Origin of the sequence: Niabella hirudinis, from assembly GCF_051201075.1 — a bacterium.
Taxonomy (GTDB): Bacteria; Bacteroidota; Bacteroidia; order Chitinophagales; family Chitinophagaceae; genus Niabella; species Niabella hirudinis.
This window is the reverse complement of sequence record NZ_JBPEHJ010000004.1, coordinates 173015-403700: the sequence shown is the minus strand read 5'-3', so window position 1 is coordinate 403700 and position 230686 is coordinate 173015. Positions and strand designations below refer to the sequence as shown.

The following is a 230686-nucleotide window of genomic DNA, read 5'->3' as shown; positions in this document are numbered from 1 at the left end:
TACGGTTTATGCGCGATAACATTGAAAGAACACTTTCACTTGAAGAGATTGCCGCGCACGTACATCGTTCGGTGTCTCATTTTTGCGCCCTGTTTAAAAAAGGTACCGGATATGCGCCTTTGGAGTATTTTGGCCAGATCAGGATACAGCGGGCCTGTCAGCTGCTTGAGTTTTCGGACCTGCATATAAAGGAAGTGGCCTACCGGCTGGGGTACAGGGATCCCTTCTATTTTTCACGGCTGTTTTCAAAGTTCATGGGCCAGTCCCCGGCCGCATACAGGAAAAGAAAAAAAATTGCCTGAGGATTTCCGTTGATTGCGCGGAATTGCATAGAACTGCCGACTTAAACCAGCGCTTATCAATGCATTCAAATAATTTATAACTCCATAATCCTATAACGGTTTTATAATGTGATAAGGCCATAATACCTGGCGCAAACCCGGATGCTATCGCTTCTATCGTAGTCATAAAATAGTCCATAGATTTCGTTGGTGAATCCATTGCTTTTTTTTTTGATTGCACCTTACTTTGTAAGAAATTAAAAACTTAAAACATCTTGCCATGCGAAAAAAACGAAACCGGCTGCCCGGGCTTGCGTTGCTTCTTTGTATTTTGTCTTGCTGGGGTAATGTGATAGCACAAAACTCAAAAATTACCATTACGGGAAATGTAGTAGATTCAAGTAATGCTAATTTAAGCGGCGCCACCGTTTCTGCCACGGGAAAAACGACGGCAGCAACAAGCACCGACCTCAATGGCAAATTTGTAATTGATGTAGAACCAGGAACGCAACTTATTTTTTCAATGGTGGGCTTTGTAGCACAAACGGTGACCACCACAGCACAAACAAAAGAATTGCAGATAAAACTGCTGCCGGCAAAGTCCGATATGGAAAATGTGGTTATTACTGCATTCGGAAAAAAGCAGGTAAAAGAAGCGGTAGTGGGTTCGGTGGCCACTATTGAGCCGGGAAAGATGATTACTCCGGCCAGCAATCTTACCAATGCCCTGGTAGGCCAGGTAGCGGGAATCATTGGTTTTCAGCAAAGCGGTCAACCAGGCCTTGATAATTCCAACTTTTTTGTAAGAGGGGCTACAACGTTCGGTTACCGGCAGGAGCCTATTATCCTAATTGATAATATTGAGCTTACCAAAGATGATCTGGCCCGCCTGCAGGTAGATGATATTGCCAGTTTTACCATACTGAAAGATGCCAGCTCTACAGCCCTGTATGGCGCCAGGGGGGCGAACGGCGTTATATTGGTGACCACTAAAAGAGGGGCTTCGGGTAAACCAAAGATCGACCTGAGGGTTGACAATGTAATTTCGGAAGCCACCAAAATGATCGACCTGGCGAACCCCATTACCTATATGAACATTTATAACCAGGCAGAGGGTGCAAGACCTCCTTTTAAAGAAGCGTTTTTTACGGCAGATAAAATATACAATACCCAGCAAACGATCAACAATACGCCGGGGAGTAACCGTTATGTATACCCGGCAGTGGACTGGCTGGACCTGCTGTTCAAAAAAAGAACCAGCAACACCAAAGCAACGGCCAACGTAAGCGGCGGCGGTAATACTGCCCGGTATTTTATTTCCGGCACTTACAACGTTGACAACGGAAACCTGAAGCGCAGCCCTATGAATGACTTCAACAATAACGTGCGTTTTAAAACCTACCAATTGAGAGGCAATATCGATATGGATGTTACCAAAACAACGCTGGTTTCGCTTGATCTTTGGGGTAATTTTAATGAATACAGCGGCCCCATCACCAATGATGCCAGCTTTAGCACCGATCTTTATGCTCAGGCTACCCACACCAGCCCGGTTTTGTTTGCGCCCTATTATGAGCCGGACTCGGCCAACCGCCTTACCCAGCATATTCTTTTTGGTAATGGCTTAGGTGCAGGCTCCAGCGGGGGATTTAATGGGTCTTTGCAATATTACAATCCTTATGCCGAAATGTTAAGAGGGTTTAAAACCTTTTCTACATCTACCATGCAGGCTATTTTAAAATTGAATCAAAAGCTCGATTTTATTACCCGGGGTCTTTCCTTTAACGGTTTTTTCAGCACCAACAGGTATGCTTATTTCGATTACCAGATGGCTTACAAGCCCTTCTATTACACAGTACAGCTTCCTTCCGGTTATGACAGAACCAATAATACCTATAGCCTTTACTGGATCAACTCCGCTCCCGGGGAAGCCACGGAGTACCTCATTTATCAGGCCGGTCAAAAGAATGCCACATCAACCGTGCATTTCCAGGGCAACCTGAACTATAGCCGCCGCTTTGGCGATCATAAAATTGATGCCGACCTGGTGGGCATACGTACCCAAAAGCTCAATGCCAACGGTACTGCGCCCAATAGCAATACACCCAGTCTGCAATATGCCTTGCCTTACCGCAACCTGAATTTTGCGGGCAAAATAAACTATACCTATAAAGACCGGTACGTACTGGAACATGGCTTTGGGTACAATGGTACAGAGCGTTTTGCCGAGCATAGCCGGTTTGGTTATTTCCCAACCGGAGGGGTGGCATGGATTGTGTCGAGAGAAAAATTCTGGGGTGATAAAATTTCCAATATCATCAGTTCACTCAAATTAAGAGCATCTGTAGGACTTTCAGGTAACGACAATATCGGCCCCCAGCGTTTTTACTACCTTTCTGATGTATCGCTCGGTGGCGGATTTGGAAGCGGCTCTTTTGCCGGATCGGTTTTTGGCAGCAACAATACCAACATACGTCCGGGTGTAGCTATCAGAAATTACCCCAACCCGGATGTTACCTGGGAACGTTCCACCAGCTTTAACTATGGTATGGATATAACAATAGCCCGCAAGCTGGACATCATTGCAGAGTATTGGACCATGCATAAAAAGAATATCTTATTGGAACGGCTGGTACCCCAATCTACCGGGCTGGAAGCATCATTGTTTGCTAACCTGGGCTCTGCAAAATCGCACGGGGTCGATCTGACGGCCAATTACCTGCAGCAGTTTTCCAGTGATTTAACCGCTCAGTTCATGGGCAACTTCACCTACTCCCAGGGGCGTTATACCAGTTTTGAGGAACCTAACTATATCGAATCCTACAGGTATACCAATGGAAGCATATTGGGTCAACCACGGGGTTATATTGCCGAGCGCCTTTTTGTTGATGACAAGGAAGCCGCCTCATCGCCCAGCCAGGTTTTTCCGGGTGCAACCGGACCTGTTATGGGCGGGGATATTAAATATCGCGATTTGAATGGTGATGGCCGGATAACCGGTGCAGACATGGCGCCCATCGGCTTTCCCGTAACGCCCCAGATCGCATACGGTTTTGGGTTTACACTGCGTTATAAGGCCTTTGACCTGGGAACCCGGTTCCAGGGATCTGCACGTACTTCATTTTTTATTAACCCGCGTACTACAAGTCCCTTTATAGTTCCGCCGGGGCTTCGGGGACAAACTTCGCTGCTGCAGGCTTATGCGGATGACCACTGGTCTTTCGATAACCAGGATATGTACGCGTTGTACCCGCGCATGGCTACCCAGGCCCAGTTAATTGAAAACAACATGCAAACCAGCACCTGGTGGATCAGGAACGGCAGCTATCTTCGTATGAAATATGCTGAGCTGGGATACTCGCTGCCACGGAACCTGGTTGACAAAATGCACCTGACCAAATGCCGTTTATATATGAGTGCCACCAACCTGATCAATTTTACCAACTTTAAATTATGGGATGTGGAAATGGGTGGAAATGCGTTTAACTACCCGCTGCAGCGCCAGTATAGCCTGAGTATTAATATCGGGCTGTAAAATGAAGATTAATATACAGATTTCAAAAATCGTAAAATATGCTTAAAAATAATTCACTTTTAATAAAACTGTTCCTGGGCGGCGTGCTTTTCATCAGCATGGTTTCATCCTGTAAAAAGTTTTTAGATGTAACACCACCGAATGTAGGCACGCTGGACTATGCGTTCAGAAACCGGAACGAAGCCGAAAACTATTTATTTACCTGTTACAATGCGCTTCAATCGCTTTCTTACGCCAGCGATCCGGGCTTTGCTATTTCTTCTGAAATCATCTATCCCCCGGAGCTGGGCGGTATTGCCACTTTTTTGCAAATAGCAAGAGGAAATGCCATGACTACATCGGCTCCTTTATTGAATTACTGGGAAGGGGCGCTTGGGGGCGTCAATCTTTTTCAGGCAATCCGCAAGTGCAATATTATGCTCGAAAATATTGACAAGCCTATTGACCTTACAGCGGGCGAAAAAGCAAGATGGATAGCAGAGGTTAAATTTTTGAAAGCTTATTACATCTATTACCTGGCTCGCATGTATGGGCCCATACCCCTGTATAAAGAAAATTTTCCTATCGATGCTCCTACAGAGGCATTGCAGATAAGAAGGGAACCTGTGGATGAAGTGTTTAAGTATGTGGCACAGCTATTAGACGAAGCGAGCGCCGATTTGCCGCAGCAGATATTAAACCCTGTTGATGAGCTGGGCCGTGTTACGAAGCTGATAGCCCTGTCGGTAAAAGCAGAGGTGTTGGCTACTGCGGCCAGCCCGTTGTTTAATGGAAACCCCGATTACGCTGATTTTAAAGACAAAGAAGGAACACAGCTGTTTAATCCCTCTTTCGATGTTCAGAAATGGACCCGGGCCGCAACGGCTTGCAAGGCCGCTATTGATGAAGCAGCCTTAGTGGGGAAGAGATTGTATGAGTTTGTTCCAAATGCTACTTTTCCGCCTAATCTTTCAGATTCGCTGAAACGGTTGCTGACCATTCAAAACGCCATTACAGAAAAATGGGATATCAACCCCGAGCTGATCTGGGCGCTTAATTTCACCTTCCCCTATCAGCCTCAATGTATGGCACGTATCTATTCGGCTAATTCCGGATCGGAAAACTCTTATGGCGCCCCGGGTACATTTGCTGTTCCGATTGCCACAACGGAGTTGTTCTACACCAATCATGGCGTGCCCATCGAAGAAGATAAAACCTGGGATTATAACGGCCGTTTTAATTTGCGTACCAGCGATGATGCCCATTCCTTTTATATTGTTCCTAATTACAGTACTATAGCAGCCAATTTTAACAGGGAACCCCGATATTATGCCAGTATTGGCTTTGACGGCGGCTACTGGTACGGCGGCGGTACCATCGATCAGAAAGCGATGAAAAGCGTGAAGGCGCAGGGCCCCAATAGCATATCCGGACCAATGGATGCGGCCCGGACCAATATTACCGCCATCTGGCCTAAAAAGCTTGTACATTATCTATCCAATTATATTGATGATAAGCCCGTGAGCATCGAACCTTATCATATGCCCAGGATGCGGTTATCGGGATTGTTCTTATTGTATGCCGAGTGTTTGAACGAGGCAAACGGACCATCGCCGGAGGTATATGAATATATTGATAAAGTGCGGGCTAAAGCGGGATTGAACGGAGTGGTGGCCTCCTGGACCAATTTTTCCAAAACCCCCGGCGCGGTAAGCACCAAAGATGGCATGCGCCGGATCATACATCGCGAGCGGAGATCAGAACTGTGTTTTGAAGCCCAGGCGGGATGGGATTTGCGGAGATGGAAAGAAATGACCGGGCAGCTTTCAAGACCCATGCAGGGATGGAGTATCCGGCAATCGACCCCCCAGACTTTTTATCAGCAGGTAACCCAGTTTATACCGGCTTACACTAACAGAGATTATTTATGGCCTTTGTCGGATGCGGTAATACTTTATAATAAAAAGAATGTTCAGAACCCCCTTTGGTAGTTATCCAAAACAATACAGATATGAAAAATAAAATAATTGTGCCAATTGCGATTTTTGCGGCCTTTCTCTTTGCTTCCTGCACCAAGGCGGGCCAGGGCAACGAAGTAGTTTCAACCGACATGACCAAGCCTCAGCCCGTAAGCAATGTTAGTGTGCAAAATGTCAACGGCGGGGCTGTTATTACTTATACGCTTCCCCGCACACAGAACACTTTATATGTGCAGGCAGATTACACGATCAATGATAAAACCGGCGCTGTTCGCCAAACCAAATCGAGCTACTACAGTGATACTACCGTGGTGGAGGGTTTTGCGGAGTCGAAGGATTACGAGGTAGAACTGAAGGTGGTTACAAGAGCCGGCGTTGCTTCTGATCCCGTTAAAGTAACCGTGCATCCGGACACTCCACCTTATCTGCTTGTGCGTCAGACCCTGAGCCTGAGTCCCGATTTTTCGGGCGTGGCGGCAGCGGCGGAAAATCCCTTAAAGAAAAACATAGGCGTGGTGATGATCTATAATGACCCCGGCTTTGGAAAGTATATTATACGCGAGCAGCGGTATAGCAATTTTGAAGAAATAAAATACAGCACCCGTGGATTGGATACCCTTCCAAAATTGATGGGCGCCTATGTGGCCGATGCCTTTGGCAATGTTTCTGACACCCTTTTTGAAACGATTGAACCCTTGTATGAAGTGCCCCTGGACCGGAACCGGTTTTTTGATTATACCCTGCCAACAGACAAGCCGCCTTATCAGCCAAGCTATGGTGTATTTAAACTCTATAATGGTATTGTGGCCCAGGAAGACTGCTGGCATACAGCTATCTTGCAGGGGGCCGATAATACGTTCCCTTATACCTGCACTTTTGGTATCGGACTAAAGGCGAAGTTGAGCCGCTTTACCATCTGGGACCGGCCATTTCCAGGCAGGTACTGGGGCGGGGAAAATGCTAAAGTATTCTCCATCTGGGGATCCGATAAGGATCAGCCTGCAGACCGTGCGCTGCTTCCCGGGCAGCCCGAAGGAACGGTAATGGGGGATTGGGTGAACCTTGGCAATTACAGGTTTCCTGATCCGCCATCGGGTAACCAGGCCAGCCCCGGAACTGTAACATCGGCAGATATTGCATTCTGGAATGCCGGCATAGAATTTAATATTCCTATTTCCGCAATACCGGTAAAATATATACGTTTTGCGCTGGAACAAAACTGGGGCGGCAGTAACTATGGGGCTGTATCCGAGCTGCGGTTTTATGGTGATCCAAGATTGAGATAATCCGAATTAACAGACTAAAATATTTGATATGAACTTTAAAATAATAACCCTGCTGGCAATCCTGTTTTGTTTAACGGCTTGTGAAAAGGAGGGGTATAACTACGATAAATATCTAAATGGCAGGGAAATAACGTATACCGGTACGGTGAGCAACCTTAAGGCTAACCCGGGCAATCAGCGCGTTCAGCTCACCTGGAACCCCAGCTCAGACCCCACCATTGTAAAATACGTGATCCGGTACAACAGCCAGCGTGACTCGATAGTGGTAAACGCCAATGGCGAAACAACGGCACAAACTGTTAAAGCATATATTCCTGGGTTGGGTGAATATGTACAGGAATTTACACTATATACGTACGATGCGGCCGGCAACAAATCCATTGGCCAAACGATTACTGCTGTAAGGGTATATGGTCCCATTTATAGCAGTACCCTTCGTAACCGCCCATCATCCGGCGCCGGCTTCGACAATAGTGGAAATGTTTTAATTAATTTCACCGCCGCATTGGACACGGTTAATACCACCACCAGGCTTACCTACAAAAACACGGCGGGTGCCATAACCAATGTGTTGTTACATCCCGATTCCTTAAAAGTGGCGCTGCCAGGGTGGAAAGACGGAGAAAATGTACTGATACAGTCTGCTTATGTGCCCGTTAGAAATTCGGTAGATACTTTTTGGGTTTCCTATTCCGATACACTAAAAGGAAAAGATATTTTTTATAGTGCCCGGGTTGCCGGCAGCTTCACCTGCACCGGCACGCTTGAGCGCCAGCCCAATCCCGTTGAAGCCGTTAATGAAAATAAAGATATTTCCTACCAGGGTAATAATATCTTTAAAACAATTTTACCGGTATTTAATAACTCGGGGCTCACCCTCTACCTGCGTGTAAATGACGATAACAGTGTTACCATTATGCCCAATAGCGGTTCAGAAGCCAGTGTTGCCATAACCGCAGACGGGCCATGCAGCTTTGACCCGGTTGCAAAAAAATTCCTGGTCAATTTTACCTATACCAATACTTCCAACCTGTTTAGACGCGGAAGTATTGTGTACACAAGAAACTTGTGAATTTTGCCACAGATGCACCCATAAAATGCTGCATCCATGGCAGTCAGACAAACGAGGGCCCGCCTGCTTTTTAACGGGTGGGCTCTTTTTGTGTATTGTGGGTTGTATTCGTTGCTTTTGTCATTGTATTTTATCATTCATGAAAAAAATATTTCTACTCTTCGTTGCCCTTCTGTACATTTTATGCACCGCAGCCCAGCAGGCTATTTCGCTTAAAGGCAAATGGCGCGTGGGATTAGATAGCACCATTACCGAACCGCCGCCGGCTACAGGAGGGGGATCATTTTTTAAGTATACCATTCAACTCCCCGGAAGCCTGGACGAAGCAGGACTTGGAAACAGAGTGACGAACCTGCGTTTAGATGTGCTGAACCGCAAAGTCGCTTATACCGGTCCGGCATGGTATCACCGCACCATTACCATTCCTGTATCCTGGAAACAGAAGACTACTGTGCTTTTTATAGAACGGGCATTGTGGAAAGTGAATGTTTGGGTAGACGGAAAAAAGACACAGGATTTTGGTGAGCGCCTGCTTACCCCCAACAGGATAAAACTTGGCGTGTTATCGCCGGGCCAACATACACTGGTGGTTTGCGTGGATAACAGGCCGCTCTATAATATTGGTATCTGGAGCCATGCATACTCAGATATGATGCAAACCATTTGGAATGGTATGATTGGCCGTCTGGAACTGCAGGCGCAGGATAAAACTTCCATCAGTAATATAAAGGTTTATCCTTCGGCTGCAGAGAAAAAAATTACTGTGTCGCTTACCAAACATGGTTCGTCATCTGTTGCCGTAGCGTATACTCTCATGGAAAAAAAATCAAAAAAAATCCTTGCCCATGGTAAAAAGACCGGTACTGATTTTGAGATCCAGCTTCTCTCTCCCCGCCTTTGGGATGAGTTTGATCCATTTTTATATACGCTTATCATAAAAAATGGAGCGCAGGTAATAGCGCAGGATATCGGTTTCAGAAATATAACAACAGCAAATGGCCAGTTTATTATTAATGGTCGGCCGGTATTGATGCGGGGTACGCACGATGGCGGCATTTTTCCGCTCACCGGCTATCCCTCCTGTGATGTAAAGGACTGGCAACGGATTTTTTCGATCTGCAAATCCTACGGTCTTAACCATGTACGGTTTCATAGCTGGACACCGCCGCGTGCTGCATTTGAAGCGGCCGATGAAGCGGGTATTTACCTGCAATGCGAATTGCCATTTTTTGGCAATGAGGCGCCACCCATGGGCGCCGATACGGCCCGTGATCATTACTTAAAACGGGAGCTGAAAAGTGTATTAGATGCCTATGGCAATCATCCTTCATTTTGCATGGTGGCTATGGGCAATGAACTGCGGGGCAATTATAAAGTACTGGACGACCTGGTACAACAGGGGAAAACCTACGACCCCCGCCACCTTTATACCCGGGTATCCAACCCCGAAGCCGGGGGTAAATTTGAAGCCGGCCCTTACGATGATTTTTTGGTGCTGCATGCTTATCGCAAAGATGGTCGCCGGTATATGCGCCGTGGCGAAGAAATTTTTGATTTTGAAAAACCAGCTACGTTGTCTGACTACAGGGCTCCCGCCAAAGTACCCGTTATATCACACGAAGTAGGGCAGTGGTTTATATACCCCGGCTATAATGAAATAAAAAAGTATGCGGGTGTTCTTACGGTGCCGCATTACCAACAGTTTAGAACATTGATGGAAAAAAATGGTATGAAGGGCATGGATGCTTATTTTCAACAGGCATCGGGCAGGTTTGTTACTGAGTTGTATAAGGAGGAAATAGAGCGGCAGCTGCGCACGCCGGGTTATGGCGGGTTTCAGCTGCTCGATCTTCACGATTATCCGGGACAGGGTGTGGCGCTGGATGGCATACTGGATGCTTTTTGGGACTCTAAAGGTTTGGTAAAACCTACGGCATTTCGCCGGTTTTGCAGCGAGGCCGTACCGCTGCTGAGGATGAAAAAACGGGTATGGCAAACTGCTGAAACTTTTAACGCCAGTGCTGAAATAGCCTACTATGCAAAAAATAAAACACTGAAATTATTTCCCCAGTGGGAGGTTACTGACAGTGCGGGCCGCATATTGTATAACGGATCGCTGCCCGCCACTACGGTCACCAGCGGCTCATTACAGCAGTTGGGCGATGTCTCCTTTCCATTAGACAAGATTACAACAGCGCAAAAACTGACTATTACCGTTTTAGCAAAAGGCACGCCATATCAAAACAGCTGGAATATATGGGTATACCCTGCAATAAAAGAACTTTATACTGATATCCTAATTGCAGATACTCTGGATGCGGCAACCTCTGCTGCCTTGCAAGCAGGTAAAAAAATATTGCTGCTTACTGGCGCTCTGCAGAAAGCAAGACCGTTAAGATTTCCTACGCCATTCTGGAATACGCAATTGTTCCCGGATCAGCCTTCGGGCTGCGGCATATTGTGCAATCCTGCGCATCCGGCCTTTAAAGATTTTCCTACAGATTTTTACAGCAACTGGCAGTGGTGGGAGCTGTTGCATGCCCGCACGGCCAGCTACAGCCGTCCGCCGGCATCGGCAAAGCGTTCTGTTGTGTTAAATAAGCTCCCGCAAAATTACAAACCCTTGGTACAGGTAATTGACGATCCCTGGCATGGCAATAAACTGGGCGTGGTGTTTGAGCTGAAGATAGGTTCCGGCAAATTGTTGGTTTGTACCCTGGATATCAGCAGCAATCTTAGCGAACGGATTGTAGCGCGGCAACTAAGGTACTCCTTGCTGAACTATATGAGCAGCACGGCTTTCAGCCCGGTACAGGAATTGACTGCGGAAGAAGTTAGGGGATTGTTGTATTAGGTGTTCAAAAGTCGCTTTACAGCACAATGTCGTTCTCCCGGGTCCGAAGATGTCATCCCGGGCTTGACCCGGGATCTATTCCCGTTTCAGCATCTATAGACGAACCATCATCTTTAAATGCCGAAACAATCCCGATCGCCATCCTATCGTGTGGACACGTTTCGGGAGATTGATCGGTTATCACGAATAAAGATTACGATGGGGAGCCTGTAACATACAATAGAATGCATCGGAACACAGACTTTCATTCCGCAAAGAACATGGGCGGCAAGTTAACTTTTGTCCCTGGGAGCTGCAGTGCAGCGCTGTTCCTGTTAGTAAACGACCATACGGGTAATAAAGGTGCCCGCCCGATGACCAGTCGGACGGGCAGCGCACCGGTAATCATTGCGGGTAGTACAAGCCCCGCGTACGAAATTACCGCCGCGCTGCGGCTAAGGGAAGTTTTAGATACTCATAGTTATAAGGGTTAACGGCGCGCTGCGCCTGTTTGCCATTAAGAGATGAGGTCTTTTGGATCTGAAAGGCCTACGCTGCTGTATTTTATGGGAATAGGTCTTTTCTTATCTTGACGCACATGCCCGCCCCTTCGGGTAAATTCAGGGCAGGCTCCGGGGAATATTGCAGCTCCTTCAATTTCATACTATTTCAATGTGATATTCGCTATTAAACGGTCGCAGATCCGGCGAAGACAAAGCATCTGGCATTTCTACTATTTTCAGTAGATGTGTCCACACGATAGGATCGCTCGGGACGGCATGACAAAACAGCGACTTTTGATACAGCCCCTTTAAGATAACAACGTGCCAACGGTGCTTACCAGGATTAAGCAAATATCATTTTTAAACAGCTTCTAAAAACTCCAATCGTTTTATACCGAAATTATTCTTCTTCTACCACTATGAGTTGGTTTACCAATAGGGGTGCCGCGCCGTCAGATACAAGCTGTATGGCAACTTTGCCATCATTCGTATCTTCTCGCATCATAAATATTTTAATCCATTTACCGGTTACCGGTATGTCCCCGGTTTTAAGTTCACGTCCTTCCACAGTAATCGTACCTTCTCCTTTACGTTTAGGATCGTTGATCAGATGAAAGTATATATAGCCTTTTACTCCGGCAGGCGGCTGTAAGTTTATGGAAAAATTAGTGCCATCCCAGGCTGTACCCGAAGGGTGGATTACAGAATAGGCGGTACCTGCAATATGGTACTGGTATTTTTTATTTACTAAAATACTGTCATCCGCTGCTTCCCAATATTTTGCTTTTGCTGCTTTGGCGCCTCCCCTGATAAAAAGAGCGGCGTTTTTAAATTGATCTGGCAAAGGAGCGGATGATGTAGCCTGGGGTATAGATGCTAATTTTTCTTTTAGCAAAGCAAGCGGTAATTCATCTTTGGGCGCAAATGCCGGGGTTTTCATGTAAGAAGTCAAACTGTAAAAAAGCTGTTGCGCATAAGCATTATTTTCCTGCTGAAGGGCATAGCCGCATACCAGCAATTTACCATTGCCTGCTTTGGTTTCGAAAATACTGCCCAGTTTTTCGTTGTAATGAAAGTCCGAAACCGGCTGCGCCAGTGGCTGATAGTCCTTCGGCATGTTGGACAGGTTAAAGTATTTCGCTCCCGGTGTTATTTTGAACCATTGCCAGCTGGTAAAACTTTCTGTTGGGAAATAGTTAAAGGCTTCGCTTTTATTATTGATAAAGGAGCCCAGTGTTTGGTTGCTTTGCCCCGGAAAGAAGCTGGCGCTCCAGAACAGCGGCGTAAACGATACCGGCGCCGATGTGGCTTTTGTACCCAGCTTGCTGGCAAGCAGCAATACTTTTCCTCCTCCGGCTAAAACACTGTCCACGCTTGCATCCCATTGGGTAGCTACATAAATGCCATCAGTAGTAACCGTTTTTTCTTTTGCTTCAGGGAAAACAAAAAAGGGCCAACTGTTGCTGTAACTTTCATCTTCAAAATATAATTTGAATGTATACTGAGCGGCTTTATCGGGGAAGCTGTTAAGCGGCAGGGAAAGGCTGCCGGCTTTGATGAGCAGGCCCTGCGGAAAAATGTGCTGCCCAGCTAAACCTTTATGCATCAGGTTTCCGGCCGCATCCGCTATGGTCCATACTAATTTTTTTTGAATATCCGTCTTATAATGATTGGCCAATTCCATATCCAGCTTTAAGGTGTCGCCACGCGTATAAGTAAAACTTGCCGTGCGTATTAATGGCACAACGGTGTTGCTGTATCCCTTAAATTCCTTTGCAGGGGTGGTGCCCTTGTCATCCCAAAAACAATCCAGCCAGCCAATTAATGCTTCGCCCTGACCCTGGTAGTCCTGCATGCTCAGCAATTGAAAACCCGCGCTGGACGGAACCAGTGTAATATTCTCCACCAGGTTTTTATACAGCAGTTGCTGCAGGCGGCCTGTTGACTGGTGAAACTTTTCGTCCATGGCTACAACACCATTCTTTTCAGCAGCGGCTTTAAAGCCCTCAAGGTTTCGTGCTTTCAATACACCCGTATACTTGTCTATTTCTTTCCATTGGGGGTACACGGGTACCTGTCCCACCTCATGCGCAATAATAGGAATGGTGGCTTTGCTATAGTTGTTTTCTAATCCTGCATCGGTTTTGTTGAGGCTATAGCCGTAAGTGCCGCCGATGTTGGGGATATTATGCGTTACCATATAATCATCGGCGGTTGTGATTTTGCGGGCAGTAGAAACCGCGTACAGCCGGCGCGGATCTTCCTGTTTAACTTTTTCAATCCATTGTTGCATTACGTTAAAATCAGAATTACCCAATTCATTGCCAATACAGAAAAACAGAAAAGAAGGGTGGTTGCCATATTCCTCCAGCACGCGGTTCATTTCTGCCTGTACAAAGGCATCGGCATCCGCGTTATGACCCAACCCCTGCGGGTAGCCCTTGGTATTCATTTCCGGGCGGTCCTTTTGTTCGCCCGCCATCCACCAGTCGAGCCAGATGATTTCTGTTTGTATGTAAATACCCACTTTGTCGGCCGCCTCAAAAGCTGCTTCCGGCGGTGTCCAGGAATGAAACCGTACCGTATTGAGCCCATAGTCTTTATACTTTTTAAAAATGGACTCCCAGTCTTTCACATTGCAAGAGGGGTAACCGGTTAGGGGAAAATGTACACAGTCGAGGTTACCCCGGATAAAAGTGGTCCTGTTGTTAATGAGGATTTTGTGCTGCGTTGTTGATATTTTTCTAAACCCTATTTTATCTTTCCATACAGTGATATGGCCTTCCTGCCTGGCGGTAAGCGTTACCTCGTAAAGGTTGGGCGTAAATTCATCCCAGTTTTTTACCCCTGTCAATTTATTTACAAGGAACGTGACTTTGTTTTCACCCTGTTTGGCGGTAAACGGTTGCGCTGATTTTTTTAACAGCGCTCCTGTTTTTGCGTCTTTAATGGTAACAGAAAGTGTAAGGTTTCTGGCTGCTGCGTTGGATAAAAAAACTTCAAGGCGCAGTGCTTCTTTTTCCGCATCGGGGTAGGTTTTTACCTGGCTGATGGCAAGGCTGGCCGCCTGTAATTCGATACGCCCCACGATCCCGTTCCAGATGCTTTGTGTATATTCAGTATAGCCGTGGCCTTTGTCGCCTATATTGTGGATTAAATCATTATTAATACAAATATCCAGGGTATGCGTTCCGGGTTTTAGCCGGCCTAAACGGTGGCGATGTGGCACATACAAAGGCGAAAGTGTAGAAATTTCCCTGCCATCTACAAATACTTTGCTCTCCCATAGAACCCGCTCCAGGTACAGGCTGATGTCTTTGCCGGCCCAGTTGACGGGAATCGTAATTTGCCGCCGGTACCAGGCGGGGCCAATGTATTTGTAAACCCTTGTGAGAATGCCATAATCCGAACCGCTGGTTTTAATACCCAATTTTGCCTCATCGGTGGTCCCCGGCAATTGTATCCTGCTGCTATAGGTTGGAGGTCGTTGATTTTTTATATAATAACTGCTGTCGGGGTCAAGCTGCACCTGCCAGTTGCCCGCCAGCGAAATTTTTTCCTGTGTATGACTAAACAGGGCGGCTGTACAAAAAACGAACAAGAGCGATAATTGCTTCATATATAGTTGTTTTCTTTGTGCAGGCAAGATCGTAAAAAAAAACGTGGTGGCTGGTAATTGGGCATGGCTTATCTTATGAAAAAAATGGACAAAAAAACGAATAATGATTTGTTTGTATTTCTGCATCCCGGGCACCTGCATATGCAGTAAGTTAAGAAACGTATTCCCGGCACTGTAGGAGCATCGTGTTTATTGTACAACGTGCGGAGGAATCCCGCTTTGACGGGCGTTGCGTAAACAAGAATTCCATTTTTAAACAGCATTTAAAAAATGGAACCTCAGGTAGCTACATGGACTACCTCGATATTTAAAAGTTTTCCCAGTTTTTCAATTTTGGACGCGATATGCCCGACTCCCACAGCACAATGGTGCGCCGGTCCCTGTGCGTTCCAGTTATTGACAAAGTTTCTTGCCCCGGACGGAAACCGGTAACGGCTGTTGGTATTGCCGATCTGTAAAATGGGGCCGGCTACGGATTCCGCTTCGGCTACCAGCAGCATTAGTTTGCCTTCTGCAGTTTCCACTACAGAAAGTAAGGTTACAGGGCCCTGCTTTACACTCATTTCAACAGACAGCCCTTTGCCTACTTTTCCGTGATATACTACCAGCGGGCGTACTTTTGTTTTCCCTTCGGCAATAGCCAGGTGGCCGGGGCCATCATGCCCCATTAGCACTACATCGTCTTTAAAATCCATGGCGTAATACTCCGTAAACGATCCGCCCGCGCCAAAACGATCCATGATCTTCATAGCCTGGGCATTTTTTATTTCATACTCGCCTGCAACGGGAACGCCTCTGGCCGTAAGCAGGGAGTTGCCCAGGATGATGGAACTCATGGTGTCTTCGTTTTCCGTATTTCCGGTTCCTTTATAATAGTAGGCAATGGAGCCGAGCTGATACTGCGCCACAAGCTGATCCAGCGCAATGGATGTTCTTGCCGCCCGTTCTAACTCGCTTTCCAGGCAATCGGGCTGCACTTCGAAGGTTTTCCTGAAGAGGGTTATCCGTTCTGCAATGGCTTCGTCTGTAATTTCTTTGCGCAAGGCAGACAGTTCATCCACTTCCAGCAGCTCTATATGCCCGCCAAAATGGGCGTACTGCCGGGTTAGGTCGGTATAAATATCCAGCATGCCGCTGTAGTAATGTCCCAGGCATCCCATCCGGTTATGAGCCATTGTATGCGCCACTTTTGCGGCAGCTACCCATTCCTCTATTTCAAGCCAGCAGGCTTTATCGTTGTGCAGCATGCCGGTTACCTGGTGAAAAGATATGCCGGTACGTTTAAATACGTTTGCTATTTCGGGCACCGGGCAGGCGGAGCACCAGGCCAGCCATTCCCCGGTCATTTTGGTACGGTCATTCATGGCATTAAAACCGGCATAGTCGATATGTGCCCCGGGCGCAAGATTTAAAATGATGACCGGTACTTTTGCGCGCTGTACAGCAGGGAGCACGGTAGAGGAAAGGGCATAGGTGGTCACGTACAGGAAAATCAGTTCGGTTTCTTCCCTGCGAAACAGGCTGCCGGCGGCAAAGGCCTTGTCTACCGTATCTACCAGCCCGGCATTGATGACTTTGGTGTGCATGGCGCTGATCTTTTCTTCTACAATACCGAGGTACCCTTGCAGCCGTTGCTCCAGTCCTTCAAACTGCTCCCAGTACGCGTCCAGGCCGATACCCATTAATCCGATTTTTAAAATAGTGGGTTCCATGTTTTTTTATGATGAACGTTAAAATAATTGTTATTTAATCTTCCCGGTTCCGGAATAGCCGGATGTTGTTGAGCCCATAGTCGAACAGGAGGTATTTATCGCCTGAAGGATATTCCGTTACACCGTTCCAGCTGTCGGGGCCGGTATAGCCCGGGCGATACGATTTATAATGAGGCCCCATCAGGTTGCGCAAACTGCCTGCTACTTTTACCTCAACCGTATTGGATCCTTTTTTTAATAGATTTGAAACATCAAGCTGGTAGGGCTCCGCGTATACGATGCCTGCGTCCTTTCCGTTTACGGTTACAGCGGCCACGGATCCTTTTAAAGAATCTAGCCGGAGAGAATAGCTACCGCCCGTTGTTGCGAGGGTGAATGCTTTCTGATATACAATGGTATGGCCATACATGGGAAGTCCCTGTTTTCGCCAGCTCCCGGTGGTCAGCGGCTGGGGCGCTGCGATCCTCCAGCCCTTTACATCCGGCTCCAGGTTATAGTCTCCGAGGAGGAAAAGCGGACCGATCTCTGCATAAATGCGCATGGGATCAATAGAGAGGGACAGGGTATTGGCTCCCGGTTTCAGGTAAGATCCCACCTGTAAAACGGTAAAGGACCGGTCCATCCACCAATCGTTGTCAGGGGATAGCTTTTTGCCATTGATGCGGATATCGTTCCAAAGGTCTCCCTGTTCAACAACGGCCCTGAAATTTTTGGTGGTCACATTTTTATCGATATTGAAATGATACGATACCGTGAAGCCGGAGCCCCTGGAGAAGGTATCCCGCTGTACAAAATCGGTCTTAAACTGCATCTGGTGGTCCCAGGGATCCCTGGGGAAGCCGTTTTCTGTAAATACCAGCTGGGTGGCATCTTTTACATGGATGTCTTTTCTTTCCTTTTCCCGGACCCGGAGATCACAGAAATCGATCATCAGCGTATTTTCCGCCGGGCGTTGTACCTGTATGGTGCTGCCCGGAACTTCAGTGCCGTTACCGGGGATTGGGTAAGTGCCGGTGGTCTTTTGTTCGCTGTCTGCAATAAAAAACAATATACTGCCGGCAGGAGGAATATCAAATGTAAAGCGGGTAGTTTGTTCCTGCATGCCCGCGGGATATTTCAGCGTAGCGCCGGTATGCAGATCCAATACCAGGATGTGTTTTTTGCCTTTTATGGTTACATCTCCCGCTGCGGATTGTGTGAGATTGGCATTGGATAAAAATAACAGCTGACCATCGTTGATGATCCGCCGGTGGTGCAGGAGACTGCCGCCTTCCGGAGCAGGCGCGGCCATGTGGATGTTGAAATCTGGAGACCGGAATACCTGTTTCATAAACGAAGGATCGGGCTGTGTGTATATGGTAACGCCCTGCTGGTTGCCGGAGAAGCGTTCGCCGGGTGTCATGGCTGCACCATCGATGCAGCTTAACGGGTTAAACAGGACCAGCCGGCCACCATTGGCAACAAATCGCCTCAGCAATAAATAGGTTTCTTTATTTACGTTTTCCATTCCGGGGGGAATGATCACTGTTGTATAAGAAGCGTAACCGATCCGGAACAGGTTTTTATCGACAGCGCCATGATCTTTGATGATATTCTCGGAACCAAGATCGTATTCGGCCTGTGCCTTTTCAAGACGGGTTATGAAAGACTGGAACTGGTTGCCTGTTTCAAAGAATCGTTCATTGCTTTTAACCCGGCTGTGATACATCCAGGCGGTAGTGGTAGGTTCAATGATCAGCACGTTGTTTTTTTGTACGCCCCGGGAAAGCGCATAGGAAAGGCGGGCAAAATATTCGTTCAGCGGCCGGTAATAGAGCCACCAGGAATTCTGATAAGAGAAGGTGGTCGGATAGTCATATTTCCGGGCCCCGGCCATGCTCATCCAGGCCAGATGCTGGTTCATGAAGTTGACACCCAGTGCTGCCTGCCAGTCGCCCAGGCGCTTCATATCTTTAAAGGTCAGGTCCCATCCGGCCCCGCCGTAGGTTTCACAAAGGGTGCGTTCCTTACCCAGCTGGTTGGCCACACTGGCCAGTTCTTTTACCGAACGGATATTGCCAAACTGTGCATTGGGGCTGGATTCATTGAACTGGTTAAACAGCATGTCGATACCGGGCTGGTCATGCCAGGCGTACATCGCCATATTATCGGGACCTTCACCCGGGTCGGGCCAGCCGTGCTCCCAATAATGGCCGGTCCATTTTAAATTATTTTTTTGAGTGAACGCCTGCATGGGTTTCGACCACCGGTCGATGAACAACTGGAGCAGCGTTTCCTGGTAATTGTGCCTGATCCTTCGCCAGTCGCCGGTTTCTTCAAAAAGGGAAGGCAGCTGTGGTACCAGGTCATAGCCCCATTTTTGACGGAATGCTGTAAAGAGATCCGGGGTCCACCGGGTGGTCTGGCTGCCATGGGTAGGAATGCTGGGCTCATCGGAGAAGGTACCGGGAACCGTTTTGCCGAATGCCTCTCCAAATGCTTTTTTATAAGGGGTAAAAGTCACCTCAATAAACTTTTCGGTAACCCCTTTTACAAGCAGGTCTACCAGGGGATAGTTGGGCGGTCCTACCATTCCCGCCTGGGGTGTATAGCTTTGTTTGCGAAACAGGTAGTAGTCGCCTTTGTTGTCCGCGGATGTTGCGGCCCGGCTGGTTATATCTGTGAAGTGATCACCTTCTTTTTTTAAACAGATAAAATAAGCATTTCGGTCTTTTGGGATCGTATCGGATTTGAAGAGCTGAAGCATCTGTCCCTGGTTGTAAGATTCGGGCATTTGATCGGGCACCAGCCCCCCGGCAAACCCGGTTGGGTAGGAATTCTCATCATAGATCCATACCTGCATATCCAGTGCTGCTGCTTTTTGAACAGCGTGTTTATAGAGCGAGAGCCATTCGTTACCCAGGTATTCTGTTATCAGCCCGGGGCGGGGATGTATAAATACGCCTCCAAAGGCATTGGCTTTAAACTCCTGCAGCATAGAGTCGATGATGGCGGTTGTAACTTTGGTGTTCCACACCCACAGGGGGGCAGTCTGGAATTCTTTTCCGGGGTTGACGAACTGGCGGCTGACGGTTGCGAACGAAACCGGGAGGCGGGGCGGCATTAGTGATTGTGCTGCTATACCGGCTGGCAGCAGGGATGCAGCGCACATTGTTCCTGAAAAAGAAAGTAGCCTGCACCTGTTTAAAATAGTAGTCCGGATTTTTTTAATCATTTTTTCTTTTAAACGTTCATGTTGATTGTTTCGGGAATATTCAGGGTGTGCTTACCAGGGTTACCGGGCCCAATAAGCCGGAGCTGATGAGCGGATCTTCTTTTTTATATGGGTTAAACGTAGTAAAAGTATATCGTTTGCTGGTTCTGGGTTTGCCTTCAAGCAGCCAGGCCGGCCATTTTCCCTTTTGTACACCGTCATCCGGAAACTGCTGGTCGCCAATGAGCCGGTTGATCCAGAGATTGGCCACCTGGATCTCCAGCTGATTGTTTTTTGTCTGAAGCCACCGGGTTATGTCCACGCGCCAGGGCGCCGTCCATAATACGCCAAGATCCTGCCCGTTCAACAGCACTCTTGCCAATTGTTTTACGGATCCGAGATCGAGGTAAACAGCCCCTTTTTTATTGGCTGCCAGCGGTGCATCAAATGTTTTGCGGTATACGGCGATGCCGGAGTAATGCCGGATGCCCGCATCGGCATTTTTAGTCCAATCTGATAAATGGCTGAAAGAGGTACGGGTGGGCCCTCCCCATTTGGGATCAAAAGAAACACTCCAGCTGCCCGCCAGCGTATCGGTTTGCAAAGGTCTGTTGGGGAATGTGCTCCGGGCATCGGGGGGTGTATCTGTAAACACGATAAAATAACTTTGTGCCGATGCAAATGATATGTTGAGGGATACCTGCTGATCTTCCCTGCTTAGCGGTTCCAGCCGCTCAAACTGGCCATTCAACGGATCCCAGCATTCGGCATATTTCTTTTTTGTCCGGAACCGGCATCCGGCTGTAAAAGCGTTTTCCGTGGTGTTGGAAACAAAAAAAAGATCGGCGTCAGGCAATTGGCGCTGGGTGTAGCGCAGCGGCCGGTTGCTGCTAAAGTTCTCACTCAGGTTCTTCGATCGCAAAATGCCGGCCAGTACCTCGTAGTTACAATAAAGATCATCCATTTGTTGCTCCAGGTTACTTCCCCAGATGATGCGCCCCCTGCCATAGGTGCGTACGGTCATCGCTGTTCTTTGAGAAAGCGGCCCCCACAGGGTAGCTGCCAGTTTGCGCACAGTGGCATCGCTTGCAGGATAACCGGAGAGGCCCGGTGCTTTTTGAGGCGGCGGACCAACAATAGTGGCGCCTTCCTGTACCATGTGGGTTATTTTTTGAAGCAATGAAACCGACATGGCAGGGTAACGGGGCAATATCAGCAATTGATAGGATGCTCCGCCGGGAAAACAAATTTTGCCATTTTGTACCCGGGCTTTTTGGAGCAGACCAGGCGGGCAGGCATCAAAATTATACCCTTTACGGTCCCGCAGATAGGCATCTCCTTTTAGGGCGGATACAGGTGGGGTAAATACAAACGGGGCTTCCTCCGGCGTAAGGTACAGGATGTCCGCAACCGTATTGCCCTGCTGCAGCAGGTAAGAACAGCGGGCAATATATTGATGGTAACCATCGGCCATCGGCCACCAGGTCTGGTTGCGGTTCCATTGTACGCCGTAGGGCCCCATGGTCATGCCGGGTTTCAATGAATCGGCCAGTGGCTGACTTTGGTAGGTATGGTAGAAGAATTTATTGATGCCCGCGGCAAAGGCCCAGTCGCCCTGGTTTTTCATCGATCCGGGATATTGTTTCCAGGCCTCATCATTCTGTGCCGTAAATGCCTCTGCTGCTATTACCGGCTTGTTTTGCAGATGCCCCAGGGAAGTGGCTTCTGCACAGCTGAACTGGGTATTGAATCCAAAGCCCTTACTCCAGAATTCACACATCGGTATATCCGCGATGGCGCCCAGCTCCAGGTCTGCCGTGGGGTTCATGTCGTAGGGCTCAATAGACAGCCGCAGCCCGTTTCGGTAAGCATATTTTTTAACTTGTAATGCATGGCGCTCCAATACCAGGTCCATAGCTGTTTTACGCAGATCCCAGAGAAAGCGGTCGCTGATCTCCGCATTGTTGATGATGCGGCCGGCATATACCGGGTAAAAGGGGAGGGGATCATAGCCCCTTCTTTTTTTGAATTCCTGCCGGAAATTTTTGGTCCAGTTTTGTGCGCCCATTTCCCAGCTGTCGATATGGAGAAATTTGAGGCCGCCTTTGTCTTTTGAGTTAACGGCCCCGATTTTTTTCAGGATTTTGCCTACGTAAAAATCCAGGTGTTTATTGAGCGCCGCGGTGTCAAATTTATCGGCTTCAAAACCCAGGCCCGGCAGGGGGGCAGGCCGGGTGACGGCACCGTTGTTCCGCACGCCAAAGCGCATTACGATCCAGGTACCGGAATGCGGCTTCCAGTTGAGTTTTCCATCAGCCGTCAGGTGGTCTGTAATGTCGATGACTGTGTTTTTTTGAACCGCTTTTTTTTCGGGTATTTTGTTGCCGGCAACCGGCGGATAATAGGCCGGTACATCTTTGAAGGAGCTAAAAGGAGCCCGGTAATAGAGTGCCCGGTAATCCGCATCGGCGATGGAATCTTTTGAGGCAGGAGCCGGGAACGCCAGCACGGCTACATCGCGGTAAAAGTTGTTCCGTATTTGTGTTAGCCCGGGCGTTAGAGCTCCTTCGCCAAAGAACGGTGGTTTTGGACGGGGAACAGGCAACATTACAGGACCCGGGTCTTCAGCGGTTACCGTTGCTGTGCTGCTTACCAGGTGCTGCATCGAATATTCCGGGGTTACCCAGGGCCCCCCGCTTCCTGCCCATCCCGGCCCAATGCCGAGGGTGATAGCAATACCCTGTTTCCGGGCTTCCGCTTCGATCTGTTTAAACAGCGATAGCCATTCCTCGCTGAGGAAGTTGATCTTTCCCCGGGGAACGCCCACATTTACCTCCAGAAAGATCACGTGCCCGATCCCGGCCTTTTTCATTGCCCGCAAATCCCCGCGGATGCCATTGGCCGTCAGGTTGCCATCCATAAAATACCAGTACACGCCGGGTTTGGCAGTGTCCGGCGGGTTGATAAAGCCGGCTCTTAAATAACGGAGCGGATCGCTTTTGGGTTGTGCATTTGCTGTGTGAAAGCATCTGCCTGCAATGGTCCAAAAGAGAAGGAATGCGGTAACCCGGTACATGTCAATCATCGTTTAAAGATCAAAAGGAAGATCGTCCGACCCGGAAGTTAGCATATCCGGAATAATACCCCGTCATGTACTGTCATGTTTGGGATGTAAGATCCTTTAGCAGAAGGGTGAAAAGAGTGTTTAATAGTTGTTGGTAAGGCCGTGAGATGCGAGTGAGGGAAACTTTCCTGCTTTTTTGGTATCTGATCGTGGAGGGAAAGCTATCAATCTCCTGATCGTAAACCGGTTTTGGCTCCTGCAAAAGATAAATGAATTGCCCGCGCGGCCTGAAGTACATGCGCCTGATAAGTATAAGACCAACAACACGGGGAATTATCGCGCTTTTGAACTGCATCGTTACCGTGTTGCGTACCTGGTGGCAGAAGACGCGATTATTATTGCAAGGATAAGACATGCCAGCCAGGCTCCCCGGGAGTATTGATAGGATATGGGATGATACTCCGTAATGAATTAACAGCCTTCTCCTGATTTCATAAAACTACGATGAATGAGAAGCTACTATGAATAAGCCGCAACGATCTTTAAAAACTGTTCCAGCCCCTTTCTTTTTTCTGCATCAAGGTTATAACTCAGATCCTGCGAGTAATATTTTTTGAGATCATAGATCCCTCCGGGTATCCGGGCAATCACTTCATCCAGGTGCTCCAGCCCATAGGCGTTGGCCCTGTCAAACTCACGGATAAAATCCTCCGGGAGCTTGCGCGTGCTTACCCAGGCGGCAAAAACAAAGGGTAGGCCGGTTGCATTTTTCCATTCCCCGGCAAGATCATAGATATATTCAAATTTAGGGCGTTGTTGCAAAGCGCGGTCGCCGATCACCAAGCCGGCCGTAGTGCCGTTTATGGCATCAAGATAAGATTCATCCCGGGCATCGATGATCTCGGGCCGGATCTTCCAATGGTTTTCTATAAGCCATTTGCATAGCGCAACGGAAGACCGGCTCTGATAGTCGAGGTAAAGACGTTCTACCTGCTTCAGAGGCACCTGGCTAAATACACAGACGGAAGCTACATCGCCAATGGCCCCGATACAATAGGTGCCATTGATGAAAAACCGGGGCAGTTTTTGGGTGATGGCCACGGGAACCAATCCCACATCGATCTGGCCACTGAGCAGCAGCTCAGCCAGTTTTGCAGGCACGTCTTCGATCAGTTCGATTTTTTCCGCAATAGGGGGAAACTGTAAGCCGTATAAAAGAGGTCTTGTATTGAGGTAATTAATTATTCCAACTCTTATCTTTTCTTCCACGCCGAATCCTTTATTTTTGTGCAAATTTAGTTTGTTTAAAGTTTAATGTTCAAAGTTTAAGTATGTCTTTAACAGCAATTTCGCCGGTAGACGGCCGTTATCATAAACAGGTACAACCCCTGCAGGAATATTATAGCGAATACGCCCTGATCAAATACCGCGTCATTGTGGAAATCGAATACCTTTTTTTTCTGGCGGAAAAGAAGTTCCTGAAACTATCTGCCGCTGCAAAAAAGCACCTGCGCGGGGTTGTTGAAAATTTTGATACCGATCAGGCTAAGGCTATCAAAGAAATTGAAAAAACAACCAATCATGATGTAAAAGCGGTGGAATATTTCCTGAAAACGGAGCTGGACAAAACCGATGCAAAGGATGCAAAAGAATGGATCCATTTTGGCCTTACCTCGCAGGATGTGAACAATACGGCCATTCCCCTGCTTTGGAAGGGCAGTATGGAGCAGGAACTGATGCCGGCTTATATCAACTTACAGTCGCACCTGAAGGAACTGGCCCGGCAATGGAAGGATGTATCGATGCTGGCTAAAACCCATGGACAGCCTGCTTCCCCAACCAAACTGGGCAAGGAGTTTATGGTATTTGTAGAGCGGATCGATAACCAGGTACAGCTGTTTTCCTATATCCCCTTTGCTGCGAAGTTTGGCGGGGCCACCGGTAATTTTAATGCCCACCATGTGGCCTATCCCAAGACAGACTGGATCAGATTTGGTAATGAATTTGTGGACGAAGTGCTGGGGTTACAACGCATGCAGTACACAACGCAAATTGAGCATTATGATAACCTGGCTGCGCATTTTGATGCGATCAAACGCCTGAACACCATCCTGCTGGATCTTTGCCGCGATGCCTGGACCTATATCAGCATGGATTATTTTAAGCAAAAAACAAAGGCCGGCGAAGTAGGTTCCTCCGCCATGCCGCATAAGGTGAACCCCATCGATTTTGAAAATGCCGAAGGCAATCTCGGTATTGCCAATGCTCTGCTGGAGCACCTTTCGGCCAAATTGCCGGTGAGCCGCCTGCAGCGCGATCTTACGGATAGTACCGTTTTAAGAAATATAGGTGTGCCGGTGGCGCATGTGATGATCGCCATCAAAAGTATTGAAAAAGGATTGGGCAAGCTGGTATTGAATGAAGCCAAACTGAAACAGGACCTGGAAAATAACTGGGCTGTAGTAGCAGAAGCGATACAAACGATCCTGCGCCGGGAAAAATATCCGAACCCTTATGAAGCGCTTAAAGCCTTAACAAGGGGCAAGGAGGGGATTACCAAAGCTGCGATCCATGAATTTATAAAAGGCCTGAAAATTTCCGCAACGCTCAAAAAAGAGCTCCGGCAGATCACCCCGCATAATTATACAGGGATTGTAGCTAAATATTAATCGCATCAATTCTTAAACTTTATGGCATGAAATGCCGGTATCGCAGTTGTAAGGTCTTCTCTGTTGTTGAAGAGGTAGAAGATATATACATCGGCCTGGTTGTCCTGGTGCAGGGTTACCAGCATACAACTACTATAACCTTTTCCAAACACCGATTTTAATGGGAATGCCGTGGTGGCGCCCCAGCCGGCATTAAATTCTTGTTTAACAGCTTCCGGCGAAAAGCTTTTAAACCCGGGGATCTGCTGGCGATTACCAGATGTGTTCATCATTACAGCCATGAGTGTGGCTTGATACATTTTGTTGGGGTGCGAGCCGGCAAACGTCTTTACAGAGCTGTCTTTCGCCCTTTTTTCAAAATCATCAATCCGGTCTTTCAAAGGGCGTATGGCGTACCGGATCTCCAGATCCTTTGTTTTGCTTTTTAATGCCAGCTCGTAGTTCATATCCGGGTTGGCTATTGCCGGCACTGTGTCAAAATTGTCCGGCATCTTAAATTCAAGGTTTCCTTTCCGGAGCGCGTCTTCAAACTTATTGTTTTGGCCATTGCTGTTTGCAACCGTTAAAACCAACAGGGCCGCCAGGTAAATGATTCTCATAACCGATTTTTATAGCTAAAGATGCAGGTATCCGGCTGTTTACACAAAAATCTGAAAAAAATTATTCATCTTTTACCCGGGAGGGTGTGTCTTTACCTGCAATGATGGATTGTGCGCTGATGCCGATAGACCGGATGATCTGCGTCATATTGGCAAGGTCCAGTGTACCTACTTCATCGCCGGGCTGATGGTAATGTGGCTCATTGTCCATTTTTGATGTGGAAATAGTATGCGCGGGAACGCCGAGTTTGGCCAGAGTGGCATTGTCGGAACGGTAGAACAGTTGTTCTTTGGGATAAGGATCGGGATAAAATGCAAAACCGCTTCCCTTAAGGTTTTCCTGGAGGATGGGCCCGAGGGATGACTTTTCGAACCCCGTAATATAAGCGGAATTTCTACCCCATTTGCTATCGGTTCCAATCATTTCAATATTCAGCATTGCTGCTATTTTTGAAGGATCCAGCTGCCGGCTGAAATATTGAGAACCAAAGCCGCCGGACTCTTCTGCGGTAAAAGCTACAAAAATAATAGAACGCTCATTGTTTTTGAGGGCTGCAAAATGATCGGCCAACAGCATTACAGCCGTTGTGCCGGAGGCATCATCGTTGGCTCCATTATAGATGGAATCTCCGTTTACTGGTTTGCCGATCCCCACATGGTCATAGTGTGCAGAAAAAATCACGTATTCATCTTTTCTGGATCTTCCCGGAAGGACCCCTGCTACATTGGCCAGCGGGTGCGCTTTAATGACGTGTGATGCCCGGATCGTGTAGGTTTGCAGTGCTGGTTTTCCAAGAATAAAAATGGTGGAGCCGGTCCGTTTAAAAAAGTTCCGCTTAAAGAATACCAGCCGTTTAAAATCCTGTGCAAAGCTTTCATCGATCAGCACAATATTGTTCCTGCCATTGTTGACCGCCTCCGATGCGTCTCGGAACAATGAACTGCCGGCATTGATGGTGCTGATAGTATAGCCCGATTTTTCGGTTACTTCGAGCTCGGGCTCGCCGGTAATGACTATGACATCGTCTTTCAAAAGCTCTTTTTGATCTGCCTTTGCTGTAAGCCCTCTGAATGCAGCGCTATAAACGTTGAATGACTGTAAAAACGAATCACCCTGTAAGGGTTGCAACCCGCTCTTTTGAAAGGAGGCTGCAATAAAATTGGCTGCTTTGTCGATCCCGGGGGAGTAAATTGCCCGGCCTTTCATGGCATCAGAGGCCAGAAAACTGAGGTTCTTTTCAACCATGGCGGTATTGAATATCGCAGGGGCATCCTGGGCCGCTATGTATTGAGCGGGGATTAAGACCAGGGTCAGTATTCCGAAAATTCGCATGCGTATACGCTTTAAAAAAAGGAAGATAGTAAAAAAACGGTTGAGAAAGTCCGATAGTAAGGGCAGCGGGCTATGTTACCCGCGGATTATCGCAGATCTTTCGGGCTGTTTTTGACTGGTGATTCATTTTGGATTTCATCAGCGTGGATCAGCGGGCGATCTTCCCGCGCGGATCACTTATGGATCTCGCTGCTGAAATGAAACTCGATATCCGGGTTATTGGTAATCTCGGTATTCAGGAACCATTCGCTTTGTGCCAGGTATACCATATTGCCATCCTTGTCTTCACCGGTGTTGACCTGTTTGAACTTGCCAAAGTCCTCCAGCTTTTTAGTGTCTTTACTGGTAAGCCAGCAGGCCTTGTAAAAGGGTAGCGCCCTGAAGTCGACCGAAGCGCCATATTCATGCAGCAGGCGGTACTGGATTACTTCAAACTGCAGCTCACCAACGCAGCCAACAATTTTTTTGGTACCTCCAAACTGGGTGAAGAGCTGGGCCACTCCTTCGTCTGTGAGCTGTAGCAATCCTTTTTCCAGTTGCTTCGTCTTCATTGGGTCCTTATTCACTACTTCTTTGAAAATCTCGGGAGAAAAGGAGGGAATACCGGTGAAATAGAATTCTTCGCCTTCGGTAAGGGTATCGCCGATCTTAAAATTACCGGTGTCGAATAATCCCACCACATCTCCGGCATAGGCATCCTGGATAATGCTTTTGTCCCGCGCCATAAAGGAGTAAGGGTTGCTAAATCGCACGTCCTTATCCAGCCGCACGTGGTGAAAATATTTATTGCGTTCAAACTTCCCGGAGCATACCCTGAAAAAGGCAATACGGTCGCGGTGTTTGGGATCCAGATTGGCATGGATCTTAAAAATGAAGCCGCTCAGTTTTTCTTCTTCCACGTCTACTCTCCGCGTGCTGGTATCGCGGCTTTGAGGAGGCGGAGCAATGCGGATAAAGGTATCCAGCATTTCTTTTACGCCAAAATTGTTGATCGCACTGCCGAAGAATACCGGGGAAACCCTTGCCGCCAGGTAGTCGGCAACGTTCAGTTCACCGTTTACTCCGTCAACCAATTCCACATCTTCCCGCAGCTGGGCAGCATCATGGCTGCCTAATTGCGTATCCAGCACCGGGTTGTTGATATCGGAAACCGCCAGGGTATCTTCTTCATCTGCCTTGGTATTGGCCGTAAATAGCCGGATATTTTTATCGTACAGGTTGTAAACGCCTTTAAAATCCTTTCCGCTGTTGATGGGCCAGGTCATCGGGTGCAGTGAAATGCTCAATTCCTTTTCAATTTCTTCCAGCAGGTCAAAGCGGTTTTTTCCATCGCGGTCCATTTTGTTGATGAACACGATCACCGGCGTATCCCGCATGCGGCAGACTTCCATCAGGCGGCGGGTTTGTTCTTCCACACCGTTTACACTGTCTACCACCAGGATCACACTGTCTACAGCTGTTAAGGTACGGAAGGTGTCTTCCGCAAAATCTTTGTGTCCCGGTGTATCGAGGAGGTTGATTAAAATATCCTGGTACTCGAAGCTCATTACCGATGTAGCTACCGAAATGCCCCGTTGCCGCTCGATTTCCATAAAGTCGGAAGTGGCCGATTTTTTTATCTTATTGCTTTTTACGGCGCCGGCTACCTGGATGGCGCCCCCAAATAACAGGAACTTTTCTGTAAGCGTGGTTTTACCGGCGTCCGGGTGACTGATAATCGCAAATGTGCGCCGGTGCATGATCTCCTCGTGATACTTCATAAGTGCGCGAAGATAGGAAGGTTTCCGGGTTTTTTTGCCACTGAAACACAGAAGCACTGAGGAACAACTCAGAATAAAAGACAGTATGGAAATGAGGCGGACAGGGCGGTTGGAGTTGGTACAAAGGCTTCCGTGCTTCTGAGCCTCAGTGGCAATAACACAGATTCCTGGTGACTCCGTGGCGAAAATACTATAGCAGCATTGCGGCTATTTCTTTGTTTTCTTTTTAGCGGGGGCTGCTTTCTTCTTAACAGAAGCTGCTTTTTTAGCCGGGGGCCTTTTTGCCGCAGATTTGCTGGCTGTTCGGGCACGGGTTGGTTTTGCAGGCGCGGCTTTTGCTGTTTTTTTAACCGCCCTTGGTGCCGGTTTCAGGTTGGATACGGGCATCGCCATGGCTGCACTTGTGCGGGCTTCGCCTTCTTCTTCTCCGCTGCCCACTTTGGTTTGCATATAATCTCCAAAAAAATCGTAGGCCTTGCGGGCCATGTTATACATATTGGAGTTCATCTTATTGCCCAGGATGATGATCACCGCTTTTTCATCAATCAGTCTTCCGAATGCGGGGGTAAACCCATGCCATTTTCCATTATGGTAAATAACATTTTTTCCGTTGGGCAAATTCAGCATCCTCCAGCCCAGGCCATAATTGTGAATAGAGGGTTTTTCATGGCTGTGCGGCTGGTAGGCAGAGTCCAGCAACGACTGCCGGATGAAGCTGGGATTGTACAGTGCCCGGTCCCATTTAAACATGTCTTCCGGGGTACTGTACACATTTTTATCACCATAGGTATTGTCAAACTGGTCGTTGACCCAAAGCGCCCCGGAGGGTTTATAAGACATAACTACCTTGCCACTGTCTGCGGGAGTGTAAATAAAAGTGTGGGTCATCTGCAGCGGATCAAAGATCGTTTCCTTTACATACTGCGGGAATTTTTTGCCGGTAACTTTTTCCACGATCAGGGCCAGCATTACAAAATTGGTATTACAATAGGCAAAGCGGCTGCCGGCACGGAACATCGGCGCCGGTTTATATTGTTCAAGGAAATGCAGTACATCGTCATTCGACACCATCTGTTTGGGGTTCCATTTGGATTTGTCCTCCATTACAGAAAGATAGTTGGGGAGTCCGCTCCGGTGCGATAGTAATTGTTCTACAGTAACCGCGGGGTAGGGGAAGGAAGGGAAAAAACGCGTTACAGGATCCTGTAAGCCGATCCTGGAGGCTTGTATAAGTTTGAGTACCGTTACTGCGGTAAAAGGTTTACTGGTAGAGGCAAGGTGAAACTGTGTATGGGCATCAATGGTATCTGCTTTTTTATTGGGATTTTGATAGCCGTGGTAAGATTCGTACAAAATATTACCTCCCTTGGCTACCAAAATGCCTCCGTTAAATCCGCGGTGAATCAGTGCCGAATCAAAAAAATCACTAAGGGTTTTCTGGTACCGGGCTTTGTCTGCTTCGGTCATTTGCTCTACATCAAAGACTGCGGGGTTTGCGGGAGCAATAACCGCTTTTTCTTTCTGGGCCTGTGTTTTCGACTTACAACCAATCGTTAATAATATCCACGCTGTAATAACTAAAACTCTTCTCAAGGTACAATGATTTTTAAAGGGACAAATTTAGTCTTATCTTCTCCTGACCAAAACTAATGCCGTTAAAATTTTAATTTTTGTTAACTTATTAGGATATTTGCCCGTATGACAAATACAAAAGAGACCAGTTATCCAAAAGAGAAGATCCGGATTTTGTTCCTGGAAAATATCAGTGATTTTGCGGTGCAGCGTTTTAAAGACGAAGGTTATTCTAAAGTAGAAAAATTAACAAAAGCGCTGACGGAAGATGAATTAATCAAAGAGATTAAGAATGTTCATATTCTTGGCATCCGTTCCAAAACACGTATTACCAGAAAGGTTTTGGATGCGGCGGAAAAGCTGCAGGCAATTGGTTGTTTTTGTATTGGAGTTAACCAGGTTGATCTGTCGGCTGCCACAGATAAAGGGATTGTGGTGTTTAATGCGCCTTACAGCAACACCCGGTCGGTTGCAGAACTGGTGATTGCCAATGCCGTAATGCTGATCCGGAGGTTACCGGATAAGATCAAGGCCGCACATGATGGCGTTTGGATGAAGGAGTCGAAGGGTGCGTATGAACTGAGGGGCAAAACATTGGGAATTATCGGTTATGGAAATATAGGATCCCAGGTGAGCGTATTGGCCGAAGCCATGGGAATGAAAGTGCTTTTTTATGATGTAGAAACAAAGCTGCCCCTGGGTAATGCCAAGGATGCCAAATCATTGAAGGAGCTGCTGCAGCTATCGGATGTGGTTACGCTGCACGTGCCGGATACCCCGCAAACACGGAATCTGATCACAAAAAACAACCTGAAATATTTTAAGAAGAATGCGATTCTTATTAACTATGCGAGGGGCGAAGTGGTAAACCTGGACGATCTGAGCAAGGCAATGAAAGAGGGGCATATCAGCGGCGCGGCCCTTGATGTATTTCCCTGGGAGCCGGAAAAGAACGGGGATAAGTTTACCAGTCCGATGCAGAATATTCCCAACGTGATTTTGACGCCGCATATCGGAGGAAGCACGGAGGAAGCCCAGGAAAATATTGGTGTGGATGTAAGTTCCAAGCTGTTTAATTTTATTGAAAAAGGTATCTCCAACGGATCTCATACCGTTCCGGCATTGGCGTTGCCCTCGCAGGAAGGTGTGCACCGGATTCTGCATATTCATTATAACCGGCCTGGAGTGCTTTCGGAGATCAACACCCTGTTATCTAACAATAATATCAATATTACCGGTCAGTATCTGAAAACAAATGATGAGATCGGGTATGTGGTGCTGGATGTGGAGAAAGGCGTGTCAAAAAAGGCCGCTTCTATCCTGAATAATGTAAAGCATACCATTAAAACAAGACTGGTTTATTAATTATTATATAAACGACGGTATTCAGAGAAGGGGCTGTCTCAAAAGTCGCTTTACAGCATTATGTCGTTCTGAAGATGTGATCCCGGGCTTGACCCGGGATCTATTCTTGCTTCAGCATCTATTGACTAACAATCATCTTTAGATGCCGAAACAATCCCGGTCGCCATCGCATCTGCGTCAGGTTAGCATGAAGCTGTACCCGCCGCATAGCGGCGATGAATATTGTAAGAGCGGGTTTTAACCCGTCTCGCCATCCGGACGAAGGGTAGAGAGCCGTCAGCCCGAAATATCTGCCGTCCCTATGGCACTCACATTTGCCTTTTCGCTGCTAACGTCGCGCTGAAGCACAACGTTCCAAAACCCTCCGGGGCTATGCCCCTCAAAGCCTTTAATAGCGCAGATTTGCCGGCATGTTTACATCCCCTTAACTTGACGCGCATGCGATCGCCATCGGGATGGCACGACAAAACAGCGACTTTTGGTTCAGCCTTTTTTTATTAGGATCCGGCGGGCAAACAGAACAGATGTGAGGTGATGCGTGTTTGATATATAAAACAGATAGAGACCTGACAAAGGTGGAATACACCGGTGGACGTCCAACGGTGTCAGAGACTTCCTTAAAACTGTCCGGCAGCAGGGTATTAAAAAAGCCTCCGATCGGAGGCTTTTTTCTTTATTGTACTTCGGTAACTTTTATCGTGTTGGTATGTAACTTCAGATGAACCGGTGTACTGCCGGTGCTTACCGCGGTATCGCCCCGTTTAAGAAAACCATTCTTCTTAAGGATATTGATCTGATCGGCGAAAATGGTATCCAGGTCGTGCTGGTCATCGTCATAGAAAAAGGCACGGATACCCCAGCTCAGGCTCAGCTGGTCGATGAGGGTATGGCTCTTTGTAAACACGTACAGCGGTACTTTGGGGCGATAGCTGCTGAGCATAAACCCGGTGTAGCCGCTTTGCGTCATGCCAATCAGCGCATCGGCCCTTGTATCCTTTGCCAGGTTACAGGCATTATAACAAATAGCATCGCTCGAAAGGGAAGGCGAATGCGGCTGGGGTTGCAGCTCGTTGGCCAGGTCATAATGATATTCGGTTTTTTCAATCTCCAGGATGATCTTCCGCATGGTTTGTACCACCAATGTCGGGTGCTTACCGCTTGCCGTTTCGGCACTCAGCATTACGGCATCGGTACCCTCAAGCACGGCATTGGCCACATCGGTGATTTCGCTGCGGTTGGGTTTGGAACGGTCAATCATGCTCTCCATCATCTGGGTGGCAACGATTACGGGTTTTGCCCGGTGAATACATTTGCGGATGATGCTCTTTTGGATCAGGGGTACTTTTTCCACCGGCAGCTCCACACCGAGGTCGCCCCGCGCAATCATAATGCCATCGGAGGCATGAATGATTTCCCGGATGTTGGGGATGGCTTCGGGCATCTCAATCTTTGCGATGATCTTGGCCTTGCTGTTGTTTTTGTCCAGGATCTTGCGGAGTTTTTTAATATCCTCTACCTGGCGTACAAAGGAAAGGGCCACCCATCCCAATTGTTCTTGTATAATAAAATCAAGGTCGGCCAGATCCTTAGGTGTCAATGCCGGCAATGAGATCTTGGTGTCGGGGAGGTTCACGCCTTTTTTGGAAGACAGGAATCCACCCAGCACAACTTCTACCTTTACATCATTGTTGGGAAGGATCTTCCGTACAATAACCTCGAGCTTTCCGTCATCGATCATTATTTTGTTGCCTACTTTTACATCCTTGTGGAAGTTAGGGTAGGAAATGTAAATCTTTTCGTTGGTGCCCACCATTTTCTTATTGGTAAAGATGAAGGTATCACCCGGCTCCACGGTAATGCCGCCGCCTTCCATTTCACCTACGCGAAGTTTGGGCCCCTGGAGGTCGCCCAGGATGGCCACTGTAGTGCGTTCTTTACGATTGATTTCGCGGATATATTCAATGATTTGCTTTTTTTCCTCATGCACGCCATGAGAAAAATTCAGGCGAAAAACGTTTACTCCCGCTTTTACCAGGTCGAGCAATTTATCATAAGTATTGCAGGCCGGACCTACGGTTGCTACAATTTTTGTACGGTTCAGGCTGTGATCCGTATCCTTGGAAACGGTAGTGGCCGGGGCTCCCTTTCGAACTTTTTGCGTCTCTGTCATGTTTCGATTTCTAATGTTATGTCCCGATGTGCATCAGGCTCGTATTGCTGATTTAAACCGGAAGCTACAAATTAAAAACAAAAAACCGCGCAACAAAGGCGGTTTTAATTGTTTCAGTTTTTTATTTTAATTCCACTCAAGAATATTGTTGAACAGGTATTCCTCCGGATTTGCCAGGTACTGCTTCGCGGCCTCTTTGTCGGCCTGTGTTAAGTAGTGCAGGGTATCCGCAAATACGATCTGCGCATCGGCGCTTTGCATATCGATCAGGCGCGGTTTTACCTTTCCTTTTTCGTCTGCAACATCTTTCAGATAAAGTGGTTTGATATTTCCGGTTGCATCGGCCGTAACCACGGCGCCGGTAATACCCTGGTCAAAAAGCTTTTTAACCCCAATTCCCAGGAAGGTACAGTACTCCAGGTCATAAGCCGTAGGGGCCAGGCAACGCAGCTCATATCCCAGTTCTACCGGGCGACTTTTTACAGGGATATTCAGTTTCTTTAATTCGTTTTGCAAAAGAATATTATAGATATGCGCCTTACTTACATTGCCCAGTTCCGGGTGTCCATGGTCATCATAGGTGAACTGGATGCCCGAAGCTTTGATGTCGTCATCGCTCATAAAATGAAAAACTCCTTCACTTACAACGGCAACACCATAGGGGATCTCCAGAAGATTCCTTTTTACAATAGAAGAAACAATCAGCCTGGTGATCTTGTCCAGGGTCAGTTTCGTTTTGTTAAACATTTCGGGGATCACGATCATCGGATAATGACAGGCTACACCGATACCAAACGCCAAGTGACCGGCCTCACGTCCCATTGCAGAAACCACAAACCAGTTGCCCGAAGTGCGCGCATCTTCATAGATGGTTTTGCCCAGCTTTACGCCTTCTTCGCGTGCGCTCTGGTAGCCGAATGTAGGCTGACCATAAGGAAGCGGCAGATCATTATCGATGGTTTTCGGAACGTGAATATTCTGAACAGGAACGTTTTTATTCCGGAGGAAAGTTGCAATGCGGTTGGCTGTAGATGCGGTATCATCGCCACCGATCGTAACCAGGAGCTGGATATTGTTCTTTTCAAAAAACTCGCTTGTAAATTCATCGTCTTTTGGTTTGTACCGGCTCATGCGAAGAAAAGAACCTCCGCGGCTGAAAATATCATCCGCAAGTTTAAAATCGATATCGGTGGTGAACCCTTTACCATTGAAAAGATTTTTATATCCATCGTGCAGACCAATGACCCGGTAGCCGTCTTTTAAAAATGTTTTAGCTACAGAACCAATCACGGTGTTAATACCAGGCGCAGGACCGCCGCCCGCAAGAATTACAATACTTTTCTCCATATACAAATTATTATGACTTAAGTGCGCAAATATAAGTGAAATTGATTTTTATTCTGTTTGGTTTGCCGTTATTTAAAGATTATTAAAGCTTAACGTTCGTTTGTGTAAAAATTTCCAATGTGAAATACTGAATGAAAAAATTAAAACCCGCCTGACCGGCCGGGCAGGTGAAAAAGAAGTATTCGTTTTATAAGCGACAACTTTTTGATTTGAACGAGATCCACTTCCGCATTTTTCATGGGATATTTGATCTGTTACATTTCTCCGGAACTTCATTAAAAGGTGGATTTTTGGAACCTATCAGCCCCCTTTTTTGAGCCTTGCCCGATGTAAAACGCCCGTTCACCGTTTTTATGTCAATTTTAGGAGCCCGCCTGCCTGCGGGGTTTTCAAAATCTCCGGAGTTATAACGTATATTTGGAATATAGTTTCGGGAGTACTGTAAGAAGAGTCATTATAAGCAGGTTAAGCAAGTAAAACAAGGCATGGAGAATACAACCATTAATGGTTATAAGCTAAGGTACAAATTAGGCGAGGGAGGTATGGCCGAAGTCTGGTATGCAGAAAACTACCTGCAAAAGCCGGCCGCTGTAAAGGTATTACAAAAGCGGTTTTGCGGCATGCCGGAGGTGGTGAGCCGTTTTGAGAACGAAGCCCGCCTGATGGTGCACCTGAGCCATCCGCATATCCGCAATATTTATGATTATTCCACGGTAGATGGATGCCCGTGTATGATTATGGAATACCTGGAGGGGAGCGATCTTTCCCAGATGATGAAAAACGGTGTTCATTTTTCTAACCTGCAACTGATCACCTGGTGGAACGACCTGGTGAATGCACTTCAGTATACACACCGCAAAAACATTATTCACCGGGATATAAAACCGTCCAACCTTTTTCTGACTGAAGACGGAAAAATAAAGATCCTGGATTTTGGCATTGCCAAGCTGCGCGATAATGTTACCGTAACTCAAACCGGCTCCCGGATGGGAACGCTGATGTACATGAGTCCCGAGCAGGTTTATGATGTTAAAACGCTTTCTTACAAAACGGATATTTACTCTCTCGCTGTTACTTTTTATCACCTGGTAAGCGGAAAGGCGCCTTATGATGCGTCAAAAATATCGGATTTTGAGATACAGGAAAATATCGTCCGCAAGCATATTGATACCTCCTTACTTCCGGAGCCCTGGAAGGGATTGCTGCCATTATACCTGGGTAAAAACCCGGAAGAGCGGAAGGAGCTCCGGCGGATTGATGCGGCTACAACAAAAAGCGATGAAACCATCGTATTTACCCCGGTACCTCCACAGCCCATTGAAACAATTTATCCGCCCCTGTCCACACATCCGGCGCAGAAAACCGGCTCCAACAGGTTCGGATATATTTTCCTGGTTTTTTTTATTGTAACAGGCCTCATCGTTTTTGCCCTGAACAAAGACGGGATCCTCTCCATGTTTGGAATCAACAAAAATGCTGATAAACCCGTTGCGGAAAAGCCGGTATCAAAACCCCGTCAGAAAAAACAATTACAACCGCCGCCCGCCGAAAATCCGGGTCCGGATACCGTGGGGGCTAAGAACGATACAATGACTTCCACACAGGTAATAATCAGTGAAGACCTTGGGCAAAAGGAAACCCAAATCAGGAACCGGATCAATGATTATTACCGTACAAGACAGGACTGCGGAAGCCTGTCGCGTTTTTTCCGGGACACGGTACAGCAATATTATAACCGTTCCGATGAACTGCTTACCCGCATCCAGAAGGAATGTGCCGCCTATCATGGAAAATGGCATTTTACAGAAGCGGATATCAATAATTCATCGTATGTATTTACGCATAATCCCAATGGAAATACCTACGTGGATTTTAGCATGCTTTATAAGATAAAACAAAATGAAGCCGATGGGTGGATTCCGTATAATATTGATGTTTCAGTAGTGTTTGACCCGGGGATGAAGATAGCACGGATCGTGGAACGGAGGATCGAGAAGCTTTGAGGAGCAAGTTTCAGGTTTAAAGTTTCAGGGTTGAGGTTAGGAACGTTTTTGTTCTCAATGTGATCTCAAATCAGAAATCAGAAATCTCAAATCAGAAATCAATAATATGTTTGATAAATTAAAAAGATGGCTGTTGCCGGATGAGGAAGAAGAGGCGGAAATAAGGCTTACCAACCAGGCGCTGGTCGACCATGTATTGGTATCGTTTAAAGAAACCATCGAACGGGAATCGTTTAACAAACGGATGATGTACGATTGCAGCTACCTCATCCTGATGCGCCCGGAAGATTATAAACATGCCGAATTACGGCTGGCTGGTATTACCGAGGGGGTCCTGGACGAATTTTACGATTATATTAACCAGCGCAAGGATCAGTATCCCCGCTATGAACCGATCGGAAATTTCTGGGACTTTCAATATTGCCCGGCCGAGCGGGGAGTTGATAACCAGGAGATTGAACCGGGAACCATACAGGTGGTAAGTACGCCCACTTCTGAAAAATCATGGTCGGAGCTGTCGTCCGAACATATAAAAGTTTCGGTTAGCAGCAAGCATTCCAAATATTCCAAATACGATCTGAATCCCACTACTTTTTCCAATATTGATATTTTATCAAAGGGACATTTCCGGGTAAAGTTCCGTAAGGAGTTTTTGGGAGATTTTACTGCCGTACAGGCGCCATCGCCCGGTTCAAGAAACAGTGCGTCACCGGATAAACTGGCTACCATACAGTTCGTGCTCAATAAACAACGTTATAGTTTTCCCATGCGGGAGAAACAGCTGAAGATCACAAAGGCCATCGATGGTATGACGAGCACCGCTACGCTGCTGTGTATTAATGAGCCCAGCGACAGCCTGCAAAAAGAGCACATGATGATCCGGTATGAAGAAGGGGCAAGAGCCTTTTATATTGCCTTGTTTGCAGATGCTTTTGTAAATGAGCAACGGCTGGAGCTGAGCAGGGTGGGAGAAAACCCCGTGTGGCACCCGCTGAAATCGGAGTCCACTATTGTTTGCGGAATCTTTCAGCTGGATTTTAAGGCGGCCGTTTAAACTTATTGGTTGCAATGTTGAAAAGTTGAAAAGGATGGCCCGGTTAACCTTTCAACCGGTAAACCAGTCAACAAAAAAAGAAATTATGATCGGTGTGCTAATGTTATTGTTTATTGCGGTGGTATTTCTGTTACAATCTAAAGTGAAACCATGAGCAGGAAGATCGTTTTATACGGACAAACAGACCTGGGCCGCAAACGGGAGGAGAATGAAGATAATTTTATTGCGGTTCCCGCGCTTTGGGCAACCCCTTCACGTGCGCTGGCGGGAGCTATTGACGGGGTGGGTGGCTATGAGGGGGGCGCGGAAGCCGCGTTGATCGCAAAAGAAGCCATCGAAACGTATTTGCAGCATTTCAGCTTTGGCGCACCCCGGCAATTGCTGAAAGAAGCCGCCATTACGGCCAATAACAAAGTGTTTGAGCAGCGAAAGGCCAGCGAGGTGCTGAGCCGCATGAGCTGTGTGCTTTCGGTAGCGGTATTGGATGCGGATAAGGAAATGATGTACCTTGCCCATGTGGGCGATAGCCGCGGCTATGTTTGCCGGAATGGCAATATGCTCAAAGTTACGCGGGATCACTCATCTGTAGGAATGAAGGAGGACAGCGGCTATCTTACAGAAACGGAAGCTATGCAGCACCCGCGCCGGAATGAGATCAGCAAAATGGTGGGAGAATTATTCCTGGATGCGGAAGATTCTGATCATTATTTCGACATCGGGGAACACAGTTTTTTACCGGATGATATTGCCTTGTTTTGTTCTGACGGTCTTACGGATCTTGTTACCCAGGCGCAGATGAGTGCCATCTTATCCGGGTCTGGTACGCTTCCGCAAAAGGCACAGCAGCTGATCGATAAGGCCAATGAGCTGGGAGGGAAAGATAATATTACCGTGGTTTTGGCAACGTATACGGTAGCAAAGAAGCCGGGACGTAAGAAGACCGTAAAACAGGCGATTGAAATTCCTATTGCGAACCCCGAAACAGAAGAAATTATGCCCGCTTATCATCGTTCTCCCGGCAAAAAAAAAATAAGCCTATGGCCGGTCATTATTGCATTGGTTGTAGGCTTCTTACTGAACTGGACAGGAACGCGCTCCTTTTTTACCCGGCAGGAAACGCCGGCGGCAGTGCCGGATACATTACCCCTCCGGAATGATACAATACCGCTAATGGACAGCGCAAGGTTACAGAATATGGATACATTAATTAACGCAACGGATACTATTTACAGGGACAGTATCCGCCGTAATGCACTGCAAGGCTATTAACAGATGAAGCAAAAAATAAAATTATATCCAAGACGGATCGAACGGGTTCTTTTAGCAGCGGTAACCCTGCTGCTGGGCCTTATGGCCTATCAGTACTACCAGCATAAAAAAGCGGATTTTATTAATTCGGATTACGGGTATGAAAGCGGTAAAATGGTGAACCTGGTAGCCCCCGTGCAGTCTGCCACACTGCAGCAGATCTTTACCAGGGGAGGCTATTTTACGGATGAAGAATATATCCGTTTTATTGCCGGTAAAATAAAAACACTGGTAGAAAGAGAAGGACAATTGCCCAATCTGGGAGCCCTGAATAAGAACAGCCTGATGGTTCCCGCTACGGAGTTTTTGAATACTTCGAGCGAATCCGGAAAACTGCGCTTTTTGAATGCCATTACCCGGTTGGATATGGACAGTGCGCTTTATGCTGCCGAACTAAAAAATCCTGCTAAGTATCCTGATGAAGTAGCGGTGCAAAATACGAAGACAAAACTGTCGATCCATGGTAAAGTACGGCTGGCTGTTTCCGACAGCAGCGGCGCGCAGGCAGCTGCGGGCGTGCTGGTGAAACTGACCGAGGTCTTTCCTTCAAATTACTATGATACCCTCAGCGTGCAGCGGGGCAATGAAGCCGTAGAATTTTTTGCCCGTACGAATGAGAATGGCTCCTATGAGTTTTATAACCTGGAAAAGCGCAGTAATTACCGGGTTATTGCTATGAAGCCCGGTTATGATTTTGGACCGGCAAAAGGTGTAGCGGCTATCGGGGACGATGAATCATTCAGTTTTGAGGGCAGGGTTCATAAGATCCGGATCCTGGACCGTACCGAGTTTCGACAGATCAAAAATGATAAGATCTTTACCGTACGCACGCCCGATGATTTCAAAAAGGAATTTTTTACCAACCTGGTCCTGTTTGTGCTGGCTTTCTGGGTATTCCATTTGGTACTTTGGCTGAAGAATTATCGGAGCGATCAGTTTATTTTACCAATATTATTTCTCCTGTCGGGCACTGGTATTATGGTGTTGTACAGCATGCAGGATCCGCTGCGCGATATGATACATGGTAGCGGTATGGCAAAATGTGCCGCCGGCGTGCTGCTGTTCTTTTCCGTGGTACTGTTCTTTCTAAAGGAAAACGCCGTTATGCGGTTTTATCATTCACGGTGGTTCGATCCGGTTTATAACCTGTTGCCATTGTCGGGCGGGTTAAAAGCACCGCGGGGATACTCCTGGATGCTCCTTTCGATAGTGCTGATGCTGATGTTGGCCCTTATCGGCACGGGGCCGGAAGGGAGCGGGGTAAAAGTAAATCTGTTCGGGTTTCAGGTGAGTGAGCTATCCAAGGTTTTAATGATCGTTTTTTTTGCCGCTTACTTTGCCGTTAATTCCGCGTACTTCCGCAATATCCCCGACAACCGCTGGCTGACGCGGAACAATATAAAGATGCTGCTCTTGTTCCTGTTCCTGCTGGGCATATATGCAGCGCTGGGCGACCTGGGACCGGCCATTGTACTCTGTTTAACGTTTTTATTCTTTTATTCGTTTGCGAAAGAAGAGTTTTTTCCGATGGTACTGGTAGCGGTTGTTTACGTGGTATTGCTTATGGTTACCTCCCGGTTTATCAACAATGCGCAACATAATTATCTGCCCCTGGTGGCGATCCTTGCCTGCGCGGGCACATTGGGGTATGCATTTTTTAAAAAGCGTTATGAATCGGTGTTTTTTATGGTGCTGATCATCTCCTCATTTATCCTGCTGGCCACCCTGCCTTTTGAATTTACCCAGCGCCTGGCCGACCGGAATGGGATGTTCAGGAATATATGGGAGAACAAGCTCATCGGTGGCGATCAGGTGGCACAGGGCATCTGGTCGTTGAATGCGGGGGGCTTTTTGGGGCAGGGCCTGGGGAAAGGATTTTCCAGTGTAATGCCGGCCTATCACACGGATATGATCCTGGAAAGTATTGGTGAGGAATTGGGGCTGGTAGCCCTGATTTCGATTTTCCTGGCATTTGGCCTGCTCACTTACCGGTCGTTGCTGGCGGCGCGCCGCACCGGCAAACCATTTCTTTTTTACCTGGTTGCCGGCATCGCCATTGCTACTATGCTTCAGTTTTTCCTGATCACGGCCGGAACCCTGGGCCTGATCCCGTTGACGGGGATCTCGGTGCCCCTCTTGAGTAAAGGTAATGCCGGCATCATTATTACCCTGAGCGCATTTGTACTGGTATTGATCCTCTCCAATGAGAAAGGAGATGCCCTTGAAATGGAGCATGTAAAAAAGAATTTTGATAATGTGAATGCCTATGCCATTCTCACATTCTTTGCAGTGCTGATTTTTTTTATCGGAACCTTGTTCTGGTACCAGTATAAATCGGACGAATACATTACCAAACCGGCGCTGGTGCTCAATCGCAAAGGCGCCTGGCAATACAGTTATAACCCGCGCATCGGGATTTTTCTCCGGGAGATCCGTTCGGGGAATATTTACGACCGCAATGGCGTATTGCTGGCTACATCCAGCAAGGCCAGTTTTGACCAGTTTAAAAACCGGCTGGTTACCCTGGGAGCCAACCCCGTGCTTTATGCCGAACAGTTAAAACGGGATCAGAACCGGTATTATCCTTTTGGCGCCGATCTGCTTTTCTGGCTGGGCGATTATAATAAGGAGATCGCCAATGAGGAAGAAGCAGGCTACGCGGCCGAGTACCGGCATTATACCCTGCTGAAGGGATTTGAGGTGACTAATACCACTTCCCAAAAAACATCAGACCGTTATAAGGAAGACCGTTTCCTGCCTGTTACGCAAAAGGAATCGGAGCTGGTAAGGTACGACTACAGTGCGCTGGCGCCCATTTTAAAGGAAGGAAAGGACGGACAATGGGTAGAACTGCAAAACAATAAGGACAAGGATATCCGGTTGTCGCTGGATGTGGCGTTAAATCAGAAAATTAATGCGGTTATTCAGAATACCACGGCCTCCAATCCCTTCCGGACTTCCGTTGTGGCCATAAATGCTGCCACTGGCGATGTACTGGCCTCGGCTTCCAACCCGGCGCCATCTTATAAAGACCTGAAGCTGATCAGTAATATCGATCCTTCGGATTACCGTACTATTTTCAAACAGATTTTTCAGGACCGGGTGGTGGTACCGCAGGACCTTGGTATTACATTTAATTCGAGGCCCGGATCAACGGTAAAAATTATCGATGCCACAGCAGCCATGAACCAGTATGGGCCGCAGGCAGCACAGTTTAGCTATTTTATTTACCCGGCAGAGGTCATCCATCAGGGCGAGCCGGTAAATACGAATGTGGATATGCGCTCGGCCATCGTGCATTCCAGCAATGTTTATTTTATCAAACTGGCTAATGATAAGAATCTGCAGGCCTCTCTTTTTAACCTGTACGATGCCCTGGGGATGAATATCCTGAACCGGGGTGGTTTTCATTTTCAGCGGCCGGAAGATTATGACAGCGAAAAATACTTTAAAGAATGGGGCCAATTTGTGGCTCGTGGAAAAAATATTTTTAACAGCCAGCGGCTGGTGAATACGCGCCGGAGACTGCAGTCGCCGTACTCCGACCTGGCATGGGGGCAAGGGGAGCTTTCGGCCACGCCACTGCATTTGGCTAAAATGTCGGGCGCACTTGCGGATAGCGGCATGTTGCAACCTTCCCGTTTTCTGTTTAAAAGCTGGAGCAATAAACCTTACGGGCAGGAAGCTGTTGCAATTGCCAGCCAGCCGCAGATTGCCCCGCTGATCGGAAGCTTTATGCGGGAACAGTCTGCAAAAGTTTCAGCCGCATCGGGGTTGGATGTGCATGGAAAAACCGGCAGTCCGGAACGGGATAAACTGGTGAAAAGAGGAAATAAAGTGGTTCTGAAGCGGGTTACGGATTCATGGTATACTTTTTTTGTAGCTTCGCCAAAGCTCAAAGCGCCCATTGCCTTTACCATACGGATTGAAGAAATTGGTAACTCGGAATACGCCAAAACACTGGCGGTTGATATTTTAAAGCAGTTAAAGGCCGCAGGATATTTTTAGATTAACCGATAATTAAAGAAGATGAATTGGTTTAAGAAAAAGTTTGAACAATTTTCGGAAAGGCTCAATGCAGATGATACGGCATTTGGAGCCGGCGAAAAGAAAGAAGAAGCGGCAAAACAGTCCGTCAGCAAAGTACCGGAGCGCAATGCTTTGGCGGCAAAGGCCGATAATATTGAAGAATTGAAGGAGATTACCGTGGGCGCCATCAGCAATACCGTGCGGATGCTGGGCTATAGCAATACGGTGGTATCGGGTCTGGTTTTTCATTCTGCATACAAGGATCATGCGGTGGAGAACGTAGGACTCATGAGCCTGGTGAAAGATCCTCAATTCCTGAACCGGGTAAAGCGGGAGTTTAAATCGAGAGGCGTTGCCTGTAAGGACGACCTGCAGATAGAGATACGGCTTGAGTCGCCGGACACAGCTAAAGTAACGGCGATTACGGAGGGGATCGGCGTGGAAGTATTAACGCCGAAGGATGCACTAAAAAGACAAAAAGCCCGGGTGACAGCTACAGAAGGGATTACCTGGGAGCCGGAGTATATCCTGGAGCCAACGGGTAAGCATTATTTTATTGGCCGGGGAAAGGACCCCAAAATTGAAAACGGCCCCAAGATGCATAATGATATCGCTTTTGTAGGTATAGAGGAAAAGAATGAGGAGCCGTACAAGGTTAATAATTTTATAAGCCGGTCGCATGCGGTTATTGTTTTTGATAAGGAGATTGGCGCCTATAAACTCTTCCGTTCAAAATTTCTGAATAATCCCTCGCATAAGATCAAGGTTTTTAATGCATCGCTGGATGATTTTTCAGGCATCAGCTTAAGCAATGCCACGGTGCCGCATATTTTAAAGAACGGGGATTCGATTTGTTTTAATGACACCATTGTTTTGGAATTTCAGCTTCTGGAATCCTGACGAGAATCCAGAATCCAGAATCCAGAAACGAGAATCCAGAAACTAAAAAAGGAATGCAGGAGTTAGCATCAAAATATGACATCCTAAAGGTGGTGGGACATGGCGGTTTTTCGGCGGTGTTTAAGGCCCGCAGCAAGGAAGATCCGGAGCATATTGTTGCGCTAAAGCAACTGGATTTTGTATTGGAAAACGAAGATGCAAAAGAGTACCGTGATTTTAAGAATGAAGTGGATATACTCAAAAAACTGGATCACCCCAATATTGTGAAGATCTATGAGGAGTATATATTGGATAATAAGCCCTCGCTGGAAATGGAATATGTAGATGGCGAAACGCTGGAATCCGTCATTCAGCGAGAGGGATATTTTTCTATTGATGATACCCTGGAGGTAATTGCACAAATGGCTTCGGCTTTAAGTTATTGCCATCACTATCATTCCTATGGCAGCGCCCCGCAGCATGGTGCGCACGATTCAGTGATCATTAACCGGGACGCAATCATTCACAATGATATTAACCCCAAGAACATCATCCGCACCAGGAATGGTGATGGATCCTGGCGGTATGTGCTCATCGATTTTGGATTGTCTTTTGCAGATCCGGATGCGGTCCGTCATAGCAAAAAGGAAGATGGAATGGCCGAGTATAAGGCGCCTGAAAAGTGGAGGGCTGCGCTGGTGGATACCCCTTCGGATATTTACAGCCTGGGTATCGTTTTGTATGAACTGCTTACCGGTGGCGTGCCGTTCCCTGTAAAAGATTATAAGCAGGCAAACGAGATGATTGCCCTTGAAGAAAAGCATAAGAGCGCACCGGTGCCGGATATCTGCCGGAAACGGATGGCCGCTATAGAAGAAAAAGAGGGCATGCGGCCAGACGCTTGTGATATTCCTGTATGGCTGCAAATGCTGGTGCACCAATGCCTCGAAAAAAATCCGCTGAAGCGCTTCAGAACGGGAAGGGAACTGAATCAGTTTTTTTATAACGGGCTGGATGGAAAGATTGAGGTGCCCGAAAAACAGGAAGGATCGGTTATCGATATTGATCCCCGGCAAAGCAGTGCGGACGCCTATATAGAAGTAGAACCGAACATCCTTACGGAAGGGCAGCATTATTTTATCAATAAAGACCTGGTTACTATCGGACGTTGGAATGATTTGCCGGGTGGGACAGCCGATTTTGGCATTAAAACCTCTGACCGGTTTATATCAAAAAATCATTGTCAGATTTTACGCAGGCGTGCTGCCGGTGGTGGGTATGCTTATTTTTTACAGGATAAAGCGCCCAGCAAGAACGGTACTTATTTTAATACGGAAAAAAATTCCATACGCTTATCTGATACCACTGAAGTGCTTTTAAAAGAAGGGGATTATTTCTGGATGGGAAATACGAAGGTTGTGTTTCATCAGGAGGGGGAGACCTTGGTTTCAGGTCTCAGGTTTGAAGTTTAACGTTAGATCTGTTTTTATGCTTGATGTAAGACGTTGGATATTAGATACTAGATGTCTATCGTCTAATATCTATCGTCTATAGAATATCCACATTCTCAAATTTTCAAATTGTTCAGCCCTAAAGGCGGTTTCCTTCTTTTGGAAAAACGATCCTGGGCTGGTGCTTTTTGGCTTCTTCAAAATCCATAGAGGCATAGGAAATAATGATTACAGGGTCACCCACCTGCGCTTTACGGGCCGCCGGTCCATTAAGACAGATGGTTCCCGAACCTCTTTTACCCTTGATTATATAAGTTTCCAGCCGTTCTCCGTTATGAACGTTTACGACCTGAACTTTTTCATTTTCAATCAGGTTGGCGGCGTCCATCAGGTCCTCGTCAATGGTAATGCTGCCCATATAATTGAGGAAGGCCTCCGTAACAACGGCCCGGTGGATCTTGGATTTAAAAACTTCTATAAACATAGGGGCGCAAAGGTACAATTTTTCAAAATATCAATTATTTGCCCGCAAAATATTCCTTTTAGTTAACAAATTCTAATACCGCTAAGTTGTAAATATTATTGTAAATTCGTGCATTAGTAAGGATTTTCTTAAGACATATTTTTAGCACACATGAAATCGTTTATTGTTACGGCCGGATTGATATTAATGATGGGTACTGCCCATGCGCAAAAGAAACTGACTGCACATTCCACTTCCAAAGGGACTGTTGTGGAGCACCGGGTCACTTCCGGCGAATCATTACAGTATTTAAGTACGAAATATGGCCTGTCTCTTTCTGCCCTTGCAAAAGCGAATGGATTTAAAACCAGCCAGGAGCTGAGGATAGGGCAATCCATCAAAGTGCCGGTTACGGCTTCTAACCTCAATACCCGATCCAGAAAGGGAATCCCTGTTTATTATGAAGCAGGTGCAAGAGATAACTTAACAACGATCAGCAGGAAATTCAACCGGGTGGATATTAAAACCCTGAAGTCCTGGAACAAGCTGAAAAAGGGCGAAGTTGCCAGAGGGCAGGATATCCTGGTAGGATATTTGACCAACAATGCTGTAGCAAAAAACGAGAGCAAAGAAGAGGAGAAAGCCGAGACGGCAAAAAACAATAGCAATGCTGTTTTGAAAGCGGGTCAGAAGGTAACGGTTACTTCTGCGGTAAACATCCGCAAAGGAGCCAGTACCAGCCAATCCGTGGCGGGAACCCTGCAAAAAGATGAAGTGGTAACGGTTACACGCAGGGTCAATAGCGATTGGGTAGAGGTACGCACCAGTGAGGGTAAAAGGGGCTATATGGCCTCCCGGTTTTTGGAGCCGGTACAAGCCCCCCGTGTGGAGGAGGAGGCTGTTGCAAACAGTGTTGTTTTGAAGGCGGGTCAGAAGGCGGTGGCTGTATCTGCGGTGAATATACGAAAGGGCCCTGGTACGGATCAACCGGTTATTGGCCAGGTAGAAAAAGATGAGGTGATTACTATTACCCGGAAAACCAGTGATGAATGGGCGGCTATCCGTACAGCAGATGGCAAAAAAGGCTATGTGGCTTCCCAGTTTCTCGGATCTGCGGATGCAAAGAATAACGATGAGGAAAAAGAAGTTGCTAAGGCCGAAGTGAAAAAAACAGCTGGCAAAAAAGCGAAAGTGGCTTCTGACACTTATATCAATATCCGGAAGGGGCCGGGTACGGATGAGGCTATTGTTGGTCAGGCGCAAAAAGATGAAATTATTACAATAACCCGTCAGGTAAATGATGAATGGGCTGCTGTGCGTACCGGCGATGGAAAAGAAGGGTATGCCGCTGCTCAATATCTTGTTGATCCGTCTGCGGAGCCAGTGGCTAAAAAAGAGCCGCCCGTTGTCAAAGCCGAAAAGCAAATGGCCATTGTGGGTACGGGAATCAATATCCGGAAGGGCCCCGGTACCGATGAGCCGGTGGTGGGCAGGGCCGAAAACAACGAAATTGTTACGGTAAGCGGCGATCTGAAAGGTGAATGGGCTACCATCCGTACCAGCGCAGGTGTTACGGGGTATATTGCTTCGCGCTTCCTGGGCCCGGCGGAAGCAGCAGCGGAAGCAAAGGAAAGCCCGGAACCCATTGCAAAAAAAGAACCTCAAAAACGATCAGAAGAAAAGCCGGCAACGCCTGCCGTTTCATCTGCTCCCATCGCAGAAACTGCACCACCGCCTGCAAATTTTGATGAAAGCGGGTTCTTTAAAAACGCCTATGAAATGCAGGCAAATGGAGCTGCTGCAGCGGATAAATCCGTACATGCCGGCCTCTTTAAAACCGATAAAGGCTGGAGCGATGGGAAATACTATGCACTGATAGACGGCGTTCCCGCAGGAACGATCATAAAATTATCCAATCCAAATGCCAAGACCACTGTGTATGCAAAAGTGCTGGGAGATATAAAAAGCCTGAAACAGCCAAACAGCCCTGCTATTCGTATCAGCGATGCTGCTGCCACGGCGCTCCGGATCAATGCTGCCGATTTTGATGTAGTAGTTAGCCATTAATAACTGATTATTAACGGGACTTGTTGGCTGAGAAAGATATTTGAGCAATACGTATAAATAAAATATCTTTGTCGTATAAAATTAATGCGCCATGGACGCCAAAGTAACCCTGAGTTTTAACAGTGCTATTATTGAAGGTGCAAAAGAATATGCGGCTTCGGAGGGGTTAAGTTTGTCGCGCCTTGTTGAGCTCCTGTTACAAAAAGTGATTGCCACGGGCCGGCATCAAAACATTGAGCATATCCCCATCGAGGATTGGGTGAACATGGTGGCCGAGGGGCCGGCAACCTATAATGCAAAACCGATAGGCAAAAAACAAAAAGCCGCATTTTATAAGAGTCATAAATAGCTATTACTATGAAATTATTCATCGATGCCAATATCCTGGTTGCGGTGATTAACAAGGAATACCCCCTATTTACCTATGCTTCACGTGTATTAAGCTGGGCATCTGCTAATGGGCATCAATTGGTAACCACAGCAGTAACGCTTGCCATTACCTACTATTTTGCTGAGAAAAAACATGGCACCCGGTCGGCAAGGGAACGCATTGGGTTGCTGGCTGCCGGTCTTACCATAACCGAATGTGGCAATAGAGAAGTGCAACGGGCGGCTGCGGATAAGCATATCAATGATTTTGAAGATGGTTTACAATATTTTGCAGCCTATAACGCCAACTGTACACACATTATAACGGAAAATACAAGAGATTTTTATTTTTCAATTCTGGAGGTTCAGACAGCGGAGGATTTTTTGAGAAAGCATTACAAAGGCCCTGCTCAGCGCTGAAAAAAACCGCGATAGAGCCGCAAATTTTATCCTAAACCGACAGCTTTGTAGCGGAGCCGTTAAAAACTGCCCGTCAACACCCGGTTATTGGTTAAAACTGGTAGCCCCGCAAAAAATCTTCAATTTTCATCCGCTTTTTCCCTTCCAGCTGAACCTCTTTCAGGTCCAGCAGTCCATCGGTACAGGCAAAGGATAGCAGGGTTTTGGCATCTGTTTGATAGGAACCCGGCTGCAGGTCGGTTTTTGTGGTCCTGATGACCGCCTTGAATATTTTCAGTTTTTTATGGTTGAGGAGTGTAAAAGCCCCGGGATAGGGCGAAAGTCCGCGCACCAGGTTATAGACTTTTTCCACAGGCTGGTGAAAGTCGATCTGGCAGGTTTCAGTAAAGATTTTTGGTGCATGGTGAAGCGTTGTGGCATCCGGCTGCGGAATTTCTTTCAGCAGTCCATTTGCCAGCCCGGCTACGGTTTTTACCAGCAAGTGCGCCCCGATTTCTTTCATTTTATCATGAACCGTTCCTGCTGTATCTTCTTTATCAATAGGAAAGCGGTCCTGGAGCAGGATATTGCCCGTATCAATCTCGTGCTGTAATTTAAATGTAGTAACCCCGGTTTCTTTTTCGCCGTTGATTACGGCCCAGTTAATGGGTGCCGCGCCGCGGTATTGGGGCAGCAGCGAGCCGTGGAGGTTGATGGTGCCCATGGGCGGCATGTTCCACACGATTTCCGGCAGCATCCGGAAAGCCACGCAGATCTGGAGATCGGCCTTCCAAGTCCGCAACGCATCAAGGAAGTCCGGGCTTTTCAGTTTTTCGGGCTGGAGTACCGGTAGCTGCTGTTCCAACGCATATTTTTTTATGGCACTTTGCTGCAATTCCATACCCCGGCCCCCTGGCTTATCCGGGGCCGTGATTACGCCAGCGATGGTGCATCCGGCCTTAACCAGGGCATCGATACTGGCCACCGCAAATTCCGGCGTTCCCATAAATACGATACGTAACTTTTTTGCCTGTTCATTGAGCGTCATGCTGCAAAAATAGGGTGGTCGCTACAAATTATGGCATCTGCACAAAAAAGCCTACCTTGCCCTCGAATCAGTTTATTCATTTTAAATTCAATCAATGCAACAAGCAAAAAAAGGCGATAAGGTAAAGGTTCATTATCACGGGAAACTGACCACCGGCGAAACCTTCGATTCCTCCGAGGGGCGCGATCCACTGCCCTTCGAAATCGGGGGCGGTATGGTGATCAAAGGATTTGATGATGGTGTTACAGGGATGACGGTTGGCGAAAAAAAGACCATCACTATTCCTGCTGATGAGGCCTATGGCCCGGTAAATCCTGATATGGTTATCGAAATGCCAAAAGATCGCCTTCCCCAGGATATGGAAGTAGAAGTGGGGATGCCCCTGGTTATGAGCGACCCGCAGGGACAGCAGTTTCAGGTAACGGTAAAGGAGATTGCGGACGATAAAATTGTACTGGATGCTAATCATCCGCTGGCCGGCAAAGACCTGGTTTTTGACCTGGAATTGGTTGAGATAGAAGGCGGAAGCCCCCTGATTATTATGCCTTAACAAGGATTAAATGATAATTTAGTAAAAGCAGCTTTATGGGCTGCTTTTATCTTTATTTGTTGATAGAATTAAACCATCATGAACTATAGCTTTACGGTTTCTGACCGATTTCTGAAATACGTAACAATTGATACCCAAAGTGATCCGCAGTCGGATACCGTACCTTCCACCGCCCGGCAAAAGGATTTGAGCAAAGTCCTGGTCGATGAGCTGAAAGAGATGGGGGTAGCGGATGCGGAACTGGATGATTGCGGTTATGTATATGCCAGCCTTCCCGCCAATACAGACAAGCAGGTGCCGGTGATCTGTTTTTGCAGTCACGTAGACACTTCTTCCGATTGTTCTGGTGCGGGGGTAAAACCGATTGTACATCAGAATTATGATTGCCGGGATATAGTGCTGCCCGATGACCCGCAGCAGGTGATCCGGCCGGGCGATCATCCCTATCTGAAAACAAAAAGGGGCGAAGATATTATTACCGCCTCCGGTACTACGCTCCTGGGCGCGGATGATAAGGCAGGGGTTGCCATCATTATGGATCTTGCCCATTACCTGGTAACGCATCCGGAGATAAAACATGGTACCGTTAAAATTTTATTTACCCCCGATGAGGAAATTGGCCGCGGGGTAGACCATGTAAACCTGGAAAAACTGGGAGCAGATTTTGGGTACACCCTGGACGGGGGAGAAAGGGGCAGCTATACCGATGAAACCTTTAGCGCCAATGGTGTTACCATTCATTTTTACGGTAACAGTATTCATCCCGGTTACGCTAAGGATAAACTCATTAATGCTATTAAAATAGCCGGTACTTTCCTGGACCTGCTGCCAAGAGATAGCTTTAGCCCGGAGACTACGGAAAACCGGGAAGGGTTTGTGCACCCGGTACATATAGAAGGCGGCGCCGAAAAAGCCTCGCTGAGTTTTATTATCCGCGATTTTGACACTTCAAAACTAAAATTGCATGAGGCCCGGTTAGAGCAGTTTGCAAAACAGGCAACAGGGCGGTACCCCGGCAGCCGGTACGAATTTGAAAGCAGGGAACAATACCGGAATATGAAGGAAGTGGTTGATCAGCATCCTGAAATAGGCGATTATGTAAAGATCGCAATGGAGCGGAGTGGCATTGAATTTAAAAAGAGCAGCGCGCGGGGGGGGACAGATGGCTCCCGGCTATCTTTTATGGGCATTCCTTTTCCGGATATCTTTACCGGTGAAATGGCCTTCCATGGAAAACACGAATACGTGAGCATCCAGGATATGCAAAAATCGGTTGAAACGCTTGTTAACCTGGTGCAGGTTTGGGAGGAAAAAGCGGCTTTTTGATTGTTTTCTTGCTCCCGGAACGTTCCGGATGGAACAGGTGCCGGTACGGATACACAGAGAAGGTATCTCTTTTACGGTAGCTTAATGCTTATCTTTATAAAATATAATCATTGTTATGGAATTCATTACAAACTTTTGGTGGGTGCTGGTTGTACTGCTTGTGGTGCTCAGCGGGTTGTTTACAGTAAACCAGGGCTATATTGGCGTCATTACCATGTTTGGGAAATACCGTCGCATTGTAAAGCCGGGCTTAAATATTAAAATCCCTTTTATTGAGAAGGTGTACCGCCGGGTGTCCGTTCAAAACCGGTCGGTAGAGCTTGAGTTCCAGGCGGTGACCCAGGATCAGGCCAATGTGTATTTTAAAAGCATGTTGCTGTACGCGGTACAGAATGAGCTGGAGGAAACGGTGAAAAAAGTGGCATTCAAATTTATCGATGAACGAAACCTTATGCAGGCCCTGGTGCGCACTATTGAGGGAAATATACGCGCATTTGTAGCTACAAAAAAACAGGCAGAGGTCTTGGGGCTGCGCCGGGAAATTGTACAGTATGTAAAGGTGGAAATTGATCATACGCTTGAGGAGTGGGGCTATCATTTGCTGGACCTCCAGATCAATGATATCACATTTGATAAAATGATCCTCGATTCCATGAGCAAAGTGGTTGCCAGTAACAACCTGAAGGCGGCAGCAGAAAATGAGGGCCAGGCATTGCTGATTACCAAAACCAAGTCGGCTGAGGCCGAGGGAAACGCAATTAAGATAAGTGCGGAAGCCGAGCGGGAAGCGGCAAGGCTGCGGGGGCAGGGAATTGCCTTATTTAGGGAGGAAGTGGCCAAAGGAGTATCTTCCGCTGCGGTGGAACTGCGCCAGGCCAACCTTGATACCAATTTTATCTTGTTCAGCATGTGGACAGAAGCCATCAAGAACTTTGCAGAATATGGAAAAGGAAATGTGATTTTCCTGGATGGCAGTACCGAAGGAATGGAACATACTATGAAGCAGTTCCAGGGCATGATGCTGCGCCCGGCTGGAACGGACGCATTAAAAAAGGATCATTAATGATTGACAAAGCCGGCCAGCACAAACCGCTGTTTTCCCTGCATGTCGGTTTTAACAGATGCTGCGAATCCTTTCGCTTCAAGCAGCTGTTGGGTTTCCTCCGCCAGGTTCTCATGTACTTCCAGGCAGATCCGGCCGTTGGGCGCCAGAATGGATTTTGCCGCATCTGCAATTTTCCGGTAGAAGAGCAAAGGATCTTCATCCGGCACAAATAAAGCGAGGGCCGGCTCATAGTCTACCACATTTTTATGCATGGATGCTTTACCGGCAACGGGGATGTAGGGCGGGTTGCTGACTAATACATCAACCTGCGGAAGTTGCTTCCAATTGGATGCTTCTAAAAAATCCAGCTGAATAAATTGAATGTCCAGGTCATATTTAGCCGCATTTTTACGTGCAACGGCCAGCGCATTCAAACTGATATCGCAGGCGGTAACCGTAGCTTCCGGGAGCTTTCTTTTCAAAATAATGGGGATGCATCCGCTTCCGGTACCGATGTCCAGTATGCGTACGGCCGGCTGCTTCCTGCAGTCGCGGATGACAGCATCCACCAGTTCCTCCGTTTCCGGCCGGGGAATCAGCACATTCTTATCTACATAAAAAGGAATATCGTAAAACCAAGCTTCATTCAGGATGTATTGGATCGGCTCGGCCTTCAGCAGCCTTTTTTTTATCCCGGTCAGCATTTTCAGCATGCAGGGGTCAGGGTTAAATGGCTGATTTGCGTTTTCCCGGAGATTAAATCCCGTAAGATTTTCTACAGCCAGCCACCAGATCTGCTGCGCTTCACTTTGCGGGTAAAGAACCTGCAGCTCCTGTACAAAACTTTTTTCTGCATTTTTTAAAGACATGCTGCAAACTTAATTCTTTTACTTTTGCAAAAATGGATACCGGAATACAAAGGCTTTACCTCGAACGTTGTTTTCAACTGGCACGGTTGGGCGCAGGAAGCGTGGCCCCCAACCCGATGGTGGGTGCGGTGCTTGTATACAACAACCGGGTCATTGGCGAAGGGTATCATCAACGCTATGGAGAAGCGCATGCAGAGGTAAACTGTATCCAAAATGCCCTGCAGCAGCATGCTGCGCTCATCGGGAAGGCAACCCTCTATGTTTCGCTGGAGCCCTGTGCGCATTTTGGCAAAACACCTCCCTGTGCGGATCTGGTCATCCGGCATAAAATCCCGAAGGTAGTGGTGGGCTGCCGCGACAGTTTTGAGGAAGTCGATGGCAGGGGGATCGGAAAACTCCGGGATGCAGGTGTGGAAGTAATTGAACATATAGCCACGCAGGAGGCGATGGCGCTCAACAAGCGGTTCTTTACCTTTCATGAAAAGAAACGTCCATATATCATTTTAAAATGGGCGCAAACCAGGGATCGCATTATGGCGGCATCTTCCGGCTCCCCCAAAGGAGGAATGACTGCCGGAGAGCGTTTAATGATTACCCACCCGGTAACCAACCGGCTGGTGCATCGGTGGCGTTCGGAGGAAGCGGCCATTATGGTGGGCGCCGCCACAGCGGTGATGGATAACCCGCTGCTCGATAATCGTAACTGGTTTGGAAAAACACCGTTAAAAATTGTAGTTGCGGCTTCGGGCAAGCTGCCGGATGATCTGAAATTACTGCATTCGGGCAATACTGCATGGGTGTTTAACCGCAGGCAGGAAAAAAAAAGCAAACAGGCAGAGTGGATCAGGGTGGAGCATGAAAACCTAATGGCAGGAATGCTGGATATTTTGTTTGAACGAAAGGTTCAGAGCATTTTTGTAGAAGGCGGCCGCCAGCTGCTGCAGTCCTTTATTGACGCCGGCCTTTGGGATGAAGTCCGGGTTATTACAAACACCAGGATGATCGCCGGCAACGGGTTGCCCGCTCCTGTATTGCCTGAAAAGCTGCTCCCTCATACAACCATGCTGGGGGCCGATGAAATAACCATTTATAAGAATATGCATAACCCGTTTATAGTTTAAGATGGAGCAGGGGAATTATTATCAGACTATTGAAACCGGCGGACAGGCGGAGTTTAAAGACAGGGGAAGCCGTTTTATTGCCATTGCTTACCCGCTTCAGCACACCGATGATTTTAAAAGGATACTGGCTGCTGTAAAAAAAGAACACCCTAAGGCGAATCATCATTGTTTTGCCTACCGCCTGGGAACTGATGGCAATGCCTTTCGGGTAAGCGATGCGGGAGAGCCTTCGGGCACAGCCGGCAGGCCCATCCTGGGTCAGATCGATAGCAGGCAGGTAACCAATGTGCTGATTATTGTTGTACGTTATTTTGGCGGAACATTGCTGGGCGTTCCGGGGCTGATCAATGCTTATAAATCGGCTGCCGCCCTGGCATTGCAGGTAACGCCATTGGTACGCAAACCGGTACTAAAAATCTATCACCTGCAATTTGATTATACCCAGCTCAATGAGGTGATGACCGCGGTGAAGCAATTTGACTGTACGATTGTTAAACAGGAGTTGCAACTGTTTTGTGTAATGGATATTGGCATTCCCAGGCACCGGTTAACGGAAACCATTATGCGGCTGGAGGATATCAAAAACCTGGTGCTAAAAGAAGTAGCGGCTATTGCAGGTTAGCCAGCACCTTGTCTTTTGTAAGATAGCCGAGGTGCGACCATTGCAGCTTTCCCTTCTTATAAATATGTAACACCGGCAGTGCATCGATCTTCAGGGCTTCTGCCAGTTCAGGGCTTTTATCAATATCGATCCGCAACACGGTTACAGTGGCCGCCTTGTCCTGCGCGATCTCCTTCAGATAGGGCTCCATTTTTTTACAGGGCCCGCACCATTCGGCATAGAAATCGACCAGCACTAATTTGTCGGTCTTCAACGCCTTTTCAAAATCAGATTTAGAAAACAATCCCTTCCCGGTAGTGGTTTTTTCCTCCGGCAATTTGGCGGCACGCCATTTGAGCATTCCTCCCTCCATCTCGTACACCTTTTTATATCCTTTACTGCGCAAATAAGCGGCTGCCTTGGCGCTTCTGCCACCACTGAGGCAGTATACATATACAGGCTGCTCCTTTGGCAGTAATAGCGCCTTCTTTCCAAAGGAACTGTCCATCCAGTTAATGTTTACTGCACCGGCAATATGCCCCCCTGTATACTCATCGGTAGTTCTTACATCCAATATATTTTTTCCGGTGGGATCTGCAATTTCTTTCCGGAATTGCTGCGCCGGCAGCGATTGGGCCTGACCCTGGGCGGCTATCAGTGTTGTGATGGTGATCCACAAAAGGAGAAAAGTAGGTTTCATGTCTGTTTATTTTAAGATCCATTTAAGTGATACGGGTATTCCTGCTTTTATTTCGTAGCCGGTGGCCTGGGGTATGCCGGTATCAGGGTTGATTTTGAAAATAGTAATATTATCGCTTTTCTGGTTGGCCGCAAGTAACCAATGACCCGAGGGATCAATGGTAAAGTTTCGCGGAAAATTCCCATTGGTGGAAACCCCGCCTGCAAACCGGAGCATTCCCGTTTTGAGGTCCGTTTTGTAAACTTCAATCGTGCTGTTACTGCGCTGTGACGTATAGAGGAATTTATTGTTGGGAGAGAGGTGGATATCCGCACCGGCAGCCTTTCCCTTTTTGGCTTTTAGTCCGTCTACGGTCTGGAGCTGCTGCAGCTTTCCTTTATGCAATGCATAAGCGTTTACCGTTCCAAACATTTCATCAATATTATAGACGAATTTTTTATTTTTTGAAATGACCAGATGGCGTGGACCCGCCCCAGGTGCTGTTTGAATAATACTGGTATGGGCCGTGTCCACTTTACCAGTTTTAGCATTAAAGGGATAGGAAACGATCTGGTCGGTTCCAAGGTCGCATACAAATAAGAATTTATTGTCGGGCGATATGGTAGTGCTATGTACATGCGGCCCCTGCTGGCGGCTCTTATCCGGTCCGCTGCCTTTATGTGTTACCAGCTGCGAAAGGGCGCCCAGTGATCCATCTTTTAGAATAGCGTAGATAGAAAAGCTGCCGCTGGAGTAATTGGAGGCAAACAGCCAACGGCCACTCCGGTCTGTTTCCAGGTAGCAGGGATCATCGCCCCCGCTTTTTACCGTATTCAGAAGTGTGAGCTTCCCGTTTGCGCGATCAGCGGAAAAGGCGCTGATGCTCCCGTTGGCGGTTTCGTTTACGGAGTAAACAAAGCGCTGGTCTTTTGAAACTACCTGATAGGAGGGGTTTATGGTTTGTGCGCTGCTTACGGGCTCAAGGTGGCCGGTTTGGGGATCAAAGTCATAAATGTAGATGCCTTTACTGGCGCTGTTGTTATGGGTATAAGTGCCCACCACCAGGTATTGGCCAAATGCGGAGCTGGTAATCATTGCAATACTCAAAACAAGTAACAGGATAAAAAACTTCCTCATGTTGAAAATTAAAAGGCAAAAGTACGTTGTCTTGCAGCAACCGGCAATGTTTTTATTTATCTGTTTTTTAACAAACGGCATGCAATTTTCATAACCTGTTTATCTTCTATATATCAAAGACGAGGGCTCAAAAAAAAGTAAAAAACAATTAAAATCAAACTACCATGAAACGGATTTTTACATTTTCAATTTTATCAGTTTTGGCAGTTGTAGTTTTAGCAAGCTGTTCCAAGAGGGATTACTGGCGGGATGATGATCGCTATACTAATGAAACAGGTATTACTGTGTATGTTTCCGAAGTTGGGTCGCCTTATTCCGTGGTGCAGATGGATTATGACGGTTCTTATGCTGTAGTTTATAGCCTTGAAAAAGATAAGTATTACTGGCCCGAGAAGAGTGATATTATCTACGGTGATTTTTCCGTTGGGGGAAGCAGAACCTTATACAACAAAACGGCCGGGTTTAATATCCGTCTTGAAGTAGATGATTTTTTTGATTACAAAGATGATGCGATCAATTCCGTAATCCGGAAGGAAGACAAAGGAGGTTATGTAGCGGCGTTTAAGAATACGAATGTTAAAGTAAGCCTTCAAAGAAGAGCAGGAGCGCCTTTAGTTAAATAGTGTTTTGGTTCGTTTCCTATACAGAGGGCTGTTCAAATGAGCAGCCCTTTTTATGTGACCGGTGTACAAACTGATTACTTTTGGGGCCACTGAGACGCAGAAACACAGATTTTTTTAATGCAATAGCAGCGGCCCTGTTTTTAATTTAGAAAAGTCCAGGCCTTCAGTGTTTCCTATGTTTGTCACTGAACGCCACAAAGACATAAGGGCATAAAGATGCACGAAGCACCTGATAAAACCGCTGCGTCTTTGCTCCTCCGCGTCATTGCGTGAAATAAACCACCGGGCCGCTTTGTCCCTTTCGGTGTGTTTCAGCTGCAAACATTGAGCGCCACAAAAAAGCTGCCCCGGAAATTAGCGGGGCAGCCCTGCGATTGAGAAGAATGGTTATTTGAACGGCCTTATTTAACAGCGGCATCCGAAGCGCTGCCTGCATTCCAGATCCGGTATTTTAGTTCATAGCCATCGGGTACAAATACCACAATGGGTAATTGACTGTTATAGCGAATCTGTTCGGGGCGGGCGCCTACGAATTTTTCTATTTTTTTACCGTCAGGGCAGGCCATCATTGTAGAAATGACGGTTCCGTTGGAGGAAAACTCATAATAGGTATACCCCCATCCATCAAGATTTTTTTCTGTTATTTTGCCGTTCAGCGAGCGGGTATTACAGTCAGTGGGTATTACCTTCCCGGGCATCAGTTCCACTTTAAGATCGGCTTCACCAGCGCCTTTGGCCGGTAACAGGATCACGTAGCGTTTATAACCTTTTTTCTCTTTTGGAAAGTGCTCAAGCTGTTTTTGTGCATCTTCATTTTTTACCATGGTTGTTCCTGTTTTTTTGGTCGTGCCGCAGGATAGCAGCGCTATTGCCATGAGTAAAAAACCTGCTAATTGAATTTGTTTCATCATCACTATTGTTTAATGGTTAAACGATCTGTTTTAGGTTTTGCAACATCAGGGTGCAAAAAAAGTACCATTGTTTAGGGTATCCGGAAAACAGACCGGCAACGGTTGCTGAAGGTTGTATGCTTTTAAAAATGATGATCCGGATCAAAAAAAGAAAAATGACTGAAATCGGACCGCGGACAGAACCGCCACTTTGAAGACCTGTATCGCCACAGGAAGCATACGGGGGGGTAGTCCGGCAAATTGTGACAAAAAATGAGGCCGGCGATCCGCTGCAAGGTTCTGGAGAGGGGAGATTGTTATTCACAGGTCTTTGTTTGTTTGATAGCACCACTTACATTTGCACCCCAACGAATTTAAAAAATGGACGTAAAATATATACACCAGATCGCTACAGACCTGAGCCTGCCGGTAAAGCAGGTTGGAAATGTAGAACAGTTGCATGCGGAGGGCGCAACAATCCCCTTTATCAGCCGTTACCGCAAAGAAGCAACCGGCAATATGGATGAGGTGCAGGTGGGCAATGTGATCGATAAGATCCGTTACTATGATGAACTGGAAAAGCGTAAGGAAACCGTTTTGAAAACTATAGAAGCGGCGGGTAAATTAACTCCGGATCTGAAGAAAAGAATCGAAGAATGTTTAAATGCAACAGAACTGGAGGATATTTATCTCCCGTATAAGCCCAAACGTAAAACAAAGGCTTCTATAGCGATTGAAAAGGGGCTGGAGCCGCTGGCCGACCTGCTATTGGCGCAGGGGAGTGCTATTGTGGAAACGGAAGCCGCCAAATATATCGGCGAGCTGGTTAAAGATACGGCGGAAGCGTTGCAGGGCGCACGGGATATTATTGCAGAGCGTATTGCCGAAAGCGAGCAGGCCCGTACCCTGGTGCGTAAGATGTTTGAGGAAACATCGGTGGTTGCATCGCGTGTGCTCACCAGCAAAAAGGAAGAGGCTGATGCCCAGAAGTACCGTGATTATTTTGATTTTAAAGAGCCGCTCTCCAAATGTCCGTCACACCGGGTTTTGGCCATCCGCCGGGGAGAAAAAGAAGGTTTCCTGATTATGGATATTTCCATTGAAAAAGATACTGCCATTGGTTTGCTGAAAACCGAATTTGTACGGTCGTCCGGTGAAACGGGCGCCCAGGTGGGGCTTGCTGTTGAGGATTCCTATGCCCGCCTGTTGAAACCCGCTATCGAAACCGAGTTCCGGATGAACAGCAAGACTTCGGCCGACGAAGAAGCGATTAAAGTTTTTGCAGAAAACCTGCGCCAGCTATTATTGGCCTCGCCGCTGGGACATAAACGGGTACTGGCTATTGATCCCGGCTTCAGAACCGGTTGTAAAGTGGTATGCCTGGATGAGAGCGGCACTTTTCTTAAATATGAGACGATCTTTCCCCATGCCCCTCAAAATGATGCCTATGGTGCAGCCGAAGCATTGAAGCGTCTGGTTGCTAAATATGATATTGAAGCGATTGGTTATGGAAACGGTACCGCCAGCAAGGAAACGGAGAAACTGGTACGGAGCATCGATTTCGGAAAACCTGTTTTGGTTTTTATGGTCAATGAAAGCGGGGCTTCTATTTATTCGGCCAGCGAAGTGGCCCGGGAAGAATTTCCGGACGAGGATGTAACCGTGCGCGGAGCCATTAGCATCGGGCGCCGGCTGCTGGATCCGCTGAGTGAGCTGGTAAAGATCGATGCAAAAAGTATTGGGGTGGGCCAGTATCAGCACGATGTAAATCAGAATCGTTTAAAGGATAGCCTGGATCAGGTGGTGCAAAGCTGTGTAAACTATGTGGGCGTGGATGTAAATACGGCCAGCAAACACCTGTTGATGTACGTGTCTGGCCTAACGGCGACTACTGCAAAAAATATCGTGGAATACCGGGTGAAGAATGGGGCGTTCAAAAGCCGGGGAGAGCTGTTGAAGGTATCCATGCTGGGCCCCAAGGCCTATGAGCAATGTGCGGGGTTTTTACGTATTCCCAATGCGCAAAACCCGCTGGATAATTCGGCGGTGCACCCGGAGAGCTACCCCGTTGTGGAGGCTATGGCGGGTAACCTGGCCTGCACCGTAGCAGAACTGATCACAAAGCCCGAGCTGCGCAAAGGAATCAAAACGCGGGATTTTGTTACAGAAACGGTGGGGCAATATACCATCGAAGATATTTTGAAAGAACTGGAAAAACCGGGTCGCGACCCCCGGGAGGCCATTGAAGAATTTCGTTTTGCCGAGGGATTGGCCGCCATCGGAGATCTGAAACCCGGAATGAAAGTGCCGGGTATTGTAACCAATATCACGAATTTTGGCGCCTTTGTGGATGTGGGGGTAAAGCAGGATGGACTGGTGCATGTATCGCACCTGGCCAATAAATTTGTAAGCGACCCGAATGAAGTAGTGAAACTGAATCAGAAGGTGATGGTGACCGTACTTGAAGTAGATGCAGCACGGAAACGAATTTCGCTGAGTATGAAGGATGCCTCACCCGCAGAAGGAATACCCCGGCCGGCAGGTAACCAACAGAAGCCGGCCGCCAAGCCCGCAACTGCCGGAAAAAATAACTTTCAGTCGAGCCTGGATGCCTTGCGGAAAAAGTTTGCCGATTAGCGGCGTAATCCACATTTGGATGCGTTCGTTGTGGGGAAGCCGTTACATGGAATAAACCTTTTCGCTGTATTTTTGTAATAATTCAGTTTTATATAACATAAAAGCGTTGTACGATGCCGCCCCGATTGTTATCGGGGTGTTTTAGCATAATCGATCAAACCATCTATATGACACAGGAAACAGGAGTAGAAAGAGTAAAATGTTTAATTATTGGTTCAGGACCGGCGGGTTATACGGCGGCAATTTATGCTTCCCGCGCCAACCTGAACCCCGTTTTATACCAGGGCATTCAGCCCGGCGGACAGCTCACCATCACCACCGAAGTAGAAAACTATCCGGGATACCCCGAAGGTATACAGGGGCCGGAAATGATGATCGATTTTGAAAAACAGGCCAAAAGGATGGGAGCGGATATCCGCTTCGGGATTGCTACCAGGGTCGATTTTTCCGGTCTGCCGCACAAGGTTTGGATTGATGATGAAAAGCTGATAGAAGCCGATGCCGTGATCATTTCTACCGGCGCGTCCGCCAAATGGCTGGGTCTCTCGAGCGAAGAACGCCTGAACGGGTTTGGAGTAAGCGCCTGTGCCGTTTGTGACGGGTTCTTTTTCAGGGGAAAAGAAGTGGCCATTGTAGGCGCCGGTGATACGGCGGCCGAAGAGGCCCTTTACCTGTCCAAACTTTGCACCACTGTACACATGCTGGTACGCAAAGACGCCATGCGGGCATCAAAAGTGATGCAGGACCGGGTATTTAAAACACCGAATATTAAAGTCTATTTCAACACGGATACCGAAGAAGTGCTGGGCGAAAAAACGGTAAGTGGTGTACGTATAAAAAACAACCAGACGGGAACCATAGAGGAGATCCCAGTTAACGGATTCTTTGTGGCAATTGGTCATCAGCCCAATTCCGGTATTTTTAAAGAATTTCTTGATATGGATGATGCGGGGTATATTAAAACAATACCCGGGACTTCAAAAACCAATATTGAAGGGGTTTTTGCTTCGGGTGATGTGCAGGATAAGATCTATCGCCAGGCGGTAACGGCAGCCGGAAGCGGCTGTATGGCGGCATTGGACGCAGAACGTTATCTGGGGGAGAAAGGCATTCATTAAACAGGCCGGCAAAAAACAAGGAATGGCACAAGTCATTACCATACACCTGGAACAGCTTCGCTTTTTTGCTTTTCATGGTTTATATGCCGAGGAGCGAACAACGGGCAACGCCTTTGAAATGAATCTTTCGGTTTCTTTTCAAAAAGGGGATGCGGTTATTACAAAATTGGAAGACACCCTGAACTATGCAGCAATCTATGGCATTGTAAACCATGAAATGCAGCGTCCGCGGGAATTGCTGGAAACGTTTCTTACCGAACTGGCTGCCACTTTGAAGGAGCGGTTCCCCGGGATTACACGACTAAAAATGAGTTTATATAAACTTACTGTTCCTATTGAAGGGTTTGCCGGCAAAGTGGGGGTGGAGCTGGAGCGGAAATTTGAGCAATAGTTCTCTATCCATTTTTATTTCTCTTTCTCAGCATAGGTCATCTTCGCTAAAAGCCAGCGGCAACAGGTCCTTTATAGTATTGATGACGTATACGGGGCCTTCCATGCCCGATAATAACAGGCGGATCGGCGTTCCCGTACGTTTTTCATATTCTGATAAAGCCTGCCGGCACATACCACAAGGCGAAACAGGGCGATTGCTGCTGCCATTGACGGGGTGATAAGAGATGGCAAGGGTGAGGATGGGCTCATCGTTGTACCCGCTTCCTACGGCAGCCAGTAATGCTCTTTCAGCACAGATGCCAACGGGGTAGGAAGCATTCTCCTGGTTAGTTCCTACAACCGTGCTTCCGTTGGCCAGCTTTGCGGCGCAGGCTACGTGGAACCCTGAATAAGGCGCATAGGCTTTTTGTGTGGTTGCGCGCGCCAACTCCAGTAAGGCCGCATCTTCATCGGCCAAAGCATGGCTGTCTTCCAAAATTTTATAGGAGAATTGAAACTTTTTTTCCTGCATCATTGGTGTCCTGATGGTTTAAAACAAAGACTACTAAAGGTAAGAAATATTTATTTGATGGTTTTGGCCATTTTCTTCTGTGGCGTATAAGATTTTTCCGATTCGTGGAGACACGAATCAGGGCTCCCGCCAATGCGGGATCTCCTCGCGTCTGCAAAAAATAGTAGTAATGGCTATTTCCCTATATTAAAAAGTAACGCAAATTCCACCTGCAGATCTAATGCACAATAACCTGCGCCCGCCTCAGGTTGTCCGTGCTCTGCAGCACTTTGGCCTTTAAGGAACTGTTTAATGTATGATCAGTTTGCAAAAACACCGTAACGATATGATGGGCCGGGGCAGACTGGTAGTTACCAAAGCTGGACTGAAGCCAGTTGCCGGGAAAGAAAATGTCTCCGGTACTTTGAATCTCGGGCAACAGTTGCAGCGTCTTTTCCAGGTACTTTTCTGCAGATGGCTGCCGGATTGGATGGTGCAGGTAGGTAAGTGCAGCACTAACAGCCGACTCGTTGGAGCGGTTTTTGCGCTGCTGCAGGCCCGCAAAGAACTGATCTCTGACAACGGAATCGGCGGAGAGCGCCGGCATGATGATCCGGAATCGTTTGGCCCGGTCGGGATCCTTAATACGCAGCAATTGCTGCTGAAGGATCTTATCGCCGGTCTTACTTCTCAACGCCAGCGCGAATGCGAGATTGGTATAGTCCTCTTCTTTTAAGACAACATTTGCCGGAGGGTCCTGGCTATACCAGGTACTATAGAGTCTTGCAGTAGCGGTTTCTGTACCAAAAACAGATTGATAGCACCCGAAAAGGATCTTTTTATTGTTGGTGTTTTTTTGTTGCTGAAGCGCCTTCCAGATGCTGTTTTCCAGCGTTGCGATATACAGGCTGCGCTGCTGTGGCGCGATAAAACTCCAATAGATTGTACTGATATAGCCCGTGAGTAGTCGGATGTTAAGTTCCACTGTTTCCCTGGCAAGGCCCGATTCAAAAAGCCGGAGCAGCTGCAGCGGGGTTGTATAGCGGCCATTCAGCATGTTTTCATAAAGTGAAATATAGGCAGAGGCCCGGCTAACATAGTTATCGATGCCGAAAAGATGCGGGAGCATGGCGGTATCAATGGGCCATACTCCGTATCCTGTACCAGAGGCATTAAATTGGATAAACAGCGGCCGTTTGCGATCCAGGGCCCGGGGTACCTCCTGCGCCGGCAGACTATCGCTTACCGTAATCGTGCGTACCAGTCCTTTATAATAGAAGCTGATATCAAAGCGTTGCGGCCACACCAGGCCTGTGCCAAACTCCGGCTTTTGAAAGAGGGCAAAGCCGGTAATGGAGCCGCCGCCGGGAGCATAGTTCATCTTGTAATCAAATACGGGCCTTCCCGGCTTATTTACCCAAACGGCGTTCCAGGCGCGAAGATCTGCAGGAGCCTGTTGATCAAGAATGCCGATAAGGTCGGGCCAGGAGGCGTTCTTAAAAGCAAAGGTCTTCAGGTAGGTTCGTACGCCTTTCTGAAAACCGTCGGTTCCCATAAGGTCTTCCAGCTGCCGCATCATCACCGGCGATTTATGGTAGATAATTCCACCGTATAAAGTGCCCGCTTCTTCCAGGTTATTCAGGGGCTGCCGGATGGGATTAGCCCCGGTTGTCCGGTCGATGGCATAGGCAGGTGGAAGATGATCGGTGAGGAATTTTAAGGAAAATCCCTGGTCATGATGGGGCATGGCCGTGGCTTTGTCCGCCATAAAATTGGCAAAGACCTCCTTCATCCAAACGTCCGAAAACCAGCTCATTGTTACCAGGTCGCCAAACCACATATGGGCCACTTCATGCGCCAGTAAATGGGCACGGCTGTTTAGCTGACTCTCGGTTGCATCTCCTGTTAGGAAGAGGGTAGCGGCCTGCAGCAGGATGGCGCCGGGGTGTTCCATGCCGCCAAACTGGAAGTCCGGTATCGCAACCATTCCATGTTTTTGAAAAGGGTAGGCAATGCCCGTCCATTGCTCATTAAACTCCACCATTTTTTTGTATTGCTCAAAGATGGCATGCAGGCTGTTGTTTATTTTTTCGGAATCCGTTTCGCGGTAAAAAAATTCGATCTCATCATTTCTCCATCGTTCTTTGGCAACACGAAACTTTCCTGCTGCAAATGAAAAAAGATAGGTGCTGATCTTATCTGAAGGGGCAAAATGCAGGAGTTTTCGCCCGTTATTGATAGTCGAATCACGGAGCTTCCCATTGGCTATTGCTACCCAGTCCCCGGGAATAGCAAGGCTGAGGGTAAAAGTGGCTTTCAGATCTGGCTGATCAAAGCAGGGGAAAACCGTTCGGGCCCGGTCGGGAACAAACAAGGTGTATAAAAAATCGTCCCTCCGGTTTAATGCGCCATTGCCTGCAATAAGCTGAAGCAGGATGTGGTTGGCGCCTTTTTTTAGCAGTGGGGCATCAATAATGATGTGCTCATTTTCGTAGTGGATTGGGATCTCCTTGTCGTTTATGGTGATCTTTTTCAGCTTTTGCGGATCTTCTTTAAAGTCGATGAGCAGGGGCGCACCCGAGGCATCGGCGTAATGGAAGGACAGCCGTTCTTTTAAAGTAATAGCAGCCGTTGGTTTTGCCGGAATATCAAACGACAGGTCATAGTGAAGGTTTGTTAATGTGTTTTTTCGCGCAACGGCAAGGGTATCTGAAATGCCATTGCTGATAACGGCTTTTTCAGAGCGCTCATTACAGGAAACGATACAGAAGAGCAACAAAATATAGGAAACCGGCATCCATTTCATAGCTGCAAAGATATTGAGGTTTGGATATCGGGGAGGTTTTTCCGCAGAATCCGGAAGGTCATATCTTCAATATTCACGCGAATAAAACGCAGAAGAAGATTCTCAGTGAAGATCAGCGAAAAAAAGCGTTTTTACCTATATTAGCAATCATTTATACGATTGTTTAGCAACTATGAAGCGAAGAAATTTTATTGGACTGTTAAGCGGGAGCGGCGCCGGCGCTGCCCTAAGTTCAGCCCTCCCTTTTCATTTTTCCGCTGCCGATCCGGATGTGAAAATTATCAGGAACGACAATACGCTTAAGGCGGATGTAGTGATTGCGGGAGGCGGATTGGGTGGTGTTGCTGCGGCGCTGGCGTCCTTAAGGAATGGACAAACGGTGCTGTTAACAGAGGAGACCGACTGGCTGGGTGGCCAGCTGACGGCACAGGGGGTACCACCGGATGAGCACCCCTGGATTGAAACACATGGTGCTCCGCTGTCGTACCGTGATCTCAGGAACCGGATTCGCGATTATTACCGCCAGTATTATCCCTTAACCGAAAAAGAAAAAAACAATCCGCGTCTCAATCCCGGAAACGGCGCTGTTTCCCGGCTTTGCCATGAACCGGCTGTAGCGGAAGCCGTGATCCGTCAAATGCTGATGCCCTATGTTTCCAGCGGAAGGTTGTTATTGCTGATGCAGCACCAGATTTTAAAAGCCGCTGTGAGGAGCACAAGAGTGGTATCGCTCACCGCAAGGAATGCAAAAAACGGGGCACTGGTGGTATTGGAAGGTGCCTGGTTTATTGATGCAACCGAGCTGGGCGAGTTGTTGCCCTTAACGGGAACGGCATACGTAACCGGAACGGAATCCCGGAAGCAAACGGGGGAACTGCATGCAGCGGAAGCGGCTGATCCGGAAAACAACCAGGCATTTACCATGTGTTTTGCCATGGATTATATGGAAGGGGAGCGTCATATCATTCCAAGACCGGCGGACTATTTGTTTTGGAGAAACTATGTTCCCGCGCTCAACCCCGCCTGGCCCGGGAAACTATTGAGTCTGCAATATGCGCAACCTCAAACCCTGCAGCCAAAAGAACTGGGTTTTTCGCCGGATGGCAGGTCCACCGGAACACTCCTGAATCTGTGGAACTACCGGAAGATCATCGACCGCAAAAATTTTAAGGAAGGGTTTTTTAAAGGAGACATTACGATTGTTAACTGGCCGCAGAATGATTATATGCCCGGGAACATAGTGGATGTATCGCCCCGGGAATTTAAAAGGCATGTAGACCGGGCCAAACAGCTCAGCCTGTCCTTACTATACTGGCTGCAAACCGCGGCTCCCCGGTCCGGCGGTGGGCGGGGGTGGCCGGGACTGCGCCTGCGGAAGGATGTTATGGGTACTGCCGATGGGTTGGCAAAATATCCCTATATCCGCGAATCGCGAAGAATAAAGGCACAGTTCACGGTTCTTGAAGAGCATGTAGGCCGGGACAACAGGGCCCGGGTCGCTGCTTCTGACAAGGAAAAAGCTGCTTCGTTTTTTGACTCGGTCGGCATCGGCTATTATCACATTGATCTGCATCCCGGCAGCCGGGGCACCAATTATATCGATTTTCCTTCGCTGCCATTCCAGGTTCCGCTGGGGGCCTTGCTGCCTGTTAAAATGGAAAATATTTTTCCGGCCAGCAAGAATATCGGCACTACGCATATCACCAACGGATGTTACCGCCTGCATCCTGTGGAATGGAGCATTGGCGAAGCCGTAGGGCTGCTGCTGGTATTTGCAAAGGCGCAGGGGGTATTGCCGGCAACCGTACGCGAAGACCGGGAGCTGCTGAAACGGTTTCAGGCATTTATACAGACCGAAGGTGTTGAAACTGAGTGGCCGGACTCATAAGTTGCCCGGAGGGTTTTAATTGTTTGGTTTGTAATCTACTAATAGATCCCAAGGGACGGCTTTGGCCATTTCTTCCGGGGGTAAATGCACTCACTGCGGGTGAATAACGTTGCATGTCGGCGTCTTATCGTACCTTTGCAGCTTCTAAAAAACAAAACCCCGGTTTGAAAGCAAGAACATTAAAGAAAGATAAGGTAAACATCATTACGCTTGGATGCAGTAAAAATATGGTGGACAGCGAAGTTCTGAGCGGCCAGTTGCTGGCCAATGAAATTGACGTGGTGCACGAGAACAAAAAGTTTGATCATAATATTGTAGTAGTGAATACCTGCGGCTTTATTGATAAGGCTAAGGAAGAGAGCATTAACACGATCCTGGAACAGGTGGAGTTTAAAAAGCGCGGAAGGCTGGATAAGGTCTATGTTACCGGCTGCCTGAGCGAGCGGTATAAGAACAACCTGGAAACAGAGATTCCGGAAGTGGACGCTTTTTTTGGTACCATGGAATTGCCCTTGATCCTGAAGCAATTTGAAGCCGATTATAAGACGGAGTTACTGGGGGAGCGGCTGCTGGCTACGCCTAAACACTATGCATACCTGAAGATTTCCGAAGGCTGCAACCGCACCTGTTCCTTTTGTGCCATTCCGCTGATGCGCGGAAAACATACCAGCAAAACTATGGAGCAGGTGGTGGCAGAAGCAGAAGGCCTGGTTAAAAAAGGTGTAAAAGAAATCATGCTGATTGCCCAGGAGCTGACTTATTATGGGCTGGATATTTATAAAAAACGGATGCTGCCTGATCTGCTGAACCGGTTGGCCGATATCCCCGGTTTGGAGTGGATTCGACTGCATTATGCATATCCTACAAAGTTTCCATTGGAGATCCTGGATGTAATGCGTCAGCGGGACAATATCTGCAATTACCTGGATATGCCATTGCAACACGCAGCGGATAATATGCTGGATGCCATGAAACGGCAGATTACCCGGGCAGAAATGGAAGATCTTGTAAGCACCATTCGTGAAAGGGTACCGGGTATTTGTTTGCGTACCACTTTAATAGCCGGTTTCCCCGGTGAAACACTGGACGATATTGAAGAACTCAAACAATTTCTGGCAAAAGAACGTTTCGACCGTGTAGGTATTTTTACCTATTCGCATGAGGAAGATACATCGGCGTATCAACTGGCCGATACCATTCCCCAGGAGGAGAAGGAGCGCCGTGCCCAGGAGATTATGGAATTTCAACAGGAAATCTCTTTTGAGCTGAACCAGGAAAAAGTAGGCAGAACTTTCAAAACACTTATCGATAAAAAAGAAGCCGGCCGCTACATCGGGCGTACGGAGTTTGATAGCGTGGAAGTGGACAATGAGGTGATCATCAACAGTAGCGAAAAATTAACGATCGGTGCCTTTTACAATGTGCAGATCGAAAAGGCCTATGATTACGACCTGGAGGGAATTGTAACCGGTAAATACTGAAGATACCTGGTTTAGAGTTTCAGGTTTAAAGCCCGCCTGACCGGACGCCGGTACGGACGGGGAAGGTTTAAGGTTTTGTACCTCATTGACTATTGATCATTACCCATTGACTCATCCTCACCATTGACCAGGTTGCTCTGATTGCCCCTAAAAGAAGAACTGGTCCCTGTTTCTGGTAAAATCAGGAATGCTGTTTAAAGTATTGAATTTCCCGTTCGTGATTTTTGGCGGCTTCAAGCGTATCAAAGGTTCCGAGGTTCCTCCGCTTATGTGTTTTTTTATCCGGATTTCGCGAATACAACCGGTACTTGCCGGATTTAAGTTTGCGTATCATCGCGTATTATTTTAACAATGAATAATAATGCTTCACTATCAAAGTGTTGAATAGCCTCATTATGATTGTGCAATAAACGGGCCGGCTATCCGGCAGCATTTTTGAGGCGGTATGGATAAACGACCACCATGAAAAAAGAAACGTCTTCCCAGAAAATGAATACAATCAGCGAATGTATCAACAGTGCTATAAAAGAAGGATACACAAGAGACTTTTTTATCAGTGGCCCGGGGCTTTCCTTTAGCGGAGCAGAGCGGCTTTATGCACCGGATGAAGTAATTATTAAAAATTTTTACCGGTTTGAGGGGGAAAGCGACCCGGCGGATAGCGCCATTTTATACCTGCTGAAAACCCGGGATGGTGCGCAGGGTACTTTATTGGATGCCTATGGTGTATACGCTGATGAGGACATTGCAGCATTTGTAAAAGAGGTAAATGAGATTCATAAGAATCGTCCGAACATCCGGACAAAACTCAGCCGGTATCTGAAAATTGGGATTGGTGCCGCCCTGGCCATGGGGGCTGTAGCAGGGCTGCTTTATAAAAGAAAGGGGCATGCTCATAGATGGGCTGTGGGTTAAACGGTGCTGCAAAAAAACATGGGGCTGTCTCAAAAGTTGCTTTACAGCATGATGTTATTCTGAACTTGTCATCCCGGGCTTGACCCGGGATCTATTCTTGTTTCAGAATCTGCTGACTAACAAGCATCATTAGATGCCGAAACAATCCCGGTCGCCATCGGGACGGCACGACAAAATAGGGACTTTTGATACAGCCTCATAAAAGTCTACATGAATTTAAAGCGGGCAAAAGAATAACTATGAAAATAATCTCCTACAAGGACCCGGTACAGGAAGAAATGATAGAAATCGCCTACTGCGATTACGGAAAGGGCCGGCCGGTGGTGTTGATACACGGCTGGCCGCTTAGTATGGAAATGTGGGAGTACCAGTTTTCGGATCTTGTAGACAATGGAAACCGGGTGATATCCTATGACCGGCGGGGCTTTGGTAAAAGCAGCAAACCCTGGATGGGGTATGAGTATGATGCGTTGACGGCCGATCTGAATGCACTTATGATACAACTGGATTTGAAGGAGGCGGTGCTCGTTGGCTTTTCGATGGGGAGCGGAGAAGTAGCCCGGTACCTGAAAACATTCGGACGCAACCGCGTCAGCCGGGTTGCGCTTATAAGCCCTGTGCTGCCGTTCCTGATGAAAACGGAAGGAAACCCTTATGGCATGGAGGCGGGAGTTTTTAGCGATATGATCACGGGGATAAAAACTGACCATATCGGTTTCCTGGAAACTTTTATGAAACAGTTTTTTGGAACCTCACTCCTGAACAGGTCGGCGAGCAAACCTTTGCTGGAATATTACCTGGGCCTGGCATCACGGGCAGCCATGCATGCCATGGTGCACTGCATTACGAGTTTTTCGGCAACCGACTTTAGAAGCGATCTTGAGGCCATGCATCTTCCGCTGCTCCTGGTACATGGAGATGAGGATCAGATTGTGCCAAGGACCGTAAGTTCCGACCGGCTGGCGGAACTGGTCCCTGGCGCCCAGTATGCGGTATACCCCGGGGCCCCGCATGGATTATTTTATACGCACCGCGGCCGCCTGAACAGGGACCTTGTAAATTTTATAAAGGGAATGCCTTATACAGAAGAGCAGGATGAAGAACTGCCGCCCATTGTTCCGCCTTTTCTTTTTTAAAATAGTTTTATATGAAGGCCCGCAATAAACTGAAACCGGACTGATAGCTACAGGAGAAGATCAAAGGGATCGCCGGGGTCTTTTGTTGCAGATTACCCTTGGGTTTTCCTGTTTATATCAAAGATTTTAGGGCGCACATAAAGGACGGCGCCATTTACTCCGGTAAAGTCATCTGGGGGTTGCCACTGAAGCACTGAAAATCTGCATCTCCTGTACTTGCCACAAAAGTTCTAAAACTCGGGGCCTTGGGCTTTCTACATAAAAAGCAAGGTATTGCTGCAGCATTAAAAAAATCTGTGTTTCTGTGTTTAAGTGGCAACAACACAGGATTTTAGTGGTTATTACTGCGATGTCGGAAAGAGGGCGCTATCAGTATTGCTCCTGCTCATTGGGGAAATTGCCCGATTGTACATCAGAGATATAATGCTGGATGGCAGTGGTAGCCTGCTCAAAAATGTTGAGGTATTGTCGTAGAAATTTTGGTTTAAACTCGGTGTTGATGCCCAGCATATCATGCATAACCAGCACCTGGCCATCACAATACCTGCCGGCGCCGATGCCAATGGTGGGAATATAGAGGCTTTCGGTAACCTCTTTTGCCAGAAGGGCCGGAATTTTTTCCAATACAATAGAAAAACAACCGGCTTCCTGCAGCAGCAGCACATCGTTTCTTAGTTTGTTGGCCTCATCGTCTTCCTTTGCCCGTACGGCATAAGTACCAAATTTGTAGATCGATTGGGGGGTTAATCCCAGGTGGCCCATTACCGGTATGCCCGCAGAAACAATTTTTTTTATAGAATCCACGATCTCTTCGCCGCCCTCCATTTTGACCGCATGGGCGCCTGTTTCCTTCATAATCCGGACGGCAGATGCGAGGGCAATTTCGGAGTTGGATTGATAGGCTCCAAACGGAAGGTCCACCACTACCAGGCAGCGCCGCGCCCCGCGGATCACCGATTGCGCATGGTAAATCATCTGATCCAGCGTGATGGGCAGTGTTGTTTCATGCCCGGCCATAACATTGGAGGCCGAATCGCCCACCAGGATCACATCAATACCTGCGCCATCAATAATCCGGGCAAAAGAAAAATCATAGGCAGTAAGCATGCTGATTTTTTCGCCGGCGGCTTTCATTTTTGCCAGTGTATGCGTGGTTACCCTTTTTACTTCTTTATTTATAGACATTTTCTGATTTCTGATTTCGACAAACCTACTAATATACGAAGAATACGGTTAGTACGAATCTCAAATTTCAAATCAAAATACGAAATGCCCGTAAATGTTGAAACCAATACTCATTTTCAAATTTTCAAATTCTCACATTTCCACATTTTCAATCTCCTCATAAAGGCTCTGGATCAACCCATCGGCCAGTCCGATTTTCGGAACAAGAATCTCTTCGGCGCCTACCCATTTTAGTACATTTATATAAATCAACAGGGCAGGCACAATAACGTCTGCGCGGTCCTCACGGAGCTTATAATTACTCATCCGCTCCTCAAGGGTCATATTGCTGAATTCCTTATAATAATCGCGAAGCAGCTCCAGCGAAAGCGGTCTCCCTTCCTTGCGTTTCGACAGGGAAAAAACCTTGTTGATATTTCCCCCGGATCCGATGCCGGTAATCTTTTTGATGCCTTTGATATGATTGCGGATATCACCTTTCATCTCCTCCCATTGTGCCTCGGTTACCTGTTGCTTCAGCAGGCGGATGGTGCCAATATTAAAGGAGCGTTTAAAGGTCATGGCCCCATTGGTAAAGCAGGTAAGTTCCGTACTGCCACCACCTACATCTATATACAGATAGGATCCATCCCGGGTAAGGTTTTCGGCAACATGGCTTTCATAGATCAGTGCCGCCTCCCGGTCGCCGGAGATGATTTCAATGTCGAGGCCCGTTTCTTTTTTTATCTGTTCGATAATTTGGGCGCCGTTTTTTGCATCGCGCATGGCGGCGGTAGCGCAGGCTTTTACCCGCTCCACGCCGTAAGCATCCAGCAGGTGGCGATAAGCCTTCATGGTGCTGAGTATATGCGCCGTTTTCCCTGGTGAAATTTCGCCGTTTTCAAAAACATCAAAACCCAAACGCAGGGGAACCCGGATCAGGTTGGATTTTATAAAATCAGGCTTGTTTTTTTTGATCATCCGCACATCTGTGATCAGCAAACGGGCGGCGTTACTGCCGATATCAATAGCCGCTAATTTCAACTATGAATATTTTTTTTGAATCAGGTAATTATAGATCACTTCCTGGGATCTTGTTTTTTTAGAAGTCGAATGTACATATTTATTTTTAAGTTCGTTATCCAGGAGGCGGGCTTTTACATTATCGCTCAGCTGGATGTTTAAGATATCAATCAGTTCTTTTCTCAGCTCCGGGTCGGTCACCGGGCAGGTTGCCTCTACACGGTGCTCAATATTTCTTAGCATCCAGTCGGCAGAAGAAAGGAATACCCGGGGATTGCCCCCGTTATGAAAAACAAACACACGGGCGTGCTCCAGGTATTCGTCCACGATACTGATGGCCGTTACCTTATGTTTGAACCGTTTGTTTTGCGAAAGCATACAGAAGATACCGCGTACAATCAGTTTTACCACCACACCTGCGCGGGCGGCTTCGTAAAGTTTCTGGATCATCTCGATGTCTGAAAGCGAATTCATCTTAATGATCATTTCTGCTTTTTTGCCTTTGCGGGCCAAGGCTATCTCGTGGTCGATCAATTTTGACAGGAAGGTCCGGATGAGATGGGGGCTGGGGATGATGGTACTGCATTTGGATAAAGCCTGTTCATTGATCTTTGGCTTTTCGAGGTATGCGAAGATCCGGTTAGCATCGGCCATTATTTTTTTATTGGAAGTCAGCAGGCAATGGTCGGCATAAATACGGGCAGTTTTTTCGTTGAGGTTGCCGGTACTTACAAATCCGTAATGCCCGGTTCGGGTTCCCTTTCTTTTTTTGATAACGCAGAGCTTGGCATGTACTTTCATGTTAGGGAAACCGGTTAAAACAGTGGCGCCCACATCCTCCAGGCGCTGTTTCCATTCCATATTCGCTTCCTCATCAAAGCGGGCCTTCAGCTCCAGCATTACCGTTACTTCCTTGCCGTTCCGTACGGCATTGATGAGGGCGTTAACGATTTTGGATTGGGAGGCCAGGCGGTAGCAGGTGATTTTTATGGATACCACTTCGGGATCGAAGGCTGCTTCGCGGATGAGGTCGATAATGGGTGTAAAGCTATGGTAGGGGTAGCTCAGCAGTACATCCCGGTGCATGATTACATCGGAAATGCGCTGGTCCAGCAACAGCGGATGGTCAAAAGGTTGTTTCCGTTTACTCAGATTTTTGAAGGCTTTAGAAGGAAAATCGATAAAATGCCTGAAATTATGAATCGCACCCGCAGGGCTGATGGCGTCTTGCTTGCCAAAGCCCATGCGGGTAACAAGGTAATTCAAAAGCTCGGGATCCATTCGCTCATCATAGGTGAAGCGAACGGGTGTGCCTTTTTTCCGGTTCTTTAAACCTGTTTCCAGTTTCTGAATAATAGAAGTGTTATCGGCGGTGTCAATATCGAGTTCGGCATCACGGGTAAACTTAAAAATATGGGCACTGAACTCATCGTAACCCAGAAAGCGGAAAATATGCGGGAGGTTGAAAATGATGGCATCCTCCAGTAGTATAATATCGTGCTGACTTGCTCTGGAGGGCAGCTCAATAAAACGCCCGACGGCGGTAACCGGTACTTCAATAATGGCGTATTTGCGATCCTGCCGGTTGTAGCTTTTACGCATCACCACGCCCAAAAAAATAGACTTATCGCGGAGCGTTGGAAACTTCCTGATGTTTTCAATCATCAGGGGAATGATATTCGGGCCGATCTCCGTTTCGTAAAAGTCCCGGATGAATTTTTTTTGATTATTGGTGAGCTGCGCTTCGGTGCGAAGATAGATCTGGTGCCGGTTGAGGCTGCGTTGTACATTTTTCCAAACCCGTTCAAAAGCCTCCTGCTGGTCGACCATCAGCCCGTGAATCTGCTCCAGTATTTTTTTAGGATTCTTTTCGGGGTGCATATTCATTTTGGACTCAATCCGCAGCATGCGCTTAAGCGAGGCAATCCGTACCCTGAAAAACTCATCACGGTTGTTGGAAAAGATCCCGAGGAATTTGATCCGTTCATTAAGCGGAACAGTAGGGTCCGCTGCTTCCTGTAGCACGCGGCCGTTAAAGGCCAGCCAACTGATGTCCCGGGGTATAACCTTCTGCATATCTTTTCGGTGTATATGCACAATAATAACACTTTATCGGCAGAATTATCGATGTGGGCGTTCGCATGGATTTTAAATAATTATTAAATGTGGAAATGTGGAAATGTGAAAATGTGAGAATGTGGGAATTTGAAAATGTGAGAATGTGGGGATATGGGAATGTCCTGTTTGTCAACAACATTTTACGCCGATATTTTACATTTTCCGAAGTTCTTAGTACTTTTAAATTTTACATTTCTCAATAACATATCACAAACAACATTTTACAAACAATATATCGTTAATTTTAATTTTTCAGATATGCCTTCATTTGATTTTACCAGTAAAGTAGACGCGCAGGCGCTGGACAATGCCGTAAACGTGGTGAAGAAAGAGATTACCAACCGTTTTGATTTTAAAGGATCTCATGTAGTGATGGATCTTGATAAAAAAACATTTAAGATCCATGTGGAAACCGATGATGATATGAAGATGAAACAATTGCTGGATGTGCTGGTAAGCCGCGCGCACAAGCAGGGAATTGCCCCGGAAGCATTTGACCTGGGGAAGGAGGGAAGCCAGTCGGGAAAGGCCTGGAAAAAAGAAATTGAAGTGCGCAACGGTATCCGGCAGGAGGATGCCAAGAAGATCGTAAAACTCATTAAGGATGCCGGCCTGAAGGTGCAGGCTTCTATTCATGAGGATGTGGTGCGGGTAACGGGCAAAAAGATTGATGACCTGCAGGAGGTGATACAGGCTTCAAAAGGCTGGGAGCTGGGCCTGCCGCTGCAGGTGGAGAATATGCGGAGTTAGGGGGATTTGAAAATGTGAAAATTTGAAAATGTGAAAATTTGAGAGTGACAGCGAACCCGATTGATACTGAGCAAGGGGGATAAAAGTGATGGGTCTCGTCTGTTATCTGCATGATCTGGGGGAGAGGCGATACTGCATTCTTTCAAATAAATACTATTAGTATTCATACGTTGAAATGTGGAAGAAGCATTGGGGTACCCCGGGTTGCTTGTTTCCGGATTTTAAATTTTACATTCATTATTTTACATTTAATATTTTTCGTACCTTTGCACCTCAAATTTTATTCACAACCGTACGGCAAAATCCGTACAACCTTAAAAATCATATAATTATGAAGCAAGGGCTCCATCCACAAAGCTACCGTTTAGTAGTTTTTAAAGACATGAGTAACGGCGATACTTTTTTAAGCCGTTCAACTGCAAACTCAAAAGAAACCGTTCAATGGGAAGATGGTAATGAATACCCGGTAGTAAAACTGGAAATTTCAAGCACTTCACACCCTTTCTTTACCGGTAAAAATATGCTGGTGGATACGGCTGGTCGTATCGACAAATTCAAAAAGAAATACGCCAAGAAGTAATTGGTTTAATTTTTTCATCCCGCCAGAGCGGGGCAAACCCCGGAGCCCCCGGGGTTTTGTTTTGCCCCCATTTCTGTTTATCTTAGGTGCCTTATATGCGTTCCGTCATTTTTACCCATCAGCTTTATCAGCCGGAAAAGCTATTCCCTTTCAGCCTAACAAAGGCTGTGGAAGAGTTACCTGCAGGTATGATGAACAACCGCCGCCGTTGGGAGCAAATCGTTGAAAGGGAATTGCAACAGGGCTCCGGGCTTTACTGGTTCATCCCGGTGAACCTCCTGCCTTCCCGTCAATTGGTAGCGCAGCTCAAAACCTTTTCGGAAGGCGATTTTCTGCAGCTGGACAAAGGTGGTATCCTCATTGGCTATGGCAGGGCTGCCACTGATTTTTCCGGTACTCCCACTGGTCATATTCCGGAATCGGACGCCGATCTTATCGAATATGGCTGGGATATTTTTGAAAAAAATGCCCGCCTGCTGCGTTTCGATTTTGAGTTGCTTACGGCAGGCCGGCAATCGGCTCCTGTAGATGATGGGAACCGGCTGAGCACTGCCGGCGCGGTTTTTATAGAGGAGGGCGCCGATGTACGGTGCGCTTTCATTAATGCGGATAAAGGACCGGTATATATTTCCAGGAACGCCCTGGTGATGGAGGGTGCCTGCATCCGCGGGCCGGTATTTATTGGGGAAGGTGCCGTAGTAAAGATGGGCACGAGGATTTACGGGGGAACTACTATAGGTGCGTTTTGCACGGTAGGCGGCGAGATCAAAAACTCCGTTTTATTTCCTTTTTCCAATAAGGCGCATGATGGTTACCTTGGCGACTCTGTTATCGGGAGCTGGTGTAACCTGGGGGCAGGAACCAGTAACAGCAACCTGAAAAATACGGCAGGGAACATCCGTGTGCCTTTGCCATCCGGCGTTTATACGGCAGGCATGAAATGCGGAGTGCTGATGGGCGATTACTCAAAAGCCGCCATCAATTCCTCCTTCAATTCGGGAACCGTTACCGGGATCTGTGCCCATATCTTTGGGGCGGGACTTAGCCCTAAGTGGATACCTTCCTTTTCCTGGGGGTATGATGCAGCAATAATGTATGACCTGCAAAAAGCGTTAGAGCACCTGGAACGGTGGATGCAAACCAAAAAACAAACCATAACGGAAAACGAAAAAGCGTTAATTACCCAAATTTATAATCAAACAAAAACAAAGAAATCATGAGACAGCAAATAGCAGCGGCTAACTGGAAGATGAACTTAACTTATGTGGAAGGGCAACAGTTGCTGAAGGATATCCTGGATGAAAATATAGAAACCAGCGAAAACCAGCTGGTGATTTTTGGTATTCCTTTTCCCTACCTGATGACGGCAAATGAGAAGGTAAATACGCTGAAGAATTTTTATGTAGCAGCGCAAAACTGCTCCAATAAAAAATCGGGCGCCTATACCGGGGAAGTATCGGTAGATATGCTCAAATCACTCAACATTCAATATTGTATTATTGGTCACAGTGAGCGCCGGGAATATTTCAACGAAACCAACCTGGAAATTTCAGAAAAGCTGGATCTGTTGCTGGGAGCGGGTTTGAAACCCATTTTCTGCTGTGGCGAGCCATTGAGCATACGCGAAGCCGGCACTCAGAATGAATATGTGGAAAAGCAACTGCGGGAATCCTTGTTTCACCTGTCGGCCGAGGATCTGAAGAATGTAGTAATTGCCTATGAACCCATTTGGGCGATTGGCACCGGTAAAACTGCCACTACAGAACAGGCTCAGGAAATTCATGCCTACCTGCGTTCGGTAATTGCAAAGCAGTATGGAGCTGAAGCAGCAGATGGTGTTTCTATCCTTTACGGTGGAAGTGTGAAGGCTAACAATGCAAAAGAGTTATTCTCCTGCCCCGATGTGGATGGCGGCCTTGTTGGCGGAGCTTCGCTTGTTGCGGTGGATTTTGTGGAGATTATTAAGGCGTTGAAATAGTCCCACTGCGATGATGATGGCATCAGTGCCGGGCAAGGAGTACCTGGTTGTGAGAGGCTGTCTCAAAAGTATCCTATTTGTCATGCCAACTTGTTTTGGCATCCCAAAAAGATGAATTATCAATAGATTCTGAAATAAGAATAGATCCCGGATCAAGCCCGGGATGACATCTTCAGAATGACATTGCGTAGTTAAGGACTTTTGAGGCAGCCCCTGATTAATTTTAGCATCATGCAACTTAAAAAACTATTTATTGCCACCAGGGGAAATTTTTTGCCATTACTTGCCGGCAATGTTGTGTCAAAATTAGTTTTAGCTTTTGGGGGTATTTTCCTTGCAAAATATTACGGCCCCGAGCGGTATGGCTTTTATAATGTTTTTGTAAGCTATGTGCTGATTGTGTCCATGATCGCCAGCCTGCGCCTGGAAAATATCATTGTGCTAACAGACCGGGAGGATGCCGCAAGAAACCTTTTTCGCGCTATTTTATGGGTAGGAATGGTTTTTATTCCGGTTTTTTTTGTCCTGCTGCTGTTTACCGGCGTTCCCTTTTTTGAAAAGCCGGAGATCCCTGTTTATATTTATATTCTCTGTGGGCTATGCTGTCTGTTTACACTGGTCAGCAACGCTTTTGCAGAACTGTTTACGCGGCTTGGCCGGTTCCGGGTATTGGCAACGGGTACCGCCCTGAGCGGTTTTCTTACCGTTTTATTGCAGCTGGTATTTTTGCTGACGGGGGTAAAAGATTGGGGCCTTCCGTTGGGGTTGGCGCTTTCCGTATTTATTACCATTGTTTATTTTGGTATTAAAGATCATTCCCGTTTTTCCTTCCCCGATCTTCAATACGTAAAAAAAACAGTTTCGGCGCACCCGGGCATTATACGGTACACATTTTTATCCGACATTATTAACAATATAGCGAACAACAGTATCCCTATTCTTATATTGGGATATTTTAGCCAAAAGGAGGCCGGGGTATTTTCGATGGCTATGAAAGCGATCTCTATCCCGATGTTAATTCTGCATCAGTCTGCATCGCGGGTTTTTTTTAAAAAAGCGACGGCCTTATTTCATGAACGCCCTGCTGCATTGCGTGCTTTTGTAAGACGAATTTCGTATAACAGTGCGCTTCTTACCCTGTTTTTTGTGATCGTTATGAATACGGTGGGTGTGTATGTTTTGAACCGGTACTTTGGCGCTTCGTGGAATAATATCGGGGTTTACATACTGATCCTTTCTTTTTGGATCGTATCAAGAAGCGCGGTTATCATCATTTCCCCGGTAACGATGGTCATCCGGAAAAATCATTATTCTTTGCTGTTCAACGTTTATTTTTTGCTGATTACTTTTTTAGCTTTTTATTTGGGAGCTTTGAAGGAGAGTTTGCCATTAGCCGTGTCTCTTTTTTCATTTCTTTCGGGTGCGGGCTACCTGGTGCTTTTATTTTTTATAATGAGTGTATTAAAGCAATATGAAAACGTATAAGAAGGTGTTTCAAGGTCTGGACTTTGTTTTCTGGGGCTGGTTGGTCAATTGGGCCTATCCGCAATATTTTCGTCAAAGGTATGGGTACATGAAATACTGGCGGTTGTTTTTCGGGTACGTTCTTCCTCAAAAATTGTTCCGCATCAATGCTGCCGTTTCCTGGCCGGTTCATTTTACCTCAAAGGTTGCTTGCTGCGAAAATATTCAAAAGGGGATTCTCTGTGATCCCGGCGACAGCCCGGGGGTCTATATCCAGGCGATGAACGGGATTGTTTTTGGAAACAATATCGGCATTTCCCCCGGCGTAAAAATTATATCGGCCAATCATACCAGGGGAAAGCTCCGCAGCTCCCATGACATAGCGCCTCCAATAAAGATTGGCAATAATGTAATGATCTACGCCAACAGCATTATTTTGCCTGGGGTTGAAATCGGGAATAATGTTATTATAGGTGCGGGCTCGGTGGTTACAAAAAGTATTCCTTCTGACTCCATAGCGGTCGGAAACCCCTGCAGGGTAATCAGGGAAAATATTCCTTATACTGAAGACTTTTCGGAGGTGGTTTTTAACAGGAGGATACCGGAGCGGTTTAGAGCGTATCTGTATTCATTAAAAGATACGGCAGTGTAAAATTTACAGAATTTTATCCAATTGCAACATAATTGCCCACGTCTCCGGCCGTGATCGTTTTGCCGCTCAGGATCACCAGGCGCTCCACAACATTCCGGAGTTCCCGGATATTTCCCGTCCAGTTATATTGCTGTAATGATTCAATAGCGGCTTCGTCAATTCCTTTCTTTGTAATGCCATAATCTTTGCAGATATCGTCAAGAAACTGGTCTACCAGCAGGGGTATATCGTCTTTGCGTTCGTTGAGAGAAGGCACATTGATCAGGATCACACTCAGGCGGTGGTAAAGATCAAGCCGGAAGTTTTTGTCTTCCACTTCCTGCAGCAGGTCCTTATTGGTGGCGGCAATTACCCGTACATCCACGCTGATGTCCTTATCGGCGCCCACGCGGGTGATCTTACCTTCCTGCAGGGCCCGCAGTACCTTGGCCTGTGCATTCAGGCTCATATCCCCGATTTCATCCAGGAAGAGCGTGCCCCCATTGGCCTGTTCAAATTTGCCGATACGTTGTTTTATGGCGGAAGTAAAAGATCCTTTTTCGTGACCGAATAACTCAGATTCGATGAGCTCTGTGGGTATGGCGGCGCAGTTTACTTCTACAAGGGAGCTGTTGGACCGGTTGCTGAGTTCGTGGATCCAGCGGGCTACCAGTTCCTTTCCTACGCCATTGGCGCCGGTTACAAGCACACGGGCTTCGGTAGGCGCCACTTTGTTGATGGTATCTTTAATTTTTTGGATGGGGGCTGAAGTGCCCACAATTTCCTGCACCCTTGAAACTTTTTTGCGCAAGACCTTAGTCTCCGCCACCAGGGATGTTTTTTCCATGGCATTGCGGATGGTTATAAGGAGGCGGTTAAGATCCGGGGGTTTGGAAATAAAATCGTAGGCGCCTTTTTTAACGGCTTCTACAGCGGTTTCAATATTGCCATGACCGGAGATCATGATGATGGGAACATCCGGGGCAAGGGCATTGGCCTTTTCCAGAAACTCAAGGCCATCCACTTTGGGCATTTTAATATCGCAGAGAACGGCGTTAAAGGTCTTTTCTGAAAATAACTTCAAACCTTCTTCACCATTTGTTGCTTCTGTAATCCGGTAGCCTTCAAAAGAAAGGATCTCCGAAAGTGTTTTCCTTATTGATGCTTCATCATCAATGATCAGGATCTCGTGTTGATTGTCGTTGTTCTTGATTTTAGGCACAGGACCATTTTAATTTGATTCACAAGACAGGTAGCATTGGTTCCGGAACCTGGCGGCAACCTATTTCTTCATGTACATGACCTCTTTTACCAGCTTCACCGTTCTGGGCACATCCGGCAGGGCGGCGGCTACCAGGTTGGCAGCATAGTGCAAAGGTGCGTCCGCAGCGGTAATCCGGCGAATGGGGGCATCCAGATAATCGAATGCATCTTTTTGCACGCGGTAAGATATTTCTGATGATATGGAAGCAAAGGGCCATTGCTCTTCCACAATTACCAGCCGGTTTGTCTTACGCACCGAAGCAAGGATGGTGTCCATATCCAGGGGGCGAATGGTTCTCAGGTCGATCACTTCTGCGCTGATCCCTTCTTTTTCGAGCTCTGCAGCAGCACCGAGCGCTACCTTCATCATTTTGTTAAATGAAACGATGGTAACATCGGTTCCGGCCTTCTTTACATCGGCCTTACCCAGCTCAATATAGTATTCTTCTTCAGGCACTTCCATTTTATCGCCATACATCACTTCGCTTTCCATAAACATCACCGGGTCTTCTTCATACCGGATGGCTTGTTTTAAGAGTCCCTTGGCATCGTAGGGTGTGCTGGGTGAAACTACTTTAAGCCCGGGAATATTGGCATAGAGGGATTCAAATGCGGTGGAATGTTGTGCGCCCAATTGCCCCGCAGAACCGTTGCCTCCTCTGAAAACGATAGGGCAGGAAATTTGCCCACCGCTCATTGCCAACATTTTAGAAGCGGTATTTAAAATTTGATCTAATGCAAGTACAGCAAAGTTCCAGGTCATAAACTCCACAACGGGGCGGAGACCATTTTGAGCAGCGCCCACGCCAACAGCGGCAAAGCCCAGCTCGGAAATGGGGGTATCGATCACCCTTTTTTCGCCAAACTCTGCCAGCATTCCCTGGCTCACTTTGTAAGCACCATTGTACTCAGCTACTTCCTCGCCCATCAGAAATACACGGTCATCGCGTCTCATTTCTTCGCTCATTGCCTCTCTGAGGGCTTCTCTGAAAGCTATACTCCTTGCCATACTTTGTAAATTGTCATTTTAAGAGTGGCAAATTTAAGTGAGAAGCGGCAGAATACCAAAGAAGGAAATTTGGGATTTGGGCGCCGATTCTTGAAATTTGCGGGATGCAGCATTTTTCGATCATTATTATTGGCGGCGGTCCAATTGGGCTGGCCTGCGCCATTGAAGCACAAAAGGCCGGAATGGACTACGTGGTACTTGAAAAGGGAGCCCTGGTCCATTCGCTTTACAACTACCCGGTAAATATGACCTTTTTTTCCACATCGGAACGGCTGGAGATCGGGGGGGTACCTTTTGTATCCAATAATCCCAAACCTGCAAGAAATGAAGCGCTGGAATATTACCGCCGGGTTACCAGCTCGTTTAACCTGAATATACGGCTGTTTGAAGGCGTGGAGCAGGTTACCCGTACGATGGACCTGTTTGAAGTGGTTACTGTTCAAAATGCCTATACCGCCGATCATATTATTATTGCTACGGGCTTTTATGATATTCCCTACCTGCTGAACGTGCAGGGTGAGGAACTGCCCAAGGTAACCCATTACTATAAGGACCCCCATTACTATGCTTTCCGTGATGTAGTGGTAGTGGGAGCCATGAACTCGGGGGTTGATGCGGCGTTGGAAACCTGGCGCAAAGGAGCCCGGGTTACCATGGTGGTACGTGGCCCCGAGATCGGATCAAGGGTAAAATATTGGGTGCGGCCGGATATCGAAAACCGCATTAAGGAGGGCTCCATAAAGGCTTTTTTTAATTCCACGATCCGGGAAATAAGATTGCAGGAGGTGGATATTGATACACCGGAGGGACTTGTAACACTTAAAAATGATTTTGTGATCGCGGCCACCGGTTACCAGCCCAATCTCCGGTTTTTAGAGCAGATTGGCATAGAACTTAGTCACGATGAAGTCCGGTGCCCCGTGCTGGATCCGGATACCCACGAATCGAGCATAAAAGGTATTTACCTGGCAGGCGTGATTTGCGGGGGGATGAATACCCACCGGCTGTTTATTGAAAACTCACGGGAGCATGCGGTGAAGATTATGAAAGCGATTAGCGACAGGCTGAAGGTTGAAAGCCGTTTCAGGTTCAATGTTTAAAGTTTCAGGTTGGGTCCGTTGTTATACTTCATATTGCCTTCTCATTTTCAAATTTGCATATTACACGCTCAATGTGAGTTGGATAAATATGAATGAGTTAGCAAATTTTATTTAAGTAACTGTGTAATTTGAAAATATAATTTTCAAATTACACTATAATCCTGATTAAATGATGTAGATTGAAAATTAAATTTTCAAATTGTATGATTATTGCTAACTTTGTTGTTTTATAATGGAACAAGTTATTCATCGTGTTCTTGAAGCCAAATTATCCGGCGCGCTGAATAATAAACCGGTGGTAGCGCTTTTAGGCCCACGCCAGGTAGGCAAGACCACATTGGCGCTTCAAATAGCTGGTTTAAACCGGGATAAAAAAGTGGCTTATCTTGACCTGGAATTGGATTCCGATCTTAGCAAACTGGAAGACGCGGAAGGATACCTGCGTCGTTTTGAAGACCAGTTATTGATCATAGACGAAATACAACGAAAGCCGGATCTTTTTCCGCTGTTAAGAAGTTTGGTGGATATACGCAAGCGATCGGGAGAAAAATCTTGTCAATTTTTATTGTTGGGGTCCGCCTCCCGTGATCTGCTACAGCAGTCTTCTGAAACACTGGCGGGAAGAATTCGTTACCTGGAGTTAAGCCCTTTTTCGGTATTGGAAATCAGTAAAACGGACCCGTTGGGATTTAATCCGGAAAAATTGTGGTTTAGAGGTGGGTTTCCCGACAGTTATTTGGCATCATCCGATGATGAGAGTTGGGAATGGCGCGTTGATTTTATCGGTTCCTATGTTGAACGGGATATTCCATTGATGGGACCGAATATAATGGCCTCCCGGATGAAAAGGTTTTGGACCATGCTGGCACATTATCACGGGCAACAGGTTGTGTTTTCTGAACTGGGCAGGAGTCTGGAGGTCAGCCATACAACGATCCGCAACTACCTGGACATTCTTACAGATTTCTATATGGTACGCCAGGTGCAGCCCTGGGCTGGTAATACCAGAAAGCGGCTTGTAAAATCGCCTAAGATTTATTTGCGCGATACGGGTATTTTGCACACTCTTCTGAAAATTTCGGATTTTGATAGTCTGCTTGGGCATCCGGTTGTTGGGGCCAGTTGGGAAGGCTTTGTAGTAGAAAATATCATAGCTGCTTTATCCAGTAAATGGCAATACAGTTATTTTCGGTCTTCAACTCAGGCAGAAATTGATCTGGTACTGGAAGGTCCGGGTAACCAGGTATGGGCGATCGAAATAAAACGCTCTTATGCCCCAAAAATAAAAAGAGGCTTTCACACAGCCTGCGAAGATGTGGGCGCAACCCGTAAATTTGTCGTTTACCCAGGAACAGAATGGTTTTCATTGCCGGAGAAAACGGAAGCCATTGGTGTTATTGAGTTTTTAAACTTAGTACAGCAGCATGAAGCATCGCAGTAACGGAGGGTGCATCATCAGGGATCAGCCAGCGATTTTGTTTCAGGTTTCAGTTCAGGTTTAAAGTTCCAGGTTCAATGTTTAAAGTTTCAGGCTGGATCCGTTGTTATACTTCATATTGCCTTCTCATTTTCAAATTTTCATATTCCCAAATTTTCAAATTACATTTTCAATCACCATCGCGCTGGCGCCGCCGCCGCCATTACAGATGCCGGCTGCGCCATACCGGCCGTTTTGCTGTTTTAATATATGAATCAGGGTAACCAGGATACGGGCTCCGCTGGCGCCTAAAGGATGCCCAAGGGATACGGCGCCCCCGTTAACGTTCACTTTTACCGGATCCAATTTCATACGCCGTGTATTTTCAATACCCACCACGCTGAATGCTTCGTTCAGTTCCCAAAAGTCGATATCGGTCATAGTTAAACCGGCTTTTTCGATGGCTTTTGGAACTGCAAGGGAAGGTGTTGTGGTAAACCATTCCGGCGCCTGCTCTGCATCGGCATAGGCCAATATTTTGGCCACCGGCTTCAGGCCCAGTTCATCGGCCTTTTCCTTGCTCATGAGCACCAGCGCCGCTGCCCCGTCATTCATAGTGCTGGCATTGGCCGCTGTAACGGTACCGTCTTTTTTAAAAGCGGGCTTCAGCGTTGCCATTTTATCAAATTTTACATTAAAAGGTTCCTCGTCTTTTGAAAAAATAACCAGGTCGCCTTTGCGCGAAGGAATTTCAACCGGAATAATTTCAGCATCAAATTTTCCGGCATCCCAGGCTGCCTGGCTCCGGCGATAACTTTCGGTAGCAAAAGCATCCTGCTCTGCTCTTGAAATGCCGCATTCGCCGGCGCACAGTTCGGCCGCAATTCCCATTGCTTCGCCATTATACACATCGGTGAGCCCATCTTTTGCCAGGCCATCAACAACTGCTGTATTTCCATATTTATTACCCCATCGCATTTTATCCAGGTAAAACGGAACATTGCTCATACTCTCCATTCCGCCGGCCACAACAATATCAGCATCGCCCAGGGTAATGCTCTGCACCGCCACAGCAACCGCCTTCATACCGCTTGCACATACCTTGTTAATGGTAGTGCAATTGACGGTATCCGGTAATCCGGCAAATTTTGCAGCCTGTCGGGCGGGGGCCTGGCCCAGGTTGGCCTGTAATACGGCACCCATAACAACATCATTTACCCGGGCAGGCTCAATACCGGCTTTGGCAAGAGCTCCCCTGATGACAATGGCGCCCAGCTGTGTAGCGCTTAACGCAGTGAGTGCTCCCCCAAAACTGCCCAGCGGGGTGCGTACGGCCGACAGGATATATACTTCTTTTGGTAACATTATTGTTGTTTTCAACAAAAGTAGGGGATTTTTCTTTTCATTAACGAGTGTTAGTGTTTCTGCTGCTGAAACGCAGAAACACCGTTTTTTTTAATTTAGTCCCGGCGGTGGCGTTCCGGATGCGGACGGGTGCAAAAAAAAGATGTTATGCCCCTGGTGGTGATGAAAACGTACTTTTTCCCGCTGAAGCCGTATTTTAGCAATGATTCGATCTGAATTTGTAAAACAATGATATGAAGCTTATTTTCTTGAACCTGTTCATGATGGCCGCATGTATTTCCTGCGCCACATCGCGCGTAGCGGACCCGCAAACCGGCAAACAGGCCGCCATCAGGACCGGCGCGGACCAAACAGAAAAATATGTTCCGTACCTGGCGGGAAAAAGGGTAGGAGTACTGGCCAACCCCACAACAAGGATCGGGGATAAACATCTTGTTGACAGCTTGCTGGCGCGGGGTATCAAAATTGTAAAGGTCTTTGGTCCCGAGCATGGCTTCCGGGGCGATGCGGATGCCGGCGCCTCAGTAAGCGATGCCGTAGATGCTAAAACAGGCGTACCGGTTATTTCTTTATACGGAAAAAAGAGCAAGCCTTCAAAAGAGGATCTGGCCGATGTAGATATTATGATCTTTGATGTACAGGATGTGGGTACCCGGTTTTATACCTACATTAATGTAATGGGGCGTATTATGGAGGCCTGTGCCGAAAACAATAAGGAACTGCTGATCCTGGACCGGCCCAATCCAAACGGATACCTGGTAGACGGGCCGGTGCTGGATATGCGGTTGAAATCCGGTATTGGGGCGTACCCGATACCCATTGCACATGGACTAACCATCGCGGAGCTGGCCCAAATGATCAATGGAGAAGGGTGGCTGCCCGGTAAAATGAAGGCAAGGATCAAAATCATCCCCGTGGCCGATTATACCCACGATATGCCGTACACATTACCGGTGGCTCCATCCCCTAATCTGAATACCCGGCAAAGTATTTTATTATATCCCTCTCTTTGTTTGTTTGAAGGTACGATCATCAGTCAGGGGCGGGGTACTTATTATCCTTTTACCGTATTGGGCGCTCCGGCGTTAAAGGGGAAATATGATTTTTCTTTTACCCCGGTTGGGATTAAAGGAATGAGCGCTACCCCCTTGCATAAAGATCAGGCCTGTTATGGACTGGATCTGCGGGAATATGATATGACGGAACTGATCCGCAAGCGCCAGATCAATATCCGTTGGATGATCGACCTGTACAAGGCTTACCCCAATCCATCGAAGTTCTTCGACAGAACGCAAAGCAACCAGATGGGCGATATTGATAAACTGGCGGGTGTTTATGATTTTAAAAAACAGATTACCGGCGGGAACACAGAAGCGGAGATCCGTAAAAGCTGGGAGCCGGGGTTGCAGGCCTATAAAAAGATGCGGAAACAATACCTGTTATATCCCTGAGTCAAATTTGAAAATTTGAGAATTTGGATCCCGATGGTTCGCATGCGCGTCAGGTTAAGGACAGATCATGTTGCCATGAAATATAGTACGGGTAAGCCTTTCACGCCAAGAAGATCGCATCTTTTAATGGCAAACAGGCGCAGCACCCCGTTGATCCTTATAACGATGAGCGCCCAAAACATCCCGTAGCCGCAGGCGCGGCGGTAATTTCCTGTCCACCGCTTGTACAAACCGCATGATTAGGGCCTGCTGTTTAACCGGTACTCAAGCAAATTAGACGGTAAGACAATAAGTTCTGGTTTTCGAGGAGCGAGAATGCAACAAGCAAATTGGAGCCAACCCTGCAAAACTCTTGCATTTCATTTTTTTGTAGCCTTTTTGTTTGCCCAAAAAGGGCTCCGGAATCGGTTACAGCTCGATTCCGGAGGGGGTGCTTCTATCGGCTTTAGTACAAAGTGGTAGGTCCGCCGCACAGCGAAAGATAAAATCAAGTGGAAAAGAAATCAGGGTGCGGGCCCTACTTAAACAGCAGACCCTAATTACCGGTGCGCTGCCCGTCCGAACGCCAGCCCGACAAGGCATTCTGGCGGGGTTCATCCGGGCGGGCAGCTTTCAGGAGCAAAAAATAACTTGACGCCTATGCGCGGAGCGGGACAGGTTGTGGAAATGTGGGAATAGGCAATGGTCAATAGTTCCTTGGGCATGAAACTGAAACAAAAGAAGTGTGAAAATGTATTTCAACTTCGTGTTACTTTGTGGCTTGGTGTCTTAGTGGCATAAGAAGTATGTGAATCAAAAATTTTATGTACGTTTGCCTCCTTAATAAAAAATGTACGTGCAGCCGCGATTTGAAATAAACGGAACCTGTTTTTTAGACCTTGAAAACAGTGTCCTGGCCATCCAGGCGGGGCCGGGGTACCTGGCTTATGCCGTTTGCGATGCATTGGGCGCAAAGCTGGGAACGCTGAAATGGTATGCCGCAGGACCCGATCAGATAGCGGAAATTCTGAAGGATATCCCGGAAATGCGGGATCCCCGGCAAAAAAAAATCATCGCTTTTGATTTTCCGGCCTACACACTGCTGCCGGCCGAACTGAACCTGGGCGACAACAGCGCCTTGCTCCACCTGGCAGGGGCCGATCCACAGGATCATATTTTAAATGAATATATCGGAGCGGATATCGCGCTGAACTATTCGGTGCCGTTTGTATTGCTGAACCAATGTATCCATAATATACCCGGCGCTTCTTACTGGCACCTTCAAAAGATCCGTATTGCCGAGGCCATGGGCGACCGTACTGGTGCGGTTATGGACGTTAATATCATCGATAATACATTTTCGGTGGTGGCGGTAAAAGATGGAAGCCTGCTCCTGGCACAACACTATTCGTACCAGGCGCCGGAGGACATGCTGTTTTACCTGCTGAAAATAGCTGAGGTTTATGGGCTTGCACAAACAGAAGTGCAGTTGAACATATCAGGTCTTATAGACGCGGATGCGCAGCTCTACAAAATGCTGTATGCTTATTTTTTTCACATACGGCTAATGAAGGCCGGCTGGGCAGAAGAACCGGCACCGGCTTATCCGGCGCACTATTTCACCACTTTAAAACAGGTTGCAATATGCGAATTATCGCCGGCGATTTAGGAGGGCGAAAAATTCATCCCCCCGCAAAAATGCCCCATACCCGTCCTACTACAGATGTGGCCAAGGAAGGGCTTTTTAATGTATTGCAGCACCGGATCGATTTTGAGGCCATCAAGACCCTGGACCTGTTTGGCGGCACGGGAAGCATCAGTTATGAGCTGGCCAGCCGGGGCGCGGAGGATCTTACCATTGTGGAGAAAGACCATGCGATGTTTGAATTTATAAGAAAAACGGCCACCTCATTGGGTATCGAAAATATCAGGTTTGTTAAAATGGATGTTTTTAAATACCTCGAAACCTGTAACACTGCTTACGATTTTATTTTTGCAGGCCCGCCCTATGCGCTGGCCACCATCGATGAACTTCCGAAAATTATTATTGAAAAACGATTGCTGAAAGAAAACGGCTGGTTTGTTTTGGAACATACGCCCCGTAATGATTATAAGCAGTTTGAAAAATACAGCTTTGAAAAAAATTATGGCACTACTATCTTTTCTGTGTTTATAAACAGGTTGGATGTTTGACGTCTCAGGTTTAAGGTTGGCTTCTGTTTTAGAGCTTGTTTAAAAATTTATTTTTCGTAAACCATTAAGATTAAGCATCATTAAACTCCTAATTGCCTTAATGCATCTTAACTTAATGGTTATTTCAATCCTATAAAATTTAAACAGGATCTTATTCTCAATGATCCATTGACTATTGCCCGTTGCCCATCGCCTCTTTCTTTGCAGCTTTTTAGTACTTTTACCAATGCTAAAGTTGGAAGCGAGAACGGAATATTTAAAAAAACGCGCACAGGTCACATTGAGACAACAGGCAATATGGGACGATCTGTTGCTGATACAGGCGCAGCAGCTGGCCCTGCCGCCCTTGCATGGCGTATTCAGCTATGTGGCCATCGAAAGACGCAAAGAGATCGCTACCGATGCCATTTTAAGTTACCTTGAATTCCGGAATCCGGGTATGCGTGTGGCGTATCCTGTTTATGACGCACCTACCTCTGCGATGAAAGCAGTTTGGGTAGATGACAATACGTTGTTTGAGGTTAACGCATTTGGCATTGGCGAACCGCTGGGAGGCCCCATTGCAGAGCCATTGGAGCTAGACCTGGTTTTTGTTCCGCTGTTATGTTTTGATGAGCGGGGATACAGGGTTGGATATGGAAAAGGCGTGTATGACCGGTATCTGAAAGAAGTACGGCAGGATGCATTGCTGGTAGGGTTAAGTTATTTTGAACCGGTACCGCGGATTGCCGATACCGATAAATTTGATGTACCTTTAAATTATTGTGTCACGCCGCAGCGCATTTATGAGTTTTAAGAACCTTATCAAAAAGAAAAATAAATTACTATTACCCATTTCGTGGCTCTATGTTGCAGGCGTTCGCATCTTTGGTTTTTTATATGATTCGGGTATAAAGAAAGGCCATTCGTACGCCCTCCCCATTATTTGTGTGGGCAATCTCTCGGTAGGAGGAACGGGTAAATCGCCTATGGTAGAATATCTTGTCCGTTTGCTAAAGGACCGGTATCGCGTGGCAACCATCAGCCGGGGGTATGGCCGCAAAACAAAAGGGTTCCTGCTCGCAGATAGTGGTGCAACGGCCGCAATGATTGGAGATGAGCCGATGCAGTTCTATACCCGGTTTCCGGATATTACCGTTGCCGTTTCGGAAAAAAGAGCCGTGGCCATCGAAACATTGCTTAGCACCGTGAAGCCGGAAGTGATGATATTGGATGATGCCTTTCAGCATCGTGCCGTTAGGGCGGGGTTTAATATTGTGCTGACGTCTTATGATAATCGCTTTACAACAGATAAATACCTGCCGGCAGGACAGCTGAGGGATCTTCGCTCGCACTATAAGAGGGCCGATTGCATTGTGGTAACCAAATGCCCGGCAACATTAACGGCAGGCGAGCAGCGTACTATTATCAATGAAATAGATCCTTTGCCCCGGCAGCAACTATTCTTTGCAGCTCTGCAATATGGGGAGCTCTACCCGGTTTTTAATACGAAGGAATGGATTCCGGATGATGTTGATGCCCTGCTGCTGATAACCGGTATTGCCAACCCGGAGCCCTTAAGAAAAGAGTTGGAGCGGTACGGAAAAGAGATCCTGGAATTTTATTTCGATGATCATTATGATTTCAACCAGCGGGATATTGCCCGGCTGCTGGATGTTTATGCTGCATATAAAGAAGGCGCTGCAGCCATCATAACCACGGAAAAAGACCGGGTGCGCCTGGTTAAATTCAGGAAGCAATTGCAACATGCAGCATTGTTTGCATTGCCGGTGCAGCATTGCTTTTTATTGGATGAGAGCAAAAAATTCGATACCTTGATCGGGAAATTTATTCAAAACTTTGAAAAACCGGATATGTTTATATGACAAAAAAAATAAAGAAGAAAAAAAATAAATCGTCTTCGGGAAGTGAACAATTACTGAAGGGTACCTTAGAAGTAACAAAATCCGGGAGAGGCTTTGTAATCGTGCCGGGGCTGGAGGAAGACGTAATGATCCGGCCGGAGGATCTGCGCAATGCGATGGACGGTGATGTGGTGCGTGTAAAATTGACCTCGGGCTATGATGTAAAGCTGAAGGGAAAGATCATGGAAGTGGTACAGCGCAACCGCACCGAGTTTATCGGTACCCTGCAGCTGAACCGCGGATTTGGTTTTGTACTGGGCGATAAGGAAAAAGGCCTGCCCGATATTTACGTACCGGAAGAACACCTGAACGGGGCGCTGAACGGGCAAAAAGTAGTGGCAAAAATGCTGCGCTGGGAAAAAGAAGATAAACGCCCCGTAGGTACCATCTTATCTGTATTGGACGATGCCCACGCCGGTGACATAGCAATGAAGGAAACCCTGCTTGAGAAAGGCTTTCCCCTCTCGTTTTCTGATGAGGCCATGGAAGTGGCCAACCGCATCCCGGATGCAATCACAAAAGAAGACCTTGCAAAGCGGAAGGATATCCGCAACGTTCTCACTTTTACCATTGACCCGGATGATGCAAAGGATTTTGATGATGCAATTTCATTCCGCATATTGAAGAATGGCAATTATGAAGTAGGGGTGCATATTGCAGATGTAAGCCACTACGTGGTTCCGGGTACTGCTTTGGATGAAGAGGCCTACCAGCGGGCCACATCTGTATACCTGCCGGACCGGGTGAATCCCATGCTGCCGGAGCATATATCCAATGTGCTGTGTTCCTTAAGGCCGGATGAAGATAAGCTGACCTTTTCGGCCATCTTCCAGCTAAATGAGAAGGCGGAAGTAAAACAGTATTGGTTGGGCAAAACGGTGATCCGCTCCAAAAGGCGCTTCACTTATGAGGAAGCGCAGGCAATCATAGAAACCGGACAGGGAGATCATGCCGAAGTAATTAGTGTGGTAAATAAACTGTCGCAACGTCTGCGTCAGAACCGTTTTGATGAAGGGGCCATCAATTTTAATTCTACTGAAGTACGCTTTAAACTGGATGAGAACGGTGTACCCACAGGGATTATGCTCAAAGTAAGCAAGGAAGCGCACCAGCTGATAGAGGAGCTGATGTTGCTGGCTAATAAATATGTGGCGGAGGCAGCTGCAAAGGTAAAAATCAACAACAAAACCCTGCCGTTTCCTTACCGTATTCATGATACGCCGGATGAGGAAAAGTTGTTGCCTTTTGTAGCGTTTGCTCATAAATTCGGCTACAAATTTGATATCTCCAGTGCTGAAACGATTGCCGCATCTTTTGATAAGCTGTTAAAAGATATTAAAGGCCGGCCGGAGGAAGCGGTATTACAGCAGCTGGGGATCCGAACAATGGCCAAGGCTAAATATACCTCTTCCAATATTGGCCATTACGGGCTTGGATTTGAGAATTATTGTCATTTTACCTCACCCATACGGCGGTATCCTGATATCATGGTGCATCGTATTCTTTTGGAGATCCTTGAGGATAAAGCAAAGATTGATAAAAAGCTGGAGGAAAAATGCGGGCATTGCAGTGAACGGGAGCGGGCCGCTATGGAGGCGGAGCGCAGCGCCAACAAGTATAAGCAGGTGGAGTATATGCAGCAGTTTGTTGGAGAAGAGTTTGATGCCATTATTAGCGGCGTTTCCAAATTTGGTTTCTGGGCAGAAACCGTGGATCATTTATGCGAGGGGATGGTAAGCATGACCAGTTTGGCCGATTATGATTCCTTTAAGCATTCGGAAGCGGATTATGCCATTATTGGCATGCGCACGGGCACCCGGTTTACCATGGGTGATAAGGTACGGATACAGGTGGTTGCCGCAAATATTGAAAAACGGTACCTGGATTATCATTGGGTACAGCCGGTTGTGCAAAAAGCAGCCAGAAAGACGGCAAAGAAAGGGGCGAGAGGCAAGGGGCAATAGTTAATCAATGCCTTTTCCTTAGGAGCGATCGGGATTGTTTCGGCATCTAAAGATGATTGTTCGTCAATAGATGCTGAAACAAGAATAGATCCCGGATCAAGCCCGGGATGACATCTTCAGAACGACATTATGCTGTTAAGCGACTTTTGAGACAGCCCTTTCTGTGAAAATCTGTAGAATTGGCGAGCAATACATTAGACGTTTGTGTCCTAAGGGAAACGGCATTGAAAGGTCAATAGCAACTGTTTGGTATCCGGTTTTCTGATTGGTGTTCAGAAACTTCGGGGGGAGATTTGGGATTTAGGGGTTAGGGTTTTACATTTGGATTTTTACATTTACATCTTTGGTTGAATCATGCATACATTCGAAGAATTATCAACACTGTTCGCAAACGCATTTGAAAAAACACATTTTCCGCAGGAACCGCGCACTTTATACGAGCCCAACAATTATTTTTTATCGCTGGGCGGAAAGCGGCTGCGGCCCGTACTCTGCCTGATGGCTAATGAGTTGTTTGGAGATATTCATCGGGATGCCTGGGACGTGGCAATGGCCATCGAGTTGTTTCATAATTTTACCCTGATTCATGATGATATTATGGATAAAGCTCCGCTGCGCCGGGGCCGGCAGACCGTACACCATAAATATGGCGAGAGTACAGCCATCCTTGCTGGTGATGTCATGATCATCCGGGCCTATGAATATATTTCCCGGATTGATGTTTCGCTGGTGCAGCGGATCCTGGAGCTGTTTAATCATACCGCTGTGGCGGTTTGCGAAGGGCAGCAGCTGGATATGGACTATGAACAGCGCAGCAGTGTAACGATGGCGGAATACCTGGAAATGATCACTCAGAAAACCTCGGTGCTGCTTGCTGCCAGCCTGCAGATGGGCGGCATCCTGGGCGGGGGCAGCTACGGAAATCTTGATTTGCTGTACCAGGCGGGGAAAAAGATCGGGCTGGCCTTTCAGGTGCAGGACGATTATCTGGATGCATTTGGCGACCCCGAAAAATTTGGAAAACAGGCCGGCGGCGATATCCTTGCCAATAAAAAAACCTTCCTGCTCATAAAAGCGCTGGAGGACACCAGGGGCGCACAAAAAGACGAACTGGATGCATTGCTGGCAGGCAACAACCCGGATAAGGTGAACAGGGTATTGGATATTTACCGGTACTGTAAGATTGACGATTGGGCCATCCAGTTAAAACATCAGTTTCTTAACGAGGCCCTGCGCCATTTTGATGATATGGCGGTCGTTTCCAAAAGAAAACTCCCGCTGAAAGAACTGGCCCAGCAATTGGTAAAAAGGGAAAATTAAACCAAATAGTTTTGCCACGAATCCATGAATAAAATAGGGCGGCTTCGTATTGAAGTTGTTCAAACTTCTAAAAAAGCAGCATGTCGGATTTTCCCGCTCCTGCCCCGTCCTCGCCAGAATGCCCGCCTGATCCGATCATTCGAGCAGGAATCATTCGGGCTGGCGTACTGGCCAATGATCGTTCAGGCGGGGATCTTGGGCAGATTCAATACATCGCTGATTCCCGCTGATTGATTTTCTGCTATCCCGATAGCGACCGCATGTGGTCAGGTTAGGAAGCCGTCTATTACCATAAAATGGAGCAGAGTGCGCCTTTGAGACCAAAAAAGATTTCATCTTTTAATGGCAAACAGGCGCAGCGCGCCGTTAACCCTTATAACGATGAGCGCCCAAAACCGCCCGTAGCCGCAGCGCGGCGGTAATTTTGTACACCGGGTTTGTACAACCCGCAATCATTACCGGTGCGCGGCACCTTTACCGCCCGTCTTGTCGCTTACCTATAGAATCAGCGCTGCGCTGCAGCTTCCAGGAGCAAAAATTAACCTGACGCCTATGCAATAGAGATCGGACTCTGCAGGAAAAAATAGCGTAGATCTACGGGAAATATTACCGCATCATAAAGTTTAAACAACTTCTATCACCAAAATCCACCATTTTATAATATTTTCACTAAAATTCATCATAGATGGGGGGCTCGATCTTTCGAAAGAAAAAGATAGGAAATATTATTGCTGAGCCGGAAGGGCAGGACCACGGCCTTAACAGGATACTAACTGTAAAAGACCTGACCTTCCTGGGAATTGCCGCCGTGGTAGGGGCCGGTATCTTTTCAACCATCGGCAGTGCGGCCTTTCATGGCGGCCCGGGTGTATCATTATTATTTGTGATTACTGCTGTAACCTGCGGTTTTTCCGCATTGTGTTATGCCGAGTTTGCCAGCCGGGTACCGGTATCCGGCAGTGCTTACACGTATTCCTATGTAAGCTTTGGTGAAATTGTGGCCTGGGTAATTGGCTGGGCTCTTATTTTAGAATATGCGATCGGCAACATCGTAGTGGCAATTTCCTGGAGCGGTTATTTTAATAACCTGCTGGTGCATGTATTTCATATTCACCTGCCGGATTGGCTGCTGGTAGATCCTGAAACGGCGATCAATGCATATAATGATGCGGTAAAGGGTTTGGCTGGAAATACCGCAGGGCTTACACCGGAAGACCTGAAGAACCACCAGTTTGCCATCGAGGCCTACAATGCTGCGCCAAGGATCGGCAACATGCCGGTGTTTCTGAACCTGCCGGCTTTTATTATTACAGGACTTATTACCTGGCTGGCCTATATTGGGATAAAGGAAAGTAAACAATCGGCCAACTTTATGGTGCTCTTTAAGATTGGGGTCATCATTTTTATTATTGTTGTCGGCGCTTTTTTTGTGGATACCAATAACTGGACACCGTTCCTTCCCAATCGTTTTGAGGGCGTGTTAAAAGGCGTTTCAGCCGTATTTTATGCTTATATCGGTTTTGATGCCATTTCCACAACTGCGGAGGAATGCAGGAACCCCCAGCGCGATCTTCCCCGCAGCATGATCTATTCGCTGGTGATCTGTACGGTCCTCTATATAGCGGTGGCCCTGATACTGACGGGTATCGAAAATTATACTTCGTTCAAAAATGTGTCGGACCCGCTGGCCTTTGTTTTTGAAAAAAGAGCCCCCTGGGTCGAGAAGATCGTTTCTGTAAGCGCAGTAGTAGCCACCACTTCCGTATTACTGGTTTTTCAGATCGGCCAGCCAAGGATCTGGATGAGCATGAGCCGGGATGGGTTGCTGCCAAAAGTATTTCAGAAAATACATCCCCGTTATAAGACCCCTTCTTTTTCCACCATACTCACCGGTGTTATTGTAGGGCTGGGGGCCCTTTTCCTGGAAAGTGGACTGGTAACCGACCTGACCAGTATCGGCACTCTGTTTGCATTTATCCTGGTATGCGGCGGATTGCTGGTATTACCACCCGTTAAAAAGGAACCGGGTAAGTTTAAGATTCCTTATATCAACGGGCGGTATATTATTCCTGTATTGCTGGCGCTGTTTGTATATCTGTTTCGCGGGCGGGTAGTAACTTCCATTGAAAATATCGGGAACGAAGGATACCAGGAGGTTTTATTTCTGTTGTTCCTGGTTATTGCCACGGTGCTCGCTGTCAAAACCGTGATCCGCCGGTATTCATTCATTCCGGTAATGGGGGTTTTGTCCTGCTTGTACCTGCTTATTGAAATCCCTGCCATTAGCTGGTTATGGTTCTTTGTATGGATGGCCGTTGGCTTGTTGATCTATTTTTTATATGGCTACCGGAACAGCAACCTGGCAAATCGGGGTCAGCAACAGAAGCTATAATATCTGATCGGATTATTAGAGGCTTACTGTTGGTCTGAAGGTGTCAAATACCTATTAGAAAAATAGTCAGTATGAAAGAGGTTTTTATTGTTTTGTTGCTTTTCATGACAGGTACGGTCAGCGGGCAAAAAGGGCCCATTGACACAACGGGAGATTCATTTGCCAGGGTTATTGATCGGATGGAGAATGATATTGATCTTTCGATTAAATCCCTCGGAAAGTGGGAAGACTTAGTGAATATTCCGGATATGTTATTACTTAGTATTAGCCAGGATAGCACGTTTTTATTTGTGTTTAATCACCCAAAAGTATATTCCAGCAAACTTTTAAAGTACATTGAAAATCCCTCAAAAAAATGGGAATACAGGTATTTTGCGTTAGGCTTAATGCAAGGGATGTGTTTTAAAGAATATATTCAGTTTTTCCCGAAAGTTTATAATGTTATTAAAAAGGAAATGATAAAACGGGGGGCTGAGGGTAAGGATTTTGAATTATGGAAGAATAATCCAGATGCAGATATACTCTATTTATTGGTATTCCAGAATAATTTAAGTCAGGAGATGCGAAAGAACTATGCGGACACTTTGTTAAGAAAGTACCTTTCAGAAATTAAGAAGAATCCATTTACTCCAGGTGAAATCAAAGATTATTGCGACTCCATACTCAGTGGTCAGGATCATAAGAGCCTGCGTCTGATGACTCCGCCTCTCTTTAGATGCAAGGAGGGATTGAATGTTCATTAATCCTATCATTTGAAGAAGGCTCCAATGTTTTAGCCAACAGTCTCCAAATACCGCCAGCCAACGTATATTTGCGTGTGAAATATCAATTAGGTGATAAGGTGCTGATCCTGCACTCGGACGAGGAAGGGGTTATTGTAGATTTTATAAATGATAAAATGGTAATGGTGGATGTGCGGGGCGTTAAATTTCCCGTATACCTGGACCAGATCGATTTTCCCTACTTCAAAAATTTTACCCAAAAAAAGAAACAGCCGCAGCCAGCGCCACGCCGGTTTATAGATGATCTCAAAAAGGAGAAGACAGCTCCTCCAAAGAAAGAAGACGGTGTGTGGCTGAATTTTTTACCGGTATCGGATACGGATGAATTTGGAGATGAGGTGGTGGAGTTGCTAAAGGTACACCTGGTCAACAATACGCATACTACTTACAATTTTAACTATGCGCTGGGCTTTTTTGGCGAACCGGAATTTGAGTTAAAGAACACCGTGCTGCCGTTTCAGAGTTTTTACATTCATGATGTGCCTTTTGAGGACATGAGCGATAGCCCTTCTTTTGAGTTTGAGTTTTCGCTGGTGCAGCCCGATAAGCGCAAGGCTACGCATTTTGAAACATCCGTAAAAATAAAACCCAAACAGCTCTTTGCAAAGATCGAAGAGCTCCGGCAGAAGAATCAGGCTACGTTCTCCTATAAATTGTTTGATACCTATCCGGACCGGCTTCCCGAGCCCGACCCCATGGAAGTGTCGCTTGGTAAACTTGGTGAAAAGTTTAAAGTATACAATGCAAAAGAAGCCCGCCGCCACCTGGAGCCGGCCCGCAGTGTGGTGGACCTGCATATTGAAAAGCTGACCGATGATTCCTCCCGCCTGAATAATTTTGAAAAGCTGACACTGCAGCTGGATACCTTTGAAAAATTTTATCACCTGGCGGTGGCCCATATGCAGCCCATGCTCACCATCATCCATGGTGTGGGTACCGGCAAACTCCGCGATGAGATCCATGATGCGTTGCGGTTAAAGAAAGAGGTTAGCTATTTTGTAAACCAGTACCACCCATCTTATGGGTATGGTGCTACGGAGATTCATTTTAAGTATTAGCTTGAAATTAAATGTCTTGATAAGGATTTTATTATTAATTGATCATTCCAGTAAATTCAGCAGACGCCTGCTCCGGGGCCTGCTGCAATACTCCAAAGATCATGGCCCGTGGTTGTTTTACCGCTTGCCTTCCTATTATAAAATTCTTAATGGCGAAGAAGGAATATTGAAATGGGCCCGGGAATGGAAGGCAGATGCTGTTATCGCGCATGGAGATCATGAGGATACCAGTTTTTTGAAATGTCTCAACATTCCGGTAGTAGTACAAAACTATAAAAATCGTAGTGAGGATTTTTCAAACCTTACGGGTGATTACAGAGGCGCCGGTCGTATTGCCGCACAATTTTTCCTGCAGCGGCGCTACCGTAATTTTGCCTTTTATGGCAATAAGGGTGTGGTTTGGTCTATGGAGCGTGCAGAGGGATATAAGGAAGAAGTAGAAAAAAATAAAGGAAATTTTTTTTATTTTGAAACGGAGGCACTTAATGGTGAAGAGTGGAGCAGTAGTCATGAAAAACTTGATCAGTGGCTGCTTTCGCTTCCCCGGCCTGTAGCGTTGTTTGCTTGTGATGACCACTTTGCACTGCAGGTTTCATTAACGTGCAAGCTGAATAATATTGCTGTTCCGGATGAAATTGCCCTGTTGGGTGTAGATAATGATGATCTGATCTGTAACCTGTCGGACCCGCCGCTTTCATCCATCGTTCAGGACGTGGAAAAAGGCGGATATGAGCTGGGAAAACTGCTTCATAACCTGGTTACAGGTAAATGTACCAAACCATATAATGTTATTGTAAATCCCGCACGCATAGAACTGAGACAATCTACAGAAAAGTATAATGTTGCCAATGAGTATATAAGAGAATTGGTGCAATATATAGAGTTGTCTTATACCACCGCACTTTCAATAGAAGCGCTAACCCGCATCGTGCCACTATCCAGAAGAAACCTGGAAACAAAGTTTAAAACTGAAATGGGTATCTCTGTTTATCAGTTTATTTTAAAATGCCGGATAGAGCATCTCGCAAACCTCCTGCTTACCCACCCGAGGGGCTCTTTACTGGATTTGGCCACCCGGTCCGGCTTTAGCGATTCCCATAATCTATCCCGTATTTTTAAAAAGTTTATGAATTATACCCCCACCGAGTACCTGAAAAAATTTGCAACCATAAAGTAAATTTTACGTTTTTTGAGGTAAAGATTGCGTGAATCGATCGTTGCATCTTTAGAAAGGCCTTTAATTTTAAATCACGATTGATGAAATTTTCCTGGTTACTTTAAAATTCAATGCTATAAATAGCAATTGGAATTATTGAATAAAGCGTTGTAGTTTGGATGCGCACAGGTAGTGCAGCTGCCGGATCAGGCATTTTTTGCAAAAATGGAGGGGTCGATGCCATGACCATTAATGTTTTAAACATCCGTTTTTTTTGAAGCAGGCATCTTCCTGTTACGGAAGCAGAAACATGGGTAATATTGGCCTTTATGGAAGCGGTTCATGTCAGCAAAAAATGACGGGAATGCAGTTGATGTGTCTGCACTGTTAAAACGATAAAAATTTGTTTATGAAGCAAAAGCCATTCAATTCAAGAAGAGATTTTGTAAAGAAAGCGGTGTTAAGCTCGGCGGCGCTTACCGTTGGCGGTGTTTTACCGGGTTTTACAGCCCGCAGCTATAAAAGTATTGTAGGTGCCAACGAAAAGTTTAATGTGGGCGTAATGGGCGTAAACAGCCGTGGGCTGGCATTGGCAGGTAATTTTGCCAAACAGCCCAATTGCCTGGTGCGCTATATTAGTGACGTAGACCAGCGGGCAGCGCAAAAATGCATCACCCATTTAGAAACGATTCAGCATTTTAAACCGGAAGCGCAGCCGGATTTCAGAAAAGCGCTGGAGAAAAAAGACCTGGATGTGCTGGTAGTAGCCGCCCCGGATCATTGGCATGCACCTGCAGCACTATTGGCAATGCAGGCCGGCAAACATGTATACCTGGAAAAACCCTGCAGTCATAACCCAAGGGAGGGTGAACTGCTGGTAGCGGCACAGAAAAAATATGGTAAGGCATTGCAGATGGGCAATCAGCGCCGCTCCTGGCCCAATGTGGCGCAGGCCATTAAAGAACTGCACGATGGCGTTATTGGCAGACCCTATTTTGCAAAAACCTGGTATACGAATAGCCGGAAACCAATTGGAACAGGAAAGATTACAGCCGTTCCAACCTGGCTGAATTATGACTTATGGCAAGGCCCTGCACCCAGGAAACCCTATAAGGATAATTTGATCCATTACAACTGGCATTGGTTCTGGCATTGGGGAACGGGTGAAGCATTGAATAATGGAACACACATGGTAGATCTTGCCCGCTGGGGATTGCAGGTGGATTATCCCGTAAAAGTGCAGTCTGGCGGTGGACGGTATGTATTTACCGATGATTGGGAAACTCCGGATACACAAACGATTTCTTTGGAATTTGCCAACAAAAGTATGATTACCTGGGAGGGGCGTAGCGCCAATGGCAGATATGATGAGGGAGCCTCCGTAGGTGTCGTGTTTTACGGAGAAAAGGGAGCCTTGCAGATCAATGGCGGCAACAGCTACAGCATTTACGGACTTGATAATAAGCTGCTGAAAGAAGTAAAGGACAACACGGAATTTAAAGCCGGCGATTTATCGAACCCAACAGAAAAACTGGATGGCTTTCATTTTCAAAATCTGTTTGATGCAATAAAAAGCAATGCCGCCCTCCATTCAGATATTGTGGAAGGATATAAAAGTACCTTGCTGGTGCAGCTGGGTAACATTGCACAGCGAACTTCCGGAATGCTGATAACCGATCCCTCTAACGGGCACATCCGTTCTGATGAGGCCGCCACAAAATTGTGGGGGCGCAGTTATGAAAAGGGTTGGGAGCCGCATATATGATTTAAACAACTAAAGCACATTTATAACTGGAGTGGCCTGGGCCGCATCTGTTCCAGGCAAACTGTTCCGGCGGGAAGCGGTAAGGGCGGGTGTTTGTTATTGATTTTTTAAAGATAAAGAATACAGGTAATGGAAGGAAAGCAGTTAAGCAAAAGAGATACGGTGGTATCCCTGGCAGTGATCGGGGTGTTGTTTTTTATCTTTGGATTTGTATCCTGGATTAATGCCATTCTGATTCCCTATTTTAAAATAGCCTGCGAGCTAACCCATTTTCAATCCTACCTGGTAGCCCTGGCATTTTATATTTCTTATTTGCTGATCTCCGTTCCATCATCCTATCTCCTCAAACGGACCGGATTTAAAAAAGGAATGATGATTGCGTTGTGGGTCATGGCAGCGGGTGCTTTTATGTTTGTTCCGGCAGCATTGAGCCGTACCTATGGCCTTTTTTTAACCGGTCTTTTTTTATTGGGAACCGGTCTTGCTATTATGCAAACCGCTGCCAATCCTTACATAACAATACTTGGTGCAAAAGAGCGGGCCGCCCAGCGGATCAGCATTATGGGCATTTGTAATAAAGGCGCCGGCATTCTGGCTCCCCTTATTTTTGCGGCGGTTATTCTCCGGTCTTCAGATGCAACGCTGTTTCAGCAAATTCCGGCAATGACTCCTGATCAAAGAGCTGTGGTGCTGGATGAATTGATCCGGAGGGTAATCATTCCGTATTCCGTTGTAGGCTGCGTGCTCTTTGTGCTGGGGATTATGGTACGGTATTCTCCCTTGCCCGAGATCAATACCGAGGAGGAGCAGGGAACTGTGGCCCTGGCCAATTCAGGAAAGACCTCTATTTTCCAGTTTCCGCACCTGGTGTTGGGTGCCATTGCTATTTTTTTACATGTAGGAACACAGATCGTGGCCATCGATACCATTATTAATTATGCAGGTAGCATGGGGATTCAGCTGCTGGAAGCCAAGTCTTTTCCCTCTTATACATTAGCAGCCACTATTACCGGATATATAACCGGAATCATCTGTATACCCCGGTTTTTTAGCCAGGGAACGGCTTTGAAAATGTGCACGATCCTCGGTTTGATATTATCGGTGTTGATTCTTTTTACAAAGGGGCAGGTCACGCTGTTCGGACATAGTGCGGATATCTCTATCTGGTTTCTGGTATTGCTGGGATTGGCGAATTCGCTGGTATGGGCGGGTATCTGGCCGCTGGCCCTGGATGGACTGGGACGCTTTACAAAACTGGGAGCATCATTGATGATCATGGGGCTTTGCGGTAACGCCATAATGCCCTTGGTGTATGGATATTTTGCAGATGTGTTTAATGTTCGCTTAGCATACGTGATACTCATTCCCTGTTATGCCTATTTGATATTTTATGCAGTACGGGGGTACAGGATCAGGAACTGGAAACGAACTAAAATGGAGTGAGAACGGATGAAGGAAGGGGTAAAAGCGGTTTTAAAAGGAATCAATTTAATAAGAAACAAATGGAAAAGGGAGCGGCGAAAAGCACGGTGCATGTAAAAAAGTATCCTACGCGGCAGGCGATGGGCGAAGCTGCCGCTGTTGCCGTAGCCGGGCAGATCCGGCAGCTTCTGGAGCAACAGGAATTGGTGAATATCATTTTTGCAGCAGCGCCATCTCAAAACGAATTCCTGGCGGCCCTGTTGTTAGAGGAAATTGACTGGGAACGGATCAATGCCTTTCATATGGATGAATATGTGGGGTTGGTAGCCGATGCGCCACAGGGGTTCGGCAATTTTTTAAAAGACCGGTTATTTGCTAAAGTGCCCTTTCGGACCGTGCATTATATAAACGGGAATGCGCCGGATTTGCATGCCGAATGCAGCCGGTATGCACAATTGGTAAAACAAAACCCGCCCGATATTGTGTGCTTAGGCATTGGAGAGAACGGGCATATTGCTTTTAATGACCCGCCTGCGGCAGACTTTGAAGATCCTGAACTGGTGAAGCAGGTAGGCCTGGATAGTGTTTGCCGTCAGCAACAGGTAAATGATGGTTGCTTTGCCGCACTGTCATTAGTGCCGGCAAAGGCGCTTACGCTCACGATTCCGGCGCTGATAAAAGGAAGGTATTTGTATTGTATTGTTCCGGGTAGGCTTAAAGCACAGGCGGTTTATAATACGTTGTATGCGGAAATTAAAAGCTTATACCCTTCCACCATTTTAAGAACGCATCCGGGCATGACTTTGTTTTTGGATGAACAAAGTGCGGGAATGCTAAATACTAACGAATTGTAAACCGAAAACTTGTTACAAATGAAAAAAAAAACCTTTTTACACCGGTGCCTGTTTCTTTGGCTTTTATTGGCAGGCGGAACCTGTTTTCAGCTGCATGCGCAAATAAAAGCGATTACGGGGCAGATCATACAAGAGGGAACCAATAATCCCCTGGAGGGCGTTACCGTAAATGTGGAGGGTGGTACTGATAATGTTGTTTCCGACAAGCAGGGACATTATTCTATTACAGCCAAGCCAAAGGATGTACTGGTATTTACCTACGTGGGGATGGATACGGTACGGATAGAGGCGGGCGCGTCCGCAACGGCAGATGTTGTAATGAAATTATTAAAAAGTTCCATGGATGAAGTAGTGGTGGTGGGGTATGGAACACAGAAAAAAAGTAACCTGACGGGCGCCGTTGATGTCATTTCCGGCGAACGGTTAAAAGACCGTGCGGCAAATAATGTGGGTGATCTGATAAAGGGGGCTTCGCCCAATCTCAATATTACCATGAATATGCGGGGTGGAGAGCCCGGCTCTGCTGCTAATTGGAACATCCGGGGTATGGGATCTATCCAGGGCGATGCTTCACCATTGATCCTGGTAGACGGGGTGGAAATGAATATTAATAATGTGGACCCTGAATCCATCGAAAGTGTTTCTGTGCTAAAAGATGCTTCGGCATCTGCTATTTATGGATCACGGGCCCCGTTTGGGGTGATCCTGATCACCACCAAAAAGGGAAGTAAAACCGGCGGCGTCAATATTCAATACACCAACAACCTGTCGTGGAACAGCCCCGTTCGGTTGCCCAGCTTTGTAGACTCTTATACCTGGGCTACGGCATATAACCAGGCAGCTGCAAATGCCAAGGCCACCGCCGTATACAGCGAGGAACAGATGAAGCGCATCCGGGATTATATAAATGGTTCTTTCCCTTATGAGTATAACCCGGACAGGCCGATTGATAATTTGTTTGGCGGCCGCCGGGATGGAAATGCCAATAATGATTGGCCACACCTCCTGATGCGGGATTATGCATTCAATCAAAAACACAGTATCAATGTTTCCGGGGGCAATGAGCGAAACCAATATTATTTGGGAGGCGGGTATGTAAATGAAAACGGGCTCTACGAGTGGGGAAACGATAGCTATAAGCGGGTTAATTTTATCGGCAATTATAATACCTCCATCACTTCCTGGCTCAGGTTTAATTCCAGTGTAAAGTATGCCTCTGTGAAAACCGACTATCCTATCGGTTATACTACGGTAGGGCGCGAGCACTTTTTTAACGGGCTGCTGACCTTTGCCCCCATGATGCCCTTCTATAATATTAATGGTACCGTACAAAGCCCCCTGGTACGGTATCTGCAGGGCACGGGCAGGGATAATGGTTATACGAACGATTTTTTCATCACCCTGGGGGGCGAACTGGAGCCCGTTAAAGGCTGGAAGACGATATTCTCTTATAATTATAATAACCAGGGCTACCGGAGCACCTCCAATCCAAAGCCGGTACCCGTTGAGCTGGGCACAGGTCTGTTTGGCAATATCGGTAAACCCGTTGCCGGTTATGCATCGGCATTTTCCCAGAACATCTATACCCTCATCAATGGAACAACCTCCTATGAAAGAAAAGTAAACAGGCATTATATTAAAGCGCTGACGGGGTATGAACAGGAATACCGTTATTATACAGGACTGAGCGGATCCGGCGCCAACCTGATCAATGTGGATGTACCTTCAATTAGCGGATCATTGGGTTCGCGGGTTGTAAGTGATCAGATCTATCATTGGGCCACCCAGGGGGTCTTTGGCCGGCTTAACTATAACTTCGATGAAAAATACCTGGTTGAGTTTAGCGCCCGGTATAACGGATCTTCAAGATTTGCGCCGGGGAAACGATGGGGCTTTTTTCCTGCCGGGGCTGTCGGGTATGCTATTTCAAAGGAGCGTTTTTGGGAGCCCATCAAACCCTATGTGAATACGCTGAAACTAAGGGCTTCTTACGGTGCCCTGGGCAACCAGAATATTATTGACGGTGGCGGGCAAAACGTAAGTAATTACCGGTACCTGGCCACGATACCAACGGGCAGCCAGTTAAACTGGATCATTGATGGTGAGCGGCCGCCTTTTGCCAATGCGCCCTTGCTGGTTAGCAGTGATCTTACCTGGGAAACGATTACATCGCTTGATCTGGGAGTTGATGCGGCATTTTTGAATAACCGGTTAACCCTGGCGGCCGATTGGTACAAGCGGATAACGGATGATATGGTAGGGCCGGCCCTTACATTGCCTTACCAGATTGGGGCAGCTGCTCCGCCCACCAATAATGCAAAGCTGTCCACTACCGGGTTTGAACTGGTGTTGTCATGGAAGGATCAAATATCACCCAAATTGGGATATAATGCCGGTTTGAGCTTTGGCGATAACCGTTCAGAGATCCTCCGGTATCGCAATGATAAAGGAATTGTGGATACCTGGTATAAGGGCAAACAGGTAGGGGAGATCTGGGGCTTTGTCAGCGATGGCTTAATTCAGCGTGAGGGGGAACCAATGGCGGATCAATCTAAATACTGGAGTACCTGGGGCCCCGGTGATATGAAATACAAGGATATGAATGGTGATGGTATTATAAATGATGGCAAACGATCATTGGGTGATCACGGCGACCTGGTGGTAATCGGCAATAACCAGCCAAGATACAACATTGGTATCACCGGCGGTGTAAACTGGCGGCAGTTTGATTTTTCAATGTTCTGGCAGGGGGTAGGAAGGCAGGATTATTATCCCGGTACGGATTCACCGGTATTTTGGGGATTGACCACCGCCTGGGGAGGGTCCGCCGTTTTTAAAAACTCGCCCAACCTGGACTATTGGCGCCCGGCCGATGAAACCAATATCCTTGGACCTAATACCGATGCCTACCTGGCCAAACCCTATTTTACGGCAGAAACAAATAAGAACCGGCAGGTGCAAAGCCGGTACCTGTTGAACGCCGCCTACCTCAGGCTCCGCAACGTTCAGCTGGGGTATACATTGCCGGCGGATTTGCTGCGCAGGGCTAAAATCAATAACCTCCGTGTTTATTTTTCAGGAGAAAATTTATTGCTGATCACCAGTGTGCCCAAGGCGTTTGACCCGGAAACAATGATTGCCTCGGACCGGAGTTTTGGCGGCTATCAGACCGCTGGTATGATTTACCCGCAAACCAGCACCCTTTCACTCGGCCTGAACCTTACCTTCTAATATTTAACTATGAAGATTATGAAAAAGTATTGCATCATCATAATGGTACCGGTAATCCTGCTGCTGGGTGCCTGTAATAAAAATTTTCTGGATCGCAGACCGTTGGATGCCACCACATCGGATGTGTTTTTTGAAACGCCCGACCAGATGCGCACCTATATTAACTCGTTCTATAGCGCATCTAATTTTCCAAAATATGAAAATCACGGGAGCGACTACGAGAGCGATAACCAGGTAGCCAATACACCCAACCTGCGGCTCCAGGGTACGCGGGTTGTTACCACCTCCGGTACCATTAGCTTTGCCGATGTGCGCCGGATTAATTTTTTCTTTGATAATTACCGGAGGGTGGAGAAAAACTATCAGCTTGATCAATACAAACAATACCTGGGGGAGGCGTATTTCTTCCGGGCGCTGATCTATTTTAAGCTGTTGCAGAGCTACGGAGGGATACAGATTGTAAAAAAAGAATTGGCGGTCGATTCACCGGAGTTGATGAATCCGCGGGACCCGCGAAATGCCGTGGCCGATTTTATCATCGGTCAGTTAGATTCTGCGGCGCTCTACCTCACTGCCGATAAAACCTCCGGTGCCGGGCGGATCAACCGCTGGATCGCTTTGCTGATCCAAAGCCGGGTAGCCCTGTACGAAGGGGCCTGGGAAAAATATCATGCCGGTACTGACTTTGGCGTAGAAAATGCCAAACCGGATGTATACTTCGCCAAAGCCGCCGAAGCGGCCGGAGCCGTGATCGATGCAAAAATATACAGTGTATACAGTACCGGCAACCCTCGGTCCGATTATAAGAACCTGTTTGCCCTGATAGATTACAGTACCAATAGTGAAATGATGTTTTGGCGCAAATATGATAATGGTCTTACGGGCGGTGACCGGGATTTTACCAATGACCGCTTTTACCGGATGACCACCCCCACAAACCGCACCATCACCAAGCAGCTGGCAGACGCCTACCTCTGCATCAACGGTAAACCCATTACGGGTAATGATCAGTTTCAGGGGTACAATACCCTCACCCTGGAGGCACAAAACCGGGACCCCCGCTTTTATCAAACGATTGCAACTCCCGACCAGGTTTGGAAAATTCAGCAGAATGGCAGCACGGAAAACTGGAGTGGAGCTTACGCGCAGCTCAATGTATCTGCCGATTATAATGCACCCAGCGGCTACATTATCCAGAAGGGGTATAACCCTACAATGGCATACCATGTGCAGCAATATGAAGAGTCGCCCGGCATCATTTACCGCTATGCAGAAGTGCTGCTCAACTATGCCGAAGCCAAAGCCGAACTGGGCACACTTACCCAAACGGATATCGACAAGTCTATTAAACTGTTGCGCGACCGGGTGGCCATGCCCAACCTGTTGATTTCCGATATTGCCACTGATCCCAAATGGGATTTTCCGGAACTATCGCCCCTGATCAATGAGATACGGCGTGAGCGCAGGGTAGAGCTGGCTGCAGAAGGCTTCCGCTGGGATGATATTGCCCGCTGGGCAGCGGCCGATGAACTGATTGTGGGTACCCGGCCAAGAGGCTTCAAGGCCTCGCAGATTACAAAAAATCCCTTCCCCGTAGATGAGGCGGGCTTCCTGGATCCGTTCCAGAAATCCCTGTCTTCGGGCTATGGATTTAAATTGAACAGGGATTACCTGAACTCCATCCCTGAAAGTGAAATTTTATTAAATGATAATCTGAAACAGAACCCGGGATGGTGATGAAAAAAGTTCAATGTTTCAGGTTTAAAGTTCCAGGTGCATTCCAAATTGTCGCACTCCCATAAACGTAATGTCGCCCTGAACTTGTTTCAGGGTCTATTGAACGGCAATATGCATAGATACTGAAATAAATTCAGCATGACAGCGACAATTTGGAATGCACCCAGTTCCTGGTTTCAGGTCCGTGTCTTGTAAAAATGCATTAAATTAATTTCAACTAAAAATAATCGTATGGCGACACAACCGACAAGAAGAACTTTTATCAAAAGCGCTTCATTGGCTCTGGCCGGCCTGACCGTGCCCGGAATGGATACAGCAACATTTGCCGCGCCATTCATTGATTCAAGGCGAAGAATAATAGGCGCTAATGACCGGATACGTACCGGCTTCATTGGAGTAGGCAACCGCGGATCCCAGTTATTGCGCTTATTTATGGAGCAGCCAGACTGCGAGATAGCGGGGCTATGTGATGTATACAAACCCTATGTTACGCGCAATTATGCGGAGGTAGATCCGCGTTATATAAAGGCGATGCCCGCCCAGGTGCCTAAAATGGGTGAGCAGTTTCGGGGCCTGGTAAAACAATTTACAGATTATCGCAGAGTACTGGAAGATAAAAGCATTGATGCGGTATGTATCGCTACGCCCGACCACTGGCATGCGTTACAGACCATCGATGCTATTAAGGCGGGAAAGGATGTATACGTGGAAAAGCCTTTGTCAAAAACAATCCATGAAGGCAGGGCGATGGTTAATATTGGAAAAAACAGCAAACAGATTATAACGGTGGGACTCAACAGGAGGGCGGCGCCTACCTTTCAAAAACTGGCCAAAGAAGTACCGGCGGGTAAAATAGGAACAGTATCTTTTGGAACCTGCTGCTACGTAAGCAATATGTACCCCAATGGCATTGGAAAGCTGAAACCCGAGGCCCCGCCCGCAAATTTTGATTGGGATCTCTGGCTGGGCCCCCGGGCTTACCGGCCGTATCAATATAATATTGCGCCCTACAGGTTCCGCTGGTGGGATGATTATGCCAACCAGTTATCAAATAATGGAATTCACTACCTGGACCTGATCCGCTGGCTGATTGGAGAAGAAGCACCCGTTGCCATCAGCGCACATGGGGGTAAGTATGTGCTGGATGATGACCGTACCATTCCGGATACTATGCATGTTACTTACGAATTTGGATCCGGTGTTTTAGTAACGGTAACAATCCTGGAGGCAAGCAGCGGCAGTTTTGTGCCGCATGGTTTTCTGGAACTTAGAGGCACTAACGGAACCCTGTATGCCGGGGAGGATGATTATAAAGTGGCACCTGCCCAGCCCGGACAATTCCAAACCTGGCCATCGCAGATGCAGGCGGAAAATTTTGTGTTGGATAAGAATGATCCGGCATTCCCCGGGGGCGGTTATAAAAACAGCACCTTTAGTAATATACGAAACTTTTTAGATTGCATAAAATCACGCAAGGAGCCCTGGGCTACACTGGAAACAGGACACCGTTCCACAACCATGGCACATTTGGGTACCATTGCCATGCAAACAAAAAAAAGACTGGAATGGGATGCAAGAAATGAACGGTTCATCAACTCGGAAGAAGCCAATAAATTACTTTCGTATGAGTATAGAAAACCGTGGAAATTAGATATATAATGATCGGTGTAATTGATGGCGGATCGTTGAAGACGCCGGGCTTTCTTCGGTGTATTGTTATGGTCAGCAGCGGGTGCGGATGGATAGCTGGCTGCTGGAAAAATTAATGAACTATAAACCAGATCAAAAATGACAAAAAGAAGGGCTGGTATTAAAGTACTAACTGGTGCATTAGCGGTGGCTTTAAGCTGCGTCCTTTTTCAGTGCCGGCAGGCGCAGCAAGGTCCGCAGATCCGTTTTAATATTGTATTGGATTCATCCGTTCTGGGTGTGCAGGAAATTTCAGTAAGCAATAAAGTCCCCTGGGAGCTTATATGGGGGGCGGACAACAGGCTCTGGTATAATGAACAGGAAGGGCGTATTTACCAGATGGATCCTGTTGGCGGAAAACGTAAATTATTGCTTCGTATTGAGGATGTTGCCGGTAAGACTACTGCAGGTCTCCTGGGTATGGCATCCTCTGCGCCGGACCCGGCAACCGGCCGGTCCTACCTGTTTGCAGCCTATACGTTCGCAATGAAAGATAGCATTGGTCTAAAACTGGTACGGTACCTGGTTCAGAAGGATACGCTTGTTGAACCCAAAGTCATTGCGGTTGTTTCCGGTTTTCGCGGGCATTACGGCAGCCGGGTAGCTATATTGCCGGATCATAAACTGTATTGGGCTACCGGCGATGGGGCGCAGCAGGGCAGTACGCAGAATGCATCCGATCTTAAAGGAAAGATCCTGCGCTTTAACCTGGATGGCCGCATTCCGGCAGATAACCCGGTGCCTGGCAGTCCGGTTTGGGCCAGGGGGTTCAGGAACATACAGGGACTTGCTTTTTCGGATACCACCCTGTTGTATACATCAGAGCATGGCGATGCGGCTGATGATGAAGTAAACCTGATCCGGAAGGGGGGCAACTTTGGGTGGTCCGCCATCGAAGGAAAGGCCAACCTGGCGGAGGAAAAAGCGTTTGCAGACAGCACGCATGCCATTGACCCCTTACTGGCCTGGACGCCCACCATTGCGCCTTCGGGAATAGCATTTTATAATAGTTCAAAGATCCCCGAGTGGAAAAACAGCCTGCTGCTGGTGTCTTTAAAAGACCGGAGTCTTCGTGTGCTCGGCCTTTCAAAAGACGGCCACGCTATTGTAAAAGAAAGGATCTACCTGGATAAGATTTATGGCCGGCTGCGGGCTGTTTGTGTATCGCCGGAAGGTGATATTTACCTGTCTACAAGTAACCGCGACTGGAACCCCTATAGTAAGCCGGCGGCAGATGATGATAAGATCATCCGGATTACCAAAGTGAGCAGGGTTACGGCCAAAGTGCTTCGGGGGAAAGCGCCGGAAACAAAGCTGAGCCGGGAAAATGCAATAGGGCTGTACACAATTTACTGCGCAAGCTGTCATAAGGAGGATGGATCCGGAAGCCCGGGCATGTTCCCATCGCTGCGGACAACCCCTTTGTTGAATCAGCAGCAGCCGCTGATTGATGTGTTCCTGTTTGGAAAAAGCACAAAGGACAACCCCAACCGGATGCCTTCATTTAAATTTCTGAATAATGAGGAAGCCGCAGCGATACTGAATTTTATAAGGAGCGGCTGGGGCAACAATCACAGCGATTCCATAACTGAAGCCGCCGTACAGGAACGAAGGAACGCGAAAAAGGGCAGGTAGTGGATCCAGGTGTTGGGCCGGGAAGACGTAAAACCGGGAAAAGTATGGGGTTTGAAACGTCCGCTGCCTAAAGTTGTTCCGTGAAAGGCTGAGTCCAGATGGCTATAGCATGTACGTCAGGTTGATTTTTGCCCCTGAAAGCTGCAGCGCACCGGTAATCATTGCGGTTTGTACGAGTACGATAATGATATTTATTTCAGATCAACTGAATCTTTGCGCCGCTGCTCCGTTGCGTTGTTGCGGGAAATGTATCGATCTGTTTTATGAATCATTTTCTTATAACCCGGCGTACGCAATTACCGCCGCTCTGCGGCTAAGAGAAGTTTGGAGCACTCATAGAGTTATAAGGGTCAACGGCGCGCTGCGCCTGTTTCTCATTAAAAGATCGGATCTTTGTTCTGGAGGGCTTACCCATACTGTATTTTATGGTAATAGACCTGTTCTTAACTTGACGTATATGCGATGGCTACCGGGAGTGAGCATATATTGGACCTCCGTGTGCTAAGGAAACAACATTGATTTAAATAGGCAGAAACGCATAAAGCTACTGCAGTTGTTGTACATACTTTCGGCCAATATACCCTTTAAACCCAACATAACCGGGTTGGCCGCAAAAACGACTATTCACAAAAATAAAATCTTCAATAAAATGGATAAATATAAAAAATTATATACGCTGCTTTTTGTTTTGTGCGTTTATCCGTTTCAGGCATATAGCCAAAATAAACAGGAGTTGTGGAATAAAATTTCCTCCTGTTTTCATCCTCCGGCTTATTTGCAAAATAACTACGGTAACTATCGCCCTCTATTGAAATTTGATAACGGCGATACCGTTTTAACCAAACAGGCATGGCAGAAGCGGAGGGCTGAAATAGAAACAACCTGGCACCGAATGATGGGCCGGTGGCCTCCGTTTATCCGGAAACAAAAAATGGAAATACTGGGTACCACACAAAGAGAAGGGTTTACACAATACAGGATCCGGTTTAACTGGGCCCCAACGGAAAAAACCATTGCCTACCTGTGCGTGCCCAGGGTAAAAGGGAAACTGCCGGCTGTAATCACCACTTTTTATGAACCAGAAACCGCTATGGGCAATGGCAAGCCCCATCGCGATTTTGCCTGGCAGCTGGTCAAAAGGGGGTATGTTACGTTGTCGCTGGGAACCACCGAAGCATCAAAGGCGGGCACTTATTCCGTTTATTATCCTTCTATCGAAAATGCAACCGTAGCGCCCTTGTCGATGCTGGCTTATGTAGCGGCCAATGCCTGGTACCTTTTGGCGGACTTACCTTATGTTGATGCAAAACACATCGGCATCATGGGACATTCATTTGGAGGAAAATGGGCGATGTTTGCCTCCTGCCTTTTCGATAAATTTGCCTGTGCTGTTTGGTCGGACCCCGGAGTGGTGTTTGATGAAACCAAGGGATCCGCCGTCAATTACTGGGAGCCATGGTATCTTGGCTATTATCCACCGCCCTGGGAAAATACCTGGCGCAAAACAGGGGCTGTAGCCGGTGCAAAGGGCCTGTATCCACAATTGATAAAGGAAGGCCGCGACCTGCATGAGATGATGGCATTGATGGCCCCGCGCCCGTTCCTGGTATCGGGTGGATCATCGGACCCGGTAGACCGGTGGACGGCGCTCAACCAGGCGGTTCGGGTAAATACATTATTGGGTTATAGCAACAGGGTTGCCATGACCAACCGGCTAAAACATGATCCCACTGCGGAGTCAAACGAAGTGGCCTATTGCTTTTTTGATTATTTCCTGAAGAAATAGAGGCTTTTTGGGGCGGCGGGAGTGTGGAGCGCCTGTTGTTTTCGACCACATTGTTCTACAGGGTGCATAACATTTTTTCTACAGCATTGCGTCCTCTTGCGGCAAAACTTAGCGTCTCCTATGTTTGCCACAGAAACACTGAAGCACTGAGGATTTTTGGTTTTTCTAAATGAAAGGAAGGCCATCGCCCTGGCATTAAGAACATCTGTGTTTCGGTGTTTCAGTGGCAATGACACAGGATATTTGCGGAAAAGCCCGGCGTGGAAAAAACCATAAAAATTCAAAAAATGTGATGCACGCGTTTTACATTTTATATTCTGCACTTTACATTTTAAATTTGCACCGTTACAAGCCGGGTTATCGCCTTTCGCTTTGCGATGGGAGGAAAGTCCGGACAGCACAGAGCAGTACACCGGTGAATAGCCGGGTGTTCCACCCCCGATGATTACCGGGGCGGGGCAACAGACAGTGCCACAGAAAATAACTGTGGCGTTTTTAACGCCATGAGGGTGAAAACGTGAGGTAAGAGCTCACGGTATCGGGTAGTAATACCCCATACGGGTAAACCTTGTATGCTGAAATACCATGTAAATCCTGCTTTTTAAAACAGGACTCCTGTTTTAAAAGGTGAGCGGCTCGTTTACAATCCCGCCCTGGTAATGATCAGAGCGGGATGGCAGGAAGGGTAGGTAGATGGATTCATTGGGGTAACCCTTTGAACAGATAAATGATAACCACTTTGTCATGCTGAGCCTGACAACATGCTGAGTTTGACGAAGTACAGAATCCGGCTTACAGGCTTGTAACATTTTAAAAAACGGGCAGGTTCAACAATATGAAATACGGCTATATTTTACTGGCCTTTTTGCTGGTTGCGGCTGGTTGCAGTGCTCCGCAAAAAAATAAGGCATCCCGCTTTCCTGCATCCCTTTCCCGGTTAAAACTCCTTGATGTTTACGAGCTTCCTTTTGATCAGCGGTATGGGGGTACCTGGGTAGGCGGTTTGTCGGGGATTGACTATGATGCTGCAAACGACCGGTATTTTATCATCAGCGATGAGCGGTCCGCCACCACGCCTTCCCGCTTTTACACGGCAATGATCCCGCGGAGCGGGATTGCAAACAGCCGGATCGATACCGTTTTGTTTACGGGCATACATACTCTAAAGATGCTCAATGGTAAAACATTTCCTTCTTTAAAAGAAGGCGCGCAGGAAGCCGCCGATCCGGAATCGATCCGTTTTAATCCCCGCACAGGCAGGCTGGTATGGTCCGGCGAAGGCGACCGGGCCGGGCGGAATGGCGTTGTAAATATCAAAGACCCCTGGATTTGGGAAATGGACCTGGAAGGAAATTACCGGGATAGCTTTGCCTTGCCGGCTAATATGCAGGTGCAAAAGATTGAAAAAGGTCCCCGGGTAAATGGCGTTTTTGAAGGGCTGGGTTTTGCCGGCAATTACCGCCATCTTTTTGTAAGCGTGGAGGAACCTTTGTATGAAGACGGGCCAAGGGCCGATGTGAACTACCCCGGTGCACCGGTGCGTATTATAAAGTATAATACCGCTACGCGCCAACCCATTGCCCAGTATGCCTATTTATTGGATGCGGTAGCCCGCCAACCCAATCCGGAAACGGCTTTCCGGGTAAACGGCATTTCGGAGATCCTGCCGCTGGACGACGACCGGCTGCTGGTAATGGAGCGTTCCTTCTCTATGGGGAATTCCTTTTGTACCATCAAAATATACCTCGCAGATGTACATGCAGCAACCGATGTTTCGGGTATCAGCGGTCTGCATCAGAACAAAAGCTATCAGGCCGCTGCTAAAAAGCTGTTGTTGAATATGAACGACCTGGGACGCTATATCGATAATGTGGAAGGGATAACATGGGGCCCCCCGCTTGCTAATGGGCACTCTTCCCTGCTGCTGGTTGCCGACAATAATTTTAGTAAGGAGCAAAAGAATCAGTTTTTTTTATTTGAAATCATTCCCTGAGCGCTATGAAACGGATCCTTTTATTAAGTATGCTGCTGCTAGCCGTTTATGGCTTTGGCAAAAAAGAATTGAAATGGGTAGCCATTGGCGACAGCATTACCTACCTGAACGACCATCTTGATGAAACCGGAAACCGGGTTAGCAAAGGGTATATGACAAGGGTAGCAGAAAAATTACCGTTTCTGCACTATATCAATAAAGGATACAATGGCTGGACGGCCGGCCGGATTGCAGATCATTTTGATTCCCTTTATATACCCGAAGCCGATGTTTATACGGTATTTCTTGGCACCAATGACTGGTGGCAGGGAAGGCCCATCGGCACGCCGGAGGATTATGAAACCAACACGGGCAATCACACTATCTACGGGTCGTTCCGGACCATTGTGGATCATCTGAGAAAGATCAGTCCCCAGGCACGGATCATCCTGATCACGCCCATGAAGCGGACGGATTTTGTGTACCTGTTTAATCAAAAAAACACAGCATGGGGATCTTACCGTGAAAAGAACGGTCAAACTCTCGGCCAGGTGGCAGCGGCTGTGGTCAACGTTGGGCAGTTGGCGCATATACCTGTAATTGATCTTTACAACGATAAAAAGTTGGGTGAAAAAAAACTGGTGCACTTTAAGCGTTTGAAAAACCCGCAAACCAGAGCCTACCAAAACTATGCTTATCCCGGGTTTCAGAAAATACCATTCAACCCGGAAACGGACGAATATCCTTACCCGGAGGCCGCCATTTATCTTACCTATGACGGGCTGCATCCTTCCGATAAAGGAAATGAGATCATTGCCAGCCGTATTGCAGCGGTGTTAAAGCAATAGATAGGCCACCCGGAAATAAAGTTTGGAAGGTGACGGTTTTCTATGTAATTTTATGATATCATTTTAATATCAAATTAATACCATGGAAAAAATTCTAAAACCCATGTCCGGTTTTTTAGCGCTCGTTATAGCGTTGGCTGTGATAGGCGGCGGCATATACCTGCTTGTAAATGCAGAAGGGCAGGTTGTTTCGCTTGCCGGCGGCATATTGCTGGTATTATTGGGCATTTTTTTTATCAAGGGTTTGATGATTATTCAGCCCAACCATTCGCGGGTGCTTAACTTTTTTGGCAAGTATGTAGGCTCCGTAAAAGATAACGGGCTGTTTTTTGTAAACCCGCTTTATTCCAGTCATAACATCAGCCTGCGGTATCAGAATTTCCAGGGACAAACGTTGAAGGTAAATGACAAAATGGGCAATCCTATCGAGATAGGGGCGGTAATCGTTTGGCAGGTGGGTGATACCTATAAGGCGGCTTACCAGGTAGCCAATTATATCGATTATGTACGTACCCAAAGTGAAGCCGCTATCCGTCACCTGGCGGTTAGCTTTTCCTATGATAGTATGGAGGACGAACAAGCTGAAATGACCTTAAGAGACGGAGGCGAGCGGGTGAACAAGATACTGGAAGAGGAGCTGACCGAGCGGCTGGAGCCTGCGGGAATCGTAATCCGGGAAGCGCGTATCAGCCACCTGGCCTATGCGCCGGAAATTGCCGGGGCTATGTTACAGCGGCAGCAGGCATCTGCTATTGTGGCTGCCCGTATTAAAATTGTGGAGGGCGCCGTGGGTATGGTGGATCTTGCATTGAAAAAATTATCATCCGAAAATATTGTAGAGCTAGATGATGAGCGGAAGGCAGCAATGGTCAGCAACCTGATGGTGGTATTGTGCGGCGAAAAAGCGGCTACCCCGGTGTTAAATGCCGGTACCTTGTATCAATAAAAGATAGGGTTTGAAAGATAAGAAGCGTTTTATATTGCGGATCGACCAATCGGCCTTCCGGTTGCTGGAGCAATGGGCGGCCGATGAGTTCAGAAGTGTAAACGGGCAAATCGAATACCTGCTGCAGCGGGCATTGATGGAGGCGGGAAGGAAACGTGCGAAAACGAATGATGAAGGAGGTAAGCCCGGAGCGAAAAAATAAAGAATGTAGAATCATTGTCGTTTACTTAAGAAGCACCCCGAATAATAAAAAGTTCTTTTAGTTCATTATTTTTTTTATTGCGGTGGCTGCCGGGCTCAAGGTAGAGCCGTTTATCAGTGAAGTTCGTACTACGTATTTTAGATATGTTAAAAGTGCTGAATTGTTTTTATCTACAATAAAAATAGGTTGCTTCGGCAAAGGATTTGGGTTGATACAGAGCGGTTTATGCTTTTTAGGAGTGTAGTACGGTTTGTTTATGGTTACTTAAAATAATACGTATATTTACGTGTTATGCATCATACTAAAGACACCGTTACAATGAAAGTGATATTAGGTAATCAAAACATTTTTATCCTTTGCTGGACTTTTTTACTGGCTATAACAATCTCTTGCGGTAGTCAAAGTCAATCAAATAAGGAAAATCGGGAAGTACAGACTAAAACTGACAGTAAATTGTTGAAATATACAACAGGGATTCGGTCATTTTTAGAGGATAGTAAAGGAAATATTTGGTTTGGTAGTGACAAGGAAGGCGTGTGTTTGCTTTATAATGGCAAGTTTCAATATTTTACAACTGAAAACGGGCTAAGTAACAATCAAGTAAGGAATATTTATGAGGATAAAAATGGCATCATATGGTTTGAATGTGGTAGAGGACTAAGTATATATGATGGACAAAAAATGTCGATTTACAAAGAAAGAAATTACGATTCAACAACAAAGTGGAAATTAGGAGATAAAGACATCTGGTTAAAAGGTGATGAATTAGACGGTTATAATCAACTTGAAAAAAATCCGGGGGTATATCAGTATGATGGAAGAAAACTTTCCTATCGGACATTTCCTGTAACACCAAAATCCGAAGATGAACGTAGGTTTCATTATGCAATTTCGACACCTTTTCTAAAGAGCAAAAATGGTACGATTTGGTTTGGAGCCTACAAAGCGCTAATTGGATATAATGGCTCAGATTTTAAAATAATAACTGATGAAACTCTTGGGCTGGATGGAAAAAATAGTTCTTTGCATATTAGAGGAATCTTTGAAGACAGCAAAGGTAATCTTTGGATTGGCAATAATAGTGGTAGCAATCCTCTTGGGGGCATCGGAGTATTAAAATATGATGGCAAAGAATATCTGCAATTCACGAAACACTATAAGCTGAGAAAAGAAGATACAAAAGCGAACTCTTTAGATAGGGTTTTTTCGATAGGTGAAGATACATTAGGTAATATTTGGTTTGGAACTATTCATTCAGGGGCATGGAGATATGATGGCAATACTGTTAAAAATTACACTAAAAAGGATGGTCTTGTAAGTAATCATATTTGGACTATATACAAAAGTAAGCAAGGCGCGTTGTAGTTTGGGGGAGCAAGCCCGAGTGGTGTATTTCGTTTCAATGGCACTTCTTTTGAAAGAATATATTAACGATAAGTACGAATGCACAACATTGGGTTTTATGCAAGTTGGGCTTGACATTGTAACATCAGCTAATTGCAAATCCCAGCTTCAGTTCCAGCAGACAAATAACTATCAACTTTTGTACCTAACTTCAACAATATATTTTCAATCAGCAGCGGTTAAAGGCAGACGGAATACTAATTCCCAACCTGCACAAAGCCCTGTTCGTTAGCGGCAATTATTCTGAATGAACCGTTGAACATAAACTTGGCAACAAAATTTGAAAACTTAAACCTGAAAAATTTACGCAGTTACCAAATTTTGGTAACTTTGGAATTATACATTTGAAAAGTGGTCTGAAAAACAAGCTGACAACTACTATGAAATGTTACTTGATAATTGCCAAAACATAGCAGACGACCTCAACATCGGAAAAAATTATGATGGAATCAGAGAGGAACTTTTTGGACTGAAAGTAAACCGACATATAATTTTCTACCGAAAGTTTAATGATAAGCCAATTGAAATAACAAGGATTTTACACGGACGAATGGATATTGATGTTTAATTATTAACTTGCTGTTACAAGGTCTATTTATGAGAATCATTCCTTTTTTGGCCGCTGCTGCCGTCACTGTATTGCTGGTATACCTGCTAAACAAACCTGTTGGCGATAAGGTACCGATGCCCCTTGGCAGTTTTTTAAGCCCCCAGGCGGGCTTCTGGCAAAATGCAGAAGATACGGCGGCAAGTTTCAATGAAGCATTGTCTTTTCCGCAACTCAAAGGAAATGTACGCGTGTATTTTGATGAGCGGCTGGTGCCGCATGTGTTTGCGGAACGCGATGAAGATCTTTATTTTGTTCAGGGCTATCTGCATGCAAAATTCCGCCTGTTCCAGATGGACCTGCAAACCCGGGCTGCGGAGGGCCGGGTAAGCGAAATAGCAGGGCCTAAAGCCATCAGTTACGACAGGGAGCAGCGGCGTCTGGGGATGAAGTTTGCCGCAGAAAATTCCCTGCAGGTAATGGAAAAAGATGCCCGCTCGAAGGCCATCTATTCGGCCTACACCGCGGGTATCAATGCCTATATTCACTCGCTAAAAAAAAGTGAGCTTCCGATCGAATATAAGATTCTGAATTTTGAGCCTGAAGAATGGACCAATTTAAGAACGGCATTGCTGTTGAAAATGATGGCCAAAATGCTGGCCTCCGGAACGGAGAAAGACCTTGCTTATACCCGCCTGCACCAGGTTTTTTCTACCCGCCAGCTGGATGCATTATACCCTCAAATACCAGATTCATTAAAGCCGATTGTTCCGCCGGGGACCATCTTTCCCGCGCCAGGTGTATCACCGGTAGCACCGGCGGGCGCGGATACAGCTTATTTTAAAGAAGCAACGCGCTTAACAGCTTTTGAACAGTATATGCCAGATCGTGATAACGGGAGTAATAACTGGGTGGTGGCCGGAAGTAAAACGGTCGCTAAAGTGCCCATTCTTGCCAATGATCCGCACCTGGAACTATCTCTGCCGTCAATATGGTATGAGATGCAATTAAGCACGCCGGCAGGCCGGGCTTATGGCGCTACGTTACCGGGCAGTCCTTATATTATTATCGGCTTTAATGATGACATTGCCTGGGGTGTTACCAATGCCCAACGGGATGTAAAGGATTATTTTTCGATCCGGTTTAAAGACAGCCGGCGTCATGAATACTGGTTTAATCAACAATGGAAGCCGGCGCAGCAGCGTATTGAAGCCATTAAGGTAAAGGGACAGTCCACTGTATATGATACCGTTTCCTATACGGTGTTTGGCCCGGTAATGTATGATGTAACATTCCGGGATACCCTTACACAAAACAACGGACTGGCGGTTAAATGGGCCGCGCATCATACCGGCGATGACGGCAACACCTTTTACCTGCTAAACCGGGCAAAGACCTACGATGACTATGTAAATGCTATAAAGTTCTTTGAATGTCCCGGCCAGAACTTTGTATTTGCCTCAAAGTCCGGAACCATCGCGCTTTGGCAGCAGGGGAAGTTTCCGGCGCGGTGGAATAGCCAGGGGATGTACGTGATGCCGGGTACCGACAGCAGTTATAACTGGCAGGCATGGATACCGCAGGCAGAAAATCCGCATGCCGTTGATCCCGTGCGCGGCTACCTGTTTAGCGCCAACCAGCGTCCGGCTGATGCCGCCTATCCCTATTATATTCCCGGAACCTATATTACACCGAGGGCCGGGGCCATTGACCATTACCTGGGAGGGATGAAGGACATAACGGTACAGGACATGATGGCGCTGCAAAATAACTATTACAATATCACGGCCCGCGATATGGTGCCGTTGCTGTTGAAGTACACTGATGAAGACCGGCTTTCGGCATCCGCAAAAAAGTATTATTCCATTGTAAAGGACTGGGATCAGTTTGCCGGGCCCGCTTCTGTGGGGCAAACGGTGTATCAGGTATGGATGGACTCACTGATGGTAAATACCTGGCAGGATGAGCTGGGCCGCGCCGGCTTTAAAGTAGAACTGCCTGCGGAGCAAACATTCATGGAGCTGCTGAAAAAAGATTCTACGGTCATGGGCTATGCAGACGATATCAATACCATCGAAAAAGAAACCATTCATACACAGATCACCAATGCGCTGAATAAGACGGCTGCGCTGATGACCCGGCTGGAGCGGGAAGGAAAGCTGGAGTGGGCAAAGTTCAAAGATGTAAGTGTTTATCACCTGTTAAAGGACGCACTGCTGCCCTTTGCGCATACAGGTTTGAACGTGGGGGGATGGGGTAATATCATCAATGCCGTCAAGAAAAGCCATGGCCCCAGCTGGCGTATGGTGGTACAGTTAAGTACACCTGTAGAAGCCTATGGTGTTTATCCCGGTGGACAAAGCGGTAACCCCGGTAGCCGTTTTTATGATAATGCCATCGATGACTGGGCCTCCGGCAGGTATTACCGGCTCTGGCTCATGAGCGCGGAGGAGCGAAACGACGCCCGCGTGAAATGGCGTATGGATTTTTCTAAAAACGAATCGTTATTGTTTTGAAGCGTATTATAAATTGCAATTAACAAATGATAGCCGGTGAACTTAAGCGCTTGAAAAAACGGCCGAATGATCATTCAGGCGGGGATTAAAAAATGGAGAAAGATTATTAAGAAGGATGACTACTTAATGCCTCTTAACGCCTTAGTGGTTTAGTAAAACAGGTTTATTTTAATTTCAACATATGAAATTCTTTGTCAGTATTCTTGCCATCGCTTTATTATCCTATATCTGCGGGGTTTATTTTCCCTGGTGGATGATTGCCGCAGCAGGTTTTGTTGTAACGCTGATCCTTCCCCAAAAACCGACGCTTGCTTTTTTATCGGGTTTTACTGCCGTGTTTTTACTTTGGCTGGTACTGGCCCTCCTGATCAATGCGGCCAATGGCGGCATCCTGGCGGCCAGGGTGGGGGCATTGCTGGGTATTGGCAACAGCCCGGTGTTGCTGGGAGTGATCAGCAGCATCATTGGCGGACTGGTTGGCGGGATGGGAGCCTTGAGTGCGGGTTATTTAAGGCAACCGAAGCGAGGGCATTAAAATAAGAAGGTAACAACGCCACACAGGCCGGGAGGCTTCGTGAATGAGGATGGCTTTAACCGCAAAGGTTCTGCTAAGGTATTTAATAACTTTCTTCTGCGATCGCTTTGGGGGGTGTAATCTTCCTGGAAACCGCTCTGGCGTCCGGTTTCAACCGCAAGGCGCGCCAGGAATTCGCGAGGTTCGCAAGGATATTTAACAGCCCCATTGCGTATTCGCTGCGTCCTTTGCGTTAAAAAAGGAATACAAAAAATATTATGCACCCTCACTTTGAATCCCCCGCGTGCTTTACGGTTAAATCCTAACCGCCCCCACTAGTTAAAATGGGTGTTCAACAGCAGCCGGTTGGCATCGTCCCGGATTTCAATACGGGATTTTCCCCTGATGGCAGAATAAATGTTCACCTCCTGTGATTTATTTTTCAGCTGTTTTACAAATAAAGGCAACTGCCTGGTGGGTCGGTTTCTTTTCTGCCCTTTATATAAGTACAGGGTAACTTCTTTTTTTGCAACTGAGTCGATAGCGGCATAGTGGAAAACGGATTTCTCTAATGGCAGCAACCGGTTCTGATAATAAAAGTCGTAGTCAAACCAGGGCTTGTCTGTAGGTGGAAACACGCTCACATCAGTTGATGAATTGGTAGGACTGTAATTTGAATAATTGCTATCGGAACGCAAAACATAATAGTGGTTGATGGTGGAGTCTTTTAAATAGAACCAACGTTCCAGAACTTGTCCAACTGTAAAAGGCTTATAGCCCGTATAGTATTGCAGGTAATCCGCCAGGGTTTTGGGGAACGCCCCTTTTTTAGATTTTTCAATAACCCCCGTTCCGCAAAGTATGATTAGTTTGTGGTGCTTTTTTAATTGCACCCGGTTTAAAAGTTTTTTTGCTGCCGCTTTATTTTGTTCGCCGGGCAGGCACTCGCCGCAAAAATTATAGCCGATTACCTGGATACCGATATTGTTGGCATATTCTATTAAATTGTGAAGCAGGGGTTCCCGGATATACAGGCCCGACCCTACACCGGCCCGGCTTGCCCCGAATGGTTGATGGAGATCTTCTATGGCCAGGTGTGTAAAGCCTCTTTTTTTTAGTGAATCCAATAAATGAAAAAGGAAAGCCCGGTTTCTTACGTCAAAGCCCAGCTCATTAAACATGATAATTTTCCGGTTCTTTATTCGGTCAAGAATATATTGATCCGCGCGGGCAATTGAAAATCCTTCCGGGCACGAAATTTTTTTTACAGAGCTGTCCCTGGTGGCCTCTTTGTGCAATCCTAAGAGGGATTGGTAGGTTGACAAGCTTTGCTTGTAGTTGCTGTATGAATAGATATCATCGCTTAGCTCCAGTTCATTTTTGTCCCAGTTCTTTAATATATTGACGGGCTCAAAATAGGAAATGCTTCCGTTTTTAAAAAATGAATTAGCAGCAACCTTGAAATAATCATGATAAATAAATTGATCCGCGTTTTTTATAGATTGAATGATACCCGTTGTATTCCAGAAGCTCCTCGTTTGCAGGATGGTGTCTGATCCATACCTGTTGAAACGGTAGCCTGCAGTTGCCCTGTAATGCAGGATGCCATTTTTATTCAGATTCTGGTCGGCGTTAATAGGGGTTGCTATCATTGAATAGTCCAGGTAGGGAATATAACCCAATACGAGGAAAGACGTATCGCTGGTATTTGGGCGAACGAGTGCAGCGGATGCAATCCACTTGTTTGCAGTATCCTGCGCATACCAGGTTTGGATGGAACGTTTTTTGTTGATTCCCCGGAGTAAGTTGATTTTGTGAAAGCCGGCTAAGCGATCCTCTGTTATTGGAAAATCTTTTTTGACTTTAAATACCAGGATATACTCCCGCTGCCGTTCTTCATTGTATTTTGTTGCGGCGTACGCGGGTATTAAATGATCTTTGTGGCTGTTCAACCAGCGATAGAAGTTGGTTTTTTTTAGTGCCCGCAACGCGCTTTTATCCATATATCGAAACCCATAGGTTTTATAAAACCCGGTGTTGGTGACGCTGTCAATGAAAAACCGTTCGGGAAATTCCTGGCGGATGAAGTTGTTGCTTTTGTACCCGATGAAATTGGGATGGCTGCAACTCCAGCAGAGCGTAAAAAAGAAGAGGTAGAAGACGCCCGTTTTTTTCATTACCAATATTGTTGATGTTTGCTATTGCGATATATTTCACGCAGAGACGCAAAGGAGCAAAGACGCGAAGCTTTGGCCTTAGCGCCATCGCGGCGCTTCATGATCTCGGTGCTTCAGCGCCTCTGTGGCATACCGCGATATATTTCACGCGGAGACGCAAAGGAGCAAAGACGCGAAGCTTTGGCCTTAGCGCCATCGCGGCGCTTCATGATCTCAGTGCTTCAGCGCCTCTGTGGCATACCGCGATATATTTCACGCGGAGACGCAAAGGCGCAAAGACGCGAAGCTTTGGCCTTAGCGCCATCGCGGCGCTTCATGATCTCAGTGCTTCAGCGCCTCTGTGGCATACCGCGATATATTTCACGCAAAGGCGCAAAGGAACAAGGACGCGAAGCTTTGTGTTTAAGAAGCTGTTTAGAATTCTCATTATTACAATTCCGTATAACAAAGACTAAGGCTCTCAAAAACCATTAAGAAGTTAAGATGTATTAAGAACTGCGGCTACTGAACTGTTCTTAATGCCTTAATGGTTTTTAATCATTCTATTTTTAAACAACTTCTTAGCGCCTTCGCTCTGTGTTTCAGAATCTCCGTAGCGTCAATGATTAACCTTCTGTAACCTGGAAGGTGACGGGTTGCTTGCGATAGGCTTTTACAGGTTTCCCTTTCATCATGGCCGGCGTCCATCTGCCGGATTTGCGGATCACCCGCTTTACTTCGGCACCCATGCCAAAGCCGGGGTCTTTGATGATCTTGATGTCGCTCACATCCCCCGCGCGATCTACTACAAACTGGGCAATAACCTGGTAATTGCCGGCCTTGGCGCCATGCTCTACCGGTACTTCACCCCGGAGATTCCGTTCCAGAAATTGGCCCCAGTTGTCCGGGTAGCTGGCGTCTTTTTCCACTTTGGAGTAAACCTCAGGCTCTTCGTCTTTTACGATTTTTGGCGGGGTAAATGTTACCTCTTTCACTTCCGGGTCTTTTACGATCCTGGGCGGCGTCATCCGCTGTGTGGTATCTGTTACAGCAATACTATCGGGCACTGCCACATTGTTGTCTGGAATTACAGTTGCCGGTCTGTTGGTTGTGGAATCAGCGCTTTGTTTAGAAGCCGGGTCGGCCGATTGGCAGCTTATAATAAGCAATGCCGATAAGAGTATAAACAGGGGCAATGCCATCCACTGCCTTACAAGCGGCCGGTGCATAATGCGTGGTTTTGTTAACATATTAATTCTTCGTTTTAGTTGCGTATTAAAAAAAGGGTGTACCAATAGCTGTTGTTTGCTGTGGATGGCTTCGGTAACCAGGAGCGTGGCATATTCCAGCTCATCGGAGTCCTGCGCCGCAAAGGCATCGGCCGAAAACTCATGAATGGCTTTGAGCTCATTTTTTATCAGCCAGAAAAAGGGGTTGATCCAGATAGCGGCGCTGATTATTTCGGATATCAGCACATCGGCGCTATGCCATTGCTGTATATGAAAATATTCATGCCGCCATATTTTTTTGCCCCGCTCCGTGTATTCATCAATAGCCGGCGACCAAAACAGCCAGCTAAAAAAGGAGTAGGGAGCGGCCGGCTCGTGGGTTTCAATAATGAGCAGCGAACGCCATCTTTGAGTATTGCTAAAGAGACGCTTTTTTACCAACATCACCACACCGCTGATGATCCTTGCCAAAAGGAACAGTGTAATGCCGCAGTAAATAACATATAGGATTGGAGTGATGCTTAAGGGGGAGGGCTGCTGTGAGGCAACCACCACTTCAGGCAGAAGCAGTGCATTATACCGGATAAGGGTCTGGATGCCTATATTATCTCCGGTGGTCATGGAAATATAAAAGGGTACTTTGATAAACGGTACCGCAATACTCAGTACCAGGCTGACCAGTAAGAAAAAGCGGTTGAACTTGTGCAGCTTCCTGTTTTTTAAAAAAAGCAGATAATAGCTGTAAAGCAAACCGGAGCAAAGCAGCATTTGAAAAAAATAGATAGCGATTGTTTTCATAAAAGTGATATTTTATGCTGAGAAGGAACGAAGTATTAGTTTACCACAAATGTGATCGGTTGTTTCCTGTACGCTTTTACGGGCCGGCTGTTTTGCATGGCCGGAATCCATTTCCCGGAGATTTTGATCACTCTTGCCGCTTCTTCGGCTGTGCCGAAGCCGGGGTCCTTAATGGCTTTTATATCGCTGACATCACCATTGGTGTCTACGATAAACTGCATTACTACGGTATATTTTCCCGGTTTTGCGCCGCTTTTAACGGGCGTTTCCCCCTGGAGGTTCATGGTTAAAAAGTGTACCCAGTTGCCGTCATAACTTGCGTCCTTTTCTGTTTTTGTAAAAATATCGGGCTCCCGTACTTTCTGGGGGGGAATCGTATCCGAAGCCGGAATCGCTGCTGCCACAGGTTTCTCAACAGCTACCTGGAAATAGATGGTTTGAATATAAACAGCGCGCACTTTATGGTTGTTTTGCACCGCAGGCTGCCAGCTGCCCGATTTTTTAATAACCCTTAAACCTTCTTCTTCCATTCCATAGCCGATAGCCGTCAGGGGTTTTATATTACTAAGCGTACCATCCGTTTCCACCACAAACTGGTAAGCAGTACGGTAGGTTCCGGGAGCTGCCCCGTTTGCAACCGCCACTTCACCCCGGATGTTGGCTTCGATATGCCGGCTCCAGTCGCCGTTGTAGGTGGCCGGCGTTTCTGTTGTGGTAAAGTAGTTGGCGCCATCGATTTTCAAAGGGCTCCATTCGGGCTGTACAGATACCGGGGTGACGGTGGTGTTTTTATCCGTAAACGCTACCACCACTACGGCAAATGGCTTTATGGGGGCAAGGTCCTCACTCCGGTTTGCTTTCTGCGAAGCAATAAAGGCTTCTAATTTTTTACTGTGATACCCTTTTGCAAGCAGGATGATGGCGCCCGCTGCCTGGTTGTTCCCGTATAGTTTGCGGGTATTTTCTTTTGATAGTACCGTAACGGTAGCTATATTATTAAACGGTATTTTTTTAAAAGCTTCCTCGCTGATGATTTTATCATTATAGATCCGCAATGTATCATTGGGCTGATCAGATGGTTTTTTTGAAGAAACAGGCGAGGGGTTGGTATTGAACGCTTCTAAAAGGACGTTGCCCGAAAAGCCGGTTGCCTTTGAAAAGGAAGCGGCGGCATGGTATGTAAAGGCAAACAGGCAAAATACAAGAACGGAAAGGGGGAGTACCATTATTTTTCTCAGGTACTGGTATGCGGTTTTATTATTTTTGGTAAGCATAGCAATTCTTCGTTTTAATTGGTTATTAAAAAATGGATTGGTCAGGTGTAATTGTTTTTGTTGAATGGCACTGGAAACCAGGATGCCTGCGTAACTGAGCGGACCGGCATCTTTAGAAGCGTATTGATCGGCCAGGAATTCCTGGATCATTTTCAGTTCCTTCCGGTACAGATAAAAGAATGGGTTGAACCAAAATAAGCACAGCAGCAGTTCTATAAATAAGAGATCAACGGAATGCCGCTTTTCAATATGATACATTTCATGGAGCAGTATGTGTTTGCCTTCGTCAGAAGCGGGGTTGTGCTTTTTGTTCCAGAATAACCAGCTGAAAAAGGAGAAAGGCGCGTAATGATGAACGGTTTTTATAAAGGTGATGCGCCCCAATTGTTCCTGCTGGCTTTGATTCTTGATTTGTACCACTTTTGCAATGCCCGCAATAAGACGGACAAAAAGAATAAAACATACGGTAAGGGCCGCCCAGCTCGCAGCAGCGCTCCAGTCGATATGTTTGACTGGTATGGCAACTGCCACGTCAGTTCCTTCCGACAGGTAAATTTTCCCCAGGCTTTGGGTGATTACATTGTTCCCCTCCAGCGAAAACCGGATCCGGAACAATGGCAGTACAATGGATAGTATGGCTGCCGCCAGCAAATAAAACCGGTTGTACTGATGGAACCGTTCATTTCTCAAAAAGAAATGATAATATGCATACAGGATGCCCGAGCAAAGCGCTACTTTGAGGAGGTAAACAAGCATAACGTTATTTTTTGGATTGTTGCTGTTGTTTTATTTGCTGCAGGAGCGCTTCCAGCTCTTCAATGCTCAGATTATTTTCCTTTACCATAAAGGACACCACATTGCTGAAGGAACCTTCAAAATACCCTTTTACAATCTGCTTCATGGTTTTTTTGGAATAGTCTTCTTTGCTTACAGCGGGTACATACTGGTGTTGCCGGCCAAATACGTTTACGGTTACAAACGTTTTTTCCACCAGTATCTTCAGGATTGTGGCTACGGTATTCTGGTGGGGCTTGGGCACGGGCAGCAGATCCAGTATTTCTCTTAAAAACATTGGCCCCTGTTGCCAGAGCGCCTGCATAATCTGCTCTTCGGCTTTTGTCAATTGTTTCATGAAATCGTATTTTAAAGCAATTTAAAACTAATTATTTAGTTTACAAACTATTTTTTTAGTTTTATTTAAAATCCCGGTTTTTGAGGCTGTTTGAAAATGGATCTCTTCAGAAAAATCAGGTGCTAATTTGCCCGGGAGACAGGGATTTTCTATCTTTGCGGCGAAATTTGGTGCAGCCTGCAACTGTCCAATTAATAAATTTAATTATCACACCAATTTGTGATTCAAGTTTCCGGATACTATGGCACTACACAACCGCATATCACGTAAGGAGCTCAAAGAACGTATTTTGACAGATACAACGCCCCGTACCACGATCTCCTTTTATTGTTATTTCAGGATCGCCGACCCGGTGGTTTACCGTGATGGCCTGTATAAGGCACTTTCTGCTATTGGGGTGCTGGGGCGCATTTATATTGCGTCCGAAGGAATAAATGCCCAGATAAGTGTGCCCTCAGCCAACCTGGAGCAGCTCCGGAGCGTCTTGAGCGGGACGCCTGCATTAAACGGCCTCCGGTTAAATATTGCGGTGGATGATGATGGGAAGTCTTTTTATGTGCTGGATATAAAAGTGCGGGAGAAGATTGTAGCAGATGGCATCGCCGATCCTGATTTTGATATAACACGAAAGGGAAAATATGTAAACGCCGGTGAATTTAACAATTTGACAAATGACCCCGAAACGATCGTTATCGACATGAGAAATCATTACGAGTTTGAGGTGGGGCATTTTGAGAATGCGATGGAGATCCCAAGCGACACCTTCCGCGATCAGTTGCCTATGGCCGTGGATATGATGCAGGAACATATCGATAAGAATATTATTATGTACTGTACCGGCGGCATCCGGTGCGAAAAAGCCTCTGCTTATATGTTGCACCGGGGGTTCAAAAATGTGTATCACCTGGAAGGGGGCATTATCAATTATGTAAACCAGGTAAAGGAAAAGAAGCTGCCTAATAAATTTCATGGCAAGAATTTTGTCTTTGATCAACGCCTGGGAGAACGTATAACCGATGAGGTGATCGCCTGCTGTCACCAATGCGGCAAACCCGCAGACACGCATGTAAATTGTGTAAATGACGCCTGTCACCTGCTGTTTATCCAGTGTGAGGAATGCCGCAAGCAGTATGACAATTGTTGCAGCAGCGCATGCCAGGAATTTATCCATCTACCGGAGGAGGAGCAAAAAGAACTGCGGAGGGGGATAGACCTGGGACGGAATGTTTTTAATAAATCCCGATCGCGTATGAAGGAATTAATAAAATAATAATGATATAAATAAAGGCTGTAGTAATTTTTTTTAGTACCTTGCTGTTCAGCCTTTTATTCCACGTTAACTATATTAAAAACCGGTTTTATGAAACGCTATCTTTCTATTCTTTCGCTGATTTTTCTTACATCAGTGCCCTCGCTCCTGCTTATCGCCAATCAACGGATACAGGAAGAAGAAAAAATGACAACTTACCATCCTGGTCATCAAAGGGTATTATCGCAAAATGTACTTTTACATGCCCGGTTTATCACCGGGCAGAGGGTACGGTAATGCCTGCGTTACCTTGACTAAAAAAGCCGGCCCTTATTCAGTGCCGGCTTTTTTTTACCTGTTTTAAAAATGATTTGTTACGGATCCGTCTTATAATACGCGCTCCAGACCGCTGAAGAAGAAATCGCCTTCGATGCGGGCATTTTCATCGCTATCACTGCCGTGAACGGCATTTTCTCCAAGAGAAGTAGCATATAACTGACGGATGGTTCCCTCCGCTGCTTTTGCCGGGTCGGTAGCGCCGATCAGCTCACGAAAAGCGGCTACCGCGTTTTCTTTTTCTAAAATGGCTGCCACAATGGGACCGCTGCTCATAAACTGCACCAGTTCCCCATAAAAAGGACGTTCCCTGTGCACGGCATAAAATTCGCCCGCTTTTTCTGCGGAAAGCCGGGTTACTTTTAGCGCAACAAGCTTGTAGCCTTCCTTTATAAAACGGTCGATAATAACGCCGGCATGCCCGTTTTTCATAGCATCAGGCTTAATCATGGTAAAAGTGCGATTACTCATTTTAAGATTTAATTTAATTTGGCCGGCAAATTTAGGAAAAATCCTCCACTCCAAATCACAGATTTACCTATTTTTGCGCCCATTGAAACCCATAACAGACATATTCTCCATTTTAAAGCAGCCGGCTAAAATGGTCATTACGATGCATCAGAAGCCGGACGCCGATGCCATGGGTTCTGCCCTTGGGTTAACGCATTACCTCAAACAGCTTGGGCATTCGGTTACGGTGGTATCGCCTACCAACTGGGCGCCCTGGTTAAACTGGATGCCGGGAGCTGAAGAAGTACTCAATTACGATAAAGAAAAGGAAAAGGCGCGGGCCGCGCTCTCAGAGGCTGCAGTGCTTTTTTGCCTCGACTTCAATATCTTTCACCGCACCAAGAATTTTGAGCAGGACCTGTACGGTGCGCAATGCCTCAAAGTGCTAATCGATCATCATCGTGAGCCGGATACGCCCTCCTTTGATTTCGGAATCAGCGATACGGGTAAAAGTTCTACCTGTGAAATGGTTTATGATTTTATCCTGGCCGCTGGTGATGCGTCGTTGCTGAACAAGGATATCAGTTCCTGTTTATATGCGGGGCTGATAGCAGATACCGGCTCCTTCCGGTTTGATGCCACAACGCCGGCCGTACATCGTATGGCTGCGCGGTTGATGGAGCAGGGGATCCGGCACACCGAAATTCATAGCCTGTTATTTGATAATTTCCTTGAAAACCGGCTACGCTTTATGGGGCATGTGCTTCAGCACCGTATGGAATTCTTTTATGAATATAACACGGCGCTGATAGCGATTCCCAAATATGATATACTGAAGTATGAAATAAAAACCGGCGATACGGAAGGATTGGTGAATTTTCCTCTTTCCGTACAGGGCATTAAGCTGGCGGCCCTGGTAATTGACCGGGAAGAAGAACGGAAGTGGAGTTTCCGGAGTAAGGATAATTTTGACTGCAACGCATTTGCGCGCAGCTATTTTAGCGGGGGCGGGCATTTTAATGCATCCGGCGGCGGATCAAAGGACAGTTTGCAGGAAACCATCGGTAAATTTAAAGCGGCTTTAAAAGAGAATGAACATTTATTACGATAAAATAAATATAAAAGCAACAATGAAACGATTCAAAAGCGCAGGACTGCTTCTTTTAGCAGTAGTTGCCTTGACGGCTTGTAATGATAAAGGGTTCAAGACCTCGCCTAGCGGGCTTAAATATAAGATCATTCGCGGGCAGGAAAACGGAAAGGACAGCGCGATGGACGGTAATGTTTTAAAATTGGGCATGATCGTCCGGCTCAGCGGGCATAAGGATTCTACGCTGGCGAATAGTTACGGAAAACTTCCCTTTTTTACATCGGTTCGGGTTGCGCCTCCTGGTCAGGCCGTGTATGATCCCTCGGAACTGTTTCCGGGTCTTAGAAAAGGCGATAGCCTGATCGTGGTGGTTCATGTAGATTCGGCTATTAAAAAGGGCGTAATCCCCGAAACACAAATTCCGGCCCCCCTGCAGAAAGGCGACCGGATTACCTATACTTATAAGGTGCTGGAGATTTTTAAATCGGACAGTCTGGCACGGATCGACTATCAAAAAGAAATGATCAAAGATGCCCCGCGCCAGCAAAAAGAACAGGAAGAGAAAATGGCGAAACTGAAGCCGGAGCTGGAGGCAAAACAAAAAGCAGAGGATGCAGAACTGGCGCAGTCGGGCGAGAAGGCAAAACAAATTGCAGCCGTAGCCGATTATCTTAAAAAGAAAGGAATCAGCGCCACTCAAACTCCGTTGGGTACATTTATAAAACAGGATAACCCCGGAACTGGAGCTCCCGTGGCAGATGGTAAATATGTAACAGTAAAATATACCGGTAGAAAGATCCTGAATGACAGTATCTTCGAAGGACCCAATTCTTTTACCGCAAAAGTTGGCATGGGTGGCGCTATCCGGGGCTTTGAGGATGGGTTAAAACAATTCCGGCAAGGTGGTAAGGGTGTTATTTATATCCCGGGTTACCTCGCCTATGGTAAAACACCTCCCCAGGGTGCGCCGTTTAAGTCCTATGAGCCGCTGAGCTTTGATGTGGAGATTGCAGCCGTGAGCGATACCATGCCGGCGCAAAAAATGCCTCCGCAGCCATCGGCAAAACAGGAGCCTAAAAAATAGTACACTATAAGAACTTTTTAAATTGGCTGTCTTTTATCACGGGCGGCCATTTTAATGTAGCAGTTCTCAAACTTAATATCTGAATAAACAAATAACACAAAAACAAAAAATGAAACAACTAAAAACAGTTGGGCTGGTCCTGCTTGCTGCAGCGGCTTTTACGGCCTGTAAGAATGCAGATTTTAAAACGACATCCAGTGGTCTGAAATATAAAATTATTGACGGTGGAAGCAAAGACTCTACAAAAACCGGCAATATTTTGAAGTTTCATGTTGTCCAGAAAGTATCCGGTGCAAAGGATACCGTTATGTACAGTTCGTACGAAACCATGCCGGAGTATTTGCCGGTTCAGCAAATGGCACCGGAGCAAACTAACTACAGCCCCATGGAGCTGCTTCCAAAACTTAAAAAAGGAGACAGCCTGGTTGCTATTTTGCTTGTAGATTCTCTTATTAAAAAAGGACAGGTACAGGAAGCACAGCTGCCCCCGTTCCTGAAAAAAGGCGATAAGATCACTTTTACATTTAAAGTGCTGGAAGTATTTAAGAACGATAGCCTGGCAATGCTTGATCGTCAGAAGGAAGGACAAGCCTATCAGAAAAAAGAAGAAGCGAAACAAAAAGCCATAGTAGACGCATTTGAAAAAGCAGGTGGAAAAGACAAACAGATCAAGGATCTGGAAGACTACCTGAAAAAGAAAAATATCACTGCTGCAAAATCAGCCCTGGGTACTTTTGTAAAAATTGATAACCCCGGTACCGGTACGCAGGTTACCGATGGAAAATTTGTGACGCTGAAATATTCCGGCAAAACAATTGATGGCGACAAACCTTTTGATGCAAATACCATGACCGCCCAGGTAGGATCCGGTGGCGCTATACCCGGTTTTGAAGACGGGCTGAAACAATTTAAAGAAGGCGGAAAAGGGGTGATCTACATCCCTGGATTCCTGGCCTACACGCAGGGCGTACCTCCGGGTGCTCCTTTTAAAGCGTATGATGGCCTGTATTTTGAAGTGGAAATTACCCATGTTGGTGATGCACCTCCGCAACAACAGGCGCCTGTTGTTATGCCGCAGGAAGCACCTAAGGCAGAAGCTGAAAAACCGGCTGCTAAGAAATAAGCCGCAGGCACCTTACTGTATAACGAATGGCCATCCCATAAAGCGGGATGGCCATTTTGATAAAGAATGGTGTAATTGTTGATACATTTGTCAAGGCCAGATGCTGTGGCGGCAAAGCGGGGTAATACCGGCGGCGCAGCTTACCGGCATCCTGGAATCGGCTGTCTGATACGGCCGCTCAAAAAATTAAACTGACTTATGATGCGATACTTATTAGCCGGTCTGCTGTTCTTGTCTGCAGCCTGCGCGCCTAAAATGGGCAGCCAGATTACCGCGCCCCAGGAGGCCCTGGCCGATACTGCTTTTGTGCTGGTGCTAAAGAAAATAGACAAGTTTGAGAATGATGGTATAAGGGTAGGAAGCATCCGCTCCACCGACAATGGGTTTTCCGTAAACTGCTCTTACTACGAGGTTATAGAAAAGCTCCGGCAAATGGCGCGCCGCCACGGAGCCAACATAATCAAAATAACCCGGGACGAGCTGCCGGATAAAAAAAGCACCTGTGAACGCATCTGGGCAGATATTTACCGGGTGCCGGATTTCCGGAAACATGAAGGAGAGATTTATTGGTCGCCCCAAAGAAAACTTACCTGGGACGATTTTAAAGGAACGCCATCTGCCACCGGCTATTTTAGTTTTGGAGCGGCAACTTCCTGCGACCTGAAAATGGAAAGTAATAGCTTTAGTTTATTAAAGAAACCCAAATTTTATACCGAGGCGGTGTTTAATTGTTATGTAAGCTGGGTACGTCCGGTAGCGAGGGGCAATGATACCGTGCTGGCGCATGAGCAGTGCCATTTTGATATTGGAGAATTGTACCGGCGCAAAATGCAGCGGCAGCTGGACGAGTCCAACCTGGCTGTTTTTGGATTGCAGGAGGCAGTAAACCGCATTGTCAGGGATGTAAACAAACAAATGGTAAAGCGAAATGATGCTTACGATGAGGAAACAGCACACGGGGTAAATAAGGACCGGCAACGGGAGTGGGCATTGTTGATTGCCCGTGAACTGGATGCATTAAAAATGTATGAACAGCACCGGTAATCATGATTGCCGGTAATGTTCTATCAGCAGGATGGCTTCCCGGGCTTCCTTTACATCATGCACGCGAAGGATACGGGCTCCGTTTAGCAGCCCGATGGTGTTGAGCACGGTAGTGCCATTTAATGCCTCTTCGGCGGTTGTGCCCAGGGTTTTGTAAATCGTTCCTTTACGGCTTACACCCAGGAGCAGCGGACAATCCAGAATCGTAAACTGCTTCAGGTTTTTTAAAAGGGTAAAGTTGTGCTCGTTCGTTTTTCCAAACCCAAATCCCGGGTCAATGATGATATCCTGCACACCCGCTTTTTTTAAAGTAGCTGTTTTTTCAATGAAAAAATCCAGTACTTCCAGGGTTACGTCCGTATAATACGGGTGTTGCTGCATAGTACCCGGTTGCCCCTGCATATGCATAAGCACATAAGGGATCTTTAATGCTGCAACCAGGGGAAACAGTGCTTTATCAAAGGCCCCCGCGCTGATATCGTTCACCATGGAAGCGCCGGCCTCAACAGCGTTTTTAACCACCCCGCTGTAAAATGTATCTATAGAAATGATGGCCTCCGGAAACCTTTTGTGCAATGCTGCAATGGCTGGTACTACTAAGGCGGCTTCCTGTTCGGCCGGCAGTAGGTTGCTGCCCGGCCTGGTACTTTGTCCGCCAATATCCAGGATGGAGGCACCCGCCGTAAGCATTGCTTCTGCGGCACGGAGCAGTGCATCGCCCGCCCGGTGCCGGCTGGCGGCATAAAAGGAGTCCTCTGTGATATTTAAAATGCCCATTACTGCGGGCTTTTCTAGGGAAAGCAACTTTCCCCGGCAATTAAGCGTGAACATCCCGATTAGTTTGTTATTTTTGGGCGTAAAGATAAACAGGTTGGCTAAGGTTTCAGGTTTAAAGTTTGATGTGATACGGTTATGAATAAGACAAATGAACAATACGATGCGGTGATTCTTGGATGCAAAGATGTGTTTTTGAAAAAGAATAAAGATTATGGTACCGCCTGGAGGGTGCTCCGGACCATCTCCATCGTGGACCAGATCTACATCAAAGCTCAGCGCATCCGCACGATACAGGATCTGAAGCAACAAAAAATAGCCGATGATATTGCCGGTGAGTTTAAAGGAATTATTAACTACAGTGTTATCGGGCTGATACAGCTGGGGCTACCTGCTGGTGCCCCCGAAGAGTTGCAGGAAACTGCGGTTCGGGCATATTATGACCAGTATATTGATACTGCCCGGAGCCTGATGCAGGATAAAAACCATGACTATGGCGAGGCCTGGCGCAATATGAGCCAGGAAAGCTTTGTGGACCTGATCCTGATGAAATTGCTGCGCATTCGCCAGATACTGGGCAATGATCACAAAACGCTGATAAGCGAAGGTATCGATGCCAATTATAACGACATTATTAATTATGCTGTTTTTGCACTGATATTGCAGGGAGAAGCAGACAGCAGCAAACCGGTAACGCCATGAAAATATTGACGGCAATTGCACGGGTTATTGTGGGGATTCTGTTTGTTTTCTCGGGGCTCATCAAGGCCAACGACCCCATTGGGCTCAGCTATAAAATGCAGGAATTTTTCGAGCTATGGAAAATGAGTGCATTGAATGGCATTACCCTTACACTATCGGTGCTGATGATTGCTTTTGAGATCATCGCCGGGGTGGCCTTGCTGCTGGGTTATAAAAGAAAACTGGTTAACTGGCTGCTGCTGTTACTGATCGTGTTTTTTACCTTCCTGACCGGGTATGCCTACCTGTCGGGAAAATTCACTAATTGCGGTTGTTTTGGGGATTGTATTCCTATTACTTCTAAAACTTCGTTCATTAAAGACCTGGTGCTCCTGGTATTGATCCTTTTCCTGTTTCTTAATCAAAAATACATCCGGCCCCTTTTCCCCGGCAGGATAACCGGTATTTTAATGATCATTGCCACCCTGTTTTCTTTCGGGGCTCAGTGGTATACCCTCAAATACCTCCCGGTGCTGGACTGCCTGCCTTTTAAAAAGGGTAGCTTCATACCCGGCAAACTGAAAATTCCGGCCAATGCTGTGCCGGACAGTACAGAAATTATATTTGTATATGAGAATGCGGGTAAAAAAATAGAGTTTAACGCGGAACACTTCCCCGCCGACTTTAACGACAGCACCTATAAATTTATAAATCGCTACGATAAACTGATCAGGGCCGGATCGAACAACCTTCCGGAAATACGAGGGTTTGATTTTACGGATGCATCCGGCAATAATGTAACGCAAAACATCCTGGATGCCGGCACCATCCTGCTGTTATTTAATGAAGATCTGTCTACCCCCCCCAATGTGTGGAAGGGAGGCTTTGATCCCATTTATAAAACGGCGCTTGCGGAACGCCTGCCTGTTTATATGATCAGCAGTACCGCTATACCGGTTAAACGGGCCATTGCCGGCACTTCGTTTGAAGCGCTGGAGGTGCTCGCCGGCGACCGCGTAATGATCCGTATGGCGGCGCGAACCAACCCAACCTTGTACCTCTTAAAGAAAGGAACCGTTGCGGGGAAATGGAGTTATAAAAATTTTGATGAAGCTTTAAAAGTGCTGCAAACATCGCCGCAAAAATAAATGCGGCCGGTGGCCAAGGTGTTCCGCTATTCATTATTCACTATTGACTATTCACCATTTCGATTCAACTTGTTCCAATACATCATAAAAAAGATCGGGTACAGCATACTGGTAATGGCCGGTGTGGTAATGCTGGTGTTTTTCCTGTTCCAGGGTTTTGGAGATCCATCGCGGCTGATTATGGGGCAAACGGGCGACCGAAAAACCCAGGAAAATATCCGCAGGGAGCTGTACCTGGACCAGCCAAAATGGAAGCAGTTTTTACTTTATGTAAACGATGTATCGCCGGTTGCGGTACATAGCAGAGAAGAGATCGTTTCAAAAAAATTAAAGGGATTTTTTATAGGCGGAGAGAAGAAACTGGCCTTTAAGCTGCCCTACCTGCGGCGCTCTTACCAGACGAAACGGGAGGTTGCGGGTGTGCTGATGGAAGCGCTGCCGGGGACCATCCTGCTGACGCTGGCCGCAATGGCGCTGGCCATTATTGTTGGGGTGCCGCTTGGTGTGGTTGCTGCAGTAAAGCAGAACTCATGGCTGGACACCGGCGCCATTTTTTCAAGCATTGTCGGTATTTCCGCGCCTTCGTTTTTTATGGGGATCATTATCGCCTATGTTTTTGGCTTTGTACTTACAAAATATACCGGGCTGCAAATTACCGGTAACTGGTTCGATATTGATCCGGTAACGGGGAAACGCATTTTTTCATTAAAGAACCTGGTGCTCCCGGCTATAACACTCGGTATTCGTCCGCTGGCAATTATTACACAACTCACAAGAAGCGCTATGTTGGACGTGCTGGACCAGGATTATATCCGCACGGCTTATGCCAAAGGTTTGCCCCGGCGAGCGGTGATCTGGAAACACGGGCTTAAAAATGCAATGAATCCTGTAATCACTGCCGTTACGGGATGGTTTGCCGAACTGCTGGCGGGCGCTTTCTTCGTGGAATATATTTTTGGATGGCAGGGAATCGGGAAAGTAACCGTAGACGCGCTGGAAAAACTGGACTATCCCGTAGTGATGGGAGCCGTGTTGGTTTCGGCAGCGTTCTTTGTGCTGATGAATATTGTTGCAGATATATTGTACGGCGTATTTGACCCGAGGGTGAGGGTTTGAGAATTTGAAAATTTGGGAATAGGGAAATGTGGGAATAGGGAGTAGGGAGTAGGCAATGGACAATCAATACGGTTTCCGCAAGCCTGATGTTGGGCCTGGAATGATATCGGGTCTGAAGCATGGGGCTATATCAAAAGTCGCTTTACGGCATGATATCGTTCTGAACTTGAAACTTTTAATAATAGTTTAAATGAAAAAATACGGATCACTGCTACTGGTTATGCTGCTGTCTTACGGAATTGCTGCTTCACAGGAAGATACATCGAAGACGGCGCTCCGGAAGAAATATGAAAATTCGGATATTCATAAGGAGCTAAAAAAGAAAATGACTTCGGATTACAGCTATCCGGACAGCATTATACTGGCCCCGCTGCATTTTATTAATACAACCATCAGGTTAGATACGCCTTCCGTTTTGTTTGAGCGTTTTTCTGTTGATATAACTATAAAAACTCCGGTACCAGACGACTACCGTTTTTATATAGCGCCTTTTAACGGTACGCTGAACGGGATGCAATATTATGGGGGCATACAAACCGCTTCGGACGGAAAACCCATAAGTGGCGGCGATAGTAAAGGGATTGGCCGCGGAGGTATTTTTTCCAGGTGGATGGAACGTAACAAGGGCGCGCTGAAGACCGATGGTTATTATGCAAGCAGCGATGCCGAGGGTGATTTTATCAGTGTGCGCAATAAAGTGAAATGGGACAGGGGGCGCTACCGGCTTACACTCTACAAATCGGGTTATGTACCTGGTAAACCGGTTCCCGATTCATTTTCACCGAAAGATATTATTTTCTCCTGGGGAGAATATGAACACAGCTGGGTAACCATGGAAGTGGAGAACCTCGACCGGCACGAACGGTTTGTTATCGGGTCGCTGGCGTTCCCCGGCAAGGAATTGTGGTTTGGAAATTGGGAAGGGATCTTCCTGGAGCAATACGGAACCGTGATCAATTTTGCAGCGCAAAAACCTGCCATCGGCGGTCGGGTAACCTACTATAAAGAGCTGCCTGTAATCCGTTTGAGCATCGGGAATATACAATTGAACGGAAAACCGCTTCAGCCGCTTAAGGTGCAAACCTATCATAACCGTACACATCATCCGGAACAGTCTAAAATACCGATGCCGCTTCCATTGTTGTCTAAGTCCTCCTATAATGCAAAGACAGGAGTGATTGAATACGAGGTAGGCGCTTTTCAGGGCTGGAAAACCCCGGCTACACCGGATCTGTAGTAATTTGAAAATTTGAGAATGTGAAAATGTGAGAGTGAGGCAATGGTCAATAGGCAATGGATCAGCATTCGGCGTTCAGCACTTCAAACTCTCAAACAAGAAACGATGAATAGTCAATGGGATCATCAAGTACAAAACGGATCCAACGTGAAACCTCAAACCGGTTACTTTACAATTACTTCTTTGATGACTTTCTGCCCCAGGGCTTCATTTACCCGTTGGATAATTTTTTCGCGTTGAAAGATTAGTTCATTTTTAAGAGGGGCAACAGTTGTGGATATAAACAGTTTGTCGCCGATGATCTGTAGCTTATCGGTGTAACGCGCAACGGTTTTACCCATGATCTCTTCCCATACGCCGTCAATACGTAACGCCTGTATATCGCCTTTGATCCGGCTTTTATTTAAAAACTCATTCAGCGCTTCTCCTAAAGAATATTGTGCCACCTTACATCCGTTTGTGCGAAGGTAACGCTTAAAGCCGGATGAATATTTTTCTTTTATAAAGGACATATCCCACAAGCCAGCAAAGCAACATAAAGCTTACCGACCAGAGCAGGGAGGGGATATGGCCCGTGCCCAATTGTCCGAAAGTGACATTATAAAAGGCTTTAAACAGGGACTGTCCGCCGGCGGTATAAAAGCTGGAGAGCAGTATCGGCACCACTTCGCTGAGTAAATAAATGAACAATGCGTTTTTTCCGAATATTTCGAAGAAGCTTGCGCCCGCCCGTTTACCTTTAAAGTCAACAGCATAAAGTATGGTTGCTATAATAAGGCAATCAAGGCCGGAGGTCAGGCACACAAAGCTGCTCGTCCAGAGTTTTTTATTGATCGGAAATACAAGGTTCCATAAATAGCCCAACGATAACAACAGAAAGCCGGCAATAGCCAGCAGCGCCAGCATTTCATAGCTTTTAGCGTTTTTCTTTATATGAGCGCCCGCAAGGCAACCGATGAGTACGTTAACGATTGCGGGCAGGGTGCTCAGCAATCCCTCGGGGTCAAATGCATTTTCGGGTCCTTTTTTATAAAGGTGCTGCGGGGTCAGTGTAAGAATGTCCAGTTTGGTTGCGGCAGCCCCGTTTAATGTATAGTCGCCAAATACGGTGGCCAGCAGCCAATATCCTAATAATAAACCGGCGCAGGTGTAAAGGATCGTTTTTCGCTGGCAATAATAAATGAGCAGGGCGCCAATGCCATAACACAAGGCAATGCGCTGCAGTACTCCAAAGATCCGGGTTTCGTCAATGGGGAAGGGATGTATATGATTTTGAGGGTCCACCTTTACAAAGGGGAGCCAGTACATGAGATAGCCGATCAAAAATAAGAGTACCGTACGTTTTAATATTTTTGTAACCACTGTACGGGAGGGCTGCTGTTCCCATTTTGTTTTTGAAAAGCTGATGGCAGTGCCCACGGCAAATAAGAAGGAGGGGAAAACCAAATCGGTCAATGTAAATCCATTCCACTGGGCATGTCGCAATTCCTGAAAAGGGTTAGGCCCTCCTGTATTTACGATGATCATAAAACAGATTGTTAGCCCGCGAAAAACATCAAGTGCCAGGAAACGTACCGGTGCAGTTTGGTTCATATAAATAATGGATTAATGGAAAAAAGATCATTGCTCTAAGTTAATATGAAATGATTTTGCCGCCAATTAAAGTTCCACCAGGTGTATATCTGCGCCAATGGCCTGCATGTGTTGCAGGATACGTTCTTTATTGGTATCTGTAATAAAAACCTGACCGTTTTTTTCAATGCATACCTGTTTCAGGAGGTTGCTGATGCGGTCTTCATCCAGTTTCTCAAAAACATCATCGAGCAGCAGAAGGGGCGTGAATTTTTTTTCGGTGGTCAGCACATCCAGCTCGGTAAGTTTTAATGCAAACAGCAGACTTTTTCGCTGGCCCTGGGAGGCCATGTTTTTGAACGGCTGGTTGCCGAGTTGGAGGGTGATATCATCGCGGTGAATGCCGGTGGTGGTACGTTGCAGGGCCAGGTCTTTTTGCCGGGATGCCCGGAGCAGCTCTTCAAACCCGGCTTCCAGCAGTCGGCTTTCGTAAAACAGGGAAAGCGCTTCTTCCCGCTGTGCAATGTCGGTATACATCCGTTTTACCTTCGGAAGAAAGGCTACCAGGGTATCGCGCCGTTTATTAAAGATGAAGTTGCCGGCAGGAATCAGCTGTGCGTCCAGTACGGCAAGCAGCGATTCGTCCATCCGGCCCTGTTCGGCGGCTGCTTTTAAGAAGCTATTGCGCTGCTGCAGCACCTTATTATAGAGGATCAGCTGCTTCAGGTACTCGGCATCGAGTTGCGCAATGAGCGCATCGATGAACCCCCGCCGCTCTTCGCTGCCACCCGTAATCAGCACCGCATCATCCGGCGCAATGATTACACAGGGATACCGTCCGATGTGCTGCGAAAACTTTTCATAAGGCGCTCCATTTATCGTGAACTCTTTTTTGCCGGTTTCCCGGAGGATGCAGGCCGCGCTCTCGGTTTGCCCGTTTTGCTCAAAACTTCCGTCAACACGGAACCCTTTGGCGCCCTGCTGCACATTGGCCGCATCGGAACTGCTAAAATAACTTTTGGTAAAACAGAGATAATGGATGGCGTCCAGTATATTGGTTTTGCCAACGCCGTTTTTTCCGCAGATCGCCACTACTTTTTTAGGAAACAGGAAGCTGCGGTTGGTATAGTTTTTAAACTGCAGGAGCGATATGGAATGGAGCTGGAACGACATTTTGGCTAAATTACTGATTGTGGGTTTAATTAGCGGTTTTAGGGGCTGTTTAAAATGGAACCTGTAAAAAATAGTTGTAATAGTTGGTTTGCTTCCTGCTGATCGTGCAGATTTTATGCCTCTATTTCTGCAAAAATCTGGGCCCCAATGATTACCGGGAGCAGGAAATAGTCGCCACTGCTATTTTTGGGGAACTATTTTTAGACAGCTTCTAAGACGGTATAAATCAGAAATTTTCCCGTACATTTGCTACTCAAATTTTTAGCCGTGGCAACAAAATTTTCAAAAGAAACTTACCTGTACTGGTATGAGCTGATGCAGCTGATCCGCACATTTGAACTTACTGCGGAGGAAAAATATAAAATGGAGGGAAAGATCCGTGGTTTTTTTCATGCTTATGTAGGGCAGGAGGCTATTGCCGCGGGATGCATGACAGCTACCAAACCGGAAGATATTTTTATTACAGCATACCGTGATCATGGATTGGCAATTGCCAAAGGCGTTTCTGTGGATAGTTGTATGGCGGAGCTTTATGGCAAAGCTACCGGTTGTGCCAAAGGCAAAGGCGGCAGCATGCACTTCTTTGGAAAGGAGCAACATTTTTATGGAGGGCACGGTATTGTAGGGGCGCAGATCGGCACCGGTACGGGCCTGGCATTTGCAGAAAACTACAAGGAAACGGATAACGTGGTGCTTTGCTTTTTTGGGGATGGTGCGGCAAGGCAGGGTATCCTGCATGAATCCTTCAACCTGGCTATGTTATGGAAATTACCTGTAATTTATATTTGCGAAAATAATAATTACGCCATGGGCACTTCCGTAGAGCGCACCTCCAATATTCATGATATTTACAAATTAGGGGCGGCTTATGAAATGCCATCGGAGGTGGTAGACGGTATGAACCCGGAAACCGTGCATGATGCAGTATCAAAAGCAGTAAAGAGAGCCCGGGAAAAAGGCGGACCTACCTTACTTGAAATTAAAACCTATCGTTATAAAGGGCACTCCATCAGCGATCCGCAAAAATACCGGACCAAAGATGAGGTGGATGAATACAAATCAAAGGACCCTATTAACCAGCTGCGGAAAAATATCCTGGAGAGCCAACTGGTAACAGAAGGACAGGTAAAGGAAATTGACAGCCGTTGTGATGAAGTAGTGGCCGCATCTGTAAAATTTGCAGAAGAAAGCCCGGTTCCTTCCGATGACGAGGTTTTAAAAGATGTATATGTTGATCAGGATTACCCGTTCATTGTAGATTAAAACTAACTAAATAATATAAAATAAAATGACAGATAAGCGAAATCATGGAGCTGTGAACGAGCATGTTGCAGAATCAAACGCTGTTGATAATTTACGGATTTTCTGGCTGAAGCACGGAAAAAAAGTTACCGCCGTTTTGGCGCTGGTTGTGGTTTTGGGTGGCGGATATATGTTATACAAATCCTTTGTTCAGAAGCCCCGGATCGAGGAAGCGCTGGATAAAAGCTTTAAAGCAGAAGAATACTTTAAGAAAGACTCTTTTAATCTTGCGCTGAACGGCGATGGTGTAAACCAGGGATTTATTGCCATCTCTAAAAAGTACAGTGGTACACCTACCGGTAACCTGGCTAATTTTTATGCCGGTGTTTGCTATGTAAAGCTCAATCAGAATGATAAGGCGGTAACCTATCTCAAAGATTTTAAAACCGGCTCTAAACAGATCCAGCAGCGCGCCTATAAATTGCTGGGAGATGCCTATGGCGATATGGGAAAAGGCGCCGAAGCGCTGGACAATTATAAGAAGGCTGCAAAAGAATTTGAAGCCGACCAGGCTGCTTGTGCCGAAGCCTTGTTTAGTGCCGCTTATCTGGCGCAGCATGTGCTCAATAACAAAGAAGAAGCCGTTGGGCTTTATAAAGAGCTTAAGGAAAAATATCCGCGTACCCAGCAGGGTTTTGATGCAGACAAGTACCTGGCTCAGTTAGGTGTTTATAATGTAAATTAGAAAATGGCAACACAAGGAAACAGTTCTTTATACCATATTAACGCGGGCATTCTGAAAGAGAATGCCTGTGTTGTTTTAGTAAAAACTGAATGGAATGCGGCGGTAGCGGATGCGCTGGAGGCCGGTTGTAAAACGATTTTTGACCAGTACGGGGTTCGGTATCAAACCATCGTGGTGCCAGGTGCCGTGGAGCTGCCCTTTGCTATAAAACGGCACTGGGAGCGGACTAAAGAGACGGCCAATGCCCCCGATGCCTTTATTGCACTGGGCTGTGTGATCAAAGGTGATACCCCGCATTTTGAATACGTGTGCGACTCGGTAACGCAGGGTGTGTTGCAGCTGAATCTGCTGCTGCCGGTGCCCACCATTTTTGGCGTGCTGACGGTGAATAATGAAGAACAGGCGCAGGAGCGGATTGGTGGTAAACATGGACACAAAGGAGAGGAGGCTGCTGTTACAGCGCTGAAAATGATCCATTCCTGATAAAGGGATTTTTATTTTTATAAAGAAGTTAACTTTAGGCTGGGGTACAATGGCGACCTGCGCTTTGAGACCTGTTATTTTTTTCAGTAAGAGCTGTTTATATTTTGCGTAAAAAAGACTTATAATAAATATTATAGGATTAAAATAACCATTAAGGAGTTAAGATTCATTAAGAAACAAATAGCTTAACTATTCTTAATCTTAATGATTTTCAAAAAATAAATTTTTAAACAAGCTCTAAATCCATGGAACTTTGATATAAGGATCATGGTGCCCGTCAGCAGGGAATATCTTACCATTGCCGTGTATCAGAAAGTTCAACCGTAATAAAAATGAATGTACAGATTTTTATACCTTGTTTTGTAGATCAGCTTTACCCGGAGACGGGGTTTAACATGGTAAAAGTGCTGGAGCAGTTTGGGTGCAAGGTAACCTACAACGCCAGCCAAACCTGTTGTGGACAACCGGCTTTTAATGCCGGTTTCCGGGATGAGGCAAAAGCGGTCTGTACCAAATTTCTGAATGACTTTAAAGGGAGTGATTATATTGTAGCGCCCAGCGCCAGCTGCGTGGGCTTTGTGCGGAATTACTACCCGGCCCTGTTTGATAATTCATCGGTTCATAACGAGGTAAAAACACTGGGCGCACGGATCTTTGAATTTTCCGAATTCCTGGTTCATATACTGAAGGTGACCGACACCGGGGCTACCTTAAAAGGCACTGCCACTTACCACGACAGTTGCGCTGGTTTGCGGGAGTGTAAAATAAAGTCGGAACCCCGCGCCCTGCTTTCGCATGTACGCGGTCTGGTATTAAACGAAATGAAGGACGTGGAAACCTGTTGTGGATTTGGCGGAACCTTTGCCGTAAAATTTCCTTCAATCTCCATCAATATGGGGGAACAAAAAGTAGAAAATGCCATCGCTACCGGCGCAGAGTACCTGATTAGCACCGATCTTTCCTGCCTGATGCATTTGCAGGGCTATATCGACAATAAAAAGTATTCCATTAAAACCATGCACCTGGCAGATGTATTGGCCAGCGGGTGGTAACGGCCGATGACGGTCAGCAATTTGGTTCAATGATTTGAAAACCGCTGCTTCATGTTCGGGGCAATATTTTAGTATCGGAATTTTCTTATTTTTATTGTGAGGACTTATTGAGACCAGTACCAACTGACCGCGGTAATTTACCTTATTTGATTTGTAAAAACATAAATCATGCAACAGGAACAAATTTCTGTTGTAACGCCGTATAATAATATGTAGTATGACCACCAAAAAAAAAATCATAAAACCGCCGGTATTATTTGCAGAAACGCAAAAGCTCATAAAAAAAATTCAGGTATCGGGGAAAATAAAAATCCTGGTATACTGGAATTCTGTAAGAGGGGCTGTTTGCCAGAATGATGTAAATTCCGTTTATGAGATCATAAAGGACTGGGGGATACAGGATCAGATTTATCTGTTTATAAAATCGGCTGGAGGAGATGGCAAAGCATCGCTGCGTATTATTAATCTGCTAAGAGAACATACCCAAAGGTTAATTGTATTTATATCTGAAGAATGTTCATCAGCTGCCACAATAATGGCTTTGGGAGCAGATGAAATTCATATGGGGCCGCTGGCATTCTTATCAGCAGTGGATACATCGCTAACACATGACTTATCTCCGGTCGATAAAGATAATGATTTGGTAAGTGTAAGTCAGGATGAATTGACCCGGGTTCTGAAGTTATGGAAAGAAGCGGGAAAAGAAGAAAACCCCTATCCAGACTTGTATGCGCATATCCATCCGCTTGTATTTGGTGCGTTGGACAGGGCCAGTTCATTGTCGATAAAGCTCTGCACTGACGTTCTATCCTATCACATGAAAGACAAACGAAAGGCCGCCATGATCAGTAAAAAGCTAAATTCCGACTATCCCTCGCATAGTTACCCTATTCTGTCAAAAGAAGCCAAAGAAATTGGGCTAAATATAAAGCTGCTCGATAAAAGGACCAACGATATGTTATTCGAACTTAATAGCCTGTATTCCCGGATGGCACAGAAGGCGCTGACCGATTTTGATGAAGATAATTATCATGATAACGAGATCCGGAACATTATTGAGGCCGAAGGTATACAAATCTACTATCAGGTAGATAAGGACTGGCATTATCGAAACGATGAACGCCGTTATATACCGCTTAATGACAACAGTTCTTGGTATAAGGTAAAGGGAACTATGCAAAATTTTCAAACAGAGGTGTTTCAGCTTCGATAAAAGAGCAGGCTGGGCAAATAGCTTGTCTTTCGGTATAAAGCATGAATGCTAGTGGTATTCCGACAACGGGGTAATAGGGGCTTAATAAAAATGGGTTGTTGGATATGGGATCTTTAATCAAAAATGCCTGGCGGAGCATTGGAGGTGTTCCTCCTGATTTTTAAAAAATGTTTATTTTAAATTGGGTATATAGTATAAGTATTTTAAATTTAGTTCTTTAGATTCTAATTAAAACGCAAATCATAAATGGAAAAGAAAATTCTTTTGAATGAAAAAGACATACCTACCCAATGGTATAATATAGTTGCAGACATGCCGAACAAGCCCTTGCCACCACTGCATCCCGGGACCAAGCAGCCTATCGGCGGTGAGGACCTGGCGCCCTTGTTTCCCATGGATCTGATCCAGCAGGAAGTTTCGGCCGAACGGTATATTGATATTCCGGAGGAGGTTCGGGATGCGTACCGAATCTGGCGCCCCACGCCTTTGATCCGCGCAACGGAGCTGGAGAAGGCGCTGGGAACTGATTGTAAGATCTACTATAAATACGAAGGTACCAGTCCCAGCGGATCACACAAACCCAACACGGCCATTCCCCAGGCGTATTACAACAAAAAGGCCGGGGTAAAGCGAATTATTACAGAAACCGGTGCGGGCCAGTGGGGAACGGCGCTGAGCTTTGCCTGCGCCCATTTTGGGATCGACTGCGAAGTGTATATGGTCCGTATCAGCTTTAACCAGAAGCCTTATCGTAAGATCCTGATGAATACTTTTGGAGCAAAGGTATATGCATCGCCCAGCACCAACACGCAGGCGGGAAGAAATGCACTGGAGGCCAACCCGGATACACCCGGAAGCCTGGGCCTGGCCATTTCCGAAGCCATTGAAATTGCTGCCGGCGACGAGGATACCAAATACTCATTGGGCTCGGTATTGAATCACGTGCTGCTGCACCAGACCATCATTGGACAGGAAGCAAAAAAGCAACTGGAATATACCGGCGACTATCCGGATGTGATCATTGCCCCACTGGGCGGCGGTTCCAATTTTGCGGGGTTATCGTTCCCCTTTATAAAAGATAAGATCGAAGGCAAAAATGTACGCTGCATTGCCGTAGAACCCGCTTCCTGCCCCAAGCTCACCAAAGGGAAATTCATGTACGACTTTGGCGATACACAGGGGTATACGCCCTTGTTACCCATGTACACATTGGGGCATACTTTTACGCCGGCAGCCATACATGCGGGTGGATTGCGCTATCACGGAGCCAGCGTATTGTGCAGTCAATTGTTAAAAGACGAGCTGATTGAAGCCAGCGCCATTCAGCAACTGGAATGTTTTGAAGCAGGCGTATTGTTTGCGAAGGCAGAGGGAATTGTTCCCGCTCCTGAAGCCAATCATGGTATTGCGCAGGTGATCCGGGAGGTGAATAGAGCAAAAGAAGAAGGAGTCAGCAAAACCATCCTGTTTAATTTGTGCGGGCATGGTTTTGTTGATATGGCGGCCTACCAGGATTATTTTGATGGTAAACTGGTGAACCATTCCTTTACAGATGAGGAACTGACCGTGGCCATTAAAGATATTGAGGCGCTGCAGCCACAATAGATACTTGTAGGCTTTGACTATATGGAGGCTGTATCAGGAGCAATGGATCTTCTGATACAGTTTTTTTTATTTCAATTATCTCAGGGCAAACAGGTTACCTGCAAGGTGTTCCGGTATTAAAAGTAGTACGGCGGCGGCTGATACGACCTGCTATAAAATACATCCAAAATGAAAAAGCGAACCATCAACGCATTGCTTTTTGTGGCGATTTTCCTTATAGGGATAGGAGTACTGCCCGGGTGTGATTATGCACAGGTAATGATTGTGCAGGCCACCGGCGAAAAAAATAGCTCCATAGTACTATATGGCAACCTGGCAATGACTGGCAGAATGTATCCCGGAAAGATCGTTGTACGGACCCCTCAGAATGATACTACCAGGAGAACCTTTTATTTTGGTATGGGAAACTGGAGCGATGCGGAGCTGGACCGGTTAGCGGGCCATATCGATTCCATTGTTATTACAAACAGCCATGGAATAGAACGGATGCATGATAAGGCAATTTTAAAGGCCTATTTTCAGGATCACCGCAGCGGTATGGCTCATAGTGAGCTATTGCTTAAAGCGGAGTAAAAAGAGGGGTGCATTATTGGGGTTGCCACTAAGATCCGGTTATTGCCACTGAAACGCAGTTCCGAATGTTCGGAACACAGATGCTTCAGCGAAGTCTGCGGGAACTGTATCAAAGGAATCTTATTTTTAAACAGCTTCTCAGTGCTTCAGTGGCAGTATCAATTAAAACAACAACCCCTGTTCACCGGCTTTATCCGGTATTTTTAACGACAGGCCAAATGTTTTATTCATGGAACGGATAAAATGTGCGGCCAGCAGGGGCGATTCCAGTTCCACATTCTGATGTACAAAAAAATAAAGTTGCTGCAATCCTTCGCTTCGCCATTTTTTTATTCGTTCAACCCAATGATCCAGCCGGTCGGTATCTGTAGGGTGGTTGGCGCCCACATACCGCACAAAAGCCGTTGGAGCCGTCAGCCGCATGTGGGCCATGTCCCGGCGGCCGGCCGTATCTACAATGATGTTGGTCATGCCCAACTTTTCAAGCAGGCTGCAATACCGGTCGTTGATTTGTTTGCCGGCAAACCATGCTTCATTGCGTACTTCCACGCCCAGTGGGATGCCTTGCGGAAACTGTTCCAGCATTTTTGAAAGACGGTCAACATGTTCGGGTTTAAAATTATCGTGCAGTTGCAGAAAAGCCATGCCCATCCGGCTTTCAAAATTGCTGATGGCATCACAGAACAGGTTCACATCGTCCCTCACATCAATCAGTCGTTTATAATGACTGATTGTATTGGTAAGCTTGGGAAAGAACCTGAATCCCTCCGGGGTTTTGTTCTTCCAGGAATCCACCTGTTTCCAGTCGGGCATTTTATAAAAAGTGGCGTTCAGCTCAATGGCGTTAAATTGGGTGGCATAATAGGTTAATTCATCTTTTGTACCCCGCGGATAAAAGCCTTTCAGATCGGTACGATTCCATTTAGCGCAGCCTACATAAACTTCAAAGCCCGGTTGTTTTTTTGTTGCTCTCAGTATTCTTGTGGTATCGGGATGGTCGTCCGGGAGTGTAAAATCGATAGACCCGGGATTGCTTACTTGTCCAAATTTCATATAGGAGCAAAGTTAATCATTATCGGATCCGCCTTCGGCATTCAGCGTTAACATTCAGCCTTTAGCGTTAGGCGTTAAGCATTCAGTGTACCCTATTCCATCATTTCGGCAAGTTTTCTGCCAACCGCCGGTGCCAGGGCTACACCCATGCCACTCATGCGCAGGGCACAGAAGGACCGGTTGGTGCATTGTTCTACAATCGGCATTTTTTCTTTTCCCATTGCCATAATGCCCGCCCAGCGATGGGTAATAACCGGTTGCTGCCCCGGTAAGATCACATTGCAGAGAAATGCTTCCAGCGCCTGCTGTATAGGCAGGGTGGTAAAGCTGTCGAGCGTATATTCGGTTTGGAGGGAGGTGTTGCGCGCGCCGCCCAGCAGCACACGGTCACCCAGGTTGCGAAAGTAATAGTAGCCCTCCTGGTAATGAAAGGTTCCCCTGAATTTCAGACCCGGAACCGGTTCTGTAAGCAGTACCTGCGCCCTTGCCGGCACCAGGTCCATTTTGGGGAGCAGCCGGTTGCTGAAGGCATTGGTGCAGTGTGCCAGCCGGTCGGTCACCAGGTTGGGCCCGTCTACGGTGACAAGCTTAAGGCAGGAAGCCTGTTCCTCTATATCGCGCACTTCGGTCGAAAATAAAAAACGGATGCCCATTTTTACACAGAGCTGGTGCAGCGCATTCAGCAGTTTACCGGGATGCAGGCTGCCTTCAAAACGGTTCTCCACCAGGTGGGCTACGTTGGCAAACCCAAAAGCAGGCAGCTGCTCGTCCAAAGTGCAAAAAGTTGAGGGGCTCCCGGTAAGTTCCCGGAGCCATGTATTGAGCAAGGGTAGCTGCTCCAGGGCCCGCTCATCATTCAGCAACTCGTATCCTTTGCAAACGGTAAAATCAACAGGGCCATTCGCAAATATCTTTTGAATGGTGCGTAACCCTTCAAACCGCATGCTCAAAAGTTGCAGCGCCCGCTCTTTCCCCATTATTTCTATGTCTGATAAAATTTCCGTGGGACTTCCAAAACAGGCAAAACCCGCATTGCGCGCCGATGCACCGGCTGGCGTAACACCCCGCTCAACGATGAGGATCTTTTTAGAAGGGTATTTCTGTTTTAAATAGATCCCTGCCCACATACCGGTAAATCCTGCGCCTATAATGATGATATCCTGGGGCGCGTAAAAGGCCTCCTGTTCCCAAATACTTATTTGTTGTTGCGGATTCGTAATTGTTATTTATTTTTATTCATCATAAAATTACTGATTACAAACAGGAACAACACATCATTCTGAATTCAATATTTTAAATTTTGCATCTCTTATGGCTTACTGGCTTATAAAATCAGAACCTTTTAAATACAGTTATGATCAGCTGGCGAAGGATAAAAAAACGGTTTGGGACGGAGTTCGCAACTATGCCGCCCGTTTAAATTTGCGGGCTATGAAAAAGGGCGACCTCGCTTTTTTTTATCATAGCAATGAAGGAGTAGAGATTGTTGGCATTGCAAAAATTGTAAAGGAGGCCTTTCAGGACCCTACCACAACGGATGAACGCTGGGTAGCTGTGGAAGTGGCGCCCTATAAAAAATTAAAGAAAACGGTGCCGCTTGCAGCGATCAAGGAAGTACCCCAGTTAAAAGATATGGACCTGGTGCGGCTGGGCCGTTTATCGGTTCAAACCGTAAAGCCGGAGGAGTGGGAGCTGGTTTTGAAAATGGGGGAGTGAGGACATTTCTGGTTTGACGTTTGATGTTTGATGTTTGACGTTGCCCGATGCACGGAGACGTTTTTATGCTTGGTGTCCGCAATGCATTTACATTGGCTGAATATGGTTGAATGCTCAAAACTGAAAGCTGAAGGCTGGACCCATGTTTAATAGCTGGCTCTCACTTCCTGATGGGATCTCAACTCTCGAATCTCCCGAAGTGCCGGTGCTGAAAACGGATCACTAAAAGCTGTCAGCCCGATTAATCCCTAAACTTACGATTGTTTGTTTTAATTTGTATTTTTGCCGGATGAAGAATTACAATAATCCGATCATCGATGCACTTCCCCGTCATCTGAAACAATACATTGTTGCCCAGCATTATGAGCATTATACACCGGCAGACCATGCCGTATGGCGCTATGTAATGCGGCAGAATTACAGGTATCTCAAAGATGTAGCCTATTATCCGTACATTCCGGGGTTAAAGAAGGCCGGGCTTACTATTGAGCATATACCGGACCTGCAAACGATGAACAACCACCTGAAGCAGATTGGTTGGGGTGCGGTTACGGTAAATGGCTTTATTCCTTCGCATGCCTTTATGGAGTTTCAGGCTTACCGGGTATTGATCATTGCTGCGGACATCCGGCAGATCCGGCATATTGAATACACTCCCGCGCCGGATATTATACACGAATCGGCCGGGCATGCTCCCATCATCGGCGAGCCGGAATATGCGGCATATCTGCAGTTTACCGGTGAGGTAGGCACAAAGGCCATGGTCTCCCGCAAGGACCAGGAGCTTTTTGAAGCGATCCGGCGGCTGGCGGTTTTAAAGGAGTTGGCCGGTACACAGGAAAAAGAGCTCCTGGAGGCAGAGGCGGCTTTATCCTTTGTCCAGAACAATATGGGTCCGCCCTCGGAAATGGCCCTGCTGGCGCGCCTGCATTGGTGGACGGTAGAGTACGGCCTCATTGGCAACCTTCAGAATTATAAGATCTATGGTGCGGGCCTGTTATCTTCCATTAGCGAAAGTGTTACCTGTATGCAGCCTTCTGTAAAGAAGCTCCTGTATACGATTGATGCGGTCACCTATCCTTATGATATCACCAGGCCCCAGCCGCAGCTGTTTGTGACGCCCGATTTTCAAAACCTGGTGCAGGTGCTGGATGCATTTGCAGATACGCTTGCTTACCGGCGGGGCGGAGCCTATGGCTTACAGAAAGCGATTGACTGCGGCTTACTGTGTACCGCTGTTTATAGCTCGGGTTTGCAGGTGTCCGGCATTTTTATAGAGCCCGGCATTGACGAGGGCACTTATATCCAGACAAGCGGGCCTACGGCCCTGGGGTTTGAGGGCCGGCAGCTGGAGGGGTATGGTAAAGATCAGCATCCGCAGGGGATAGGATCGCCCGTTGGAAAATTACGGGACTCCGATCTGCCGCTGGAGGATTTTACTATAAGCGATCTGAAAAATGCGGGTATCGAAACCGGTCGGCCGGCGGCATTGTTGTTTCGCAGCGGCATGCAGGTACGGGGTAAGGTGGAGGAAATCATTGAAAGGAATCATAAGGTTATCCTGATCCGTTTTTCGGCGTGTACCGTGATCGATGGCATTACCGCCCGTCAATTATTCCGGCCGGAATGGGGCCTGTATGATATGGCGGTGGGCGAACAGATCATTTCCGTTTTTTCCGGTGCTGCCGACAAAGATGCCTATGACCAGGTAACTATTGTACCGCGGGAAATGCCCCGATCGGTTTATGATGCCCATACAAAGGCGCTGCATCGCCTTTACCAAACGGTAAGGGAGGTGCGCGAAGGAAAAGCCGCCCCCGGGCTGTTGGAACGGGTTTGGCATCAGCTCCGGGATCAGCACAATGAAGATTGGCTTTGTGCGCTGGAGATCCTGGAGGTATTGAAGGAGGGGAATATGAATAAAGACCTGCAGCAGCAGGTCCTGCACCATCTATTGCAGATGCAGCAGGAGCAGCCCGAAATTGCCAGGCTGATCGGCGATGGTTTGCAGGCATTGGAACAGATCGCCATGATACCCGGCCGTTAATGCCACAAGGTCCCGAAGGCACAAAGAAACACCAAGCTATTACGTCATTGCGGGAAATCAAAACATCATTATGCGAAATGCCCCTGGCCCCGGACACAGAAGGCCATTGCGTCTTAGCACCGTTGCGTCACGGCGGGAAACTGCAGAAAAATGCTAAACCTTCTTTGCAAACCTTGTTAAATTTTTATCCCTTTTTGGCCACTTTTTAACCGCGAGGTACGCAAAGAACCCGCAATGATCGCAACGGTAGCTTCTGCTATAAAAGTCTTTGCGAACCCTGTGAAAGCCTTGCGTGCTTTGCGGTTAAATCATACCCTACATCCGCTCCGGTACCCGGATGCCCAATAAGCCCATCGTTGCGGCAATAGTGGCCGCCGTAAGCGTGCAGATCTTTAACCGCAGGTTTTTCTTTTCGGGAGTTGCAGCGTTACGTACGGAATGGGCCGTATAAAAGCTGTTGAACAATTTTGCCACACTAAAGGCATAGATGGCCAGCAGGGAGGGGTTATGCTCCAGGGAGGCCTGCAGCACCTGGGCGCGGAACTGTTCCAGCAGGATGATCAGCTCTTTCTCCAATGGTTCCAGTTCCTGCGGATCTGCAATACCTTCTGCTACCGGCTCGTTGCGTAAAATGGATTTGATACGTGCATGGGTGTACTGGATAAACGGACCGGTAAATCCCTGAAAGTCGATGCTTTCTTCGGGGTTAAAGATCATCCGCTTTTTGGGGTCAACACGGAGGAGAAAAAACTTCAGGGCGCCCAGTGCAATGGTATCGTATAGTTCTTTGAGCTCAGTTTCGGAGAAGTCTTTTACCTTACCCAGTTCTTCTGTTTTAGCGGCTGCAACCTTTACCAGTTCGTCCAGCAGGTCATCGGCATCGACCACGGTACCTTCGCGCGTTTTCATGCGCCCGCTGGGTAATTCCACCATGCCATAGCTCAGATGATAAATACCACCGGCATAAGGCTTGTTTAGCTTTTGCAGGATCAGCTGCAGTACCTTCATGTGATAGTTCTGCTCATCGGCAATTACATAGATGCTTTGATCGTAGGGGAAATCCTTGTACTTTTCATCGGCCAGTCCCAGGTCCTGGGTCATATAAACGGCTGTGCCGTCCTTTCGCAACACCAGTTTTTCATCCAGTCCTTCTGCGGTAAGATCGATCCATACACTGCCATCTTCTTTTTTAAAGAATACCCCGTCTTTCAGGCCTTCCTCTACAAATTGTTTTCCCAATATATAGGTGTCGCTTTCATAGTAGATTTTGTCAAAATCGGTACCAATGCGTTTATAGGTTTGGTCAAACCCCGCATATACCCAGTTGTTCATCTGTTTCCAGAGCGCTATTACTTCCGGGTTGCCATTTTCCCAATCCACCAGCATTTGCTGCGCGGCCTTCATAATTGGTGCATTCTTTTCGGCCTCTTCCTTGCTCATGCCTTCTGCTATAAGTTCCGCCATTTGCTCTTTGTGTTTTGCGCCAAACATCACATAATAGTCGCCCACCAGGTGATCGCCTTTGATACCGGCAGATTCCGGTGTGGCGCCGTTGCCGTAAAGCTGCCAGGCCACCATCGATTTGGAAATATGAATGCCCCGGTCGTTGGAGATGCAGCATTTCCGGATTTCGCTGCCGGTGGCCTTCAGGATTTCGGCAATGGACCAGCCCAGGAAATTATTGCGCAAATGTCCCAGGTGCAGGGGCTTATTGGTATTGGGAGAGGAGTATTCCACCATTACTTTAGAGGCCTGCTGATCTTTTTTCGCCAGTGCCGGGGTTTTATAGTTTGCATCCAGGAAGCCGAACCAGAAATTTTCGGCAATGGTCAGGTTCAGGAAGCCTTTGATCACGTTAAAAGAACGGATCAGCGCCGGGTGCTGGTTTACCAGGTGTTGCCCCATTGCTGCTCCTAACTCTTCGGGCTTTTTTTTCAAATCCTTGATAAATGAAAACAAAACGATGGTATAATCGCCCTCAAACTCGGGTTTGGTGCTGTTGATCGCAATCGATGAAGGGGCCAGGTCCTTTTGATACAATTCTTTTAATGCAGCTGCAACAATCGGCCTCAATATATCTACAATGCTCATTCTTAACAATTTTGATGCAAAAATAAGGAACACGGCCGCAGAAATCATGCTAATAAGGAATATCTTCGCCGCCGATGAGGCAACATCTGCACAGTGTACGGGACCGGATCCTTCCGTTAATCGATTTTTTTTATCCGATGTTCAGGCGGATCATGCCGCTGCAAACCTTTCGGTACGCCGTTTCGGGGGCGGGTAACACCTTCCTGGGCCTGCTGGCGTATTATATTACATATAAGTTTATTTTGCGGGGGCAGGATTTTCATTTTGGCTTTTATGCGCTGAAGTCGCATGTGGCGGCATTGGCAGCATCCTTTATACTAAGCTTCCTGGTAGGATTTTTCCTCATGAAATATGTGGTGTTTGATGATAGCAAGATCCGCGGCCGGGTGCAACTGTTCCGGTACCTGCTGGTTTGCGTATTCAATCTCACCGTTAACCTGGTATTACTGAAGTTTTTGGTGGAAGCCTGTGGTATTTACCCGGTTTTTGCTCAAATTGGTACTACCGTGGTGGTCGTGCTCCTGAGCTATCTGGCGCAGCGGCATTTCAGCTTTAAACGGGTGCCGGAACCAACTTACCTCGAAGATGAAGGGCCAGACCTGAAATCGTCTTCGGATGGCGGGGGAGGTGAATAGTTAATAGTGAATAGTGAGTAGTGAATAGTGAATAGTGAATAGTGAATAGGGGATCAGGTATAAAACTGCCGGTTTCAGCTATCGGATTATCAGCATTCAGTATTGAGCATACACAGGATTTAACCTGGAATCTGAAACCTGGAACAGCTGTTACAGATCCAGCCCCGCCACATTCAGCAAAAAGGACCCATCGCCGTAGGCACGCACCACCAACCAATCCGATTGCGGAAAAATGCCGGCCACTGTAATATCTTTTACGTTTCCGCTGCCGCTGATACCTTTCATAAACTGCCGGTTGAGCTGCTGGTTGATATTAGTTGTAGCCGTTGTCAACAAGGTTCCGAGATCATACCTGGCCATTTTTTCAATTTCGCCGGTGATCTTTTTAGAAAACAACCAATCCGCCGTTTTTAGCAACGCATCGCGTGAGCGGATATCAAAGTCCACATCGGTAACTTGTAAGGTTCTGGAATCAGCATAGTACAAGGGCTTGCCCGTAACATAAAAATAGCCATCGTTGGTGCCGGTAAATTTGACCTGCATTACCAGTCGGCTGTCGCGGCTTCCCAAAAGCCGGCATTCCTGAAAAATGAATCGTTTCTTAATAAAGGCCTTGCTGAAGGTGAATTCTTTTCCGGCTATCTGGCTGGTAAGGATGCGGCTGAGCGAATCATAATTCATCACTAGATCCGCATATACCTGAAATCCCTGGTTTCTGCTGAAATTGCCGATATGGGGGACCGGTGCAACGATGGTTGCCGGTTTTTCAAACCGCACCACCGGTTTGGCCGCCAGCCCCACGCTGATCTGCAGCTGGCTGCCAGCGGTGCGAATGCCGTTGATGCGTACTTTTTGCGGATTAATTTGAAGCCAGCCCATATTGTTGATATTGTAAGGGGTGTTCAGCTGGTTCCACAGGGCCTGAAAACGGGGTTTCAGATCCGTGCGGCCGTAGCTTTTTTCCATATCCGCCTTTGATATATCCAGTTCCTTTTTCAGTGCATCCATAATTACGGTGGTGATATCCTGTCCCCAAAAGCAAACCGTGCATTTGTCAACCGGCTCCGGCTCTCTGCGGGTTACCTGCATTTTGATGGTATAATTGGTAAGGAGGGATATAGCCACAGAAAATCCCACTTTTACTCTGCGCTCACCCTCATCAAAACCACATTGGCAGGCAGGCGTCCAGGGGGTAAGGGCTTTGCCATTAACGCAGGCCCTTGTAGAACCGATTATTTTATAATAACCGGTAAAGGAAATATCGAGGCTGGTATTGTTCAGGCTAAACTGCAGCGGCCCCCTGCGGAAACTGTATTTATAACGGGTATCACAGCCCTGCTGAACCCAATCATTGGGGAAATGCGGCGAAGTAAACAGGGTATCCACTTTTTTATTGGCCAGGGCAAAAAAAGGTGCCAGGTCAATCCGGACAGGGATGTTCAGTTCTGATTCGGGTATCGCTGCCGCAGGATATTCCGGTGCCGAAAGAACGGGTGTTGCGGGTGCAATCGGTTGTAGCCAGGCTATCTGTGCCTGATGTAAAAGAAAGAACAGGATCAGTATGTGCTTCATTGTCCCAAAAATAGAAAGGATGAACTAAAAACCGCTATAAATATGATAATCGACCGGGTTATCCTTATGCCCTGTATAAAAAACTGGGCGTTCTGCCTCCATCCCTGGGCGCCGGTTTTTTCATTTTACACGCTTCATTTGGTGCCCTCCCGATCCGGTACGGGCGGGTTTTACATTTATACAGAGCCCCCGATCCATCGCATGCGCGTCAAGTCAAGAACAGATTATGTTGCCATGAAATGTATTACGGTTAAGCCTTTCACGCCAAAAAGATGGCATCTTTTAATGGCAAACAGGCGCAGCGCGCCGTTGACCCTTATAACGATGAGCGCCCAACACCTCCCGTAGCCGCAGCGCGGCGGTAATTTCCTGTGCACGGCTTGTACAAACCGCAATGATTACCGGTGCGCTGCACCTTTATTACCCGTATTGTCGTTTACTAACAGGATCAGCGCTGCGCTGCAGCTCCCAGGGCAAAAATTAACCTGACGCGCATGCGATACATCGGGGATGAAAAAATGAACTTACTGGATGTGTAAGAGTCACAAATTCATCCCTTGCGAAATATAAACGGGCTTCCTGAAGGGAAATGAATAGGCCGGCAGGGGGTGTAATCAGGCGAAGATGCCGTTCATGGTTTGATGACTGACATTTTTGCATATTTAATCAATGCGGCATAATCATTGAAAGCTAATATCTGCCACAAAATGTGGTAATTTTTAATAAAAGGAGAAATTTAAATATTATGGGTAAAATTATTGGTATTGACTTAGGAACCACCAACAGCTGCGTTGCGGTAATGGAAGGTAACGAGCCTGTGGTGATTGCCAACGATGAAGGGCGCCGTACAACCCCATCCGTTGTTGCATTTTTGAAAAACGGCGAACGTAAGGTAGGGGATCCCGCAAAACGGCAGGCGATCACCAACCCCCAAAACACCATCATGTCTGTAAAACGTTTTATGGGCCGCCGTTTTGATGAGGTTTCTGAAGAAATCAGCCACTGGAGTTACAAGGTAGCCCAGGGTGATAATAATACTGTTCGTATTGATATTGATGGACGTTTGTATACCCCGCAGGAAATTTCTGCTATGGTATTGCAAAAAATGAAAAAAACGGCTGAGGATTACCTGGGCCAGGAAGTAACCGAAGCGGTAATCACCGTGCCGGCTTACTTTAATGATGCACAGCGCCAGGCCACCAAGGAAGCCGGTGAAATTGCCGGGTTAACGGTGCGCCGGATCGTAAATGAGCCTACGGCTGCTGCATTGGCCTATGGGCTTGATAAAGGTGGAAAAGATCATAAGATCGCCGTATTTGACCTGGGTGGTGGTACCTTCGATGTCTCTGTTCTTGAACTGGGCGATGGCGTATTTGAAGTAAAATCCACCAATGGGGATACCCACCTGGGCGGTGATGATTTTGATAAAGTGATTATGGACTGGCTTGCCGAAGAGTTTAAGTCGGAGGAAGCTATTGATCTGAGAAAAGACCCGATGGCGTTGCAGCGTTTAAAAGAAGCTGCTGAAAAAGCAAAGATCGAATTGTCTTCTTCCAGCGAAACCGAGATCAACCTGCCTTATATAACTGCGGTTGACGGAGTACCTAAACACCTGGTAAGAAAACTGACCCGCGCTAAATTTGAGCAACTGGCCGACAACCTGTTTTCCCGTTGTCTGAAGCCCTGTGAAGCGGCTTTGAAGGACGCCGGTATGAATGCTTCTGAAATTGATGAGGTGATCCTGGTAGGCGGCAGTACCCGTATCCCCAAAGTACAGGAAATTGTAGAAAAATTCTTTGGCAAAAAACCCAATCGTGGTGTAAACCCCGATGAAGTAGTAGCTGTAGGCGCTGCCATCCAGGGTGCGGTATTAACCGGGGAAGTAAAGGATGTGCTGTTGTTGGATGTTACTCCTCTTTCGTTGGGTATCGAAACCATGGGTGGTGTAATGACCACATTGATTCCTTCCAATACAACCATTCCCACAAAGAAATCAGAAGTGTTTTCAACTGCCAGCGATAATCAGCCCGGTGTACAGATTCATGTGTTGCAGGGCGAACGCTCTATGGCAAAAGACAACAAGAGTCTCGGTATTTTTAACCTGGATGGTATTCCCCCGGCCCCCAGAGGGGTACCGCAGATCGAAGTAATTTTCGATATTGATGCCAATGGTATCATGCATGTAACGGCTAAAGATAAAGGAACAGGCAAAGAACAAAAAATCCACATTGAGGCAGGAAGCGGCTTAAGCAAAGAGGAAGTGGAGAAAATGAAAGCAGAAGCAAAAGCCAACGAGGCTACAGATAAAGCAGAACGCGAAAAGATTGATAAGCTCAATGCTGCGGATAGCCTGGTATTCCAAACGGAAAAACAACTGAAGGAATATGGCGACAAGGTGCCTGCAGATAAAAAAGCAGTGATTGAAGGTGCTGTTGAAAAATTAAAGGAAGCGCACAAGCAACAGGATATTGCAGCCATCGATAAGGCAATGGAAGAACTCAATGCGGCCTGGACGGCGGCCAGTGAGGATATCTATAAATCCGGCCAGGGCGCTGATGCAGGAGGGCAGGCCCATGCAGGACAGCCGGGCAACAATGACCAGCCGGGCGGAAATACAGCCGGTGCAGATGATGTAACGGATGTACCTTTTGAAGAAGTAAAATAGGCAGCAAGGTTATAGCAAAAAGTGATCCCGGTAAGTAATTGCCGGGATTTTTTATGCGATTCTTTGTTGAAAAAAACGGCCGGCCCTTGTACCCGCTCTGAATAAACGGCGGGGCTGCATCACAACCGTAAAACAGCGAAAACAGTATATTGATAAGGAGTTAATCCTGTAAATTATGACGTTGGGTGCGGATGTCAGGTATACAATGCTCCACGAGCCATTTTCGAAAATCATCTGCATTGCCCGGGCTAAAATGCACAATGGCGCCTGTTTTGAGCATAATGGTGAAGATGCCGGAAGCCTCAATATATTTGTTTAAGGTAGCCGGGGCATGTGCAAATTCGGGATAGTCAGGGGTTGCGTAAGTTTTCGTCATCGGGATTTTATTATTTAGAAAGCTGTAGATCGCTCAAATATACAAATAAATTTAATGTGTACTGCGGCGTGTATGTCACTGATTTTAGTGACAAATAGTGCTTCTAAGGCCTGTGAAATGTTGTGAATCCGCTCCGGAAAGAACAACGGCGGTGCAGTTGGGCTCAATCAGTGTGCCCTATTGTACAATCGTTTGCACAGCAGGGATGATGCATAAATAGGTATTTTTATTAGATCTACTAAATAACAAAATACTTCCATTATGAGTAACCGAAGAAATTTTCTTAAAAATATTGCAGTAGGAGCAGGTGCGCTTGCCATTGATCTGCCGGGATTTGCCGCTACTGATGAGGCAATGCAACGCTCTTACGAACTGGAAAAGAGCGCCGCCCGTTTTAACATGAGTGGTTATCGTGCGCCAAAGATCGATAAAGTCCGTATCGGTTTTATTGGCCAGGGTATGCGCGGTCCGGGCGCCGTGCAGCGTATGTCACATATCGATGGAGTGGAGATCGTTGCTATTTGTGACCTGATCCCCGCACGCGCCGCCAAATCCAATGCCATGGTGCAGAAAAGCGGCCGCCCCGCGGCGAAAGAATATTCGGGCGAAAACGGATGGAAAGATATGATCCGTAAGGAGAAGCTGGACCTGGTATACATCACCACGCCCTGGTATCTTCACACGCCTATGGCCCTCTTTGCCATGGAAAATGGCTGCCATGCCGCTTCCGAAGTGCCCATTGCATTGACCCTGGAAGACTGCTGGAAGCTGGTAGAAACCTCGGAGCGCACCCGCAAACACTGTATGATGCTCGAAAACTGCTGTTACGATTTCTTCGAGCTGCTAACGCTCAATATGGCCCGCCAGGGTATGTTTGGCGAGCTGGTACATGCAGAAGGCGCGTATATTCATGATCTGCGGGATCTCAACTTTAAAAAAGATACCGGTTATCAGAACATGTGGCGTCTTCGTCAAAACTATGAACACAATGGCTGCCTGTATCCCACGCACGGTTTGGGCCCTGTGGCACAGTGTATGAATATTAACCGCGGCGATAAAATGGACTGGCTTGTATCGGTGTCCAGCAACGACTTCCAGATGGGGCAGATAGCAAAAGATCTTGCGGCCAAAGATCCCTACTTCGAACAGTTTGTTGGCAAAACCTACCGTGGTAACATGAACACGACCACTATCAAAACCAATAAAGGCAAAACCATCATGATTCAGCATGATGTAACCTCGCCCCGCCCGTATTCCCGTATCCATCTCTTAAGCGGAACAAAAGGTATGGCGCGGAAATGGCCCGATCCGGAGCGTATCGCCTTCGGTCATGAATGGATCAAAGAGGAAGAATTGAAAAAACTGTATGAACAATATACACCCGAGATTGTTCGCAAAATTGGTGACCTCGCCAAACAAATAGGCGGCCATGGTGGTATGGATTTTATGATGGACTGGAGGCTGATCGATTGTCTGCGCAATGGCCTCCCACTGGATCAGGACGTATACGATGGAGTGGCCTGGAGTTGTTTATTCCCGCTGAGCGGCAGGTCCATTGCCAAACGCTCTTCCAGTGTGGATATTCCCGACTTTACCCGCGGAGCCTGGAAAACCAACGCCCCTGTAGAGCTGACACTGAAAGGCGGTGGTACCACCGGTGTGGTGAATCTTGAGAAAAAAGAAGCATCCAAACAACTGAACGTACGTTGATCGGTATACTGGTTTTATACTGAGCAATGACGAAATACTGAGCAATGACGAAATACTGAGCAAGGACGAAATACTGAGCAAGGACGAAATACTGAGCAAGGACGAAGTATAACAGCGCTCTCCGCAAACTTCGGGGAGCGCTTCTTTTTTATGCCGGGGATTTGTATTTTTGAACAGATCCGGTTGCCCAATACGATTGCAGGCAAATCCAGAATAATTGATATTTATTAACAACAACCAATAATCAAGTGAAAAAAACAGTATGGTCTCTTTTTTTTGTTGCAGCTGTAGGCGCGGCAAATGTAAACGCTCAATGGAAACCTGTAGAGGGGAAGATAAAAACGCAGTGGGCCGAAAAAGTGAATGCTGCCAATCCCCTCCCGGAGTATCCGCGTCCGCAGCTGACCCGGAATAATAACTGGAAAAACTTAAACGGTCTTTGGCAATATACGGTGTTACCCAATAGTGATGCCGGTACCGTGCCGGCACAATATGATGGCAATATCCTGGTACCTTATGCAATCGAATCCGCGTTGAGCGGTGTAGGAAAAACCGTGGGAAAAGACAGCATATTGTGGTACAATCGTACCATCGAAATCCCTGCTTCCATGCGTAAAGGAAGAGTGCTGCTGCATTTTGGAGCTGTGGATTGGGCGGCGCAGATTTACGTAAATGGCGTTAAAACAGGTACACACGAAGGGGGCTATGATCCTTTTTCAATAGACATAACCGATGCCTTAAAAAAAGGCAGCAAACAATCGGTGGCTGTTCGTGTATGGGATCCTACAGACGATGGCCCGCAACCCGCCGGCAAGCAGGTAAAAAAGCCTCACGGCATCTGGTACACACCGGTAACCGGTATCTGGCAAACCGTATGGCTGGAAAGTGTACCCAATACCTATATTCAGGCAACAAAGCAAACCCCGGATGTAGACCGGCAGCAACTGCAGGTTTCGGTAACAACCGCGGGGCTTGAGCCGGGCGATGAGATCCGTGTATCGGCCTGGGACGGCAAAAAGCAGGTAGCGGAGCAGGTTTCGGCAGATGGCAATAACATTGTGCTCCCGATTGCCGATGCTAAACTATGGTCGCCCCAGACGCCCTTTTTGTATGATCTGAAAATAGCGGTAACACGAAAGGGAAAGATCATTGACGAAGCCGGATCTTATTTTGGAATGCGCAGGATTGCATTGGCAAAAGATGCCAACGGTATCCAGCGGATGATGCTCAACAATCAATTCCTTTTTCAATACGGACCGCTGGATCAGGGCTGGTGGCCCGATGGATTGTATACGGCCCCAACAGACGAGGCGCTTAAATTTGATATTGAACAAACCAAGGCTCTCGGATTTAACATGATCCGCAAACACATAAAAGTAGAACCCGCGCGCTGGTATTACTATTGCGATAAGCTGGGCATCGTTGTTTGGCAGGATATGCCCAGCGGCGACAGGGGAGGCAATACCTGGTCGCAGCAGCTTCGGGTAAAGATGCCGGCCGGCAAAAAGGTAGATGATGCACACCAGCTTAAATCGCAGGTGCCGGGCCTGGTATTTGATAAAAACCGGTCGGCTGCATCAGAGGCAATTTACCGCAAAGAGTGGAAGGCGATTATGGATGCCCTGCATAATTACCCGTCCATAGTAACATGGGTGCCTTTTAACGAGGCCTGGGGACAGTTTAAAACGAAGGAGATTGTTGAATGGACGATGCAATATGACCCATCGCGGTTGGTGAATGGCATGAGCGGCGGAAATTTCTTTATTGGCGCAGGCCCCATTGTTGACCTCCACTATTATCCCGGCCCATCCATGCCCGATCCGGAAGTATACGGGCAAACCCAGGCGCTGGTGCTGGGCGAGTTTGGAGGATTGGGATTGCCGGTTAAAGAGCATCTTTGGCTCGATAAAGGAAACTGGGGCTACCGCTCTTTTGACGATAACGAAAAGTTATTTGCACAGTATAGTGAGATGATCCGGTCCATCCCCGATCTGATCAAATGGGGCCTTTCGGCTGCTGTATATACACAAACCACGGATGTGGAAATTGAAACCAATGGCTTGTTTACCTACGACCGCAAAGTGCTGAAGTTTCCCCGCGAAAAAATGTTCCAATTGCACCAGCTATTGTATAATAAAGCACTGGTGCCCTAAGGGCAAGGAATAAAGGACTTATAAAAATAGACCCCTGTGGAAACAGGGGTCGCAACCAAAACTAACTGCTTATGAGAAAATTGAAAATCTTATTTAAATACCTGTCCTGAGGTTAAAATATGCTTATATATAAAAACGTTTTTGCAAAAAAAATATTGTAACCGGCGGAGCTTTTTTAAAATTTTTTTCAAAAACGGGAAAAAGAGACGCATATATAATGGAAATTTTATGTATGATCAGGAGTGGCCGTATACGTTCAATTTGCCTGCCAGGCTTCTATGTTGTTGATCGAAAAAAAGGGGGAATTCATCGAATTTCTGCTTTTTGAAAAAGATACTTAAAATATTTTTGTTACTGTTTTTATCCGCTGATTCCAGAAGCGATTAATACGCCCCTGCGGCGTTCAAGATAGGTTTATAATGCAACTTAACCCCCGGGTAATTCTTTACATTGGGGGATTTTGCTATTAGCGTGCGTCTGCCCGAAACTGTAGAAAAAAATACCGATGTCTTTATATCCCCTCACCGTACCATTCCCCGGGCTAAAAAATATTGATTCCCAAAAAAGACAACAAAATGCAAGAGACCAAGAGGATATCAACTGTTCTTAAATAAAAGCTGCCTGCTGTAGCCGCCTGATTTTGTTTGGTTTTTGAATTTTGGCAGGCCTTTTGTTCTATAAATAAGGAACCTATTTAAAAAAAATAATTATATGAGACCGCCCATAAAAAACGAGGACAACAGGATTTTGAACGATGGATTTCGCCAGGATTTACCAATCAGCTTTACCGGGGATGCCATTCATCAAATCTCGCTTTCAAAACATAAACTCTTTGATATCAAAGAATGGATCTGGCATACCGAAGTTATTAATGGGATCCAGTATTGCATCATTACAGAACAGCTGCAACACCCGCCGGTTTCATATACAGAAAGTGAATAACGATTTAATTTACATTGGATTTATCCCATTTTAGACGGGCTGTTATGTGTGCGGGGGTAATGTGTTTGACAATTTATGATAAAATAGTGTATTGATAAGGTAAGAATTGATATTGGGGAGCGATGTTGTTTAGCTATTTTTGATAGACTAAAGTTTGATCAAAAAGAACGAAACTACGGATTGCCGGATAACAGCGTGAAACCACAGTTTGTTGATATCATATTTTCAAAAGCCGGCAAGATCCAGGTAAAAAAAACGGCGAAGACCCGGTTTGACGGGCCTTTTCATTTTCACCATTTATGTGAGTTGGTTTGGGTGGAAGAAGGGGTGGGTACCCGGATCATCGGGGATTCCGTTTCCAATTTTAAAAAGAACGATCTGGTATTGATGGCGCCCAACCTGCCGCATATCTGGCGGAGCGATGCCAATATCGATTTTGTGAAATCCACTACTATCTACTTTGATCCCGATTTTCTTTCGCACCTCACTGATGATGAGGCAACGCTTAATTGCTTTAAGCAGCTGATTCAAAAGTCGCGGCGTGGCATGTGGATTTATGGAGAAACCCGTAAAAAAGTAGTCAAGCTGTTGTCGAAAATTACCGAGACTGAAGGAATTCCCAAAATTATCGATTTTCTGAAAGTGGTGGAGCTGCTAACCGGTTCTACCGAATTTGATGCGCTGGCCACCATTCTTTATAATAACCGGTATGACGAAAAGGACGCCGGGCGTATTTATACGGTTTACCAGTACCTCTTAAAAAACTTCAAGAAAGACGTTGCTTTAAAAGAAGTGGCGGATCTTTGCCATATGACCACCAATTCCTTTTGTCGTTTTTTCAAAAGCCGTACCAATAAACCCTTCACCCGTTTTCTGAATGAGCTGCGGATCGGGTATGCCTGTGAATTGTTGCATGATGAGCAGCATTCGATCTCCGCCATCTGTTATGAATGCGGGTATAATACAACGGCCAATTTTCATAAGTTTTTTAAACAGATACAGCAAACAACCCCTGCCGGTTACCGGAAAAAGCTGCGGCAGGACTCCATGCTTTAATGGGTTTTCGGGGCGTAAATGGTCTGCATTCTCAAAACGATTCTCATCATAAAAACTCAAAAACGTGAAAAAAAGAAACCTGCTCTTCTTCCTGATGCTCCTATTAAGCTATACGATTGCGGCGCAAAAATATGAGCCCAACTGGTCCTCACTCAATAAGCGGGGGATACCCGCCTGGTTCCAGCAGGATAAATTTGGTATTTTTATTCACTGGGGCCTCTATGCCGTGCCATCCTATGCGCCGGTAATACCCAACAGCGGCGAAAGCTATGCAGAATGGTATTGGTACAGGTTGAACGAAAAAAATAAAAATTTCATTCCCTTTCATAACAAGAATTATGGCGCTAACTTTCAATACCCGCAGTTTGAGCCTATGTTTAAGGCAGAGCTGTTTGACCCGGAGCAGTGGGCAAACGTTTTTAAAGCATCCGGAGCCCGCTATGTGGTGCTTACTTCCAAACATCATGAAGGGTATTGCCTTTGGAACAGCCCGGAGGCTGACCGTAGCTGGGGACGCGCCTGGAACGCGGTAACGGGTACGCCTAAACGCGACCTGTTGGGCGATCTTACGGGCGCGGTAAAAGCTGCCGGGCTAAAAATGGGCTACTATTACTCCCTGTATGAATGGTTTAACCCCGTTTGGCAAAAGGACCGCAAACGGTATGTAACAGAACATATGCTACCCCAGTTAAAAGATCTTGTAAACAAATACAAGCCATCACTCATTTTTGCAGATGGCGAATGGGATATGCCGGATACGGCCTGGCACAGCCCTGAGCTGCTGGCCTGGCTGTTTAATGATTCGCCGGTGGCAAAGGATGTGGTGGTGAACGACCGGTGGGGTAACAATACCCGTGAACACAATACCGGCGCTACCTACACTACTTCTGAATATGGCGGAGGTATGGATGCCAGCAGGGTATGGGAAGAGAGCCAGGGCATCGGGCATTCGTACGGGTATAACCGCCATGAACAACTCACTGATTATAAAACCGAGCGGGAATTGATCCTGATGCTGGTGGATATTGTAGCAAGAGGAGGAAATCTGCTCCTGGATATAGGGCCAACAGCCGATGGCCGGATCCCTGTCATTATGCAGCAGCGGCTTACCGCCATCGGAAACTGGTTAAAGATAAATGGCGATGCGATCTATGGCACCCAGGCATACGCGCATCCTTACCAGTGGAGCAGCGGTACTGTTCCCGGCAAAAGCGGTAAAAGTTATATGGCCGGTTACAGCGTAGCCAGCCTGGTTGTTCCAAAAAAAGATACAGCGCACATTGAACGCTTCTTTACAAAAAAGGGACGCGACCTGTTTTGTATCCTGCCGGATTATCAACCCAGGGTGCTGATAAAGAATCTGAATGTGCCGGCCAATACTAAAGCGGTCCTTCTTGCCAACGGAAAAGAAGTAAACGTAAAGAATACCGGGAGGGATTGTTGGGTAGATCTTTCTGCATTTAAACCGGGGGCATTACCCGGTGAACTGCTGGTGCTGAAGCTGAAGAATGTATTGTAACCAATAAAAAACCCGGCACTGGCTTTAGAAAAAGCTGGGGCCGGGCTTGATAACGAATTGCTTGTTTTAGACTGTAAAGTAAAAAAGAAGATCCTGTTTATCCTTCCAATATCTTATCCGGTTTATAAACAAAATAACCCGGAAAGCAGTCAGCAGCTACCGGGTTTTTAATTCCAGTTGCACCGGCTGCTGATTGCGGATGAGCGTAACCGGGATGCGTCCTTTCCAATTGCTGCTGCTGTACACTTCCAGCAGGTCTTTCAATTCGCTTACCGGCTTGCCATCGGCACTGCGCAGCACGTCCCTTTCCTGCAGGCCCGATTGGGCCAGCAAGCTGTTGCCGGGGGCCTCAACAATAATAACCCCGGTTTCATCAGGAAGGCCGTAGGCCGACCGATCTCCAAGCCCCTCAACCGATTTTACCCTGCCACCCAGGAAGCCGGCGATTGTTGATTTACCGGTTATACTTCCCGGCGCTGCCAGAACAGGAATGGAGGGCTGTAGCGCTATCTTGCGTAGGCTTTTCTTTTGCACACCAAACAGCATCGGGAAATTCCTAAATCCCGTCCGGAATTCGGGTGCACCCGGGGCAATGGTATAGTCACCCGCCGCCGGGTTTAAAAAAGCCGGCTTGCCCGCGATGCTATGCCGGTCAGTGCCATTTTCCTGTGCCTGTTTCAATGCGCCGGCATCGGGAAAGAAGTTGGAGTCTACGGCGTTGCCCCATGACCGGATCTGTATGGGAAAATATTTTTTCATAACAATATTATGCTTAAATACATCGCCGCTGTTTTGAAACCAAACATGGGGGTGGAAGGAGTTGTTGAGCATGATATTGTTTTCTACGATCCTGTAAAAACCTTCCCTGAGTTTGATGCCTCCGTTGAGACAAACATTGTTATAAATATGATAGTTGGAAGAACCATCATCCAGGTCAATATCCCAGCCATGATCACAGCGGAACCGATTGTTACGGATAATGGTTTGCTGCTGCGCGTCCAGTAAAATAAGTTCGGGATGGAGGGCCGCAAGACTGTCCATATAGCGCCTGTTTGCCGACCAGTAGCGATCTCTTCCCCAGGAATTAAAAGCGCCATGATCGCCGGTTTCGAGCACGGTATTAAAAACGTCGTTGTGCTCCAGCAAATGTCCGCCAAATGCACCATCGCCTATATTGAGCCCCGCCCGCGGCGTATTGTAAATACTGTTATAACTCACGGTGATGGCGGCTGCCATTTCTATCTGAACCCCTGTTGCCTGCTTTTCGATCTGCCCCAGGTTGTGCAGCAGGTTGTTGGTTGCAATACAGTGTTGGGGATAGTTGTTTGAACGGGGTCCGGGCGTTTTATCCAGCTGGTTGTAAGGAATATAGTCCTCGTAGCGGAAGGAGGGGGAGCGCAGTGCCCGCGGATCGCCAACAAAGCTGATGGCATTGGCGCCAATAAATGAAATATGGCAGCCGCTGACGGTGTCATTTTTATTGTAGTTGCTGATCATGATGGCATTGCCGCCGATCTCTCTGAAATTGCAGTCTTTTACGGCACAGTTTTCCGTTCCGTCCATCAATACAGCTCCTCCGCGGTAAATGGTCCAGTCGCTGCGGACCAATGGTTCCCGGGTATCCATAAAGCTGCGTTCGTTATGCAGAAAATTAAGCCCGGCCAGGGTTACATGATGCAGCGGTTTGCCCGGATCTCCTTTCAGCACCATGCTGTTTTTTAAAACAGAAACCACTATCGTTGCCCTGGAAAGGTCCATCCCTTTGGGCGGATAATAATACAGTTCATTTTTGGAACGATCCAGGAACCATTCTCCCGGAGCATCCAGCTCTTCAAAAATGTTTTCTACAAAGCGGTACTGGTTGTGCATGGGGGCCGGCCGGTTGTTTTGCCAGCCGCCGTTCAGCCGGAGGGTGCTGTCGGTTTTCTTTGCTTCAATGCGATAGTGAAACCCGCCCCATTCGTGTGCGTGCAGGGCGTGCACATAGCCTCCGGTGGGGTTTAGCCATTGCCGTACTTTTTCCGGGCTGATGGCATCGGCCGCCGTTCCGTGAAATACCCTTGCAGCGGTATCGTAATTGGGATAGCGCGCCAGTACCTGCAGCTGGTTATTTACATAAAGCTGTTCAAATACCAAACCCGGGGGTACGGATGTTTTAAGGATCCCGTTGCGAAAAGGCGTCCAATGGGGTTGTAACTTTTTGCCGGCGCTGATGTTCACCACTTCGTTTTTATAATTGGCAAGTGTAAGCGAGGTCGGCCGGAACTGGTTTGCCCGAAGCACCAGGGTTGTGTCGAGGTAATAGGTACCGCCCCTTAGAAAAATGCTCACAGCTCCCTTTCCGGATGCCGCGGCAGACAGGGCTTTCTGAAGCGTACGGAAGGGTGATCGCATGCTCCCGGCATTTTTATCGCTGCCCGCAGGGTCTGCAAAGAAAATTGTTTGGGCATAAAGCGCATGAAAGATCCCCGGCAGCACCAGGAGTAAAAGCAGGATCGTTTGTTTTCTTTTCATATGCACTCAAAGTTAAATGGCCAGTCCTGAACCGCAAAAATGAAAGGTTGACTAACGGGATTCCGGAATAATTAGTTGATCTTTGTGTTAAGATTGGCTTTAGCATTTGTTTGGAATTTAAAAAGGCTCTTATTATTGAAGGGATTTATTTATGGAAACATTGTATTTACTTGCCGGGTTGCTCATTGGTGGAGGTGCCGGGTACCTGGCGGCAAAAAGATGGATGGTACCCCGGTCTGCGGTGGAGACATTGCAGCAGCAGATCGGGTTGCTGGAACAGGCAAAAGCTTCCCGTCTGTCGCGGGAGGAAGTTCAACAGCACTATATTGCCCGCGAAGCAGGGGAGCTGCTGCAGGAGAACATCCGGGCGCTGCAGGAAGCGTTAAAAGATGAAAAATGGGCGGCACAGCACCGGCAGCAGGAATTGCTGAATCTGACCCGGGAATCTGAAAAAAAATTTCCCCGGTCAGAAGTGGAAGCGCGCGACGGGCAGATCCTGCAATTAAGTAATGAGCTTGTTGCCATGAAGGAAAAGGAAGATGCGCTGAAGGAGAAGGTGGACTTATTTGCAGCGGAGCTTGAGCAGCTGCACCGGTTTTCACAAGAGCGGTTTAAAACACTAGCCGCCGATGTACTGGAGGAAAAGAAGAAAACCTTTGTAGATGAAAATAAAAAAGAGCTGAATACCATCCTGGAACCGCTGAAGGCCAACCTGGACCAATTCCGGGAAAAAGTAGAAGCTACCCGCAAGGAAGATATACAGGAATTAACCTCGCTGAAAAAGGAAATTGAGCGTTTACAGCAATTGAATGTGCAGCTGGGCGATGATGCAAGGAACCTGGCCACCGCTTTAAAAGCAGAGGTGAAGATGCAGGGCAATTGGGGCGAAGACCGGCTCAATATGATCCTCGAAACTGAAGGGCTGCAGCAATACATCGATTATACACGGGAAGAAGTTTACAGGGACGCAGCGGAGGAAAATATCCGCCGTCCTGATTTTGTACTCAAATTGCCCAATGGCAAACACGTTGTTATCGACAGCAAGGTTTCATTAACGGCCTATGTTAACTACTTTAACGCAGCTGACCCCAAGATCAAACAGGAACAGCTCCGGCTGCATATCCGCAGTGTTACGGATCATATCGAAAAACTGGCAGATAAGAATTACCAATCTCTCGCCGGGCTCAATACACCAGACTATGTTTTCCTCTTCATGCCGGTAGAATCAGCACTTACACTGGCATTAAACCAGGCGCCCGACCTGTTTGGCCAGGCGCTGAAGCGAAAAATTGTGCTCATTACCCCAACAACCCTGGTGGCTACCTTAAAAGTGGTAAAACTGCTCTGGCAAAAGGAAAACCAGGTAAAGAATGTAGAGGAGATCTTCCGCCAATGCGGCGAACTGTATAATAAATTTGTACTTTTTCTGGAAGAGATGGAGCGGGTAGAGGGCGCATTAAGTCAGGCCTCCAAAGCCCATCGCGATGCTATGAATCACCTGAAGGAGGGCACAAAAAAAGGCAATACCATCATTGGCCGGTTTGAAAAAATCCGCAGTCTGGAAGCAAAGGTAAACAAACAGATCCCCGGCAAATACCTGGCGGAACTGGAAGTGTTGCCGGACGAAGAGCATCCTTCGGAGGCGATAGGCAATGGGGAGTAGTGAATAGTGAGTAGGCAATAGTCAATGGGTTTGCGGGGCAGGAAACAGCGTTTAGCTTTCAGTATTCAGTTATCAGATGATCATCAAGTAGTAAACGGTTCTAACGTGGAACTTTAAACATGAAATTTTGAACTTCACTCCATGTGCAACACCAATACCGGCACCTCGCTGCGCCAGGCAAGGTTCTTGGTGATGCTTTTGTGGAACAGGCCGGCAAGAAAACTCCGCATTTTATGGATGGAGATGATCAAGGATGCATTATCTTCCTTTGCAAGCGCCCGTACCGCCGTTGGCAGATCTTCCAGGTTGCTGGCCAGGTGTAGCCGGAAATGATAATCCTGCAACTCCAGTTGCAGTTCATCGGCCAGTTTGGATTCCCTTTCGTTCAACTGGCTTTTCATACAACGGTGTACCGCCGTTACCCGTGCATTGAACCGCTCCAGGAACTTATGCAGCTTTATCCGGATAGATTTGCTGAGCGATTCCTTAAAATCGGATGCAAGCACAATATTATCCGGAATGGAAATAGGCGCATCCCGGGGCACAAGCAGCACCGGGTAGTGGATCTTATCTACCCCCCGTTGCACATTGTCGCCCACAAGGAAGGTCTCCAGTTCGTCCTTCGGTTTAAAACCCATAACTACCAGATCAATGTCTTCTTCATCGCACACCTGGTTTACAGCTGGTGCCAGCGCATCATTGATGACCAGCGTGATTAACTTTGCAGTGGGGGTCAGCAGGCTGTGGATCCGGTCTTTAAGTAATTGCAGCTCCTCTCTTCTTCCATCTTCCAGTGCATCGGCCTCCTGCATGTTTAATGCAAGAGAACCCGCTTCGCCCGAATCATAGAGGGGCACGCTTTCATAAGTATTCAGTATAAAAAACTGTGCTGCATTCAGCCGGTTGGCCAGGTTGCAGGCGTAATCCACTGCATGGCTGGCTGCGTCAGAAAAATCGGTAACCACCAAAAGCTTTTTCATAATCCGTTGTTTTGTCTGCTTAAATTTACAAAAAAGAAACGGTTTTTTTCAGAGTTCTGCTGAATAAAAGGGAATAGCACCAATTCACGGATCTGTGCAGGGCGGATGAATAAGTCTGAAAGATGGCCACAAAGACAAGAATGCATTAGCTGTTGTGTTCTGTTCAAGTAAAATAAACAAGAATTCCCTGCGCCGCCGGCGCTATTTGTGTGGATCGTTTTACGGATAAAAGAATCGTTTTATTCGTGCATTCGTGGCTTAGCCAATTTATGCGTGTGCCCTGCAGGTCTGTGGTGCCCGGCAACCGATTCCCTGCTTTGTCTTACATTTGCCAAAACCCGGCCGGGGGAACACCGGCAAGCAAAATGTGAAGTGTAATTATTACCCGTTTAATTTAAAATTCAGGCATCCTTTTACCATATCTAAAGGAACAAAAACGTACCAACCCACATTGATTGTGGAGTTGGAACATTTTGGTATAAAGGGATATGGCGAGGCGCCTGCGATCACCTATTACCATATATCTGTGGAGGATATGATTAAAGACCTGGAAGCAAAGAAAGGGATGATTGAACGCTTTGCTTTTACGGAGCCGGAGCGTTACTGGCATTTTCTGCATCATTTGTTGCCACAAAACCCGTTCCTGGTCTGTGCGCTGGATATGGCAGCCTGGGATCTGTGGGGAAAACTGTCCGGTAAGCCATTGTATGCGCTTTGGAAGGGCAACCCTGCCGATAGTCCGTTGACCGATTTTACGATTGGTATTGATACCCCCGGTAAAATGGCAGCTAAGCTGAAGGAACGCCCCTGGCCGGTATACAAGGTAAAAGTAGGTACCCCCGATGATCTGGAGGTTATTAAAGCCTTGCGGAATGTTACCGATGTACCTTTTAGGGTGGATGCCAATGCGGGCTGGGATCTGGATACGGCATTGGAGCTGATCCCTCAGCTGGAGGCACTGGGAGTCGAGTATGTGGAGCAGCCCCTGGCAAAGGATAACTGGGAAGATATGCGTGTTTTATATGAACGGTCCTCCCTGCCATTGTATGCGGATGAAGCCTGCGTTTTTGAACAGGATGTTGAAAAATGCGTGGGGCATTTTCATGGTATCAATATCAAGCTGACGAAATGCAGCGGCATTACACCTGCATTGCGGATGATAAAAGATGCAAAGAAAAAGAATCTCCGGATCATGATCGGCTGTATGAACGAAAGCACCATCGGATCCGCTGCTGTTGCACACCTGGCCCCGTTTATTGATCATGTAGATGTAGACGGCCCGTTGTTGCTGGAGGAAGATGTGGCAACCGGCCTGGGGTATGATTACGGAAAACTCATTTACAACAATCAACCAGGGCTGGGTGTTGCGTATAAAGGATTGTTCAAGGTTTAAGGTTTAAAGTTCAAGGTTTCAGGTTTGGTGCTAATTTTAAATATGAACCATTGACTATTGACTATTGACCATTCACTCATTTCCACATTTTCAAATTAATATGGCATATAAAAATCAACAGGAATTTATTGACGCAATTGAAAAAGCGGGAGAGCTGGTACGGATAAAAGAATACGTAAACCCAAAGCTGGAAATGGCGGAGATCACCGACCGCATGAGTAAAGAACCGGGTGGGGGAAAGGCTATTTTGTTTGAAAACACGGGTTATGATTTTCCGGTGCTGATGAACGCATACGGAAGCGAAAAACGGATGTGCCTGGCATTGGGTGTCAGCGAGCTGGACGATGTAGCCCGGGATATCGAAAACCTGTTCAAATTATTGTCGGCCCCCAAAGAGGGGATTATTGAAAAGCTGAAGCTGCTGCCCCGGCTTGGCGAATTTGCCTCCTGGATGCCGAAGGTCAAAAAGGGCAGGGGCGTCTGCCAGGAAGTAGTGTATATGGAAAAATCACTTTCTCAGGGAGGAGAATGGGGCGGGCCTCCGGATATTACAAAACTGCCGGTGATCACCTGCTGGCCGCAGGATGGCGGACCGTTTATTACCCTGCCCATTATTAATACAAAGGATCCCAACAATCATATCCGGAATGTGGGCATGTATCGCATGCAGGTATTTGGCCCGCAACTTACTGCCATGCATTGGCATAAGCACAAAGTATCGGCCAAACATTTTAACGAGTATAAGAAACTGAATAAAAAAATGCCCGTAGCCGTTGCACTGGGGGGCGATCCGGTATACGCCTATGCTGCCACGGCGCCATTGCCGGAAAATGTGGATGAATATATGCTGGCTGGCTTCCTGCGTAAGAAGAAAGTAGAGCTGGTTAAATGCATCAGTCAACCGGAAATAGAAGTGCCGGCCGATGCGGATTTTGTGATTGAAGGCTATGTGGATCCTAATGATGAAATGCTTTGGGAAGGCCCTTTTGGCGATCATACCGGTTATTATTCGCTGCCGGACTGGTACCCTAAATTTCATATCACCGCAATTACGCATAAGAAGAACCCGGTGTATCCCGCAACGATTGTGGGTATTCCGCCGCAGGAAGACGCATGGCTGGGCAAAGCCACGGAACGTATTTTTCTGGCGCCCATCAAAATGACCCTGGTACCGGAGATAGAGGATATGGAAATGCCGGTGGAAGGTGTTTTTCATAACCTGGTTATTACAAAGATCCACAAAGATTATGCAGGTCAGGGGCAAAAGGTGATGAATGCCATGTGGGGCGCCGGGCAAATGATGTTTAACAAGATCCTGGTACTGGTTTCGCAAACCGCAGATGGCAGCCCCATGAAGTTGAGCAATTATAAGGCCTGTGCCCGGGAGGTATTTAGGAACCTGAACCCTGCAACGGATGTGTCCTTCAGTCAGGGACCCATGGATGTGCTGGATCATAGTTGCAGCAAAATGGGCTTTGGCGGAAAGATGTGCATTGATGGTACGCTAAAGTTTGAGGAAGAAACGGCGGATGATTACCAGCCATTAACCCCGGAAACGGAGGTGGATTTTGCGGCCCTGCTTACCGGCCGTTTTCAGGAGATCTCTGGTGTGAATGATAGATTGCTGAAGGAGCAGATCCCCTGCCTGATCGTTTCTGTAAAAAAGAATCGTAAAGGGCATATAAAAGAGCTGCACCGGGCAATAGCTGCGCTGCCGGGCATGGAGCTGATCAAAATGATTCTGTATGTTGAGCATACGGTCAATGCATCGGACCTGGCGCTGGCGCTCTGGCGTTTTTGTAATAACCTGGATCCTGTGCGGGATCACCTGCTGGCGCCTACTGTAAAGGAAGGGTATCATTGTATGGGGCTGGATGGCACCATTAAAACAAAAGCATTTGATAATTTTCAGCGGGACTGGCCCAATATCATTGTTGCCGATGATGCAACGATTAAATCCGTGGATGAAAAATGGAATTTGCTGGAGATTGGCCCGTTCATTGCCTCGCCTTCTCTCAGATATAAGGACCAGATGTACGGGGAGGAAGCGGTGGCGCGGGTTTAAGGTTTCAGGTTTGACGTTTAATGTTTGACGTTGGCTCTGTTTTCATTCCTGAATTCAGATTACCTAAGGAGCGGTGTTCATTAAGGAGACTGATGGATCAATGTCGTTTCCTTAGCACTTGGATGGAGTGCCTGTAACATATCCCCGCTGGTGGGGGGAAGAGCTTGTTATTTCAACAATCAGCCACTAACGCAAGGGGGTGGATAATAAGCGGCGGATTTTTGTCCACCCCCCTTCAGATGCCGGCCGGCCCTTGTTATTCTTTTCTGTCCTCCGCCAACGGGGAATATTGTAGCTCTTTCTATTTCGTGTTATTTCAATGATATTCGCTATTAAACGGATGCACATCCGACGATGGCAAAGCATCAGGCATTTTATTATTTTCGGGAGATGTGTCCACACGATAGAATGCATGGGACACCGACTTTTATCCCGCTTTGCGCATGCACGCCAGGTTAAGAACAGGTCTGTTACCATGAAATGTAAAGGGTAAGCCTTTCACGCCAAAAAATCCCATCTTTTAATAGCAAACAGGCGCAGCGCGCCGCCGACCCTTATAACTATGAGCGCCCAAAACCTCCTATAGCCGCAGCGCGGCGGTCATTTCGTACGCCGGGCTTATACCAACTGCAATAATTACCGGTGCGCTGCACCTTTATTGCCCGTATTGTTGCTTACTAACAGGATCAGCGCTGCGCTGCAGCTCCCCGGGGGCAAAATCAACTTGACGCGCATGATGCGCCAAACCCAATACTCTTCCCGGTTTTACGTCTTCGGGGCTCAACATCTGGGCTACATTTTATTCCGATGGCGATATTTTTAGGAATAAAGCAATATTATATTTGTGCGGTAATAATGATTTTGACTGGAAGCATTTTCATTTTAATAAATACATCAAGCAATAATCCCGTACTACAAAGAATTCAAGCCGTAATTTGTGGGTTTTCTTTATGGTTAACTGTCTTTACGTCAATAGCAGATATTGAAAAAATACTAAAAAATAACAACTACAGCTAACAGTGGCAAAATACGGGAATAAGAGCAAAAGATTGAGGCAATGTACCGATGGTGCCCATCACAAATCAAGCTGTTTTCGACTTTTATCCCCGAGAACTTTATGCCAGCAGACATTTTTTTTGAATATCCTATTTATGACTGGCAGACACAATCTTGTATGTGTAGGGCATAAAGCCCTGCTCGTTGTACGCTACCATTCAACACACCTCAAATTTGGAAATTATACCAATACTTGGTATTCTTGATAAAACATACGACAATGGCAAAAAACACTTCAATTTTATTAGGCGACTATTTTGAAAATTTTATTAGTTCACAAATTCAAAGCGGACGTTTTTCTTCAGCCAGTGAAGTTGTTAGGACTGCTTTACGACTTTTTGAACAAGAAGAAAATAAAAGAAATGAATTGATTAAAGAACCCAAAAAAGGAGAAAAGTCGGGCTTTGTTCAGAAATTTGACCGTAAGAAATTCGTTACAAATCTTCACGGCAAATATTTACCTAAATGAGTTATAAAATTAGTGTTAAAGCATCGGAGGATATTGAAAATATTTGGCTATACACTTTTGAAAACGGGTCTCTTGAACAAGCCGACAGATATGTCAATCTCCTCATTGACGAGATTGAATATTTGGCCAACAATCCAAATTCAGGAATAGATTTTAATCATATCAGGAAAAATTATCGCTGCTCAAAAGTAAAGTCCCATTTGATTTTTTATAAACTTACCGAAAAGCAGGACATTGAAATTATTAGGGTTTTACACCAAAGAATGGAAATCGAAAACCGATTACAAGAATAAGTAAGGCGGCCTACAACATTGGCATTCCCAATAGTTGGGCTTGACATTGGAGCAATCAGCAACGGTAATTCTATTGTACTGTATTTGAGGCCCGTGCTTCGGCTGAAAGTTAGTGCATATAATCCGCCACTTCACAAAGCCCTGGCCCGTTATTGACGACCCCAACCGACCACCGTGCGGACATCAACTGACTGACAAAACTAAAGACCAAACTCACTCACCACCCCGGCAATTTTTTTTGAACAAGTCCTGAAAGAAAGACTTGTCTAAAAGATTTTTTTGTCTTTTTTATATTAAGTTAGGATAACTAACTATATTTATATCGGCAATAATGTCATATAACAATTAAACAATTTAAAGAAATGACAAAATCAGTTTTTTATCACGCAGGTTGTCCTGTTTGCGTAAGTGCAGAACAAGACATCATTAATCTTATCGGTGCGGACAATGTGGAGGTAGTTCACATTGGAGAAATGCGAAACAGAATTGACGAAGCAGAAAAAGCAGGTGTAAAATCTGTTCCCGCTTTGGTTACACCAAGCGGAAATGTGTTGCACATCAACTTTGGCGCTTCTATGGCTGACGTAAAAGGGTGAAAAATTTGCCCCGCATTGTTAGGACAACTACCTTTGTGGGGCATTTTTATCATTGCAAACAATTAAAACGAAATCGTCAATCTTATTTTTTGAAATAAAATTACATTGGGAAGATGAAGTCAGACAAAAAGATTATTTCGTTTATGAAGTGGGAAATTGTAAATAATGGATAAATCAGATTTTGACTTAGCTCATCAAAACCGAAGCACCGAAAGTAAAATTGTGGCTTCGCTTGAACGGATTGCGCAGGCTTTCCGGGTATTGCTTTGGCAGGAAAGCAAGGAGTTTTCTTTAAGTCCTATTCAGGTTCAGGTATTGATTTTTTTGCTTCATCACAGCGAGGAAAAAAGAAAGGTAAGCTATTTGGCAGACGAGTTTAATATGACCAAAGCTACAATTAGCGACACGATTAAAACATTGGAAAGAAAAAATCTGATAAGCAAAGAATATGAGCAACACGACACAAGAAGCTATATGATTAACCTGACTAAAAAGGGCAATGACATAGCGAATAAAACATCTTTTTTTACCAAAGAAATCCACAGGCCTATTGATAAATTACATCAGGGCGATAAAGAAAATTTGCTTTTGAGTTTACTCAATATTATTCGGCACCTAAACAGGTCGGAAGTAATTACCATTCAAAGAATGTGTATGTCGTGTGTTTATTATCAATCATCAGACAAAGGGCAAAAGCATTTTTGTAAATTGCTTAATCAAAATTTACATACCGCTGATTTGCGAATTGATTGTCCCGAACACGAATTGAAAGTATGAATGAAGTTTTACACAGCCTTTCTTTGATTAAAGAACGGGTAAATAATACTTGCAAAATCTATCACCCAACACACGGTCCGTTGAACCAACATTGCTTACTGTAATGAGTGCTCCCGTGTCGAGATAAAAAAAACCATATCTTTACGACTGATAAAAACTTAAACCAGGAGAAAAATAGAAGCGGTTTTTTATTTGATACTTTGCCAACACCCGGCTCGTTGGTAGCAATTTTAAAACGACACATCAAAACATGCAATTCAGAATTTTATTAACCTTACTCCTGATCGGCAACTTGTCTTTCGGACAGACAGATAAACATATCAAAGTTTCAGGAACAAAATGTAGTATTATTCCACCAGGCGGATTTGTTGCGGCTAAGGCTTTTAGTGGCTTTCAAAGTTCTGAAACCGGTGCTTCCATTATGATTAATGAACTTCCTGCGCCTTATCAGCAACTTGTTGACGGATTTACTGCAGAAGCGTTAAAGATACGTGGAATGACGCTTATCAGCAAACAAACTATTGACTTAAACAACTCCAAAGCTGCTTTAGTTAAAGTGTCGCAACCAGCTAACGGCAGCACCTATTTGAAACAAATCTTAATCTTTGGTGACTCAAAGGGAACCGTTTTGGTTAACGGGATTTATCCGGAGAATTCAAAAGTTATTGAACCCCAAATTAGAGTGGCTTTACTTTCCACAGTCTATAACAAATCCCAAAATGAGAAACCTCTAAAGGCTGCACCGTTTGCAATTGACACCAAGGACACGGATTTTAAACTAATTAAGTATATGTCTGGCAGTTTGCTTTATTCAACTGATGGGAAAATTCCCACAGAAAAGCCGACTTTGATTGTGGGTAACGCAATTGCAAATGTTTCAATACAAAACCAAAGGAGATATTCAGAAGAACGACTTAAAAAACTCCCGGGAGGAGAACAAAACAATATTAGGGAAATCAAAGAAATTACTGTTGACAATTTAAAAGGTTATGAAATTGTAGCTGACGGAAAAACAAAAGACAGCAAAGCTGAATTGGTATATCAAGTAATGTTATTTAACGAAAGTGGCGATTACTATATTATTGTTGGACAAACAGCGGAGGAGTTTGATAAATATTTGGAGAGCTTTAAGAAAGTGACAAAAACCTTCAGGCGTAAGTGACAAAACTGCGCACCAATAACTACAAAACCCTGCAATATTTCCCCGAACATTTACTGAACAAAAAAATGAAAAAAATTTGTGTAGTTAAATAACTACGTTTATATTTGTAGTCAAATGACTTCATAATGAAAACGAGAAGAGACGTATTCCAGGCAATAGCTGACCCGACAAGGAGGGCCATTTTATTGTTGATTGCTTCGCAAGCGATGACAGCCGGCGCTATCGCCTCGAACTTTGACACTGCACGACCAACTGTTTCAAAGCATTTACAAATACTGACAGCGTGTGAATTACTTAGACAAGAACAAAGCGGAAGGGAAATTTACTATCACTTAAATCCTCAAAAAATGAAAGAAGTAGCCTACTTTTTAGAACCATTCCGTAAAATGTGGGATGATCGATTTGACAAATTAGAATCTGTAATGAAAAAATTTAAAGCAAAATAAAAATGGAACAAAAAACAAAGATCAATGCCGAGGAAGGCAAGCAGGAATTAACCATAACAAGGGAATTCGATTTACCTGTGGAACTTCTTTTTAAAGCCTATCAGGAACCTGAACTTGTTGAACAATGGATGGGAACAAAGGTGATAAAACTTGAAAGTAAAAATCATGGAAGTTACCGGTTTGAAACTTCATATAATGGCAACGTTGTATTTAAGGCAAATGGAACCATTCACGAATTTGTTCCTAACCAAAAAATCATTAGAACATTTGAAATGGAAAATGCACCTATTGGTGTTCAACTTGAATTTTTGGAATTTGAAAAGATCACCGACAGTGCAAGCAAACTGACTATTCAAATAATTTATAAATCGGAGCGGCACAGGGCAGAACAACTAAAACTACCTTTTGCTACCGGGCTAAATATGGCACACGACAGACTGCAGGAAATAATAGCCAATATAAAATAATGTAAAATGACAAAAAGAAACAAAATAATTTATTGGATAGCAACCATTTGGTTGTGTTTGGGTATGGTATCTACTGCCGTTATACAGCTATTCAGAATACCGGCTGGTGGACCGGGTACCGAAGAAAACCTAATACATTTAGGGTATCCGGCTTACATTCTTACCCTACTTGGAATATGGAAAATACTGGGTGTTATTGCCTTTCTCATTCCAAAATTTCCATTAGTGAAAGAATGGGCTTATGCAGGAATCTTCTTCACCGTAACCGGAGCATTGTATTCCCACATTGCATCGGGCGATACTTTTAAATTGATGATTCCTTCTTTACTGTATCTTGTTCTGATTGCTATTTCCTGGTATTTCCGGCCTTCAGACAGAAAGACTATCCCTGATAACAAATAAATAATAATAACAATATGGCTATGATAATAGATTTTAAAAACGTGACTACAACAGGCTTGGAACCCTCTCCTGTTGCAGAGGCCCTTGCCGGTTTGCGTGCAAACGAAGCTCGATATTTTTCGAATAAATACAACACTGAATTTACTGTTACACCAGCTGGTGAAAGCATGGATACCATCGCTTGGGTTCATAAAATATTAAAGGAAGAACGAGGAATTGTAATAGAGTCGAAACCCCTGGAAACAGCAATATTGCTGGTTGAAAATATAAAATGGGTGTTCGTTTTTTACAAAAACGGCCTTGGAATTAATGTTTTATACCCACTTGATAATCCGAAAAAAAGAGCTGTAGGATTTAAACTATCTGAAGGAATGGAGATTCCAAAATCGTTAGAAAAATTTAAGTTTGCCAGACAAAAATCTAAATTGGCGGGAACTATTCGTGGTTCATTCTTTGTCATAAAAGGGGAATATGAAGGACAATAAAAGCAATCAATCAATCATGGTTATACCAGGTCGCAAACAATGCTGATTGCATTTCACTCTTTTAACAAGCCGATTAGTGCCCGGGTTTCGGTTTCAAAGGCTTCCGCTTCTTTTAATTGCTCATTGATAAACGGGTTGTCTTTTAGCCTGCCTACAACAGCTTCCATCTCGGCTGTAGAATCATAAACCATTTTCCGGAAAGGATTGTCATAGTCCTTGGCTTTGGAAGCATAAACGGATTGCGCCATCCATTGTTTCATATCAACGGCATTAAGCAGCAGCTCCCGGAGTAATGGGAGGGTTACCGTATCTGGCTGAAAATTTGCGGTTTCCATCAGTGCTGCCAGACCATGCTGTAGTTTTTGATCCGGGTACAACAGTGCTTGCTGTTCATAAAATGCATGCACCTGCTGCCATCCCTGCTCCAGCTTTCGGCTTTTGATGTCCCGGATCAATGCATTGATATTTTCTTCCGGGATCAGCTGCCCGCCTGCATTTAACCAGTTTGATCTGCTTCCGGCCTCCGCAAAAAGCCGGCCCAGGGAATGGATGCTTTTGTCGTTGCTCTTTTGCAGGTACCCGATCAGCAGCCGGGTGCCATAATAGGCAATCATTTTTTTGTAAAGGAGATAGCCTTCCTGCACTTTGATAAGGTGCACAGGGCGACCCGAATTTTCGAGGCCCGTTGCCTGTATTTCCAGCTGCTTTAAAACCGGTGCATCACTTTCCAGGAGCTCTTTCCCTTTTTGTTCATACTCCTTACTGCCGCCAATGAGCTGGTGCTTTTGATAAAAGGCCTGCCCGGTAAACCGGCACAGTAGCTGCTGGGCCACAAACATTTCGTTGACCGTATCCGGTGCCAGGAAATCATATTCCAGCAACTGCGCTTTTTCCCTGCGCCGGTCCCGGTCGGCAAACTTGCGCTCGTTCCGCAGGATTGCGTACATATTGTATTGAAACCAGTAGCCCGGCATAACCAGGAGGCGGTCGTTGTGCACATCATTGCTTACCAGGCAAAACGGCATGGGTATATTGAGCTCGGCAGGATAATCGCCCTTGGCGATCATGGTAAAGGAGGCAAATTTGGAATTGTGTTTAAGACTTACACAGAGTCCCGGCCAAAAACCGCGTCCGGCCTGGAGCTCCCCGTCTGCAGCTCTTGAATTGTGATTGGAGCCGATAGTAGCGCCTGCGGCAATATTGCTTTGTCCCATTACCAGGGAAGCGCATAAAAATGAATTATTGTGGTGCTGTTCATGCGCCGGAAACAGCAGGGTGTTCAGTACCTCGCAACAGGAGATGGTGGCGTTTTCGCCCAGGTAAGAGTTGATGAGCCGGGCTCCGTATTTTAATTGTGAGAAGGGCGCCAGGATAAAACGCACGGCTTTTACGCCATAAAACGCACGGCTGCCCGCGCCCATAATACCGTTTACCATTTCGCAGCCCTCGCCGATCTGTGATTTGGCGTTTTCATTGGAGTTAATGGTAAGGTTCTTTAATTTATTGGCGCCCTTGATATACGCATCGCTGCCTATTTTTACATCTTTTATGATATGGGTATTTTTAATAACGGTTCTTTTGCCAACGGTTCCATAGGTTCCCCTGAATGTGCCAAACTGCCGGTCGGTAAATGCTTTAAAGGCCTCCTGTAGTGACTCACTGGCCCGGTATTTTGACCACAGCCAGGCATCACCGGGCAGCATCCCGTCAAAAGGAATCACTTTGCGGCCGGCATTTTCGTTGCAGATCTCCAGCCATATCCGTACGTCCTCCGGCTCTCCGTCTTTAACAATGCCGTTACCGAATTTGCTGTGGGAGGTACAGGACATTTCGTTAACATTGATCAGGATGGCCTCGTCTTCGATAATATAGTGACTCAGTAGGCGCACATTATTAATGGCTACATTGTTTCCGATATCACAGCTTACGATCAGGCTGCGGTAAAGGCCTACAGGAGTGCGCAGCTGGCTGAACTCTAAAAAATAAGGTTCCAGCCGGCCAATGCGCACCAACCCAAAAAAAGTGCATTCTTCAATAAGCAGGATATCGATCCCATCCCTGACGAGCACCTGCGACCAATTGTCGGACCGGTTGCCGTTCGATTTGAGAATGGCAATTTCCTGTTTGGTGAGCTGCCGGTAATCGGTAGCAGGGTTCTGCTGAAAACGGATATAAAATTCATCCTTGCCCTCCGGTAAAAATTCAGTAGGAATAAAATTATAACCCAGATTTTCTACCGGGTGCTTTTTGATCTGGTTCATTTTAGATGTTGGATATTAGACTTTAGAGGCTAGATGTTAGACATTAGAAGGGATGGAATATGATCTGTTCCAGGTTTCATGTTTAAAGTTTCAGTTGCGTCTCCGGCAGCAATATCCAGGATTGAAAGTCAGACATCAAGCATCAAACGGAATCCAACCTGAAACATTGAACCTGAAACAAAAAAAATCATTCAACGGTGACGCTCTTCGCCAGGTTTCGCGGCTGGTCTACATTACAATCCCTGGCAACGCCCATATAATAGGAGAGGAGCTGGAGCGGAACCACGGCGAGCATGGGGGCTACGATCTCATCTGCCTCGGGAATACTGATAAAATCATCACAAAGGGCGCTGGCGGTTTCATCGCCTTCGGTAGTGATGCCGATCACTTTTCCTTTCCGGGCTTTAATCTCCTGCATATTGCTGATGATCTTTTCATGGAAGGCATCCCTGCTGGCAATGAAGACCACCGGAAGCGCATCGTCAACGAGGGCAATGGGGCCATGTTTCATTTCTGCAGCGGGGTAGCCTTCGGCGTGGATATAGGAGATCTCTTTTAATTTTAGAGCGCCCTCCAGTGCAACGGGGAAATTATAACCCCGGCCCAGGTAAAGAAAATCGCGGGCGTCTTTATATTTTGCTGCTATTGTCTTTATTTTTTCGTGATGATTCAGGATCCACGCTACTTTTTCGGGTATGGCATCCAGCTCCAGCAATAGTTTTTTATACCGGTTTTCGTCAATGCTGCCCTTGATATAGGCGATCTTGAGGGCCATCATGGTGAGTACCACCAGTTGGGCCGTAAAAGCCTTGGTTGAAGCTACGCCAATCTCCGGGCCGGCATGCGTATAGGCTCCGCCATGGCTGATTCTGGCAATGGAAGAACCCACCACGTTTACCACACCCAGGATGATGGCGCCCTTCTCCTTTGCCTTTTCAATGGCCACCAGGGTGTCTGCTGTTTCGCCGCTCTGGCTCACAGCCAGGATCACATCCCCTTTATTGATAACGGGGTTCCGGTAACGGAATTCGGAGGCATATTCTACCTCTACATTAATGCGGCAGAGCTCCTCAAAAATGTATTCGGCTACCAGGCCCGCATGCCAGCTGGTGCCACAGGCAATGATGATGATCCGGTTGGCATTAATGATCTGTTCCGCATATTGCTGAATACCGGCCATAGTGATGGTTCCGCTCGCGGAATGAAGTCGTCCGCGCATGCAATCGAAAATGGTCTGGGGCTGTTCAAAGATTTCTTTTAGCATAAAATGATCAAATCCCCCTTTTTCAATTGCGGCCAGCTCCAGGTCCAGTTTTTGAACATAGGGCGTAATGCTTTCATTACCCAGGTTTTTGAGGATAAGCTGGTCGGGTTTTACAATGGCCAGCTCATAATCATTGATATAAACCACCTCCCTGGTATATTCCAGCATGGGGGAGGCATCGGATCCCAGGAAGTGCTCATTCCTGCCAACCCCGATCACCAGCGGGCTTCCTTTTCGTGCCGCAATAATAGTGTCTGGGTTATCGGCTTCAATAAGCAGAATTACATAGGCGCCGGTGACCCGTTTAAGCGCAACGCGCACGGCCTCTTCAAGCGAGCAGTCGTTCTGCTGCCGGATCTCATCAATAAAATAGAGCAGGACCTCGGTATCGGTATCGCTCGAAAACGTGTAGCCTTTTTTTATAAGCTCGTTTTTCAGTTGGGCATAATTTTCAATGATGCCATTGTGGATCATGGCAATAGCGCCGCTTTTAGTGAGGTGCGGATGCGCATTCCTGTCGCTGGGTTCCCCATGGGTAGCCCAACGTGTATGCCCGATGCCGGTTGTACCCACTACATTTTTGGTTCCGATGGCCGCTTCAAGGTCTGCTACCTTTCCCTTTTTCTTGTAGATCCTGAGTTGATCTTTATCTAATAATGCTACTCCTGCACTATCGTAGCCCCGGTATTCAAGTCGCTTTAGCCCTTTGATGATAATGGGGTAAGCCTCCCGGGTACCGGTATAACCAACAATTCCGCACATGATATTGAGTGTTTTTGTTTAAGAAAGCGAAAATAAACAAAAATATGCGCAATCGATTGCGCAGGTTTATTAAAATATTGTTTAAAGAAGTGTGCCCTTTAATACCAGATAGGCTACTGAGAAGTAAATGATAATGCCGGTTACGTCTACCAGCGTGGCCACAAAGGGCGCGGAGGAAGTGGCAGGGTCCAGCTTCAGTCGTTTTAAAACAATGGGGAGCATAGAACCGATCAGGCTTCCCCACAGAACAATGCCGATAAGGGTAAAAAAAATGGTGATCCCCACAAGCAGCCAGTGCGGACCGTAGTCATAAAGGTGCAATTGCTGCCACATCATGATCCGCAGCAGTCCGATGGTGCCAAGCGTGAGGCCCAGCATCGCCCCGGAAAACAGCTCGCGGCGCATAACCCTCCACCAGTCGGCAATGGTTACCTCGCCCAGGGTCATAGCCTGTATAATAAGGGTGGAGGCCTGGGAGCCGCTGTTACCGCCGCTGCTCATGATCAGCGGAACAAAAAGGGCCAGCAGGGTTGCTTTTTCGATCTCCACTTCGAAGAACTGCATGGCAGTAGCGGTGAGCATTTCGCTGAGAAAGAGGATGATGAGCCAGCCCACGCGTTTCTTATACAGTTTAAAAATGGCAATATCCAGGTAGGGTTCTTCAAATGCCTGGGTACCCCCCATTTTCTGCATATCCTCACTGTACTCTTCTGTAGCCACCCACAGTACGTCATCGATGGTTACGATGCCCAGCAGTTTATTGCTCTGGCTGACAACCGGCAGCGCGATCCGGTTGTTCATTTTGAAGATCTCGCTGGCCGTTTCCTGGTCATCGTAGGCATTTAAGGAAATGACCCGGCGTTCGTCCATCAACTCAGATACCAGGGTATCGGAAGGGTTTAAAATAAATTCGCCGATGCGGATATCGTCCAGCAGTTCGCCCTTATGATTGATAACGTAGATGACATTGATGGCATCGCTGTTTTTGCCATACTTGCGGATAATATCAAAAACTTCGGCAATGGTATTATAAGGGTATACATAGACATAGTCGGGGTTCATCAAACGCCCGATGCTGTTTTCCGGGTATCCCAGCAGGGAAAGGGTGATCTTCCGCTCCTGGGGGTCCAGTAATTTGATCAGCTCCCGGACCCCGTTGGAGGGCAGTTCCTCCAGGAAATCGGTACGGTCATCCGCGGGCAGATCGTTTAACAGCTCTGCTGCCTTGTTGGGCGGCAGTTTATGAATGATGTCTTTCTGATTGCTTGTTTCCAATAGTTTAAAAACGCTGGCAGCCCGGTGTACCGACATGTTTGCAATGATCTGACTGTCGTACTCCGTCATTTCGTAGATGAGATCCACTACATCGGTAATATTCCGGGCATCCAAAAATTTTTTGATTTCCAGCTTGTCTTCCGATGCAATGACTTCTTTAAAAGACTCTACCAATGTTTTATCTTCTTCTTCAAAAGACATGCGTCAAACGTACATAAAATTTTTCATTCCTTATTCAACCGGTTAAACGAAAAGTTTCAAAACGCCCTGTTTCTTTTAATGCCTGTAGCCGGCGGTTTTTTGGAAGAAATGCGGGAACTTCGTTTATTTTGCAAACGGAGCCGCAGGCGATGCGTCGCTGGTATTATTTTTTGATTAAATATTCTAAAGGGAACAACGTGATTGCACCTGGTTTATTTATTGCCGGAACGGAGAAAATGGGGAAGGGCGTGTTTACAAGCGTTGCGATTACGGCGGGGTCCGTTATTGAGATCGCCCCGGTGATCGTAATGTCGGAAAAGGAGCGGAAGCTGCTGGACCAAACGCTTTTACACGACTATATTTTTGAGTGGGGTGTCGCCGGGCAATGCGCCATGGCCCTGGGATGGGTGCCGGTTTATAATCATTCCTATACGGCCAACTGCGACTATGAAATGGACTATTCCACCAACTCCATAGCCATACAAACGGTGAGAGACATCGGGTCGGGAGAGGAGTTGTTTATCAACTACGGGGGCAGTTGGGATGAGCAGAAACCGGTGTGGTTTGACACGAAGTAGGCCTTGTTTCAGGTTTAACGTTTAAAGTTTCAGGTTAGATTACCTTTCATGTTTGATGATCATACTGAAAACTGATAACTTTTTTGAAACTGCGTTTATTGCTTTGGTATTGATGCCGAATGCTAAGAGCACGAGCCTGATCCAACCTGGAACATTGAACCTTAAACGTGAAATTTTCCTGCGATAGCAGGAGCTATTCAAAATAGATCCGTACCGTTTGGTAAAGCAACTGGTTCTGCATGATATTGGAAGATTGGCTGGCCTTGTCGGAAAACCCCTTTAGCCCAAACAGGCCGGCGGCATTTCCTTTGTTAATGGCAATTTCCAGATAGCCGGCACTGTTAAAGAGGGCCAGTTTATCACCTTCCCGTACATCTGCATAAGATTCACTGATACGGTCAATCACCTCGTCTCGTTTAAATACGATCTTAAAGCCGCGGCCATTGCGCTGTTGCTCAAACTGTTCCCGTGTGATGTTTACAATGACGTTCTCAAAATTATCAATAAAGATGATCTGCCCTTCAATATAACTGCTGTCAACCAACGGTTGCAATGGGTTTTTTTCCCTGAAACTGAAATCGGGGATCCCTATTTTTTGTATGGATTCGCCGTTTACCAGGCGCTCCACCGTTTTGGCCATCACCTCCGTAACGTAGAGGGTGTTTTTAACGGCGCTCCGGCTAAGGGGGACGCCGATGATGATGTCCGGTTTTTCTTCCAGGATCATGCTCAGCAACCCATTGTCGGCGCAAATAATGTACTGGTTCTTGTGGAATGCGACCAGCAGGTTCTCCGGCCGGGTACCAAAAAGGTTTACCAGTATCAGGTGAAAGGTAAATTCCGGGAAATTTTTAAAAGCGCCGCGGCAAACATAGGAAGCCTGCGGGAAATTGAAGGGTGTAATATTGTGTGATATGTCTACCAGCTGCAGATCGGCATTTACTTGTAACAATTGAGCTTTTACGGCCCCCACTAAATAATCCTGGTATCCGATATCAGATGTTAATGTTACAAAGTTCATTTCCTGTTCAGTAGATTCACTTATTTAATATTTCGGGCATATCCTGCAAAGTAAACAACCATTTGTTACTTTATCAACTCTTTGTTTTTAAAGTAAAACTTGTGAACCAGCTTATCGGCAAGCGATGGGAAAAATTTATTCAAAAAGACGGTTTCTTTTCCGGTGGTGGTCATCACAATGCTGCGTTTTTTTTGTTTAATGGCTTTGAGTATTCTTAAGGCAACGGTTTCAGCCGTCATCATCTTGCCTTCATCCATGGGATTTTCTTTTTGTTTTTCTCCTTTATCATTTAGCGCATTATCGCGGATGCCGGAAGCGGTAAAACCGGGGCTTACCCACATTACATGCACCTGGTCATCGCGGAGCTCCGTCATCAGGCATTCCAGGAAGCCCTGCAGGGCAAATTTGCTGGACGAGTAGCCGGTTCTTCCCGGCAATCCTCTGTACCCTGCAATGGATGAGATGCCCACAATGGCGCCCTTGCTTTGAACCAGCCAGGGAAGCGCAAATTTGGTGCAGTAAACGGCGCCATAGAAATTAATGTCCATCAGCTTTTTTATCACCGCCACATCCAGGTCCTTAAAAAGCCCGCGCATGCTGATACCCGCATTATTAATAAGAACATCAATACGCCCAAAAACTTCAACCGTTGATTGAATAAAGCGCTGGCATTCTGCTTCGATGCTCACATCTGCAACAAGGGTATGCAAAAAAGATGAAGGGTGTGCCGCCTGCAGGGCATATAGCCTGTCATGATTACGGCCACAGGTGGCTACTTTTGCTCCAAAGCCAAGCAGCACATCCACCAGGGCACGGCCGATACCGTCCGTTCCCCCCGTAATCACCACCACCTTATCTTTGTAATATTCGTTCATGCGGCTGTTTGAAATATTTCAACAAACCTACTTATAAAATATTAAAAAATAACTTTTAATGCCGGGTATATGCTGAAGAAAATACAGCTGGCGATCCTTTTGGGATGGGCGGCAGCAACGGGTTATGGCCAGTCATGGGTGCGCATCAATCAATTGGGGTATATTGAAAACGATGTGAAAGTAGCCGTGCTGGTTTCTAAAGAATTTATTAGCTGCGGGCAGTTTTCTGTTATGGATGCGGCTACACACCAGGCCGTTTTTACCAGCCGGCAGGTGCAGACATTCCCTGCCTATGCAGCTTTTAAGCAAGGCTTCCGCTTAAATTTTACGGCCTTTAAAAAGCCGGGCCGGTATTATATAAAAGCAGGTAAGGTCCTTTCGCCGGTTTTTGAGATCAACACCAGCATCTACGATGGTACCGCAGATTTTATTCTCCGGTACATGCGGCAGCAACGTTCAAAGTTTAATCCGTTTTTGAACGATAGTTGCCATACTTCGGATGGGTTTATCGTGTACCATAAAGATCAGCGAAAAGATTCCACGCGTATTGATGTGGCAGGAGGGTGGCACGATGCATCTGATTACCTCCAATACCTGCCCACATCCGCTAACGCTACTTTTCAAATGCTGTTTGCTTATATGATGAACCCGGGAAGCTTTGGCGATGCTTATGACGCCGGTGGAAAAAAGGGGGGTAACGGGATCCCCGATATCCTGGATGAAGCAAGATGGGGGCTTGAATGGATGGTGAAAATGAACCCGGGAAAAGAGGAGTACTATAATCAGATTGCAGACGACCGGGATCACCGTGGTATGCGGCTGCCCAACGAGGATACGGTGCATTATGGCGCTGGCATGGGTTTGAGCCGGCCGGTTTATTTTATCTCCGGTAAACCGCAGGGGCCAAAGTACCAGAACCGGACCCGGGGTGTGGCCTCCAGTGCGGGTAAATTTGCATCGGCTTTTGCCCTGGGGGCAAAGATCCTGAAAGGGTATGATCCTGCTTTTGCAAAACAGCTGGCTGGAAAAGCAAAGGAGGCCTATGCATTTGGGAAAAAGTATCCCGGCAATAACCAAACCATCCCTTTTGGCGCCCCGTATTTTTATGAAGAAGACAATTATGTAGATGATATGGAGCTGGCGGCCCTTGCGCTTTACGAAACAGACCGGCAACCAGGCTATCTAAAGGAGGCGCTGGATTTTGCCCGCCGGGAGCCGGTTACGCCCTGGATGGGTGCAGACACGGCGCGGCATTACCAATGGTATCCTTTTGTAAACCTGGGGCATTATTTGGGAGCCCGGCAAACGGCGGATGCGAAAGAATACCTTTCTTTTATGAAAACAGGTATTGAGCGGGTACGGCAGCGGGGGGCAAACAATCCTTTTTTAATGGGGGTGCCTTTTATATGGTGTTCCAATAATCTTACCGTGGCGCTCCTAACACAGATCAGTCTGTACAAAGAAGCCAGCGGCGATCATCAGTATGATGAGCTGGAGGCCGCGCTGCGCGACTGGCTGTTCGGCTGCAATCCCTGGGGCACCAGCATGATCTGCGATCTGCCGGAAAAAGGGGTGGCCCCAAAGGATCCGCATTCGGCATTTACCCATTTGCACGGCCACAAAATTTCGGGTGGACTGGTAGACGGTCCTATCTATGGAAGCATCTGGGATAAACTGATTGGTATTAAATTATATAAGCCGGATGTGTTTGCGGAATTCCAGTCGCCCCTTGTCATTTATCATGATGATTATGGCGACTATTCCAGTAATGAGCCCACCATGGACGGTACCGCAAGCCTGAGTTATTATCTTTCGAAGATGCAGGCGGCCGCTCATAAATCAACGAAGCCGCTTACCGATAGTGAAGGTGCTGTTATTGGCCTTCCCGGCCGTAAAGTATACCTGATTTTTTCGGCGCACGATAAAGGAGAAGGTGGGGCTTATATTCATAAGGTATTGAATCAATACCATGTAAAAGCCAGTTTCTTTTTTACGGGAGATTTTTTGCGTACTCCCGGGTTCAGGCCCCTGGTGTTGCTATTAAAAAAGGAGGGGCATTATATAGCGGCTCATTCCGACAAGCACTTATTGTATAATGATTGGGACAGGCGGGACTCCCTGTTGGTAACAAAGGAACAATTTAAAAACGACCTTGAGGCTGCGTACAAAACGCTCAGCGGGATGGGCATAAAAAAGGGCCAATGGTTTTTGCCACCTTATGAATGGTATAATAAAACGATTGTGCAATGGGCCAGGGAGATGGGGTTGACGGTGATCAATTTTACACCGGGTACCGGCACCAATGCCGATTATACCTGGCCGGGTCAACCCAATTATAAAAGCAGTGCACAGCTACTGGACCGGCTGAAAAAAGTAGCGGAAGAAAAAGGACTGGATGGGAGCATCCTGCTGATTCACTATGGAACCGATGAGCGGCGAAAAGATAAATTTTATAAACAGCTGGGCGCGATTATTTCATTGTTACGGTCAGAAGGATATGAGCCCGACCGGCTTCCCGGGTAATTTTATACGCTTGCTGTGGAATATTTTACACCCGGGACTTAATTCCTGTAGTACAATAAAACATAAAAAAAGCTTCAACGAAAGTTGAAGCTTTTTCTGTGATCCCGCTGGGACTCGAACCCAGGGCCCATACATTAAAAGTGTATTGCTCTACCAACTGAGCTACGGAATCAATCCTGTTCTTGTTTGGGAGTGCAAAAATAAGGGAATCAGTTTATTGCTCCAAAAAAAAATCAAGGAATCTTAAAATATTTTTCCTTTTTTACCGCCTTGGCGACACTCAGGTGGCAGGGGCCTGTTTATACAGCTTTATCATAAGAACGGGGTGGGGGCGGCATTATATTTGGCCTGAAGTAAAGGGATATTTGGGAAGCCGGGCGGCATCCACATTTTTAACATTGAAATCGTTTAGCATGAGAAATCTATTGTGGTTGATAGCTGTAATATGTATTGTAGTATGGCTCCTGGGATTGATCGGAGTGGGAGGAGGCATGGGATTAGGTAATTTGATACATATACTCCTGGTGATCGCTATTATTGTAATATTATACAATATTATTTCCGGGCGTAAGCCGGTTGATTAGGCAGGGCTTTTGGCCAATGGAAGAATGACGGTGATTTCCGCGGATGCCCATAGCGGTTGCATGCGGGTCAATTGAGTTTTGCTCCTGGAAGCTGCAGCGCAGCGCAGCGGTAATCGTTGCGGTTTGTACAAGCCTGGGAAAGCTGTTTTTAAAACAGCGGCTCAGGGAGCTACAAAACTGTAGGTTACCGTAGTATTGTAGGTGCCGGCGGGCTTGCCAAGTATCTGGGCTACCTTATCCGGTGTGATGCTGTATTTAAGCCCCACCATGGTGCTGCTGCCATTGGTAAGATTGGATGCAGCTGCTTTTACATATACATCATAGGCCGTTGTTTTGCTAATGGTCAGCGCATTGCTCAAACTCGTAGATACCCCGTTTTTATAATCGCCCAGGTTGCTGAATGATACCGTTACATCGCTGTTGTTTACACGAAGCTCACCAAGATCAGCCACATTAATGGTAAGCGTAGGGGCTTGTTGAACAGCGGTAGCTACGGGTGCTGCTCCAGCGTCAAAAGCTTCATAATTGAGTGTTGCGGTGTAAGTGCCCTTTTGGATAAAGCCCAATTTCAGATTGGTGGGTGACAGGGTATAGTTAACCGTATTGGTTTGTTTATTTCCAGCGGGAATGGCGTATCCTCCCGGTGATGAAAGATTTTTATAGGAGGAGCTTAATGTAATGGGAGCACCCGGCACGGGGGATGATACATTGGCCGATACGTTGCCGGTACCCGTGTTGGGATTGGCGGCTCCGGGGTAGCCGTTGCTATAGGTGAAATTTGTAGTGGCTGTTTTTACACGCAGCCCAAGCGGGACGGTAAATGTAGCAGGTAGTGTATGACTTCCGCCCGATGCTGTGTTCCTGAAATAATTGAGGTTATCTATGTTGATCGTTATATTGGGCGGAGTAGAGGGATTGATCTGTTGTGGATAGGGAGCGTTCGGTTGCACTGCCGCCAAGGCTGGTATTAGATCCGATGGCGGTAACAAGTAATTTTATCCTGGATAATATGGAAGGTGTCGGCGTTGGCGAAAAATCAGCATTGGCCTGGGCCCGTATAAACGCTCCTAATGCCAGCAGGCACTTGCCGGAGTTAAACGAATTATTTGTTACAGAAACCTCACTGGCGATAAAACCTTCAACTTATAAAATACAAATCCAGAGAGGGAACGGCTGGTGGCTGATGGCGCCTGTTGAAATTGTTTTAACGCATAACCGGAAGCTTAAAGTAGCGCTTGTGAAAACGGCATCCGTATCGGGTAAAGTGGTTCGTAAACAAAGTAAATTCATACAGGAGGCGCCGGAGCTGGAGGGTATAAAGATCCTTGCAACAAGCGCGCAGGGCGACCGGTTTACGGCCGTCACCGATGCGCAGGGTAACTTTTCGTTGCACCTTCCGGCGAAGCCTTTCACCTTTTCTGTTGTTCTTTACGATGGAGACCAAACGGCATCTAACCCGGCTCAATCAATCGAAATCAAAGAGCAGGGGAACCCGACCATTATTTTTAACCTGGCCGATGGCTCCAGGAATGTAGATATCAGGCAGTTCTGATGATGGGTAAACCGCCTTCTATAAAGAGCGGTAAACCACCTCCGGCAGAAAAGGGCTGGCATTACCGTTGTTCTTGATGATATCGCGCACGATGGTTGATGCTACTGAAGTATATTTTGGCTCACCGGTGAGAAAGATGGTTTCGATGGTAGCGTCTAAAGTGCGGTTGGCATCAGCGATGGTTTTTTCGTATTCAAAGTCGCTGACGTAACGGATGCCGCGTAAAATAAATCCGGCACCGATCTCCTTACAAAAATTGACGGTGAGTCCTTCGTAGATGGCGCCTTCGATCTTTGAGCTGTCCGGATAAATGGCTTTTATCCAGCTGAGTCGTTTTTCGGCGCTGAACATGGGGCTTTTTGAAGTGTTGATGCCAATGCCCACAATGATCTTGTCGAACAGGGGAAGCGCCCTGTTGATGATGTCCACATGCCCCAGTGTAATGGGGTCGAAGGTACCGGGGAACAGGCAGATTCTTGACATAGCGCCGGGTTAAATATGTTATTATTGATTTTTATTCGAGAGCAAATATAGTACAGCCATCCTTACAGCCACACCATTTTCTACCTGCTGCAGGATAATCGATTGCCCGGAGTCGGCTACATCGCTATCCAGCTCCACCCCCCGGTTAATGGGGCCGGGGTGCATAATGACAATATCTTTCTTCAGGCCTTCCAGCAGTTTCCGGCTGATACCATAGGACAGGTTGTATTCTCTTAGTGATGAAAAAAGCACCTGGTTTTGCCGCTCCAGCTGAATCCGCAGTACATTAGCCACATCGCACCAATTGAGGGTCTCCTGCAGGTTATAGTTTACGGTTACTCCAAAGGCCTCCTCTATATATTTTGGCACCAGGGTGGGAGGGCCGCAAACCGTAACTTTTGCACCCATTTTTGTAAGCAGGTACATATTGCTCATAGCCACACGGCTGTGCATGATATCGCCGATAATGGCCACTTTTGTGCCATTCAATGTTCCCGTTTTTTCCCGTATGGAAAAGGCATCCAGCAGCCCCTGTGTGGGGTGCTCATTGATGCCGTCTCCGGCATTTATGATGGCAGCCGGAATATGTTGCGACAGGAAATGGGGCGCCCCGGTAGCGCTGTGCCGCATCACCACCATATCCACTTTCATGGAAAGGATGTTGTTGACCGTGTCCAGCAGGGTTTCTCCCTTGGACACTGAGGAGCCGGATGCGGTAAAGTTGATGGTATCGGCCGACAACCTTTTTTCCGCCAGCTCAAAAGAAATGCGGGTGCGGGTAGAATTTTCATAAAACAGGTTCACAATGGTGACATCCCTCAGGGAGGGCACCTTTTTAACCGGTCGTTGTAAAACTTCTTTGAATTGCGCAGCCGTATCTAAAAAAAGAGTAATATCCTCTTTCGTAAGATCTTTAATACCCAGTAAATGGTTGGTGGAAAGTTTCATTAAAGGGCAAAGATAAAAAAATCAGTTGATATAGCGCATCTCTTTCATCCAGTACAAAACACGGCCGAACCATTCTTCAAACGGCGGCGTTTTCAGAAACCCATGATCGCCCTTTGCGTATAAATGAAGGGATGCCGGAACCTGGTGCTGCCGCAATGCTTTTAAAAAAGACAAACTGTTTTCGGGGGGCACTACCTGGTCGTCATTGGGCAATACCAGCAGGGTGGGGGGCGTTTCTTTTGTTACGTGCAGCTCATTGGAGAAGAAGCGGATGGCCTTCTGGCCGGGATTATTGCCCAGGAGGTTATTGCGGGAACCGATATGCCCTACGGAATCAGTAAAGCTGATGACGGGGTATACCAGGATCATAAAATCGGGGCGAAGCGGCGTGCCGGAGGGGTTATTGATATAGGACTGCTGAAAATGGGTGCCGCCAGTGGCCGCCAGGTGCCCTCCGGCGGAAAATCCCATGATCCCGATCCGGTCTTTGTCAAGGTTCCTGGCATCGGCCTGCTCCCGTACAAGTTTTAATGCCTGCTGCAGGTCCTGGAGTGGGGCCATTGAAGGGTCTGGCATGGCATCGGAGCCGGGCAGCCGGTATTTGAGCACAAAGGCCGTAATGCCGGCCTTGTTAAAAGCCCGTGCTACTTTTTCGCCTTCCATTTTGATGCAAAGCACGCCGTAGCCGCCGCCCGGGCAAATAATGACCGCCGCCGTCTTTTTTCCTGCCTGGGAAGCGGCAGGGTATATTGTTAAAGTGGGTACAGATACCCCGGAGACAACGGTATCCACAACTGCGTCCGGGCGGTGGATCTCTTTTTGGGTGGTGGGTTTGCTGTTAGGAATAACGCCAGGATACAGGGGAAAGGTTTCCTGGGCAGCAACCGCATGGCCTGTAAAAAGACTTAACAAAAAATAGCAGATGTACCTGGTCATAACAAGATGATCGTTATGCGATCCATTTTGAGCGGAAGACCGGACTCGAACCGGCTACCTACAGCTTGGGAAGCTGTCGCTCTACCAGGTGAGCTACTTCCGCTTATAAAAGTGAGCATAAATATACTGTATATCCGGATAAAATGATTATGTTTTCTATTGCCACAGAAACACTGAAGGCCTTTGCTGGATGGAATATCAAACTTCAGAATCTTTTTGGTTCCACAACCCGCTGTCACGAAGGCGCTAAGACACCCGGAAATACGAAAATTTTTGGGACCATACTGCCCCTTTGTGCATCTTTGTGGCTTGGTGCCTCCGTGGCAATAAAATTAAAAGTTGTTATTCCAGTTCCCGGATCCAGATATTCCGGAAACTTACGGGGTTGCCGTGGTCCTGCAGGATAATGGGTTCTTTTTCTTTATGGAAAATGTTTTGGGGGATTCCAATAAATTCGGTGGCGCCTAAAATAGCGGCATTGTTTTGCACCAGCACTCCATTGTGAATAACGGTGATGCGCCCCTGTGATTTCACCGTACTGTCTTTATTAAAACGGGGTGCGGTAAAAATGATATCATAGGTTTGCCACTCACCCGGTTTGCGCGATGCATTGGCCAATGGCATCAGTTGTTTGTAAATACTGCCCGCCTGACCATTACTGTAAGTGCGGTTTTTGTAACTGTCCAGTACCTGAAGCTCGTAATTGCTCATTAAAAAGATACCGCTGTTTCCCCGTCCCTGTCCATCGCCTTTTACTTCGGAAGGAGTACGCCATTCAACGTGCAGCTGACAATCGCCAAAGCTTTGCTTGGTACGAATGGCGCCGGCGCCTTTGGCCACCGTCATCGCGTTGTTTTCCAGCTTCCAGGTAGCGGCGCCTTTACCATCGGCCCGCTCCCAGTTTGAAAGGCCGGAGCCGTTAAAAAGAACGATGGCATCGGAGGGTGGGTCTGCACTTGTTTGACCGGGCGTTACGATCCTTGGTTCAGGGTTCCATACTTCGGTGATCCTGGGATCGGCACCTTGCGCATAGAGGACGCCGCTGGCATATAGGGTTGCAAACGTTAAATAAAGTTGCTTTTTCATGAAAAAGAAAATTGATTAAATAAGAAGCAACTTACGCAATATCACCGAAAAGGCAGGAACCACTTATCAATTTTTTTTTTAGTTTTATGTCAGCGAGAAATTATAAAAGGCCTTGAAGCCAATATTCCTGGTCTCGGTAACGGCTACTCCATGTTCCATAGAGGCAGCCTCACACCATGTAATGAAATGCTCAAGATTGTTTTTATCGCCGGTGGCTACCAGTGTAATACTATGGTTTTTATCTACCTTCATGGTGCCGGTGATCTCCAGTTCTTCGGCCTTCTGCCGGAGGCTCTTTTGGAGTATATGACGGGTCGTGTTGCCTTTGATGGTGATTTGCTTTGTGATCATGATGTATATTTTTGATGTTTTCAATATCCCGCTATGAGCCGGGGCCGTTCAAAACAAAAAACGGTTGCTGAATAGATTACATGTGCGACATAAGAAAAAAACTTCCTGATCCGGATGAGAGCTTGGGACAAAAGTAGGAAGATGCGCCTATATGTAGCATAAAAACCTGTTAATAAAGCATCAGCCAATAATTTCAAACCATCGATACTCTTTTGTTTCAGCTATATCGGTAGCGATCACCTGCGCTACTTTTGCGCCTTCGGATCCTTGTTTGCACCATTCGATAAAGCGTTGCAGCGGCTCTGCATCGCCATAAGCATAAATAAGGACGGAACCATCGGGCCGGTTTTCTATCGACCCCAGGATGCCCATGGTGTCGGCCTGCTGTTTGGCGGTTTTCCTGAAAAAAACACCTTGAACTTTACCGGTTACAATGATCTTCTTTGTGCTCATATTCGGATTTTTAAGTGTTGTAAAATGTAATCCTGCTAACGAGGACTTCCAGGTATTGCTGATCTGTAGCATCAAAGTGACCCGGTAATTCGCTGTCTACATCCAGTACGCCCAGTACCCTGCCGTTGCGTATAACAGGAACCACGATTTCTGATCTTGAAAGGCTGCTGCAGGCAATATGCCCGGGAAACTGTTCTACATCGGCCACAATAATGGTTGTAGCCTGCTCCCAGGCTGTACCGCAAACGCCGCGGCCTTTCTGTATGCGGGTGCAGGCCACCGGCCCCTGGAAGGGACCCAATACCAGTGCCTCATTTTTAACAAGGTAAAAGCCTACCCACCACCACCGGAATTGTTCCTTTAGGGCGGCTGCAATATTGGAAAGATTGGCAATGAGATCGGGCTCGCCTTCAATGATTGCGTAGATCTGCGGAAGCAATGCGTTGTACTGTTCTTCTTTTGAACCGGTTTGTACGATAAGATCTTCTGCCATGGATTATTTTGTTTTGGATTTGAGCTGTTCATTAAATGCGTTCGAACCGCCTTTTGTTATAGACAAACTTTCCCATTGATCTTTCCGGATATGTTTACCAATGAAAACGATTTGCCCTACGTGATAGGCATAATGCGTTAGCTGGCGGTGAATGGCTTCGATAACGGATAAAGGTTTTGTGCGAATGGTGATGGTTCTTTCCAGGTCGCCGGGCTGCAACGATTGCAGCGTATTAAGCAGGCATTGCCAGCCTTCTTCCCAAAGCTTCATCAGGTGACCCCGTTCCAGGCGCTTTGCTGCAAATTCAACATCCCGCCGGCGCCATTCTTTTTCTCCATCTTCGGTAAGAAAGCTGGTCCAGCGGCTGAGCATATTACCGTGCAGATGGGTTATGTTCACCGCAAGATTGTTATTAGCCACATCCGGCTGAGCATAAAAATCTTCATCGTTTAATTGTGCAAATGTTTTTTCTGCAAGCACTTTATAATCTTTAAACTGCTGGATTGCGCTTTTTATAAATAGTTCGTTCATGTCCGATAAAAGTTTCATGTTTGATGCCCGGCAGGGCCGGTTTAAAGTTTCACGTTGGAGCCGTTTTTACACTCAGATTTTTCAAATTTTTCTGAGGTTTCGGGCTAAAGGTTCTGCCGAACGCTAACCTATAAATACCCCGAATCTGAATACCAAATCCCAAAGCTAATGTCTGCTGATCCTCCTTGGGTGCGAAGACATCGTTAACAAACGTAACCCCATTTTCAAATTTCCATATTTTCAAATTTTCAAATTAATACAAAGAACCTGAGCTTCAAACGGTGAATAGTTGACAGAGCATGGTGTGTAAAACCTGATCTTAAACTTTAAACCTGGAGCAGTGAAACATCAAAACCTCAAAACCCTGCTGCCGAATCATCGCCCCGGTGATCGGCAACAGCCTCCAGTTTCCCGTCCGGCTGTACTTTAATAACCTCTGTGCGCCCGATTTGTTTACGATCATATAGCTGATAGCCCATTTTCTTTAATGCATCTGAAGTGTTTTCCGGAAATCCGTTTTCGATATCGATGCGGTCTGGCAGCCATTGGTGATGAAATTTGGGTTTGTTTACGGCATCATCCACCGTCATGTTAAAGTCAATGATATTAACGATCGTCTGAAAAACGGAAGTAGGAATAGTGGTGCCCCCCGGTGTACCCACTACCAAAAACGGTTTATTGTTTTTTAAAACGAGGGTGGGGGCCATGGAGCTGAGCATGCGTTTGCCGGGGGCTATGGCATTGGCTGTCCCGCCTACAGCGCCAAAAAGATTGGGAGAGCCGGGTTTGGCGCTGAAATCGTCCATTTCATCATTTAAAAGAAAGCCCGCGCCCCCTACAACGGTGCGGCTTCCATAGTTATTATTGAGCGTGGTGGTTACGGCCACAGCATTACCATCCTTGTCCAGCACACTAAGGTGGGTGGTTTCTTCGCTTTCATAACCGGGTACCACACCTTCTGCCGTTTGTTTGCTGTTACCGGCTTTTCCCGGATCATAGTCTTTCATCCTGTTTTTTAGATAGGCCTCACTGGTCAATGCTTCAACAGGAACTTTTACAAAGTCGGCATCGCCCATATACCGGGCACGGTCTGCATAGGCCCGGCGCTCGGCTTCCGTCATCAGCTGTACAGAACCCGGTGTGGCAAAGCCCATGGCGCCGATGTTATAAGGCTCTATCATCTTCAGCATCTGGTTCAACAATAGCCCGCCGCTGCTGGGCATGGGCATACCGATGATATCAAATCCCCTGTAGGTAAAACGGAGTGGCTTCCGGAATTTTGCTTTATAGGCTTTCAGATCTTCCCGGCTGATGATGCCGCCGCCGCGCTGCATTTCTTCAACAAGAAGCCGGGCCGTTTCTCCTTCATAAAATCCTGGTTGCCCCTGCTTCTGTATCCGTTTTAATGTTGCCGCCAGTTCTTTCTGGATCAGGGTATCACCCTCATGCCAGGCTCCGTTCTTTACAAAAGCGACAGGTCGGGTGCTGAACCGTTCAAAATCTTCCCGGTTCGCATTCAGTCCCCGGGCTTCTGCCGCTGTGATCACAAATCCTTTTTCAGCAAAGTCGATAGCCGGCTGTATCAGCACCTTCATCGGCAGCCGGGCATAACGGTGTGCTGCAAACAAACCGGCTACGGTTCCGGGCACGCCGGAGGACAGATGACCATTTAAGCTTTTGTCGGCAATTGCATTGCCCTTACTATCGAGGTACATATCCCGGTGCGCTTTGGAGGGGGCTGCCTCCCGGTAGTCCAATGCTATTTCTTTATTGCCGGCCAGCCGGGCTACCATAAAGCCACCGCCACCAATATTACCAGCCCCTGGGTAAACTACGGCCAGGGCCCATTGTGTGGCAATGGCCGCATCCACCGCATTGCCGCCCTTTTTCAATATCTCCAAACCCGCAAGGCTGGCCAGGGGGTGTGCCGATACAACCGCGCCGCTGGAGGCGGTACTGCTCTTATTGATAGTATAATGAAAGGCATCGATATTAGAACCGTTAAGTTGGAATGTACCGGTTTTTTGTGCGGAGCAACCTGCGGTCAGCAATAAAGAAGCTCCGGTTACAATAGTGCGCAGCATGAAAATAAATTTTTGGGAAGGTATAAAAAAGTTTCAGGTTTTTACGGGTATCCGGATAAAGTTTAGCAATAGTCAATGGTCAATTGTCAATAATTCCGGTGAAACTTGACACCTATTTCCACATTTTCAAATTCCCAAATTGTTTTCAATTGTATATTCGTAGGATGAAGCGTATTGTATACTTCCTTTTCTCTATTTGCCTGAGTGTGGCTGCTGCGGCCCAGGGGCCACGGAGCTGGTCGGGCAGCGAGATCCTTGAGGGCATCCGAAAATTGAATGTATTGGGGTCGGTGCTTTACCTGGCTGCGCATCCGGATGATGAGAATACAAGATTAATCACCTACCTGGCCAATGAAAAATATTACCGTACCGGTTATCTTTCGCTCACGCGCGGGGATGGGGGACAAAACCTGATTGGGGAAGAGCAGGGGATCGAGCTGGGATTGATCCGCACACAGGAATTACTTGCCGCGCGGCGCATTGACGGCGGTGAGCAGTTTTTTACGCGTGCTTTTGATTTCGGATTTTCAAAAAATCCGGAAGAAACCTTTACGATCTGGAACCGCGGGCTGGTATTGAGTGATGTGGTTTGGGTGATCCGGAAGTTTCAGCCGGATGTAATCATTACAAGGTTCCCTACAACAGGAGAAGGGGGGCATGGACATCATACGGCTTCCGCCATCCTGGCCAATGAAGCATTTAAAATAGCGGCTGACACCAGCCAATACCTGGAGCAGTTAAAATACGTAAAACCCTGGCAGGCCCGGCGCATTCTCTGGAACACATTTAACTTCGGTGGAACCAATACCACCGCTCCCTCTCAGTTTAAACTGGATGCCGGGGGGTATAATGCTTCCCTCGGAAAGAGCTATGGTGAAATTGCGGCGCTTAGCAGAAGCCAGCACAAAAGCCAGGGATTTGGCTCGGCCGGTACCCGTGGCGAAAGCTGGGAATACTTTAAAACAACCGGCGGCAGCGATCCGGTCACTGATCTGATGGACGGCGTGGACCTCAGCTGGAACCGGGTAGGTCCCGATGGAAAAGCGATCAGCAACATCATCAGCAAGATCGAAGAACAGTTTTCGGTGCTGAACCCTGCTGCATCCGTAAAATCCCTGGCGGCCCTTTACCAGCAGATGAAGCAACTCCCCGATAGTTACTGGAAGCAAAAGAAAATGAGCGAAGTCCGGGAGTTGATCCTGCAATGCTGCGGCCTGTTTCTGCGGGTAACCAGCAGTACACAGATGCTGTTTCCTGATGATACAGTGCGGCTTAATGCCAATGCCATCAACCGGTCCGGCGAAAAAATGATCCTGAAAACGATCCGGATCGGCGATCAGCAGATGAACGTTAACCAGCCGCTGGAGCAGAACCGTAACCAGGTGCTGCCGGTAACGCTGGTTGTTGCAAAGGATGCGCCGCTTACACAACCCTACTGGCTGCGCGACAGAATGGCACCGGCTAATTACACCGTAAATGACCAGCAGAAGATTGGTATCCCTGATGCTATTCCGGCGTATAATGCAGCGTTTAATATTGAGGTGGCCGGGGTGGATCTTACATTTACCGAACCGGTGCGTTATCATGCTACCGATCCGGTAAAAGGAGAAATGTACCAGCCCGTTATTGTTGCGCCCCGTATTACGGTGCAGCTTTCGCCCAAGATACTGCTGTTTCAGAAAGGTATAACAACGGGAAAAAAGCTGAAGCTGGATTTTGCCGTTCATAAACCGCTCCCCGGTCAACTGGGGTTTGGGCTCGATGGGTTTCCGGGAGCAGCAGTAACTGCCGTTACGGATACGGGCACAGGTATTTTTATACCGGTTTCCAATCGACGGCTGACACAACCGGTAACCGCAGTGGGAGGCTTTGTTTTTGAAAAAAATACGGCGGCCGATCACTATAATCAGGCCTTAAAATCGATTCATTATGACCATATCCCGTATATCAATTATTTTTTTACAGACTCGGTTAAGTTGCTGAACATCGACCTGAAAACAGCGGGCAAAAAAATAGGCTATATCCCGGGTGCCGGCGATAAAGTGCCCGAAGTGCTGACGGCAATGGGCTACCAGGTGGTTACGCTTGATCGCAACCGGCTGCTGACTACCGATCTTTCAGAATATGATGCCATTGTCAGCGGGGTAAGAGCCTATAATATTCACGAATGGCTAAATGAAGCCTATGACAGGCTTATGGCTTATGTCCGCAACGGCGGAAATCTTATTGTACAATATAATACCAATAATAATATTGGTCCCGTAAAAGCAAAAATAGGCCCCTATGATTTTTCGATCTCAAGGAACCGGATCACGGATGAGCATGCGGCGGTCCGGTTTGCCGATCCTACACTGGCAGTGCTTCATTATCCTAATGAAATCACCGGTGAAGATTTCAAAGGGTGGGTGCAGGAACGAAGCACCTATCACGCAGCCAATTGGGACGCACAGCTGAAGCCGGTATTTGTAATGCATGACCCTGGCGAGGGGGATGATTCGGGCGCATTGGTTACCGGCCGCTACGGTAAAGGACATTTTACCTATTGTGGCATCGCATTTTTCAGGCAATTACCCGCGGCAGTTCCGGGAGCAATTCGTTTATTTGCAAATATTGTAGCACTCAACAAAAATAAATGACAGATAAGAAGAAGGAGTTTATGGGGATCCGCCGGGGAGAGATGGCATTTCTTGTGGCTATCTTGATAGGGCTGGTGATTGGCACCCTCATCAAAAAAGTAAGGCTGGGGCTGATGCTGGGGCTGGTTATCGGGCTGGGGATCGTTTTTATGAACAGCCTGCGCACAAAGCGTTGAAGAGAGGTTCAAGGTTTAAAGTTCAAGGTTGGATCCGGTTTTATACACCATGAACTATTGACCATTGACTATTGACTATCGACTATTAACAGGAGCCGGGTTCTGCATATCTTAGCAGGTCTGCCGGGTATCGAATAGCAGACATCAAACATCAAAATGACGGACATGAATAAACATATACAGAACGAAGAAAAAGTGCCTTTATTGGGGTCCTGGACGGCGTGGTATGTTTTGGTGTTAGTGGTGCTGTTGCTGCTGATCGCCTGTTTTTACCGGATCACAAAAATCTACTCATGAAGTCGCTGGATTGGATTGTTCTGATTGTTACACTATCGGGTATTATCCTCTACGGGGTTTATAAAAGCCGTACCACGCGTGATCTTGATGGCTATTTTCTTTCCAACAGGAGCATGCCCTGGTACCTGATCCTGCTAAGCATTATGGGCACACAGGCCAGTGCCATTACCTTTCTTGCGGCTCCCGGGCAGGCCTATACGGATGGGATGCGCTTTGTTCAGTACTATTTCGGTCTGCCGCTGGCGGCGATTATTATCTGTATTTCTTTTGTGCCGGTATTCAGCAGGCTTAAGGTATTTACCGCGTATGAATACCTTGAGCAACGCTTTGACCTGAAAACCCGGACCTTTACGTCCTTCCTGTTCCTGCTGCAGCGGGGATTGTCAACCGGTATCAGTATCTACGCACCATCCATTATCCTGTCTGTGCTGCTGGGCTGGAATATTTACCTGACCAACCTGTTTATGGGCGGGTTGCTGATCATTTATACCGTAACAGGAGGCGCCCGGGCTGTAGCTTATACGCAAACCTTCCAGTTCCTGATCATCATGGGGGCCATGTTTGTTGCGGGGTATTTTATTGTGAAAGATCTGCCACCGGGGATTGGTTTTACCGATGCTTTACGTGTTGGGGGCAAGCTGGGCAAGATGAATGTGATTACCACCGGCTTTACAGATAAAGGGTTTGACTGGGGCGACCGGTATAATATTTTCAGCGGTGTGATTGGCGGATTTTTTCTTGCATTGTCTTATTTCGGTACCGATCAGTCGCAGGTAGGTCGCTACCTCACTGCCCGGAACCTTACAGAAAGCCGTTTGGGGCTCCTGATGAACGGCATGGTAAAAGTGCCGATGCAGTTCCTGATCCTGCTGATCGGTGTGCTTGTATTTACTTTTTACCAGTTTAACAAAGCACCGGCTTTTTTTAATGAGCAGGAGCTAACAAGGCTGGAGCAGTCGGTGTACCGGGATTCGCTGCACCAGCTGAAGCAGGAGCTTTTGTCCATCCAGCAACGAAAAGATTCGGCGCTGGCGCTCTATCCCGGCGAGCAGGAAACAGCATTTCAGCAATTGCGGCTTTTACAGCGCGAAACCGAGGGGGTTCGTTCGCAGATTAAAGGGCTGGTAAAAAAGAATGGCGGTGCGGATAATGATACCAACTATATCTTTCTTCACTTTGTAGTGGATTATCTGCCGGTAGGGCTGGTAGGGCTTATCATTGCTATTATTTTTCTTGCCAGTTGGGGGAGTATTGCAGCAGCGCTGAATTCTATGGCATCGAGTACCGTGATCGATTTTCATAAACGCTTTTTTTCAAAAGAGAATAGCGGTGAAAAGGATTACCGGGTCTCCAAAAAATATACACTTTTATGGGGACTGTTCTGTATGGCTGTTGCGATGTTTGTATCTAACTGGGGAAACAGTTTAATTGAAGTGGTAAATATACTTGGATCGCTTTTCTACGGAACGATCCTTGGAATATTTCTGGTGGCTTTTTACGCAAAGCAGGTTAAGGGTAACGCCGTTTTTGGGGCCGCATTAATTGCAGAAATAATTGTCATTGTCTTGTTCTTCCTGAATGAATATAAAGTTATATCACTGGGCTTTTTATGGCTCAATGCGATTGGCGCACTGCTGGTTTGGGGTATTGCCTGGCTGTTGCAGCTGGTGGCACCGCAAAAAAAATCCCTGGTATAAACTTAGAGGAGCTGCACTTAAATGAGGCCAGTCCCAAAGCCCGCGGCGGATCAGAAGAAAAGGGAAAACCCCGCTAAAAATCCCAGCCCGTTGTTCTTGACGTAATAACCTCTTTTTTGGATGTTTTCCAGTTGGGTATACGTGTAATGGGTACCCAGGTCGAGGGATATATTGTTTTTCAGGAAGAGTGCCACGCCCGCACCAGCCCCTGCGGCAAAACCATCGTATTTGAAAATGGCAGAATCGCCTTCGCTTTGCGGGCATATCCTCCACCGATGTGCAATGCATAAGGCAATCAATTTTTTCATGGCGATTTTTATTCGAATACAATGTTTTTCTTTTTAGGAGATTCTTTGTGCAAAAAAGAATATCAGCACCCGGCCGGGGCTATGATAAGGGCGCGGGGTAAAAACGATCGCTGATCATTTACCCTGTTTATTGAGCTGACGAAATGAGAGGTCCAGCACATCAAAAGCCCCCGTGGCATAGGTATAATGCCACCATTCAGAATCCAGGGGGTTAAAACCGTATCGCTGCATAATGGATTTCAGTTGTCCCCGGTTGCGGAGCACCTGCGGAGGTAAAGCGGTAAAGCTGTGATGCGCACTATCCGTAAAATTGTCAAACCCCGTGCCCATCGGCAGTTCCCGCCCTGTTTTTAAATCGATCAGGGTAAGATCCACTGCTGTTCCGCGGTTATGGTTGCTCCCTTTTGCAGGGTTGGCTACATAACGCTCGTCCTTTACCAGTTCCCAGAATTTTTCAGAAACCGAAAAGGGGCGGTAGGCATCAAAGATCTTAAGGCCCAGGCCCTCCCGGTTCAGTTCTTTTTGAACAGTTGCCAATGCTTCAGCGGCAGGCTTTCGCAAAAAGGTAATGGCGGTGTGGCGGGGATACATCATGCGGTGCATGAAATTGTGGGTGGTTGCATATCGCAGATCATAGACCAGGCCGGGTATATGGCTTTTTAATTCTACCAGGCGGTTATCAGCGTTTTGACGGATTGTGTTCCGGTAGTCTTCTGCGGATCGCAGTATTTTGAAGGAATAGGACTGGGCCGGGCATAGCGTCACTATGCAGTATGCCATCAGAAAGCAGGACCATTTGTAAAAAGACATGTTTGTTCAATTAAATATCCGGATCTCCGGCCGCAGGATGCTGCCGCAGTCACAAATCTATAAAAAATAGGGGAGGCCTGCATGTTAAGCCCCCCGAACGTTTTAACCGGGTCCTGGATAGCCGGCCAAACTAAAGTTCCGGATTTTCGAAATTATGCATTATTTTTGATATGTTCTACATAACAACATATATTTTTAATCTTCTTTAAAATTGTCAACGATTGAATATGAAACATTATTTATTGATAACTGCGGTGCTGCTGTCGGCGTTCCTGAACAGCTCAGCGCAGCAGGTATATCTTTTGTACACCAAAGTTCCAAATGCAGTTAAAACGAATACCATTGCCGAAAGGCGGGACACAACTGCTACGGGACGCATTCTGGTAAGGGCTGTTACAACTCCAACGATAACGGCCTACCTGCCTGCAAAAGAAAAAGCCAGTGGCGCGGCGGTAGTGATCTGCCCGGGAGGCGGCTATTCTTACCTGGTGATTAACCAGGAAGGGAGCGATGTGGCAGAAGCGTTTGCAAAAAATGGTGTTGCTGCTTTTGTTTTGAAATACCGTTTGCCCGATGACCGGGTAATGATCAATAAAACCATTGGACCATTGCAGGATGCCCAGCAGGCCATTAAAACGGTAAGAGAGCGGGCGGCTGAATGGAATATAGACCCGGCCCGGATAGGCATTATTGGCTTTTCTGCCGGTGGGCATCTTGCGGCTACTGCATCTACCCACTTTAATGATAAAATAATTGATAATCCCGGCAGTACCCGTCTGCGCCCGGATTTTTCAATATTGGTTTACCCTGTTATCAGCTTTACGGATCCGCTTGCGCATAAAGGTTCAAGGCGCGCCTTGCTGGGAAAGGATACTGCGGTGGTGGCAAAAGCGGATCAGTATTCTAATGAAAAGCAGGTAACAACGGAAACACCGCCTGCCTTTCTGCTGCACAGTTCAGATGACAAAGTAGTGCCGGTTGCCAATAGCATTGCCTATTACCAGGCGCTGCTGGCCGCAGGGGTAAATGCCGAAATGCATATTTATGCTGCCGGTGGCCACGGGTACGGGCTCAACAATAAAACCAATAACGACCAGTGGTTTGAAAGATGTTTGAACTGGATGCGGGCGAATGGCTGGCTGGGGCAGGGGTTTTAAAACCTTTTTTTGAGTACTGCAATACACCGGGAGGTATCCGATATCGGTTTAAAATGAAACACGGCATACCAGTCCTCATCAAGCGGTACAAAATAGCCATTGCCCCGTGAATATTTTGCCTGATCCCTGTTTCTAAATGTACTGAAAGGCTTTCCGAGCACCGGATCTCCATGAATGGCAAAGCGTTTGTCGGTGGTAAGAATGCATTTGACCAGGTTCTCCTTTTTAGTATCAATGGCTACGGTATACCGGACCGAATCAACAACCAGCTGAACACTTGGATAAAGATTGTTCCCGTCCATAAAGAAGGTTTCCCCCGAGATTTTTCCCTGCCAGGCATCACCTAACGCCGGCAGTTTTTGTGCTTGTGATAGCGTGTGGATCAACAGGCCGATAACACACCCGATCATATACCTGGCTTTACTCATAGTAGTAGATATTTAGAATCAGTTGCTATAAAGTTAAGCCATCCGGATGGAAATCGGCAGTTTTACTAAAATCCCGGTATCTTATCTTTGGCAAAAATTGGAAATTGGGAAAAACGGTTTATATCATCGGGGGAGGCGCCTCGGGCTTCTTTTGTGCAGTGAACGCAGCGCGCATGGATCCGCAGCTGAAGGTGGTGATTGTTGAAAAGAGCAATAAACTGCTGTCGAAGGTAAAAATCAGTGGCGGCGGCCGTTGTAATGTAACGCATGCCTGTTTTGAGATTGCGGAAATGGTCAAAAGGTACCCCAGGGGCGGACATTTTGTAAAGAAACTGTTTCATCAATTCTTTACCACCGACACCATTGAGTGGTTCAAAAAACGGGGGGTATTGCTGAAGACGGAAGCGGATGGGCGAATGTTTCCGGCTACGGATACTTCACAAACGATTATAGACTGTTTGCTGGAGGAAGCCCGGCGTTACAGCGTGGATATCCGGATGCAGTGCGCAGTGACCGCTATTGAACCGGTTGCATCGGGTTTCAGGATCCATACAGCAAAAGGAGAGGTGTTCCACAGCGATTATGTTTGTATCGCCTGCGGCGGCTTTCCCAGGGAGACGCAGTTTCAATGGTTGAAAGACCTGGGGCATTCTATAGAAGTGCCGGTGCCATCCCTGTTTACGTTTAACAGCCCCCGCCATCCCATAATTCAATTAATGGGGGTGAGTGTGGAGGATGCGAAGGTTACTGTGGCCGGAACAAAGCTGCAGCAGCGGGGAGCCTTGCTGATCACTCACTGGGGCATCAGTGGCCCGGTGGTGTTAAGGCTGAGTGCCTGGGCGGCCAGGGAGCTGGCGGGTGTGCAATGGGAGTTCCGGGCGTTGATTAACTGGTTGCCGGAGCTTCCGGAGCCGGTATTGAGGGCTCGCATCGGTGCGTGGCGGTCAGAAAAAGCAGCGCAAAAAACCGGAGGAAAAAATGAACTGGGGCTGCCCAACCGGCTCTGGCAATTCTTGCTGGCCTATTCGGGGATTGATGAACAGAAACGCTGGGCAGACCTGCCTTCAAAGAACCAGAACCAGCTGATCAAAAACCTGCTGGAGATGGAACTGCCGGTACAGGGTAAAACGACCTATAAGGATGAGTTTGTTACGGCTGGTGGTGTTGCATTAGCCGAGATCGATGCCCAAACGATGATGAGTAAAAAGGTTCCCGGGCTTTTCTTTACCGGCGAGGTAATAGATGTGGATGGGATCACCGGGGGATATAATTTTCAGAACGCCTGGAGCACGGGGTTTATCGCAGCCCGGATGATGGCCGGCGGTACTAATGATGCCGGTTAAGGGATAAGGTCCGGAGAAATGTAAAATACGAAATATCCAATATACAATGCAGAAGCAAGTATGGTTGGAGCCGGCAAGTTCACTTTCACAAACGAATCTCCTTTTTTATTTACATTCTTCATTTGATCTGTTACATTTTCTTAGCATACTCGGTGGGGGTCATACCAAACTGTTTATGAAAATTACGGCCAAATTGCGTGAGGGAGCTGTAGCCTACTGTTTCAGCAACCTCGTTCATCCGGTGGCAGCCTTCACTGATCAGTGCCGCCGCTTTTTTTAGACGGGTGAGATTGATCATCTCATTGGGCGACAGGTTAGAAATGGATTTTATTTTTCGGTATAAAGTGGGGCGGCTCATATTCAGCTGCTGTGCCAGGAACTCTACGTCCAGCCGGGTATCGGGCAGGTCGGTTTCGATAAGCTGCTGCAGTTTTTCGAGGAATTGCTCATCCATTTTTGTATGCGCCATTGTTTTAATATGGGTGAGCGGGGATTGCGCAAAATAATCCTTTAGTTTTGTCCGGTTGCTGAGCAAACTGGCCACCTGTGCATTGAGATGCTCCGGAGAAAATGGTTTTTCTATATAAGCATCGGCGCCGGCATCCAGTCCTTCTATTTTTGATTGCAGGGTGTTTTTTGCCGTCAGCAGCACAATCGGTATATGGCTCATTTCAAAATGTGATTTTACATAGTCGCAAAATTCCAGTCCATCCATCCCCGGCATCATAATATCGCTGATGATCAGGTGCACAATATGCGCCTCCAGTTGCTTCAACGCATCTTTCCCATTGGTGGCGGTCAGCACGGTATATTTTTCCTCCAGGTCATCTTTCAGAAAGTCAAGAATTTCCTCATTATCATCCACCAGCAGGAGGGTAAATGTATGGGCGGTCTGGTGGCTGTTCTCTGTATGATTCAAGATCGTTGATTTTAATATCCCCGGCCGTGATGTTTCTATAAAAAAATAATAAACTGCTTTTAGACCTTATATTACTTTGCGAGAACGGCTTCCTCATATACCTTGCCCATCATTTTTCCGTTTTTGAAGGTTGCGGATTTGATCAGCACCGGTGCTTTTACTTTAAAGGGCCCCTTGTATAATCGAGACCTGCCGGTGGGCTCATTGCCATCAATGCTGTACCGGATCTCGGGTTGATAGCTGTTTGTTTTAAAGCTGATTTCTGCCGTATTGGTAAGGCTGTCAAGAGCTGTTGTCTGCCAAACATTATAGGCACTTTTTGCATAATTCATTTTAAGGTTGTCATAGCGCTGGTATTGTGTTTCCATGCGCCGGGCGAAGTCGGTCCATTGTTTCCGGTCCTTTGGCGTCCAGCCGGTTTCGGCAATGGCCGCGGCGCGGGGAAAAGCCATGTATTCAACCTTTTCCGGTGTATGGATAAACTCACTCCACACATTTCCCTGCACGCCTTTTATAAAACCGGCTTCTTCTGTTGTTAACTCCGCGGGGCAGGGTTCAAAATCATAAACCTTTTCAAGTGTGTTGATGGCGCCATCAAAAATAGCATTGGGCTCAATAGAGGGTTTCCCCTGATAATAATCAAGATAATAATAATTATAAGGAGTCATTACAACATTATGCCGCTGCCGGGCTGCTTCAACACCGCCTTTGATTCCCCGCCAGCTCATGACCCATGCATTGGGAGCCAGGCCACCTTCGAGGATCTCATCCCATCCGATGTAATTCTTTTTTTGGTTAATCAGTATCTTTTCGATCCGTTTCACAAAATAGCTCTGCAGCTCGTGCTCATCCTTCAGTCCTTCCTTACGGATCCGTTCCTGGCATTTCGGGCAGCTTTTCCAGCGGTCTTTTGGCGCCTCATCGCCCCCGATATGCACGACTGCTCCGGGGAAAATAGCTACTACTTCTTTAAGTACATCTTCCAGGAATCCGAAGGTCTTTTCATTGCCGGCGCAGAAGATCTCTTTTTGAATGCCCCAGCGGGTAAGGGTTTTAAAAGGACCACCGGTGCAGGACAGTTCGGGGTAAGCGATCAATGCTGCAGAAGCATGTCCCGGCATTTCAATTTCCGGTACAATGGTTACATAGCGTGCTGCCGCATAGGCCACCAATTCCCTGGCCTGCTCCTGGGTATAGTAACCGCCGGTCGGCGTTCCGTTCAACCGCCCCTGGGAAAACTCGGTCGCAGTTCTCCAGGCTCCGATATCTGTTAGTTTCGGATACTTTTTTATTTCGAGGCGCCAGCCATGATCTTCTGTAAGGTGCCAGTGAAATACGTTCATTTTGTGCATGGCCATATAATCGATCAGCTTTTTTAAAAAGTCCATCGAATAATAATAGCGTCCGCAATCCAGCATCAGTCCCCTCCATTCAAAGCGGGGATGGTCCGTGATCTCCACAGCAGGAATACGAACGGGGCGCAAGGCTGTTGCTTTCTGATCTGCAGGAATGAGCTGTAAAATAGTTTGTATTCCGTAAAAGACGCCATTACTTTCGGATGCACGGAGTTCGATTGTTTTGTTGTTAACGGTTAGCTGGTAACCTTCCTTGCCCAGCATACCTGTTTCGGATGCAAGATCTATATTTATGGTGTTGACCATTGCACCTTTTTTTTCGGTAACAGGGATCACAAGCCCCGTTCTGTCTTTGATCGCCTGGGACAGGATCTCACCCAGTTTTCTGCCTGCTGCGCTTCCCTGAGGAATACAGATCTTCGTTGCAGTATTTAGCTGGAAATTGCCCGGTTGTGATTTTACAGATGCAGGCCGGGGTATGATGGCTGGTTCGTTGCCGGACTGACCCGTTACCTGTACAGACAGGAAAAAGAAGAAAAACAAAAAGGGAAATCGGGATACCGGCTGGTTACGGATAGATGCAAATTCAAATCGTAATTTCATATGTGTGAATCATTTCAAATGGGCAATAGGCGGTAAATTTAATTAAAGTGCAGGTAAAAAAGCATTATAAAGCATATTTATAATGCTTTATACTTTGTACAAACATTTGTTTAAAGCTATGGTGCCTGGTTATCAGGGTATTTCCAGGTGCAGCGGGAAGATCAGTTCAAAGCGAATACGTTCTTCATCGTTTAATAAACAGATGGTTCCCTGGTGCAATTCTGTAAGCGACCGGGCAAGGTAAAGGCCGATGCCGGTTCCTGTAACGGATTCCGTTAACTTCGAACGGAAGAACAGCTCAAAGATCTTTTGCCGGTCTGCCAGGGGAATGGGATCGCCATCGTTGCTGATGATAATTTTAAAATGATCCTGATCCGGTTTGCTGAGTTCTGTAAAAACCTCTTTCTTCCCGTATTTCAATGCATTGTTGAGCAGGTTGCTAATGATCTTTATAAAGGCATCCCGGTCTACAAATGCATCAAAAGACACCGGAGGAACGGTTATCCGGAAATCAAGGTTCCTGTTCTCGGCGGTTGGTTGAAAACTGCTCCAGGTATCGGTTAGTAATTGTGGAATACTTGTTTTTGTAAAGTTCAGGGACAGTTGCTTTTCTTCCATCTTCCGGAAGTCGAGGAGCTGGTTGGTCAGTTCCAGCAGCCGCTCGGTGTTCTTGTTCATGCTCCGCAGGTATTTATCTGTTTGCGGTGTTTGTTCAACCAGTTTTGTAATCTTTTCCAGGGGGGCTTTTATTAATGTAAGCGGGGTCCGGATCTCATGTGCCACTTTTGTAAAGAAATCGATCTTGGCATCGATCAGCTCTTTTTCTTTTTGTACGGCATAGAGCTGCATCTTCCGTTTCTGTTTGTCTGCCTGGTTCCTCCGGTATGTTTTCACCACAAGAAAACCGGCAGTGGCCAGCAGCAGCACATATAAAAAATAGGCAAGCGGGGTTTTCCAGGCGGGCGGATTTATGGTGACCCGGATCCGTTGCTCATTATACTGCCACCGGCCGCTGCTGTTGGTAGAGCGCACTTTAAAAACGTATTCACCATGCGGAAGGTTGGTGAAATAAACGCTCCTGTTTGTTTTGATATGGTTCCAGTCCTGATCGAGCCCCTCCAGTTTGTAGGCGTACTCCACATTATCAGGCGCGGTAAAATTGAGGGCCGCAAAATCAATATTGAAGGTGGATTGATTGTAAGGAAGGGTAATGTGGCGTGTGATGAGTACAGATTGTTTCAGCGGCCCGTTTTGCGGCGATATTGGTAGCGGTGTATTGAATACAGAGAAATTAGTGATATAAAGCGGGGGAATATAGTTGTCTGCCTTTAACTGCGCCGGGTTAAAACTGATCATGCCCTTTACGCTGCCATAATAGATATTATCATCTTTGCCGCGGTACAATGAGGAATAATTGAACTGGTCTCCCAGCAGGCCGCTTGTTTTGGTAAATGTGCGCTGGATATTGCCCTGCTGGTCCAGCAGCACCAATCCCTTGGAGGTAGTGATCCAGTGGCGCTGCAAATGGTCTTCGGTTATGGTGTAGATAAGATTGCTTGGGAGCCCTGTTTCTGTTGTATAGATCTTGAGCTTTTTGGCAGGCAGATCGAGTTTGTATAAGCCATCCTCTGTTGCGACCCAGAGCTCTTTTCCTGGGGCCTCATGGAGGAAGGTGATCCGGTTCTGCGAAAGCCGGTCTTTATGCTGTTGCAGTATCTGCAGCCTTCCGGCAATATGCTTACGGGGGTTGTAATAATGTAGCCCATCCTGGAAGGTGCCTGCCCAAATGGTTCCGTCCGAGGCTTCAAGAATGCATGCGTAAAAGCTGTTTTTTGGGAAAAAGGGGAGTGCCTTAAAATTGCTGGTCTCCGGGTTGTAGATATAGATCCCGTTGGAAGTGCCCAGCCATATACGTTGGTCGGAACTTTTGTAAATGCTGTGAATGAAATTACTTTTCAGGTCGTATGGGCCCGGCCCTGCATTAAAATGCCGGATCACCTTTTCGCTGCGGAGGTCCATAATATCCAGCCCGTGTTCAAATGTTCCGATCCATAAAGAATCACCGTTGCAAAGAAGCCCGTGGATATTAGTATTGGCAATGCCGGAAGGAGTCCCGTCCGGACGGAAGTTTTTAAACAGACCTGTTTGCAGATCCAATCGGTTTAAACCGGCATCTTCTGTCCCGATCCAGAGGTGGCCGGCATTGTCGGCAACGATCTCCCGGATGGCGTTACCTTGTATGGAATGATCGTCCTTGCCTGAAAAGTATTTTTCAAATGGAGGGTTTTCATTGGAATAATAGTTCAGTCCTCCAAAATAGCTTCCGATCCATATTCCGCCCTCCCGGTCCCTGCAAAGGGAGTAGATGGCGTTGTCGCTGATAGCATAGGGGTTCTGGTAGTTTTTTTTGATATTGGTGAACTGACCATTTTCGTCGTTGTAAATGTAAATTCCGCTTTCTGTAGCGATCCAGAACTCGTTGGCTTTCGTTTTGACAAAATCTCTTGCAAAGATCTCTGTTTTGTCATTATTGTAGGTCAGCAGGTCTTCATAACTGCGTTCGTTAATATTGAACTTTTTTATTCCCTGGTTGGAGGTACCGATCAGGAAATAACCTTTCCCTGTGTCATAGATCCGCTCGATCCAGTGAGAAACGGCATGCTTTGAATGGGAGAAGACGGAATAGAACCGGAACAGCCCCTTTTCCTGGTCATAGTTGGCAAGGTCTCCGTTCATATTCCCGATCCATAGCTGGTTGTTGGCCGATATAGTAAGGGCAGAGCATGACTGAAGTCCCTGCTGGGTAAAACGGGTCACCCGGAGGGTACGGCTGTTCCATTGATACAGTTGAAACCCGATGATCATCCAGATGTTCCCCTCACTATCCTCAGCAATATCCCGCACCTGTTTTGCCGGGGTCGTCTTTAGGAATGAGAACCGCTCGGTTGTGGGATCAAACAGGTACATGCCCCTTTCCGTGCCTACCCACAGTACCTGGTTCCTGCCTTCGTGTACTTTCCAGATGGAATTGTTGCCCAGTTGCAGGTAGCTGTCCGGTTTTAGTTTGAAAACTTTAAAATTATAACCGTCAAACCGGTTTAGTCCGTCTTTGGTGCCTATCCAGATAAACCCTTTCCTGTCCTGTATTACGGAGGAAACGGTGTTATTGGACAATCCGTTTTCGGTCTGGAAATGCTTAAAGTAATACCCCTCCGAATAGCACGGGAAATGAATGGCCGATACAAACAGGAAGAACAGGAAGAAATAAGACCTCAATCAAAAATTTTGTCAAACTTACATAAAATCCCGGCGGGGAATTTGAAAATTTGAGAATGTGAGAATTTCTGATTTCTGATTTCTGATTTCTGATTTCTGATTTCTGATTTCTGATTTCTGATTTCTGATTTCTGATTTCTGATTTCTGATTTCTGATGTGAACTTACTAAGGTACGAAAGATCCTGTTAGTACCGAACCTCAAACGTCAAACAAAAAACCGAAGACTCCGTCAATATCCGGATCTCATTTGCACATTTTCATATCTTCAAATTTTCAAATTGATACGAAGATCCCGTTAATAGTCCAACTTTAAACCTGGAACTAAATGGCTCCGGCCAGTTATCCCCGTGAGACAAATTGATGAAAGTTTGAAACAAATTTCGTTTGATGGACAGGCGGGCAGATTTATTTTCACGGCTGTAACGTTGCTTGGTTTTTTTACCATCTAAATCAAAGCTGTATGAAATTAAAGATCCTTGTATTTCTTGTACTTATTTCAGCGGGTTTGTCGGCCCAGACTTTAATTTCCGGGAAGGTAACAGATGAGAAAGGTGCACCGCTGGCCGGTGCCAGTGTTACCCTGCAGGGAACTACCACAGCTGCTGCCACCGATGAGCAGGGCATGTACAAGATCACCGCTCCTCCTAACGGAACCCTGCTATTTACATCGGTCGGTTATGGCGATCAGCAGGTGCCTGTAAATAACCAGCAAACCATTAATGTGTCGCTTACGGTAACAACCTCGGATCTGGGTGAGATCGTGGTAGTGGGTTATGGGTCCAAGAAAAAAGCGGATATTACCAGTGCTATAGCGTCGGTGAGTGCAGATGATATTGCCCGCGTGCGGGGCGGGTCTACCGTTGGAACGGCTCTTGCGGGCAAGATGGCAGGCGTATCCTTCCGGATGCCCGACGGACGGCCGGGTGCCAGCGCCAACATCCAGATACGCGGAATGGGCGCACCCCTCTTTATTATTGATGACATCCAGCAGGATGCCGGCCAGTTCAACAACCTGGCGCAGGATGATATTGAGAGTATCACCGTTTTAAAGGATGCAGCTGCCTCTATTTATGGCAGCCGCGCGGCAAATGGCGTGGTACTGGTAAAGACCAAGAAGGGACGTACCGGCCAGAAAAGTGTGGTAAATGTAGGAGGTTATTACGGATGGCAGAACTGGTCACGTTTTCCGCATACGACCAATGCCTATGAGTGGATGGTAGGGAAGGCAGATGCAGAAATGACCTTTTACGGCAAAACGGATATTACCCAGGCGGAGCTGGATAAATGGAAGGCAGGTACCGAATACGGATACTGGAATGAAGACTGGAGAAAGCTGATCATTGCAAAAAATGCGCCCCAGTATTCCTTTAACGTAAATGCGACCGGCGGCAGCGAAAAAGTGAATTATTATGTATCGGTTACACACCTCGATCAAAAGGGCGTATATGGTACGGACAGGGAGTTTGATTTTAACCGTACCAATATTCAAAGCAATATTGACGCGCGGATATCTGAGCGGTTGAAAGTAGGACTTCAGATCAACGGGCGCATCGAAACGCGGGATCAGCCAGGGGTGCCGGGGGTAGATGATTACTGGGCTGCGCGATTTGCATTATTCCGGAACCGTCCTATGGAGCTGGCTTATGCCAATAACAATAAATTATACCCCAACGATATCGGTCATAATACCGAAAACTGGGCTGTACAATCGAAGGCTTTAACCGGGTACTGGAGATCTGATTGGCGGGTCTTGCAAAGCAATTTTAATGCGGAGTACCAGGTGCCCGGTATTAAAGGTCTTACGGCAAGCGGAAAGTATTCCTATTACCTCGCAGATAATGTTACAAACGGGCATGAGTACACCTATGATGTATATACCTATCACCCTGATACGGATAGTTATGAAAAAAAGGTGGGGAGCTCAAACCCTTACCGGGAGCGGATTCTGGAGAAAGTGTTTAATAATGTTTTTCAGGTGCAGCTGGACTATTCCCGCTCCTTCGGCGATCATAATATAGCTGCTTTATTTCTGAATGAGCGGATCGAGCGGAAGCATTTAAGAACGTTTCAGCATGCGGTACCCAAGGTAAACGGCCTGCCCATTATGTTCTGGAATGATATGGACGGGCAGAACTTTGCCGATATCCAGGAAGAGGAAGCCCGGGTTGGGTATGTCTTAAAACTGAACTACAACTATGCCTCCCGGTATTACCTGGAGTTTGCCGGAAGAAGAGATGCTTCCTGGAAATTTGCGCCGGATCGCCGGGTTGGTTACTTCCCTTCTGTAAGTGCTGCGTGGCGGCTTACCCAGGAACGTTTTTTTCAGAACCTGATCGGTGAGCGCTCCATATTAAACGAGCTGAAGATCCGTGGGTCCTATGGGATCCTGGGAGATGATAATATCGGGATCGGCCCGTTCGACTATTTAGTGGGGTACCAGTATAATACGGGTGTTGCCATCCTGGATGGGGTACCCATTACAACGTCTACACTGCGGAACTCAGGAATTAAGGTAGACAATGTGTCCTGGTTCGAAAGCCGGATCACAGATCTTGGCGTGGATCTTGAGTTTTTTGATCATAAGCTGCAGGCTTCTGCCGATTATTTCTATCGTAAAAGGACCGGACTGCTCGGAACCAAATATGATATCCTGCTCCCCAGCGAGATCGGTTACGGGTTGCCGCGCGAGAATGTGAACAGCGACGCCCGTTTTGGTGCCGAAGGGTCTGTAAAGTACTCAAATAAAAACGGGAAGCTGGGCTACACTGTAGGTGGAAATATTTCTATCTCCCGCGCCAAATTCCTGGAGTCTTATAAACCCATCTTCTTTAACTCCTGGGATCAGTACCGGAGCTCTGCCGAGAACCGGTATTCCGATATTTTCTGGGGTTATGAAGTTACAGGCCAGTTCCGCTCATTTGAAGAAATCAATAACTATCCTGTAAATATAGACGGGGAAGGCAACCGCACATTGCGTCCGGGTTCCTTTATCTACAGGGACCAGAACGGTGACGGGTTGATCAATGGCTTTGATGAGCGTCCTATAGGGTATACCACACAGGGGCAGCCCAATATTCAATACGGGTTACAGATCGGGCTTAACTACCGGAACTTTAACTTCAATATCGATTTCTCCGGCGGAGCACTCTATTCCTGGAATCAGAACTGGGAAATGCGCTGGCCTTATCAGAATACGGGAGCGCTTCGTTCCGAGATTTATAATGACCGCTGGCACCGGGAAGATATTTTTGATCTGAACAGTGCATGGATCCCTGGAAAGTATCCGGCTATCAGCTTCAATGAAAGCTGGCGGAGTGACTATAATAAAAACTCCACCTTCTGGTTGCACAATATCAAATACCTGCGTGCAAGGACCATTGAACTGGGCTACAGTCTTCCGCAACGGCTTATAAAAAGGCTTAAAATTAACGGGGCCCGGTTCTATATCAATGGGTACAACCTGTTTTCAATCGACAATATAAAGAAGCTGGAAACAGATCCTGAAATTGCAGACGACAACGGTCTTCAGTATCCCCAGAATAAGTTTGTAAACATTGGTTTTAATCTATCACTGTAAATCCTGAAGTATAATGAAACACATTACTATATATCTGTTATTGTTTGCTGTTGTATTGGCTGCGGGCTGCAGGAAAGACTCGGATTTTTTAGACCGGAAGCCTACAGATGTGGTCGCTCCGGAAGAGGTTTGGAAAGATAAGAACCTGGTACTATCCGTATTGGCGGGCTTTTATGACCGCTTTCCGGATTACCAGCGTATTGACCGTTGGTGGGAATACTCCAATTTTGATGAAGCATTTCCTTCGGCTGCCGGTGATTACTGGCGTATCCAGAGTACGGATTGGGCCTATGACTGGTGGTCTTCCTGGGATTATGGATTTATCCGGGATCTGAATATGTTTATCCAGGCCGGCAACACGGCTACAGAGCTGGAAGCAAAGGATAAGGACCGTTTCCTGGCCGAGGCACGGTTTATAAGAGCGTCTGTATATTTTGACCTGGTGAAAAAGATGGGCGGGGTCCCCCTGATACTGGAGCCGATGGATTATGATTTTAGCGGTGACCCGGCCTATTTAAGGCACCCCCGAGCTAAGGAAAGTGAAGTGTATGATTTTGTATTGAGCGAGCTGGAAGCCATAAAAGACCAGTTACCGGAAGGCGGAACGCAAACGAGGGCTACCTGGGGCGCAGCACTGGCCACAGAGGCCCGGGCTGCGTTGTATGCCGGATCAATAGCTAAATATGGTACCACTACTCCGGAGGTCTCATTGCCGGGTGGAGAAGTGGGCATTCCGCAGGGGAAAGCGAAGGATTATTATGAAAAGGCTTTGGCCGCTGCTAAAGCGATCATTGAATCCAAAACCTATTCGCTGTATCAAAAGAAAGACGACCTTTCTGAGAATTTTGCCTCCCTCTTTACCGATAAGGCAAGTAACCCGGAAGTGATCTTTGCCCGGGACTATCTGATAAAAGCCGGCAAAACACATGGGTATACCTTAAATAATCAACCCCGCACTTCTGCAGAAGAACAGCAGGGCGGAAGGCTGAACCCCTCACTGAACCTGGCCGAGGAGTTTGAATTGCTCAATAATACTTTTGCTCCTTTTAAAACAAATGAAGCTGCCGGTGGATTTGCTTTTTACAATAATGTGGGCGATATCTTTGCCGGCCGTGATGCCCGGCTTCGGGGTACCATTATTATTCCCGGCGACCAGTTCAAGGGGATTACGGTAGACATCTGGGCAGGCTGGCAGCTCGTGAACGGATCGGTGATCACCGGCGATCAGTTTGGACAAATAAAGGATAAAGTATTGCCCGGCGACCCCAAAGCGGTTCAGGTTGTTGGAAAAGACGGGCCCATTGATGCCCTGGAGTTTGGAGCGCAGACCGGCTTTTTTGTACGCAAGTATATGGATCCGAATATAGGATCGGGGCGTATCGGTACCCAAAGTGATGTTTGGTGGATCCGTTACCGGTATGCAGAGGTCCTGCTGAATGCAGCCGAGGCGGCATTTGAATTAGAAGATAAAGATGCGGCGGCAGGATATTTGAACGAAGTCAGAAAAAGGGCGGGATTGGTAACACCATTGACTGCGGCCAATATTACTTTTGACCGCATCGTACATGAAAGAAGGGTGGAGCTTGCCTTCGAAGATCATATTTTATGGGACCGGAAAAGATGGCGCATCGCGCATAAGACCTGGAACGGGGGCGCACTGGATGCCTCCACCGTAACACAGGATTTAGGAAGTGCCACCAAGATCAATACCATGGTCTTTGGCTTGTGGCCCTATAAGTATTACGATCCTTCCGGGCCTAATAATGGGAAGTATATTTTCAAAGTGGTGAAACCCAGCAGGGTTTCGAAGGCACATAATTTCAGAATGGGTAATTACTATTCGCTGATCAATGCCACCATTACATCCAACAACCCATTAATAATAAAACAACCCAATCAGTAAAACTCTAAAACCGTATTTCAGATGAACTACATAAAATTCTATAGCCGCTTATGGATGCTCTGTCTGACCCTGGTGATAGCTTCCTGTTCAAAAGATAACTATACGCCGCCCTCCTCGGCTTTCACCGGCAGGATCGTGTACCAGGGAGCACCGCTGGGTACAGAGGATGGGCAGGTATACTTTGAATTATGGCAGCCGGGTTTTGGAAAAAGCGGTTCCATTAATGTAGCGGTAGCGCAGGATGGCAGTTTTTCAGCAATGTTATTTAATGGCAGTTATAAGCTGGTGCTGCCGGGCGGCCAGGGGGCTTTTATAGGAAAGCGCCTTTCCAATAGTATGCCGGATACACTGCAGCTGGATATCAGCGGCAACAAATCGATGGATCTTGAAGTGACTCCCTATTATATGATAAGGAATCAACAGATCACCGCCTCCGGGAAAACAATAACGGCAAAGTGCGCACTCGAAAAGATCCTGACTAATGCCGATGCAAAAAATATAGAACGGGTTTCGCTGTACATCAATAAGACACAATTTGTGGCAGCCAGTGATACCCGTAAGATCGCGAACGCAGACCTGGGCGGAGTCAGTATTACCGATATAAGTAATATTCAGTTGTCGGTAGCCATCCCGGATATTGTGCCCACCCAAAACTATGTGTTTGCCCGTATTGGCGTAAAGATTGCCGGTGTGGAAGACATGCTGTACGGAGCCTTGCAAAAAGTGACCTTTTAACGCTCCGTGTTTTTTACTATGAAGGATGCAACAGTTATCTTTTTGTGTTTTTTGTTTTGCTGCTCCTTAGCGTTAGAAACCGGATATTTGTAAAAGATCATTCTGAAGATAAATTGAAAGTATGACTGGCATTAAAAAAGGCTGGGTAACAGGGTTCCTGTTCATTACACTAACAGGATTTGCACAGCAAAAGACCGCTGCTGACATCGTATCCAATGTGGACCGGCCGGATAACACGGCAACCAATAACTTTTATGCAGACAGCAGGAAGCCATTGCAGCCGTTGCATTTTATAAAATTGCCCGTTGGGGCGGTGAAGCCCGATGGTTGGCTGCTGAAGTACCTGGAGCTGCAGCGTGACGGCCTTACGGGGCAATTGGGAGCGATCAGTGCCTGGCTGGCAAAAAAAAATAATGCCTGGTTAAGCCCGGATGGAAAGGGGGATCATGGCTGGGAGGAAGTGCCTTATTGGTTAAAGGGATACGGGAACCTGGGATATATACTGGATGACCCCAAAATAATAGCCGAAACAAAAACCTGGATCAATGCGGTTTTAGCCAGTCAGCGTGACGATGGATATTTTGGGCCGATGATCCTAAAGAAAGGGAAACCCGACCTTTGGGGAAATATGATCATGCTCTGGTGTTTGCAATCGTACTATGAATATTCCCGTGATAAAAGGGTGCTGCCCTTTATGGAACGCTACTTTAAATGGGAGTACCAGTTACCGGACAGCCTGTTTCTGAAAGACTACTGGGAGAACAGCCGGGGAGGCGACAATCTTTTGAGCGTATACTGGTTGTACAACCGCACACGTAATAATGAATGGCTGCTGGAACTGGCAAAGAAAATAGACCGGAATACGGCCGATTGGCGACAAAAAGATAACCTTCCCAACTGGCATAATGTAAATATTGCCCAGTCTTTCAGGGAGCCGGCTACCTGGTTTCTTCAAACCGGCAACCGGTCCGATCTGGAAGCTACCTATAACGATTTTCACCTGGTAAGGGCCCGGTTTGGGAATGTACCGGGTGGTATGTTTGGAGCAGATGAAAATGCACGTGCAGGGTACACAGATCCCCGGCAGGGTGTGGAAACCTGCGGTATGGTAGAACAAATGGCCTCCGATGAGATCCTGATGGGAATTACCGGTGATCCGCTTTGGGCAGATAATGCCGAAGACGTTGCTTTTAACACCTATCCTGCAGCTGTAATGCCCGATTTTAAAGCGCTGCGGTATATTACCAGCCCTAATATGTCGATCAGCGACAGCAAGAACCATCATCCGGGTATTGACAACAGGGGGCCGTTCCTGATGATGAACCCTTTCAGCTCCCGGTGCTGCCAGCACAATCATGCACAGGGCTGGCCCTATTATGCGGAGCACCTGTTTATGGCTACGCCGGACAAGGGACTTGCAGCATTGCTGTATGCAGAGGCTGTGGTGAGTGCCCGGGTAGGCAATGGCAGCCTTGTACAGGTGAAAAGCACGGGAAAATATCCCTTTGATGAAAAAATGAATTTTGTAATAACAACCCGGTCTGCAA

At 46.9% G+C, this 230686-nt stretch carries 181 protein-coding genes, 2 tRNA genes, 1 other RNA gene and 1 pseudogene (2 of these 185 cut by a window edge); 119 read left to right on the top strand and 66 right to left on the bottom strand.

Features of this window, described 5'->3' with window-relative positions; genetic code table 11:
• From GGU45_RS10600 to GGU45_RS10575, 6 genes are all read left to right on the top strand, one after another.
• On the top strand, positions 1 to 302 hold the 3' portion of the coding sequence (locus GGU45_RS10600) for an AraC family transcriptional regulator (protein WP_435224541.1). 586 nt of this gene lie to the left of the window's left edge; only the last 302 of its 888 coding nucleotides appear in the window; its start codon lies off the left edge, out of view; its stop codon occupies positions 300 to 302.
• Positions 303 to 561: 259 nt separating this feature from the next.
• Entirely contained in the window at positions 562 to 3816 is a 3255-nt protein-coding gene (locus GGU45_RS10595) for a SusC/RagA family TonB-linked outer membrane protein (RefSeq protein ID WP_435224539.1), read from the top strand.
• 38 nt (positions 3817 to 3854) lie between these two features.
• Positions 3855 to 5786: a RagB/SusD family nutrient uptake outer membrane protein gene (locus tag GGU45_RS10590; protein WP_435224537.1), complete on the top strand. Its 1932-nt coding sequence runs from the start codon at positions 3855 to 3857 to the stop codon at positions 5784 to 5786.
• Between the two features lie 20 nt (positions 5787 to 5806).
• Positions 5807 to 7060, top strand: coding sequence for a DUF5000 domain-containing lipoprotein (locus GGU45_RS10585; protein WP_435224535.1), 1254 nt, complete (start codon positions 5807 to 5809; stop codon positions 7058 to 7060).
• A gap of 28 nt (positions 7061 to 7088) precedes the next feature.
• Positions 7089 to 8132, top strand: a complete 1044-nt coding sequence (locus GGU45_RS10580; RefSeq protein WP_435224534.1) for a DUF4998 domain-containing protein — start codon at positions 7089 to 7091, stop codon at positions 8130 to 8132.
• A 139-nt stretch (positions 8133 to 8271) separates the two neighbouring features.
• The gene (locus GGU45_RS10575) at positions 8272 to 10986 is read left to right on the top strand and encodes a DUF8487 domain-containing protein (protein ID WP_435224532.1); all 2715 of its coding nucleotides are present in this window, start codon (positions 8272 to 8274) and stop codon (positions 10984 to 10986) included.
• Positions 10987 to 11868: 882 nt separating this feature from the next.
• On the opposite strand, the gene GGU45_RS10570 is transcribed toward GGU45_RS10575, so the two are convergent.
• From GGU45_RS10570 to GGU45_RS10555, 4 genes are all read right to left on the bottom strand, one after another.
• Entirely contained in the window at positions 11869 to 15087 is a 3219-nt protein-coding gene (locus GGU45_RS10570; protein ID WP_435224530.1) for a DUF8487 domain-containing protein, read from the bottom strand.
• 278 nt (positions 15088 to 15365) lie between these two features.
• On the bottom strand, positions 15366 to 16799 hold the full coding sequence (locus GGU45_RS10565; RefSeq protein WP_435224529.1) for an arabinose isomerase: 1434 nt from the start codon (positions 16797 to 16799) through the stop codon (positions 15366 to 15368).
• 34 nt (positions 16800 to 16833) lie between these two features.
• Positions 16834 to 20013 (bottom strand): glycosyl hydrolase, encoded by a 3180-nt coding sequence (locus GGU45_RS10560; protein WP_435224527.1) that lies wholly within the window; start codon positions 20011 to 20013, stop codon positions 16834 to 16836.
• 40 nt (positions 20014 to 20053) lie between these two features.
• Positions 20054 to 23077: a glycosyl hydrolase gene (locus tag GGU45_RS10555; protein ID WP_435224525.1), complete on the bottom strand. Its 3024-nt coding sequence runs from the start codon at positions 23075 to 23077 to the stop codon at positions 20054 to 20056.
• A gap of 175 nt (positions 23078 to 23252) precedes the next feature.
• Here GGU45_RS10555 and GGU45_RS10550 point away from each other — a divergent pair, with 175 nt between their 5' ends.
• Complete coding sequence (locus GGU45_RS10550; protein ID WP_435224524.1) at positions 23253 to 23498, top strand: type II toxin-antitoxin system RelE/ParE family toxin; 246 nt, start codon at positions 23253 to 23255, stop codon at positions 23496 to 23498.
• A 77-nt stretch (positions 23499 to 23575) separates the two neighbouring features.
• On the opposite strand, the gene GGU45_RS10545 is transcribed toward GGU45_RS10550, so the two are convergent.
• Positions 23576 to 24349 carry a menaquinone biosynthetic enzyme MqnA/MqnD family protein gene (locus GGU45_RS10545; RefSeq protein WP_435224522.1) on the bottom strand — a complete coding sequence of 258 codons (774 nt, stop codon included), beginning with the start codon at positions 24347 to 24349 and terminating at the stop codon, positions 23576 to 23578.
• Positions 24350 to 24387: 38 nt separating this feature from the next.
• Between GGU45_RS10545 and purB the strand changes: the two genes are divergently transcribed.
• A complete protein-coding gene (gene purB / locus GGU45_RS10540; protein ID WP_435224520.1) occupies positions 24388 to 25725 on the top strand; it encodes an adenylosuccinate lyase in 1338 nt (445 codons plus the stop codon).
• Positions 25726 to 25730: 5 nt separating this feature from the next.
• On the opposite strand, the gene GGU45_RS10535 is transcribed toward purB, so the two are convergent.
• The 4 genes from GGU45_RS10535 to GGU45_RS10520 all read right to left on the bottom strand — a co-directional run bounded on the left by GGU45_RS10535 (position 25731) and on the right by GGU45_RS10520 (position 31010).
• Positions 25731 to 26324: a hypothetical protein gene (locus GGU45_RS10535; protein ID WP_435224518.1), complete on the bottom strand. Its 594-nt coding sequence runs from the start codon at positions 26322 to 26324 to the stop codon at positions 25731 to 25733.
• A 61-nt stretch (positions 26325 to 26385) separates the two neighbouring features.
• Positions 26386 to 27657, bottom strand: coding sequence for a M28 family peptidase (locus GGU45_RS10530; protein ID WP_435224517.1), 1272 nt, complete (start codon positions 27655 to 27657; stop codon positions 26386 to 26388).
• Positions 27658 to 27830: 173 nt separating this feature from the next.
• Entirely contained in the window at positions 27831 to 29417 is a 1587-nt protein-coding gene (locus tag GGU45_RS10525; protein ID WP_435224515.1) for a peptide chain release factor 3, read from the bottom strand.
• Between the two features lie 207 nt (positions 29418 to 29624).
• Positions 29625 to 31010 (bottom strand): serine hydrolase domain-containing protein, encoded by a 1386-nt coding sequence (locus tag GGU45_RS10520; RefSeq protein WP_435224514.1) that lies wholly within the window; start codon positions 31008 to 31010, stop codon positions 29625 to 29627.
• Positions 31011 to 31115: 105 nt separating this feature from the next.
• On the opposite strand from GGU45_RS10520, the gene serA reads away from it, so the two are divergent.
• Positions 31116 to 32354 (top strand): phosphoglycerate dehydrogenase, encoded by a 1239-nt coding sequence (gene serA, locus GGU45_RS10515; protein WP_435224512.1) that lies wholly within the window; start codon positions 31116 to 31118, stop codon positions 32352 to 32354.
• Positions 32355 to 33027: 673 nt separating this feature from the next.
• Here serA and pyk read toward each other — a convergent pair.
• Together pyk and GGU45_RS10505 are read right to left on the bottom strand one after the other, a co-directional pair.
• A complete protein-coding gene (gene pyk, locus GGU45_RS10510; RefSeq protein WP_435224510.1) occupies positions 33028 to 34524 on the bottom strand; it encodes a pyruvate kinase in 1497 nt (498 codons plus the stop codon).
• Positions 34525 to 34650: 126 nt separating this feature from the next.
• The gene (locus GGU45_RS10505; RefSeq protein ID WP_435224508.1) at positions 34651 to 35871 is read right to left on the bottom strand and encodes a 6-phosphofructokinase; all 1221 of its coding nucleotides are present in this window, start codon (positions 35869 to 35871) and stop codon (positions 34651 to 34653) included.
• A gap of 485 nt (positions 35872 to 36356) precedes the next feature.
• On the opposite strand from GGU45_RS10505, the gene GGU45_RS10500 reads away from it, so the two are divergent.
• The 6 genes from GGU45_RS10500 to GGU45_RS10475 all read left to right on the top strand — a co-directional run bounded on the left by GGU45_RS10500 (position 36357) and on the right by GGU45_RS10475 (position 46616).
• Positions 36357 to 37874 (top strand): serine/threonine protein kinase, encoded by a 1518-nt coding sequence (locus GGU45_RS10500; protein ID WP_435224506.1) that lies wholly within the window; start codon positions 36357 to 36359, stop codon positions 37872 to 37874.
• A 106-nt stretch (positions 37875 to 37980) separates the two neighbouring features.
• Entirely contained in the window at positions 37981 to 38928 is a 948-nt protein-coding gene (locus GGU45_RS10495; protein ID WP_435224504.1) for a hypothetical protein, read from the top strand.
• Positions 38929 to 39078: 150 nt separating this feature from the next.
• Positions 39079 to 40197 (top strand): PP2C family protein-serine/threonine phosphatase, encoded by a 1119-nt coding sequence (locus GGU45_RS10490; RefSeq protein WP_435224502.1) that lies wholly within the window; start codon positions 39079 to 39081, stop codon positions 40195 to 40197.
• 3 nt (positions 40198 to 40200) lie between these two features.
• Entirely contained in the window at positions 40201 to 44244 is a 4044-nt protein-coding gene (locus GGU45_RS10485) for an FtsW/RodA/SpoVE family cell cycle protein (protein ID WP_435224500.1), read from the top strand.
• A gap of 21 nt (positions 44245 to 44265) precedes the next feature.
• On the top strand, positions 44266 to 45165 hold the full coding sequence (locus tag GGU45_RS10480) for a hypothetical protein (RefSeq protein ID WP_435224498.1): 900 nt from the start codon (positions 44266 to 44268) through the stop codon (positions 45163 to 45165).
• A gap of 53 nt (positions 45166 to 45218) precedes the next feature.
• Complete coding sequence (locus tag GGU45_RS10475) at positions 45219 to 46616, top strand: protein kinase domain-containing protein (protein WP_435224496.1); 1398 nt, start codon at positions 45219 to 45221, stop codon at positions 46614 to 46616.
• A 118-nt stretch (positions 46617 to 46734) separates the two neighbouring features.
• On the opposite strand, the gene panD is transcribed toward GGU45_RS10475, so the two are convergent.
• A complete protein-coding gene (panD, locus tag GGU45_RS10470; RefSeq protein ID WP_435224494.1) occupies positions 46735 to 47079 on the bottom strand; it encodes an aspartate 1-decarboxylase in 345 nt (114 codons plus the stop codon).
• 150 nt (positions 47080 to 47229) lie between these two features.
• Between panD and GGU45_RS10465 the strand changes: the two genes are divergently transcribed.
• From GGU45_RS10465 to GGU45_RS10455, 3 genes are all read left to right on the top strand, one after another.
• Positions 47230 to 49125 (top strand): SH3 domain-containing protein, encoded by a 1896-nt coding sequence (locus GGU45_RS10465; protein ID WP_435224492.1) that lies wholly within the window; start codon positions 47230 to 47232, stop codon positions 49123 to 49125.
• Positions 49126 to 49216: 91 nt separating this feature from the next.
• Positions 49217 to 49474: a DUF6364 family protein gene (locus tag GGU45_RS10460; protein WP_435224490.1), complete on the top strand. Its 258-nt coding sequence runs from the start codon at positions 49217 to 49219 to the stop codon at positions 49472 to 49474.
• 8 nt (positions 49475 to 49482) lie between these two features.
• The gene (locus tag GGU45_RS10455) at positions 49483 to 49914 is read left to right on the top strand and encodes a type II toxin-antitoxin system VapC family toxin (protein WP_435224488.1); all 432 of its coding nucleotides are present in this window, start codon (positions 49483 to 49485) and stop codon (positions 49912 to 49914) included.
• A gap of 91 nt (positions 49915 to 50005) precedes the next feature.
• Here GGU45_RS10455 and fmt read toward each other — a convergent pair whose 3' ends face one another.
• A complete protein-coding gene (gene fmt / locus GGU45_RS10450; protein ID WP_435224486.1) occupies positions 50006 to 50941 on the bottom strand; it encodes a methionyl-tRNA formyltransferase in 936 nt (311 codons plus the stop codon).
• Positions 50942 to 51035: 94 nt separating this feature from the next.
• Here fmt and GGU45_RS10445 point away from each other — a divergent pair, with 94 nt between their 5' ends.
• The 3 genes from GGU45_RS10445 (at position 51036) to GGU45_RS10435 (ending at position 53880) form a co-directional block, all read left to right on the top strand.
• Entirely contained in the window at positions 51036 to 51491 is a 456-nt protein-coding gene (locus tag GGU45_RS10445; RefSeq protein WP_435224484.1) for an FKBP-type peptidyl-prolyl cis-trans isomerase, read from the top strand.
• Between the two features lie 78 nt (positions 51492 to 51569).
• Entirely contained in the window at positions 51570 to 52817 is a 1248-nt protein-coding gene (gene pepT / locus GGU45_RS10440; protein WP_435224482.1) for a peptidase T, read from the top strand.
• A 115-nt stretch (positions 52818 to 52932) separates the two neighbouring features.
• Positions 52933 to 53880, top strand: coding sequence for an SPFH domain-containing protein (locus GGU45_RS10435; RefSeq protein ID WP_435224480.1), 948 nt, complete (start codon positions 52933 to 52935; stop codon positions 53878 to 53880).
• On the opposite strand, the gene prmC is transcribed toward GGU45_RS10435, so the two are convergent.
• Complete coding sequence (gene prmC, locus GGU45_RS10430; protein ID WP_435224478.1) at positions 53877 to 54731, bottom strand: peptide chain release factor N(5)-glutamine methyltransferase; 855 nt, start codon at positions 54729 to 54731, stop codon at positions 53877 to 53879. The genes GGU45_RS10435 and prmC overlap by 4 nt on opposite strands.
• 32 nt (positions 54732 to 54763) lie before the next feature.
• On the opposite strand from prmC, the gene ribD reads away from it, so the two are divergent.
• Entirely contained in the window at positions 54764 to 55852 is a 1089-nt protein-coding gene (ribD, locus tag GGU45_RS10425) for a bifunctional diaminohydroxyphosphoribosylaminopyrimidine deaminase/5-amino-6-(5-phosphoribosylamino)uracil reductase RibD (RefSeq protein WP_435224476.1), read from the top strand.
• Between the two features lies 1 nt (position 55853).
• Positions 55854 to 56474 (top strand): IMPACT family protein, encoded by a 621-nt coding sequence (locus GGU45_RS10420; protein WP_435224474.1) that lies wholly within the window; start codon positions 55854 to 55856, stop codon positions 56472 to 56474.
• Here the strand turns inward: GGU45_RS10420 and GGU45_RS10415 are convergent.
• Both GGU45_RS10415 and GGU45_RS10410 read right to left on the bottom strand, forming a co-directional pair.
• Positions 56461 to 57153, bottom strand: a complete 693-nt coding sequence (locus GGU45_RS10415) for a thioredoxin domain-containing protein (RefSeq protein WP_435224472.1) — start codon at positions 57151 to 57153, stop codon at positions 56461 to 56463. The genes GGU45_RS10420 and GGU45_RS10415 overlap by 14 nt on opposite strands.
• A 6-nt stretch (positions 57154 to 57159) precedes the next feature.
• Complete coding sequence (locus tag GGU45_RS10410) at positions 57160 to 58269, bottom strand: lactonase family protein (RefSeq protein ID WP_435224470.1); 1110 nt, start codon at positions 58267 to 58269, stop codon at positions 57160 to 57162.
• A 164-nt stretch (positions 58270 to 58433) separates the two neighbouring features.
• Here GGU45_RS10410 and GGU45_RS10405 point away from each other — a divergent pair, with 164 nt between their 5' ends.
• On the top strand, positions 58434 to 58892 hold the full coding sequence (locus tag GGU45_RS10405; RefSeq protein WP_435224468.1) for a hypothetical protein: 459 nt from the start codon (positions 58434 to 58436) through the stop codon (positions 58890 to 58892).
• A gap of 401 nt (positions 58893 to 59293) precedes the next feature.
• Here the strand turns inward: GGU45_RS10405 and GGU45_RS10400 are convergent, their stop codons facing one another.
• Positions 59294 to 59803 (bottom strand): ecotin family protein, encoded by a 510-nt coding sequence (locus tag GGU45_RS10400; RefSeq protein WP_435224466.1) that lies wholly within the window; start codon positions 59801 to 59803, stop codon positions 59294 to 59296.
• Positions 59804 to 60163: 360 nt separating this feature from the next.
• On the opposite strand from GGU45_RS10400, the gene GGU45_RS10395 reads away from it, so the two are divergent.
• The 3 genes from GGU45_RS10395 to folB all read left to right on the top strand — a co-directional run bounded on the left by GGU45_RS10395 (position 60164) and on the right by folB (position 63928).
• On the top strand, positions 60164 to 62419 hold the full coding sequence (locus GGU45_RS10395) for a Tex family protein (RefSeq protein ID WP_435224464.1): 2256 nt from the start codon (positions 60164 to 60166) through the stop codon (positions 62417 to 62419).
• Between the two features lie 167 nt (positions 62420 to 62586).
• Positions 62587 to 63537 (top strand): thioredoxin-disulfide reductase, encoded by a 951-nt coding sequence (gene trxB, locus GGU45_RS10390; protein ID WP_435224463.1) that lies wholly within the window; start codon positions 62587 to 62589, stop codon positions 63535 to 63537.
• Between the two features lie 22 nt (positions 63538 to 63559).
• The gene (folB, locus tag GGU45_RS10385; RefSeq protein WP_435224461.1) at positions 63560 to 63928 is read left to right on the top strand and encodes a dihydroneopterin aldolase; all 369 of its coding nucleotides are present in this window, start codon (positions 63560 to 63562) and stop codon (positions 63926 to 63928) included.
• Positions 63929 to 63955: 27 nt separating this feature from the next.
• Here the strand turns inward: folB and GGU45_RS10380 are convergent, their stop codons facing one another.
• Together GGU45_RS10380 and GGU45_RS10375 are read right to left on the bottom strand one after the other, a co-directional pair.
• Positions 63956 to 64444 (bottom strand): cytidine deaminase, encoded by a 489-nt coding sequence (locus GGU45_RS10380; RefSeq protein WP_435224458.1) that lies wholly within the window; start codon positions 64442 to 64444, stop codon positions 63956 to 63958.
• A 214-nt stretch (positions 64445 to 64658) separates the two neighbouring features.
• On the bottom strand, positions 64659 to 67226 hold the full coding sequence (locus tag GGU45_RS10375; RefSeq protein WP_435224456.1) for a M1 family metallopeptidase: 2568 nt from the start codon (positions 67224 to 67226) through the stop codon (positions 64659 to 64661).
• Between the two features lie 172 nt (positions 67227 to 67398).
• Here GGU45_RS10375 and GGU45_RS10370 point away from each other — a divergent pair, with 172 nt between their 5' ends.
• Positions 67399 to 69114, top strand: a complete 1716-nt coding sequence (locus tag GGU45_RS10370) for an FAD-dependent oxidoreductase (RefSeq protein WP_435224454.1) — start codon at positions 67399 to 67401, stop codon at positions 69112 to 69114.
• A 164-nt stretch (positions 69115 to 69278) separates the two neighbouring features.
• Complete coding sequence (rimO, locus tag GGU45_RS10365) at positions 69279 to 70595, top strand: 30S ribosomal protein S12 methylthiotransferase RimO (RefSeq protein WP_435224452.1); 1317 nt, start codon at positions 69279 to 69281, stop codon at positions 70593 to 70595.
• Between the two features lie 181 nt (positions 70596 to 70776).
• Here rimO and GGU45_RS10360 read toward each other — a convergent pair whose 3' ends face one another.
• Positions 70777 to 70929 (bottom strand): AP2/ERF family transcription factor, encoded by a 153-nt coding sequence (locus GGU45_RS10360; protein ID WP_435224450.1) that lies wholly within the window; start codon positions 70927 to 70929, stop codon positions 70777 to 70779.
• A gap of 128 nt (positions 70930 to 71057) precedes the next feature.
• Here GGU45_RS10360 and GGU45_RS10355 point away from each other — a divergent pair, with 128 nt between their 5' ends.
• Both GGU45_RS10355 and GGU45_RS10350 read left to right on the top strand, forming a co-directional pair.
• The gene (locus tag GGU45_RS10355) at positions 71058 to 71510 is read left to right on the top strand and encodes a hypothetical protein (protein ID WP_435224448.1); all 453 of its coding nucleotides are present in this window, start codon (positions 71058 to 71060) and stop codon (positions 71508 to 71510) included.
• Between the two features lie 239 nt (positions 71511 to 71749).
• The gene (locus GGU45_RS10350; RefSeq protein WP_435224446.1) at positions 71750 to 72646 is read left to right on the top strand and encodes an alpha/beta fold hydrolase; all 897 of its coding nucleotides are present in this window, start codon (positions 71750 to 71752) and stop codon (positions 72644 to 72646) included.
• A 369-nt stretch (positions 72647 to 73015) separates the two neighbouring features.
• On the opposite strand, the gene panB is transcribed toward GGU45_RS10350, so the two are convergent.
• The 3 genes from panB to ppk1 form a co-directional block, all read right to left on the bottom strand.
• A complete protein-coding gene (panB, locus tag GGU45_RS10345) occupies positions 73016 to 73831 on the bottom strand; it encodes a 3-methyl-2-oxobutanoate hydroxymethyltransferase (RefSeq protein WP_435224444.1) in 816 nt (271 codons plus the stop codon).
• A 132-nt stretch (positions 73832 to 73963) separates the two neighbouring features.
• Entirely contained in the window at positions 73964 to 74854 is an 891-nt protein-coding gene (locus GGU45_RS10340) for a Ppx/GppA phosphatase family protein (protein ID WP_435224442.1), read from the bottom strand.
• Complete coding sequence (ppk1, locus tag GGU45_RS10335) at positions 74855 to 76909, bottom strand: polyphosphate kinase 1 (protein WP_435224440.1); 2055 nt, start codon at positions 76907 to 76909, stop codon at positions 74855 to 74857. It lies immediately after the preceding gene.
• Positions 76910 to 77209: 300 nt separating this feature from the next.
• On the opposite strand from ppk1, the gene GGU45_RS10330 reads away from it, so the two are divergent.
• From GGU45_RS10330 to GGU45_RS10305, 6 genes are all read left to right on the top strand, one after another.
• Positions 77210 to 77701, top strand: a complete 492-nt coding sequence (locus GGU45_RS10330; protein ID WP_435224438.1) for a YajQ family cyclic di-GMP-binding protein — start codon at positions 77210 to 77212, stop codon at positions 77699 to 77701.
• Positions 77702 to 78032: 331 nt separating this feature from the next.
• Positions 78033 to 78281, top strand: coding sequence for a type B 50S ribosomal protein L31 (locus GGU45_RS10325; RefSeq protein WP_435224436.1), 249 nt, complete (start codon positions 78033 to 78035; stop codon positions 78279 to 78281).
• A gap of 95 nt (positions 78282 to 78376) precedes the next feature.
• Positions 78377 to 79501, top strand: a complete 1125-nt coding sequence (locus tag GGU45_RS10320) for a putative sugar nucleotidyl transferase (protein ID WP_435224434.1) — start codon at positions 78377 to 78379, stop codon at positions 79499 to 79501.
• Positions 79498 to 80259, top strand: coding sequence for a triose-phosphate isomerase (gene tpiA, locus GGU45_RS10315; RefSeq protein WP_435224432.1), 762 nt, complete (start codon positions 79498 to 79500; stop codon positions 80257 to 80259). Before GGU45_RS10320 ends, tpiA begins: the two co-directional genes overlap by 4 nt.
• 231 nt (positions 80260 to 80490) lie before the next feature.
• Entirely contained in the window at positions 80491 to 81744 is a 1254-nt protein-coding gene (locus GGU45_RS10310) for an oligosaccharide flippase family protein (protein WP_435224430.1), read from the top strand.
• The gene (locus GGU45_RS10305; RefSeq protein WP_435224428.1) at positions 81731 to 82375 is read left to right on the top strand and encodes an acyltransferase; all 645 of its coding nucleotides are present in this window, start codon (positions 81731 to 81733) and stop codon (positions 82373 to 82375) included. Before GGU45_RS10310 ends, GGU45_RS10305 begins: the two co-directional genes overlap by 14 nt.
• Before the next feature lie 13 nt (positions 82376 to 82388).
• On the opposite strand, the gene GGU45_RS10300 is transcribed toward GGU45_RS10305, so the two are convergent.
• Positions 82389 to 83576 (bottom strand): sigma-54-dependent transcriptional regulator, encoded by a 1188-nt coding sequence (locus tag GGU45_RS10300; RefSeq protein ID WP_435224426.1) that lies wholly within the window; start codon positions 83574 to 83576, stop codon positions 82389 to 82391.
• Between the two features lie 60 nt (positions 83577 to 83636).
• Positions 83637 to 84626: a pyruvate dehydrogenase complex E1 component subunit beta gene (locus tag GGU45_RS10295; protein ID WP_435224424.1), complete on the bottom strand. Its 990-nt coding sequence runs from the start codon at positions 84624 to 84626 to the stop codon at positions 83637 to 83639.
• Positions 84627 to 84730: 104 nt separating this feature from the next.
• Here GGU45_RS10295 and GGU45_RS10290 point away from each other — a divergent pair, with 104 nt between their 5' ends.
• Together GGU45_RS10290 and GGU45_RS10285 are read left to right on the top strand one after the other, a co-directional pair.
• Positions 84731 to 85726 (top strand): YpdA family putative bacillithiol disulfide reductase, encoded by a 996-nt coding sequence (locus tag GGU45_RS10290; RefSeq protein WP_435224422.1) that lies wholly within the window; start codon positions 84731 to 84733, stop codon positions 85724 to 85726.
• Between the two features lie 232 nt (positions 85727 to 85958).
• Positions 85959 to 87167 (top strand): ATP-binding protein, encoded by a 1209-nt coding sequence (locus GGU45_RS10285; RefSeq protein WP_435224420.1) that lies wholly within the window; start codon positions 85959 to 85961, stop codon positions 87165 to 87167.
• Positions 87168 to 87320: 153 nt separating this feature from the next.
• Here the strand turns inward: GGU45_RS10285 and GGU45_RS10280 are convergent, their stop codons facing one another.
• Entirely contained in the window at positions 87321 to 88508 is a 1188-nt protein-coding gene (locus GGU45_RS10280; RefSeq protein ID WP_435224418.1) for an acetyl-CoA C-acyltransferase, read from the bottom strand.
• Positions 88509 to 88741: 233 nt separating this feature from the next.
• Between GGU45_RS10280 and GGU45_RS10275 the strand changes: the two genes are divergently transcribed.
• The 11 genes from GGU45_RS10275 (at position 88742) to GGU45_RS10225 (ending at position 102728) form a co-directional block, all read left to right on the top strand.
• A complete protein-coding gene (locus GGU45_RS10275) occupies positions 88742 to 89959 on the top strand; it encodes an exo-beta-N-acetylmuramidase NamZ family protein (RefSeq protein ID WP_435224416.1) in 1218 nt (405 codons plus the stop codon).
• Between the two features lie 829 nt (positions 89960 to 90788).
• Complete coding sequence (locus GGU45_RS10270; RefSeq protein WP_435224414.1) at positions 90789 to 91607, top strand: DUF3822 family protein; 819 nt, start codon at positions 90789 to 90791, stop codon at positions 91605 to 91607.
• Positions 91583 to 92131 carry an RsmD family RNA methyltransferase gene (locus GGU45_RS10265; RefSeq protein WP_435224412.1) on the top strand — a complete coding sequence of 183 codons (549 nt, stop codon included), beginning with the start codon at positions 91583 to 91585 and terminating at the stop codon, positions 92129 to 92131. Before GGU45_RS10270 ends, GGU45_RS10265 begins: the two co-directional genes overlap by 25 nt.
• A gap of 226 nt (positions 92132 to 92357) precedes the next feature.
• On the top strand, positions 92358 to 92927 hold the full coding sequence (locus tag GGU45_RS10260) for a 5-formyltetrahydrofolate cyclo-ligase (protein WP_435224410.1): 570 nt from the start codon (positions 92358 to 92360) through the stop codon (positions 92925 to 92927).
• Positions 92917 to 93996 (top strand): tetraacyldisaccharide 4'-kinase, encoded by a 1080-nt coding sequence (gene lpxK / locus GGU45_RS10255; RefSeq protein WP_435224408.1) that lies wholly within the window; start codon positions 92917 to 92919, stop codon positions 93994 to 93996. The genes GGU45_RS10260 and lpxK overlap by 11 nt, the downstream gene beginning before the upstream one ends.
• On the top strand, positions 93993 to 95999 hold the full coding sequence (rnr, locus tag GGU45_RS10250; RefSeq protein WP_435224406.1) for a ribonuclease R: 2007 nt from the start codon (positions 93993 to 93995) through the stop codon (positions 95997 to 95999). Before lpxK ends, rnr begins: the two co-directional genes overlap by 4 nt.
• A 354-nt stretch (positions 96000 to 96353) precedes the next feature.
• On the top strand, positions 96354 to 97319 hold the full coding sequence (locus GGU45_RS10245) for a polyprenyl synthetase family protein (RefSeq protein ID WP_435224404.1): 966 nt from the start codon (positions 96354 to 96356) through the stop codon (positions 97317 to 97319).
• A gap of 685 nt (positions 97320 to 98004) precedes the next feature.
• Positions 98005 to 99711 carry an amino acid permease gene (locus GGU45_RS10240; protein ID WP_435224402.1) on the top strand — a complete coding sequence of 569 codons (1707 nt, stop codon included), beginning with the start codon at positions 98005 to 98007 and terminating at the stop codon, positions 99709 to 99711.
• A gap of 71 nt (positions 99712 to 99782) precedes the next feature.
• A complete protein-coding gene (locus GGU45_RS10235; RefSeq protein WP_435224400.1) occupies positions 99783 to 100454 on the top strand; it encodes a hypothetical protein in 672 nt (223 codons plus the stop codon).
• A 74-nt stretch (positions 100455 to 100528) separates the two neighbouring features.
• Entirely contained in the window at positions 100529 to 101551 is a 1023-nt protein-coding gene (locus tag GGU45_RS10230) for a Smr/MutS family protein (protein WP_435224398.1), read from the top strand.
• A 16-nt stretch (positions 101552 to 101567) separates the two neighbouring features.
• Positions 101568 to 102728, top strand: a complete 1161-nt coding sequence (locus GGU45_RS10225; RefSeq protein WP_435224396.1) for a XylR family transcriptional regulator — start codon at positions 101568 to 101570, stop codon at positions 102726 to 102728.
• 100 nt (positions 102729 to 102828) lie between these two features.
• On the opposite strand, the gene GGU45_RS10220 is transcribed toward GGU45_RS10225, so the two are convergent.
• Positions 102829 to 102972, bottom strand: a complete 144-nt coding sequence (locus tag GGU45_RS10220; protein ID WP_435224395.1) for a hypothetical protein — start codon at positions 102970 to 102972, stop codon at positions 102829 to 102831.
• 144 nt (positions 102973 to 103116) lie between these two features.
• Here GGU45_RS10220 and GGU45_RS10215 point away from each other — a divergent pair, with 144 nt between their 5' ends.
• The 17 genes and pseudogenes from GGU45_RS10215 to GGU45_RS10135 all read left to right on the top strand — a co-directional run bounded on the left by GGU45_RS10215 (position 103117) and on the right by GGU45_RS10135 (position 125796).
• The gene (locus GGU45_RS10215) at positions 103117 to 104472 is read left to right on the top strand and encodes a Gfo/Idh/MocA family protein (RefSeq protein ID WP_435224393.1); all 1356 of its coding nucleotides are present in this window, start codon (positions 103117 to 103119) and stop codon (positions 104470 to 104472) included.
• A 129-nt stretch (positions 104473 to 104601) separates the two neighbouring features.
• Complete coding sequence (locus GGU45_RS10210; protein WP_435224391.1) at positions 104602 to 105915, top strand: sugar MFS transporter; 1314 nt, start codon at positions 104602 to 104604, stop codon at positions 105913 to 105915.
• A gap of 59 nt (positions 105916 to 105974) precedes the next feature.
• Entirely contained in the window at positions 105975 to 106748 is a 774-nt protein-coding gene (locus tag GGU45_RS10205; protein WP_435224389.1) for a glucosamine-6-phosphate deaminase, read from the top strand.
• A gap of 18 nt (positions 106749 to 106766) precedes the next feature.
• Positions 106767 to 109979, top strand: coding sequence for a SusC/RagA family TonB-linked outer membrane protein (locus GGU45_RS10200; RefSeq protein ID WP_435224387.1), 3213 nt, complete (start codon positions 106767 to 106769; stop codon positions 109977 to 109979).
• 18 nt (positions 109980 to 109997) lie between these two features.
• The gene (locus GGU45_RS10195; RefSeq protein ID WP_435224385.1) at positions 109998 to 111716 is read left to right on the top strand and encodes a RagB/SusD family nutrient uptake outer membrane protein; all 1719 of its coding nucleotides are present in this window, start codon (positions 109998 to 110000) and stop codon (positions 111714 to 111716) included.
• Between the two features lie 231 nt (positions 111717 to 111947).
• On the top strand, positions 111948 to 113375 hold the full coding sequence (locus tag GGU45_RS10190) for a Gfo/Idh/MocA family protein (RefSeq protein WP_435224383.1): 1428 nt from the start codon (positions 111948 to 111950) through the stop codon (positions 113373 to 113375).
• A gap of 129 nt (positions 113376 to 113504) precedes the next feature.
• Positions 113505 to 115040 (top strand): PQQ-dependent sugar dehydrogenase, encoded by a 1536-nt coding sequence (locus tag GGU45_RS10185; RefSeq protein ID WP_435224381.1) that lies wholly within the window; start codon positions 113505 to 113507, stop codon positions 115038 to 115040.
• Positions 115041 to 115689: 649 nt separating this feature from the next.
• Positions 115690 to 116826 (top strand): dienelactone hydrolase family protein, encoded by a 1137-nt coding sequence (locus GGU45_RS10180; RefSeq protein WP_435224379.1) that lies wholly within the window; start codon positions 115690 to 115692, stop codon positions 116824 to 116826.
• A 344-nt stretch (positions 116827 to 117170) separates the two neighbouring features.
• Positions 117171 to 117637: RNase P RNA component class A (rnpB, locus tag GGU45_RS10175), an RNA gene on the top strand.
• A gap of 24 nt (positions 117638 to 117661) precedes the next feature.
• The gene (locus tag GGU45_RS10170; RefSeq protein ID WP_435224377.1) at positions 117662 to 118819 is read left to right on the top strand and encodes an esterase-like activity of phytase family protein; all 1158 of its coding nucleotides are present in this window, start codon (positions 117662 to 117664) and stop codon (positions 118817 to 118819) included.
• Positions 118820 to 118824: 5 nt separating this feature from the next.
• The gene (locus GGU45_RS10165) at positions 118825 to 119646 is read left to right on the top strand and encodes an SGNH/GDSL hydrolase family protein (RefSeq protein WP_435224375.1); all 822 of its coding nucleotides are present in this window, start codon (positions 118825 to 118827) and stop codon (positions 119644 to 119646) included.
• An 82-nt stretch (positions 119647 to 119728) separates the two neighbouring features.
• Positions 119729 to 120592 carry an SPFH domain-containing protein gene (locus tag GGU45_RS10160; protein ID WP_435224373.1) on the top strand — a complete coding sequence of 288 codons (864 nt, stop codon included), beginning with the start codon at positions 119729 to 119731 and terminating at the stop codon, positions 120590 to 120592.
• Between the two features lie 10 nt (positions 120593 to 120602).
• Positions 120603 to 120794, top strand: coding sequence for a type II toxin-antitoxin system antitoxin (locus GGU45_RS10155; protein ID WP_435224371.1), 192 nt, complete (start codon positions 120603 to 120605; stop codon positions 120792 to 120794).
• 318 nt (positions 120795 to 121112) lie between these two features.
• On the top strand, positions 121113 to 122159 hold the full coding sequence (locus GGU45_RS10150; protein ID WP_435224369.1) for a ligand-binding sensor domain-containing protein: 1047 nt from the start codon (positions 121113 to 121115) through the stop codon (positions 122157 to 122159).
• Positions 122160 to 122538: 379 nt separating this feature from the next.
• Positions 122539 to 122766, top strand: a pseudogene (locus tag GGU45_RS10145) (type II toxin-antitoxin system RelE/ParE family toxin); the annotation flags it as partial.
• A gap of 29 nt (positions 122767 to 122795) precedes the next feature.
• Entirely contained in the window at positions 122796 to 125261 is a 2466-nt protein-coding gene (locus GGU45_RS10140) for a penicillin acylase family protein (protein WP_435224367.1), read from the top strand.
• 181 nt (positions 125262 to 125442) lie between these two features.
• Positions 125443 to 125796, top strand: coding sequence for a hypothetical protein (locus GGU45_RS10135; RefSeq protein ID WP_435224365.1), 354 nt, complete (start codon positions 125443 to 125445; stop codon positions 125794 to 125796).
• Positions 125797 to 126110: 314 nt separating this feature from the next.
• On the opposite strand, the gene GGU45_RS10130 is transcribed toward GGU45_RS10135, so the two are convergent.
• The 4 genes from GGU45_RS10130 to GGU45_RS10115 form a co-directional block, all read right to left on the bottom strand.
• Positions 126111 to 127952, bottom strand: a complete 1842-nt coding sequence (locus GGU45_RS10130) for a hypothetical protein (protein ID WP_435224363.1) — start codon at positions 127950 to 127952, stop codon at positions 126111 to 126113.
• A gap of 605 nt (positions 127953 to 128557) precedes the next feature.
• On the bottom strand, positions 128558 to 129958 hold the full coding sequence (locus GGU45_RS10125; protein ID WP_435224361.1) for an energy transducer TonB: 1401 nt from the start codon (positions 129956 to 129958) through the stop codon (positions 128558 to 128560).
• A gap of 35 nt (positions 129959 to 129993) precedes the next feature.
• On the bottom strand, positions 129994 to 131988 hold the full coding sequence (locus GGU45_RS10120; protein WP_435224359.1) for an energy transducer TonB: 1995 nt from the start codon (positions 131986 to 131988) through the stop codon (positions 129994 to 129996).
• 4 nt (positions 131989 to 131992) lie between these two features.
• The gene (locus GGU45_RS10115) at positions 131993 to 132364 is read right to left on the bottom strand and encodes a BlaI/MecI/CopY family transcriptional regulator (RefSeq protein ID WP_435224357.1); all 372 of its coding nucleotides are present in this window, start codon (positions 132362 to 132364) and stop codon (positions 131993 to 131995) included.
• Positions 132365 to 132605: 241 nt separating this feature from the next.
• On the opposite strand from GGU45_RS10115, the gene trhO reads away from it, so the two are divergent.
• Both trhO and GGU45_RS10105 read left to right on the top strand, forming a co-directional pair.
• The gene (gene trhO, locus GGU45_RS10110; RefSeq protein WP_435224355.1) at positions 132606 to 133634 is read left to right on the top strand and encodes an oxygen-dependent tRNA uridine(34) hydroxylase TrhO; all 1029 of its coding nucleotides are present in this window, start codon (positions 132606 to 132608) and stop codon (positions 133632 to 133634) included.
• 90 nt (positions 133635 to 133724) lie between these two features.
• On the top strand, positions 133725 to 133910 hold the full coding sequence (locus tag GGU45_RS10105) for a hypothetical protein (RefSeq protein ID WP_435224353.1): 186 nt from the start codon (positions 133725 to 133727) through the stop codon (positions 133908 to 133910).
• A 90-nt stretch (positions 133911 to 134000) separates the two neighbouring features.
• Here the strand turns inward: GGU45_RS10105 and GGU45_RS10100 are convergent, their stop codons facing one another.
• On the bottom strand, positions 134001 to 134420 hold the full coding sequence (locus GGU45_RS10100) for a nucleoside-diphosphate kinase (RefSeq protein ID WP_435224351.1): 420 nt from the start codon (positions 134418 to 134420) through the stop codon (positions 134001 to 134003).
• Positions 134421 to 134550: 130 nt separating this feature from the next.
• On the opposite strand from GGU45_RS10100, the gene GGU45_RS10095 reads away from it, so the two are divergent.
• The 4 genes from GGU45_RS10095 to GGU45_RS10080 all read left to right on the top strand — a co-directional run bounded on the left by GGU45_RS10095 (position 134551) and on the right by GGU45_RS10080 (position 138740).
• Complete coding sequence (locus GGU45_RS10095) at positions 134551 to 135510, top strand: DHH family phosphoesterase (RefSeq protein ID WP_435224640.1); 960 nt, start codon at positions 134551 to 134553, stop codon at positions 135508 to 135510.
• Positions 135511 to 135529: 19 nt separating this feature from the next.
• Positions 135530 to 136573, top strand: coding sequence for an FKBP-type peptidyl-prolyl cis-trans isomerase (locus tag GGU45_RS10090; RefSeq protein WP_435224349.1), 1044 nt, complete (start codon positions 135530 to 135532; stop codon positions 136571 to 136573).
• Between the two features lie 109 nt (positions 136574 to 136682).
• A complete protein-coding gene (locus GGU45_RS10085) occupies positions 136683 to 137696 on the top strand; it encodes an FKBP-type peptidyl-prolyl cis-trans isomerase (RefSeq protein ID WP_435224347.1) in 1014 nt (337 codons plus the stop codon).
• Between the two features lie 198 nt (positions 137697 to 137894).
• Positions 137895 to 138740: a DUF922 domain-containing protein gene (locus tag GGU45_RS10080; RefSeq protein ID WP_435224345.1), complete on the top strand. Its 846-nt coding sequence runs from the start codon at positions 137895 to 137897 to the stop codon at positions 138738 to 138740.
• On the opposite strand, the gene folP is transcribed toward GGU45_RS10080, so the two are convergent.
• The gene (gene folP / locus GGU45_RS10075; RefSeq protein ID WP_435224343.1) at positions 138741 to 139517 is read right to left on the bottom strand and encodes a dihydropteroate synthase; all 777 of its coding nucleotides are present in this window, start codon (positions 139515 to 139517) and stop codon (positions 138741 to 138743) included.
• Positions 139518 to 139652: 135 nt separating this feature from the next.
• Here folP and GGU45_RS10070 point away from each other — a divergent pair, with 135 nt between their 5' ends.
• The 4 genes from GGU45_RS10070 (at position 139653) to GGU45_RS10055 (ending at position 143696) form a co-directional block, all read left to right on the top strand.
• Positions 139653 to 140216 (top strand): DUF1599 domain-containing protein, encoded by a 564-nt coding sequence (locus tag GGU45_RS10070; RefSeq protein ID WP_435224341.1) that lies wholly within the window; start codon positions 139653 to 139655, stop codon positions 140214 to 140216.
• Positions 140213 to 141343 (top strand): BT_3928 family protein, encoded by a 1131-nt coding sequence (locus tag GGU45_RS10065; protein WP_435224339.1) that lies wholly within the window; start codon positions 140213 to 140215, stop codon positions 141341 to 141343. Before GGU45_RS10070 ends, GGU45_RS10065 begins: the two co-directional genes overlap by 4 nt.
• 69 nt (positions 141344 to 141412) lie before the next feature.
• A complete protein-coding gene (locus GGU45_RS10060) occupies positions 141413 to 142459 on the top strand; it encodes an ABC transporter permease (protein WP_435224337.1) in 1047 nt (348 codons plus the stop codon).
• 190 nt (positions 142460 to 142649) lie between these two features.
• Positions 142650 to 143696, top strand: coding sequence for a hypothetical protein (locus tag GGU45_RS10055; protein WP_435224335.1), 1047 nt, complete (start codon positions 142650 to 142652; stop codon positions 143694 to 143696).
• Between the two features lie 164 nt (positions 143697 to 143860).
• Here GGU45_RS10055 and GGU45_RS10050 read toward each other — a convergent pair whose 3' ends face one another.
• From GGU45_RS10050 to recF, 3 genes are all read right to left on the bottom strand, one after another.
• Complete coding sequence (locus GGU45_RS10050; protein ID WP_435224333.1) at positions 143861 to 144142, bottom strand: DciA family protein; 282 nt, start codon at positions 144140 to 144142, stop codon at positions 143861 to 143863.
• A 28-nt stretch (positions 144143 to 144170) separates the two neighbouring features.
• Positions 144171 to 145289 carry an acyltransferase family protein gene (locus tag GGU45_RS10045; RefSeq protein WP_435224331.1) on the bottom strand — a complete coding sequence of 373 codons (1119 nt, stop codon included), beginning with the start codon at positions 145287 to 145289 and terminating at the stop codon, positions 144171 to 144173.
• 66 nt (positions 145290 to 145355) lie between these two features.
• Positions 145356 to 146441 carry a DNA replication/repair protein RecF gene (gene recF, locus GGU45_RS10040; protein WP_435224329.1) on the bottom strand — a complete coding sequence of 362 codons (1086 nt, stop codon included), beginning with the start codon at positions 146439 to 146441 and terminating at the stop codon, positions 145356 to 145358.
• Positions 146442 to 146708: 267 nt separating this feature from the next.
• Here recF and pdhA point away from each other — a divergent pair, with 267 nt between their 5' ends.
• The 7 genes from pdhA (at position 146709) to GGU45_RS10005 (ending at position 153354) form a co-directional block, all read left to right on the top strand.
• A complete protein-coding gene (gene pdhA, locus GGU45_RS10035; RefSeq protein ID WP_435224327.1) occupies positions 146709 to 147704 on the top strand; it encodes a pyruvate dehydrogenase (acetyl-transferring) E1 component subunit alpha in 996 nt (331 codons plus the stop codon).
• A 25-nt stretch (positions 147705 to 147729) separates the two neighbouring features.
• Positions 147730 to 148428 (top strand): tetratricopeptide repeat protein, encoded by a 699-nt coding sequence (locus tag GGU45_RS10030; protein ID WP_435224325.1) that lies wholly within the window; start codon positions 147730 to 147732, stop codon positions 148426 to 148428.
• Between the two features lie 3 nt (positions 148429 to 148431).
• Positions 148432 to 148911: a 6,7-dimethyl-8-ribityllumazine synthase gene (ribH, locus tag GGU45_RS10025; RefSeq protein ID WP_435224323.1), complete on the top strand. Its 480-nt coding sequence runs from the start codon at positions 148432 to 148434 to the stop codon at positions 148909 to 148911.
• Positions 148912 to 149243: 332 nt separating this feature from the next.
• Entirely contained in the window at positions 149244 to 149963 is a 720-nt protein-coding gene (locus GGU45_RS10020) for a (Fe-S)-binding protein (protein ID WP_435224321.1), read from the top strand.
• 217 nt (positions 149964 to 150180) lie between these two features.
• On the top strand, positions 150181 to 151176 hold the full coding sequence (locus GGU45_RS10015) for a hypothetical protein (RefSeq protein ID WP_435224319.1): 996 nt from the start codon (positions 150181 to 150183) through the stop codon (positions 151174 to 151176).
• Positions 151177 to 151422: 246 nt separating this feature from the next.
• On the top strand, positions 151423 to 152781 hold the full coding sequence (locus tag GGU45_RS10010; protein ID WP_435224317.1) for a TrpB-like pyridoxal phosphate-dependent enzyme: 1359 nt from the start codon (positions 151423 to 151425) through the stop codon (positions 152779 to 152781).
• A gap of 168 nt (positions 152782 to 152949) precedes the next feature.
• The gene (locus tag GGU45_RS10005) at positions 152950 to 153354 is read left to right on the top strand and encodes a hypothetical protein (RefSeq protein ID WP_435224315.1); all 405 of its coding nucleotides are present in this window, start codon (positions 152950 to 152952) and stop codon (positions 153352 to 153354) included.
• A gap of 162 nt (positions 153355 to 153516) precedes the next feature.
• On the opposite strand, the gene GGU45_RS10000 is transcribed toward GGU45_RS10005, so the two are convergent.
• Positions 153517 to 154407 (bottom strand): DUF72 domain-containing protein, encoded by an 891-nt coding sequence (locus GGU45_RS10000; protein ID WP_435224313.1) that lies wholly within the window; start codon positions 154405 to 154407, stop codon positions 153517 to 153519.
• A 92-nt stretch (positions 154408 to 154499) separates the two neighbouring features.
• Positions 154500 to 155555 (bottom strand): NAD(P)/FAD-dependent oxidoreductase, encoded by a 1056-nt coding sequence (locus tag GGU45_RS09995; protein ID WP_435224639.1) that lies wholly within the window; start codon positions 155553 to 155555, stop codon positions 154500 to 154502.
• A gap of 163 nt (positions 155556 to 155718) precedes the next feature.
• Between GGU45_RS09995 and GGU45_RS09990 the strand changes: the two genes are divergently transcribed.
• Complete coding sequence (locus GGU45_RS09990) at positions 155719 to 156123, top strand: EVE domain-containing protein (RefSeq protein WP_435224311.1); 405 nt, start codon at positions 155719 to 155721, stop codon at positions 156121 to 156123.
• Between the two features lie 289 nt (positions 156124 to 156412).
• Complete coding sequence (locus tag GGU45_RS09985; protein WP_435224309.1) at positions 156413 to 158170, top strand: aromatic amino acid hydroxylase; 1758 nt, start codon at positions 156413 to 156415, stop codon at positions 158168 to 158170.
• A 315-nt stretch (positions 158171 to 158485) separates the two neighbouring features.
• On the opposite strand, the gene argS is transcribed toward GGU45_RS09985, so the two are convergent.
• Entirely contained in the window at positions 158486 to 160261 is a 1776-nt protein-coding gene (gene argS, locus GGU45_RS09980; protein ID WP_435224307.1) for an arginine--tRNA ligase, read from the bottom strand.
• Positions 160262 to 160335: 74 nt separating this feature from the next.
• On the opposite strand from argS, the gene GGU45_RS09975 reads away from it, so the two are divergent.
• Positions 160336 to 160896: a GtrA family protein gene (locus GGU45_RS09975; protein WP_435224305.1), complete on the top strand. Its 561-nt coding sequence runs from the start codon at positions 160336 to 160338 to the stop codon at positions 160894 to 160896.
• Between the two features lie 150 nt (positions 160897 to 161046).
• Here GGU45_RS09975 and GGU45_RS09970 read toward each other — a convergent pair whose 3' ends face one another.
• Complete coding sequence (locus GGU45_RS09970) at positions 161047 to 162468, bottom strand: DUF4403 family protein (RefSeq protein WP_435224303.1); 1422 nt, start codon at positions 162466 to 162468, stop codon at positions 161047 to 161049.
• Between the two features lie 745 nt (positions 162469 to 163213).
• On the opposite strand from GGU45_RS09970, the gene dnaK reads away from it, so the two are divergent.
• On the top strand, positions 163214 to 165133 hold the full coding sequence (gene dnaK, locus GGU45_RS09965) for a molecular chaperone DnaK (RefSeq protein ID WP_435224301.1): 1920 nt from the start codon (positions 163214 to 163216) through the stop codon (positions 165131 to 165133).
• Between the two features lie 160 nt (positions 165134 to 165293).
• Here the strand turns inward: dnaK and GGU45_RS09960 are convergent, their stop codons facing one another.
• A complete protein-coding gene (locus GGU45_RS09960; protein WP_435224299.1) occupies positions 165294 to 165509 on the bottom strand; it encodes a hypothetical protein in 216 nt (71 codons plus the stop codon).
• Positions 165510 to 165770: 261 nt separating this feature from the next.
• Between GGU45_RS09960 and GGU45_RS09955 the strand changes: the two genes are divergently transcribed.
• The 5 genes from GGU45_RS09955 (at position 165771) to GGU45_RS09935 (ending at position 172889) form a co-directional block, all read left to right on the top strand.
• The gene (locus GGU45_RS09955) at positions 165771 to 167219 is read left to right on the top strand and encodes a Gfo/Idh/MocA family protein (protein ID WP_435224297.1); all 1449 of its coding nucleotides are present in this window, start codon (positions 165771 to 165773) and stop codon (positions 167217 to 167219) included.
• Between the two features lie 248 nt (positions 167220 to 167467).
• Positions 167468 to 169372 carry a glycoside hydrolase family 2 protein gene (locus GGU45_RS09950; RefSeq protein ID WP_435224295.1) on the top strand — a complete coding sequence of 635 codons (1905 nt, stop codon included), beginning with the start codon at positions 167468 to 167470 and terminating at the stop codon, positions 169370 to 169372.
• Positions 169373 to 170083: 711 nt separating this feature from the next.
• Positions 170084 to 170314, top strand: coding sequence for a hypothetical protein (locus GGU45_RS09945; protein ID WP_435224293.1), 231 nt, complete (start codon positions 170084 to 170086; stop codon positions 170312 to 170314).
• 195 nt (positions 170315 to 170509) lie between these two features.
• Positions 170510 to 171370, top strand: coding sequence for an AraC family transcriptional regulator (locus tag GGU45_RS09940; protein WP_435224291.1), 861 nt, complete (start codon positions 170510 to 170512; stop codon positions 171368 to 171370).
• Positions 171371 to 171434: 64 nt separating this feature from the next.
• Positions 171435 to 172889: an alpha-L-fucosidase gene (locus tag GGU45_RS09935; protein ID WP_435224288.1), complete on the top strand. Its 1455-nt coding sequence runs from the start codon at positions 171435 to 171437 to the stop codon at positions 172887 to 172889.
• 156 nt (positions 172890 to 173045) lie between these two features.
• On the opposite strand, the gene GGU45_RS09930 is transcribed toward GGU45_RS09935, so the two are convergent.
• A complete protein-coding gene (locus tag GGU45_RS09930) occupies positions 173046 to 175403 on the bottom strand; it encodes a PDZ domain-containing protein (RefSeq protein ID WP_435224286.1) in 2358 nt (785 codons plus the stop codon).
• A gap of 151 nt (positions 175404 to 175554) precedes the next feature.
• On the opposite strand from GGU45_RS09930, the gene GGU45_RS09925 reads away from it, so the two are divergent.
• Positions 175555 to 177066: a DNA recombination protein RmuC gene (locus tag GGU45_RS09925; protein ID WP_435224284.1), complete on the top strand. Its 1512-nt coding sequence runs from the start codon at positions 175555 to 175557 to the stop codon at positions 177064 to 177066.
• A 134-nt stretch (positions 177067 to 177200) separates the two neighbouring features.
• Here GGU45_RS09925 and GGU45_RS09920 read toward each other — a convergent pair whose 3' ends face one another.
• Positions 177201 to 178046, bottom strand: a complete 846-nt coding sequence (locus tag GGU45_RS09920) for a universal stress protein (protein WP_435224282.1) — start codon at positions 178044 to 178046, stop codon at positions 177201 to 177203.
• Positions 178047 to 178413: 367 nt separating this feature from the next.
• Between GGU45_RS09920 and GGU45_RS09915 the strand changes: the two genes are divergently transcribed.
• From GGU45_RS09915 to GGU45_RS09865, 11 genes are all read left to right on the top strand, one after another.
• Positions 178414 to 179439, top strand: a complete 1026-nt coding sequence (locus GGU45_RS09915; protein WP_435224280.1) for a dipeptide epimerase — start codon at positions 178414 to 178416, stop codon at positions 179437 to 179439.
• A 100-nt stretch (positions 179440 to 179539) separates the two neighbouring features.
• Positions 179540 to 181504, top strand: a complete 1965-nt coding sequence (locus tag GGU45_RS09910) for a menaquinone biosynthesis decarboxylase (RefSeq protein WP_435224278.1) — start codon at positions 179540 to 179542, stop codon at positions 181502 to 181504.
• Between the two features lie 1276 nt (positions 181505 to 182780).
• Complete coding sequence (locus GGU45_RS09905) at positions 182781 to 183029, top strand: type II toxin-antitoxin system ParD family antitoxin (protein ID WP_435224276.1); 249 nt, start codon at positions 182781 to 182783, stop codon at positions 183027 to 183029.
• Positions 183026 to 183322 carry a type II toxin-antitoxin system RelE/ParE family toxin gene (locus tag GGU45_RS09900; protein ID WP_435224274.1) on the top strand — a complete coding sequence of 99 codons (297 nt, stop codon included), beginning with the start codon at positions 183026 to 183028 and terminating at the stop codon, positions 183320 to 183322. The genes GGU45_RS09905 and GGU45_RS09900 overlap by 4 nt, the downstream gene beginning before the upstream one ends.
• A 362-nt stretch (positions 183323 to 183684) precedes the next feature.
• A complete protein-coding gene (locus GGU45_RS09895) occupies positions 183685 to 183918 on the top strand; it encodes a thioredoxin domain-containing protein (protein ID WP_435224272.1) in 234 nt (77 codons plus the stop codon).
• A gap of 165 nt (positions 183919 to 184083) precedes the next feature.
• Positions 184084 to 184695: a MarR family winged helix-turn-helix transcriptional regulator gene (locus GGU45_RS09890; RefSeq protein ID WP_435224270.1), complete on the top strand. Its 612-nt coding sequence runs from the start codon at positions 184084 to 184086 to the stop codon at positions 184693 to 184695.
• Positions 184696 to 184945: 250 nt separating this feature from the next.
• Positions 184946 to 185857, top strand: coding sequence for a hypothetical protein (locus GGU45_RS09885; protein WP_435224267.1), 912 nt, complete (start codon positions 184946 to 184948; stop codon positions 185855 to 185857).
• A 125-nt stretch (positions 185858 to 185982) separates the two neighbouring features.
• Positions 185983 to 186303, top strand: coding sequence for an ArsR/SmtB family transcription factor (locus GGU45_RS09880; RefSeq protein WP_435224265.1), 321 nt, complete (start codon positions 185983 to 185985; stop codon positions 186301 to 186303).
• A gap of 2 nt (positions 186304 to 186305) precedes the next feature.
• A complete protein-coding gene (locus tag GGU45_RS09875) occupies positions 186306 to 186770 on the top strand; it encodes an SRPBCC family protein (RefSeq protein WP_435224263.1) in 465 nt (154 codons plus the stop codon).
• Positions 186771 to 186776: 6 nt separating this feature from the next.
• Entirely contained in the window at positions 186777 to 187172 is a 396-nt protein-coding gene (locus GGU45_RS09870) for a DoxX family protein (protein ID WP_435224261.1), read from the top strand.
• 14 nt (positions 187173 to 187186) lie between these two features.
• On the top strand, positions 187187 to 187657 hold the full coding sequence (locus GGU45_RS09865) for a DUF8821 family protein (protein ID WP_435224259.1): 471 nt from the start codon (positions 187187 to 187189) through the stop codon (positions 187655 to 187657).
• Between the two features lie 53 nt (positions 187658 to 187710).
• On the opposite strand, the gene GGU45_RS09860 is transcribed toward GGU45_RS09865, so the two are convergent.
• From GGU45_RS09860 to mgtE, 3 genes are all read right to left on the bottom strand, one after another.
• A complete protein-coding gene (locus GGU45_RS09860; RefSeq protein ID WP_435224257.1) occupies positions 187711 to 189918 on the bottom strand; it encodes a DUF4954 family protein in 2208 nt (735 codons plus the stop codon).
• 187 nt (positions 189919 to 190105) lie between these two features.
• Positions 190106 to 191944 (bottom strand): glutamine--fructose-6-phosphate transaminase (isomerizing), encoded by a 1839-nt coding sequence (glmS, locus tag GGU45_RS09855; RefSeq protein WP_435224255.1) that lies wholly within the window; start codon positions 191942 to 191944, stop codon positions 190106 to 190108.
• Positions 191945 to 192025: 81 nt separating this feature from the next.
• The gene (mgtE, locus tag GGU45_RS09850) at positions 192026 to 193420 is read right to left on the bottom strand and encodes a magnesium transporter (protein ID WP_435224253.1); all 1395 of its coding nucleotides are present in this window, start codon (positions 193418 to 193420) and stop codon (positions 192026 to 192028) included.
• A gap of 128 nt (positions 193421 to 193548) precedes the next feature.
• Here mgtE and GGU45_RS09845 point away from each other — a divergent pair, with 128 nt between their 5' ends.
• Complete coding sequence (locus tag GGU45_RS09845; RefSeq protein WP_435224251.1) at positions 193549 to 193998, top strand: SET domain-containing protein; 450 nt, start codon at positions 193549 to 193551, stop codon at positions 193996 to 193998.
• 193 nt (positions 193999 to 194191) lie between these two features.
• Here GGU45_RS09845 and GGU45_RS09840 read toward each other — a convergent pair whose 3' ends face one another.
• Complete coding sequence (locus GGU45_RS09840) at positions 194192 to 195019, bottom strand: SAM hydrolase/SAM-dependent halogenase family protein (RefSeq protein ID WP_435224249.1); 828 nt, start codon at positions 195017 to 195019, stop codon at positions 194192 to 194194.
• A gap of 65 nt (positions 195020 to 195084) precedes the next feature.
• Positions 195085 to 195894, bottom strand: a complete 810-nt coding sequence (locus tag GGU45_RS09835; protein WP_435224247.1) for an SDR family oxidoreductase — start codon at positions 195892 to 195894, stop codon at positions 195085 to 195087.
• 69 nt (positions 195895 to 195963) lie between these two features.
• Between GGU45_RS09835 and GGU45_RS09830 the strand changes: the two genes are divergently transcribed.
• Positions 195964 to 198417, top strand: coding sequence for a bifunctional glycoside hydrolase family 9 protein/polysaccharide deacetylase (locus GGU45_RS09830; protein ID WP_435224245.1), 2454 nt, complete (start codon positions 195964 to 195966; stop codon positions 198415 to 198417).
• Between the two features lie 99 nt (positions 198418 to 198516).
• On the opposite strand, the gene GGU45_RS09825 is transcribed toward GGU45_RS09830, so the two are convergent.
• Positions 198517 to 198589, bottom strand: a tRNA-Lys gene (locus GGU45_RS09825).
• A gap of 241 nt (positions 198590 to 198830) precedes the next feature.
• On the opposite strand from GGU45_RS09825, the gene GGU45_RS09820 reads away from it, so the two are divergent.
• Positions 198831 to 199001, top strand: a complete 171-nt coding sequence (locus GGU45_RS09820) for a lmo0937 family membrane protein (protein WP_435224243.1) — start codon at positions 198831 to 198833, stop codon at positions 198999 to 199001.
• A 161-nt stretch (positions 199002 to 199162) separates the two neighbouring features.
• On the opposite strand, the gene GGU45_RS09815 is transcribed toward GGU45_RS09820, so the two are convergent.
• A complete protein-coding gene (locus GGU45_RS09815) occupies positions 199163 to 199951 on the bottom strand; it encodes a hypothetical protein (protein WP_435224241.1) in 789 nt (262 codons plus the stop codon).
• A 26-nt stretch (positions 199952 to 199977) separates the two neighbouring features.
• Between GGU45_RS09815 and GGU45_RS09810 the strand changes: the two genes are divergently transcribed.
• Positions 199978 to 200553: a peptidase associated/transthyretin-like domain-containing protein gene (locus GGU45_RS09810; protein ID WP_435224239.1), complete on the top strand. Its 576-nt coding sequence runs from the start codon at positions 199978 to 199980 to the stop codon at positions 200551 to 200553.
• An 18-nt stretch (positions 200554 to 200571) separates the two neighbouring features.
• On the opposite strand, the gene coaD is transcribed toward GGU45_RS09810, so the two are convergent.
• From coaD to ggt, 10 genes are all read right to left on the bottom strand, one after another.
• The gene (coaD, locus tag GGU45_RS09805; protein ID WP_435224237.1) at positions 200572 to 201036 is read right to left on the bottom strand and encodes a pantetheine-phosphate adenylyltransferase; all 465 of its coding nucleotides are present in this window, start codon (positions 201034 to 201036) and stop codon (positions 200572 to 200574) included.
• Between the two features lie 21 nt (positions 201037 to 201057).
• Positions 201058 to 201984, bottom strand: a complete 927-nt coding sequence (locus GGU45_RS09800; RefSeq protein ID WP_435224235.1) for an aspartate carbamoyltransferase catalytic subunit — start codon at positions 201982 to 201984, stop codon at positions 201058 to 201060.
• A 21-nt stretch (positions 201985 to 202005) separates the two neighbouring features.
• The gene (locus GGU45_RS09795; protein WP_435224233.1) at positions 202006 to 202920 is read right to left on the bottom strand and encodes an alpha/beta hydrolase; all 915 of its coding nucleotides are present in this window, start codon (positions 202918 to 202920) and stop codon (positions 202006 to 202008) included.
• Between the two features lie 30 nt (positions 202921 to 202950).
• Positions 202951 to 203023 (bottom strand) — tRNA-Gly (locus GGU45_RS09790).
• Positions 203024 to 203262: 239 nt separating this feature from the next.
• Positions 203263 to 204006 (bottom strand): 3-keto-disaccharide hydrolase, encoded by a 744-nt coding sequence (locus tag GGU45_RS09785; RefSeq protein ID WP_435224231.1) that lies wholly within the window; start codon positions 204004 to 204006, stop codon positions 203263 to 203265.
• Between the two features lie 84 nt (positions 204007 to 204090).
• Positions 204091 to 204357: an acylphosphatase gene (locus tag GGU45_RS09780; protein WP_435224229.1), complete on the bottom strand. Its 267-nt coding sequence runs from the start codon at positions 204355 to 204357 to the stop codon at positions 204091 to 204093.
• Positions 204358 to 204537: 180 nt separating this feature from the next.
• Positions 204538 to 204810 (bottom strand): acylphosphatase, encoded by a 273-nt coding sequence (locus GGU45_RS09775; RefSeq protein ID WP_435224227.1) that lies wholly within the window; start codon positions 204808 to 204810, stop codon positions 204538 to 204540.
• Between the two features lie 10 nt (positions 204811 to 204820).
• The gene (locus tag GGU45_RS09770; protein ID WP_435224225.1) at positions 204821 to 205303 is read right to left on the bottom strand and encodes a GAF domain-containing protein; all 483 of its coding nucleotides are present in this window, start codon (positions 205301 to 205303) and stop codon (positions 204821 to 204823) included.
• A gap of 3 nt (positions 205304 to 205306) precedes the next feature.
• Positions 205307 to 205852, bottom strand: a complete 546-nt coding sequence (locus GGU45_RS09765) for a DUF1572 family protein (RefSeq protein WP_435224223.1) — start codon at positions 205850 to 205852, stop codon at positions 205307 to 205309.
• A gap of 338 nt (positions 205853 to 206190) precedes the next feature.
• Entirely contained in the window at positions 206191 to 207918 is a 1728-nt protein-coding gene (ggt, locus tag GGU45_RS09760; protein WP_435224221.1) for a gamma-glutamyltransferase, read from the bottom strand.
• 164 nt (positions 207919 to 208082) lie between these two features.
• Here ggt and GGU45_RS09755 point away from each other — a divergent pair, with 164 nt between their 5' ends.
• The 4 genes from GGU45_RS09755 (at position 208083) to GGU45_RS09740 (ending at position 212724) form a co-directional block, all read left to right on the top strand.
• A complete protein-coding gene (locus tag GGU45_RS09755) occupies positions 208083 to 210554 on the top strand; it encodes a PIG-L family deacetylase (protein ID WP_435224219.1) in 2472 nt (823 codons plus the stop codon).
• Positions 210551 to 210730, top strand: coding sequence for a hypothetical protein (locus tag GGU45_RS09750; protein WP_435224218.1), 180 nt, complete (start codon positions 210551 to 210553; stop codon positions 210728 to 210730). The genes GGU45_RS09755 and GGU45_RS09750 overlap by 4 nt, the downstream gene beginning before the upstream one ends.
• Positions 210731 to 210895: 165 nt before the next feature.
• Positions 210896 to 211027, top strand: a complete 132-nt coding sequence (locus tag GGU45_RS09745) for a hypothetical protein (RefSeq protein WP_435224217.1) — start codon at positions 210896 to 210898, stop codon at positions 211025 to 211027.
• A complete protein-coding gene (locus tag GGU45_RS09740; RefSeq protein ID WP_435224215.1) occupies positions 211024 to 212724 on the top strand; it encodes a sodium:solute symporter family protein in 1701 nt (566 codons plus the stop codon). The genes GGU45_RS09745 and GGU45_RS09740 overlap by 4 nt, the downstream gene beginning before the upstream one ends.
• 50 nt (positions 212725 to 212774) lie before the next feature.
• On the opposite strand, the gene GGU45_RS09735 is transcribed toward GGU45_RS09740, so the two are convergent.
• Both GGU45_RS09735 and GGU45_RS09730 read right to left on the bottom strand, forming a co-directional pair.
• On the bottom strand, positions 212775 to 213032 hold the full coding sequence (locus GGU45_RS09735; RefSeq protein ID WP_435224213.1) for a hypothetical protein: 258 nt from the start codon (positions 213030 to 213032) through the stop codon (positions 212775 to 212777).
• A 114-nt stretch (positions 213033 to 213146) separates the two neighbouring features.
• Positions 213147 to 213812, bottom strand: a complete 666-nt coding sequence (locus tag GGU45_RS09730) for a M15 family metallopeptidase (RefSeq protein WP_435224211.1) — start codon at positions 213810 to 213812, stop codon at positions 213147 to 213149.
• Between the two features lie 257 nt (positions 213813 to 214069).
• Here GGU45_RS09730 and GGU45_RS09725 point away from each other — a divergent pair, with 257 nt between their 5' ends.
• Entirely contained in the window at positions 214070 to 214999 is a 930-nt protein-coding gene (locus GGU45_RS09725) for an alpha/beta hydrolase (RefSeq protein WP_435224210.1), read from the top strand.
• Here the strand turns inward: GGU45_RS09725 and GGU45_RS09720 are convergent.
• Entirely contained in the window at positions 214996 to 215427 is a 432-nt protein-coding gene (locus GGU45_RS09720) for a hypothetical protein (RefSeq protein ID WP_435224208.1), read from the bottom strand. The two genes, GGU45_RS09725 and GGU45_RS09720, sit on opposite strands and share 4 nt — an antisense overlap.
• 104 nt (positions 215428 to 215531) lie before the next feature.
• Here GGU45_RS09720 and GGU45_RS09715 point away from each other — a divergent pair, with 104 nt between their 5' ends.
• Positions 215532 to 216770 (top strand): BaiN/RdsA family NAD(P)/FAD-dependent oxidoreductase, encoded by a 1239-nt coding sequence (locus GGU45_RS09715; protein ID WP_435224206.1) that lies wholly within the window; start codon positions 215532 to 215534, stop codon positions 216768 to 216770.
• A gap of 130 nt (positions 216771 to 216900) precedes the next feature.
• Here the strand turns inward: GGU45_RS09715 and GGU45_RS09710 are convergent, their stop codons facing one another.
• The 3 genes from GGU45_RS09710 to GGU45_RS09700 all read right to left on the bottom strand — a co-directional run bounded on the left by GGU45_RS09710 (position 216901) and on the right by GGU45_RS09700 (position 222923).
• Complete coding sequence (locus GGU45_RS09710) at positions 216901 to 217689, bottom strand: response regulator transcription factor (protein WP_435224205.1); 789 nt, start codon at positions 217687 to 217689, stop codon at positions 216901 to 216903.
• Positions 217690 to 217760: 71 nt separating this feature from the next.
• Positions 217761 to 219647: a beta-N-acetylhexosaminidase gene (locus GGU45_RS09705; RefSeq protein ID WP_435224203.1), complete on the bottom strand. Its 1887-nt coding sequence runs from the start codon at positions 219645 to 219647 to the stop codon at positions 217761 to 217763.
• 132 nt (positions 219648 to 219779) lie between these two features.
• Complete coding sequence (locus tag GGU45_RS09700; RefSeq protein ID WP_435224201.1) at positions 219780 to 222923, bottom strand: ligand-binding sensor domain-containing protein; 3144 nt, start codon at positions 222921 to 222923, stop codon at positions 219780 to 219782.
• Positions 222924 to 223384: 461 nt separating this feature from the next.
• Here GGU45_RS09700 and GGU45_RS09695 point away from each other — a divergent pair, with 461 nt between their 5' ends.
• The 4 genes from GGU45_RS09695 to GGU45_RS09680 all read left to right on the top strand — a co-directional run.
• On the top strand, positions 223385 to 226501 hold the full coding sequence (locus GGU45_RS09695; RefSeq protein WP_435224199.1) for a SusC/RagA family TonB-linked outer membrane protein: 3117 nt from the start codon (positions 223385 to 223387) through the stop codon (positions 226499 to 226501).
• A gap of 13 nt (positions 226502 to 226514) precedes the next feature.
• Positions 226515 to 228404 carry a RagB/SusD family nutrient uptake outer membrane protein gene (locus tag GGU45_RS09690; RefSeq protein WP_435224197.1) on the top strand — a complete coding sequence of 630 codons (1890 nt, stop codon included), beginning with the start codon at positions 226515 to 226517 and terminating at the stop codon, positions 228402 to 228404.
• Between the two features lie 21 nt (positions 228405 to 228425).
• The gene (locus GGU45_RS09685) at positions 228426 to 229139 is read left to right on the top strand and encodes a DUF3823 domain-containing protein (protein ID WP_435224196.1); all 714 of its coding nucleotides are present in this window, start codon (positions 228426 to 228428) and stop codon (positions 229137 to 229139) included.
• A gap of 121 nt (positions 229140 to 229260) precedes the next feature.
• Positions 229261 to 230686: the 5' portion of a beta-L-arabinofuranosidase domain-containing protein gene (locus GGU45_RS09680; RefSeq protein ID WP_435224194.1), read on the top strand. 635 nt of this gene lie beyond the right edge of the window; 1426 of the gene's 2061 nt are visible here — the first part of the coding sequence; the start codon lies at positions 229261 to 229263; its stop codon lies off the right edge, out of view.

Bases quoted from the DNA above. Each gene is read 5' to 3' on its own strand.
- GGU45_RS10595 (WP_435224539.1), top strand. From the start codon at position 562: ATGCGAAAAAAACGAAACCGGCTGCCCGGGCTTGCGTTGCTTCTTTGT.
- GGU45_RS10590 (WP_435224537.1), top strand. From the start codon at position 3,855: ATGCTTAAAAATAATTCACTTTTAATAAAACTGTTCCTGGGCGGCGTG.
- GGU45_RS10585 (WP_435224535.1), top strand. From the start codon at position 5,807: ATGAAAAATAAAATAATTGTGCCAATTGCGATTTTTGCGGCCTTTCTC.
- GGU45_RS10580 (WP_435224534.1), top strand. From the start codon at position 7,089: ATGAACTTTAAAATAATAACCCTGCTGGCAATCCTGTTTTGTTTAACG.
- GGU45_RS10575 (WP_435224532.1), top strand. From the start codon at position 8,272: ATGAAAAAAATATTTCTACTCTTCGTTGCCCTTCTGTACATTTTATGC.
- GGU45_RS10570 (WP_435224530.1), bottom strand. From the start codon at position 15,087: ATGAAGCAATTATCGCTCTTGTTCGTTTTTTGTACAGCCGCCCTGTTT.
- GGU45_RS10565 (WP_435224529.1), bottom strand. From the start codon at position 16,799: ATGGAACCCACTATTTTAAAAATCGGATTAATGGGTATCGGCCTGGAC.
- GGU45_RS10560 (WP_435224527.1), bottom strand. From the start codon at position 20,013: ATGATTAAAAAAATCCGGACTACTATTTTAAACAGGTGCAGGCTACTT.
- GGU45_RS10555 (WP_435224525.1), bottom strand. From the start codon at position 23,077: ATGATTGACATGTACCGGGTTACCGCATTCCTTCTCTTTTGGACCATT.
- purB (WP_435224520.1), top strand. From the start codon at position 24,388: ATGTCTTTAACAGCAATTTCGCCGGTAGACGGCCGTTATCATAAACAG.
- GGU45_RS10535 (WP_435224518.1), bottom strand. From the start codon at position 26,324: ATGAGAATCATTTACCTGGCGGCCCTGTTGGTTTTAACGGTTGCAAAC.
- GGU45_RS10530 (WP_435224517.1), bottom strand. From the start codon at position 27,657: ATGCGAATTTTCGGAATACTGACCCTGGTCTTAATCCCCGCTCAATAC.
- GGU45_RS10525 (WP_435224515.1), bottom strand. From the start codon at position 29,417: ATGAAGTATCACGAGGAGATCATGCACCGGCGCACATTTGCGATTATC.
- serA (WP_435224512.1), top strand. From the start codon at position 31,116: ATGACAAATACAAAAGAGACCAGTTATCCAAAAGAGAAGATCCGGATT.
- pyk (WP_435224510.1), bottom strand. From the start codon at position 34,524: ATGACAGAGACGCAAAAAGTTCGAAAGGGAGCCCCGGCCACTACCGTT.
- GGU45_RS10505 (WP_435224508.1), bottom strand. From the start codon at position 35,871: ATGGAGAAAAGTATTGTAATTCTTGCGGGCGGCGGTCCTGCGCCTGGT.
- GGU45_RS10500 (WP_435224506.1), top strand. From the start codon at position 36,357: ATGGAGAATACAACCATTAATGGTTATAAGCTAAGGTACAAATTAGGC.
- GGU45_RS10495 (WP_435224504.1), top strand. From the start codon at position 37,981: ATGTTTGATAAATTAAAAAGATGGCTGTTGCCGGATGAGGAAGAAGAG.
- GGU45_RS10490 (WP_435224502.1), top strand. From the start codon at position 39,079: ATGAGCAGGAAGATCGTTTTATACGGACAAACAGACCTGGGCCGCAAA.
- GGU45_RS10485 (WP_435224500.1), top strand. From the start codon at position 40,201: ATGAAGCAAAAAATAAAATTATATCCAAGACGGATCGAACGGGTTCTT.
- GGU45_RS10480 (WP_435224498.1), top strand. From the start codon at position 44,266: ATGAATTGGTTTAAGAAAAAGTTTGAACAATTTTCGGAAAGGCTCAAT.
- GGU45_RS10475 (WP_435224496.1), top strand. From the start codon at position 45,219: ATGCAGGAGTTAGCATCAAAATATGACATCCTAAAGGTGGTGGGACAT.
- panD (WP_435224494.1), bottom strand. From the start codon at position 47,079: ATGTTTATAGAAGTTTTTAAATCCAAGATCCACCGGGCCGTTGTTACG.
- GGU45_RS10465 (WP_435224492.1), top strand. From the start codon at position 47,230: ATGAAATCGTTTATTGTTACGGCCGGATTGATATTAATGATGGGTACT.
- GGU45_RS10460 (WP_435224490.1), top strand. From the start codon at position 49,217: ATGGACGCCAAAGTAACCCTGAGTTTTAACAGTGCTATTATTGAAGGT.
- GGU45_RS10455 (WP_435224488.1), top strand. From the start codon at position 49,483: ATGAAATTATTCATCGATGCCAATATCCTGGTTGCGGTGATTAACAAG.
- fmt (WP_435224486.1), bottom strand. From the start codon at position 50,941: ATGACGCTCAATGAACAGGCAAAAAAGTTACGTATCGTATTTATGGGA.
- GGU45_RS10445 (WP_435224484.1), top strand. From the start codon at position 51,036: ATGCAACAAGCAAAAAAAGGCGATAAGGTAAAGGTTCATTATCACGGG.
- pepT (WP_435224482.1), top strand. From the start codon at position 51,570: ATGAACTATAGCTTTACGGTTTCTGACCGATTTCTGAAATACGTAACA.
- GGU45_RS10435 (WP_435224480.1), top strand. From the start codon at position 52,933: ATGGAATTCATTACAAACTTTTGGTGGGTGCTGGTTGTACTGCTTGTG.
- prmC (WP_435224478.1), bottom strand. From the start codon at position 54,731: ATGTCTTTAAAAAATGCAGAAAAAAGTTTTGTACAGGAGCTGCAGGTT.
- ribD (WP_435224476.1), top strand. From the start codon at position 54,764: ATGGATACCGGAATACAAAGGCTTTACCTCGAACGTTGTTTTCAACTG.
- GGU45_RS10420 (WP_435224474.1), top strand. From the start codon at position 55,854: ATGGAGCAGGGGAATTATTATCAGACTATTGAAACCGGCGGACAGGCG.
- GGU45_RS10415 (WP_435224472.1), bottom strand. From the start codon at position 57,153: ATGAAACCTACTTTTCTCCTTTTGTGGATCACCATCACAACACTGATA.
- GGU45_RS10410 (WP_435224470.1), bottom strand. From the start codon at position 58,269: ATGAGGAAGTTTTTTATCCTGTTACTTGTTTTGAGTATTGCAATGATT.
- GGU45_RS10405 (WP_435224468.1), top strand. From the start codon at position 58,434: ATGAAACGGATTTTTACATTTTCAATTTTATCAGTTTTGGCAGTTGTA.
- GGU45_RS10400 (WP_435224466.1), bottom strand. From the start codon at position 59,803: ATGATGAAACAAATTCAATTAGCAGGTTTTTTACTCATGGCAATAGCG.
- GGU45_RS10395 (WP_435224464.1), top strand. From the start codon at position 60,164: ATGGACGTAAAATATATACACCAGATCGCTACAGACCTGAGCCTGCCG.
- trxB (WP_435224463.1), top strand. From the start codon at position 62,587: ATGACACAGGAAACAGGAGTAGAAAGAGTAAAATGTTTAATTATTGGT.
- folB (WP_435224461.1), top strand. From the start codon at position 63,560: ATGGCACAAGTCATTACCATACACCTGGAACAGCTTCGCTTTTTTGCT.
- GGU45_RS10380 (WP_435224458.1), bottom strand. From the start codon at position 64,444: ATGATGCAGGAAAAAAAGTTTCAATTCTCCTATAAAATTTTGGAAGAC.
- GGU45_RS10375 (WP_435224456.1), bottom strand. From the start codon at position 67,226: ATGAAATGGATGCCGGTTTCCTATATTTTGTTGCTCTTCTGTATCGTT.
- GGU45_RS10370 (WP_435224454.1), top strand. From the start codon at position 67,399: ATGAAGCGAAGAAATTTTATTGGACTGTTAAGCGGGAGCGGCGCCGGC.
- GGU45_RS10360 (WP_435224450.1), bottom strand. From the start codon at position 70,929: ATGATACGCAAACTTAAATCCGGCAAGTACCGGTTGTATTCGCGAAAT.
- GGU45_RS10355 (WP_435224448.1), top strand. From the start codon at position 71,058: ATGAAAAAAGAAACGTCTTCCCAGAAAATGAATACAATCAGCGAATGT.
- GGU45_RS10350 (WP_435224446.1), top strand. From the start codon at position 71,750: ATGAAAATAATCTCCTACAAGGACCCGGTACAGGAAGAAATGATAGAA.
- panB (WP_435224444.1), bottom strand. From the start codon at position 73,831: ATGTCTATAAATAAAGAAGTAAAAAGGGTAACCACGCATACACTGGCA.
- ppk1 (WP_435224440.1), bottom strand. From the start codon at position 76,909: ATGCAGAAGGTTATACCCCGGGACATCAGTTGGCTGGCCTTTAACGGC.
- GGU45_RS10330 (WP_435224438.1), top strand. From the start codon at position 77,210: ATGCCTTCATTTGATTTTACCAGTAAAGTAGACGCGCAGGCGCTGGAC.
- GGU45_RS10325 (WP_435224436.1), top strand. From the start codon at position 78,033: ATGAAGCAAGGGCTCCATCCACAAAGCTACCGTTTAGTAGTTTTTAAA.
- GGU45_RS10320 (WP_435224434.1), top strand. From the start codon at position 78,377: ATGCGTTCCGTCATTTTTACCCATCAGCTTTATCAGCCGGAAAAGCTA.
- tpiA (WP_435224432.1), top strand. From the start codon at position 79,498: ATGAGACAGCAAATAGCAGCGGCTAACTGGAAGATGAACTTAACTTAT.
- GGU45_RS10310 (WP_435224430.1), top strand. From the start codon at position 80,491: ATGCAACTTAAAAAACTATTTATTGCCACCAGGGGAAATTTTTTGCCA.
- GGU45_RS10305 (WP_435224428.1), top strand. From the start codon at position 81,731: ATGAAAACGTATAAGAAGGTGTTTCAAGGTCTGGACTTTGTTTTCTGG.
- GGU45_RS10295 (WP_435224424.1), bottom strand. From the start codon at position 84,626: ATGGCAAGGAGTATAGCTTTCAGAGAAGCCCTCAGAGAGGCAATGAGC.
- GGU45_RS10290 (WP_435224422.1), top strand. From the start codon at position 84,731: ATGCAGCATTTTTCGATCATTATTATTGGCGGCGGTCCAATTGGGCTG.
- GGU45_RS10285 (WP_435224420.1), top strand. From the start codon at position 85,959: ATGGAACAAGTTATTCATCGTGTTCTTGAAGCCAAATTATCCGGCGCG.
- GGU45_RS10280 (WP_435224418.1), bottom strand. From the start codon at position 88,508: ATGTTACCAAAAGAAGTATATATCCTGTCGGCCGTACGCACCCCGCTG.
- GGU45_RS10275 (WP_435224416.1), top strand. From the start codon at position 88,742: ATGAAGCTTATTTTCTTGAACCTGTTCATGATGGCCGCATGTATTTCC.
- GGU45_RS10270 (WP_435224414.1), top strand. From the start codon at position 90,789: ATGTACGTGCAGCCGCGATTTGAAATAAACGGAACCTGTTTTTTAGAC.
- GGU45_RS10265 (WP_435224412.1), top strand. From the start codon at position 91,583: ATGCGAATTATCGCCGGCGATTTAGGAGGGCGAAAAATTCATCCCCCC.
- GGU45_RS10260 (WP_435224410.1), top strand. From the start codon at position 92,358: ATGCTAAAGTTGGAAGCGAGAACGGAATATTTAAAAAAACGCGCACAG.
- lpxK (WP_435224408.1), top strand. From the start codon at position 92,917: ATGAGTTTTAAGAACCTTATCAAAAAGAAAAATAAATTACTATTACCC.
- rnr (WP_435224406.1), top strand. From the start codon at position 93,993: ATGACAAAAAAAATAAAGAAGAAAAAAAATAAATCGTCTTCGGGAAGT.
- GGU45_RS10245 (WP_435224404.1), top strand. From the start codon at position 96,354: ATGCATACATTCGAAGAATTATCAACACTGTTCGCAAACGCATTTGAA.
- GGU45_RS10240 (WP_435224402.1), top strand. From the start codon at position 98,005: ATGGGGGGCTCGATCTTTCGAAAGAAAAAGATAGGAAATATTATTGCT.
- GGU45_RS10235 (WP_435224400.1), top strand. From the start codon at position 99,783: ATGAAAGAGGTTTTTATTGTTTTGTTGCTTTTCATGACAGGTACGGTC.
- GGU45_RS10220 (WP_435224395.1), bottom strand. From the start codon at position 102,972: ATGTTTAAAACATTAATGGTCATGGCATCGACCCCTCCATTTTTGCAA.
- GGU45_RS10215 (WP_435224393.1), top strand. From the start codon at position 103,117: ATGAAGCAAAAGCCATTCAATTCAAGAAGAGATTTTGTAAAGAAAGCG.
- GGU45_RS10210 (WP_435224391.1), top strand. From the start codon at position 104,602: ATGGAAGGAAAGCAGTTAAGCAAAAGAGATACGGTGGTATCCCTGGCA.
- GGU45_RS10205 (WP_435224389.1), top strand. From the start codon at position 105,975: ATGGAAAAGGGAGCGGCGAAAAGCACGGTGCATGTAAAAAAGTATCCT.
- GGU45_RS10200 (WP_435224387.1), top strand. From the start codon at position 106,767: ATGAAAAAAAAAACCTTTTTACACCGGTGCCTGTTTCTTTGGCTTTTA.
- GGU45_RS10195 (WP_435224385.1), top strand. From the start codon at position 109,998: ATGAAAAAGTATTGCATCATCATAATGGTACCGGTAATCCTGCTGCTG.
- GGU45_RS10190 (WP_435224383.1), top strand. From the start codon at position 111,948: ATGGCGACACAACCGACAAGAAGAACTTTTATCAAAAGCGCTTCATTG.
- GGU45_RS10185 (WP_435224381.1), top strand. From the start codon at position 113,505: ATGACAAAAAGAAGGGCTGGTATTAAAGTACTAACTGGTGCATTAGCG.
- GGU45_RS10180 (WP_435224379.1), top strand. From the start codon at position 115,690: ATGGATAAATATAAAAAATTATATACGCTGCTTTTTGTTTTGTGCGTT.
- GGU45_RS10170 (WP_435224377.1), top strand. From the start codon at position 117,662: ATGAAATACGGCTATATTTTACTGGCCTTTTTGCTGGTTGCGGCTGGT.
- GGU45_RS10165 (WP_435224375.1), top strand. From the start codon at position 118,825: ATGAAACGGATCCTTTTATTAAGTATGCTGCTGCTAGCCGTTTATGGC.
- GGU45_RS10160 (WP_435224373.1), top strand. From the start codon at position 119,729: ATGGAAAAAATTCTAAAACCCATGTCCGGTTTTTTAGCGCTCGTTATA.
- GGU45_RS10150 (WP_435224369.1), top strand. From the start codon at position 121,113: ATGAAAGTGATATTAGGTAATCAAAACATTTTTATCCTTTGCTGGACT.
- GGU45_RS10140 (WP_435224367.1), top strand. From the start codon at position 122,796: ATGAGAATCATTCCTTTTTTGGCCGCTGCTGCCGTCACTGTATTGCTG.
- GGU45_RS10135 (WP_435224365.1), top strand. From the start codon at position 125,443: ATGAAATTCTTTGTCAGTATTCTTGCCATCGCTTTATTATCCTATATC.
- GGU45_RS10130 (WP_435224363.1), bottom strand. From the start codon at position 127,952: ATGAAAAAAACGGGCGTCTTCTACCTCTTCTTTTTTACGCTCTGCTGG.
- GGU45_RS10125 (WP_435224361.1), bottom strand. From the start codon at position 129,958: ATGAAAACAATCGCTATCTATTTTTTTCAAATGCTGCTTTGCTCCGGT.
- GGU45_RS10120 (WP_435224359.1), bottom strand. From the start codon at position 131,988: ATGCTTGTTTACCTCCTCAAAGTAGCGCTTTGCTCGGGCATCCTGTAT.
- GGU45_RS10115 (WP_435224357.1), bottom strand. From the start codon at position 132,364: ATGAAACAATTGACAAAAGCCGAAGAGCAGATTATGCAGGCGCTCTGG.
- trhO (WP_435224355.1), top strand. From the start codon at position 132,606: ATGGCACTACACAACCGCATATCACGTAAGGAGCTCAAAGAACGTATT.
- GGU45_RS10105 (WP_435224353.1), top strand. From the start codon at position 133,725: ATGAAACGCTATCTTTCTATTCTTTCGCTGATTTTTCTTACATCAGTG.
- GGU45_RS10100 (WP_435224351.1), bottom strand. From the start codon at position 134,420: ATGAGTAATCGCACTTTTACCATGATTAAGCCTGATGCTATGAAAAAC.
- GGU45_RS10095 (WP_435224640.1), top strand. From the start codon at position 134,551: ATGGTCATTACGATGCATCAGAAGCCGGACGCCGATGCCATGGGTTCT.
- GGU45_RS10090 (WP_435224349.1), top strand. From the start codon at position 135,530: ATGAAACGATTCAAAAGCGCAGGACTGCTTCTTTTAGCAGTAGTTGCC.
- GGU45_RS10085 (WP_435224347.1), top strand. From the start codon at position 136,683: ATGAAACAACTAAAAACAGTTGGGCTGGTCCTGCTTGCTGCAGCGGCT.
- GGU45_RS10080 (WP_435224345.1), top strand. From the start codon at position 137,895: ATGATGCGATACTTATTAGCCGGTCTGCTGTTCTTGTCTGCAGCCTGC.
- folP (WP_435224343.1), bottom strand. From the start codon at position 139,517: ATGGGCATTTTAAATATCACAGAGGACTCCTTTTATGCCGCCAGCCGG.
- GGU45_RS10070 (WP_435224341.1), top strand. From the start codon at position 139,653: ATGAATAAGACAAATGAACAATACGATGCGGTGATTCTTGGATGCAAA.
- GGU45_RS10065 (WP_435224339.1), top strand. From the start codon at position 140,213: ATGAAAATATTGACGGCAATTGCACGGGTTATTGTGGGGATTCTGTTT.
- GGU45_RS10055 (WP_435224335.1), top strand. From the start codon at position 142,650: ATGAAAAAATACGGATCACTGCTACTGGTTATGCTGCTGTCTTACGGA.
- GGU45_RS10045 (WP_435224331.1), bottom strand. From the start codon at position 145,289: ATGAACCAAACTGCACCGGTACGTTTCCTGGCACTTGATGTTTTTCGC.
- recF (WP_435224329.1), bottom strand. From the start codon at position 146,441: ATGTCGTTCCAGCTCCATTCCATATCGCTCCTGCAGTTTAAAAACTAT.
- GGU45_RS10030 (WP_435224325.1), top strand. From the start codon at position 147,730: ATGACAGATAAGCGAAATCATGGAGCTGTGAACGAGCATGTTGCAGAA.
- ribH (WP_435224323.1), top strand. From the start codon at position 148,432: ATGGCAACACAAGGAAACAGTTCTTTATACCATATTAACGCGGGCATT.
- GGU45_RS10020 (WP_435224321.1), top strand. From the start codon at position 149,244: ATGAATGTACAGATTTTTATACCTTGTTTTGTAGATCAGCTTTACCCG.
- GGU45_RS10015 (WP_435224319.1), top strand. From the start codon at position 150,181: ATGACCACCAAAAAAAAAATCATAAAACCGCCGGTATTATTTGCAGAA.
- GGU45_RS10010 (WP_435224317.1), top strand. From the start codon at position 151,423: ATGGAAAAGAAAATTCTTTTGAATGAAAAAGACATACCTACCCAATGG.
- GGU45_RS10005 (WP_435224315.1), top strand. From the start codon at position 152,950: ATGAAAAAGCGAACCATCAACGCATTGCTTTTTGTGGCGATTTTCCTT.
- GGU45_RS10000 (WP_435224313.1), bottom strand. From the start codon at position 154,407: ATGAAATTTGGACAAGTAAGCAATCCCGGGTCTATCGATTTTACACTC.
- GGU45_RS09990 (WP_435224311.1), top strand. From the start codon at position 155,719: ATGGCTTACTGGCTTATAAAATCAGAACCTTTTAAATACAGTTATGAT.
- GGU45_RS09985 (WP_435224309.1), top strand. From the start codon at position 156,413: ATGAAGAATTACAATAATCCGATCATCGATGCACTTCCCCGTCATCTG.
- argS (WP_435224307.1), bottom strand. From the start codon at position 160,261: ATGAGCATTGTAGATATATTGAGGCCGATTGTTGCAGCTGCATTAAAA.
- GGU45_RS09975 (WP_435224305.1), top strand. From the start codon at position 160,336: ATGAGGCAACATCTGCACAGTGTACGGGACCGGATCCTTCCGTTAATC.
- GGU45_RS09970 (WP_435224303.1), bottom strand. From the start codon at position 162,468: ATGAAGCACATACTGATCCTGTTCTTTCTTTTACATCAGGCACAGATA.
- dnaK (WP_435224301.1), top strand. From the start codon at position 163,214: ATGGGTAAAATTATTGGTATTGACTTAGGAACCACCAACAGCTGCGTT.
- GGU45_RS09960 (WP_435224299.1), bottom strand. From the start codon at position 165,509: ATGACGAAAACTTACGCAACCCCTGACTATCCCGAATTTGCACATGCC.
- GGU45_RS09955 (WP_435224297.1), top strand. From the start codon at position 165,771: ATGAGTAACCGAAGAAATTTTCTTAAAAATATTGCAGTAGGAGCAGGT.
- GGU45_RS09945 (WP_435224293.1), top strand. From the start codon at position 170,084: ATGAGACCGCCCATAAAAAACGAGGACAACAGGATTTTGAACGATGGA.
- GGU45_RS09930 (WP_435224286.1), bottom strand. From the start codon at position 175,403: ATGAAAAGAAAACAAACGATCCTGCTTTTACTCCTGGTGCTGCCGGGG.
- GGU45_RS09925 (WP_435224284.1), top strand. From the start codon at position 175,555: ATGGAAACATTGTATTTACTTGCCGGGTTGCTCATTGGTGGAGGTGCC.
- GGU45_RS09920 (WP_435224282.1), bottom strand. From the start codon at position 178,046: ATGAAAAAGCTTTTGGTGGTTACCGATTTTTCTGACGCAGCCAGCCAT.
- GGU45_RS09910 (WP_435224278.1), top strand. From the start codon at position 179,540: ATGGCATATAAAAATCAACAGGAATTTATTGACGCAATTGAAAAAGCG.
- GGU45_RS09905 (WP_435224276.1), top strand. From the start codon at position 182,781: ATGGCAAAAAACACTTCAATTTTATTAGGCGACTATTTTGAAAATTTT.
- GGU45_RS09900 (WP_435224274.1), top strand. From the start codon at position 183,026: ATGAGTTATAAAATTAGTGTTAAAGCATCGGAGGATATTGAAAATATT.
- GGU45_RS09895 (WP_435224272.1), top strand. From the start codon at position 183,685: ATGACAAAATCAGTTTTTTATCACGCAGGTTGTCCTGTTTGCGTAAGT.
- GGU45_RS09890 (WP_435224270.1), top strand. From the start codon at position 184,084: ATGGATAAATCAGATTTTGACTTAGCTCATCAAAACCGAAGCACCGAA.
- GGU45_RS09885 (WP_435224267.1), top strand. From the start codon at position 184,946: ATGCAATTCAGAATTTTATTAACCTTACTCCTGATCGGCAACTTGTCT.
- GGU45_RS09880 (WP_435224265.1), top strand. From the start codon at position 185,983: ATGAAAACGAGAAGAGACGTATTCCAGGCAATAGCTGACCCGACAAGG.
- GGU45_RS09875 (WP_435224263.1), top strand. From the start codon at position 186,306: ATGGAACAAAAAACAAAGATCAATGCCGAGGAAGGCAAGCAGGAATTA.
- GGU45_RS09870 (WP_435224261.1), top strand. From the start codon at position 186,777: ATGACAAAAAGAAACAAAATAATTTATTGGATAGCAACCATTTGGTTG.
- GGU45_RS09865 (WP_435224259.1), top strand. From the start codon at position 187,187: ATGGCTATGATAATAGATTTTAAAAACGTGACTACAACAGGCTTGGAA.
- GGU45_RS09860 (WP_435224257.1), bottom strand. From the start codon at position 189,918: ATGAACCAGATCAAAAAGCACCCGGTAGAAAATCTGGGTTATAATTTT.
- glmS (WP_435224255.1), bottom strand. From the start codon at position 191,944: ATGTGCGGAATTGTTGGTTATACCGGTACCCGGGAGGCTTACCCCATT.
- mgtE (WP_435224253.1), bottom strand. From the start codon at position 193,420: ATGTCTTTTGAAGAAGAAGATAAAACATTGGTAGAGTCTTTTAAAGAA.
- GGU45_RS09840 (WP_435224249.1), bottom strand. From the start codon at position 195,019: ATGAACTTTGTAACATTAACATCTGATATCGGATACCAGGATTATTTA.
- GGU45_RS09835 (WP_435224247.1), bottom strand. From the start codon at position 195,894: ATGAACGAATATTACAAAGATAAGGTGGTGGTGATTACGGGGGGAACG.
- GGU45_RS09830 (WP_435224245.1), top strand. From the start codon at position 195,964: ATGCTGAAGAAAATACAGCTGGCGATCCTTTTGGGATGGGCGGCAGCA.
- GGU45_RS09820 (WP_435224243.1), top strand. From the start codon at position 198,831: ATGAGAAATCTATTGTGGTTGATAGCTGTAATATGTATTGTAGTATGG.
- GGU45_RS09810 (WP_435224239.1), top strand. From the start codon at position 199,978: ATGGCGGTAACAAGTAATTTTATCCTGGATAATATGGAAGGTGTCGGC.
- coaD (WP_435224237.1), bottom strand. From the start codon at position 201,036: ATGTCAAGAATCTGCCTGTTCCCCGGTACCTTCGACCCCATTACACTG.
- GGU45_RS09800 (WP_435224235.1), bottom strand. From the start codon at position 201,984: ATGAAACTTTCCACCAACCATTTACTGGGTATTAAAGATCTTACGAAA.
- GGU45_RS09795 (WP_435224233.1), bottom strand. From the start codon at position 202,920: ATGACCAGGTACATCTGCTATTTTTTGTTAAGTCTTTTTACAGGCCAT.
- GGU45_RS09785 (WP_435224231.1), bottom strand. From the start codon at position 204,006: ATGAAAAAGCAACTTTATTTAACGTTTGCAACCCTATATGCCAGCGGC.
- GGU45_RS09780 (WP_435224229.1), bottom strand. From the start codon at position 204,357: ATGATCACAAAGCAAATCACCATCAAAGGCAACACGACCCGTCATATA.
- GGU45_RS09775 (WP_435224227.1), bottom strand. From the start codon at position 204,810: ATGAGCACAAAGAAGATCATTGTAACCGGTAAAGTTCAAGGTGTTTTT.
- GGU45_RS09770 (WP_435224225.1), bottom strand. From the start codon at position 205,303: ATGGCAGAAGATCTTATCGTACAAACCGGTTCAAAAGAAGAACAGTAC.
- GGU45_RS09765 (WP_435224223.1), bottom strand. From the start codon at position 205,852: ATGAAACTTTTATCGGACATGAACGAACTATTTATAAAAAGCGCAATC.
- ggt (WP_435224221.1), bottom strand. From the start codon at position 207,918: ATGCTGCGCACTATTGTAACCGGAGCTTCTTTATTGCTGACCGCAGGT.
- GGU45_RS09755 (WP_435224219.1), top strand. From the start codon at position 208,083: ATGAAGCGTATTGTATACTTCCTTTTCTCTATTTGCCTGAGTGTGGCT.
- GGU45_RS09750 (WP_435224218.1), top strand. From the start codon at position 210,551: ATGACAGATAAGAAGAAGGAGTTTATGGGGATCCGCCGGGGAGAGATG.
- GGU45_RS09745 (WP_435224217.1), top strand. From the start codon at position 210,896: ATGAATAAACATATACAGAACGAAGAAAAAGTGCCTTTATTGGGGTCC.
- GGU45_RS09740 (WP_435224215.1), top strand. From the start codon at position 211,024: ATGAAGTCGCTGGATTGGATTGTTCTGATTGTTACACTATCGGGTATT.
- GGU45_RS09735 (WP_435224213.1), bottom strand. From the start codon at position 213,032: ATGAAAAAATTGATTGCCTTATGCATTGCACATCGGTGGAGGATATGC.
- GGU45_RS09730 (WP_435224211.1), bottom strand. From the start codon at position 213,812: ATGGCATACTGCATAGTGACGCTATGCCCGGCCCAGTCCTATTCCTTC.
- GGU45_RS09725 (WP_435224210.1), top strand. From the start codon at position 214,070: ATGAAACATTATTTATTGATAACTGCGGTGCTGCTGTCGGCGTTCCTG.
- GGU45_RS09720 (WP_435224208.1), bottom strand. From the start codon at position 215,427: ATGAGTAAAGCCAGGTATATGATCGGGTGTGTTATCGGCCTGTTGATC.
- GGU45_RS09705 (WP_435224203.1), bottom strand. From the start codon at position 219,647: ATGAAATTACGATTTGAATTTGCATCTATCCGTAACCAGCCGGTATCC.
- GGU45_RS09695 (WP_435224199.1), top strand. From the start codon at position 223,385: ATGAAATTAAAGATCCTTGTATTTCTTGTACTTATTTCAGCGGGTTTG.
- GGU45_RS09690 (WP_435224197.1), top strand. From the start codon at position 226,515: ATGAAACACATTACTATATATCTGTTATTGTTTGCTGTTGTATTGGCT.
- GGU45_RS09685 (WP_435224196.1), top strand. From the start codon at position 228,426: ATGAACTACATAAAATTCTATAGCCGCTTATGGATGCTCTGTCTGACC.